208 protein-coding genes, 14 pseudogenes, 2 riboswitches and 1 other annotated feature (1 of these 225 cut by a window edge) are annotated in these 230,686 nt (G+C 32.7%); of the genes and pseudogenes, 33 read left to right on the top strand and 189 right to left on the bottom strand.

Going from position 1 to position 230,686, the window contains the following annotated elements; all coding sequences use genetic code 11:
- Positions 1-227 carry the 3' portion of an ISL3 family transposase gene (locus tag B8869_RS01680; protein WP_084230031.1) on the top strand. The gene continues 679 nt to the left of window position 1, outside the view, so only the last 227 of its 906 coding nucleotides appear in the window; its start codon lies beyond the left edge, outside the window; it ends in the stop codon at positions 225-227.
- A gap of 230 nt (positions 228-457) precedes the next feature.
- Here B8869_RS01680 and ftsH read toward each other — a convergent pair whose 3' ends face one another.
- The 17 genes from ftsH to ftsE form a co-directional block, all read right to left on the bottom strand.
- A complete protein-coding gene (gene ftsH, locus B8869_RS01675) occupies positions 458-2,356 on the bottom strand; it encodes an ATP-dependent zinc metalloprotease FtsH (protein ID WP_084230030.1) in 1,899 nt (632 codons plus the stop codon).
- A 15-nt stretch (positions 2,357-2,371) separates the two neighbouring features.
- A complete protein-coding gene (hpt, locus tag B8869_RS01670) occupies positions 2,372-2,902 on the bottom strand; it encodes a hypoxanthine phosphoribosyltransferase (RefSeq protein ID WP_084230029.1) in 531 nt (176 codons plus the stop codon).
- A 1-nt stretch (position 2,903) separates the two neighbouring features.
- Entirely contained in the window at positions 2,904-4,205 is a 1,302-nt protein-coding gene (tilS, locus tag B8869_RS01665; RefSeq protein WP_159445223.1) for a tRNA lysidine(34) synthetase TilS, read from the bottom strand.
- A gap of 31 nt (positions 4,206-4,236) precedes the next feature.
- Positions 4,237-4,626 (bottom strand): S1 RNA-binding domain-containing protein, encoded by a 390-nt coding sequence (locus tag B8869_RS01660; protein WP_084230027.1) that lies wholly within the window; start codon positions 4,624-4,626, stop codon positions 4,237-4,239.
- Between the two features lie 26 nt (positions 4,627-4,652).
- A complete protein-coding gene (locus B8869_RS01655; RefSeq protein ID WP_084230026.1) occupies positions 4,653-4,943 on the bottom strand; it encodes an FtsB family cell division protein in 291 nt (96 codons plus the stop codon).
- Between the two features lie 50 nt (positions 4,944-4,993).
- The gene (locus B8869_RS01650) at positions 4,994-5,236 is read right to left on the bottom strand and encodes an RNA-binding S4 domain-containing protein (protein ID WP_084230025.1); all 243 of its coding nucleotides are present in this window, start codon (positions 5,234-5,236) and stop codon (positions 4,994-4,996) included.
- 34 nt (positions 5,237-5,270) lie between these two features.
- Positions 5,271-5,555, bottom strand: a complete 285-nt coding sequence (locus tag B8869_RS01645) for an HU family DNA-binding protein (RefSeq protein ID WP_084230024.1) — start codon at positions 5,553-5,555, stop codon at positions 5,271-5,273.
- Positions 5,556-5,690: 135 nt separating this feature from the next.
- Positions 5,691-6,518, bottom strand: coding sequence for an SAM-dependent methyltransferase (locus B8869_RS01640; RefSeq protein ID WP_084230023.1), 828 nt, complete (start codon positions 6,516-6,518; stop codon positions 5,691-5,693).
- Positions 6,519-6,561: 43 nt separating this feature from the next.
- Positions 6,562-7,698 (bottom strand): peptidylprolyl isomerase, encoded by a 1,137-nt coding sequence (locus B8869_RS01635; protein WP_084230022.1) that lies wholly within the window; start codon positions 7,696-7,698, stop codon positions 6,562-6,564.
- 25 nt (positions 7,699-7,723) lie between these two features.
- Positions 7,724-11,194 (bottom strand): transcription-repair coupling factor, encoded by a 3,471-nt coding sequence (gene mfd / locus B8869_RS01630; RefSeq protein ID WP_084230021.1) that lies wholly within the window; start codon positions 11,192-11,194, stop codon positions 7,724-7,726.
- A 54-nt stretch (positions 11,195-11,248) separates the two neighbouring features.
- The gene (gene pth, locus B8869_RS01625) at positions 11,249-11,806 is read right to left on the bottom strand and encodes an aminoacyl-tRNA hydrolase (RefSeq protein WP_084230020.1); all 558 of its coding nucleotides are present in this window, start codon (positions 11,804-11,806) and stop codon (positions 11,249-11,251) included.
- A gap of 9 nt (positions 11,807-11,815) precedes the next feature.
- Positions 11,816-12,763, bottom strand: coding sequence for a ribose-phosphate diphosphokinase (locus B8869_RS01620; protein WP_200805937.1), 948 nt, complete (start codon positions 12,761-12,763; stop codon positions 11,816-11,818).
- 2 nt (positions 12,764-12,765) lie between these two features.
- Positions 12,766-14,148: a bifunctional UDP-N-acetylglucosamine diphosphorylase/glucosamine-1-phosphate N-acetyltransferase GlmU gene (glmU, locus tag B8869_RS01615; protein ID WP_084230018.1), complete on the bottom strand. Its 1,383-nt coding sequence runs from the start codon at positions 14,146-14,148 to the stop codon at positions 12,766-12,768.
- Between the two features lie 190 nt (positions 14,149-14,338).
- The gene (locus B8869_RS01610) at positions 14,339-15,508 is read right to left on the bottom strand and encodes a S41 family peptidase (RefSeq protein WP_084230017.1); all 1,170 of its coding nucleotides are present in this window, start codon (positions 15,506-15,508) and stop codon (positions 14,339-14,341) included.
- Between the two features lie 9 nt (positions 15,509-15,517).
- Positions 15,518-16,741: a murein hydrolase activator EnvC family protein gene (locus tag B8869_RS01605; RefSeq protein ID WP_234989716.1), complete on the bottom strand. Its 1,224-nt coding sequence runs from the start codon at positions 16,739-16,741 to the stop codon at positions 15,518-15,520.
- Positions 16,742-16,751: 10 nt separating this feature from the next.
- Positions 16,752-17,651 (bottom strand): permease-like cell division protein FtsX, encoded by a 900-nt coding sequence (gene ftsX / locus B8869_RS01600; protein ID WP_084230015.1) that lies wholly within the window; start codon positions 17,649-17,651, stop codon positions 16,752-16,754.
- A complete protein-coding gene (ftsE, locus tag B8869_RS01595) occupies positions 17,638-18,324 on the bottom strand; it encodes a cell division ATP-binding protein FtsE (RefSeq protein ID WP_084231034.1) in 687 nt (228 codons plus the stop codon). The genes ftsX and ftsE overlap by 14 nt, the downstream gene beginning before the upstream one ends.
- A gap of 178 nt (positions 18,325-18,502) precedes the next feature.
- On the opposite strand from ftsE, the gene B8869_RS01590 reads away from it, so the two are divergent.
- Entirely contained in the window at positions 18,503-19,078 is a 576-nt protein-coding gene (locus B8869_RS01590; RefSeq protein WP_084230014.1) for a 5-formyltetrahydrofolate cyclo-ligase, read from the top strand.
- Positions 19,079-20,260, top strand: coding sequence for a coenzyme F420-0:L-glutamate ligase (locus B8869_RS01585; protein ID WP_084230013.1), 1,182 nt, complete (start codon positions 19,079-19,081; stop codon positions 20,258-20,260).
- A gap of 99 nt (positions 20,261-20,359) precedes the next feature.
- On the opposite strand, the gene B8869_RS01580 is transcribed toward B8869_RS01585, so the two are convergent.
- From B8869_RS01580 to B8869_RS12380, 10 genes and pseudogenes are all read right to left on the bottom strand, one after another.
- Positions 20,360-20,755: a hypothetical protein gene (locus tag B8869_RS01580; RefSeq protein WP_144017921.1), complete on the bottom strand. Its 396-nt coding sequence runs from the start codon at positions 20,753-20,755 to the stop codon at positions 20,360-20,362.
- A gap of 35 nt (positions 20,756-20,790) precedes the next feature.
- Entirely contained in the window at positions 20,791-21,207 is a 417-nt protein-coding gene (locus tag B8869_RS01575) for a hypothetical protein (RefSeq protein ID WP_084230011.1), read from the bottom strand.
- Between the two features lie 167 nt (positions 21,208-21,374).
- The gene (locus B8869_RS01570) at positions 21,375-22,616 is read right to left on the bottom strand and encodes an FprA family A-type flavoprotein (protein WP_084230010.1); all 1,242 of its coding nucleotides are present in this window, start codon (positions 22,614-22,616) and stop codon (positions 21,375-21,377) included.
- Positions 22,617-22,675: 59 nt separating this feature from the next.
- Entirely contained in the window at positions 22,676-24,610 is a 1,935-nt protein-coding gene (locus tag B8869_RS01565) for an acyl-CoA dehydrogenase family protein (protein ID WP_084230009.1), read from the bottom strand.
- A 407-nt stretch (positions 24,611-25,017) separates the two neighbouring features.
- The gene (locus B8869_RS01560; protein ID WP_084230008.1) at positions 25,018-26,334 is read right to left on the bottom strand and encodes a Na+/H+ antiporter NhaC family protein; all 1,317 of its coding nucleotides are present in this window, start codon (positions 26,332-26,334) and stop codon (positions 25,018-25,020) included.
- A gap of 203 nt (positions 26,335-26,537) precedes the next feature.
- Positions 26,538-27,215 (bottom strand): ABC transporter ATP-binding protein, encoded by a 678-nt coding sequence (locus tag B8869_RS01555; protein ID WP_084230007.1) that lies wholly within the window; start codon positions 27,213-27,215, stop codon positions 26,538-26,540.
- A gap of 2 nt (positions 27,216-27,217) precedes the next feature.
- Positions 27,218-28,246, bottom strand: a complete 1,029-nt coding sequence (locus B8869_RS01550) for a hypothetical protein (RefSeq protein ID WP_084230006.1) — start codon at positions 28,244-28,246, stop codon at positions 27,218-27,220.
- A gap of 5 nt (positions 28,247-28,251) precedes the next feature.
- Positions 28,252-29,271, bottom strand: coding sequence for a hypothetical protein (locus B8869_RS01545; protein ID WP_084230005.1), 1,020 nt, complete (start codon positions 29,269-29,271; stop codon positions 28,252-28,254).
- 35 nt (positions 29,272-29,306) lie between these two features.
- Positions 29,307-29,840 carry a hypothetical protein gene (locus B8869_RS01540; protein ID WP_084230004.1) on the bottom strand — a complete coding sequence of 178 codons (534 nt, stop codon included), beginning with the start codon at positions 29,838-29,840 and terminating at the stop codon, positions 29,307-29,309.
- Between the two features lie 181 nt (positions 29,841-30,021).
- Positions 30,022-31,009, bottom strand: a pseudogene (locus B8869_RS12380) (IS30 family transposase).
- A 178-nt stretch (positions 31,010-31,187) separates the two neighbouring features.
- Here B8869_RS12380 and B8869_RS01530 point away from each other — a divergent pair.
- Positions 31,188-32,420, top strand: a complete 1,233-nt coding sequence (locus B8869_RS01530; protein WP_234989714.1) for an ISL3 family transposase — start codon at positions 31,188-31,190, stop codon at positions 32,418-32,420.
- A 153-nt stretch (positions 32,421-32,573) separates the two neighbouring features.
- Here B8869_RS01530 and secA read toward each other — a convergent pair whose 3' ends face one another.
- The 22 genes and pseudogenes from secA to B8869_RS01415 all read right to left on the bottom strand — a co-directional run bounded on the left by secA (position 32,574) and on the right by B8869_RS01415 (position 55,782).
- Complete coding sequence (secA, locus tag B8869_RS01525; protein ID WP_084230002.1) at positions 32,574-35,309, bottom strand: preprotein translocase subunit SecA; 2,736 nt, start codon at positions 35,307-35,309, stop codon at positions 32,574-32,576.
- Between the two features lie 276 nt (positions 35,310-35,585).
- Positions 35,586-36,104, bottom strand: coding sequence for an NYN domain-containing protein (locus B8869_RS01520; RefSeq protein WP_084230001.1), 519 nt, complete (start codon positions 36,102-36,104; stop codon positions 35,586-35,588).
- Positions 36,101-36,811 (bottom strand): 23S rRNA (guanosine(2251)-2'-O)-methyltransferase RlmB, encoded by a 711-nt coding sequence (rlmB, locus tag B8869_RS01515; RefSeq protein WP_084230000.1) that lies wholly within the window; start codon positions 36,809-36,811, stop codon positions 36,101-36,103. The genes B8869_RS01520 and rlmB overlap by 4 nt, the downstream gene beginning before the upstream one ends.
- 21 nt (positions 36,812-36,832) lie before the next feature.
- Entirely contained in the window at positions 36,833-37,564 is a 732-nt protein-coding gene (gene thyX, locus B8869_RS01510; protein WP_084229999.1) for an FAD-dependent thymidylate synthase, read from the bottom strand.
- Positions 37,561-37,986, bottom strand: coding sequence for a Mini-ribonuclease 3 (locus tag B8869_RS01505; protein ID WP_084229998.1), 426 nt, complete (start codon positions 37,984-37,986; stop codon positions 37,561-37,563). The genes thyX and B8869_RS01505 overlap by 4 nt, the downstream gene beginning before the upstream one ends.
- On the bottom strand, positions 37,971-39,365 hold the full coding sequence (gene cysS / locus B8869_RS01500) for a cysteine--tRNA ligase (RefSeq protein ID WP_084229997.1): 1,395 nt from the start codon (positions 39,363-39,365) through the stop codon (positions 37,971-37,973). The genes B8869_RS01505 and cysS overlap by 16 nt, the downstream gene beginning before the upstream one ends.
- 15 nt (positions 39,366-39,380) lie before the next feature.
- On the bottom strand, positions 39,381-39,899 hold the full coding sequence (locus B8869_RS01495) for an NUDIX hydrolase (RefSeq protein WP_084229996.1): 519 nt from the start codon (positions 39,897-39,899) through the stop codon (positions 39,381-39,383).
- Between the two features lie 13 nt (positions 39,900-39,912).
- Complete coding sequence (locus B8869_RS01490; protein ID WP_084229995.1) at positions 39,913-41,502, bottom strand: CTP synthase; 1,590 nt, start codon at positions 41,500-41,502, stop codon at positions 39,913-39,915.
- A 9-nt stretch (positions 41,503-41,511) separates the two neighbouring features.
- A complete protein-coding gene (locus B8869_RS01485; protein ID WP_084229994.1) occupies positions 41,512-43,563 on the bottom strand; it encodes a glutamine synthetase III in 2,052 nt (683 codons plus the stop codon).
- Between the two features lie 527 nt (positions 43,564-44,090).
- Entirely contained in the window at positions 44,091-44,609 is a 519-nt protein-coding gene (locus B8869_RS01475; protein WP_084229992.1) for a dihydrofolate reductase, read from the bottom strand.
- A 114-nt stretch (positions 44,610-44,723) separates the two neighbouring features.
- Positions 44,724-45,299: pseudogene (locus B8869_RS01470) on the bottom strand (sodium/glutamate symporter); the annotation flags it as partial.
- 33 nt (positions 45,300-45,332) lie between these two features.
- Positions 45,333-46,327: pseudogene (locus B8869_RS12595) on the bottom strand (IS30 family transposase).
- Positions 46,328-46,424: 97 nt separating this feature from the next.
- A complete protein-coding gene (locus B8869_RS01460) occupies positions 46,425-47,075 on the bottom strand; it encodes a sodium/glutamate symporter (RefSeq protein ID WP_234989711.1) in 651 nt (216 codons plus the stop codon).
- 150 nt (positions 47,076-47,225) lie between these two features.
- Positions 47,226-48,182, bottom strand: coding sequence for a diaminopimelate dehydrogenase (locus tag B8869_RS01455; RefSeq protein WP_084229991.1), 957 nt, complete (start codon positions 48,180-48,182; stop codon positions 47,226-47,228).
- Between the two features lie 3 nt (positions 48,183-48,185).
- On the bottom strand, positions 48,186-48,917 hold the full coding sequence (gene dapB, locus B8869_RS01450) for a 4-hydroxy-tetrahydrodipicolinate reductase (RefSeq protein ID WP_084229990.1): 732 nt from the start codon (positions 48,915-48,917) through the stop codon (positions 48,186-48,188).
- A complete protein-coding gene (gene dapA / locus B8869_RS01445; RefSeq protein WP_084229989.1) occupies positions 48,914-49,795 on the bottom strand; it encodes a 4-hydroxy-tetrahydrodipicolinate synthase in 882 nt (293 codons plus the stop codon). Before dapA ends, dapB begins: the two co-directional genes overlap by 4 nt.
- 8 nt (positions 49,796-49,803) lie before the next feature.
- Entirely contained in the window at positions 49,804-50,964 is a 1,161-nt protein-coding gene (locus B8869_RS01440; RefSeq protein WP_084229988.1) for an aspartate kinase, read from the bottom strand.
- Between the two features lie 61 nt (positions 50,965-51,025).
- Positions 51,026-51,164, bottom strand: a riboswitch (Lysine riboswitch).
- A 65-nt stretch (positions 51,165-51,229) separates the two neighbouring features.
- Positions 51,230-52,747 carry a glycoside hydrolase family 26 protein gene (locus tag B8869_RS01435; RefSeq protein ID WP_084229987.1) on the bottom strand — a complete coding sequence of 506 codons (1,518 nt, stop codon included), beginning with the start codon at positions 52,745-52,747 and terminating at the stop codon, positions 51,230-51,232.
- A 105-nt stretch (positions 52,748-52,852) separates the two neighbouring features.
- Complete coding sequence (gene rpiB / locus B8869_RS01430) at positions 52,853-53,290, bottom strand: ribose 5-phosphate isomerase B (protein WP_084229986.1); 438 nt, start codon at positions 53,288-53,290, stop codon at positions 52,853-52,855.
- Positions 53,290-54,249 (bottom strand): NAD(P)-dependent oxidoreductase, encoded by a 960-nt coding sequence (locus tag B8869_RS01425; RefSeq protein ID WP_084229985.1) that lies wholly within the window; start codon positions 54,247-54,249, stop codon positions 53,290-53,292. The genes rpiB and B8869_RS01425 overlap by 1 nt, the downstream gene beginning before the upstream one ends.
- A gap of 1 nt (position 54,250) precedes the next feature.
- The gene (locus B8869_RS01420; RefSeq protein WP_084229984.1) at positions 54,251-54,595 is read right to left on the bottom strand and encodes a hypothetical protein; all 345 of its coding nucleotides are present in this window, start codon (positions 54,593-54,595) and stop codon (positions 54,251-54,253) included.
- A gap of 17 nt (positions 54,596-54,612) precedes the next feature.
- The gene (locus B8869_RS01415; RefSeq protein WP_084229983.1) at positions 54,613-55,782 is read right to left on the bottom strand and encodes a homoserine dehydrogenase; all 1,170 of its coding nucleotides are present in this window, start codon (positions 55,780-55,782) and stop codon (positions 54,613-54,615) included.
- A gap of 127 nt (positions 55,783-55,909) precedes the next feature.
- On the opposite strand from B8869_RS01415, the gene B8869_RS01410 reads away from it, so the two are divergent.
- From B8869_RS01410 to B8869_RS01390, 5 genes are all read left to right on the top strand, one after another.
- Positions 55,910-56,692 (top strand): aspartate-semialdehyde dehydrogenase, encoded by a 783-nt coding sequence (locus B8869_RS01410; RefSeq protein WP_084229982.1) that lies wholly within the window; start codon positions 55,910-55,912, stop codon positions 56,690-56,692.
- A gap of 87 nt (positions 56,693-56,779) precedes the next feature.
- Positions 56,780-57,766 (top strand): IS30 family transposase, encoded by a 987-nt coding sequence (locus B8869_RS01405; RefSeq protein ID WP_084229742.1) that lies wholly within the window; start codon positions 56,780-56,782, stop codon positions 57,764-57,766.
- An 88-nt stretch (positions 57,767-57,854) separates the two neighbouring features.
- Positions 57,855-58,019, top strand: a complete 165-nt coding sequence (locus tag B8869_RS01400) for an Asd/ArgC dimerization domain-containing protein (RefSeq protein WP_084229981.1) — start codon at positions 57,855-57,857, stop codon at positions 58,017-58,019.
- Positions 58,020-58,089: 70 nt separating this feature from the next.
- Positions 58,090-58,944: an NAD(P)H-hydrate dehydratase gene (locus tag B8869_RS01395; protein ID WP_084229980.1), complete on the top strand. Its 855-nt coding sequence runs from the start codon at positions 58,090-58,092 to the stop codon at positions 58,942-58,944.
- A 52-nt stretch (positions 58,945-58,996) separates the two neighbouring features.
- Positions 58,997-59,401 carry a DUF5412 family protein gene (locus tag B8869_RS01390; protein ID WP_084229979.1) on the top strand — a complete coding sequence of 135 codons (405 nt, stop codon included), beginning with the start codon at positions 58,997-58,999 and terminating at the stop codon, positions 59,399-59,401.
- Between the two features lie 49 nt (positions 59,402-59,450).
- Here B8869_RS01390 and B8869_RS01385 read toward each other — a convergent pair whose 3' ends face one another.
- The 13 genes and pseudogenes from B8869_RS01385 to serS all read right to left on the bottom strand — a co-directional run bounded on the left by B8869_RS01385 (position 59,451) and on the right by serS (position 75,950).
- Positions 59,451-60,092 carry an epoxyqueuosine reductase QueH gene (locus B8869_RS01385; RefSeq protein WP_084229978.1) on the bottom strand — a complete coding sequence of 214 codons (642 nt, stop codon included), beginning with the start codon at positions 60,090-60,092 and terminating at the stop codon, positions 59,451-59,453.
- Positions 60,089-60,922 carry a DnaJ domain-containing protein gene (locus B8869_RS01380; protein ID WP_084229977.1) on the bottom strand — a complete coding sequence of 278 codons (834 nt, stop codon included), beginning with the start codon at positions 60,920-60,922 and terminating at the stop codon, positions 60,089-60,091. Before B8869_RS01380 ends, B8869_RS01385 begins: the two co-directional genes overlap by 4 nt.
- Positions 60,919-61,287 (bottom strand): metallopeptidase family protein, encoded by a 369-nt coding sequence (locus tag B8869_RS01375; RefSeq protein ID WP_084229976.1) that lies wholly within the window; start codon positions 61,285-61,287, stop codon positions 60,919-60,921. The genes B8869_RS01380 and B8869_RS01375 overlap by 4 nt, the downstream gene beginning before the upstream one ends.
- Positions 61,281-61,898 (bottom strand): hypothetical protein, encoded by a 618-nt coding sequence (locus B8869_RS01370; RefSeq protein WP_084229975.1) that lies wholly within the window; start codon positions 61,896-61,898, stop codon positions 61,281-61,283. Before B8869_RS01370 ends, B8869_RS01375 begins: the two co-directional genes overlap by 7 nt.
- Entirely contained in the window at positions 61,898-62,716 is an 819-nt protein-coding gene (ispE, locus tag B8869_RS01365) for a 4-(cytidine 5'-diphospho)-2-C-methyl-D-erythritol kinase (RefSeq protein ID WP_159445221.1), read from the bottom strand. The genes B8869_RS01370 and ispE overlap by 1 nt, the downstream gene beginning before the upstream one ends.
- A 61-nt stretch (positions 62,717-62,777) precedes the next feature.
- Positions 62,778-63,050 (bottom strand): Veg family protein, encoded by a 273-nt coding sequence (locus tag B8869_RS01360; RefSeq protein WP_084229973.1) that lies wholly within the window; start codon positions 63,048-63,050, stop codon positions 62,778-62,780.
- A 358-nt stretch (positions 63,051-63,408) separates the two neighbouring features.
- A complete protein-coding gene (locus B8869_RS01355) occupies positions 63,409-64,044 on the bottom strand; it encodes a putative bacteriocin export ABC transporter (protein WP_084229972.1) in 636 nt (211 codons plus the stop codon).
- Position 64,045: 1 nt separating this feature from the next.
- Positions 64,046-66,154 carry a DUF1430 domain-containing protein gene (locus B8869_RS01350; RefSeq protein WP_084229971.1) on the bottom strand — a complete coding sequence of 703 codons (2,109 nt, stop codon included), beginning with the start codon at positions 66,152-66,154 and terminating at the stop codon, positions 64,046-64,048.
- Between the two features lie 69 nt (positions 66,155-66,223).
- Positions 66,224-66,586, bottom strand: a complete 363-nt coding sequence (locus B8869_RS01345; protein WP_084229970.1) for a hypothetical protein — start codon at positions 66,584-66,586, stop codon at positions 66,224-66,226.
- A gap of 193 nt (positions 66,587-66,779) precedes the next feature.
- The gene (locus B8869_RS01340) at positions 66,780-71,033 is read right to left on the bottom strand and encodes an acyl-CoA dehydratase activase-related protein (protein ID WP_084229969.1); all 4,254 of its coding nucleotides are present in this window, start codon (positions 71,031-71,033) and stop codon (positions 66,780-66,782) included.
- A 239-nt stretch (positions 71,034-71,272) separates the two neighbouring features.
- Entirely contained in the window at positions 71,273-71,443 is a 171-nt protein-coding gene (locus B8869_RS01335) for a DUF362 domain-containing protein (RefSeq protein ID WP_084229968.1), read from the bottom strand.
- 275 nt (positions 71,444-71,718) lie between these two features.
- A pseudogene (locus B8869_RS01330) lies at positions 71,719-74,420 on the bottom strand (calcium-translocating P-type ATPase, PMCA-type).
- A gap of 243 nt (positions 74,421-74,663) precedes the next feature.
- The gene (gene serS, locus B8869_RS01325) at positions 74,664-75,950 is read right to left on the bottom strand and encodes a serine--tRNA ligase (RefSeq protein WP_084229967.1); all 1,287 of its coding nucleotides are present in this window, start codon (positions 75,948-75,950) and stop codon (positions 74,664-74,666) included.
- Between the two features lie 42 nt (positions 75,951-75,992).
- Positions 75,993-76,160: a binding site (T-box leader), on the bottom strand.
- Between the two features lie 176 nt (positions 76,161-76,336).
- Between serS and B8869_RS01320 the strand changes: the two genes are divergently transcribed.
- Positions 76,337-77,452 (top strand): YibE/F family protein, encoded by a 1,116-nt coding sequence (locus B8869_RS01320; RefSeq protein ID WP_084229966.1) that lies wholly within the window; start codon positions 76,337-76,339, stop codon positions 77,450-77,452.
- Positions 77,453-77,480: 28 nt separating this feature from the next.
- Here B8869_RS01320 and trxB read toward each other — a convergent pair whose 3' ends face one another.
- Positions 77,481-78,422, bottom strand: a complete 942-nt coding sequence (gene trxB, locus B8869_RS01315; RefSeq protein ID WP_084229965.1) for a thioredoxin-disulfide reductase — start codon at positions 78,420-78,422, stop codon at positions 77,481-77,483.
- A 164-nt stretch (positions 78,423-78,586) separates the two neighbouring features.
- Here trxB and B8869_RS01310 point away from each other — a divergent pair, with 164 nt between their 5' ends.
- The gene (locus B8869_RS01310; protein WP_084229964.1) at positions 78,587-79,447 is read left to right on the top strand and encodes a DUF2207 family protein; all 861 of its coding nucleotides are present in this window, start codon (positions 78,587-78,589) and stop codon (positions 79,445-79,447) included.
- A gap of 16 nt (positions 79,448-79,463) precedes the next feature.
- Here the strand turns inward: B8869_RS01310 and fni are convergent, their stop codons facing one another.
- The 3 genes from fni to murB are packed head-to-tail and all read right to left on the bottom strand — an operon-like array spanning position 79,464 to position 82,252.
- A complete protein-coding gene (gene fni / locus B8869_RS01305; RefSeq protein WP_084229963.1) occupies positions 79,464-80,480 on the bottom strand; it encodes a type 2 isopentenyl-diphosphate Delta-isomerase in 1,017 nt (338 codons plus the stop codon).
- Between the two features lie 42 nt (positions 80,481-80,522).
- Complete coding sequence (gene rapZ, locus B8869_RS01300; RefSeq protein WP_084229962.1) at positions 80,523-81,365, bottom strand: RNase adapter RapZ; 843 nt, start codon at positions 81,363-81,365, stop codon at positions 80,523-80,525.
- The gene (gene murB / locus B8869_RS01295; RefSeq protein ID WP_084229961.1) at positions 81,365-82,252 is read right to left on the bottom strand and encodes a UDP-N-acetylmuramate dehydrogenase; all 888 of its coding nucleotides are present in this window, start codon (positions 82,250-82,252) and stop codon (positions 81,365-81,367) included. Before murB ends, rapZ begins: the two co-directional genes overlap by 1 nt.
- Before the next feature lie 190 nt (positions 82,253-82,442).
- Between murB and B8869_RS01290 the strand changes: the two are divergent.
- A pseudogene (locus B8869_RS01290) lies at positions 82,443-83,370 on the top strand (IS30 family transposase).
- Between the two features lie 185 nt (positions 83,371-83,555).
- Here B8869_RS01290 and B8869_RS01285 read toward each other — a convergent pair.
- Together B8869_RS01285 and B8869_RS11555 are read right to left on the bottom strand one after the other, a co-directional pair.
- On the bottom strand, positions 83,556-88,778 hold the full coding sequence (locus B8869_RS01285; protein WP_084229960.1) for a stalk domain-containing protein: 5,223 nt from the start codon (positions 88,776-88,778) through the stop codon (positions 83,556-83,558).
- Positions 88,779-88,866: 88 nt separating this feature from the next.
- The gene (locus B8869_RS11555; protein WP_159445220.1) at positions 88,867-89,040 is read right to left on the bottom strand and encodes a hypothetical protein; all 174 of its coding nucleotides are present in this window, start codon (positions 89,038-89,040) and stop codon (positions 88,867-88,869) included.
- Between B8869_RS11555 and B8869_RS12590 the strand changes: the two are divergent.
- Positions 89,028-89,467, top strand: a pseudogene (locus tag B8869_RS12590) (IS30 family transposase); the annotation flags it as partial. The gene B8869_RS11555 and the pseudogene B8869_RS12590 overlap by 13 nt on opposite strands.
- A gap of 81 nt (positions 89,468-89,548) precedes the next feature.
- Here B8869_RS12590 and B8869_RS01275 read toward each other — a convergent pair.
- The 3 genes from B8869_RS01275 to B8869_RS01265 are packed head-to-tail and all read right to left on the bottom strand — an operon-like array spanning position 89,549 to position 92,522.
- Positions 89,549-90,556: an electron transfer flavoprotein subunit alpha/FixB family protein gene (locus B8869_RS01275; protein ID WP_084229959.1), complete on the bottom strand. Its 1,008-nt coding sequence runs from the start codon at positions 90,554-90,556 to the stop codon at positions 89,549-89,551.
- A 13-nt stretch (positions 90,557-90,569) separates the two neighbouring features.
- Positions 90,570-91,364, bottom strand: a complete 795-nt coding sequence (locus B8869_RS01270) for an electron transfer flavoprotein subunit beta/FixA family protein (protein WP_084229958.1) — start codon at positions 91,362-91,364, stop codon at positions 90,570-90,572.
- 15 nt (positions 91,365-91,379) lie between these two features.
- Complete coding sequence (locus B8869_RS01265) at positions 91,380-92,522, bottom strand: acyl-CoA dehydrogenase (RefSeq protein WP_084229957.1); 1,143 nt, start codon at positions 92,520-92,522, stop codon at positions 91,380-91,382.
- A 467-nt stretch (positions 92,523-92,989) separates the two neighbouring features.
- Here B8869_RS01265 and B8869_RS01260 point away from each other — a divergent pair, with 467 nt between their 5' ends.
- Entirely contained in the window at positions 92,990-93,373 is a 384-nt protein-coding gene (locus B8869_RS01260; RefSeq protein ID WP_084229956.1) for a hypothetical protein, read from the top strand.
- Positions 93,374-93,392: 19 nt separating this feature from the next.
- On the opposite strand, the gene clpB is transcribed toward B8869_RS01260, so the two are convergent.
- From clpB to B8869_RS01215, 9 genes are all read right to left on the bottom strand, one after another.
- Positions 93,393-95,972, bottom strand: coding sequence for an ATP-dependent chaperone ClpB (clpB, locus tag B8869_RS01255; RefSeq protein WP_084229955.1), 2,580 nt, complete (start codon positions 95,970-95,972; stop codon positions 93,393-93,395).
- Positions 95,973-95,976: 4 nt separating this feature from the next.
- Entirely contained in the window at positions 95,977-96,888 is a 912-nt protein-coding gene (locus tag B8869_RS01250) for a DnaJ domain-containing protein (protein ID WP_084229954.1), read from the bottom strand.
- 231 nt (positions 96,889-97,119) lie between these two features.
- On the bottom strand, positions 97,120-98,106 hold the full coding sequence (locus tag B8869_RS01245) for an IS30 family transposase (protein WP_084229742.1): 987 nt from the start codon (positions 98,104-98,106) through the stop codon (positions 97,120-97,122).
- 142 nt (positions 98,107-98,248) lie between these two features.
- A complete protein-coding gene (locus B8869_RS01240) occupies positions 98,249-98,956 on the bottom strand; it encodes a CPBP family intramembrane glutamic endopeptidase (RefSeq protein ID WP_084229953.1) in 708 nt (235 codons plus the stop codon).
- A 25-nt stretch (positions 98,957-98,981) separates the two neighbouring features.
- Positions 98,982-99,602, bottom strand: a complete 621-nt coding sequence (locus B8869_RS01235) for an ABC-2 transporter permease (protein WP_084229952.1) — start codon at positions 99,600-99,602, stop codon at positions 98,982-98,984.
- Positions 99,595-100,209: an ABC-2 transporter permease gene (locus B8869_RS01230; protein WP_234989795.1), complete on the bottom strand. Its 615-nt coding sequence runs from the start codon at positions 100,207-100,209 to the stop codon at positions 99,595-99,597. The genes B8869_RS01235 and B8869_RS01230 overlap by 8 nt, the downstream gene beginning before the upstream one ends.
- Positions 100,202-101,059 (bottom strand): ABC transporter ATP-binding protein, encoded by an 858-nt coding sequence (locus B8869_RS01225; RefSeq protein ID WP_084229950.1) that lies wholly within the window; start codon positions 101,057-101,059, stop codon positions 100,202-100,204. Before B8869_RS01225 ends, B8869_RS01230 begins: the two co-directional genes overlap by 8 nt.
- Complete coding sequence (locus B8869_RS01220; protein WP_084229949.1) at positions 101,040-101,423, bottom strand: GntR family transcriptional regulator; 384 nt, start codon at positions 101,421-101,423, stop codon at positions 101,040-101,042. The genes B8869_RS01225 and B8869_RS01220 overlap by 20 nt, the downstream gene beginning before the upstream one ends.
- Before the next feature lie 671 nt (positions 101,424-102,094).
- The gene (locus B8869_RS01215) at positions 102,095-103,411 is read right to left on the bottom strand and encodes a hemolysin family protein (protein WP_084229948.1); all 1,317 of its coding nucleotides are present in this window, start codon (positions 103,409-103,411) and stop codon (positions 102,095-102,097) included.
- Between the two features lie 417 nt (positions 103,412-103,828).
- On the opposite strand from B8869_RS01215, the gene xdhA reads away from it, so the two are divergent.
- The 5 genes from xdhA to B8869_RS01190 are packed head-to-tail and all read left to right on the top strand — an operon-like array spanning position 103,829 to position 109,004.
- Positions 103,829-106,132, top strand: a complete 2,304-nt coding sequence (gene xdhA / locus B8869_RS01210) for a xanthine dehydrogenase subunit XdhA (protein ID WP_084229947.1) — start codon at positions 103,829-103,831, stop codon at positions 106,130-106,132.
- 13 nt (positions 106,133-106,145) lie between these two features.
- Positions 106,146-107,030 (top strand): xanthine dehydrogenase subunit XdhB, encoded by an 885-nt coding sequence (xdhB, locus tag B8869_RS01205; RefSeq protein ID WP_084229946.1) that lies wholly within the window; start codon positions 106,146-106,148, stop codon positions 107,028-107,030.
- Positions 107,023-107,562, top strand: a complete 540-nt coding sequence (gene xdhC, locus B8869_RS01200) for a xanthine dehydrogenase subunit XdhC (RefSeq protein WP_084229945.1) — start codon at positions 107,023-107,025, stop codon at positions 107,560-107,562. Before xdhB ends, xdhC begins: the two co-directional genes overlap by 8 nt.
- A gap of 60 nt (positions 107,563-107,622) precedes the next feature.
- Positions 107,623-108,189 (top strand): helix-turn-helix domain-containing protein, encoded by a 567-nt coding sequence (locus B8869_RS01195; protein WP_084229944.1) that lies wholly within the window; start codon positions 107,623-107,625, stop codon positions 108,187-108,189.
- Complete coding sequence (locus B8869_RS01190; protein ID WP_159445251.1) at positions 108,153-109,004, top strand: IS3 family transposase; 852 nt, start codon at positions 108,153-108,155, stop codon at positions 109,002-109,004. Before B8869_RS01195 ends, B8869_RS01190 begins: the two co-directional genes overlap by 37 nt.
- Before the next feature lie 126 nt (positions 109,005-109,130).
- Here B8869_RS01190 and B8869_RS01185 read toward each other — a convergent pair whose 3' ends face one another.
- From B8869_RS01185 to B8869_RS01160, 6 genes are all read right to left on the bottom strand, one after another.
- On the bottom strand, positions 109,131-109,262 hold the full coding sequence (locus B8869_RS01185) for a YSIRK-type signal peptide-containing protein (protein WP_084229942.1): 132 nt from the start codon (positions 109,260-109,262) through the stop codon (positions 109,131-109,133).
- 187 nt (positions 109,263-109,449) lie between these two features.
- Positions 109,450-110,721: an amidohydrolase family protein gene (locus tag B8869_RS01180; protein ID WP_084229941.1), complete on the bottom strand. Its 1,272-nt coding sequence runs from the start codon at positions 110,719-110,721 to the stop codon at positions 109,450-109,452.
- Positions 110,722-110,746: 25 nt separating this feature from the next.
- Positions 110,747-112,168 (bottom strand): NCS2 family permease, encoded by a 1,422-nt coding sequence (locus B8869_RS01175; protein ID WP_084229940.1) that lies wholly within the window; start codon positions 112,166-112,168, stop codon positions 110,747-110,749.
- Between the two features lie 140 nt (positions 112,169-112,308).
- A riboswitch (purine riboswitch) is annotated at positions 112,309-112,405 on the bottom strand.
- A gap of 107 nt (positions 112,406-112,512) precedes the next feature.
- On the bottom strand, positions 112,513-113,133 hold the full coding sequence (locus tag B8869_RS01170) for a C39 family peptidase (protein WP_084229939.1): 621 nt from the start codon (positions 113,131-113,133) through the stop codon (positions 112,513-112,515).
- Between the two features lie 5 nt (positions 113,134-113,138).
- The gene (locus B8869_RS01165) at positions 113,139-113,870 is read right to left on the bottom strand and encodes a TIGR03915 family putative DNA repair protein (protein ID WP_084229938.1); all 732 of its coding nucleotides are present in this window, start codon (positions 113,868-113,870) and stop codon (positions 113,139-113,141) included.
- 1 nt (position 113,871) lies between these two features.
- Entirely contained in the window at positions 113,872-115,101 is a 1,230-nt protein-coding gene (locus B8869_RS01160; RefSeq protein WP_084229937.1) for a putative DNA modification/repair radical SAM protein, read from the bottom strand.
- Positions 115,102-115,219: 118 nt separating this feature from the next.
- Here B8869_RS01160 and B8869_RS01155 point away from each other — a divergent pair, with 118 nt between their 5' ends.
- Complete coding sequence (locus tag B8869_RS01155; protein ID WP_200805935.1) at positions 115,220-116,392, top strand: CaiB/BaiF CoA transferase family protein; 1,173 nt, start codon at positions 115,220-115,222, stop codon at positions 116,390-116,392.
- A 717-nt stretch (positions 116,393-117,109) separates the two neighbouring features.
- Here B8869_RS01155 and B8869_RS01150 read toward each other — a convergent pair.
- From B8869_RS01150 to B8869_RS01125, 7 genes are all read right to left on the bottom strand, one after another.
- Positions 117,110-117,589, bottom strand: a complete 480-nt coding sequence (locus tag B8869_RS01150; RefSeq protein ID WP_084229935.1) for a peptidoglycan recognition protein family protein — start codon at positions 117,587-117,589, stop codon at positions 117,110-117,112.
- Positions 117,579-117,722 (bottom strand): sigma-70 family RNA polymerase sigma factor, encoded by a 144-nt coding sequence (locus tag B8869_RS11550; RefSeq protein ID WP_159445219.1) that lies wholly within the window; start codon positions 117,720-117,722, stop codon positions 117,579-117,581. The genes B8869_RS01150 and B8869_RS11550 overlap by 11 nt, the downstream gene beginning before the upstream one ends.
- Positions 117,723-117,736: 14 nt before the next feature.
- Entirely contained in the window at positions 117,737-118,723 is a 987-nt protein-coding gene (locus B8869_RS01145) for an IS30 family transposase (RefSeq protein WP_084229742.1), read from the bottom strand.
- Between the two features lie 44 nt (positions 118,724-118,767).
- Positions 118,768-119,244 (bottom strand): RNA polymerase sigma factor, encoded by a 477-nt coding sequence (locus tag B8869_RS01140; RefSeq protein WP_084229934.1) that lies wholly within the window; start codon positions 119,242-119,244, stop codon positions 118,768-118,770.
- 357 nt (positions 119,245-119,601) lie between these two features.
- Positions 119,602-120,039 (bottom strand): transposase, encoded by a 438-nt coding sequence (locus tag B8869_RS01135; RefSeq protein WP_234989709.1) that lies wholly within the window; start codon positions 120,037-120,039, stop codon positions 119,602-119,604.
- A 24-nt stretch (positions 120,040-120,063) separates the two neighbouring features.
- On the bottom strand, positions 120,064-120,216 hold the full coding sequence (locus B8869_RS01130; protein WP_084229933.1) for a YvrJ family protein: 153 nt from the start codon (positions 120,214-120,216) through the stop codon (positions 120,064-120,066).
- 777 nt (positions 120,217-120,993) lie between these two features.
- Complete coding sequence (locus B8869_RS01125; protein WP_084229932.1) at positions 120,994-121,215, bottom strand: DUF2922 domain-containing protein; 222 nt, start codon at positions 121,213-121,215, stop codon at positions 120,994-120,996.
- 285 nt (positions 121,216-121,500) lie between these two features.
- On the opposite strand from B8869_RS01125, the gene B8869_RS01120 reads away from it, so the two are divergent.
- Positions 121,501-122,670 (top strand): IS110 family RNA-guided transposase, encoded by a 1,170-nt coding sequence (locus B8869_RS01120; protein ID WP_084229931.1) that lies wholly within the window; start codon positions 121,501-121,503, stop codon positions 122,668-122,670.
- A 256-nt stretch (positions 122,671-122,926) separates the two neighbouring features.
- Here B8869_RS01120 and B8869_RS01115 read toward each other — a convergent pair whose 3' ends face one another.
- The 3 genes from B8869_RS01115 to B8869_RS01105 form a co-directional block, all read right to left on the bottom strand.
- Positions 122,927-123,145 carry a DUF1659 domain-containing protein gene (locus B8869_RS01115; RefSeq protein WP_084229930.1) on the bottom strand — a complete coding sequence of 73 codons (219 nt, stop codon included), beginning with the start codon at positions 123,143-123,145 and terminating at the stop codon, positions 122,927-122,929.
- A gap of 142 nt (positions 123,146-123,287) precedes the next feature.
- Positions 123,288-125,675, bottom strand: coding sequence for an S-layer homology domain-containing protein (locus B8869_RS01110; protein ID WP_084229929.1), 2,388 nt, complete (start codon positions 125,673-125,675; stop codon positions 123,288-123,290).
- 890 nt (positions 125,676-126,565) lie between these two features.
- Positions 126,566-127,153, bottom strand: coding sequence for a class II aldolase/adducin family protein (locus B8869_RS01105; RefSeq protein ID WP_084229928.1), 588 nt, complete (start codon positions 127,151-127,153; stop codon positions 126,566-126,568).
- An 82-nt stretch (positions 127,154-127,235) separates the two neighbouring features.
- Here B8869_RS01105 and B8869_RS01100 point away from each other — a divergent pair, with 82 nt between their 5' ends.
- The gene (locus B8869_RS01100) at positions 127,236-128,066 is read left to right on the top strand and encodes a purine-nucleoside phosphorylase (protein WP_084229927.1); all 831 of its coding nucleotides are present in this window, start codon (positions 127,236-127,238) and stop codon (positions 128,064-128,066) included.
- Position 128,067: 1 nt separating this feature from the next.
- Positions 128,068-129,108, top strand: a complete 1,041-nt coding sequence (locus tag B8869_RS01095) for a s-methyl-5-thioribose-1-phosphate isomerase (RefSeq protein ID WP_084229926.1) — start codon at positions 128,068-128,070, stop codon at positions 129,106-129,108.
- Between the two features lie 355 nt (positions 129,109-129,463).
- Here the strand turns inward: B8869_RS01095 and tuf are convergent, their stop codons facing one another.
- Positions 129,464-130,657 (bottom strand): elongation factor Tu, encoded by a 1,194-nt coding sequence (tuf, locus tag B8869_RS01090; protein WP_084229925.1) that lies wholly within the window; start codon positions 130,655-130,657, stop codon positions 129,464-129,466.
- A gap of 68 nt (positions 130,658-130,725) precedes the next feature.
- A complete protein-coding gene (locus tag B8869_RS01085) occupies positions 130,726-132,081 on the bottom strand; it encodes an MATE family efflux transporter (protein ID WP_084229924.1) in 1,356 nt (451 codons plus the stop codon).
- Between the two features lie 581 nt (positions 132,082-132,662).
- Here B8869_RS01085 and B8869_RS01080 point away from each other — a divergent pair.
- A complete protein-coding gene (locus B8869_RS01080) occupies positions 132,663-133,964 on the top strand; it encodes a YjiH family protein (RefSeq protein ID WP_084229923.1) in 1,302 nt (433 codons plus the stop codon).
- A 337-nt stretch (positions 133,965-134,301) separates the two neighbouring features.
- Here B8869_RS01080 and msrB read toward each other — a convergent pair whose 3' ends face one another.
- The 9 genes from msrB to B8869_RS01035 form a co-directional block, all read right to left on the bottom strand.
- Entirely contained in the window at positions 134,302-135,234 is a 933-nt protein-coding gene (msrB, locus tag B8869_RS01075) for a peptide-methionine (R)-S-oxide reductase MsrB (RefSeq protein ID WP_084229922.1), read from the bottom strand.
- 150 nt (positions 135,235-135,384) lie between these two features.
- Complete coding sequence (locus tag B8869_RS01070) at positions 135,385-136,752, bottom strand: sensor histidine kinase (protein ID WP_084229921.1); 1,368 nt, start codon at positions 136,750-136,752, stop codon at positions 135,385-135,387.
- A 2-nt stretch (positions 136,753-136,754) separates the two neighbouring features.
- Complete coding sequence (locus B8869_RS01065) at positions 136,755-137,441, bottom strand: response regulator transcription factor (RefSeq protein WP_084229920.1); 687 nt, start codon at positions 137,439-137,441, stop codon at positions 136,755-136,757.
- Between the two features lie 101 nt (positions 137,442-137,542).
- Positions 137,543-137,818, bottom strand: coding sequence for a rhodanese-like domain-containing protein (locus tag B8869_RS01060; protein WP_084229919.1), 276 nt, complete (start codon positions 137,816-137,818; stop codon positions 137,543-137,545).
- A gap of 11 nt (positions 137,819-137,829) precedes the next feature.
- Entirely contained in the window at positions 137,830-138,453 is a 624-nt protein-coding gene (locus B8869_RS01055) for a hypothetical protein (protein WP_084229918.1), read from the bottom strand.
- A gap of 51 nt (positions 138,454-138,504) precedes the next feature.
- A complete protein-coding gene (locus tag B8869_RS01050; protein ID WP_084229917.1) occupies positions 138,505-138,984 on the bottom strand; it encodes a GNAT family N-acetyltransferase in 480 nt (159 codons plus the stop codon).
- 123 nt (positions 138,985-139,107) lie between these two features.
- Positions 139,108-140,589, bottom strand: a complete 1,482-nt coding sequence (locus tag B8869_RS01045) for a DEAD/DEAH box helicase (RefSeq protein ID WP_234989708.1) — start codon at positions 140,587-140,589, stop codon at positions 139,108-139,110.
- Positions 140,590-140,714: 125 nt separating this feature from the next.
- Positions 140,715-141,101 (bottom strand): (deoxy)nucleoside triphosphate pyrophosphohydrolase, encoded by a 387-nt coding sequence (locus B8869_RS01040; protein WP_084229916.1) that lies wholly within the window; start codon positions 141,099-141,101, stop codon positions 140,715-140,717.
- Between the two features lie 92 nt (positions 141,102-141,193).
- Positions 141,194-143,167, bottom strand: a complete 1,974-nt coding sequence (locus B8869_RS01035) for an S-layer homology domain-containing protein (RefSeq protein WP_159445218.1) — start codon at positions 143,165-143,167, stop codon at positions 141,194-141,196.
- 153 nt (positions 143,168-143,320) lie between these two features.
- On the opposite strand from B8869_RS01035, the gene B8869_RS01030 reads away from it, so the two are divergent.
- Entirely contained in the window at positions 143,321-144,328 is a 1,008-nt protein-coding gene (locus tag B8869_RS01030) for an NAD(P)-dependent oxidoreductase (protein ID WP_084229914.1), read from the top strand.
- Between the two features lie 56 nt (positions 144,329-144,384).
- On the opposite strand, the gene B8869_RS01025 is transcribed toward B8869_RS01030, so the two are convergent.
- The 8 genes and pseudogenes from B8869_RS01025 to B8869_RS00990 all read right to left on the bottom strand — a co-directional run.
- On the bottom strand, positions 144,385-144,696 hold the full coding sequence (locus B8869_RS01025; RefSeq protein ID WP_084229913.1) for a DUF1904 family protein: 312 nt from the start codon (positions 144,694-144,696) through the stop codon (positions 144,385-144,387).
- An 89-nt stretch (positions 144,697-144,785) separates the two neighbouring features.
- Positions 144,786-147,896, bottom strand: a complete 3,111-nt coding sequence (locus B8869_RS01020; RefSeq protein WP_084229912.1) for an S-layer homology domain-containing protein — start codon at positions 147,894-147,896, stop codon at positions 144,786-144,788.
- Between the two features lie 138 nt (positions 147,897-148,034).
- Positions 148,035-148,988 carry an alpha/beta hydrolase gene (locus B8869_RS01015; protein ID WP_084229911.1) on the bottom strand — a complete coding sequence of 318 codons (954 nt, stop codon included), beginning with the start codon at positions 148,986-148,988 and terminating at the stop codon, positions 148,035-148,037.
- Positions 148,989-149,089: 101 nt separating this feature from the next.
- A complete protein-coding gene (locus B8869_RS01010) occupies positions 149,090-149,548 on the bottom strand; it encodes a macro domain-containing protein (protein ID WP_084229910.1) in 459 nt (152 codons plus the stop codon).
- A gap of 37 nt (positions 149,549-149,585) precedes the next feature.
- Positions 149,586-150,392 carry an ADP-ribosylglycohydrolase family protein gene (locus tag B8869_RS01005; protein WP_084229909.1) on the bottom strand — a complete coding sequence of 269 codons (807 nt, stop codon included), beginning with the start codon at positions 150,390-150,392 and terminating at the stop codon, positions 149,586-149,588.
- An 84-nt stretch (positions 150,393-150,476) separates the two neighbouring features.
- Positions 150,477-150,662 carry a DUF4298 domain-containing protein gene (locus B8869_RS01000; protein WP_159445217.1) on the bottom strand — a complete coding sequence of 62 codons (186 nt, stop codon included), beginning with the start codon at positions 150,660-150,662 and terminating at the stop codon, positions 150,477-150,479.
- A gap of 201 nt (positions 150,663-150,863) precedes the next feature.
- Positions 150,864-151,256: pseudogene (locus tag B8869_RS00995) on the bottom strand (Dps family protein); the annotation flags it as partial.
- A 21-nt stretch (positions 151,257-151,277) separates the two neighbouring features.
- Positions 151,278-151,451, bottom strand: a pseudogene (locus B8869_RS00990) (sigma-70 family RNA polymerase sigma factor); the annotation flags it as partial.
- Positions 151,452-151,465: 14 nt separating this feature from the next.
- Here B8869_RS00990 and B8869_RS00985 point away from each other — a divergent pair.
- The 4 genes and pseudogenes from B8869_RS00985 to rhuM (B8869_RS12575) form a co-directional block, all read left to right on the top strand.
- Positions 151,466-151,651, top strand: a pseudogene (locus B8869_RS00985) (hypothetical protein); the annotation flags it as partial.
- Positions 151,644-151,886: a virulence protein gene (locus B8869_RS12585; RefSeq protein ID WP_234989707.1), complete on the top strand. Its 243-nt coding sequence runs from the start codon at positions 151,644-151,646 to the stop codon at positions 151,884-151,886. The pseudogene B8869_RS00985 and the gene B8869_RS12585, both read left to right, overlap by 8 nt.
- Positions 151,865-152,530, top strand: a complete 666-nt coding sequence (gene rhuM / locus B8869_RS12580; protein ID WP_327083034.1) for a RhuM family protein — start codon at positions 151,865-151,867, stop codon at positions 152,528-152,530. Before B8869_RS12585 ends, rhuM (B8869_RS12580) begins: the two co-directional genes overlap by 22 nt.
- Positions 152,515-152,712, top strand: a complete 198-nt coding sequence (gene rhuM, locus B8869_RS12575; RefSeq protein ID WP_234989706.1) for a RhuM family protein — start codon at positions 152,515-152,517, stop codon at positions 152,710-152,712. The genes rhuM (B8869_RS12580) and rhuM (B8869_RS12575) overlap by 16 nt, the downstream gene beginning before the upstream one ends.
- Positions 152,713-152,934: 222 nt before the next feature.
- On the opposite strand, the gene B8869_RS00975 is transcribed toward rhuM (B8869_RS12575), so the two are convergent.
- The 7 genes from B8869_RS00975 to B8869_RS00945 form a co-directional block, all read right to left on the bottom strand.
- Positions 152,935-154,287, bottom strand: a complete 1,353-nt coding sequence (locus B8869_RS00975) for an MATE family efflux transporter (protein ID WP_084229906.1) — start codon at positions 154,285-154,287, stop codon at positions 152,935-152,937.
- A gap of 21 nt (positions 154,288-154,308) precedes the next feature.
- A complete protein-coding gene (locus B8869_RS00970; protein WP_084229905.1) occupies positions 154,309-156,054 on the bottom strand; it encodes an ABC transporter ATP-binding protein in 1,746 nt (581 codons plus the stop codon).
- On the bottom strand, positions 156,055-157,767 hold the full coding sequence (locus B8869_RS00965) for an ABC transporter ATP-binding protein (protein WP_084229904.1): 1,713 nt from the start codon (positions 157,765-157,767) through the stop codon (positions 156,055-156,057).
- 16 nt (positions 157,768-157,783) lie between these two features.
- Entirely contained in the window at positions 157,784-159,292 is a 1,509-nt protein-coding gene (locus tag B8869_RS00960; protein WP_084229903.1) for an ABC transporter ATP-binding protein, read from the bottom strand.
- Complete coding sequence (locus B8869_RS00955) at positions 159,280-159,954, bottom strand: energy-coupling factor transporter transmembrane component T (RefSeq protein WP_084229902.1); 675 nt, start codon at positions 159,952-159,954, stop codon at positions 159,280-159,282. Before B8869_RS00955 ends, B8869_RS00960 begins: the two co-directional genes overlap by 13 nt.
- Positions 159,955-159,971: 17 nt before the next feature.
- Complete coding sequence (locus tag B8869_RS00950) at positions 159,972-160,574, bottom strand: MptD family putative ECF transporter S component (protein ID WP_001060382.1); 603 nt, start codon at positions 160,572-160,574, stop codon at positions 159,972-159,974.
- A 140-nt stretch (positions 160,575-160,714) separates the two neighbouring features.
- A complete protein-coding gene (locus B8869_RS00945) occupies positions 160,715-161,686 on the bottom strand; it encodes a helix-turn-helix domain-containing protein (protein ID WP_084229901.1) in 972 nt (323 codons plus the stop codon).
- Between the two features lie 166 nt (positions 161,687-161,852).
- Between B8869_RS00945 and B8869_RS00940 the strand changes: the two genes are divergently transcribed.
- Positions 161,853-162,785: an IS30 family transposase gene (locus B8869_RS00940; protein ID WP_084229900.1), complete on the top strand. Its 933-nt coding sequence runs from the start codon at positions 161,853-161,855 to the stop codon at positions 162,783-162,785.
- Between the two features lie 85 nt (positions 162,786-162,870).
- On the opposite strand, the gene B8869_RS00935 is transcribed toward B8869_RS00940, so the two are convergent.
- Positions 162,871-163,302: a Dps family protein gene (locus B8869_RS00935; RefSeq protein ID WP_084229899.1), complete on the bottom strand. Its 432-nt coding sequence runs from the start codon at positions 163,300-163,302 to the stop codon at positions 162,871-162,873.
- A gap of 157 nt (positions 163,303-163,459) precedes the next feature.
- On the opposite strand from B8869_RS00935, the gene B8869_RS00930 reads away from it, so the two are divergent.
- On the top strand, positions 163,460-164,317 hold the full coding sequence (locus B8869_RS00930; protein ID WP_084229898.1) for an AraC family transcriptional regulator: 858 nt from the start codon (positions 163,460-163,462) through the stop codon (positions 164,315-164,317).
- A gap of 354 nt (positions 164,318-164,671) precedes the next feature.
- Here B8869_RS00930 and B8869_RS00925 read toward each other — a convergent pair whose 3' ends face one another.
- From B8869_RS00925 to B8869_RS00680, 51 genes and pseudogenes are all read right to left on the bottom strand, one after another.
- Positions 164,672-165,520, bottom strand: a complete 849-nt coding sequence (locus B8869_RS00925; RefSeq protein WP_084229897.1) for a copper amine oxidase N-terminal domain-containing protein — start codon at positions 165,518-165,520, stop codon at positions 164,672-164,674.
- Between the two features lie 48 nt (positions 165,521-165,568).
- Entirely contained in the window at positions 165,569-170,818 is a 5,250-nt protein-coding gene (locus B8869_RS11545) for an S-layer homology domain-containing protein (RefSeq protein ID WP_159445216.1), read from the bottom strand.
- Between the two features lie 38 nt (positions 170,819-170,856).
- Positions 170,857-171,372 carry a flavodoxin family protein gene (locus B8869_RS00915; RefSeq protein ID WP_084229896.1) on the bottom strand — a complete coding sequence of 172 codons (516 nt, stop codon included), beginning with the start codon at positions 171,370-171,372 and terminating at the stop codon, positions 170,857-170,859.
- A gap of 10 nt (positions 171,373-171,382) precedes the next feature.
- Positions 171,383-172,144 carry an ABC transporter ATP-binding protein gene (locus B8869_RS00910; RefSeq protein WP_084229895.1) on the bottom strand — a complete coding sequence of 254 codons (762 nt, stop codon included), beginning with the start codon at positions 172,142-172,144 and terminating at the stop codon, positions 171,383-171,385.
- Positions 172,134-173,123: a FecCD family ABC transporter permease gene (locus B8869_RS00905; RefSeq protein WP_084229894.1), complete on the bottom strand. Its 990-nt coding sequence runs from the start codon at positions 173,121-173,123 to the stop codon at positions 172,134-172,136. Before B8869_RS00905 ends, B8869_RS00910 begins: the two co-directional genes overlap by 11 nt.
- Entirely contained in the window at positions 173,110-174,018 is a 909-nt protein-coding gene (gene isdE / locus B8869_RS00900; protein ID WP_144017917.1) for a heme ABC transporter substrate-binding protein IsdE, read from the bottom strand. The genes B8869_RS00905 and isdE overlap by 14 nt, the downstream gene beginning before the upstream one ends.
- Positions 174,008-174,991, bottom strand: a complete 984-nt coding sequence (locus B8869_RS00895) for a heme-binding Shp domain-containing protein (RefSeq protein WP_084229892.1) — start codon at positions 174,989-174,991, stop codon at positions 174,008-174,010. Before B8869_RS00895 ends, isdE begins: the two co-directional genes overlap by 11 nt.
- Entirely contained in the window at positions 174,981-176,291 is a 1,311-nt protein-coding gene (locus B8869_RS00890; protein ID WP_234989704.1) for an NEAT domain-containing protein, read from the bottom strand. The genes B8869_RS00895 and B8869_RS00890 overlap by 11 nt, the downstream gene beginning before the upstream one ends.
- Positions 176,292-176,670: 379 nt before the next feature.
- Positions 176,671-177,108 (bottom strand): hypothetical protein, encoded by a 438-nt coding sequence (locus B8869_RS00885; RefSeq protein WP_084229890.1) that lies wholly within the window; start codon positions 177,106-177,108, stop codon positions 176,671-176,673.
- A gap of 92 nt (positions 177,109-177,200) precedes the next feature.
- Positions 177,201-177,368: a hypothetical protein gene (locus B8869_RS12370; RefSeq protein WP_234989792.1), complete on the bottom strand. Its 168-nt coding sequence runs from the start codon at positions 177,366-177,368 to the stop codon at positions 177,201-177,203.
- A gap of 49 nt (positions 177,369-177,417) precedes the next feature.
- Positions 177,418-177,735: pseudogene (locus B8869_RS12365) on the bottom strand (TraG/TraD/VirD4 family protein); the annotation flags it as partial.
- Positions 177,736-178,191: 456 nt separating this feature from the next.
- Complete coding sequence (locus B8869_RS00875; protein WP_084229889.1) at positions 178,192-178,674, bottom strand: ABC transporter permease; 483 nt, start codon at positions 178,672-178,674, stop codon at positions 178,192-178,194.
- Positions 178,675-178,697: 23 nt separating this feature from the next.
- Positions 178,698-179,204: a hypothetical protein gene (locus B8869_RS00870; protein WP_084229888.1), complete on the bottom strand. Its 507-nt coding sequence runs from the start codon at positions 179,202-179,204 to the stop codon at positions 178,698-178,700.
- A 32-nt stretch (positions 179,205-179,236) separates the two neighbouring features.
- A complete protein-coding gene (locus tag B8869_RS00865; RefSeq protein WP_084229887.1) occupies positions 179,237-179,872 on the bottom strand; it encodes an L-2-amino-thiazoline-4-carboxylic acid hydrolase in 636 nt (211 codons plus the stop codon).
- A 188-nt stretch (positions 179,873-180,060) separates the two neighbouring features.
- The gene (locus B8869_RS00860; protein WP_084229886.1) at positions 180,061-180,678 is read right to left on the bottom strand and encodes a class I SAM-dependent methyltransferase; all 618 of its coding nucleotides are present in this window, start codon (positions 180,676-180,678) and stop codon (positions 180,061-180,063) included.
- 269 nt (positions 180,679-180,947) lie between these two features.
- Positions 180,948-187,172 carry a S8 family serine peptidase gene (locus tag B8869_RS00855; RefSeq protein WP_084229885.1) on the bottom strand — a complete coding sequence of 2,075 codons (6,225 nt, stop codon included), beginning with the start codon at positions 187,170-187,172 and terminating at the stop codon, positions 180,948-180,950.
- Positions 187,173-187,555: 383 nt separating this feature from the next.
- Positions 187,556-188,334: pseudogene (locus tag B8869_RS00850) on the bottom strand (replication initiator protein A).
- A 422-nt stretch (positions 188,335-188,756) separates the two neighbouring features.
- The gene (locus B8869_RS00840) at positions 188,757-189,662 is read right to left on the bottom strand and encodes an exonuclease domain-containing protein (RefSeq protein WP_234989703.1); all 906 of its coding nucleotides are present in this window, start codon (positions 189,660-189,662) and stop codon (positions 188,757-188,759) included.
- Positions 189,663-189,766: 104 nt separating this feature from the next.
- Entirely contained in the window at positions 189,767-191,344 is a 1,578-nt protein-coding gene (locus B8869_RS00835; RefSeq protein WP_084229883.1) for a recombinase family protein, read from the bottom strand.
- Positions 191,326-193,101 (bottom strand): recombinase family protein, encoded by a 1,776-nt coding sequence (locus tag B8869_RS00830; RefSeq protein ID WP_084229882.1) that lies wholly within the window; start codon positions 193,099-193,101, stop codon positions 191,326-191,328. Before B8869_RS00830 ends, B8869_RS00835 begins: the two co-directional genes overlap by 19 nt.
- A gap of 43 nt (positions 193,102-193,144) precedes the next feature.
- On the bottom strand, positions 193,145-193,321 hold the full coding sequence (locus B8869_RS11540) for an SHOCT domain-containing protein (RefSeq protein WP_153222780.1): 177 nt from the start codon (positions 193,319-193,321) through the stop codon (positions 193,145-193,147).
- Positions 193,314-193,715, bottom strand: a complete 402-nt coding sequence (locus tag B8869_RS00820) for a helix-turn-helix domain-containing protein (protein ID WP_084229880.1) — start codon at positions 193,713-193,715, stop codon at positions 193,314-193,316. The genes B8869_RS11540 and B8869_RS00820 overlap by 8 nt, the downstream gene beginning before the upstream one ends.
- Before the next feature lie 54 nt (positions 193,716-193,769).
- A complete protein-coding gene (locus tag B8869_RS00815; RefSeq protein ID WP_084229879.1) occupies positions 193,770-195,758 on the bottom strand; it encodes a DNA polymerase in 1,989 nt (662 codons plus the stop codon).
- A 178-nt stretch (positions 195,759-195,936) separates the two neighbouring features.
- Positions 195,937-196,485, bottom strand: coding sequence for a DUF2815 family protein (locus B8869_RS00810; RefSeq protein ID WP_001933545.1), 549 nt, complete (start codon positions 196,483-196,485; stop codon positions 195,937-195,939).
- A 1-nt stretch (position 196,486) separates the two neighbouring features.
- Positions 196,487-197,626 (bottom strand): DUF2800 domain-containing protein, encoded by a 1,140-nt coding sequence (locus B8869_RS00805; protein ID WP_084229878.1) that lies wholly within the window; start codon positions 197,624-197,626, stop codon positions 196,487-196,489.
- Entirely contained in the window at positions 197,619-197,957 is a 339-nt protein-coding gene (locus tag B8869_RS00800; RefSeq protein WP_234989702.1) for a hypothetical protein, read from the bottom strand. Before B8869_RS00800 ends, B8869_RS00805 begins: the two co-directional genes overlap by 8 nt.
- On the bottom strand, positions 197,957-198,145 hold the full coding sequence (locus B8869_RS00795; RefSeq protein ID WP_084229877.1) for a hypothetical protein: 189 nt from the start codon (positions 198,143-198,145) through the stop codon (positions 197,957-197,959). The genes B8869_RS00800 and B8869_RS00795 overlap by 1 nt, the downstream gene beginning before the upstream one ends.
- A gap of 148 nt (positions 198,146-198,293) precedes the next feature.
- Positions 198,294-199,118, bottom strand: a complete 825-nt coding sequence (locus tag B8869_RS00790; RefSeq protein ID WP_084229876.1) for an N-acetylmuramoyl-L-alanine amidase — start codon at positions 199,116-199,118, stop codon at positions 198,294-198,296.
- Positions 199,119-199,520, bottom strand: coding sequence for a phage holin family protein (locus B8869_RS00785; RefSeq protein ID WP_049690784.1), 402 nt, complete (start codon positions 199,518-199,520; stop codon positions 199,119-199,121).
- Position 199,521: 1 nt separating this feature from the next.
- Positions 199,522-200,913, bottom strand: coding sequence for a hypothetical protein (locus tag B8869_RS00780; RefSeq protein ID WP_084229875.1), 1,392 nt, complete (start codon positions 200,911-200,913; stop codon positions 199,522-199,524).
- Entirely contained in the window at positions 200,900-202,771 is a 1,872-nt protein-coding gene (locus B8869_RS00775) for a hypothetical protein (protein WP_084229874.1), read from the bottom strand. The genes B8869_RS00780 and B8869_RS00775 overlap by 14 nt, the downstream gene beginning before the upstream one ends.
- A complete protein-coding gene (locus B8869_RS00770) occupies positions 202,771-203,133 on the bottom strand; it encodes a hypothetical protein (protein WP_008901317.1) in 363 nt (120 codons plus the stop codon). The genes B8869_RS00775 and B8869_RS00770 overlap by 1 nt, the downstream gene beginning before the upstream one ends.
- Positions 203,133-206,198 carry a phage tail tape measure protein gene (locus B8869_RS00765; protein ID WP_084229873.1) on the bottom strand — a complete coding sequence of 1,022 codons (3,066 nt, stop codon included), beginning with the start codon at positions 206,196-206,198 and terminating at the stop codon, positions 203,133-203,135. Before B8869_RS00765 ends, B8869_RS00770 begins: the two co-directional genes overlap by 1 nt.
- Before the next feature lie 62 nt (positions 206,199-206,260).
- Positions 206,261-206,587, bottom strand: a complete 327-nt coding sequence (locus tag B8869_RS00760; RefSeq protein ID WP_084229872.1) for a hypothetical protein — start codon at positions 206,585-206,587, stop codon at positions 206,261-206,263.
- A 38-nt stretch (positions 206,588-206,625) separates the two neighbouring features.
- Entirely contained in the window at positions 206,626-206,790 is a 165-nt protein-coding gene (locus tag B8869_RS11660; protein ID WP_002834868.1) for a hypothetical protein, read from the bottom strand.
- Positions 206,791-206,807: 17 nt separating this feature from the next.
- The gene (locus B8869_RS00755; RefSeq protein ID WP_084229871.1) at positions 206,808-207,164 is read right to left on the bottom strand and encodes a hypothetical protein; all 357 of its coding nucleotides are present in this window, start codon (positions 207,162-207,164) and stop codon (positions 206,808-206,810) included.
- A 2-nt stretch (positions 207,165-207,166) separates the two neighbouring features.
- Entirely contained in the window at positions 207,167-207,763 is a 597-nt protein-coding gene (locus B8869_RS00750) for a major tail protein (RefSeq protein WP_008901312.1), read from the bottom strand.
- A complete protein-coding gene (locus tag B8869_RS00745; protein ID WP_084229870.1) occupies positions 207,756-208,082 on the bottom strand; it encodes a hypothetical protein in 327 nt (108 codons plus the stop codon). The genes B8869_RS00750 and B8869_RS00745 overlap by 8 nt, the downstream gene beginning before the upstream one ends.
- Positions 208,075-208,455 (bottom strand): HK97 gp10 family phage protein, encoded by a 381-nt coding sequence (locus tag B8869_RS00740; RefSeq protein ID WP_084229869.1) that lies wholly within the window; start codon positions 208,453-208,455, stop codon positions 208,075-208,077. Before B8869_RS00740 ends, B8869_RS00745 begins: the two co-directional genes overlap by 8 nt.
- A complete protein-coding gene (locus B8869_RS00735) occupies positions 208,452-208,784 on the bottom strand; it encodes a phage head closure protein (protein ID WP_084229868.1) in 333 nt (110 codons plus the stop codon). Before B8869_RS00735 ends, B8869_RS00740 begins: the two co-directional genes overlap by 4 nt.
- A complete protein-coding gene (locus B8869_RS00730; RefSeq protein ID WP_084229867.1) occupies positions 208,784-209,056 on the bottom strand; it encodes a head-tail connector protein in 273 nt (90 codons plus the stop codon). The genes B8869_RS00735 and B8869_RS00730 overlap by 1 nt, the downstream gene beginning before the upstream one ends.
- 10 nt (positions 209,057-209,066) lie before the next feature.
- The gene (locus B8869_RS00725; RefSeq protein WP_084229866.1) at positions 209,067-210,257 is read right to left on the bottom strand and encodes a phage major capsid protein; all 1,191 of its coding nucleotides are present in this window, start codon (positions 210,255-210,257) and stop codon (positions 209,067-209,069) included.
- A 4-nt stretch (positions 210,258-210,261) separates the two neighbouring features.
- Entirely contained in the window at positions 210,262-210,948 is a 687-nt protein-coding gene (locus tag B8869_RS00720; RefSeq protein WP_019192395.1) for a head maturation protease, ClpP-related, read from the bottom strand.
- On the bottom strand, positions 210,938-212,053 hold the full coding sequence (locus tag B8869_RS00715) for a phage portal protein (protein WP_234989701.1): 1,116 nt from the start codon (positions 212,051-212,053) through the stop codon (positions 210,938-210,940). Before B8869_RS00715 ends, B8869_RS00720 begins: the two co-directional genes overlap by 11 nt.
- Before the next feature lie 180 nt (positions 212,054-212,233).
- On the bottom strand, positions 212,234-212,707 hold the full coding sequence (locus B8869_RS00710) for a hypothetical protein (RefSeq protein ID WP_084229862.1): 474 nt from the start codon (positions 212,705-212,707) through the stop codon (positions 212,234-212,236).
- 76 nt (positions 212,708-212,783) lie between these two features.
- Positions 212,784-214,373 (bottom strand): terminase large subunit, encoded by a 1,590-nt coding sequence (locus B8869_RS00705; RefSeq protein WP_084229860.1) that lies wholly within the window; start codon positions 214,371-214,373, stop codon positions 212,784-212,786.
- Positions 214,374-214,465: 92 nt separating this feature from the next.
- Positions 214,466-214,696, bottom strand: coding sequence for a DUF6900 domain-containing protein (locus B8869_RS00700; RefSeq protein WP_084229858.1), 231 nt, complete (start codon positions 214,694-214,696; stop codon positions 214,466-214,468).
- On the bottom strand, positions 214,697-214,873 hold the full coding sequence (locus tag B8869_RS00695; protein ID WP_200805934.1) for a hypothetical protein: 177 nt from the start codon (positions 214,871-214,873) through the stop codon (positions 214,697-214,699).
- A complete protein-coding gene (locus B8869_RS00690) occupies positions 214,857-215,120 on the bottom strand; it encodes a ParB/Srx family N-terminal domain-containing protein (RefSeq protein WP_234989700.1) in 264 nt (87 codons plus the stop codon). The genes B8869_RS00695 and B8869_RS00690 overlap by 17 nt, the downstream gene beginning before the upstream one ends.
- Positions 215,117-215,899 (bottom strand): S-adenosylmethionine synthetase N-terminal domain-containing protein, encoded by a 783-nt coding sequence (locus B8869_RS00685; protein ID WP_084229856.1) that lies wholly within the window; start codon positions 215,897-215,899, stop codon positions 215,117-215,119. Before B8869_RS00685 ends, B8869_RS00690 begins: the two co-directional genes overlap by 4 nt.
- A gap of 104 nt (positions 215,900-216,003) precedes the next feature.
- Entirely contained in the window at positions 216,004-216,390 is a 387-nt protein-coding gene (locus B8869_RS00680; RefSeq protein WP_459550384.1) for a P27 family phage terminase small subunit, read from the bottom strand.
- A 482-nt stretch (positions 216,391-216,872) separates the two neighbouring features.
- Here B8869_RS00680 and B8869_RS00675 point away from each other — a divergent pair, with 482 nt between their 5' ends.
- The gene (locus B8869_RS00675; RefSeq protein ID WP_084229852.1) at positions 216,873-217,139 is read left to right on the top strand and encodes a hypothetical protein; all 267 of its coding nucleotides are present in this window, start codon (positions 216,873-216,875) and stop codon (positions 217,137-217,139) included.
- A gap of 26 nt (positions 217,140-217,165) precedes the next feature.
- On the opposite strand, the gene B8869_RS12570 is transcribed toward B8869_RS00675, so the two are convergent.
- The 12 genes and pseudogenes from B8869_RS12570 to B8869_RS00625 form a co-directional block, all read right to left on the bottom strand.
- On the bottom strand, positions 217,166-217,336 hold the full coding sequence (locus B8869_RS12570) for an HNH endonuclease (RefSeq protein WP_459550381.1): 171 nt from the start codon (positions 217,334-217,336) through the stop codon (positions 217,166-217,168).
- 254 nt (positions 217,337-217,590) lie between these two features.
- Positions 217,591-217,935 (bottom strand): hypothetical protein, encoded by a 345-nt coding sequence (locus tag B8869_RS00665; RefSeq protein ID WP_234989699.1) that lies wholly within the window; start codon positions 217,933-217,935, stop codon positions 217,591-217,593.
- 113 nt (positions 217,936-218,048) lie between these two features.
- A pseudogene (locus tag B8869_RS00660) lies at positions 218,049-218,987 on the bottom strand (IS30 family transposase).
- 131 nt (positions 218,988-219,118) lie between these two features.
- Positions 219,119-219,256, bottom strand: coding sequence for a hypothetical protein (locus tag B8869_RS11655; RefSeq protein WP_200805933.1), 138 nt, complete (start codon positions 219,254-219,256; stop codon positions 219,119-219,121).
- A gap of 94 nt (positions 219,257-219,350) precedes the next feature.
- A complete protein-coding gene (locus B8869_RS00655; protein ID WP_084229848.1) occupies positions 219,351-221,939 on the bottom strand; it encodes a TrlF family AAA-like ATPase in 2,589 nt (862 codons plus the stop codon).
- Between the two features lie 33 nt (positions 221,940-221,972).
- Positions 221,973-222,479: a hypothetical protein gene (locus tag B8869_RS00650; protein WP_084229846.1), complete on the bottom strand. Its 507-nt coding sequence runs from the start codon at positions 222,477-222,479 to the stop codon at positions 221,973-221,975.
- Positions 222,469-223,341: a hypothetical protein gene (locus B8869_RS00645; RefSeq protein ID WP_084229844.1), complete on the bottom strand. Its 873-nt coding sequence runs from the start codon at positions 223,339-223,341 to the stop codon at positions 222,469-222,471. Before B8869_RS00645 ends, B8869_RS00650 begins: the two co-directional genes overlap by 11 nt.
- Positions 223,342-224,427, bottom strand: coding sequence for a DNA cytosine methyltransferase (locus B8869_RS11650; protein WP_200805932.1), 1,086 nt, complete (start codon positions 224,425-224,427; stop codon positions 223,342-223,344).
- Positions 224,417-225,415 (bottom strand): adenine-specific methyltransferase EcoRI family protein, encoded by a 999-nt coding sequence (locus B8869_RS11645; protein WP_200805931.1) that lies wholly within the window; start codon positions 225,413-225,415, stop codon positions 224,417-224,419. Before B8869_RS11645 ends, B8869_RS11650 begins: the two co-directional genes overlap by 11 nt.
- Positions 225,416-225,436: 21 nt before the next feature.
- A complete protein-coding gene (locus tag B8869_RS00635; RefSeq protein ID WP_084229842.1) occupies positions 225,437-225,658 on the bottom strand; it encodes a helix-turn-helix domain-containing protein in 222 nt (73 codons plus the stop codon).
- 107 nt (positions 225,659-225,765) lie between these two features.
- The gene (locus tag B8869_RS00630) at positions 225,766-226,101 is read right to left on the bottom strand and encodes a plasmid mobilization protein (protein WP_084229840.1); all 336 of its coding nucleotides are present in this window, start codon (positions 226,099-226,101) and stop codon (positions 225,766-225,768) included.
- Positions 226,102-226,437: 336 nt separating this feature from the next.
- The gene (locus B8869_RS00625; RefSeq protein WP_234989698.1) at positions 226,438-227,091 is read right to left on the bottom strand and encodes a virulence-associated E family protein; all 654 of its coding nucleotides are present in this window, start codon (positions 227,089-227,091) and stop codon (positions 226,438-226,440) included.
- Between the two features lie 154 nt (positions 227,092-227,245).
- Between B8869_RS00625 and B8869_RS00620 the strand changes: the two genes are divergently transcribed.
- The gene (locus B8869_RS00620; protein ID WP_084229742.1) at positions 227,246-228,232 is read left to right on the top strand and encodes an IS30 family transposase; all 987 of its coding nucleotides are present in this window, start codon (positions 227,246-227,248) and stop codon (positions 228,230-228,232) included.
- A 3-nt stretch (positions 228,233-228,235) separates the two neighbouring features.
- Here the strand turns inward: B8869_RS00620 and B8869_RS00615 are convergent.
- The 3 genes and pseudogenes from B8869_RS00615 to B8869_RS00605 form a co-directional block, all read right to left on the bottom strand.
- Positions 228,236-229,039, bottom strand: a pseudogene (locus tag B8869_RS00615) (VapE domain-containing protein); the annotation flags it as partial.
- A 117-nt stretch (positions 229,040-229,156) separates the two neighbouring features.
- Entirely contained in the window at positions 229,157-229,519 is a 363-nt protein-coding gene (locus B8869_RS00610; RefSeq protein ID WP_084229838.1) for a plasmid mobilization protein, read from the bottom strand.
- A pseudogene (locus B8869_RS00605) lies at positions 229,512-230,567 on the bottom strand (site-specific integrase); the annotation flags it as partial. The gene B8869_RS00610 and the pseudogene B8869_RS00605, both read right to left, overlap by 8 nt.
- Positions 230,568-230,686 lie beyond the last annotated feature (119 nt).

Below are 230,686 nucleotides of genomic sequence, written 5' to 3'. Positions count from 1 at the left end.
TAAGAGAATGGATAAAAAGAGCAGATGAATCAAAATTAAAAGAATTTAAATCTTGTATCACTTCTTTTAATAACTGGTTTGAAGAAATATGTAATTCATTTGATTACTCTTGGTCAAATGGACCTCTTGAAGGAACTCATACAAAGATAAAAACATTAAAAAGAAATTGCTTTGGTATGAGAAATTTTGACTTGTTTAGAAAAAGAATTATGTTTTCATGTAAGTAGAGATTAGGAAAACGGGAAAATTTGCAAAACCCCTAGGGGTTTTATTTGCTATGCTTATTTTTAGTTGTTTTTTGCTATTTTAGTTTTGATATCTTTATTAGCGTCTATGTGCCCATTTTTACATAAAGAAAGAGACTCGAGTTAACGAGTCTCCCCAATATTTGACATAGAGCCAATAAAAAAGAACCTCGTATGATTTTATAAATCCCACAAGGTTCTCTAAATTAAAATTATTTATCTATATCTTCTACAATTTGCTTTGCTTCTTCGGATAAGTCAGATTTTTCTATATGAACTTCACCTTCAACAGGCTCTTGTTCTCCTCTTATTATTCTTTCAAATTCGCTTCTTCCAATTGTTTCTTTTTCAAGAAGAGTGTCTGAAACTTTTAAAAGTTTATCCATGTTCTCAGAAAGTATAGTTCTACATTTTGTATATGCTTCATCAACCATTCGCTTAACTTCTTGGTCTATGGCATACGCAGTCTGTTCAGAGTAGTTTCTACTTCTTCCCAAGTCTTTTCCAATAAATACTTCGCCTTCATCAGTAGAAAGGTTTATAGTCCCTATTTTTTCGCTCATACCGTATTCTGTTACCATATCTCTTGCTAATTGAGTAGCTCTTTGAATATCGTTATGTGCTCCAGTTGAAATATCATCAAGGACTAAGTCTTCTGCAACTCTACCACCTAAAAGAGTTACTATTTTGTCTTCCATTTGTCCCTTTGTCATAAATGTTATTTCTTCTTCAGGTAAATATGATGTAAATCCACCAGCCATACCACGAGGAATTATTGTAATCATATCAACCGGGTCAGTATTATTTAATGAAACTGATGCAACTGCATGTCCTGCTTCGTGAACAGCTGTAAGCTTTCTCTCTTTTTCTGTTACTACTTTGGATTTTTTAGCTGGTCCTGCTTGAACTTTTATAGATGCCTCATCAACATCTTCCATGCTGATTCTTGTCTCGCCTCTTCTAGCTGCTAGTAGTGCTGCTTCATTCATCAAATTTTCAAGATCTGCAGGTGTGAACCCAGGTGTTCTCTTAGCTATTGTCTTTAGATCCACATCTTCTGCCATTTTTTTGTTTCTAGAGTGTATCTCTAATATTTGTTCTCTTCCTCTTATATCAGGTCTGCCAACGTAAACAGTTCTGTCGAATCTACCTGGTCTCATAAGAGCTGGGTCCAATATATCAGAACGGTTTGTAGCCGCCATCACTATCACGCCTTCGTTTTCTCCAAAGCCATCCATTTCAACTAAAAGTTGGTTTAAGGTTTGCTCTCTCTCGTCATGTCCTCCGCCAACTCCGGCTCCACGACGTCTACCAACAGCATCTATTTCGTCTATGAAGATTATGCATGGTGCGTTTTTCTTTGCAGATTCAAATAAGTCTCTTACACGACTTGCACCTACCCCAACAAACATTTCAACGAAGTCTGAACCACTCATTATAAAGAAAGGTACTTTTGCCTCTCCCGCAACAGCTCTTGAAAGATATGTCTTACCAGTTCCTGGAGGACCTACCATCAAAACTCCCTTAGGAATTCTCGCTCCCATTTCCATAAATTTCTTAGGGCTCTTTAAGAAGTCTACTATTTCAGATAGTTCTTCTTTTTCTTCGACAAGTCCCGCAACTTCATTAAAAGTTACTATTTTCTTATCATCAGGCTTAATCATTCTAGCTCTACTCTTTCCAAAATTACCCATTTTGGAACCGCCGCCACCTTGAGTTTGATTCATCATATAGTACCAAGCAGCTATAAATACTAACAATATAACTATTGTCGGTATCCATTCAACATAAAATGGTGTAACCTTTATTGGCTCTTGAGAAATATTTATTTTCCCTTCGCTAACCTTAGGAGCTATATATGTTTCATATATATTTACTCTTGACTCCTTTGGTAAATAAGTCATATAAGGCTTACCATCTTTTAGTTTGTAAGTTACTTTTGAATCGTCATAGTGTATGTCTGTTACTTCATTTTTCTCAAGTGCTTGTACAAATTTAGTCGCAGAAACTTTATCTACCACTTCTTGTGGAGGAGTAAGTATTCTAAATCCAAACAGAACAAGTCCTATTAGCATTAAGTAGAGTAATATTCCACTTATTCTCTTATTCAATAATATACCTCCTGCTTAAATATTTTCTTCTGAATTATCATATATTCCAATGTATGATAAATTCCTATATCTTTGATTGTAGTCCATTCCAAATCCAACTACAAATTTATCTTCTATTTCAAATCCAATGTATTTGCAGTCTATTTCTTTTAATCTTCTCTCTGGTTTTGAAAGTAAAGTTACTATCTCTACAGATTTAGCTCCTCTACTTCTTAGATTTTCAACTAAGTATCCAAGTGTGTTGCCAGTATCTATAATATCTTCCACTACCAAAACATCTTTACCAGTTAAATCTACTTCAATATCTTTTTTAATATTGATTTTTCCTGTTGATTCTGTACCCTCATAGCTTGAAACTTGCATAAATTCCATATAGACAGTCTTATCAATATTTCTAATCAAATCTGCCATAAAGAGAGTAGAACCTTTTAGAATTCCTATCATCAAGATTTCATCATCATAATCTTTTTCTATTTCTTTAGCTAAATCAAAAATTCTATTCTTTATTTGGTCCTCACTAATCAGTATCTCTTTTATATTACCCAATTTATACCTCCAAGCTTATGCTGACTATTTTTTCAGTTTCTTTTTCTATTTTATATTTTTCATTCATTCTATATGGAGCCACCCATATTATTTCTTCATCATCCACTATAAGGGCAACTGAATCTCTCTTATACTTTGGAATTCTTTCATCTATAAAGAAATCTTTTAATTTTTTAGAGCCTTTCATTCCTATAGGAGTGAATTTATCTCCATTTCTTTTATTTCTAACTTTAAGCTGTCCCTTTATCTTTGTAGCATCTATCTGAATTGAATTTTTACCCTTTTTAATTCCACTTTCCACCACAAAAGTTCCAAGCTCAGTTTTATTTTCTCCAATCTTTAATATATCATCAATTTCAACTGCTTCACGTCTTTGAAATAAATAGCCTTGAGATATTTCAAAAATTGATTTATGCACTGTTATAGTAGCTGAATCCTGCTTTACTAATTCAACTATATTCTCTATTTGAGCTTTTCCTATGCCTTCTATTAAATCCAATCTTATAAAATACTCTCTCACTATAAGGCTTATTAGATAATCATCTTCATCTTTTAGATTAGCTATGTTCAACACATCTCCATCTAAATTTTCTTCAAAATATAAATCTATTATCTTTTGAAAATATGAATTTTGCTTTTGAGATAAATCTTGTAACCTCAAAAGAGCATCTTTAAAGTTTGAATTTAGATTTTCTTCAATGTATGGAATCAATTCAAGTCTAAGTTTATTTCTTGTATAGATTGTCATAGAGTTTGTCTCATCTTCAATATGTTCAATATTATTTTCTAATAGATAAGCTTCTATCTCCTTACGGCTAATATTTAGCATAGGTCTATACAAATCTCCATTTACATACTCTATGGATTGCAGTCCGGCAAGTCCTGTTCCCCTTATAATTCTATACAAAATTGTCTCTGCTTGGTCATCTTTATTGTGAGCTGTAAATATTTTTGAATTAAATTGTCTAAAGAATTTATACCTTAAAAATCTGCCTGCCTCTTCTGAACTCATTTTATTTTCTTTTGCAAAATCGTCCATATTAACATTTATCGTGTAAAACTCCAAGTTCAATTCTTCGGCAATTTTCTTTACAAATTCTTGATCTCTCTTTGCCGTCTCTCTTATCCCATGGTTTACATGACACACTTTGATTTTTAATTTTAATTCTTCTTTTAACAAAAATAGATTATAGAGTAAAAACATGCTGTCTGCTCCACCTGAACATCCAACTACAATTTCTTCTCCTTCATCTACCATATTGTATTTTTTTAAATTTTCATAAAAAGCTCTATTATATTTCATATCAAAAAAATATGGCCATCTTTGATGGCCATTATCTACGAGATCTACCTGTTCCCATTTTGGCATTTTGTCTTGATCTTGCTTGTTCGTATTTTTCATTTGAATCTTTTAAAAACTTTGAAAGCTTATCTTCAAAAGAAGAATCTTTTTCTGTTTTTTCAAAATCGAGTACAGCCGGTTTAGAGGTCTTAGGAAGTGCTTGTTTTATCGAAAGATCAATTTTGCCATCTTCCATTGAAAGTATTTTAACTTTTACTGTTTGACCTTTTTCTAAATGGTCACTGACATTTTCAACATATGAATCGGATATTTGGGATATATGTACTAACCCACTTTGCTCTTCCGGTAAACTAATAAATGCACCAAATTTCATAATATTTGATACAACACCTTCTACTATTTGGCCTACAGTTAATGCCATTAAATAATTCCTCCTGTGTTCTTAAACTATTTTTGTTCGGCTTTTTCCTTATCAATATAAACCACTTCTCTAGGCTTTACCATGCCAAGATCTTCTCTTGCCACTTTTTCGATAAATTCTAAAGAACCTGATGATTTCTTTTCTTTTTCAAGCTTATTTATATCTGATTTTAAGGTCTTTATTTCCCTGTTATATTCAGCTAACTGAATACTTTTGTCATGAGCCTGGGACATAGCCGCACTCATATTATGTCCAGCATAAATTACTGAAATAATTATTATAGCTATATAAATTTTGGGAATTCTTCTTCTTTTCATAAATAACCTCCAAAATCATTATTACATCAGAAAGTAGTTTTTTCAAGGAGTTAATCGATAATTTTATACAAACTATCAGCTTCATCCTTCTTTACGTGATCTTTTATCTCTAATACTTCTACTTTTCTTGTAGAGTTGCCAAATTCTATTTCAATTAAATCTCCAACTTTGACTTCAGTTGATGGTTTTGCAACATTGTTATTTATCTTTATATGTCCACCTTCAGCTGCTGTCTTAGCTACAGTTCGTCTTACTATTATTCTTGATATTTTTAAAAATTTATCTAGTCTCATATTAAAAATGGGAGCTACTTATGCCCCCAATAGCTTATTTGCTTTTATTTACTGCTTCTTTTAATGCTTTTCCTGATCTGAATACAGGTGCGTTTGACTTAGGAATTTTGATAATTTCTTCAGGATTTCTTGGATTTCTTCCTTCTCTTGCTTTTCTTTCTCTAACTTCGAAAGTTCCAAATCCTACTAATTGTACTTTTTCTCCATCTGTAAGAGCTTCTTGTACTGATTCTAAAAACGCATTAAGAGCCATTTCAGCATCTTTTTTTGTTAAATTACTTTTTTCTGCAATGCTTGTTACTAATTCTGATTTGTTCACTATAAATCCTCCTTATTAATTGCCGTTTCAATCATATATATTTGACTGTGCAATTACCTTATCTTTTAAAGACTATCGTTATTATACCCTATCTCAGGTAATGTTTCCACTTAAATTTATAAAAAAAGCCTAATTTTAGACATTTTTATTATAGACTTCCTGTAATATATCGTAGATATAACTATCTCCATTTGCATCAATAGCTACTAAAGTTTCCAAATCTTTTTTCAAATTTAAAACCAATTCTTCTACATCAGCATCCATTTTTTTACCTTCTTCTCTATACTTTTGAAGTATGTCGCCAAAACCTATTATGTTTGATTTTGGAACGTATATAACGCATTGGTGATTGTATTGCATTCTGTCCATTTCATATACCGATATCTTTTCAACAACTTCATCTGAAAGCCCGGCATTCTTTATAAAATAAACTTGATATTCATCTCCATATATTTCAGAAAGAGCTAATTTTAAATCTACAGCTGTTCTCATGTTATAAACTTGAGTAATAGCTATATCCAATTTAGTGTTTATATTAAATGATGAAAAGTCATCCGCATCAAGTAGCATAAATCCATTTGATGGATCTCTTTTTACTGCATTTAAAATATGTTCTATAAAGCTTACACCCGCAACTAAGTTTATCTCTACTCTGCTTTCAATCAATTTCAAAACCGTTCTTTCAGCTATTAGCGGAGTGCCCGGCACAAAGTAGTTTATCTCTCTTTGCTTAGATTCATTGATTAGTGTTTCAACAATTTTATTGTACACCTCTTCAAATGTGTCCTCGCTTTCATATAAGTAATCAAATGTACTATACTCTGCGCCTATCTCATTGAATTTTTTAATTGCATCAACTTTTTCAGTTCTCAAATAGTTGGGATTCTTGTCTTTTATAAATTCAAGAGCCTGTAGTGTGATCCCATATTCATCAGTGGCTCCAAGTCCTATTATATTTATCATTTTATAAAAAAGGCGGCTTATTGCCGCCCCTCCTCTAATTCAATTATTTCTTTTCTTCTGTTTTTGTTTCAGCGTTAGCAGCTTTATTTTCTGTAGCTTTTTTATTTGTTTCTTTTGTTTCTACAGTTGAATTTCCAACTTCATCAGCTTGTGGTTCTTTTTTAGTATCTTCTGGTGTTGTAGCTGCTGGTAATTTGAAAGCTTCTGGAATTTCAATTTCTTCTTTTACATTTACAAATTTTTCTACCTTAGCATCTTTTTTAAGTTTATCAAGGTAATCTTTGTATTTTTGTTGAGTTACAGCACTTTCAATATTTTCTTTTACTTCTTCTAATTTCTTGTTTTCAAATTTATTTAATTTGATGATGTGGAATCCAAATTGAGATTCAACTGGGTCAGAGATTTCTCCAACTTTGATAGATTTAACTACATCTTCAAATTCTTTTACCATCATTCCATTTGAAAATTCTCCAAGTTCTCCGCCTTTTTCAGCTGTTCCCTTATCTGTAGATTTTTCTTTTGCTATTTGAGCAAAATCTGCTCCCTTAGCTAATTCTTTTTTGATTAAGTTAGCTTCGTTTACATCTTTAACAAGAATGTGAGCTGCATCTGCTGTAAAGTATTCATCTTTGTGCTCATCATAGTATTTTTTGATTTCATCTTCAGTAGCTTTAAAGTCTGCTTCTTTAGCTTTGTAGTATTGTTGCATTATGTTTAAATTTGTGAAGTATTCTCTATAATAAGCTTCGTTTGAACCCATTTGTTTTAATTGTTCATCAAATGCTTCTTGTCCACCCATTTGCTCTTTAATTTCATTAAGTTTTTTGTCAACTTCTACTTCATCAGCTTTTATCCCCATCTTTTCAGCATCTTGCTTTAAAATTTCCATATCGATTAGATCATTTAAAACAGATTCTTTGATTACTTGGTCCATAGTCTTTGATGGATCTTGTGGAGAATTTTGTTTTAAATAATCTTCGCTACCTGCTGAAAGAGTGTAATAATTTCTTTGGCTTGCATAGTTCTTTACAAATTCTTCTTGTGTTATGTCTACTCCGTTTACTGTTGCTGCTACGCCTTCTTTTTTAGGTGTTCCACATGCTGTTGTTATAAGTAGTGCTGAAAGACCTACTCCCAACACAATTCTATTCATAGTCTTTTTTAAATTCAAAACATTCATCCTTTCTTTTTTTTAATATTATACACTAAGAAGCGCTTGAATTGGTGTTATTTTTGTGTAACTTAACCATTTCAACAATTTTTAATAAATCCTGTAGTGGATATTTTAAACCTTTTATTTTAAATCCTGGCGATGCTCCAAGATCAAAAGTTATACTTCTATATACATCTTGTAGTATATTTATCAACTCTAAATTAGGTAAGTTCTTAAGCCTTAAATCATACTTATCACCATTTTGCATAATAGATGTAATTCCTGACTCTCTTGCCTTATTCCTTATTAGAGAAATATCCATTAGATTAGAAACTTCTTCTGGTATATCTGAATATCTGTCTATTAGTTCATCAACTAAATCTTGATATTCAACGTCACTATCAATCATAGCAATTTTTTTGTAAATTTCAAGTCTTTGTTCATTGTCCATCACATAGCTATGCGGTATAAATGAATTAACCTTTATATCTACTTGTGTATCTTCTATATCTTCCACTTCTTCGCCACGTTTCTTGGCAACAGCTTCTTTTAGATATTTTATATATAAATCATAACCTATTGAATTGATGTGTCCGGATTGTCTTGAGCCAAGTATTGAACCGGAACCTCTAATTTCAAGGTCTTTAAGTGCAAGCTTATATCCACTTCCAAATTCAGTAAACTCTTTAATAGACTTAAGTCTCTTAGTAGCCACTTCTGTAAGCGATACGTTCTTTTCATAAGTGAAATATGCGTATGCTATTCTGTTAGATCTTCCAACTCTACCTCTCAATTGGTAAAGCTGAGAAAGACCAAGTCGATTTGCTTCTGTAACTATAATTGTGTTGGCATTTTGCACATCAAGCCCAGTTTCAATAATTGTAGATGCTATCAAGACATCATACTCACCTTTTATAAAATCTACAAATGTATTTTCAAGCTGTCTTTCGCTCATCTGACCATGTGCCATAGTAAAGCTCGCTTCAGGAACTAACTCTTTGAGCTCTGCCATCTTCAGCTCCATCTCTTGAACTCTATTTGTAACGTAAAATACTTGGCCACCACGTTCAATTTCTTTTATAATGGCTTCTCTTACCATAGATGGATTGTGTTCCAGTACATAAGTTTGGACAGGGAATCTTTCTTCTGGTGGTTCATCAATTACAGACATATCTCTTATTCCAATCATGGACATTTGCAAAGTTCTTGGAATTGGTGTGGCAGTAAGTGTTAAAGTGTCTACATTTTCCTTTAGAGTCTTCAATTTTTCTTTATGCCTTACACCAAAACGTTGCTCTTCATCTATTATCAAAAGTCCCAAATCCTTAAACTTTACGTCTTCAGACAATAGTCTATGAGTCCCCACAACTATATCCACATAACCTGCTTTTAAATCTTCAAGATCTTGTTTTATTTGCGCACGAGATCTAAATCTGGATAAAAGAGCTATCTTCACTGGGAAATCTCTAAATCTTTCCACAATTGTATTGTAGTGTTGTTCTGCTAGTATTGTGGTTGGAACCAAAAACGCAACTTGTTTAGAATCCATAATGGCTTTAAAAGCTGCTCTAAGCGCAACTTCTGTCTTTCCATACCCAACATCAGCACACAAAAGTCTGTCCATAGGCTTTTCAGATTCCATATCTTTTTTAATTTCCTCTATAGAACTTGTCTGGCCTTCTGTTTCTTCATAGATAAATGCATCTTCAAATTCACTTTGCCACTGAGTATCTTCACTAAAGCTATAACCCTTTATCTTTTCCCTAGTTGCATAGAGATTTATTAAATCATCTGCTAAGTCCTCAACATTCTTTCTCGCCTTTTGTTTTGTACGACTCCACTCAACTGAATTCAATTTATTTATCTTAGGCTTAACACCATCTCCAGCCACATATTTATAAATTGAATCCAAGTTTTCTATAGGAATGAAGAGCTTATCTTCTCCACGATACTCTAATATAACATAGTCTTTTTGTATACCTTGCACTTCAAGTCTGTCTGTGCCTATATACTTACCTATACCGTGTGCCTCGTGAACTACATAATCTCCAACTTTTAAATCGTCAAAGCTTACTTTTTTAGAATTCTTATCCTTTTTATTTTTCTTCTTACTGTTTTGATTTCCGTATATTTCCGAATAACTAAGCACTACATATTTTGAATCTACTAATTCAAAACCATCGTGAATACTACCTTCAGTTATCACAATTTCAGAAGTTCTTATTTCGTCTTCTAAATTTTTATCAAACCTTGAATGCAAATCAAATTCTGCTAAAGTAGTCACCAACTTTTTAGCTTTGGTTTCACTTCCAGCCAAAATTATGACTTTATTTCCCCTATAGACATAATCTTTTAAATCATCTACAAACAATTTCATCTTTCCACGATAGTTTGTTGATGACTTCATCTTTATGTTAAAAGGTCTGCCCGATTTAAAATATTTTTGAGATATCGTCAAAGTATTTAATGTAACCAAATTTGATTTAATTAAATTCTCAACTAAGAAAGACTCATTGTATTTTACATTTTCATGCGCTTTTAGAGCTTCCCCTCTCAAAATCAATTCAGACAAATTGTCTAAACCGTCTCTTACATTAGCCTCTAAGTGTTCGAAAGATATATTAGGCTCTTCCATCACTATCACAGGTTCTGTTTTAAAATAGGAAATTATGTTGCTCGTCTGCTCTGCATCTAAGAATGGAATTGCCAAATCTATAATTGAAGATACATCTCCGCCTTCAAGCTTCTCCAAAACTCTACCGAATTTTTCTTCAAACCTGTCTTTTTCTCTACCACTTAACTTAGATTTTTTTAATTCTGATTTCAACTTCTTTATAGCTGTTTCTTTCATTTCAGCTGTTAAAATCATTTCTTGAGCCGGCAATATCTCTATCTGAGTTAGCTTTTCAACTGACCTTTGAGTAGATATATCAAAGGTTCTAATTGAGTCAACTTCAATATCAAACAGTTCTATTCTGTAAGGTTTTTCAGAATATATATCTATTATATTTCCTCTGATTGCAAACTGCCCTTGAGCCTCTACTTGAGTATATCGTTCATATCCCAAGTCAATGAGCTTCTGCTCTATATTTTCAACTATGTTTTCAGCTTCTTTGATTTCAAATGAATATTCTTTAAAGACTTCCACCGGACTGTATTTATCTGCTAATGCTCCGAGTGTACAAACTAAAAAATCCACTTCTCCATCTATCAGCTTAGTCATAGTTTTCAAACGGCTGTATGTGTTTTCTGTAGATTTGGAAAACTTATTAAAAAGAAAAACTTCTCTTTCAGGAAAATATTCAGTTTTCTGTCCAAGACTTACTAAGTCTTCATATATTTTTCTAGCTTTTAATCCATCATTGGCTACAATAACCAACGGTTTATCTTCAAAAATTGAGTAAGAAAAATGGGAAGTTGCAGATGGAGTTGCTCCATATATATGCAGTGATTCTCCATTTTCAATACTATTTTTTATTTCTAAAAAATTCTTTAAACTTCTAAAACCATCTTTTAATAACAATATTTTCTCCTAAGCTTTAATATAACAAGTAAAATCGGGAAGAATACTCCCCGATTAGTTAAACTTATTCATTGCCGATTCAACCCCATTTTCGATTATCTCTACAACGGAGTCTGCGGCTTTTTCTATAGCTTCTTCTATCTTAAGGCCATCTGATTTATTAAATCCCCCAAGTACATAATCTGCTAAATCTATTTTGTGTTCGTTGTTTCCAACGCCAATTTTAACTCTTGGAAATTTATCACTTTGAATTTGGTATATTATAGATTTCAAACCATTGTGAGTTCCCGCTGAGCCACTTTTTTTAATTTTAAGTGTAAAAGGTGCTATATCTATATCATCAACTATAACAATAACATTTTCAGGTTCCACTTTATAAAAATTCATCAACTCTCTAACTGATTCACCACTATTGTTCATATAGGTTTGAGGCTTTAAGAGTATAACTTTTTCATTTTTAATTCTGATTTCTTCGTATAGTCCTTTAAATTTTATTTTCTTCACACTCACATTGAACTTTTCAGCTAATTTATCAATTGCCAAAAATCCAACATTGTGTCTTGTGTATTCATAATTTTTCCCTGGATTACCAAGGCCCACTACTATATACAAAAGATCACCTTATTCAAACATTTCACTTACTGAGCTATTTGAATTTATTCTTCTGATTGCAGCTGCAAATAAATCTGCAACAGAAACAATGTCAATCTTATCAACTTTCTTTTCGTCTGCTAAGAAAATTGTGTCTGAAATAATGAATTTTTCCATAACACTGTTTTCTAATCTTTCAATTGCTGGACCTGATAGAACTCCGTGAGTAGCACATCCGTAAACTTTTTTAGCTCCCTTTGCTTTTAGTGCTTCAGCAGCTTTACAGATAGTACCAGCTGTATCGATTATATCGTCTACTAAAATACAGTTCTTGCCTTCGATATCTCCGATTATATTCATAACTTCTGATACGTTTGGCTTAGGTCTTCTCTTTTCAATAATTGCAATTGGTAAGTTTAATTGGTTTGCAAACTTTCTTGTTCTAGTTACACCGCCAAGGTCTGGAGATACTACTACAAAATCTTCTCCTTCTACAATATCTTTGAAATATCTTGCAAGAGTTGGCACTGCTGTTAAGTGGTCAACTGGGATATTGAAGTATCCTTGAATTTGGCCAGCGTGTAAATCCATTGTAACTACTCTTGTAGCACCTGCTACAGTTAAAAGATCTGCAACTAACTTAGATGTAATTGGTTCACGTGCTTTAGTTTTACGGTCTTGTCTTGCATAGCCGTAGTATGGAAGCACAACGTTAATATGACCTGCTGAAGCTCTCTTAAGAGCATCTACCATAATTAATGTTTCCATTAAATTCTTATTTACAGGATTTGATGTAGATTGAATTACATAAACATCTCTTCCTCTAACTGTTTCTGCAATATCTATAGCTATTTCTCCATCAGAAAATGTCTTTACTTCACATTTTCCCATTTCAACTCCTAGCTCTCTGCAAATGTCCTCAACTAACTTGTGGTTCGAATTACCTGTAAATATTTGAATTTCTCCTGAAACTGACATCACTACCTCCTATTTAAACCTTTCTTTGTGACCCAACCTTTAATATCTCTTCTAGCTGCTCTCTCTATTGCCAAATTATCTTCAGCAACATCTTTTGTTATTGTCGAGCCAGCAGCTATATATCCATTTGTAGACACATGCACTGGAGCTACTATATTTGAATTAGAACCTAAAAAAGCTCCATCATCTATTTGACTTCTAAATTTGTTCTTGCCGTCATAGTTTACAAACACTACTCCGCAACCAACATTCACATCTTCTCCAACATCAGCATCGCCAATGTAAGCAAGATGTCCCGCTTTAGAGCCATCTCCAAAGTTAGTATTCTTAACTTCTACAAAATTACCTATTTTTACTTTCTTACCAACGTTGCTCTTAGGTCTTAAGTGCGCAAATGGTCCTATTGTAGTTCCATCTCCAACCATAGACTGTTCTATTAGAGAATTATCTATAGTCACTCCATCCCCTATTTTAGAATCAACGATTCTTGTGTTTCCATAAATGGTGCAGTCTTCGCCTATAACTGTATTGCCTTGCAAAATAGCTCCCGGATATATTGTAGTATCTCTTCCTATCTCTACTGTAGGTTCAATAATAATAGATTTCTTATCCATCATAGTTACACCTTTTTTCATATACTCAACATTTATTCTGTCTTGCATAATTTCAGTAGCTATAGTCAAACTATCTCTTGAATTTATTCCAAGAATTTCTGTAGTATCTTTTAATTTGTATCCGCCTATTCTTCTATCACGTTCAAATAAATCTTTTACTACATCTGTTAAATACAACTCTCCTTGAGCATTGTCTGTGTTTAAGTTCTTTAAAGAAGATTTTAAATCCCCACCATTAAACACAAAAATTCCGGAGTTAATTTCTCTAATAAGTTTTTCTTTCCCTCCGGCATCTTTTTCTTCAACTATTCTAGTAATCTTAGCATCGTCATTTCTTACAATTCTTCCATATCCGTATGGATTTTGCATATCTGCAGTTAGAATTGTGCATGCAAAATCACCTCTTTCGTGATACTCCATAAGACCATTTAAAGTATCAGCTTTAACAAGAGGTGTATCTCCATTTAATATAAGTACTGTATCTTCATCTCCAAAATCTTCCATGGCTTGCATAACAGCAAAACCTGTTCCATAAGGAACATCGTCGCCAATAGGTTGATTTCTAAAAATTAAGTCTGAATTTTCGAAACGTTTTATGATTTCATCTTTACCGTGCCCTACTATAACACTTACTCTACTGACATCACTCTCTTTTGCAGCTTTCACTACATATCCAAGCATAGGTTCTCCCAGTATTTCATGAATTACTTTAGGTTTTTTTGATTTCATTCTTGATCCTTCGCCTGCTGCAAGGATTACAGAAACCTTCATCTTTTACCACACCTTTACATTTTTCTAAAACTATTATACATATCAATTTCCCTTAACTCAACAATAAAACTAATTTTTTATAATATTAAAATCTTATCACCTAATAGCTTGCTATCTTTACTGTATTTTCATAAAAATTTTATAAAATAAAAAAATCCCTCTACAAATTTTTTGTAAAAGGATTTTAAATTTACTTTTCTATTTTTGTATCCAATATTTCAATTGCCTTTTGCAACTGATTGTCAGTGGACTTGAATTCAGGTCCTATTCCCTGAGTGTCTTTATTTAGTTCAACTTCAACATCAGGTTTAACACCCAATTTGTGTATAGACTTTCCACTCGGCAAGAAGTATTCAGAAGTAGTAAGCTTTATCCCATCTCCATTTGGAAATCTATTTGCAGTTTGCACAATTCCCTTTCCAAATGTATTTTTACCAACTATTGTAGCTCTCTTATAGTCTCTTAATGCTCCACTTAAAAGTTCAGACGCAGAAGCTGAACCTTCATTAACTAAAACTACAATCGGTTTGTCATAGTGATTTTCATCTGAATTGAATTCAAAATCTCTCTTGCCATTTTTATCTTCAGCATACACAATTATACCCTTAGGTAGTAATAAGTCAGCTATGTGAGCTGCTGTATCTACCACTCCACCAGGATTTCTTCTTAAATCTAAGATTAAACCTTTAACTTCTTTCTTTTCAAGTTCTCTAAGAGCTTTCTCGAAGTCTTTTCCGGTAGTATCATCAAATTGAGTTATGCCTATATATCCTATGTCATCTATGATTTGAGAATGTACTGTATCGACTTTTATTTCATCACGTTTTATAGTTAGGTCTTCAGTTTTCCCAGAGTCCTTCTTTAAAACTGTAATCTTTATATCAGTTCCCTTATCACCTTTCATGACATTAGTAGCTTCTTGTAGCTTATCACCAGTAAACTCTTCATCTCCAACTTTTAAGATTTTATCTCCGGCTTTTATTCCTGCTAAATCTGCAGGCGAATCTTTTATAGGTGATATTACTGTGATTAAATTATCCTCACCTCTAGTTATCACAACTCCAATCCCATAAAATTTTCCAGTTGTGAATTCCATCAACCTATCATACTCTTCCCTTGTATAATATTCTGAATAAGGATCTTTTAACCCGGCTACTAATCCCTTTAACTCTCCATTTAGAAGTTGCTTTTCATTTACATCATAGAGATAATTTTGCTTTACAAACGATTCAAGTTTAGCTAGCTGAGTGTATTTATCTCTATCCACATGGATAAATCCTCCTGTGGCCATCACAAATGTAAAAAAGTTTGTAACCAATAGCAACATTATCCCCGTTACTATCTTTAAAATTTTCTTCATATACTTTTCCTATATATAGTTTAGTGGGTTTACAGGTTGTCCACCAACTCTGACTTCAAAATGTAAATGAGGTCCTGTTGAAAGCCCTGTTGAACCAACTAAAGCCACCACATCTCCAACTCTTACACTTTGTCCCGGAACCACTTTTAACGCACTGTTATGAGCATATACCGTTACAATATCACCATGGTCTATCATAACCACATTCCCATAGCCATTCATAAATTTTGACATTATAACTGTACCAGCTCTAACAGCTATTACAGGTGTTCCGGTAGATGCTGGTATATCAACTCCTGAATGGAATCTACTAGTGCCAAGTATTGGGTGTGTTCTATATCCAAATGGAGATGAAATACTGTAGTTACCTGGCACAGGCCATGATAGGTTAGCTCCACTTCTTGGTCCTAAGTCTAAATTTCTCAAGTTTGCAGATTTGTTTATTCTAAACTTAGCTTGTTGAGATTCTAATTTCTCTCTCTCTTTTGCTATCTTTATTTCATTTTGAAGTCTTGAAATCTCTTTGTCTAAATTAGTCCATTCATTTTCAGCTGCTTCATATTCTTTAGTATATGTGGCAACATCTTGTTGAAGCTTATTCATATATTCTTGTTTCTTTTGATTTATGCTTAAATATTGACTTTTTTCAGCTTCTAATTGACCTTTAGATTGCTCTATCTTGACTTTATTTTCTTCAAGTGCCTTCTTTGTATTTTCAATAACATCTATTTTTTCAGATATTTCATCAAGTAATTTCTTGTCAAAATCAGCTATAGATGAAACTACTTCATAGTTTAAAAGTAAATCCTCTATATTTTTTGAGTTTAAGATTACTTCAATATACTCAACTTTACCATTCATGTACATAGCTCTAACTCTTTCAGTGAATTGCTTTCTGCTCTTTTCTAAATCAGCTTGAGCTTCTGCCAATTCTTGAGTTTTCTTTTCTATGTCATTCTTTAAAAAAGCTATTTCAGTTTCCAATGCATATATACTGTTTGATAAACCACCTATTTTTTTATCCAAATCTATAATTTCTGACTGTACAGTATTCACATTTTTTTGAACTTCATTTATATTCTTTTTGCTATTTTGCAGTTGCTCTGAAATCTGTTGCTTCTGCTTCTGTATATTTGCCTTTTGCTTTTCAAGTGAACTACTAGAGGCATATACACTACCACTTAATAGAACAGTAGCCGATAAAATAGCTACTGATGCTTGCATTTTCTTCATCCAAGTCTCCTCATACATTTAAATGTCTTTCAGTAGACACTAATGAACCTAAATAACCTATACCTACTCCAATACATACAAATATTATTGAAATATGTCTGCTTATTACTCTAGGATTTACCAAACCAACATCGATAATCCCGGATATCTGTGCATTATGACCTATATAGTAAAAGTTATATATATAATGAACGATAAAGAAGGCCAATAAAGCCCCAAACAATCCAAAAATTATTCCCTCTATTAAAAAAGGACTTCTTATATATGAGTCAGTTGCTCCTATATATTTCATTATATTTATTTCATGACTTCTATTTGAAACAGCTATCCTAATAGTATTGTGAATAATCAACACAGATACAAACACCAATGCCAACACTATTGCCGCTCCAACGTACTTAACCGTATTTTCAAACTTATACATTTGCTCAATGAGCTCATATTGATAGTCAACTCTTTCAACGACTTTATCATCTTTGACTTCGCGAGCAACATCAGATGCTATAGTAAGGTCATTTAAACTCACTATAAGAGACGCTGGGAGCGCATCTGAAGGTAGAGAATCCATTACATAGGCCTTATCTCCTAAACGCTCTTTAAACTTCTCTATGGCCTTTTCTTTGGATATATATTGCACTTGAGTAACTCTTTCATCCTTACTCAACTTAGCTATCAATACATTTATATCAGCAGCCGGAGCTTCATCCTTGATAAAGACTACTACCTTATCAAGTTCTTGTCCCAAGTTGTAAACTGCACTGTTTATATTTAAAAGCAGTAGCAATATAATTCCAAATAATGTCAACATGGCTGCGATTGAAACAGTGGAAGCTGCCGCCATCCCGAAATTTCTAACTATACCCTTTAAACTCTCTTTAAGGATATTTATGAATTGTCTAAATATTCTCATAATATCCTCCATTTTCAACATCAGCTACCACTTGGCCATCTTTAAGAGTTATTACTCTCTTCTTCATACTGTTTACAATCTCAACAGCATGAGTCGCCATTATAATAGTTGTGCCTTGATTGTTTATTTTTTCTAAAGTGTTCATTACTTCCCAAGCTGTCTCATGGTCTAAATTACCTGTAGGCTCATCACACACAAGAGTAGGAGCCTTATTAACTATAGCTCTTGCTATAGAAACTCTCTGACTTTGTCCGCCTGATAACTCATAAGGGTAAGACTTTATCTTATCTTCTAAATTAACTAACTCCAATGCATGTTCAACAGCTATCTTTATATTTTTCTTGCTTTCTCCTTGAACTTCAAGAGGATATGCAACATTTTCAAATACATTTTTTTTAGCTAAAAGCCTAAAATCTTGGAATACCACAGATATATCTCTTCTAAGCTTAGGAACTCTACTTTTCTTTAGCTTAGTTATGTCGGTGCCCTTTATTAAAATATTCCCTCGTGTAACTTTCTCTTCTCTTATAAGAAGCTTTACAAGAGTTGATTTCCCGGCTCCACTTGGACCCACTAAAAAAACAAAATCCCCTCTCGGAACAACCATGTTTAGATTTGAAAGAGCCATAACTCCGTTACCATACTCTTTAAATACATTTTTAAATTCTATCATTGTTATTCCTTTCATAATAATAGTAAAATTTATTTCTTCTTGATTTTTTATTATATTACAAAATAGTAACAAATTACAACCTTTATTGATTTTTTAATGCTTTCGCTTGATATTTATAAAATAAACACTGGTAATTATAGAGAATTCGTGTATAATATTAACGTTGAGGTGATATAGAATGGATAAAATCCAAATGAGAAGAGAAAACTTAAAAAAAAGAAAAAATCTTACGACCGATTATATTAATTCTGCATCGGCTCAAATATTCACAAATTTAACCAACTCAGAATTATATAAAGATAGCCAACACATTTTTACATTTGTTAGCTATCAAAATGAAGTTGATACCCATCAGTTTATAAAAAAAGCTCTAAAAGACGGAAAAAATATTTATGTGCCTGTAGTCGATAGAGAAACATTCACCATGGGCGTCTCCAAAATAGAAAATTTTGAAGACTTACAGCCCAATTATATGGGAATACTCGAACCTTCTGAGAAAAACATTAACTTGGTAGATCCTGAAATCTTAGATTTAGTTCTAACACCAGGTCTTGCATTTGATCTTAATGGATATAGAATTGGTTATGGCGGAGGTTTTTATGATAAATTCTTCGCAGCACTAAAAACTAATCCAACTCGTCTAGGTATAGGTTATTCGTATATGTTATCTGACGAGCTTGATCACGATGACAACGACCAGGCTTTAGATTTATTTCTATCTGAAGACGGATTTACAACTGTAGGAGGAAATTAAATGGAAAGATATTTTGGTACTGTTGTTAGAGGAATTAGAACACCGATTGTTAAAGAAGGAGATAACCTTTCTGATATCGTATTTGATTCAGTTGTAAAAGCTGTTGAATCTCAAAACATCAAACTTGAAGACAAAGACGTTGTTGCAATTACTGAGTCTTTACTTGCTAGAGCTCAAGGTAACTATGTAACTACAGATAAAATTGCTCAAGACGTTAGAGAAAAATTCGACGGTGAAATTGGATTAGTTTTTCCAATCTTAAGCAGAAACAGATTTTCAACTCTTCTAAGAGGAATAGCTCAAAGTGGAAGAAAGCTTCACATATTACTTTCTTATCCATCTGATGAAGTTGGAAATCACTTAATGGACGAAAAAGCCCTTTATGACAAACATATCAATCCTTACTCTGATGTATTAGAAGAAAGTGATTATAGAAGATTATTTGGAGAAGAAGTTAAACATGAATTCACAGGAATTGACTATGTTACACTTTATAAAGAAATTGCTCCAAATTCAGAAATTCACTTCTCTAATGACCCTAAAGCTATACTAAAATACACTAAAGATGTTTTAGTATGTTCTATCCACACTAGAGCTCTTATAAAGCAAGAACTTAAAGACTCCGGAGCAAACTTAGTTTATGGTCTTGATGACATAATGAACGAATCTATTGACGGAAGTGGATACAACTCTGAATACGGTCTATTAGGTTCTAACCTTTCAGATGAAGAAACTGTTAAACTTTTCCCAAGAGATGCTCAACCATTTGTTGAAGCTCTTCAAGAAAAATTCAACCAATACTCAGGTCACAACATAGAAGTAATGGTTTATGGAGACGGTGCATTTAAAGATCCAGTAGGTAAAATTTGGGAACTTGCAGATCCTGTTGTAAGCCCTGGATACACTAAAGGTCTTATCGGAACTCCAAACGAACTTAAAATTAAGTATATTGCAGATACAGAATTAAAAGGACTTTCTGGCGAAGAAGCTTCTGCTGTCATGAGAGAAAAAATAAATAATAAAGATGCTGACTTAGTTGGTAAAAATGAAACTCTTGGTACTACTCCAAGAAGACTTACAGACTTACTTGGTTCTCTTTGCGATTTAACTTCAGGTTCTGGAGATAAGGGAACTCCTGTAATCTTAATCCAAGGTTACTTCGATAACTACGCAACAAAATAGAGTATATAATTATCAGCCTTCGGGCTGATTTTTTATTTTCTAAATTTAAATATTTTTTACAACATAAAAAAGATGAGGCAACTCACCTCATCTTATCTCTCAATGTAAACCTGCTTTTTTAGCAACTATAGTTACATTATCTTTCAATGAATCATTAAAAACTACTTTAACATTTATGCTGTCATCAAAAGTAAGTAACTTGGATAATTTTATTTCCTTGCTTTCACCAGCTTTAATAGTAACGGAATCTGTAACTTCATTGTCCTTATTATCAGTAAATTTTATAGTTAAGTTTTCTCCGTTTCCAATAGTAACTATCTCTAAATCATTTAAATACATATTTCTAAAAGAACTTACATAATTGCCATTCTTTTCAGACAAATAACTAGAATTATCTTTTTCAAAACTTTGAATATGTACTTCTTCTCTTGTGTAATTCATAACAACGATTATAGACAAACTCACTAAAATTACAAATAACATATTCAGAAACATAGATCTTTTAAACAATTTTTTAGAGTTCATCTTAATTACCAATCTTTAACAGTTAGAGTATAATTTCCTGAGCGATCTACAGCCATAGCCTTTACAACATATTCGCCTGAATTCCAAGGAACTCTATTAGTAAGTGTTTCTGTAGTGCCAACAGCAATATAGTGATCTGGTACTAATATCTCTCCTTGTAAATTAGTAACTCTAACATATATTGGTCCTGGATTATAATCTGCATTGGTCACACGTATAGATGCATTTATCCAATTATTATCACTTGTAACTCTTGAAAAGCTATTAGTATATAAGTATACGTTTACAGAGTCATTAATTCTCATAGGCTCATATTTTTCTAATTCTCTACTTTTAAAATTTTCAGAAAAATCTTTTGCTTGAACTTCACCCATCGGTAAAACAAAAAATATAGCTAACAACAAAATTAACATCTTTTTCATTACAATCCTCCTTTTTTAAGTTAACATTTTACTACGATCTACTGTTTCTAAACTCTTTATAACATAAAAAAAAAAAAAATCAATGACTTTTTTAAAATTTTATTTTTATTAATACTAATAAATATATACATTATAAAAGGGAATGCATCCGCAATCCCTTTTATAATTTATTTACTTAACTTTGCTTTTAGTTCTCTATTTTTAGCCATAGATTCTAAAATTGCTTCTGCAAGAGATTCCATGTCATTCTTATTAGCAACACTTAGAGAAGTATTTACAGTAACTCTATCGCCTAATACGTCAACAAGCTTTAGGTTTTCATTTACATAGTCTTCCATCTTGTCTCCAACTGTACAAGCCCAAGTACCATTTTCAATTATACCAACTGTTCTGTTTTGTACATTTAGAGCTTCTAAGTCATGGATGAAGTCTTTCATCTTAGGATAAATTCCTAGATTATAAGTTACTGAAGCTAATACAAGGTGAGAATATTTGAAAGTATCTGAGATTAAGTCAGCTACATCAGTAGTAGAAACATCGTGAAGTACAACTTTAGTCATTCCTCTTCTGCAAAGTTCTGATGCTAATGCTTGAGCAGTGTATTCTGTATGTCCATACATTGATGCATAAGCTATCATTACACCTTCTTCTTCTGGTTCATATCTTGACCAAGTGTCATATTTTCCAATGATATATTCTAAATCTTCTCTCCAAACTGGTCCGTGAAGTGAACAGATATATTTGATTGGTAGATCAGCAGCTTTCTTTAGAACATCTTGAACAAATGGACCATATTTCCCTACGATGTTGCTGTAGTATTTTCTCATATGGTCTAAATAATCTCTATCGAAATCTAATTCATCTGCAAAAAGTTTTCCATCAAGAGCACCGAAAGTACCGAATGCATCTGCTGAGAATAGAACTCCATCAGTTAAATCAAGTGATATTAGAACTTCTGGCCAGTGAACCATAGGAGCTTCTACGAAAGCATTAGTGTGTTTACCAAAGCTTAAAGTGTCTCCTTCTTTAACTATGATTTGTTCATGTTCATCTTGTTTTGTATATCCAATTTGATTCATTATTTCAAAGCCTTGTTCGCTTGAAACGATTTTTACATTTGGATATCTATAACAAATTTCTTCAATAGTTCCTGCGTGGTCAGGTTCCATGTGGTGAATTACTAGATAGTCTAAATCTCTTCCATCAAGTGTATACTCGATATTCTTTATAAATTCTTTTCCAAATTGCCAATCAACAGTATCAAATAAAGCTGTCTTTTCATCTAATAATAGATATGAGTTGTAAGAAACTCCTTCTGGTATTGGAAAAATATTTTCAAATAAACTTGTTTTATGGTCGTTAACTCCTACCCAATATAAATCTTCTGTTACGTTTCTAACAGTATACATAATTTCCTCCTAATTTTATAACTACTATGGTACTACCCTAATTTTATATATTTTTTAGACTATTGTCTATCTTTAGGGAATTCTTCTTCGATAAATTGTGATTTTTCCTTTTGACAATTAGGGCAAATCCAATCTTCTGGAAGTTTTTCAAATGTTGTTCCTGGATCGATTTCACCTTCAGAATCTCCAACATTAGGATCATATTCATATCCACAACCTTGGCATACATATACTCCATAGTTTGGAGCTAATTTTCTAGGCTTTGATCTTCTTACTTTTTTGAATTCAGGTGCTGGAGCCTTTTCTTCTGTTCCAAGTGCTTCAATTAATAGTGGCATAATTTCAAATATATCTCCTACAATACCGTAGTCAGCATTTTTAAAGATAGGAGCTCCGGAATTCTTATTGATTGCAACAATTGTAGCAGCATCTTTAATACCTTTTAAATGTTGAGATGCTCCTGAAACTCCAAGTGCTACATATAAGTTTCCTTTGAATTTTTGTCCTGACATACCAACGTATCTTTCAAGTGGTACAAGCTTAAGATTTTCAGCTACCGGTCTTGAACTACCTAGTGCAGCACCAAAAGCCTTAGCTGTTTGTCTTGCAAGTTCCATGTTTTCTTCGCTTCCTATTCCCTTACCAACTGAAACTACTCTTTCAGCATCGGCAATAGGTGTATTAATATCTATACCTACAGAAAAATCATATCCGTCTTTCTTTAAGTTTTTTATAAGTTCATCTACAGCTTCTTTTGCAGTATCAGCTTTAATTATTTGACGTTTTCTTTCTCCAGTGATAGGACCTTCTTTTTTGCCTGGAGCTGCTGCAGAACCTTTAGATTTTTTAGGCATTTTACCTACTAAACTAGCTGCGATAACAACTCTTTGAATTTCGTTAGTTCCTTCGTAGATTGTAGTAATCTTAGCGTCTCTGTAGAATCTTTCTACTTCCATACCCTTTAGATAACCTGAACCACCGTGAATTTGTAGTGCATCGTTTACAACTTCAAGAGCTATATCAGAAGCGTACATCTTAGCCATAGCTGATTCTGTTCCGTATGGTACGTGTAGAGTCTTCATTTCTGCTGCAGAGTAAATTAAGAATCTTGCTGCTCTTAATTTAGTTGCCATGTCAGCTAATTTAAATGCTATACTTTGTTGTTGAGAGATAGGTTTTCCGAATTGAACCCTTTCTTTTGCATATTTAAGAGCATGTTCATAAGCTCCTTGTGCAATACCTAAAGCTTGAGCTGCTATACCAATACGTCCTCCATCAAGAGTTTGCATAGCGATTCTAAATCCTTGACCTTCTTGTCCAAGTAAGTTTTCCTTAGGAACGATTACATTGTCAAATATAAGTTCAGCTGTTTTAGAAGATCTTATACCAAGTTTATCGTATGGGTCTCCGAATGAAAATCCTTCCCAACCTTTTTCAACTATAAATGCTGATATACCCTTTGTACCGATTCCAGGTGTAGTTACAGCAAATACTACATATGTGTCTGCTTCTGGAGCATTTGTTATAAATATTTTATTACCGTTTAGTACATAATGATCTCCATCAAGTTCAGCTACAGTTTGAGTTCCACCTGCGTCAGATCCAGCTTCAGGTTCTGTAAGACCAAAAGCACCGATTTTCTTTCCTGATGCTAACGGAACTAAGTATTTTTTCTTTTGTTCTTCTGTACCGAAAGCTTCAATCGGATATGAACCTAAAGATGTATGAGCTGATAAAATTACACCAACACCACCATCAACTCTTGATAATTCTTCAACAGCAATTGCGTATGATATTGCATCTAAACCTGCTCCACCATATTCTTTTGCGTATGGAATTCCCATCCAACCATTTTCTCCCATTGCCTTAACAATATCATGTGGGAATTCGTTATTTTGGTCTAATTGAAATGCTATCGGTTTAACCTCTGCTTCTGCGAACTCTCTTATAGCTTTACGTAGTTCCTCATGTTCTTTTGTAGTGCTATACAACATAGTTGTACCTCCTCTTTTCCTACTATTCTTTGAGATTTTCTTAGTTTAAATTTAAGATTTCTCAAGCTGTCAATTTTTGTCTTATCAATCTTAGCGATTAGCTGGTTATTTATAACATTTTTCTCCGGTAAATGTATAGTAAACTGCATTTATTGTCTTACTATCGTATTTTTAGCTAAACCTTTAAAATTATATTGTATTTAAAATAACTTTTTTTAAAGTATATGGCCTTAAAAGTTTAGATAAAAACTTTTTCCTACAAATAAAACTCGCCTTTCAAACTATACGATAATAGTACTGTATATTGCAGTTTAATGCAAGCTTTTTTTGTAATCCCCCACCGTATCAAATTGTCTATTCATTAATACCCAATTAACAAAAAAATAACATAGCTTTTGAAAATATTTTCAAAAACTATGTCTTAAATTTTTTCTATCTTTAATTAAGCTTAAAACAAAATTATATATTACTATTATAAACAAATAAAATGCAAACAATATAGCTTCTGCTCCAACTTCCATATTTGATAATGGTATTGCAGCGGCTATATTCCATGGTATTAACGGAGCGATAACAACAGAAGTATTTTCAACCGCCAAAGCTCTTTCTTGATTGTCCATTACTCCCTCTGTAAGTTGATTGGTCAAAATAGAACATAGAGATTGATTACAAGATATCATTCCGGTCGTAACTGCGACAATTGCCACAGCTCCAAAAGGTGTAATAGCTTTAGCTTTAGCTATAGCTGCTACTCTATTTTTTAAATCGTCTAACATATGAGTTGTCGTAAAGATTCCGGCGTAAGAACAGGAAATTATAATAATTATAGAAGCCTTTACCATACTTCTTATTCCTCCACCAGCTAAGACTACATTTAAACTCGGATCTTTACTTTCAAAACCATTTATCATAAACATCAGGAGTTCTCCAACTTCTGTATGTTGGATAAAAATAGAAATAAATATACTGACTACTATACTGGCCAACATTATCTTCTTTACGTCTACTTTAAATAAACTCATCAATATAATTAAAAGAGCTGGAATAACTACCAAAATATTCAAATTAAAATTTCGCTCATATACTCCCGTCACATCCGCAATTTGCTCTGCACTTTCAATTCCCATTCCCATTATATAATAGATTGCACTTGTAAGTAAAAGAGGTACTATACTTGTTTTTACAAGAATTTTTAAATTTTCAAATATATCTGTTTGGGTTATTGTGGCAATTAATATAGCTCCACTCGACATTGGAGAACATCTATCTCCAACATATATACCAGATAAAATTGCTCCTGCAGTATAAACTTCATTCACCCCAAGAGTCCTAGCAATGGAAATACAAATCACTCCCATGGTTGCCGATGTACCAAAAGCTGTCCCTGTTAAAATCGAAAGAATAGCATTTAACAAAAAAGCTAACACTAAAAACATACCTGGTGTTATGAACTTCGCTGATATAGTTACTATTCCCGCTATTGTTCCCGAACTTCTCCAAACAGCAGTTAGTATTCCTATTAATAAAAATACTTTTAATATATTTGAAACACTTTTTACCGCTTCAAACGAATTTTTAATTATAGTTTTTAGTTCTATCCCTTTTCTAACTCCATAGAGAGTAAATAGTATGTATCCTATTGCAAGTGCAAATACTATAGAAATTTTAAAATACACACAAAATATTATACATATAGAAAATAGACTTATAGTTAATAACTCCATGACTCCTCCTAAGTTACAATAAAAAATAGAGGATATCACCTCTATTTTTTTGTTACTTAACTATATTATATACTACTTGTGCTATTTGGGCTCTATTAATTATTTCTTTTGGATTAAAATAAATTCTAAACAGATATAATGTCTAGAATTTAATAGATTATTTACACACTTTATGCATAAATGAAATATGTCTATCTATTAACTTAATTAGTTGCTTTAATTAATTCTCCATCTATTATTTCATAATGGCATCCCTTAAATAATTCTATTAGAGAGTAGTCATGAGTTACCAAAATCAAGGCTTTATCTTCTCCTAATTTTTCTATATATTCTATCACTTTCATTTTCAACCTTGGATTTAAAGCGTTTGTAGGCTCATCAAGAATGATTACCTTTGGATCATTTATTACTGCTCTTGCTATAGCAACTCTTTGTTTTTCTCCACCAGATAGAAATTTAACTTTTTTATTCAAAAATTCTTTTATTTCTAAAATTTCAGAAATATAATCAATTCTCTCTTTCTTTTCTGCTCTATTATATTTCTTTGAATATATAAGTGGTATAACTATGTTTTCATACACAGTTTCCTCTTCCAAAAGATTATACTCTTGAAAAATAAATCCAAACATTTCATTTCTCAATTCCGCTATTTTCTTATTTGATAAATTTTCTATATTATTGCCTTTTATTAAGTAGTTTCCACTAAAATTTTTGTCTAATAACCCTATAATCTTTAATAAAGTTGTCTTTCCAGAGCCATTTTCTCCAGTTATAATAACTTTTTCTCCCTTTTCTATCTTAAGAAAGCAATCATTTAACACTACTTGTTCACAATTAGAATTCTTATTATATTTTTTAACTAAATTAGTTATTTGCAACATAGCTATTCTCCCTCCAATTTAATACTCAAATCCTCTTTTATTAAAATCCTTAAAATAATAAGTTCAAAAATTATTATAAATACTATTGATATAAATATATTAATAGCAAAAAAAGTATCCATGTTAAAAGCATTTAAATAATTCATTGTCAGAAAATTTATACCTGTTAAAAATATCAAAAATATTGAATTTCTTATAAAAATATTTAGCTTAGTTGCCCCACATATTAAATGAATAATGTACTCTCTGTGTAGTTTTGCATAGATATGTTTAATAATAATTATAAGTCCTAAAGCAGTAGCTATTATACTAATAATAATATAAATAAACATAAATCTCTTTACAAAACTAATTTCCTCAATATTTGAAAATTCATCCTTTTGTAAATGTAAAAAAGTATTTTCAAAAGCATTTTCAAATTCTTTATGCACATCATTATTCCCTGTATTATCCACCAACTTAGCATCTTCCGATAGAGCTATGAGTTCAATATCTGAAATTTGATAACTTGGCAAATTTTTAAACTCTTTTCCGTCAAACTTTATGAACTGGGCACTATTATCATCTAATAAATTTTCCATTTGAATAAGTTCCATTTTTTTCTCATCAATTTTAATTGAATCTATAATTTCAATATTTCCTAATGAACTCTCTTTCAATTTTTCTAAATCTTTTTTAGGAACATACCATATTATATTATTATCAGACCTATCTTCAAATTTCCCAACTAATACCAACACTTCTACATCAAATTTTGTATTTACATAATTTGAATAAAAATAAGTATATCCACCTTTTTTAAAAGTTTCATCTAATCTCTTTATGAGATTTTCTTTTTCTTTTTGATTATAAGATATCGGAACAGCAGAATAATAAGTTTCAAATTTTTCTGATTCGAAGGCAGAAATCATGGAACCTAAAGATGAGATAGATATTAATGTTATTACCATAATAATCAATTCTAAAATAAAAAATTCACGTTTATATCTAAATATATCTTTTACGCCTAATTTTAATATATCTAAAAACATCTCATTCACCTCATAATTCTTTTAATCTTTAAATTTATTAAAAAATATTTTATAAATAAAACACTCCATAAACTAAAAAATAAAAACCCTTGAATCTGAATTAAATGTACTTCACTGATATATATTTTATCTACAAACTTCAAATATGATAATGCCAATAAGATTGAAATTACGCTCATAATTATTGAGACGGGCATTATTATTTTGATGAGTCTCCTAAAAATATCTCCTATTGATGCTCCTGACACTCTACTTATGTAAATATATCTATCATATTTAAACAGTCCAATAAAAATTCCAGATATTAGCATTAAATAGATACAAGCTATACTTATAACCATATATTGTACATATCTCTTGCTTTCCAACGTTGCAGATAATAAACTTAATATATCCTTCGTATTCTTTGTAGATAGCTCCTTATATCCTAAAGATTTAAAATTTTTACCCACATTTTTGATTGTCTTTATATTATGTGAATCTATGTAAATTTTTGATATTTCTTCGTCCATAGCAAATAAATTTTTGATAATTTGAAAATGTTTATCCGCTATTACTGAGTTTCTATCAAATAAATTTATTAGTTCAAAATCATAATTCACTTCTACTTCATCCATAAATTTATTATCAAAACCTTTTCTCTTAATATCTTCTATTGATACAATTGCAATTCCCACTTTATTCTTATTCTCATAATCTTCATCTGAAAAGTACCTAAACCATTTTGGAATAATAAACTTAGTAGAACGTATATAATAATACATTTGAGGGTCATATACCCCCAAAACTATATTGTCTTTTCCCTCTGCTATAACTCTTACATCATCATACATATTTAAAAAGTCAAAACTTTTCTTTTGATATGGTAAATCTTCATCTTTAGCAAAAATTATATAATTTTCACTCATATTATAAGGGAAATTCGCCTCATCATTTCCTACTATATAATTAAATGCCAATATAAATATGCAATTAATTGTTATAAAAAATAAAATTATAATTATATTTTTCTTTATAAGATTCATGATTACGATTTCCCCTTATTTAAATATACTCTAACTTATCTTTGCAGTAAATCAATTCCCTGTTCTAATACTCTTCCTTCTCTAATAATTTCTCCATCTTTTAATTCTCCACCGCCTATTATTTCATAATCATTATCAATTAAGCCAGTGTAGCTTGTTAAATACATTGGTGTATTGCCATCAGCAATTGAAGATGAAAAATTATATAAAGCTCTTGTTTTAGGACCATTATTCCATTTGTCTTTTACTGTGATATTTTTTACAACTTGATTTGTATTATATTTATCCCCAGAATAAGCTCTAGTAGATGACCTATCCCCCTGAACATCATAAGTTATTTCAGTCCATCTATACCATATATTTCTATTGTCATAATTAACTGTCCTATCGGCTCCTCTTACAGAAGCTACACCATAATAGGTATCCGCAAAATATCCATCACCATGTTCAGAGCTAACATAAGTAGTATTAGTTGCGCTCCACAAAGTTGTTACAGCCGCATATGATAATGTAGGTAATAATATAGTTACTAACACCATTACAAATATCTGTTTAGATATTTTTTTCATAATTTAACCCCATTAATAGCTTTGACTTTTTAAATATTACAGACTCAGGATATTCCCTTATCCACACTTAAATTATCACATTTTTTTTGTGTGTCAACAAATAGGCTCTATAATATCTGTTGGGGAGTAAATCTCTAACAGATATTTTTATGCAGACGAATTGTCAAATCAAATGCAACACCTATGGTAAGAGACCAAAAAGTTCTTCTTTAGGTGTTTTATATTTTATACATTTTCTAGGTCTATTATTCATTAAACTTAAGTTATAATTTAATTCATCAATATTCACTTCTGATAAATCCATACCCTTAGGATAAAACTCCCTCAAAAGTCCGTTACTATTTTCATTTGTACCTTTTTGCCATGCACAATAGGGATCAACAAAAATAAGTTTTGCATCCTAATTCTTTTTCTATTTTCTCAAATTCTGAAAATTCTTTACCTCTATCAAAGGTTATTGTTTTTACTAATTCTTTTGGATAATCTTTTAATGCATTTATTATTGCTGGTGTTACGCTTTCCGACTTTCTATTTTCAACTAGGATTGCTATATAATATCTAGATTTTCTTTCTGCTAAAGTTACGAAACAACATCTACTTTTCCTTTTATGATCTAATCTGCCTGATTCCACTGTATCTGCTTCCCAGTGGCCTAATTCTTGCCTTCTGTATATCTCTTTAGGTCTTTTCTTAATTGTTCTACCTTTATCATTGAATTTTCCTCTTTTTTCTGCTGGCCTTTTAAATTTAGCTTTTTCTTCTCAAATTTTTCATACTAGTTTTTGGCAGCTTTTTGGCTGTATCATTCTATATATCGTTGATGTAGATGGTAATTCATGAATCTCATTTGTGTTTCTATTTGATATTTGTTCAGGGGACCAATGTTCGTTAATCTTTACAGTTAAATAATCAATAACATCTTTAGAAAATTTACTTTTTCTATGGCAGTCTTTTCTTCTATCAATATATTTATCATTTGCCTTTATCGGAAAGTACTTAGTGTAACTTCCCCTACTAACTTTTATCTTAGATGAATTTCTTTTAATTTCTCTAGATATTGTACTAGGTGACCTTTTTAAGTGCTTGTGCAATTTTCCTTATACTCATTCCTAAATTTAAAATTGGTAAATACAAGATCTTTCTTCTATGGTAAGATGGTTATAGCTCATAGTTAATCACTCCTTTTAATATGTTTTGTTTGGTCACTTACATATTAACACAGCTGATTAGCTATGAGTTTATTTATGTTGCACTTGTTATGATAAATTATCTGCAAAAAAATTGCACTTATACGCTTTTAGTCCTAAACTTTAAGTAATCAACAACAAAGCTTGGAGGTGCATATAAGTGCAAAATAATAATATCATGAATTTGTTTGGTTTTAAAGATGTAGTTTTTGATAGTGTTGATGAGAGTAATAATTTTGTTAATGTTCACGCTTCTGTTTCTAAGATGTCTATTTGTCCTCATTGTGGTTCTAAAAAGATTTGGGTTCATGATCATAGAATTCAAAAGATTAGGGATACTCACATCCGAGGTAAGAAATCTTTGATTTTCTTAAAGAAAACTAGATATGATTGTAAGTCTTGTGGTTCTCGTTTTGAGAGGAATCTTGATTTTATTGCCAAAGGTCATACTATGACCAATAGACTTGTTTTTGCTATTGTTTCTGAGTTTGATGAGGTGTATTCTATATCTTCTATTGCTAATAGGTATAATGTTTCTTCAAACACAGTATTAAGAATTTTAAATTGTTTAAGTGCTTCTAGAGCTAAACTTCCTGAGGTTTTATGTATTGATGAATTTAAAGGTGATAGTGGTAATATTAAGTATCAGACGTCTCTTCTTAATGGTGATACTCATAAAATTATTGATATTTTACCTTCAAGGGATAAAAGTTCTTTAGCTGAATATTTTAAAAGGATTCCTAGTATAGAAAAGAGAAATGTTAAATTTTTTGTAAGTGATATGTCTAAGGCATTTAAATCAGTTAAGAAATCATTCTTTAAAAACGCAATACATATCATAGATAGGTACCACTTCATAAGACAAGTATCCTGGGCATTAGAAAATGTTAGAAAGAGAATACAAAAGGATATATCATCAAAGCTTAGGAAATATTTTAAAAGAAGTAAGAGTTTAATTACAAAACCTGCCTCTAAGCTAACTTCAGAACAAGCTAATGAAGTATCACTTATGATTGAACTTAACAAGGAATTAAAAGAAGCATACAAGTTAAAAGAATTGTTCTACTGTGTGCCCTGTGGGTACCAGTATGTACTTAGTCAGCCAAACAAAACTAGAGCTAAAAAAGCTTTAAGAGAATGGATAAAAAGAGCAGATGAATCAAAATTAAAAGAATTTAAATCTTGTATTACTGCTTTTAAGAATTGGTTTGAAGAAATATGTAATTCATTTGATTACTCTTGGTCAAATGGACCTCTTGAAGGAACTCATGCAAAGATAAAAACATTAAAAAGAAATTGTTTTGGTATGAGAAATTTTGACTTGTTTAGAAAAAGAATTATGTTTTCATGTAAGTATAGATTAGGAAAACGGGAAAATTTGCAAAACCCCTAGGGGTTTTATTTGCTATGCTTATTTTTAGTTGTTTTTTGCTATTTTAGTTTTGATATCTTTATTAGCGTCTATGTGCCCATTTTTACATAAAGAAAGAGACTCGAGTTAACGAGCCTCCCCAATATTTGACATAGAGCCATTTAATTTCATATCTTATTTATTTTTCCCACAGCAATTTTTATATTTTTTGCCTGAACCACATGGACAAGGATCATTACGTCCTACTCTTTTATCTTTTCTAACATATGGTTTTCTCTTTCCATCATCTGGATTTACGGTTTCAACTTCTTTAGCTACTCTTACTCTTTCAACTCTATCTGGATTTACAACATGGAATAACATTTTTATTGTATCTTCCATTATTGATTCGTTTAATTCTTCAAACATGTCAAACCCTTCTTGTCCGTAAGCACGAACTGGGTCAACTTGTCCTACTGCTCTTAAGCCGATTCCCTTTCTAAGTTGATCCATTGCATCAATGTGATCCATCCATTTTTGGTCGACATTTTGTAAAAGCACAACTCTTTCAATTTCTCTGAATTTTTCAGAACCAAATTCTTCTTCCTTATCTTCATATTTATCAAGAGCTAAGTCTTTAAATAATTCTTTTAAAGATTCTACATTTGCTTCTTCGTTATCTAAGAAATCTTCTTCAAATCCAAATTGGTTTATACCATAAGTTCTAAGACCATCCATATCAAGATACTTTTGGTTTGATTCGTTAGTCTTATTGTAGAAGTCTACAGTGCTATCGATTAGATTTTCTATCATTGAGATAATGTATTCTTTAAGGTCTTCACCTTCAAGAACTCTCTTTCTTTCGCCATAGATTACTTCTCTTTGTTTGTTCATAACATCGTCATATTGAAGAACGTGTTTACGAATTGAGAAATTGTTTCCTTCTACTTTTCTTTGAGCAGATTCAATAAGTCTTGTTAATATTCCAGCTTCTATTGGCTCGTCATCTGGAGTATCTACCATTTCCATTGTTTGTTTGAATCTATCTCCTGCAAATAGACGAATTAAATCATCATCTCCAGAAATATAGAATCTTGTAGAACCTTTGTCTCCTTGTCTACCTGAACGACCTCTTAACTGATTGTCAATTCTTCTAGACTCATGACGCTCTGTACCTATTATTCTAAGACCACCGGCAGCTGTTACTTGTTCTGCTTCTTTGTCTGTTTCCACTTTGTATTTAGCTACTAATTCTTGGTATGTCTTTCTTGCTTCTACAATTGCTTCATCGTCTGTTTCATTGTATGAATCAACTTCTTCAAGAATCGCATCTTCATAGCCTTTTTTCTTCATTTCTTGCTTAGCCATGAACTCTGGGTTCCCGCCAAGCACAATGTCAGTACCACGGCCCGCCATGTTTGTAGCTATTGTAACAGCTCCAAAACGACCAGCTTGTGCAACTATTTCAGATTCTTGCTCGTGCTTTTTAGCATTCAACACATTGTGTTTAATTCCGGCATGTTTTAAATATTTTGAAAGTTCTTCAGACTTTTCAATTGATATTGTACCTACAAGCACAGGCTGTCCAATTTCATGCGCTTCTTTTATCTCACGAGTTACAGCTCTAAATTTAGCTTCTTCTGTCTTATATATTGCATCGTTGTTATCAATCCTTTGAATTGGCTTATTAGTTGGAATTTCAACAACGTCTATATTATAAATATCTCTGAATTCGCCTTCTTCTGTCATGGCAGTACCTGTCATACCAGAAAGTTTTTTATACATTCTGAAGTAATTTTGGAATGTAATTGTAGCTAAAGTCTTGCTTTCCGCTTTTACTTCCAAACCTTCTTTTGCTTCTATTGCTTGGTGTAGACCTTCTGAATATCTTCTACCATACATCAAACGACCTGTGAATTCGTCAACGATTATGATTTCACCATCGTTTACAACATAGTCTATATCTCTCTTCATAGTTCCCTTAGCTTTTAAAGCTTGGTTGATATGGTGTGATAATTCCATATTTTCAAGATCAGCTAAGTTTTCTATTCCAAAATATTTTTCAGCTTTTTCTATACCTTTATCAGATAATGTAGCTGTTTTATCTTTTTCACTGATTACAAAATCAACAGTCTCTTCTTCAAATTGTCTGTTGAATCTTTCAAAGTTAGATTCATCTTCTGTTTTTATTCTAAAGCTCAAAGTTTCTACAAAGTCACGAGCTCTTGTATATAATTCTGTAGATTCATCTCCCATACCGGAAATGATAAGAGGAGTTCTCGCTTCATCTATTAAGATTGAGTCGACCTCATCCACGATACAATAGTTAAGTTCTCTTTGAACTCTTTCATGCTTGTAGATTACCATGTTGTCTCTTAGATAATCAAACCCAAACTCATTATTAGTTCCGTATGTTATATCTGCTCCATAAGCAACTTGTCTTTCTGCAGGAGTCATATCGTGAATTATACATCCAACAGTTAGACCTAAGAAATTATATACCTTTCCCATCCATTGCTTATCACGGTTTGCCAAATAGTCATTTACTGTAACTACGTGAACACCTTCTCCAGTGATTGCATTCAAATATGAAGGAAGTGTAGCGACTAAAGTTTTACCTTCCCCTGTCTTCATTTCAGCAATTCTACCTTGGTGAAGTATAATACCACCTATTACTTGCACACGGAAGTGTTTCATTCCCAAAACTCTCCATGAAGCTTCTCTAACTACTGCAAATGCTTCTGGTAGCAAGTCATCTAAACTTTCACCATTTTTATATCTGTCTTTAAATTCTTGTGTTTTATTCTTTAATTCTTGATCAGTAAGTCTTTTTATATCTGATTCAAGACTCATAACCTTATCTACTATAGGTTCAATCTTTTTTAGTTCCCTTGAGGAATAGCTCCCAAAGATTTTTTCAAATAAACCCACTTAACCACCCTTTCTGTTAAGCCATTTTTTATACCAATCTTTATTATATACTCTAACATGCAAAAAATACAGCTTTTAATAAAAAGTTAAACAAAACTTAGAAAAGTTTGTATAATTTAAAATGACATAGAAAATCTACTATGTCACCTAATTAAATATTATGTATATCATAGACTTTATTTGATATTATAACAATAAATAAAATTTTTTAATAGACATTATCAAACTTTATTACATAAATAATATAAAAAGAACACAGTAATCTGTGCTCTAAATTTATAATTCAATATCTTTTAATTTGTTTAGCTGCTCATCATCTATCTTGTTTGAAAGTTCAGAACTTTTCTTCAATGCTTTTTGTCTTGTAAAGATCACTTGTTTTGAAAGTCCAACTTCAACTTCAAATTCTCTTGCTGAAAGTCTGACTCCACCTCTTGAAAGTATAATCTGCTGTTCGATATTATCCGAAGTCGCAACTCTCACACCTTTTACCCTCGGCATTTCCGACAATTGCCTTTCAATATAATGATCCGCCGTTTCAAATTCCTTTGTGAAAACCACTAATATTCCCTTGTAGTCATATATAGCTCCGGCTGATTTTTTAACCATGTATGCATCAAACACTACAATCACTTTCTCATCAACTGTATGCGCATACTCTGAAATTATATCTACCAATTGCTTTCTCTGATCTTCAAGTGGCAAGGATTTATCAAAACTGCTCCAAGCATTTATTATATTGTAACCATCTACAAAAAGATATTTTTCAGCTTTTTTGTATCTTATAGGTTTCATTTTTCACTTTGTCTTAAAACTTCTGCCATTAAAACAGACGCCGCACAAGAAGCATTCAATGAATTTATTGAACCTACCATAGGAATTGTAAGCATTGCATCAACGTGTTTCTTTAGTGCTTGAGACATGCCCTTTCCTTCATTTCCAATAACAAGAGCTAACTTTCCAGTCAAATTAACTGATGTATAATTTTCACCTTTTAAGTCAGTTCCGTATATCCAATAGCCATTTTCTTTTAAATTTTCTATTGTCTGTGTTAAGTTTACTACTATTGCAACTTTAATTCTTTCAATAGCGCCTGCAGAAGTCTTATACACTACATCATTTACATAAGCTGAATTGTGTTTTGGAATAATTATTCCCTTAAATCCAAACGCTTCGGCACTTCTTGCTATTGCACCAAAATTATGAGGGTCTTCAATTTTATCTAGTATCAAAATCTTTTCTATTCCCTCTTTTTTAATTTCTTCAATTGACGAATACTCAAAGTCAGAAACTAAGGCAACCACACCTTGATGGTTTAATCCATTTGAATACTCATCTAATTTACTCTTATTTACTTCTGTTACCAAAACTCCATTAGCTTTTGCCATTCCAAAAATTTTTTTAATAGAGCCTTCTCTATTTCCTTGTTGGATATATAGCTTATCAACTTTTTCCGCTTTTAGCATTTCAATAACAGGATTTCTACCATAGATATATTTCATAATTTACACACTCAAAAGAGATTACAGACTTCTATAGAATTCTCTAACTTCTTTTGCCTTTCCGCATGACATAGCGCCTTCTTGGCAAGCTCCAGATGCACAGCTTGGGCCAGCTAAACTAAATAATGTAGGAGCTATCTCTTTACATTTTTTAAGCATTTCAGTAGCAAGTTGTCTTATCTCCCACTGAGCTCTATTACAACACCTCAATTCAAAGAAATTCATAAGCGTTCTTGCATTCATTGTGAATACAATTTTTGTTTCGCAAGCATTTGGAAATACATATCTAGCATCTTCTATTGATGCCTTTTCAACAGCACTTTTATTTCCTTCACCTTCTTTATCAGCTATTAAAAGCTCTGTTATCTTTTTATATGCTTCTTTTGAGTTTTCCATAGCTTCCATAAAAATCTTCTTTGCTTCTTCATTTTTTTCTATTTCCGGTGGAATAATATAATTGAATTCATCAAGTCTGACATATCTTTGTGATTGTTGTGAAAAAGATGCTATCCTATGTCTTACCAATTGATGTGTTAGAGTTCTAGATACACCTTCTACTGCAAAGGTAAAACTTGCATGTTCGATAGGTGATGCATGCGAAAAACTCATAAGCATCTTCAAAAACTTTTGTGCATCTTCCTTAGTCATATTTTCAGATATTTCTTCCACTCCAACTTTTGAATAGCATAGCTTAGCAGACTTAGCTATTAACTCTTCCGGATTAGGAGTGTGCGCTATAATTTCGACTTTCATATTCTACCCCTACTTTCTGTAATCATTTCAAATAACTCAAGTATTCTGTCTGACCTGTCTAATAAATATAAGTACCCAAATAGACATTCCAATCCTGTGGCATTTCTATAATCAGATATGCTTTGATTTTTGGGAACTGTATGTGACTTTGCATTCCTACCTCTTTTAAATACTGCAGTCTCTTCTTCTGTCAGACTCTCTAAAATGTTTTCTATTGATGTAGCTTGGCTTGATGCTTTTACGTAATTTATAGTTTCTATATGGAGTTTTTTAGGATTTTTATTTTTGTTTAAAATTGTAGTTCTAACCAAAAGTTCATAGACAGAGTCCCCTAAAAAAGCTAGAGCAAGAGGAGAGAGTTCCTTAATAGAACTCTCATCATATCCCTTTGAAATTTTCAAAAACTTTAAGCTCTTTTCCATTTTGTTCCTGCTCTTGTATCTTCTATAACTACTCCCATATCAAGTAGCTCTTGTCTGATTTCGTCAGCTCTGTTAAAGTCTTTATTTTTTCTTGCTTGCACACGTTCTTCAATAAGTTTTTCAACTTCCTCATCAGTTTCTTGACTCATTTCTAAAATTCCAAGTACTTTAGTTAATTTATTAAGTGTTTCAAGCGTTTGAGATACAACTTTTTTGTTTGACTCTTCATCTAGTCCTGTGTTTACCTTTTTAACTATGTTGAAAATAGCTGTGATTGCATCTGCTGTGTTTATATCATTTTCCATTGATGTTTCAAAGAACTTAACTTCGTCTTCAATTGAAGTTAAAAATTCTCTATCTGCATCTGAAAATTCTCTTTCTTGAGTTGAATCAAGTAGTCCAACTAATTTATCTCTTCCGTTGTAAATTCTTTCAAGAGAGTTTTTAGTTTGTATCATAACATCTCTTGAGAAATTAATTGGGCTTCTGTAGTGGCTTGACAATAAAAAGAATCTTAAAACTTCTAAGTCAAATTCTTCTGCAACTTCTCTAACTGTGAAAAAATTGCCTTTAGATTTACTCATCTTTTCATTATCAACAGTAATCATTCCATTGTGTAGCCAATAATTTGCAAAAGGTTTTTCATTTAATGTTTCTGATTGAGCTATTTCATTTTCATGGTGCGGAAACTGTAAATCTTCTCCACCTGAATGGATGTCTATAGTTTCTCCTAATAGGCTCTTTGCCATTACAGAGCATTCTATATGCCATCCTGGTCTACCTTCAGACCATGGTGATTCCCAGTAAGGTTCTCCCTCTTTTTTTCTCTTCCAAAGAGCAAAGTCAGCCGGATTATCCTTTAGTGATGAAATATCTACTCTCGCTCCGCTTATCAAATCTTCTAATTTTTTGTGTGATAGTTTTCCGTATTCTTTAAAAGACTCAACTTTAAAGTATACATCTCCATCAGATTCGTAAGCAGCTCCTTTTTCTACAAGCCCTGCTATAAAATCTATTATCTCTTGAATGTGTTCAGTTGCTCTTGGATTCATTGTATTGTAATCATATAGATGTAATCCATTAGCGTCTGTTTTAAATTCTTTAATAAATCTTTCAGCAACTTCTCTTACAGTAGTATTTTCTTCATTAGCTTTATTTATTAGTTTGTCGTCTATATCTGTAAAATTGACTACAAACTTAACTTCATTTCCTTTATATATGAAATATCTTCTCAAGGTATCAAAAACACAAAGAGGTCTTGCATTCCCAACATGAATATAGTTGTATACAGTTGGTCCACAATTGTACATTCTAACTTCGCCCTCTACTACTGGATGAAATTCTTCTAGACTTCTAGATAAAGTATTGTATAATTTCATTTTTCCTCCTATGTGTTATTCATTTAAATCCATTGGAATTTTTGAAGCTGAACTAAAAAATTTGTCATAGTAGTCCAGCTTTATCATCTCTCTTTTTTCAATCAGCTCAAAAATCTCGTCTAAAGTTACAATTCTAACTTCTGAGACTTCTTCCTTTTGTAAGACTAAATCTTCCAACTTCAATTTTTTATCTATCAAATAAATATAAAATATCCCAAAATTTTCTACAATAATTCTCTTTAACCTTATTTTAGATTTTGAAATATCAATGCCTATTTCTTCTCCGGCCTCTCTTATAAGACCTTCTTTCGGTTCTTCCCCTGCAAGGACTGAACCGCCTACAGAACAATACCACTTATTAGCAAAAAGCTTCTTGTTTTTACTTCTTCTCTGGATTAAATAGTGGTCTTTATCCACTCTAATCCATCCTTCAGAAACTAAGTGATACTCCCCCTTAATCATCTTATCTCCACGTTTTATGACTCTATTTTTCTTCTCGCCGGATTTACTGTAAACATCCCAAAATTCAGCCATAAAAGCTTTTATCTCACTTTAAACAAGCTTTAATAAAGCCATTGAATAATGGATGTACTCTATTAGGTCTTGATTTAAATTCTGGATGGAACTGACACGCAACAAAAAATTTATTTTCAGGTATTTCTATGATTTCAACTAAATCTAAATCTTCATTTATTCCCGAGAAAACAACTCCGGCACGTCTTATTTCCCCTCTAAATGAGTTGTTAAATTCATATCTATGTCTGTGTCTTTCAACTATATGTTCATCTTGATAAAGTTCTCTTGCTAAAGTTCCCTCTTCAATTATGCAGTCATAATCTCCAAGCCTTAAAGTTCCGCCAAGATTTTCAACAGTTTTTTGATTTTCAAGTAAATCAATAATTGGGTAGTTTGTCTCTGGATCTATTTCAGAAGAGTTAGCACCCTTTAAGCCAAGTTTATTTCTTGCAACATCTATAAGTGCAATTTGCATACCGTAGCAAATTCCAAAATAAGGTACATTGTGCTCTCTAGCATACTTTGAAGTCATTATCATCCCTTCAGTACCTCTGCTTCCAAATCCGCCCGGAACAATTATTCCATCTACATCTCCAAAAACATCTTCAATATTTTCTTTTTCAAGATTTTCTGCATTTACCCATTTTATACAAACTTTAGAACCATTTTCATATCCTGCATCCATAAGAGCTTGAGTAACTGATAAGTATGCATCGTGTAAATCTACATATTTACCAACTAATGCAATTTTAACTTCTCCTTCAGCTTTCTTAAATCTTTCAACCATTTCTTTCCATTTATGTTTAGATTCTTGTGGTTCGATTTCAAGTTTTTCTATAATGTAGTTGTCAATTCCTTGTTCGTGGAATACCATTGGCACTTCATATATAAGCTCAACAGTTTTTGACTCTACTATTGCCTCTTTAGGTACGTCACAGAATAAAGAGATCTTTTCTTTTACTTGGTCTGTTATTTCAACTCCACTTCTAACAACTATTATGTCAGCCTTAATTCCATAGCTCATTAATGACTTGTAAGAGTGTTGAGTTGGCTTAGTTTTTAATTCATCTGAACCAGGTATTGTAGGTACTAATACAGTGTGAACAAATAATACATCTTCCGGTTTGCTTTCAGCGTGAATTTGTCTTATAGCTTCTAAAAATGGAAGAGATTCTATATCCCCTACAGTTCCGCCTATTTCAGTTATAACTACATCAGCTTGAGATTCTTGAGCTGCTTTATAAACTGCCTTTTTTATCTCGTCAGTTATGTGAGGTATAACTTGCACAGTTGAGCCGTTGTAGTCTCCTCTTCTCTCTTTTTCAATAACTTTCGAATAAACTTTCCCTGTAGTTATAGATGCTCTTTTAGTCAATTCTTCATCTATAAATCTTTCATAGTGTCCTAAATCCAAATCAGTTTCAGCACCATCTTTAGTAACAAATACTTCGCCATGTTGATAAGGGCTCATTGTGCCTGGGTCAATATTAATATATGGGTCAAATTTTTGCATGAATACACTAAGTCCTCTTTCTTTTAAAAGACGGCCTATACTCGCTGCAGATATACCCTTGCCTATCCCTGAAACAACTCCTCCAGTAACAAATATAAACTTTGACATTAATTCCTCCTAAACTAATGAATTAAACATTTCTCTATAAGTTGGTATATAATTGATTTTTTCTGATATCTTAAGTTCTAATTCATCAATTATAACTCTAGCTTTTTCTAATAACATTGTAGCATTTTCTTGTAGCTCTTCGGTAGTCCTAAAAATATCTTCATCTAATTCCAATCTGTCATGTAGCTCAACCATTTCTTCTCTTAAGTTATACAACTCAGTTATAGAATCATTAAACATTTCAAGTTCAGCTCTCAAAGCTTGATTTTCAATGTTTGCCAAATAATCAGCATAAGTCATGGCTTGTTTCATAGCAACTGGAATAATTTGCTTTTGAATTACCTCTTGCATAGTTCTAAGTTCTAATAGGTGAACTTGTTTTATCTCTTCATAAGCTATTTGGTAAATAGCTTCCATTTCCACTTTAGAAAAGATGTCTTGTCTGTAGAATATTTCATAACAATCTTCATCTTTAACAGCTTTTAAAGCATCAAATAAAGTCTTGTGGTTTTTAAGACCTCTTCTGTTTGCCTCTTGAATCCATTCTTCTGAATAGTTGTCCTTGTCATAAATTACTCCGCTGTACTTATCCATTGTATTTCTTACAATATTATACACTGTTTCTTTTATATCTTCAGCACCCTTTAACTCTTCATAAATTCTTTCAAGAGCATCTGCCATTGCAGTATTGATTACAATATTTAATTCTGCAGCAGACTTAGAACTTCCAAGCATTCTGAATTCAAATTTATTTCCTGTAAATGCTACAGATGCAGTTCTATTTCTATCAGCCTTATCACTTGGAACTTCCCCTAGAGTCTCAATTCTCATAGGTTCAAATTTAGTCTTAGGTTTATAATTTTCATCACTTATCTTTCTGAATACATCTTCAAGATCTGTTCCTAAAAACATAGAAACTATAGCCGGAGGCGCTTCATGTCCGCCCAATCTATGGTCATTAGAAACATTAGAAGAAGCTATTCTCAAAAGAGTTTGATTTCTGTATACAACTTCTATAAGCGCACTTACAAAGACTAAGAAGGGTAAATTTTCTTCAGGATTGTCACCTGGGTCAAAACAATTTAGTCCGTAGTTAGTTGCTATAGAATAATTGTTGTGCTTACCACTACCATTTACACCCTTAAATGGCTTTTCATGTAATAGACAAACCATATTATGTTTTTTGGCAACTGACTTAAGTATGTCCATACAAAGTTGGTTGTCGTCAACTGCTATGTTCACATTTTCAAATAGTATAGCAACTTCAAATTGCCCTGGAGCAACTTCGTTGTGTTCAGTTTTTGAATAAATTCCTAAACTCCAAAGTTTCTCATCTACTTCTCTATAGAATTTTTCAACTCTTTCAGGTATTATTCCAAAATAGTGGTCTTCAAACTCTTGAGCCTTTGGAGGTCTTGCCCCAAAAAGAGTTCTGCCTGTACAAGCTAAATCAATTCTCTTGTTATATAAATCTCTATCAATTAAGAAAAATTCTTGTTCAAGACCAACTTTAACTCTCATTCTATAAGTATGTTCTTCTTCTAACATATTCATAATCTCAGAACCTATTTTAGAAAGTCTGTTAGTTGAAGTAAGTAGTGGAGCTCTAGTGTCTAACTTTTCTCCGGTAAAAGCTACGAATACAGTTGGAATATATAAAACATTATCTATTATAAAAGAATTTGCAGTTACGTCCCAATAAGTATAACCTCTTGCTTCAAATGTAGATCTTATACCTCCACTTGGGAAAGAAGATGCGTCCGGCTCTCCCTTTATAAGTTCCTTGCCTGAAAAACGCATGAGAGGTTCATTGTCTGTTCTATCTACAAAAGCCTCCATTTTTTTAGCAGTAAGTCCATTTAATGGGAAAAACCAATGTGAATAGTGTGTAGCGTTGTTTTCAATAGCCCATTCTTTCATTGCATGAGCAATGGCATCAGCAGTATCACGGTCCAATTCAAGATTGTTCCTAACTACTTCTTTCCATTTCATATATACTGAATGAGGTAGTCTTTCCTTCATACGTGCTTTATTAAACGTCATCTTTCCAAAATTCTTCATCTTGTTCCTCCACTATAATAAATTTCCCATAAAAACAAAAAAATTGGCATAACCAATGCCAATATGAAAAAAAATATTACCCAAGACGAAATCTTGAGGTGTTTTCTTTTATTATATACTTTCAGATTTATTTTATCAAACAAAATTTAACTTTTTGACTCCAATTTTTCTAACTTAGATCTATCTTAAAACAGATTATATATCCAATTATCAAATTAAATAATTGCATCAATCACTTTAAAATGTGATAAAATTTAAAAAAGGAGGCTCTTATGAAAAATATACTTATTGCTTTTCTATGTTTTACGTTTCCTATGTTCGGATTAATTTATTCACTACTATCTGAAGATGAAAATAAAGGCCTATATTTAAAGATTAGTGTCATTTCATTAATTTTAAAATTTATACTTATTCTAATACTTCCAATATTTGGTTTGAGCATTTCTTTTATAATTTTAAAATTTCTCTCTACTGTAACTTATTAGAAAATCCCCTCCTTACTAAACAGTAAAGAGGGAGCTTTTAATTTAGAACTCTATTCCATTCCACTTTTTAATATTATTGTTTTTATATACAACTATATGGTAGTCTACTTGAGGATCGTGTACAGTTTCACCTTCAGTTTCAATTTCCCAATCAATCTCTTTATCTAAATTCGGAAAATATTTCTCCACATGCTCAAAAGCAACGTGTGTTTTGGTTATTATTGCCTTTTCACAATATGGCAAAAACATCTTATATATCTCCGCTCCGCCTATCACTGCAAAATTATCAGGCTCAACACTTGAGTATATCTCCATAGCTTCTTCAGGCGTATGTATAATTTCATATCCTTCAGGCTTTATATCGCTTCTGGTTAAAATTATATTTCGCCTCCCCGGCAATGGCTTTTTGTCTGGAAGAGTTTCATAAGTTTTTCTTCCCATCAAAACTATCTTCCCCATTGTAGTTTCTTTAAAAAATTCCAAGTCGCTTTTTAAATGTATCAGCATATCATTGTCTGCGCCTATTCCCCAATTTTTATCTACATTTACTATTGAAAACATATTTAACTCCTAATCAAATTTTTTATCAAATTTACTCCACATCTACTTATTCTACAACCATTTTATCATAAAAAATAGCAGAGCCATTAGCTCTGCCATAATTATTAAATTAAATTACATACCTGCGTTTAATTTTAGCGCTATATCTAAGAACTTAGTGATTATAATAGCATTTGTAATGTTACTTATAAATCCACCAATTACAGGCACTACGAAGAATGCCAACTTAGAATATCTATATTTGTCGCAAACAGTTTTCATAGTTGTCATTGAAACTGGAACAGCTCCTGTACCAAATCCAAGGTGTCCTACAGCCATAACTGCTGAGTCGTAGTTCTTTCCTAACAATCTGAAAGTAAAGATGTATACGAATAACACTATGAACACAACTTGAGCCACAAGAAGTACAACTAATTGTCCACCTAGGCCAGCTAATTGCCATAACTTCATTGTTACAATTGACATAGATACGAATAGCCCTAATGAAAAGTCTCCAACTGTATCTAAAGCTTCTAAAACTTCATCGCTAACTTTATTTGTCTTATCTAAGAATAATCTTACTAAGATACCACCGAACATACAGCAAACGTGTATTGGGAAGTTTTGTCCAAAATATTTTAGTGTTAAGAAGATAACTTGTCCTATTCCACAAGCTACAACTAACATATATACCGCTGACATAACTGTCTTTTTATTGACGAATTGTCAAATCAAATGCAACACCTATGGTAAGAGACCAAAAAGTTCTTCTTTAGGTGTTTTATATTTTATACATTTTCTAGGTCTATTATTCATTAAACTTAAGTTATAATTTAATTCATCAATATTCACTTCTGATAAATCCATACCCTTAGGATAAAACTCCCTCAAAAGTCCGTTACTATTTTCATTTGTACCTTTTTGCCATGCACAATAGGGATCACAAAAATAAGTTTTGCATCCTAATTCTTTTTCTATTTTCTCAAATTCTGAAAATTCTTTACCTCTATCAAAGGTTATTGTTTTTACTAATTCTTTTGGATAATCTTTTAATGCATTTATTATTGCTGGTGTTACGCTTTCCGACTTTCTATTTTCAACTAGGATTGCTATATAATATCTAGATTTTCTTTCTGCTAAAGTTACGAAACAACATCTACTTTTCCTTTTATGATCTAATCTGCCTGATTCCACTGTATCTGCTTCCCAGTGGCCTAATTCTTGCCTTCTGTATATCTCTTTAGGTCTTTTCTTAATTGTTCTACCTTTATCATTGAATTTTCCTCTTTTTTCTGCTGGCCTTTTAAATTTTAGCTTTTCTTCTCAAATTTTTCTATACTAGTTTTTGGTCAGCTTTTTGGTCGTGTATCATTCTATATATCGTTGATGTAGATGGTAATTCATGAATCTCATTTGTGTTTCTATTTGATATTTGTTCAGGGGACCAATGTTCGTTAATCTTTACAGTTAAATAATCAATAACATCTTTAGAAAATTTACTTTTTCTATGGCAGTCTTTTCTTCTATCAATATATTTATCATTTGCCTTTATCGGAAAGTACTTAGTGTAACTTCCCCTACTAACTTTTATCTTAGATGAATTTCTTTTAATTTCTCTAGATTATTGTACTAGGTGTACCTTTTAAGTGTCTTGTGCTAATTTTCCTTATACTCATTCCTAAATTTAAAAATTGGTAAATACAAGATCTTTCTTCTATGGTAAGATGGTTATAGCTCATAGTTAATCACTCCTTTTAATATGTTTTGTTTGGTCACTTACATATTAACACAGCTGATTAGCTATGAGTTTATTTATGTTGCACTTGTTATGATAAATTATCTATTGAATAAAATTTCAGAAACTGTATCTGTTAGAGTTTTTGAATTGTTATCAAGTTCTGGATCTTCAAAGTGATATTTCTTAACTAAGAAGTTTCCAAATGGTCCACCTAACATAGAACCTGCGATAAGTCCAAATGTAGCTGCTGCTATAGCAACTTCCATTGCCGCTGTTTGTCCAGCTTCAACTGCTATAGGGGCAAAACTTGCTGCATTACCATGACCACCTGTCATTGGTATTGAACCTGTCATCATAGAGATAAGCGGATTTACTTTTAATAGTGAACCTACTCCTAAAGCTACTGCATTTTGTCCAGCTGATAGTATTGCTGCTAAAATTGCAAATATTACTACTAACTTTCCACCTTGCTTTAATAGTGCCATACTTGCTGCTGTACCACTTGCTGCGAAGAATAGACAATAGAACAATGTGTTAACTGTTTTAAAGTCAAAGTTTGGTTCTAAAATATTTGCATAGTATAAAATCATAGTTATTATTGCTATTGTTGTTCCACCTACTACTGCTGAAGGTATACAATATTTTTTAAGAGTTGGAAACTTTCCTCTTAAAAAATCCCCTAAGTATATACCTAATACTGCCAAGAACAGGGTTTCAAACATCCCAAATTCAACAACCATTCTTTCCATTAATTCCTCCTAATAAATTTATAAATTATAAATACGAATTTCATTATACCCATTATTAATCTATATCCCTATACATAAATAGAGTAAACTGAAATCATCTCTCATGTATTCTTTATTTTTATACCCCGTATTTATAATTTTAAAAAGAAATTATAAATATTTATTTAAAAGATTTATATTGTTTGAAGCATAGTATACAGGAGGTGTGTCCAATACTGTGTGTGAGCCAAAATTATTGTTCTCAAAAAATCTTTGACAAGCTCTTATACATGCCACATTTACAGAAGCTGTGAAATCCGGATTGCTATCAAGTTCAAGACTAAGTTTGTAGATTTCTTTTCCATTTGGTGTCTCACCAACTCTGATTACGTGTCCACCATGTGGCATGCCTGTATGTTCTCTTTCAAATTCTTCTTCTGAAATAAAATTCACTATTGTTTCGTATTCATCAAAATAATTTTTCATAGTCACTATTTCATTTCTTATATCTTCTTGATTAGCGCCTTCTTCAGCAACTACGAACACTTCTCTTAAATGTGTTTCATATGATTTTAGACTTCTTTCTACATTATATATTTCATCTATAATTTCTTGCTTTGGAATAGTGTATTGAATTGCATTCTTTACTCCTGCTATCCTTCTAACAGCATCTGAATGGCCTTGGCTCACACCCTTTCCCCAGAAAGTGTTAGTGTTGCCACGAGGTAATATGCTCTCTGCAATCATTCTATTTAATGAAAATAGTCCCGGATCCCATCCTGTAGAAATAAAAGAAACCAAATTATTTTCTTTAGAAATCTTATCCATTTCCGCAAAATATTCCGGAATTTTAGCATGAGTGTCGAATGAATCAACAGTATTAAAATGCTCTGTTATCTTTGGTCCCATTTCCGGAATGTCAGTTGCTGAACCCAATGCCAACACCATGACATCAATCTTTCCCTTATAATCTAAAATATTATCTAAAGACTCCATTCTACTGTTGTCAATAGAGCTTGGATCTCTTCTTGTAAATATTTTTACAAGCTCCATATTTTCTTCTAAATCTATTAGTGCTTCAAGGGATCTTCCTAAATTTCCGTATCCAACTATACCTACTCTTATCATCTTTTAACCTCTTATTACATCTTTCATACCATAAATTCCACTGTCTTTATTAATCACATATTCGCAAGCTCTGATAGCTCCCTTGGCAAAAATCTTTTTTGAACCGGCTTGGTGTTTTATCTCCAACACCTCATCAAGCCCTGCAAAAATTGTGCTGTGTTCTCCAACTATGCTTCCAGCTCTCACTACAGATATTCCAACTTCGTTAGCATTTCTCTTCTCATGCACTTGAGTTCTGTCATAAACCGCTTTGGCATTTGTTCGTTCTTCCTTTATTGAATCGAATAGCATCTTAGCTGTTCCAGAAGGAGCGTCCACTTTTTGATTGTGGTGCTTTTCTATAATTTCAATATCAAAATCACTTAAAGTCTTTGCCAGTAACTTAACCACTTCACTCATAACATTCATACCAACAGAAAAATTCTTTGAATAAACTATTGGTTGTGTTTTTGAAAGTTCTAAAATTCTTTTCTCTGTCTCTTCATCAAGTCCTGTAGTCGCCATCACTAGAGGTTTCTTAACTGACTTTGCAAATTCTAAAACTTTATCTGTAATATTTTTATTTGAAAAATCCAAAATCACATCGAATTCTTCTTCAACTTTTTGAAAATCATCATATACCTTAATCCCATTTATTTCGCCACATTCTGAAGCATATCCAGATACTATTTCATCAGAAATCTCAAGTAGCGTTCTACCCATAGCTCCCGTTATTCCAACTAAAAATATTCTCATAGTCTACCAAGTCCTTTTAAAATTCTCTTAATAGTTTCTTTAGTGTTTTCGCTCGCCTCATAAAGAGGTAGTCTTAAATTGCAAGCTTGGTACCCCAATATATTCATAGCTGCCTTTAGAGGTATTGGACTAGGCTCCATAAACAATGCATCTATAAACTCTTTGAATCTAAGTTGAATTCCCCTTGCCTTTTCTATATCCCCCGAGAAAAATGCCTCACACATATCATGTACTTCTCTTGGAAATATATTTGCCCAAACAGATATAACTCCAACTCCACCAAGTGACATCAAAGGTAGCACTATATCATCATTGCCTGAATAAATATCAAAGTCATCTCCAACTAGCGAAGCAACTTTAGCAGTGTATCCCAAATCTCCTGTTGCATCTTTTATAGCCACAAAATTATTCATCTTAGAAATTTCCACAACACTTTCAGGCATTATTCCCATTCCAGTTCTGCCTGGCACTGAATAAGCTATCATAGGTATCTTCACAGCTCTATCAATTGCCTCAAAGTGCTTTAAAAGTCCTATTTGAGAAGTCTTGTTGTAATAAGGTGTAACTTGTAATAGTGCATTAGCACCAACATCTTCTATCATCTTAGATAAGTTTATTCCGTGTCTTGTATCGTTAGAACCCGCTCCGGCTATTACAGGTACCTTTTTATTTACTTTATCAACCGTAAATTTAACAACTTCAACTTGTTCTTCATCAGTCAAAGTTGAGGCCTCTCCAGTAGTCCCAACTATTACAATAGCATCTGTACTGTTCTCTAAATGAAACTCTAAAAGTTCATCTAACGCTGTATAATTAACATTTCCATCTTCGTTAAATGGAGTGACTAAAGCAACTCCGCTCCCTCTAAAAATACTCATTTAGCACCTCACAATTCAAACTCACGAATTAATAAATTCATTACTTTTTCTTTTACTATCGTATCTACTATTATTGAAATTGAGATTTCAGAAGTGGATAGTCCATGGAAATTTATTCCATTTGAATTAAGTAAATCAAAAACTCTAGCCGCCACACCAGACTGATTTCTCATTGCATTTCCTATTATGCTAACCTTTGAGACATTTTCCACAAATTCAAAGTCGTCCGCAACTTTTTCAATTAAGTTCTTTTCATCAATCACTGATGTAAATCTCACAAGTGTCTTTCCATCTGTGTCCATTTTTGAAATTATATCTATATTTACATCCTCTCTCGCCAAGTTTAAAAATAATTCAGCAACAGATTCATCTTTCAAAGTCTTCTTTACCAATAAAATATTATCTTGAACCGATAAATTTGAAATTATACTTTCTTCCACGCTGTCCTCCCCGATATATGTTCCCAACACACTTGCACTGTTAAGAGCTACATAAATTCTTATTCCATATTTTTTTGCCATCTCTACAGACCTTGGGTCTATAATCTTAGCTCCAAGATGCGCCATTTCCATAGCCTCATCATAAGAAACCTTTGTAAGTTTCTTAGCCTCTTTATGAAATCTTGGGTCAACAGTATATATCCCGTCAACATCTGTATAAATTTCACAATCCACTCCAAGCTTGGAAGCTATCGCAACAGCAGAAGTGTCCGAGCCACCTCTTCCCAAAGTTGAAAAATCTTCATTTGAATTCAAACCTTGAAAACCTGTCACAATTACAATCTTATCTTCCAATAATTCTTTCTCTATTCTAAAAGTATCTACATCCACAACTTTCGAAAATCCATGTCTACCCTTAGTTTGAAATCCAGCTTGTACTCCATTTAATGCTATGGCTTTTTCTCCCATCTCATTAAGTGCAATAGCTAATAGAGAAGCTGAAACCATCTCTCCTGTAGCAAGCAACATATCGAGCTCACGTCTTGAAGGATTTTTGGAGAGTTCTCCAGCAAGGCTTAACAGTTCATCTGTAGTATCTCCCATGGCTGATACTACGCAAACTATGTCATTCATTCCATTTTTTCTACGTTTTAAAATCTCTGCAACTTTCTTTATCTTCTCTGTGGTGGCAACTGAACTTCCGCCAAACTTCATAACAACTCTTCTCATAATCCCCCCTTAAATACAAAAAAACCATGAGCAAAAGCACCATGGTCTACTTTCGCCCCCGATCAGTAAAAGCACTTCTATCTAAAAGTGGGCACTCTTAGATAGACAGTTATACGCATATTCTACGCATCCCCAGGTTTCCCTTCGGCGAATTCCCCTTTCATTTCTTACTGATGAAATTCGCAGCCTCTTTTACTATCGTATGATTTTTAAATTGTATATACTCTATCACTTAAATAAATTAAAGTCAAACTATTTTTTCAATTTATCTATTCTTTGGTAAATTATCTTTAAATACTTTAAGCACATCTCTTGGCTCATCTATTTTGTATGTTCTAGCAGGATTTTTATTTTCATCTAAATCCGTCCCACTAAACCAAATAGCAACTTTTATCTTGTCAAATTTTTTCAAAGCTTCAAACATATCTCTAGTCCACTTAACTTTATCCCCACCAACAGTAGATGATGAAAATTCTGTTATCATTAGAGGTTTTTCATAAGACTGAACCATCTTCTTATACAGTGGAGCATATAGTTGTTCAAAAGTTTCCCACTTTTCAAATGAATAGTAATTTCCTGTATTGTAAAGTGTCATTCCAACTATATCGTACTTGTCTGTGTTAGGTCTGTATTCCGAACCATCATTGTATTTAAAGTTTGGAAAATTTCTTCCGTTAGGATTAAATACATACAACACATAAGGATTAGCTCCTTCTTCTTCAAAAATCTTATATATATAATTATAAAATTCTCTATAGATATCTGCGTCAAGGCCTGTGTTGTACGCTGAATAAGCACACCAATCCCCATTCATCTCATTACCTATTCTAAATAAAATAGGCAATTTTTTAACTTTCACCATTCTTGCAAGTTCTCTAAAATAATTTTCATACTTGCCGTCCAATACATCATAGGTTTGATTTTCACCATTTACAATTTGAGATTGGAATGTCAACTCTACAGTTTTTTCTTGAATCATTGCCACATCAAGTGCATCTTTAACTTGTGAATTTGGAAAACTAAAATCATGGTACACTAATGCATATTTAAATTTGTGTCCAATTTCTGATTCTACAATTGAAGTGTCTGGAAATCTCCAAAAGTCAACTGAATACAGCCCCCATATTGTAGGATGTTCTGTTGCAAAATCTTGTTTGTATAATTCAAAAGTCTTTTTATCAAGCATTCTATCAAAGTTTTCATTTTGCATACTTGATTGCACTTTTTCAGGAGCTATCGGCTTTTTAGCTATGTCAAACTTGATTGATTCCACCATTGGCATTATCATCTTTTCATTTATTGGCGAGCTACTCTTCACCATCACAGTTAGTGCTCTATCACCCAAGTTTTTAAAAAGTATCATGTAATTTGGCTTGTCATTTTCAACTGCACTTAGCTTTTGTCTTGAAAACTTTATCTTGTGCATACTTCCTATCTTGGTATTTACTTTGCCATCAAATGAAATCTTGTGTTCCGGATTAGTCCTTATTCCTCTCAAAGAGTAGTATTCATAAGTTTGATAGTTAAAGTCTTTGTTTAAATCTTCAACATAGATTTTTAAATTAACATCAAAAAAATCCATCTCCGTTGAAAGTAAATTTCTTTTCATTTCGACTTTAGAATCAGCCGGCACTTGAATTCTATATCCATCTTGATAATTTTTAAGCCACTTTGTGTAGTCATTTATCTTTTCTGTTTCAAAATTTGTTGCGAAAATTTTTGTGGGCAATAACATAAAAATACAAATGGCCAATACAATTTTAATCTTTAGTTTTTCTCTCATACATCCTCCTCTTGTTATGAAAAGTATACTTGAATAAAATTGTTTTTAAAAGCCTTTTACATAAAAAGACTCTCTAACTTTTACATTAGAGAGTTAATTAAAATTTTATTTTTCAATTTCCATCATCTTGTCGATTCTTCTTTGGTGTCTTCCACCTTCAAATTCTTCTGCCAAGAATTCATCAACTATTAATTTTGCAAGGTCTTCTCCAACCACTCTTGCTCCAACTGCTATAATTTGTGCATTGTTGTGTTTTACACTCATTCTAGCTGAGTATGGCTCTGAACATACACAAGCTCTGATTCCCTTTACTTTGTTTGCAGAAATTGAAATCCCAACTCCTGTTCCACAAATCAAAACTCCCTTTTCAACTTCTTCAGCTAAAATAGCATTTGCTACAGCTTTTCCATAGTCAGGATAATCTACTGAATCAAGTGAATGTGTTCCATAATCTACAACTTCATATCCTTTAGCTTCTAAATGTTCTTTTAGCTTTCCTTTTAATTCAAATCCCGCGTGATCTGATCCAATTCCAATTTTCATTAATTCACCCTATTCCTTAAATTTCTATTTGCAATAAAATCTTCTAAATTATCTACCACTGCATTTCCCATCTCAAATCTTGCTTCCTCTGTGGCATTCCCAAGATGCGGAGCTAAGACTACATTTTCAAGTTCGAGCAACTCATCAGTAACTCTTGGTTCAAACTCATATACATCAAGTGCCGCCGAGCGTATTTCACCATCTTTTAGAGCTTTCACTAAAGCTTGTTCGTCAACTAAAGGTCCTCTCGCAGCATTTATAAAATGTGAAGTAGGTTTCATTTTTTTAAATTCACTTTCACCAATCATGTGTCTTAGTTCTGGTGCAAAAGCTGTGTGTAAAGATAAAAAGTCAGAATTTTTTATTACTTCTTCTTTAGATAGGTATTCTGCTCCAAGACTTTCAACATCTTCTTTTCTATTTCTTGAATAATAAATTACATTCATATCAAATGCCAAAGCTCTCTTTGCAAGATTCTTACCTATATTTCCCATACCTATTATACCAAGAGTTTTGCCTTTTAGTTGGTCTCCAAGAAAATAAGTTGGTCTCCAACCAAAGAAATTTCCACTTCTTAAATCTTTCTCGCCTTGAACCAACTTCCTAGCTGATGCCAACATCAAAGCAAAAGTAAGTTCTGCTGTAGAAACTGCAGAAGATGGCGCAGGTGCATTGGTCACAGCAATTCCATTTTCTTTGGCTGCAACTATATCCACATTGTCAAAACCAGCTCCATAATTTGCAATTAACTTTAAATCTTTTGAATTTGTATTTTCTATAACTTCTCTTGTTATCTTGTCTGAAAGTGGACAGATTAAAACCTCAACGCCACTAAGCCTTTCAATTATCTTTTCAGTTGGCAAAGGAATATTTGAATCTTCATAATCCAACTCAACACCCAAATCATAAATCCTATTTAAAATTTGCTCCGGTAATCTACTTGTAACAAAAACTTTCAAATTATCCCCTCTCATTCATATCTTCAAGGCAATTCAAATCTATTTCCTCAAAATTTTCTAAGACCAATTTCTTGCTAAACAGACTCTTTTTCAATCCTATTTTGAAATTTTCGCCTATAACTTTTTCCGCCTTCTTGCCAATGTAAATTTTTTTGTCCTGATATTGCTTAAGATTGTATCTCTCTTCTTCAAGACTTCCCGCTCCAAAGCTAACTACTATTTCAAACTTAGGATTTACCGCCGCACAGCAAGATGCAACTCTATTAGAGGATATATTTGAATTTATAACCACATAGTCTGCTCCATTTTTGTTTAAATAATCTATTGCCTCTTTTGTTATTTCCATCTTATCTCTCCAGAATTTTAAATTTCATACCTCGCTATAAAATAATCTTCACAAGATAATATATTGAGTAAATTGTTTCTATCAATTTTTTCAGTTCTCAATATTTTATATTCCCCAATTAGTTCCTCTGAACTCACCTTTTCGTTGAATTTAAAATCTTTAGGCACTCTCACATAGTATTCAGACTCTATTTGATTTTTACATACTATCTTTTCTGTGGTTTGAACTTTTAAAGCTACACCTCTCAATATATCAACTATATCAGTCACTATTGCATTTCCTGTCGGCAAACTACCCGCTCCCTCTCCGGCGAATACTAAAGATGAATAGTTTTCTCCAAAAATTTCAACACTGTTGTCTGCGCCATCTATATTGTATAACTTATCATTTGAATTCAAAATTACAGGCTCAACTACAGCTGAAAATTTATTTTCTTTAAGCACACTTTTTGCCATAAGTTTTATTTTTAAATTTTTATTTTTTAAATATTTTATATCCACATCTTTTATATTTGAAATTCCAAATCTCAAAATATCTTGGTTTTTCACAACACCCTTAAAAGCTATGGTAGATAAAATTGCAAGTTTTCTAAGAGTGTCCACGCCTTCAACGTCATCATAAGGGTCACTTTCAGCATAACCTAGGTCTTGAGCATCTTTTAAAACATCTAAATATGAGATTCCATCATCATACATTCTACTCAACAAGTAATTTGAAGTCCCGTTTAGAATTCCTCTTATTCTGTTTACCTTATTTAGAATAACTTGGTTCATAAGCGGAGTAACTATAGGTATACTCCCTCCAACAGCCGCTTCATATAGAAAAGATACTCCATTTTCATAGGCAAGAGAGTGCAACTCATTAAAATATTCACTCACCACCGCCTTATTTGCTGAAACAACGTGTTTTTTATGTTTAAATGCCTGTGATATATATTCATAACTAGCCTTTAAATCGCCAGTCATCTCAACCACCAAGCTTATTTCTCCATCCTCTAAGATTTCATTATAGTCAGAAGTGAAAATATCTCTGCCATCTTCTGTAACTCCATTTGTGTTACGTTTTAAAATTTTTTTAACAACCACTTCTTCTCCAAGAATGGCTTTAATTTCACTTTTCTTTTTATTAATTATATTGTAAGCACCATGTGCAACAGTACCATATCCTAAAAATGCTATATTGATCATTTCTATCACCTTCTCTTTTCGATTTATTATACCATGCATTTTAATTATAAGTATAACTTAATTAATATGATGTATTGAAAAATGCTTATTATAATGCTAAAATACTTAAAAAGACGGGAGGAAATAGATGATAAATTTAGCAATACTTGGTGCGACAGGCCTTGTCGGACAAAAAATGAGAAGAATTTTAGCTGAGAGAAATTTTAAATTTGATAATATATTCTTCTTTGCTTCAAAAAATTCTGCTGGTCAAGATTTATATTTTAAAGGTGAAAAATATGCAATACTTGAACTTAATGAAGAAAACTTATTAAATAATAATATCAACTACGCTCTTTCAGCACTTGATTCTCCACTTGCGAAAATCTATGTTAAATTAGCTGCTGAAAACGGAATAACAGTTGTAGACAATTCCTCAGCTTTTAGAATGGACCCCGAAGTTCCTCTTGTGGTACCCGAAATAAATCCAGAAGAGGCTCTAAAAGCAAATGGTATTATTTCAAATCCTAATTGCTCTACAATACAATCTGTAGTTGCTCTTAACCCAATTTATAAAAACTTTGGAATAAAGAGAATTATATACACTACTTATCAAGCTGTTGCAGGAAGTGGCATAAATGGAATTGACGATTTAAAATTAGGAGACTGGGGCGGAAAAAATAATTTTTATCCTTATCAAATATCACACAATGCAATTCCACATATAGATGATTTTGTTGAAGATGGATATTCTAAAGAAGAACTTAAGATGGTTAATGAAAGTCGTAAGATTCTATCTGATGACTCTCTAAAAATAACTGCAACTGCTGTTAGAATACCAGTTTTTGAAAGTCATATGGTAAACATAGTTGTTGAAACAGAAAAGCCTTTTGAAATAGAACAAATTTTTGAACTGGATAATTTATCATAACAAGTGCAACATAAATAAACTCATAGCTAATCAGCTGTGTTAATATGTAAGTGACCAAACAAAACATATTAAAAGGAGTGATTAACTATGAGCTATAACCATCTTACCATAGAAGAAAGATCTTGTATTTACCAATTTTTAAATTTAGGAATGAGTATAAGGAAAATTGCACAAGCACTTAAAAGGTCACCTAGTACAATATCTAGAGAAATTAAAAGAAATTCATCTAAGATAAAAGTTAGTAGGGGAAGTTACACTAAGTACTTTCCGATAAAGGCAAATGATAAATATATTGATAGAAGAAAAGACTGCCATAGAAAAAGTAAATTTTCTAAAGATGTTATTGATTATTTAACTGTAAAGATTAACGAACATTGGTCCCCTGAACAAATATCAAATAGAAACACAAATGAGATTCATGAATTACCATCTACATCAACGATATATAGAATGATACACGCCAAAAAGCTGCCAAAAACTAGTATGAAAAATTTGAGAAGAAAAGCTAAATTTAAAAGGCCAGCAGAAAAAAGAGGAAAATTCAATGATAAAGGTAGAACAATTAAGAAAAGACCTAAAGAGATATACAGAAGGCAAGAATTAGGCCACTGGGAAGCAGATACAGTGGAATCAGGCAGATTAGATCATAAAAGGAAAAGTAGATGTTGTTTCGTAACTTTAGCAGAAAGAAAATCTAGATATTATATAGCAATCCTAGTTGAAAATAGAAAGTCGGAAAGCGTAACACCAGCAATAATAAATGCATTAAAAGATTATCCAAAAGAATTAGTAAAAACAATAACCTTTGATAGAGGTAAAGAATTTTCAGAATTTGAGAAAATAGAAAAAGAATTAGGATGCAAAACTTATTTTTGTGATCCCTATTGTGCATGGCAAAAAGGTACAAATGAAAATAGTAACGGACTTTTGAGGGAGTTTTATCCTAAGGGTATGGATTTATCAGAAGTGAATATTGATGAATTAAATTATAACTTAAGTTTAATGAATAATAGACCTAGAAAATGTATAAAATATAAAACACCTAAAGAAGAACTTTTTGGTCTCTTACCATAGGTGTTGCATTTGATTTGACAATTCGTCACTGTTTAAAATTTCAGATGGTATAGTTTTAGAAGATGATGTTAAAAATAACATCTATCCTATGCCTCTTACAGCAACTGGAAAAGATGACGTCTTTGTGGGAAGAATAAGACGTGACTATTCCGTAGAGAATGGAATCAACTTCATCTGCGTTTCAGACAACACAAGAAAAGGTGCCGCATTAAATGCCATCCAAATTCTTGAATATGTAATTGAACATAAATAAACTTTAGGTTTGAGATATCTCAAACCTCTTTTTATATACTTGTGATATGATTGATTAAAGTAGGTGAAATATGAAAAAATTTTTTGAATCTTATACAATCCCTGACGAAATTAAGGGAATTTTAAAAAAGAGAAATCCAAATTCACACAAGGGAACCTATGGCAAAGTTGGAATCATAGCTGGTTCAAAAGGAATGACAGGTTCTGCATATCTGGCTAGCAATGCCGCTCTTAGAACAGGTTCAGGTCTTGTATACAATATTGTTTCAAAAGACATTTTAGACATTATGACTTTAAAATACATTGAGCCAATTGCCAAAAGTTTTGACGATATAAATTCTATGATGGGATTTTTAGAAAATTTAAATTCATTATGCGTTGGTCCTGGAATGGGAACAGAAAAACAATCAGAAGATATATTAAAAGCTGTCCTATCTGTTGAAAAATCACTTTTAGTAGATGCAGATGGTATAAACTTGTTGGCTAAAAACCTTGATTTGTTAAAGTCAAGAAAATACCCAACTGTTTTAACTCCACACACAGTTGAATTTTCAAGACTCACAGGACTATCTCCCGAATACATAAACAAAAATCGTGTTGAATGTGCAGAAAACTTCACAAAAGAATATGATGTGACTTTAGTTCTAAAAGGTCACAATACAATTGTCGCCTCTAAAGATAAAACCTATATGAATGTATCCGGAAACCCTGGAATGGCAACTGCCGGTTCAGGAGATGTCCTCTCAGGCATAATAACATCACTCCTTGGAAGAAATATAGATTCATTTGACGCTGCAAAGCTTGGAGTTTTTATGCATGGAATGGCTGGAGACTTCGCCGCTGATACCTTCAGTATGGATTCACTCGTAGCTTCTGATATTATAAACAACTTACATAAAGTTTTTAGAATTGAAGAGTTATATTAAACATATAATTCAAATTAAATCATTTAATTGGTTTATTTTAAAGGAGATATTGATGAAAAAATTCTATATAATATTTTTAATTGGCATTTCAACTACGATATTATTTTTTACGCTAATTTATTTGTATTTTCTCAGTCCTATAATATTTTTTGTTGAATATGATCCTGAAAATATTATAGGTTCTTATTCTTCTCCAAATCGAAAAAATGTTATTAACTTTTACTTAAAAAATGGAGGATCATTAAGTCATGATTCTGTAGTTGGAACATATAGTTCTTTGGATGAAAATGAAAATGAAATTAAATTCTTTTTTGAATATCCTTGTTTTCAAGTAAATGTGAAAGAATGGTACGATGAGGATACTGTATTGCTTGAATGGTACGATCCACAAATAGAAACAAATAAAACTCTCAAAATTGATTTCAAAAAATCCCTACATCATTTTCGAAAACATTAATAATTTTATAATAATATAAAAAATCGGAGACATACGCCTCCGATTTTTATTATTCTTCACAAACAGAACATTGTTTTTTCAATTCAGCTTCTCTCTCTTCTTTAGAAAACTCACATCCACAATAATCTTGTCTATATAAACCATACTCATCTGAAAGTTCTGTTGAACGTTTAAAACCATTTTTCTTTTTAAAATCTGAATACAAATATTTCACATTATACTTTTCTTCCAACGACTTCCCAATTAAATTAAGTGCTTCAGCATTTTTATAAGGGCTTATTGAAAGCGTGGTAGTAAAATATTCAAAACCATTTTCTGCTGCATACTTGGCAGTTTCTTCAAGACGTTGTCTATAACATTTCATACATCTTGCTCCGCCCTCTGGTGCATCTTCAAGCCCATTTGCTATCTCTAAAAACTCGCTATGGTCATATTCTAATACCGCCACATCCACACTCCAGCCCGACTCACTCACTAACCTATTTAGTTCTTCAGCTCGTCTTATAAACTCCATTTCAGAGTCCATATTTGGATTGTAAAACAACACGCATATATCGCAATAGTTTACCATTCTCTCTATGACAGCAGATGAACACGGCGCACAACAAACGTGTAACAAAAGTTTTGGTCTATGATCTAATTTTTTTAGTTCTTGTTCCATTAAAAGATTGTAATTTTGTTTTGGTTTCAATGTAAATTCTTATACCTCACAATATTATCATCGCTTAAAAATTCATAAGCATTATTTATCTGTTTAAATTTCTCAGCAGCATCTTCTGCTTTGTTTAAATCTGGATGGTAAAGTTTCGCCATCTTTCTATAGCTCAACTTTATTTCATATTTATCAGCAGTGTAAGGCACTCCTAACATATCACAAGCTGCTTCATATTGATTTTTAAAAGAGTTTGGAGCTTGGTAGCTTTGATTTTGATAGCTACCTTGTTGTCCATAGCCATTGTAATAACCACCGCTTTGGGCTTGACCAAAAAATTGTTCAAAATCTTCAAATGAACCAAAAGTCCAACTTCCCCATTGATTCCCGCCAGTTCCAAAATCTCCGAACTGTCTTCTGAACTCTTCCTCTTGTCTCTTTCTTCTCTCTTGCTCTCTTTTTAGTCTCTCTCTTTCAAGATTTTCTCTATACTTAGCACCATAATCTTCCATTCTCTTATAAGCAGCAGTTCTGCCAAGAATGTGGAAATCTGCCTTGTCATAGAAATATTCCGTCGCCATATAATGAATGTATTTTAAATAACTCACAGCTATAGTCCCTATTATCGGAACTATAAGAGACAACACTCCAACCCAAAATATCGGACTTCTAATAATTGTTGCCAATATAAATGGATTCAATATGAAAAAGAATACTAAACATCCAGCTGCTGAAAACAACAACCCAAACAGTTGCTTTATTGACGAAAAGACATTCACAAGCACAGTAAATATGTATATCAAACCCTGTAAGGTGTAATCTATAACAGTGCCTATTGTCTTATAAAAATAACCGACTACTTTATTCATCCATTCTCCTTACTTTCTCTATAATTTTTTAAAAATTCTATATCCTCTATTTCTAAATCATTATCTTTGGCTAAAAATTCTATATGGTGTGTCAACTCATGGTGCATAGTTTTTCTAACTTCATTTTTTAAATCTTCTCTACCATACCAAGAGTACATATTCATAAAAGAACCGTAGTATATTCTTATACATCTTCCAAGCATACCTCTTTCATATACTCCAAGACATATAAGTCCAAATTCATTTTCATAATACTTACACTCTTCCTCAAGAATTATACCACCATTTAAACCCTCGTATATTTCTTCAGGTAATTCCTCATATAATTCTTCAAGAATCTCTTGAAACTCATCTATCTCTACCATTTAAGTCTCCTAATAGAGGCATAATTACCTCCCAGTAATTCCTCTGCTCCAATATAAAAACCTCTCCTATTCCCAGTTACATAGTATTTAGACTTTGTGTTGACCTCTCCCATCTCATCAGCTATATAGTCAAATAAGAATTTAAATTTCACATTCGGATAAGATTTTTCCATATACTCTCTGTAGTAATGGATGCATGGTTCCATAACATACACCATAGTTGAATCACCTATGTAAGAATCCAATAGATTTTTAGTCACATAGCTACTTATATTCCCATCAACTACCGTATTGACAAGAACCTGAACATCAATCCCACCAAATTTTTCAGCAAAAATCTTATTTGATAGAACAGTACCTGGGTTTCTTTCAAAATCTTCATAAAATTTTTCAAGTCCTGTTATAGCATTTTTAAAATAAATTGCCATAGATGGATTAGTGCAGAGAATATTCCCTTTAACATTCTCTTCAATCAAATCAATTCTATATTTAATTGTATTTGGCATCATAGCCAGTGGAAAGTATAAGTTGTCTATTATGACATTGCCTCCCACATTGCACTGCTTTAAAAAGACAAGTGCCCCTATTGAGTCATCAACTATATAAATCATTATATTAAATTCACCATGTAAGTATTTTTATAGAGCTTTTTAAATTTATCATAAGCTTTTTTTAAATCATCTTCATTATCAAATAGTCCATATACTGTAGAGCCGGAGCCACTCATAAGTGCCGATTGTGTGTGTTTCAACAGCTCTTCTTTTATATTTTCCACTTCTTTATATTTTTTAAACACAACATTTTCCATATCATTTCTAAGATATTTAGAAATTTCTGTTAAATTCCCATTTTTTAAAGACATTTCTAAAGATTTAAAATCTATTCTCTCATCTCTTATATTCATTTGTGAATAGACTTCTTTTGAACTAATTTCAAAACCCGGATTTATAATAAGAGCTTTCAACTTAGAAAAATTTATATCTAAATCAGTAATCAAGTCTCCTATACCCTCGCATAGTGCAGTTTCCCCACCTATCATAAAAGGAACATCTGCCCCAACTTTTACTCCAAGTTTTCTAAGATCATCTGTACTTAAATTCAAATCATATATTCTATTTATCTCCTCAAATAGAGTTGCTGCATTAGCAGATCCACCAGCAAGCCCCGCTCCTGTAGGTATATTCTTATGTAACTTTACACTAACCGGCAAATCTCTTTCCATGTATTCAGTAAGCACTCTATATGCTTTTGTAACTGTATTTTCTTCAGGCAATTCCATATCTGAATCAAAATTAAATTTTTCAGATTTTTCTATTTCCATCTCATCATATATATCTATTCTCTGCATTATACTTGCAATATTGTGGTATCCATCTTCTCTCTTTGATACAACATCTAAAGATAAATTTATTTTCGCATACGATTTCAATTTCTCCACCTCTTTGAAATTATAACACAAAAAAATAGAGCCTTGAGGCTCTATCTCTATTTTAAGATATCTTTTTTGCTTTTATATCACTAAAATCTACATCATCATCTAAAATTAAAATTCTGACTGTTTCAGTGAGAACATCGGAGTAAGTATAAGTAACTAACGCTTTTTCATCGCCATTTTCAACTGACACAGAAAATAAACTTGGATATACAGACTCTAAGATGCCTTTTCTTGTGATGTACTTCTTTCTACCCTTATTAGCTTTTATGATAACTTTCTTACCAAGATTTTCTTCCAACTCATTCTTTATTTCATACATTTGATTCATGAATTACCGTCCTCTCTACACGCGCGAAAACTATCATAATTATTATATACCATTTATTTACTTAAGTCAAATTTTTAATTTTACTTTAAAATCTATCCATTGTCAATAATCATCATTATACATTTTATGAATATGACTAATAAAATAATTCAAATTTATTTGTAATAATAAATTATATGCTCTATCTTACACAGATTCTAAATAATAATTTATTGAACATTAATTGTATAAATCTTCATTAAAAAATTAAAATCACCTCTTCGTATGATTGAATATTTTATTTAGATGTAACTAAAAAATGAAGCCGACTTTGAATAGGCTTCATTCACTCTATATTAAATCTTACGCTAAAAATTAATCAGTCTAATCTAATTATTCTGTCGCACTCCTTAGCTATATCCATATCATGTGTTGCTATAACTACTAACTTTCCTTGGTTTCTGTATCTTTTCAAAGTTTCTATTACAATAGTCCCATTTTCTCTATCTAAAGATGCTGTAGGTTCGTCAGCTAAAATAACCTCACAAGGTTTTAACTCAACTCTTGCCATAGCTATTCTCTGTTGTTGCCCTCCTGACAATTGATATACCTTATGGTTTACATAATCTTTCAACCCAAAACTGTTCAATGCTTCTTCAATTAAATTGGTTTTATTTACACCTTTTCTATACTCTAATGCAAGTTTTAAATTTTCTAAAACAGTTTCATTTTCAACTAATGCAAAATTTTGAAATACATATCCCAGTCCATATCTTCTAATCCGCATAGCTTGTTTAGAGTCAATATTGTCTATAGATTGACCTTTATAAATTATTTCTCCGCTATCACTATTTTCCAACAGCCCTATAATATTTAACAACGTACTCTTCCCACTTCCGCTCTTTCCAACCAAAGCAACCATTTCTCCAGTTGAAAATATATCACTAAAACCTTTTAATACACTGTTTTCCCCATAACTTTTGGATATATCTTTTAATTCTATGATTTTTTCCATATCATTCTCCTTTTAATACTTCTACAATCTTATATTTTTCATTTCGCCTTAAAACGAATATAAAAACTATAAAACTTATAGATAAAACTACTATGTTTATTGCTATTGCGGGTTTCAATGCATAAAAATATTTAATGCTATTTTCAAAATACTTAGCCATTGCTATTGATAATGCAAAAATTAATATTTCAGATATAACAAAATTCATCATAATCTTTTTATGTATCTTGAAAAAGTCAAACCCTAAGAATTTTTTAATAGAAATTTTATTCTTATTATTTTGAAAATATACAGACGCATAAGTGTAGATTGACATTATTAAAAATAATAAACTAAATATAAACACAGAAACAGCTATCTTCACATTTATTTCATAAAACCTAAGCCCATCTCCTAATTCAACCTTTAATGGAGTAATAGTGTAGTCAGTAGTATGCCTCATGCTATCGCTTTGAAAAAATTGTTCAATTTTCTGTTCAAGCACTTTATCATTTGGTATATTTAATGCTGGTAATGTCGGTATATAGGCATTCCCATTTACATTTTTATTATTTATTACAAGAAATACATCATTGCCATTTGATCTAGCTGTATTAGAGAAATTAAATAAATTTTTACTATCTTCTATATAGTATATATTTTCCCTATAATCAGGATTGTTTATATTTTCAGAATAGTAGTCTGTTTTATTCAATATATCTTCGTACAAAAACTTATCTCTCACGTGGTACATATGAGCCTTTTGTAAAATATCACTTTCATATTCCCTTAATTTTTTTGGCACAATAATATCCATAACCTTTGAGTCATCAGATAAATTTTGAAGCGATTTATTTTGGTCTTGTAAATTTGAAACCTCTATATATTTCTTATTTATGTAAATATAATTCATTGGAACTTTTGCATCATCTTCGCCTATTTTACTAAATAAAATTGCCCCATTGTCATTTAAAATTTTCCAAAGTTCTCCCAATTTATATATTGTTTCATTTTTTACCTCCTTAGAATTCCAAACACCCACTTTTGTATAGTCCATATACTTTTTATAGTTATTCATCATACTCTTCTTAGATGCCAGTTCACTTGCATCCGGATAGAGCCATACCAAACTAATGACTACAATAAAAATCGAACCCATAACTGTCAATTGATTTAAAATATTGCCGTTTCGTCTTCCGGATTTTATTACCATTGCCATTTGTTTAGCTCTTAGTCTACTCAATTTAAATTTTAAATATAAGACTACGTAAACTAAGTGTACAAATAAAAATATAATATAGTACTTTAATCCTTTAAAAAATATATAAAGATTTTCTACTCTTGATAAGTAACCTTTTAGATATATAAACAAAATTGAAATTATAATACTTATACCTACACTTAAAGCTAAAGGAAATCCTATTTCCTTAAAAAAAGTCCTCTTTAATATAGTATTTTCATCATGCCCATTTAATTTTCTTATGGCAAATCCTCTCTCATTTGAATCAACCAAGTACATAGCCAATACACAAGCGATTACCAACATTCCCATAGATAATATCAAATACATTCCGCTTTCATACTCATAATTAAAGCCCTTCCCATGGTATTTATAGCTATCTTCTATAGAAATATTAAAAAATTCTTGATATTGCGCATTAACTTTTTCTAAATCGTTCAAAAACATATTTGAGCCTTCACCATAGATATTATAAATTCCCTCAAGACTTATATTTTTTAATTCTTCAAGTGATTTAAAATTTATTTTATTATTATAGAACATGCTAAAGGCCTTTTCTTTTGAATCGCTTGGCATATTTGTAATAGTTTTAAAATTATCATCTGAAATTTTTAAAATATTTCTTTGAAATTCATTATTCGGCGAATAGATGTAATAATCAACACTACTATGTTCGTTTATTGATTTTACTATTGTCAAATTGTATTTTTTAGACATATCCAACAATTTTTCTAAAACTTCTTTTGACCCTTTTTGTTGTTCTATTTTAATGCCATTTCTAAATGGGTTTTCCATAACTCTTTTAAATTCATCTATGCTTGTCTTCTTTACACACAACACTATTAAAACAAAAGAAAACAACAACATAAAGATATTATATACTTTTTTCATTTTATCTCCTTCCTTAAATAAGCGGTGGCTATTAAACTACTTCAAATTAATAGTAAAACGTTTTTATTTTTAGTTTAATTCTCCATAAGCACTTACACGGTCACCCTTTAAAGCTTCTGTATATGAATAATTTTGTGGTCCAGCTAACTCATAAGCTCCGTAGTGATAGCTACTGTCTACTACTAATACAACTCTATGTGTTTGTTGAGGATGGGTATATTTAGCCCAAGCATGTCTCAATCCCCATCCATATTCACCCCAACCACCTTTATCTTGAAAATTAGTAGCTGTTCTTAACATTGTAGCTTCAACTCTTGTTTCATTGTCATTATCAACAACTTTTTCACTATTGCTAATATCACTTGCAAATACAGAAGTAGATAATAGCATAACAGACATCAACCCTATAAACAAAATTTTTATTTTTTTCATAAGTATCTCCTTAACTAAAGTTTACTGCTTTAAACCTTAGAATTACAAAATCTATAATAGGCACCGCTTGGTTTTAGTATATATATTTACCCCCCCCACATGTCAATAATCATTTTCATTAGCTTTGTAAAAAGATTTATTTATATAAGTTTAACACTTAAAATCAAAATAAGAAAGAGATAAGAATTTCACCTTATCTCTTTGCTATTTTGATATTCTCTTTAATTATTGGTACACTTTCTTTATTTTCTAAATTCTTCTTTGCCTGTGCCAACATAAGTTTTATTCTGTTGAACTGATTTACTTCAGAAGCTGAAGCGTCGCAGTCTATTGGAACTATATTTGAAGTTGGATAGGTTTCTCTGATAGCTTTTATTACACCTTTCCCCGTGATGTGGTTAGGCAAACAACCAAACGGTTGAACACATACTATGTTCTCACATCCATCTTCTATAAGCTCTACCATCTCTCCTGTCAAAAGCCAACCTTCTCCGTATTGATTGCCCAAGTCCACGTATTTTTTAGCATAATCCATAATCTCTTCTATTTTGAGTGGTGCATGGTATCCAAAAGTAACTAGGGCTTCTCTTATTATCTCTCTGTATTTTTCAATGTAGTTAATTCCTATGTTGCATAAAAATCCTGTTATCCACTTTTTAGATAGCTCACTGTGTTTTATCTCAGCATTTTTGAATGAATACATTATAAAATCTGTCAAATCAGGTATGATTACTTCAGCGCCCTCTGCTTCTATCTTTTGTGCAATATAGTTATTGGCAGCTGGCAAATACTTGACTAAAATTTCCCCAACTATACCAACTTTCGGCTTAACTTCTTTGCTCACTTCAAGTACACTGTACTCTCTTATCATTTGGTATACATTTCGCTTAAAGTTATTTAATTCAAAACTTGTTGGATTTTGACACACTTCAATCCATCTGTTGTAAAGCAAATCAGTAGAACCCTTTATCATCTCATACGGCCTTGTCTTTTGAGTTAACCTCATTATCAAGTCTCCATATAACATTCCCATAATAACCTTATTTACAAGTGGAACTAATTCACCTAAATTTAGTTTAAATCCCTCATGCTCTTCTATCCCCTGTAGAGAAAGAGCAAGCACAGGTATATGACCATATCCTGCATCTTTTAATGCTTTTCTTATAAATCCAACATAATTTGATGCTCTACACGCACCTCCGGTTTGTGACATTAGTAAGGTCATATTGTCAGTGTCATATTTTCCACTCTTCAATGCATCCATAAATTGACCAACTACAAAAATAGATGGATAACACGCATCATTATTCACATACTTCAATCCTTCGTTCACAACTTTTGAATCCAAATCTTGTAGTACTTCAAAGTTATATCCAAGAGTTTTGAGTATTGGTTTTAGTAGTTTAAAATGTGTTGGAGCCATTTGAGGAATCAGTATTGTGTGTTCCTTCTTCATCTTCTTTGTAAACTCAATCGGCTTTTCGTCAATTATCTCAGGTTCTTCGTTTATTACACGCTTATCGGATGCTTCTAAGAGAGATCTTATTCTAATCTTTATAGCTCCCAAGTTATTTACTTCATCTATCTTCAAAACAGTGTATATCTTGTGATAGCCACTTAAAATTTCATTTACTTGGTCAGTAGTTACCGCATCAATTCCACAACCAAAAGAATTCAACTGAATCATTTCTAAATTTTTATTGAGTCCTACAAACTTAGCTGCTCTATACAACCTCGAATGGTAATTCCATTGGTCTAAAACCCTTAACTTTCCATCCACATCCACTAAGTTTGAAATTGAATCTTCTGATAGTACAGCTAAGCCAAGAGAATTTATGAGTTCCGGAATTCCGTGGTTTATTTCTGGATCTATATGGTATGGTCTACCAGCGAGCACAATGCCCTTTATTCCATTTTCCTCTATTTCTTTTAGAGCTCTCTTTCCTTCTTCCCTCATATCTTCTCTATATCTGTCAGATTCCTCATATGCCATTTTAACGGCATTTTTCACCTCATTTGATGGTATGGTATCAAACACTTCAGAAAGCCTTTTAGCAAGTTTTTTTCTGTTATCAAATGATATAAAAGGATTTAAAAATCTTATATTTTTTTCTTTTAAATTCTCTACGTTGTTTTTTATAACTTCTGAGTATCCGGCAACTACTGGACAATTCAAAGTATTGTTTGCTGATTTATATTGCTTTTCTTCATAAAATACTGAGGGATAGAATATAAACTCAACTCCCTTTTCTATTAGATTTTCTATATGTCCATGAGAAATTTTAGCTGGATAACATGCCGTCTCCGAAGTTATAGATTCTATTCCCTTCTCATATATTTTTCTATTGGAATCATCAGACAATATTACTCTATATCCTAAAGCTGTAAAAAATGTATGCCAGAAAGGATAGTTTTCATACATATTCAAAACTCTTGGCAGACCAACAACCCCTCTTTTAGTCTCTTCTTCGCTCAAAGATGTATAGTCAAATAACCTTTTATATTTATAGGCATATAAATTTGGTAAGCTATGGTCTTTTCTTACAATGCCAGCTCCTCGTTCACATCTATTTCCTGTTATATATCTCTTTCCATTTGAAAAAGAGTTCACTGTCAAAGCACAGTTATTTGTGCATTGTCTACAGTGGGTTTGAACTGACTTGTAAGTGAATTGTTCAAGTTCTTCTGAATTTAGTATATTTGATTTTTCTCCAGCTCTTTCCTTGCTTATAAGCGCCATTCCAACCGCACCCATAAGTCCTGCTATGGATGGTCTAGTAGCTTTCACTCCCGTAATTAATTCAAAAGCTCTTAAAACAGCATCTGATAGAAAAGTTCCGCCTTGAACAACTATATTTTTGCCAAGTTGTTTTGGATCTCTTACTTTTATTACTTTTTGTATTGCATTTTTTATTACAGAATATGCAAGACCAGCAGAAATATCTTCTACTTCAGCTCCCTCTTTTTGAGCTTGTTTTACATTAGAATTCATAAAAACAGTACATCTTGAGCCAAGATCTACAGGATATTTTGATTTAAGAGCTATTTTAGAAAATTCTTTCGCATCCATTTTAACTGTCTTTGCAAAAGTTTCTAAAAATGAACCACAACCAGAGGAGCAAGCTTCATTTAACAAGATAGACTCTATGACCCCGTCTTTTATCTTCATACTCTTCATATCTTGCCCACCAATGTCCAATATGAAGTCTACATTTGGTTCAAAGAACTCCGCAGCTTTAAAATGGGCAATGGTCTCAACTTCTCCAAAGTCTAAATTTAATGCAGCTTTTAGGAAATCTTCCCCATATCCTGTGCAGCCGGAAGCCTTTATATATGATTTACTATTTTTTCTCTTATAAATCTCTTTAACTTGTTCCACAACTATATCTAATGGATTTCCCTCGTTACTTCCATAGTATGTGTATAGAAGTTGGTTATCTTCTCCCATCAAAACAACTTTTGAAGTAGTGGAGCCTGAGTCTATTCCCAAAAACATAGCCCCGGAATAAGTTTCGAGTTCTTCTCTTTTGGGGTCTCTTGTCTTGTGTTCCTCTATAAAATTTTGTAGTTCTTCTTCACTTTCAAATAATGGTTCCAAAGTGTGAGATTCTTTCTCTATTTGTTCCTGTGCACTGTTGGCTCTTTCATACAATTCCATAAAAGAGATAAGTTCTCCACCAAAACTTGATATTGCAGCTCCTAACGCCACAAAAATCTGTGAATTTTCAGGTACTATAGTTTCGTTTTTTGTAAGTCCTAATGTCTCTATAAATCTGTCTTTAAGCATTGGTAAAAAATGTAATGGCCCTCCTAAAAAGGCCACCTTTCCTCTTATAGGCCTACCACAGGCCAAATTTGATACTGTTTGATTTACAACCGATTGAAATACAGAGGCTGCTATATCAGCTTTCTTCGCGCCCTGATTTATAAGCGCTTGTATATCTGTTTTTGCGAAGACTCCACATCTTGAAGCTATTGGATATATTTTTTCATAACCATAGCTCATTTCATTTAAACCACTTGCATCTGTCTGTAAAAGAGATGCCATCTGGTCTATAAAAGCTCCTGTTCCTCCTGCACATATAGAATTCATCCTTTGCTCAACTGAACCTCTCATATACGTTATTTTGGAATCTTCTCCACCTAGTTCGATGGCTACATCTGTTTGAGGAATATATTTTTGAATTGCTTCAGTTGCTGCAACAACTTCTTGTATATATTCAATTTGTAATGACTTATGTATAGATAAAGCTCCTGAACCCGTCACCGCTATCGTTGCAGTATCATACTTAAAACGCGAATAAGCATCATTTATGACCTGTTTTACAGTCAATCTCACATCAGAAAAATGTCTTCTGTATGTTTGATAAAGCATATTGAAAGCATCGTCCAAAACTACCAATTTTACAGTAGTTGAACCAATATCAAGACCCATATGTATCTTCATCTTTTTATTCTCCTTAAAAACAAAATAAAAACTTAAATAGTAAAGAAACTATATCACAAAAGAAAATATAAAAAAACAATTTATTTTATATTTTCTTCTTATATATATACCCAAAACTTATATCCCTAATTTTAATAAAAAAAGAGGGAGATTAAGACAATATATCTCAATCTCCCGTTAATAGTATGAAAAAAGATGGAGCTTTAACTCCATCTTAATTTCTAAGTAAATATTTTTAATTAGTCTTCTGGATTTGGTGCGCCAACTGGGCAAACTGATGCACATGATCCACAATCGATACAAGAATCAGCATCTATTGCGTAGATTGAACCTTCTTCGATACAGTCTACTGGACATTCTGGTTTGCATGCTCCACATGCGATACAGCTATCATTAATTACATATGCCATAATAGCACCTCCTATTAGTTTGTTGACTCCTCAACTTATGTATAAATTTTAACACACTATTAATATTTTTTCAAACTAAAAATGGCTGAAAGCCTTATTGATACTTGGTTTCATTAACTTTCATACCTTAGTCTTACCAATTGATTTGAGATTTATTTATAATTATTATCAATTAAAAATATTGTTTTTTTAAGGTTTATTTTTATATTTCTTACAATTATTTTTATAATTTACACGAAAAAGAACCTCTTGCAAAAGCAAGAAGTCCTTAAATCTTATTTATTTACATGGTGAGTTTTACTAAATCTTATAACCTTTTGTATTTCACCAAGCACAAGTGGAATTAATGAGCCAACTATTATTACAACCCAATCCATAACTCCAAGTGGTGTAAGTTTAAATAATTCTCTCACAACTGGAATTTCCATAACTATTAAAGTTAGTGCCAAAGAGAAAAGAGTTGCCCAAACAAGCTTTTTATTTGAGAATACACCTATACTAAATAGAGTATCTTTAATTGACCTTGCTGAATAACTTCTAAGAAGTTCGGCTATTATCAAAGTTGCAAATGCCATTGTTCTAGCTATGGCAACACCTGATTCTCCATACCAATTCAAACCAATCATATATGCTCCAAGTGTTGAGATTGTTATGGCTATTGATTGAATGGCTATAGTTAACTTAAGTTCTGAATCTAAAAGCGGTTCATTAGGATTTCTAGGTGGCTCTTGCATAATGTCAGCCTCTCCCCTTTCAACTCCAAGTGCAAGTGCTGGGAATGAGTCTGTAACTAAGTTTAGCCATAGAAGTTGTATTGGAAGTAGTGGCACAGGCAAGTTAAGAAGTATAGCTATAAACACTATTAAAACTTCCCCTAAGTTACAAGATAGTAAAAATCCAACAAACTTTTTAATATTTGAGTAAATTATTCTGCCTTCTTCAACTGCGTGCACTATAGTTGCAAAGTTATCATCTGTCAATATTACTTCCGCTGTGCTCTTTGCAACGTCCGTTCCAGTGATGCCCATTGCAATACCTATATGAGCTCTCTTAATTGCCGGAGCGTCATTTACACCGTCGCCTGTCATGGCAGTTATGTGTCCATTTTCTTTTAGCGCTGTTACTATCTGAACTTTATTTTCAGGAGAAACTCTTGTAAAGACTCTCTTTTCTTTTACTATCTCTCTCATCTGTTCATCAGATAGCTCGTTTAATTCACGTCCCATAATGGCTTGTGATTCTTCTGTGGCAATTCCAAGTTCTTTTGCAATTGCAAATCCTGTTTCCAAATGGTCTCCTGTAATCATTATAGGAATGATTCCCGCTGACTTACATTCTTTTATAGCTTCCTTAGCTTCTGGTCTCGCTGGGTCTATCATACCTGTAAGACCAACTAGAACCATATCATTTTCTACATTTTCTGAGGTTTTCTCTTTAGGCACTCCATCCCATTCTCTGTAGGCATAGGCTAAAACTCTCAACGCATCTCTTGCGAATAAAGAGTTCTTTTTCATTATTTCAGTTCTGTCTTCTTCAGTGAGTTCTTTAACTTTTTCTCCACTTAGATAGTATTTACAATTTGCAAGCACAATATCAGGCGCACCTTTTGTAAAAGAAACTATCTTGTCCTTTATAAAGTCTGAATGGAAAGTAGTCATCATCTTTCTATCTGAATCAAATGGTATTTCTTCAACTCTCTTGTATTTTGAATTTGTATCTTCTATTCCATAACCTGCTTTTTCTGCAAGAGTTAAAAGAGCTCCTTCAGTTGGATCTCCAATAATTCCCCACTCACCTTCATTGTCGATAAGTTTGGCATCATTTGTTAGAGCTGCTATATTGGAAAGTAAATTCAAACCTTTTTTAGATTTTACATCTACCTTTTCACCATTTAATAAAATTTCGCCAGTCGGATTATAGCCCGTTCCAGCTACGTCATATACATTTCCGTCTGTATAAGCCTTAACTACTGTCATCTCATTTTGAGTTAATGTACCTGTCTTATCAGAACAGATTACAGTTGTAGTACCAAGTGTTTCTACAGCTAACAATTTTTTACAATTGCATTTTTCTCTGCCATCTTGCTCATTCCAAGAGACAACACAATTGTAACTATAGCTGGAAGCCCCTCTGGAACAGCCGCAACCGCAAGTGATATAGAAGTCATAAACATTTCAAGGATTTCATGTTTTCTCAAGACTCCCACCACTAATACAAGCGCACATATTCCTATTACTAAGATTCCAAGTGTCTTTGAAAGACCTGCAAGTCTCTTTTGTAATGGAGTTTGTTCCTTATCAGGTGTGCTTATAGATGTTGCTATCTTTCCTATTTCTGTGTTGGCACCTGTTTCAACTACCACACCGGCACCTCTACCATAAGATACTATTGTTGAAGAGTATGCTATATTTTCTCTATCTCCAATTTCCATCTTACCTTCATAAGTTTGATTAGAGTCTTTCTCAACCGGAACCGACTCTCCTGTAAGAGAAGATTCGTCAATTTTTAAATTTGCTGACTCCACAAGTCTCAAATCTGATGGTACTATATCTCCTGTTTCTAAGATTACATAATCCCCTGGAACTAATTCTGTTGAATCAATTTCAATCTGTCTACCATCTCTCACGATCTTAGCTTTAGGAGATGACATCTTTTGTAGCGCCTCAATTGCCGCTTCTGCCCTTCCCTCTTGGTAAAGAGACAGTACAGTATTTATTAAAACTATTGCAATTATTATTACTGCATCTACTACCTCTCCAACCACTGCTGAAATAACACTCGCAATCATAAGTATTATAATCATAGGGTCTAGTATCTGAGCTAAAAGTTTTTGAGTGAAAGGTGTTTTAGATTCTTTTTTTAATTCATTTCTTCCGTACTCTTCAAGCTTTTTAACAGCTACTTCCGTAGAAATACCTCTGCTCGAAGTATGTAGTTCAGAAAATACCTCTTCCGAAGTCTTGTTATACCATTCCATGTAACTCCCCCTTAAAAATATCTCTACAAAAAAGACCACTGCCTCTGACGAGAAACAGTGGTCTTGCTACCATATTCATGGCCCATAGCCGGAATAAAAATTCGTAATGACGACTATGAGTAATTAGCTACTCCCCATTGTTGGTAAGTTTTGTATTTTCTATAAAGATACCCATTTTTATAAATAAATATCTATATTTAGTGCTAAACTATATCTAAAATTTAATTTTTCTACTTTTTTAAATTATTTAACTGGAACTATCTTATCTTTTCCACCCATATACATTCTAAGTGGTTCTGGAATCTTAACTGATCCGTCTTCTTGTAATAAGTTTTCTAAGAAAGCTATTAACATTCTTGGTGGTGCAACAACTGTATTGTTAAGAGTGTGTGCAAGGTAAGTTCCTTCTTCCCCTCTTAGTTTAATTCCAAGACGTCTTGCTTGAGCATCTCCAAGATTTGAGCAAGAACCAACTTCGAAATATTTCTTTTGTCTTGGAGACCAAGCTTCTACATCCACTGATTTAACTTTCAAATCAGCTAAATCTCCACTACAACATTCTAAAGTTCTAACTGGAATTTCAAGACTTCTGAAGAAATCTACTGTGTTCTTCCAAAGTTCATTGTAGAAGTTCATTGAATCTTCAGGTTTACAGATTATTACCATTTCTTGTTTTTCAAATTGGTGAATTCTGTAAACACCACGTTCTTCTATTCCATGTGCTCCAACTTCTTTTCTGAAACATGGAGAGTAAGAAGTCATTCTCAAAGGCATTTTTTCTTCATCTGTGATTGTGTTTATAAATTTACCAATCATAGAGTGCTCAGAAGTTCCTATTAAATAAAGATCTTCACCTTCTATCTTGTACATCATGTTTTCCATTTCAGCAAAACTCATAACACCAGTTACAACTTCTGATCTAATCATAAATGGTGGAATATAGTATGTGTAACCTCTATCAATCATAAAATCTCTTGCATAAGAAAGGATTGAAGAATGAAGTCTTGCAATATCTCCTCTTAAGTAATAGAATCCAGCTCCTGAAGTATCTCTTGCAGCATCTAAATCTATACCATCAAAGCTTTCCATAATTTCAACATGGTATGGAACTTCATATTCTGGAACTACAGGCTCTCCATATTTTTCAACTTCAACATTTTCAGAATCATCCTTACCAACTGGTACACTCTCGTCTATAATTTGAGGTATTACAAGCATTCTCTCTTTAAGTTCTGCTTCAAATTTCTTTGTATCTTCTTCAATTTGTACAAGAGCTTCATTTATTTCTTTAACCTTAGCCTTTGCAGCTTCAGCTTCATCAATTTTCTTTTGTCCCATCAAGGCTCCAATTTCTTTAGAAGTCTTGTTTCTTTGAGCTCTTAATTCATCACCCTTATTTTTTTCTTGTCTTAACTTTTCATCAAGCTCTATAGCTTCATCAACAAGCACAAGTTTTTCATCTTGGAATTTTTTCTTTATGTTTTCCTTTACAATTTCTGGATTTTCTCTTAAAAATTTAATATCTAACATTTTCTCACCTTTCCCATAAAATAAAAAAAGCCCTCTCCATCCCAAAGGGACGAGAAGACCCGCGTTGCCACCCTAATTAGCCCATAAAATAGACTCGCTTTAAAATAATAGACTCAAAGGCGGATTCAAATGACCTTGTTATTTACTCGCACCAACCGTAAACTCTCTAAAAACTCAGTACAATTTACTATTCCTTATCTCAGTCCTATAAAAATTAAATCAATTATATCATCTAACAAAATTCTTTTCAAACACTAAATTAATTTTCACACACTATAATTAAAATTTTCTAATTAACTATCGTAACTTATTTATCAAACAAACAATTCAATCTTTAAAGGTTTTAATAAATTTTATCAAGTGTTAAAATATTTTTGGAGGCTTTTATGAAAAACAAATTATTAATATTTATATTACTTTTAACAGTAATATTTCCTAACAGAATTTTAGCAAACTCTTTTGAAGCAGAAAATAACCAAACTGAATATATGCACTACGAAAAAGCTGTGGTCACTAAGACATCAGATTTCAGTAAGGCAGACTCATTTGGCAATATGGAACAAAAAGTTGAAGTCAAATTTTTAACAGGTGAAAATAAGGGAAAGACTATTGAAGTGGTGAACTCTGTATCAACCCAATTAAATAGCAATTTGAACTTAAAAATAGGCGACAAAGTCCTAATCCTTGAAAACAAAGATTTCGACGGAAAAACCGTATACAGCGTATCTGACTACTTACGTACGGACTACTTATATATATTAGCTGGAGCATTCATTCTATTTCTCTTGATAATTGGTAGAAAAAAAGGAATACTTTCAGTGGTATCCCTCCTACTCACCTTGGGAATTATAATCTTTGGAGCAATCCCAATGATTATAAAGGGATATAGTCCAGTTCTTATGGCAGTTTTAAGTTCAATTGTCATTTCAATTTTCACAATCCTAATAGTCACAGGATTTAGTAAAAAAAGTTTGTGTGCAATACTTGGAACTTGTCTTGGAACTATATTGGCTGCTCTTATAGCTTATTTCGTAGGAAGTAAGCTACACCTCACAGGTCTATCTATGGACGAAACGCAAATGTTATTATATCTTCCAAATAATCTGACTTTAGACCCTAAAGAATTGCTTTTGTCAGGAATAATTTGGGGCTCTCTTGGGGCTGTAATGGACGTTGGGATGAGTATTTCATCTTCTATTTTTGAAATCTCTTCTGCTAACTCCGAACTTGGCTTTAAAGACATTTTAAAGTCCGGAATGAATGTAGGGAGAGATATAATGGGCACTATGAGTAACACGCTCATACTCGCCTATTTAGGAAGTGCATTGCCACTTATACTACTTATGATGGTGTTCAATCAAAGCAATTACAAAATAATAAACTTAGATGTCATAGCCACTGAAATAGTCCGCTCCCTTTCCGGTAGCATAGGACTACTGTTCACCATTCCAATAACGGCTATATTGGCAAGTTACCTTATGCAACAAAAAAATAGACACTAAAAAAGCAACCTTAATGGTTGCCTTTTTCCTATTTAAGTCCTTCGTAAAGAGTTCCCTCTTTTTCGTCTATATATCTATCGGCGCTAAGAGCTGCTATCGCTCCATCAGCCGCAGCTGTTACAACTTGTCTAACATTTTTAACTCTTATATCTCCCGCTACAAACACACCTTCGATATTTGTTTTCATGTCATCATCCGCTTTTATATAACCATTTTCAAGTTCTATTTGGTCTTTAAATATTTCAGTTTGTGGTTCGTATCCTATAAATACAAAAAGTCCAAAAGGTTCACTTGGTTTTATATTAGTTACTTCACCAGTTTTTAAGTTTTTAAGGACTATTTCATTAACCATTTTTTCGCCCTTAACTTCTTCAATTGTGCTATCCCAGATAAAATCTATTTTTTCATTTGCAAAAGCTTTTTGTTGAACAGCTTCTGTTGCTCTTAACTTATCTCTTCTGTGAATTATATGAACTTTCTTTGCAAATCTTGTAATAAATAGAGCTTCTTCAACGGCTGAATTACCTCCACCAACTACATATACTTCAAGGTCTTGATAAAATGCCGCATCACATGTTGCACAATATGAAACTCCTCTTCCGCTAAATTCTTCTTCTCCTTTAGCTCCCATTGGTCTTGGAGAAGCACCTGCTGCTATTATTACAGTCTTGCCTTCATATTCACCAAACTTACCAACTATTTTTTTAGTTTCTCCTTCAAGCTCAACTGAAACAACTTCGTCCATAGCAAACTCACATCCGAACTCTTCAGCTTGTTCTCTCATAGTCATTCCAAGTTCCATCCCTGAAACATTTTTAATTCCCGGATAGTTTTCAACATCTACAGTGTTAGCTATTTGTCCACCTTCGATACCTTTTTCGATTATCAATACATTCAAACTTGCTCTTGAGGCGTAAATCCCCGCCGTAAGTCCTGCCGGTCCTGCTCCTAATATAATTAAATCGTACATTTTATCCCTCTTTCTATTTTAAAACACTATAAGTAAATTAATTATCCAATACTATCTGTATATACTTACCCACAAGCATATTGTTTTATTTAATTACCCATAAATTAACTTAATAATTCACACATCAATGCTGTTTTTGATATACTTAAATTGAGGTGAATTCAATGAATAATTTTACAGATTATTTAACTCCTATCAATGCTAATATAATATCTATTGTATTAATCCTTAGCATTGTTGTACTTATAAAAAAATCATACAAAAAAACTTCTAAAATCACAACTGATGAATTCAAAGAAAATTTAACTCCCGCTGAAATCAGTTCATTAGTATTTGGTAATATGAAATATGTAAAATCCATTACTTCAACACTTTTTTACCTTTCACAAAAAGGTAACATTAAACTCAATGTACTTGAAAAAGATTTTTCTATAGATTTTCTAAATACCAAAAACTTAAATGCATCTGAGAAATATTTGTTAGATTTTTTTAAGTCAACTAAAAAATTAAATTTAAACTCAAAAGATTTGTTAAAGGAGAGAAAATCTGCTCCTGATGATTTTAATAAAGCCATGCAAAAATATTTTGACTTAGTCGAAAACTCATTATTCGAAAAAAAATTAAAAAAGAAAAATGATGTAAAAAATCCAACGTTCATCATATTAATTTCACTAATGTATTTGATTGTATCTATATTGTTGGCATACAACAAAGGTTTTTTAGCTTTACTTATAATACCTCTTTCTCTAATTTTAGCTTTTAATGAAGCTAAGAAAATATTTGAAAAAACTCCTCAAGGAGAAAGAATTCAAACTAAATATTTTAATATGATAGAAAACTTTGAAAATGGAAAATTAAATATTAACTCCATAAACCAAGAAGATTTGCTAAATTTAATTGCACTCGGAGCTAAAAATGAAAAATTAGAATTGCTTTTAAAATCAAATTCTACAATTGACTATAAAACTTATAAAACAGTTTTCGACTGTAACAACTTAATATTTGCAGATAAAAAGAGTAGGTAAAAACCTACTCTTTATTCTATCCTATTAATTCTTTAAGTCTTCCAGTTACTTTATAATTTACATTTTTTAAATCTTTTAAATCAGAAGCGCCCGTAAGAGCCATGCTTATCTTCATTTTTTTCATTAACTCAGTTAAATATCTAAGTGTATACTCATATCCTCCATGTACCAAATATGAAAGTATTTCTCCACTTATACCTACTAAGTCAGCGCCGAGAACTAAACTCTTTAAAACGTCCAAAGAAGTTTTAACTCCTCCTGATGAAACTATAAATAAATCTTCTGGTTTATCTTTTGTATTTTCTATAAGTGCCATTGCTGTTGGAATTCCCCAACCGTATAATTCTGATACATCTGTATCTGGCGTTCTAAGATTTTCAACTTCAAAGAAGTTAGAGCCACCAAAACCTGCTATATCGATATTTTTAACACCAACTTCATATAGTCTATTAGCAACTTCTCTTGAAATTCCAAACCCAACTTCCTTTACTATAACAGGTACCTCAACAGACTTTACAATTTCTTCTATATTTTTAAGAACATTTGTAAAATCTCTTTCACCCTCATCCATAGCAAGTTCTTGCGCTGGATTTAAATGAATTTGTAATCCATCAGCATCTATTAGTTTAACAGCAAATTTAGCATCTTCAACAGAAGCATATCCACTTATGTTGGCAATAACTACGCCATCTTCTCCCATAATTTCCCTGACACATTTAAAACTCTTAGCAGCATCTTCATCTTCAAGCGCTATAGTCTCAGATCCAACAGCCATAGGTATCTTAAGTTCTTTAGCAAGCTTAGCCAAATTTTTATTTATCTCCTCAGAAAAATCTGTTCCGCCAGTCATTGCATTAATCATCATCGGAAAAGAAATTTTCTTGCCAAGAAATTCCATTGTTGTATCGATTTGGTTATAATCACAACAAGGTAATGCATTATGATAAACGAAAACATCTTCGAAAAGTGGATTACCTTTAAAAGTACTTCTCAAATAGTTTTCGACATGTTCCCTTTTTCTATACTTTCTCATCTCAACACTCCCATCAAAGCTAATATACCATTTGAGCAAATCTTATTCAACTAAATCTCTGTGATTAACTTCAACAGAATAGCCCAACTCTTTTAACTTCACACCTATCTCATTAGTAATTACTACAGACCTATGAAATCCACCAGTACAACCAATTCCTATGCTAAGCACACTTTTGCCTTCTGCTATATAATTAGGAATTAAAAACTTAAGCATATCTATACACTTGCTTAAAAACACACTTGTTACAGAATGTGACAATACAAAATCTTTTGTCTCGCTGTTTTGACCAGATAGCTTTTTAAGCTCTGGTATATAGTATGGATTTGGCAAAAATCTCACGTCAAAAATTATATCCCCATCCAATAAAATTCCATTTTTAAAGCCAAAAGAAGTCACAGAAATTTTTAAAACTTCATCTATTTTTAAATCTACCAATTCCAACATTTTTTCTCTAAATTGCTTCATGGATAGATCAGAAGTATCTATTATATACTCAGCCTCAGTTTTTATATCTTCAAGCATCTTAGCTTCTTTTCTAATACCATTTAAAATAGACTTATCAAGTGGATGTGGTCTACGTTTTTCTTTATATCTATTCACCAAAACTTCTTCTCTTGCATCTAAGAAAAGTAACTTATAATTTATATTTTGTGCACGAAGTTCAAGTAATGACTTAGAAAAATCTTCAAAAAACTCTCCGCTTCTAACATCAACTACTACACAAACTTTATTCATAGTATCTGACTTACAAGCCATTTCAGCAAACTTTGGAACCAAAGCAGGAGGTAAATTGTCCATAGCAAAATATCCTAAGTCTTCAAAAACATTTAAAGCCCCAGACTTACCAGAACCACTCATACCAGTTACGACAAATATTTCCATTATCTTCCTCCGATATATTTTACTTCTCTCTTTAATTCCACTCCAAATTTTTCCATTACTATTTTTTGTACAGTGCTTATTAAATCTTTTACATTTTGACTTGTTGCATTGTCAAAGTTAACTACAAAACCACTGTGCTTTGTGCTTATCATAGCTCCGCCAACTCTTAGACCTTGAAGTCCTGAATCTTGTATTAATTTGCCCGCAAAATATCCTGTAGGTCTTCTAAAAGTTGAACCAGAACTTGGCATCTCCAAAGGCTGTTTATCAATTCTTCTCTGCATCAATTCATCCATCTTCGCAAAGATTTCTTCCTTATTCTTGTTAAATAATTCAAACTCAACAGAAAGAATAATATAATTATTCATTTGCGCAATACTATCTCTATATCCAAACTGCATTTCTTTATTAGATAATTCTATAATCTCTAAATTAGAATCAATTAATCTAACCTTTTTTACAACATCTTTTAGTTCTCCATCATAAGCACCAGCATTCATTATCGCTCCGCCACCAACAGATCCTGGTATACCATGAGCAAACTCCATGCCACCCAAAGAATGTTCTGCTGCGAAAATAGCAGTATCTCTTAAAGTCGCTCCCGCTCCTGCTATAACAGTATTTTCTCTAACATCTATATCATTTAAAGTATCTCTTAATACAATTACCAATCCCTCTACTCCAGAATCGTCAATTAATACATTTGAGCCATTTCCAAGTAAAGTTATTTTCATATTTTTTTGCTTAGCCGTTTTGATAGCCTCTACAAGAGAATTTTCATCCTTTGGGATTAACAAAAATTCTGCCGGGCCACCTATTTTAAAAGTTGTATATTTATCTAAATTTTCCTCTCTATAAAAAGAACCAAAATTTTCAAATGAATTCATTTTACACCTCATTTCAATTATACTATAAAATTACCCATCAAAACTATTAAGCTTTCTAAAATAGAAAATAAATCTCAAATTTATTTAATAGATAAGTTGTAAAATTAAATGAGACATCTTAAATAATTAAAAACTCATACTAACTTCGTGTAAAATGTTAATAACGACAAAAACACACACGGTGGTCAATATGAGCTATAAACATATTACACTAAATGATAGAAGTAAGATATAGGTATTAAAACAAGAGGGCTATTCTTCTAGAAGAATAGCGAAAATTTTAGGATTTCATCACTCTACTATTTCTAGAGAATTGAAAAGATTAAGCAACATTTATTCTGCTGCTTAAGGCAAATAAAGATATCAAATCATTACAAAAAGGTAGAAAGAGCAAAGCCACAAAAATGGTTAAGGATACAATAGTTAATAAATTGAATTCTAAATACTCACCTGAACAGATTACTTCTACTATCTTAAAGGGGGTTGTATCCTTTAAGACCATATATAATTGGCTTTATTCAGCTACTATCAAATTTGATATACGTAAACTTAGAAGAAAAGGAAAATCAAGAAAAGTTAAAGAAACTAGGGGTAATTTTAATATTGGAACTTCCATACGAAAAAGACCAAGCAAAGTTAAAAAAAGAGTGGAATTTGGTCATTGGGAATTAGATACTGTAGTATTTTCTAGAGGTAAAAGCAAAGGCTGCTTGGCTACTTTTGTTGAAATGAAATCAAGGTTCTATGTGGCATTCCCAATGAAAGATAGGAGTAAAGAGTCAATGCTTGAAGCCATGAAAAAATTAATAAAACCTCTACCAAAATCAGCTTTAAAAAGCTTTACATCCGACAGAGGAAAAGAATTCGCTTGTTACAAAGAAATTGAAGATATTAGAATAGACTTCTATTTTGCATATCCATATTCAGCATGGCAAAGAGGAAGTAATGAAAATTCAAATGGATTATTGATGGAATATTATCTGAAGAAAACAGATTTAGCTAAAATTGGACTGGAAGAGTTAATTAAAAATATAATGGAGCTTAATAACAGACCTAGGAAATGTCTAAATTATCTAACTCCATTTGATGTCTTTATGCACGAACTTAGTTTACTCTAAGTGTCGCAATTTTATTTGCAATTCATCATTTTATAATATCCTTTTATGATTTGTTGTCTAAAACATCTCCTGATTGTTCTCTTAGGCTCAGGAGAGATTAATTTTAAAAACTTAATATAAAAATAAAAACTTCAACAAAAACTAGAAAAAGGGCACCTAAGTGCCCTTATCTATTAGAGAGTGGATTATTTTAAGATATCTCTTTTAATTATTACTTCTTTTGTACCCCCATTCCAGATGATGTCCTTGCCATCTACTAGTCCTAGTGCTCTTGCAATGTTTGCAATTGGAATCATTGTCCTATCGTTTTTAAGGATTGGTTTTACATCACTTTCGAAGACTGTGCCATTTACAATTATTTTATTTGTATCCACTGGTATTTTAACTACTGTGTCTTTATCTGTTAAGATTACTGTTCTAGTTGAAACATCCCATTCCACCTTAAATCCTAATGCTTCTGCTACGAATCTAATAGGGAGCATGGTTCTATTGTTTGATATAAATGGTTCTACATCCATTACCACTTCTTTTTGAACACCATTTATTGTAACCACAAGATTTTTTGAACCGATAACTAGTTTAGAATCTATCTTTATTTCTGTAGCTGGCTTGCTTTCAGTTTTTGCTGGTGTATAAAATTGTAGTGACCAGAATGGGTTGTAATTATATGGTGATACCCATGGATATTGGTCTCTTCCAGTTTCTTCAGGAGCTTTATTGTTATTTTCTTTTTCTGCTTCTGTAATTATGTCAATTACGTTTGCCTTTGAAGTCGCATCGTCTATTTTCTTAGTGATAGCAGCTTTTTCTTCTTTGCTTAGTTTATTAAGATTATTTAGCTTATCTTTTGCTTGTGCTTTAAGTTCATCAATACTTACGTTGGAAGCTTCTGCATTTTTAATAGCTTTGTCTAAACTTTCTTCGTTTGTAGCTTCTTCTATCGCTCTTAATGCTTCTGCTTTTTCTTCTTCGTTAAGTTTTGTTAACTCTTCTACTTTCTTTTTAGCATTATCCTTTTGTGCTTCTAGAACTATTGCATCTACAGCATCTTTAGTTGTCGCTTCGTCTATCTTGGTTTTAGATTCTGTTTTTTCTTCGTCGGTTAATTTATCAAGTGCATCGACTTTAGCTTTCTCTTGATTCTTATAGTCTTCTAGTGCTTGTCTATCTTTTTGAAGTTTTTGTGCTGCATCTACTATTTCGTTTATTTTAGCTTCATCTGCTGTGCTATCTATATCATTGTCTGCTTGCGTTCTTTCGTTATCAGTAAGTTTATCTAGGCTTGCAATTATCTTTTTAGCGTTATCCTTTTGTGCTTCTAGAACGATTGCATCTACAGCATCTTTATTTTCAGCACCATCAATGCCAGCCTTATAAGAATTTTTTTCATCTTGACTTAATTTATCAAGCCCTTTGATTTTATTTATAGCTTCTTCCTTTGCATCAGCCAAGGATTTAGCTGTTTCTCTATCTGCCTTTGCTTGACGAACATTATCTAAACGAGATGTTAAACTTTGTTTAGCTGTTTGGTCTTGAACCTTATCAATTAAAGCCTTAGCATTAGCGATCTCTTTGTCTGTTACATCGCCTTTTTTGTCTTCAAGAACTTTAAGAGCTGCATCTGCTGCGTCTTGAGCTTTCTTGTCAGCTTGTATTAACTTTACAGGATCAATTGTCACAATCCAGGCATATTTTCCTTTTGTTTTGCTATAAAAGTCATCCTTTACTCTTATTGTGTTTTTAGTTTGAGCCTTGTACTTGTAGGTGTTTTCTGCTACTTTTTCTATGAAATCCGCTTCCAATTCATAGCTCTTGTCGCTGCAATCTTTTAGAACTAGAGTGAATGGACTTTTTTCTGGTGTGAGCTCTATTCTTTGATCGTTTGTGGCCCTGGCATAGGTATAGCCTCTGATTGTATTTTTCAAGGGTGAGAAGTCACAAATTCTATTGTTTGCAAATGAGAAGTTTGCAAATACTTTGTTCCCTTCAAGGGCCGAGACATCTTTTATGTTGTTGTTTTCCAACCTCAGATATTTGATACCTGGCAAATTCTTCAAAGTGCTTATGTCTTCTATTTTATTGTCATATAGGCTCAAATTCTCTAATTTTTCTAGTTTTTGCAAGGGGCTCAAATCTTGAATCTTATTTTTGCCAAGATCAATAAGCTTCAAATTCTTCAGATTTTGCAAGGAAGTCATGTCTTCAATCTGGTTGTTTATAAAACTTATAGATTTCAGACTGGATAGATTTGCCAAAGCACTGATATCTTCTATATAATTTGAGTCCATGTTTATAGTTTTCAAATTTTTTAGAGCCTTGATAGGACTTAGATCTCTTATCGAGTTTTCAAAAAGAGTCAAGTTCTCTAGGTTTATTGCTTTTTCAAGTCCTTTTAAGCTCACCAAGTACATGTTTTTTGTGATGCTTAGATCAGTAAATAGATCCATTTCATCTTCGAAAATTTCATTTTCTGCTTGAGGCTTTTTGTAAGTTTTAGAAAGCGTAGCAGAAATTTCTCCCCCGTATCCGTCTTTTGATGTAAAGTCTTTTTCTCCAGATTTTAAAATTTTCAAAAGAGTTTCTTTTAGGACAGATTTATTTTTTATTGTGTCATCTATTTCAAAATCTACCCTTGTTCTTTGGCTTGGTGGAGTCGGTTTTTCTCCCTCATTATCTCCGCCTTCATTTGGGTTTGGCTTTTCGTCTTCATGCTTTGGAATTGCGGATGCATCTATTTTTATTATCCATATTGGCGTTCCTGTATCTTTAGCTTTTCCTATATTTAGTACAGTATCTTCTGGCTTTTGTGTGAATTTGTAGATACCATCGTCGCCTTTTTCAATTATGTTTTGATAATCTCCGTTTAAGCCAGATCCGAGTCTTGCCTCTTCCAGATTATAGTTTCTGCCTTCTTTGTCTATTAAGTTTAGGTTAAAGGCATTTTCTTTTAGCTTGATGTCAATATTTTGCTTGCCAAAGGCGAATTTATATTGTGAAAGGCTCAATTCTTTTATAGGCGAAAAGTCTTTTATTTTATTTTCATTTATATATAAAGTCTTTAATCCTACTAAGTTTTTTAGTGCAGCTATGTCTTCTATTTTATTAGAATTCATTTTTAAAATTGCCAAATTTTTAAAGTCTTTTAAAAATTCCAAACTTTCTATTTTGTTTTCTTGCAAGGCTAACTCTGTGAGATTGGTCATTTTTTCTAGACCTTTAGTGTCTTTTAGTTCTTTTCTCTTATATGTGAATTTCTTGAACATTTTCATTTCAAAGTCATATAGGTCTTCGCTATCTTTGTCCTTTTCATAGTTTGGATTATCTAAAACTATATCAGGTTTAAGCGGACCTCTAGCCTTTCTTGTGGGATGATTCTTGTTTTTTAAAAGGTCTAAAATAAATTCTTTTAAATCCTCATCTCCAAATTCAACAATCTCTTTATTTAATTCTATATCTTTTTCTACTTGGAATTTAAAGCTATCAGATTTTACCGGTTTTAAATTATCTGCTGAAATACTCAGGTAGGCTTCATAAGCTTCACCCACTTGGCTTTTTGCTTTTAGTCCTTCTTTGGGCTTTATCTTGAGTTCTAAGCTGGACCCCTTTATGAGATTGGCAGCTGCAAGCTCGCCTTCAACTATATCAAAACATGCCTTGTCTTCGCCTTCCAGACTGATGTTTAGCTTACTTATATCTGTGTTTCCTATGTTTTTTATTTCCACCTTAAGTGGCTTTATTTCTTCAAGCTTATAATTTTCTTTTACTTTTTCAAACTTATCTAAGACAGATACTTCCACCGCTGGCATGTCTATCTCTTTTGTCAAGGCACCTAGCGTGAAGTTCTTGTCTATATTGTAATATAATTCGCTTTCTGGCCCATTATAAAGGAAGGACACATCTTGCTCGCTTTGATAGTCGTAGCAAGAAATAGACTTTGCGTTGCTTCTGAATTTTAGGGCAAACTTGTCCTTAGATAGGCTTATGTCATCATTTATTTTGATGGTATAAAATCCCGCATGGCTCAAATTTCCACTTGCTATTTTTTTCCAATTTGAATTGTCTTTGATGATGAGCTTTTTAACTTCTCCTCCTTGATGATTGAAAGTTCTCTCTTGAGTTTTGAAATTATCACTATCTTCTGTCAAATATATCTCATACCATACCGGAGTATTGGAGCTATTATAAAACCTCACATCCGTCAACTTTTCAGGCTCTTTATTCTGTCTCTTATAGATATTTATCGCCCCATTGGCATTGGTACCATTTCCTATTTCAGTTCTGTTGCCCTTGTAGTCAGAGTAGGTATAGATTTGAGTAGACTTATCTTTAGCATCTTCTATTCTTGGAAAGATAAAAAGGGGGTCTCTTTTCCCTTTAGTAAAGGAGTCATAGGATATCCACATAAATCCATCCTCTTTTTCTCCGATTTTTTCCTTGCCCCAAGAGTTTTTTACTAAAAAAGCTCCCGTAGCTTCTTCATTTTTCTTGTTGATGATTTTCATTTCGTCATCCCAACCCACTATTGTGACTTGGTGGTTGACTATAGCCCTTTCGCTTAAATTCCCAGAATATTGTGTTTTGACTCTGTGATACTTGTCCTTAGGATTGGTCTTTTCATATCCATAAGCATCATTAAGACCGTCATCATCATAGTAGCAACTTGCAACAGATCCATATTCTATGACACAACTTTTTATATTATCCACGTTGCAATCTAGCTCTATCATGTCCGGCACATAAAATTCGTGCAATTTTTTGTCGGCATCATCCATAAGATTTACTGTCCTATTGTCAAAAGTTCTGCTACCTGCTCTTGGATTATTCTCTACAATTTCGTATTCTTTAGCATTTTTTTCTTGGACAGGCCCTGCCAGTCTTGAAAAATATCTCATGGCGATCAGATTGTTGCCTCCCATTTCTAAGTCCACATCCTTAGATGCATTGTATGCCATGTGCCCTTCAGAAAAATCAACTTCTCCCTTGCCTTCTTTTAGCAAAAGAGTTTCAATAGTAGAAAGAGATGAGAAAGCCCAACACACTCCCGCCATGTACTGATTTTTTACAGGACTTATAATCTTTCTTTCTCTTGAGTCATATTTTTTAGGAAACCCTGCTTCCCTTAATTGATCTAAAGACCTTCTCCTTCTAGTCTTAAGACTGCTTTCCTCTCTTAAATTTATATATTTTTCTGGGATATATCCGTAAATAAATTCGTCCTTGTGATTGATGTAATATGTATATTCGGGATTTAGGACTGGTTCAGTTATATTTTCGTTTAAATTATAGATTTTGTCTTGATTTTCATCTTGAAAATACATATTCTCTGCATATGCACCACTTCCCAGAGAAGATATACTTATAATTAGCACTAGTAAGAGTGCAAACATTCTTTTAAAATATCCTTTCATTTACTCCTCCTTTTTTAATTCTTGTTTTATTATAATTATACCTTAATTGATAATGATTGTCTATTTCATTAATTTTTGTCGAAAATTTTTAATTTACAAGTTCTTTTCTCTTCCTTTGCTCTTCTTCTCTTTCTTCAATAGGTAACTTCAAATCATAATATGCACTTGAAATTACTCCTTCGTATTGGTGTGCAAATGTTGGTGTAGGGATAACACCTGCAATTAGCACTCCACTAAGATATAGACGTAAAAGTCTTTTCAAGAGGTAAAAGCAAAGGCTGCTTGGCTACTTTTGTTGAAATGAAATCAAGGTTCTATGTGGCATTACCAATGAAAGATAGGAGTAAAGAGTCAATTCTTGAAGCCATGAAAAAATTAATAAAACCTCTACCAAAATCAGCTTTAAAAAGCTTTACATCCGATAGAGGAAAGAATTCGTTTGTTACAAAGAAATTGAAGATATTGGAATAGACTTCTATTTTGCAGATCCATATTCAGCATGGCAAAGAGGAAGTAATGAAAATTCAAATGGTTTGCTAAGAGAGTATTATCCTAAAAAGACGGTTTTGGCAGAAATATCTATAGAAGAACTTATTAAAAATATAATGGAGCTTAATAACAGACTTAGGAAATGTCTAAATTATCTAACTCCATTTGATGTCTTTATGCACGAACTTAGTTTACTCTAAGTGTCGCAATATTATTTGCAATTCATCGATAACATAAAAAAAACCTGAGCAGTTCAACTCAGGTTTTAAAACTAATTTAAATTATTTAATTTCTTCTTTAAGTGCTTTTTCTTTTTTGATGATATCAACAAGTTTAGGAACTATAGCGTTGATATCTCCAACAACTCCAAGATCAGCTACATCAAAGATTGGTGCATCTTCAGTCTTGTTAACTGCGATGATAAGATCAGAATCTTCCATACCAGCTAAATGTTGGATAGCTCCTGAGATACCCATTGCAAAGTAAAGCTCAGGTCTTACAGTCTTACCTGTTTGTCCTACTTGGCGATCTTTAGCAATCCATCCAGCATCTACTGCTGCTCTTGATGATGAAATTTCAGCATCTAATTCTTTAGCTAATTTATCAAGTTCATCAAATCCTTCTGGACCACCAAGTCCACGACCACCTGAAACTAAGATGTTAGCTTCTGTGATATCTTTTTTCTTTGATTCACTCTTCTTGATTTCTCTGATAGTAACGTTCATGTCAGCATCAGTGAATTCAACTTTCTTTTCAATAACTTCAGATTTTGGATTGTCAACTGTTACTGATTGCATAACGCCAGGTCTTACAGTTGCCATTTGTGGTCTGAAATCTTCACAAATGATTGTAGCCATGATGTTACCACCAAATGCTGGACGAGTCATAAGTAAGTTTTTAGTTTCTTCATCGATATCAAGTTTTGTACAGTCTGCAGTAAGACCAGTGTGGATTCTTGCTGCAAGTCTTGGTGCAAGGTCACGACCAATTGAAGTTGCTCCATAAAGAACAATTTCAGGGCTATTTTCTTTAATTACTTCAAAGATTGCCTTTGCATAAGGTTCTGTTACATATTCCTTTAGCATTGGATCTTCTACTGTTATAACCTTGTCAGCTCCGTGTTTGAAAAGTACAGGTGTTTCTGATTTTATACTTTCTCCAAGAAGAATACCTACTACCTCTTGTCCAAGTGCATCAGCTAACTCACGAGCTTTACCAAGAAGTTCTATACCAACTTTTTGAATTTTGTTATCTCTTTGTTCTATAAATACGTATACATCTTTTGACATTTCACAAGCTCCTTTAGATAATGTACTTTTCTTGAAGTTTAGCTACAATTGCTTGAGCTGCTTCATCAGCTGATAAATCTTTTAAAAGTACGCCTTCGCCTTTACCTTGTTTAGGGAATGACTTCTTAACCTTTGTAGGTGAACCCTTTAGACCTATATTAGCTAAGTCTAAGTTTTCTTTAATATCTTCTAATCCCCAAACTTTAACTTCTTTTTGGTATGCATCATATATTCCACCAACAGTCATATATCTTGCACTTGCAGCTTCTGCTAAAGCTGTAATCAAGCATGGCATTTTAACGTCAATGATGTGATATCTATCTTCAAATTGTCTTTGTACAGTAACTGTGTCTCCGTTAACTTCTACATTTTCAGCATAAGAAACTTGAGGAATTCCAATATGTTCAGCAATTTGAGGTCCTACTTGTGCAGTATCTCCGTCAATTGCTTGACGTCCAGTTATGATTAAATCATATTCAAGGTTCTTAAGAGCTCCAGCTATTGTACAAGATGTAGCCCAAGTATCAGCTCCACCAAAAGCTCTGTCAGATACTAATATAGCTTCATCTGCTCCCATTGCAAGCGCTTCACGAAGTGCAACTTCTGCTTGTGGAGGTCCCATTGAAAGTACAGTTACGTGTACATTTTCAGGGTCATTGTCTTTAATGTTTAAAGCTACTTCTAGTCCTGCTTTATCATCAGGGTTTATAATACTAGGCACTCCGTCTCTAATAAGAGTATTAGTTACAGGATCAAGTCTTACTTCGTTAGTGTCTGGTACTTGTTTAACACAAACAACTATTTTCATCTTTAATTAACCTCCTTAGTTTACACCCATCCATGATGAAACTACCATTCTCATAACTTCAGAAGTTCCTTCATAGATTTCTGTAATCTTAGCATCTCTCATCATTCTTTCAATTGGATAATCTCTTGTGTAACCATATCCACCGAATAATTGTAGACAACGTCTTGTTATATCAGATGCTGATTCAGATGCAAAAAGCTTACACATTGCAGCTAAGTGAGAATATGCTTCTTTATTTTGTTTAGCACATGCAGCTCTATAAACTAAAAGTTGTGATGCATCTGCTTTTGCTTTCATATCAGCTAGTTGGAATTGAGTGTTTTGGAATTGAGAAAGTCTCTTTCCAAATTGCTTTCTTTCTTTAACATAGTCAACAGTTACGTCAATAGCGCCTTCAGCGATTCCCAATGCTTGAGAAGCAATACCAATTCTACCACCGTCAAGAGTCTTCATTGCAACTTTGAATCCTTTACCTTCTTTTCCAAGTAGGTTTTCTTTAGGAATTCTACAGTTTTCAAAAATTAACTCACAAGTTGAAGATCCTCTGATACCCATTTTGATTTCAGGTTCCCCAACTCTAAATCCTGGAGTTCCTCTTTCTACTATGAAAGCTGAAATTCCACGGTTTCCTTTAGATTTATCAGTCATTGCAATTACTATGAAAGTATCAGCAAATCCTGCATTTGTTATAAATATTTTTGTTCCGTTAAGTACATATTCATCTCCATCAAGAACAGCTGTTGTTTGTTGTCCTGATGCATCAGTACCAGCTCCTGGTTCAGTTAAACCAAAAGCTCCAATTTTCTTTCCACTTAATAAATCTGGTAAGAATTTTCTCTTTTGTTCTTCTGTACCATTTTCAAAAATAGGAGCACAGCAAAGTGATGTGTGAGCTGAAACTACAACGCCTGTTGTTGCACATTTTTTAGAAAGTTCTTCAACAGCCATAGCATAAGCTAAGTAGTCTCCCCCTTGTCCACCGTATTCCTTTGGAAATGGAATTCCGAAGAAACCATATCTAGCAAGTTTCTTTAGATTTTCCTTTGGAAATTCTTCAGTTTCATCTACCTCTTGTGCAAATGGTTCGATTTCATTTTCAGTAAAAGAGCGGTACATTTCTCTAAGAAGTAAGTGCTCTTTGTCCATTGTAAAATCCATTTAATATCCCCCTTAATATAACGTGGTTAGTTCGTGTTAGTATAATAACACACTTAAGTACAATTATAACATTCATTGTTAAAAATTCAACAATGATTTTTGGAATACAATCCAAAAAGTTTATCTGCCGATTTCAGCTCTATTTAATTAGAATTTTAAATATGTATTGTGTTTTCTAAAACTTAAAACTAATAAATAAATCACTGTTTTTTAAACAAATAAATGTATAAATTTCTCCTTCGTAAAGAGCATAACATACCTACTAAATCATCTCAACATTTAAAAACACAATTTATCATTTAACGCTTATTATCTAGTCTTTTTAATTTTATTTGACAAAAATATTCTCTATCTTAGGCTCAAAATTATATAAATAATTGTGAGGAACACATGAAAATAAAAAATTTCTATTACTAATTTTTACACTTCTAATTTTAACTGCTTGCTCCAGCAAAAATAATGAAAATTTGATTGATGATTTTTTAGCTACATATTTTAGCCAAGCTAATTATAGTAAGCTGGAATGGCAAAAAGTTGAAGAAAATATTTTCTCCAATAATAGTGATGAAGCCATAGAACCTTTCAAAGAATTTTTTACAGATACAGTTCTTGAAAAATTAACAAAATCCCGTGTACTACCATCTTTCTATTTAAGAGATATGGAATTAACTTATAAAGTAAGTGGATTTGAAAAATCAGATGATGGACTCATTGCCAATTTAATTTTAACTTCCACTGACAAAAATATAGATTGTAAATTAAAATTTCAATTTGAAAACGGAAAGATATATTGGTTTGACTATGCTACGATTATGAAAAATATCCAACAACTAAAAAAGCAATCGGTTTAAGTTCCGATTGCTTTCTAGTTTAATTTTCCACTTTTAATTTTAATTTTTCATCTTCTATATCAACTTTTACTTTAGAATTTTCATAAACTTCGCCTTTTATAATAAGCTTTGAAAGTTCTGTTTCAAGAGTAGATTGGATATATCTCTTTACAGGTCTTGCTCCGTACTGTGGTGAATAAGACGCATCCAAGATAAATCTCATCGCTTCATCTGTTACATTTATTTCAATATTTCTATCAGAAAGTCTGCTTTCAATTTGAGCCACAGTCTTTTTAATTATTTCATAAATTTGTTCTTTTACTAAAGGTTTAAATAGAACAATTTCATCAACTCTGTTTAAAAATTCAGGTCTAAAGCTCATTCTCATTTGAGAATCTACAGCATCTCTTGCCTCTTGTGAAATTTCTCCATCAGAATTTATTCCCTCTAATAGATAAGATGAACCTATATTTGAAGTCATTATAATAACTGTGTTTTTAAAGTCAACAGTTCTGCCTTGGTTGTCAGTAAGACGCCCATCATCTAACACTTGTAATAAGATGTTAAACACATCTGGATGTGCCTTTTCAATTTCATCGAATAAGACAACACAATATGGCATTCTTCTAACAGCTTCTGTAAGTTGTCCCCCTTCATCATAGCCTACATATCCTGGAGGAGAACCTACAAGTCTTGATACTGAGTGTTTTTCCATATATTCACTCATATCAATTCTTATCATATTCTTTTCATCATCAAACAAAATTTCAGTTAGCGCTTTTGCTGTCTCTGTCTTACCAACTCCAGTAGGTCCTAAGAAAATAAATGAACCAATTGGTCTGTTTTCTGACTTAAGACCAGCACGTTGTCTTAAAACAGCATCTGATACAGCTTCTATTGCCTCATTTTGACCAACAACTCTCTCATGAAGTATATCTGACATTGAAAGCAATTTTTCTCTTTCAGTTTCTGCAAGTTTTTCAACCGGAATCTTAGTCCATCTTGATACAACGTGAGCAATCTCTTGGTCTGTTACAACTTCTTTTACCATTGAAGAATCAGATTGATTTTTAGCTTCTCTCTCTTTTAATTCTTCTTCTAATTTAGGAAGTTCTCCATATTTCAAGACAGATAGTTTTTCAAGATTGTATTCTCTTTCGGCCTTTTCTATTTCGTACTTAACTTCATCTATCTTGCTCTTTATTTCTTTCACATTGTCCAAAGATTTCTTTTCACTTTCCCATTTAGCCTTTAGATTGTCAAAATCAGCTTTTTCTTCAGAAAGTTCTTTTTCCAATTCTTCAAGACGTTTCTTAGAATATGTGTCAGTTTCTTTTTTAAGAGCTTCTCTCTCTATTTCAAGTTGTAAAATTCTACGTCTTACATCATCAATTTCAGTAGGCATTGAGTCGATTTCAGTTCTGAGCATAGCACAAGCTTCGTCCATCAAATCTATCGCCTTATCCGGTAAAAATCTATCTGTAATATATCTATCGGATAGCGTTGCAGCAGCTATTACAGCTGAATCTGCAATTCTAATTCCATGATAAATCTCATACTTTTCTTTAAGACCTCTCAATATAGAAATTGTGTCTTCAACAGTTGGCTCTTGCACCATTACCTTTTGGAATCTTCTTTCAAGAGCAGGATCCTTTTCAATATACTTTCTATATTCATCTAAAGTTGTAGCACCTATTGCGTGTAGTTCGCCTCTTGCAAGCATAGGTTTTAAAAGATTTGAAGCATCCATTGCACCTTCAGTCTTACCAGCTCCAACTATATTGTGAATTTCATCTATAAATAAAAGTATCTTTCCATCAGACTTTTCAACTTCAGAAAGTACAGCCTTTAACCTCTCTTCAAACTCTCCTCTATACTTCGCTCCTGCAACTAAAGCACCCATATCCAGTGAGATTATTGTCTTTTCTTTAAGTCCTTCCGGAACGTCTTTTTTTACAATTCTCTGAGCTAATCCCTCAACTATTGCAGTCTTACCAACCCCAGGCTCACCAATTAAAACAGGGTTGTTTTTAGTACGTCTCGAAAGAATTCTTATTACATTTCTAACTTCTTCATCACGACCAATTACTGGATCCATCTTTCCTTGTCTTGATTCAGCAGTTAAATCTCTACCGTATTTTTCAAGAGCACCATAAGTGTCTTCAGGATTGTCAGTTCTAACATGTTGATTTCCTCTTATCTTTTGCAATGCAGATAAAAATCCATCTTTAGTTATGTTGAACTTTTTAAATACTTCTTCCGAATTGGTGTTTTTTAAACCAAGTATAGCAAGGTAAATATGCTCAACAGAAATATAATCATCTTGGAAATTTGATGCAATCTCTTCAGCTTCCATAAGAGCCTTGCTCAATTCTTTAGAAGAATATACACTTCCTGATTGTTTTGGAAGTTTAGATATCTTAGTATTCAACTCATTCTTAAAAGAATTTACATCCACTCCCATATATTTTAAGACAGTTGGTATCAAACCATCTTCGTCATTTACCAAACTATAATTTAAATGAATTTCATCCACTTGAGGATTTCCATATTTAGTAGCAATGTTTTGCGCAGTTTGCACAGCTTCAAGTGATTTCTTAGTATACTTTTCAAAATTCATAATTTCACTCCCTTATACTAATTGCTTTTAACTCCTCATAAAGTTTAATTTGTTCATCTGAAAGATTTGTAGGATTTACAATATTAAACTTTATATATAAATCTCCAATATTACCTTTCATATCTTTAAATCCCTTTTTAGGAATTCTCATTTTTCCAGTTCCTCGATAATTTTTTGGAACTTTTACCTTTATTTTTCCATCTATGTTATCAATTACAATGCTATCTCCAAGAGCCGCTTGCCAAGGATAAATTTCCTCTTCTTTGGTGATATTTAACCCATCAAGTGACTCAGTAGTTGAAGTGTGAACATCTATCTTAAATAAAATGTCTCCCATCACTCCATACTTTTCTCCATTTACTTTTATTTTCTTACCTGGAGTTATTCCGGCAGGAACCTTTATATCTACTTCTATATTTTTCCCGTTTAAAGAAAGTGCCATGTGTTTGTTAGTCCCATGGTAAGCTTCCCTTAAAGAAATGCTCAAATCTGTGTTGTATTGCTGTCTATAATTAGATTTTCTCTTTGACCGTCCTCCTAAATCAGAGAAAATATCTGAGAAATTAAATCCACCTCTACTACTCCTATCATCTGAGCCAAAGAATGTTTCAAAGAAATCCGAAAAATTCCCATTTCCAGCAGAAGAATAAGAGTAACCATATTGAGAAGGATCAAAATTCGCTCCATTAGAAAAATCATAACTAGACCCAAATGTATCATATTTTTTCTTCTTTTCAGGATCACCCAAAACTTCGTAAGCTTCACTTATCTCTTTAAACTTTTCTTGAGCTTTTTCGTCCCCTCCATTTAAATCCGGATGGTATTTTTTAGCAAGTTTCCTGTATGCTGACTTTATTTCTTTTTCACTTGCACTTTTATTTACACCTAATATTTCATAATAATCTCTATACTTCACTTTTGCCTCCCATTTTTGACCTTCTTTGACCTTATTTGATTATACAACGGTAACTTTTATTTTGCAATAGTTATCCACAGATTTTTTATTTTTTATTTAATTCATAGATACCCTCTTTAAATAATGCAACTATAATTGATTTTAAATCTATTTTATACAAAATGTTATCTCTATAAATTTCAACTCTCAATAATTTTTTAAATAGACGAATTGTCAAATCAAATGCAACACCTATGGTAAGAGACCAAAAAGTTCTTCTTTAGGTGTTTTATATTTTATACATTTTCTAGGTCTATTATTCATTAAACTTAAGTTATAATTTAATTCATCAATATTCACTTCTGATAAATCCATACCCTTAGGATAAAACTCCCTCAAAAGTCCGTTACTATTTTCATTTGTACCTTTTTGCCATGCACAATAGGGATCACAAAAATAAGTTTTGCATCCTAATTCTTTTTCTATTTTCTCAAATTCTGAAAATTCTTTACCTCTATCAAAGGTTATTGTTTTTACTAATTCTTTTGGATAATCTTTTAATGCATTTATTATTGCTGGTGTTACGCTTTCCGACTTTCTATTTTCAACTAGGATTGCTATATAATATCTAGATTTTCTTTCTGCTAAAGTTACGAAACAACATCTACTTTTCCTTTTATGATCTAATCTGCCTGATTCCACTGTATCTGCTTCCCAGTGGCCTAATTCTTGCCTTCTGTATATCTCTTTAGGTCTTTTCTTAATTGTTCTACCTTTATCATTGAATTTTCCTCTTTTTTCTGCTGGCCTTTTAAATTTAGCTTTTCTTCTCAAATTTTTCATACTAGTTTTTGGCAGCTTTTTGGCGTGTATCATTCTATATATCGTTGATGTAGATGGTAATTCATGAATCTCATTTGTGTTTCTATTTGATATTTGTTCAGGGGACCAATGTTCGTTAATCTTTACAGTTAAATAATCAATAACATCTTTAGAAAATTTACTTTTTCTATGGCAGTCTTTTCTTCTATCAATATATTTATCATTTGCCTTTATCGGAAAGTACTTAGTGTAACTTCCCCTACTAACTTTTATCTTAGATGAATTTCTTTTAATTTCTCTAGATATTGTACTAGGTGACCTTTTAAGTGCTTGTGCAATTTTCCTTATACTCATTCCTAAATTTAAAAATTGGTAAATACAAGATCTTTCTTCTATGGTAAGATGGTTATAGCTCATAGTTAATCACTCCTTTTAATATGTTTTGTTTGGTCACTTACATATTAACACAGCTGATTAGCTATGAGTTTATTTATGTTGCACTTGTTATGATAAATTATCAATAAAAAATGGCCTATCAAATTTGATAAACCATTCTAAATTAACTTTGTATATTTCCACTTGCAACAACTGCCAATAAAATTAAAATATCATATAAAAAGTGTACCATATATGCTAAAGTTAAATTTTTTCTCCTTATATATATAGAAGATAAAACGAACCTAATAAGTCCTATGCCAACTATCGCTTGTACAATATTAAAATCATAAGTTGAAAGATGCATCGCTCCAAATAATAATGACGAAACAACCCATGCGAAACTCTCTCTTAGAACTTCACTTTTAAATTTAACCTTATGGTATAAGAATAAAAACCAAACTATAAAGAATATCTCTTCTATCACAAGTTGTACCAGTAACATTAATGCCACAAGATTAAAATTATCTTTACTTATAACTTTTACTATTGGATTATCTACACTCCCAAACCTCTTCAACACTATCCCCGAAACTACAGCTGCAAAAAGTGTTAAGAAAGTCATTCCAAAAACAGCAGGTATATCTCTTAACTTAGGAAACTTAAATAATTTTCTAAAAGCTTTATGGCCAAGCACAAATATCGAAACTATAGGCCCTACTAAAAACAAAATTCCAAACACTTTATTGTCTGGGAATAACTCCAGTACAAAGAATGAACTATTTAAAATTATTAGAGATATAATCCATCTATATAAGCTTACCTCTCCAAGAGGATATTTTTCTTCAACCACCTTGACTAAATCAGGCTCTACTTTTTCAAAATTTTCCATATTCCCTCCTGTAAAGATTATAACTTTACTTATAGTTCTTCACAAATATTATGGACAAAACATAATTAATTAAAAACATTACAGCAGATACACTACCAACTATTAAATAAGCTCTTTCAGCATTGAAAGGTTCACTAAAAATCCCCATCATGTATAAAAATAAAGCTATTATAAAACTATAAACAACGATATATGCCATAAAAATTGACATTGCCATCTTAACTTTAAATTTAATACAAATTGGAATCATAGAGCTATATATAACCATCAACGATAAACTTCCAAATACTAACTCATACAATTGTTCAGGATCTAATCCCCAAAGTTTTACACTTACTAAACCTATTACAAAAGAAATAATAAATGCAATAAGCGATAACATTAGATAGCAAAAATATGTTGAATTAGTAATCTTAAAACTTGAAATTGGCAGTCCTTTAGTATATCTCAAAGTTTGATTATTTTCATCTTCCCTAAAAATTTCCATCATTAAACCTAAAATATATACATTAGTTCCTATCATAGGTCCCAAAATTGTTCCCGATACAAAGGCAAATAAAAACATAAACGCTATAAACCCTATATGAATATATACAGGAATATTTTTTAGAATAAGCCAATTTTTTTGAAGTATCGCTCTATTCATAATTTTCTAACTCCTTTACGAGAATTCCAAAAGCTAATTTACTCAAAATCAAGTCAAATCCTATTAAGACTAAAATAGCCGACACCATATAATTTCCATTTACGAAGTCAGCCACTAATTGAGGATAGTTCATGCTTAACATAAATACTATAAAGAACAATCCTATCGGCATCACAATCACATAGTTCTGTCCAAGTTTTAAGCCCATAAAAATGTATAGCAATCCAGTAAGATACACTGTAACTGAAATTAAAGCTATCAACTTAACTATCTTTAAATCATTTGACAAAAGATAAAAAACTACCATCTCAATAAAAGATATAAAAACCTCTGCTATTATTTGACTTATTAATTTCGACTTTAAATAATCTTTTGAAGTGATCGGAGTTGCTCTTAAATACTCTCTCACCTTTTCAGTGCCTTCCGTTAAAATCATGCCTCCTATAGACATTACAAATAAAATTTGTATTAAAATGCTAGGCGACAACACATTATCAAGTTTGATTCCATGCCTAAACATATCGATTATAAAATATAACTGACTAAATAAAATAATAAATAGTCGTCCAATTAATGTTTTTCTTAAAATATAGAAATCTTTAAGCATTAAGGCTTTCATAATCTTCACCTCGTTTAAAAAACACCATTATACTTTCAATGTCTGCCTTATCAACGCTAAAACCAGGATATTTAGCTTTAAAATTTTCAACATTTTTAATTAGAGCATTTGTTGAATACTTTTCTTTTTTAACCTTTACAACATATTCTCTAAAATTCACTATTTCATCATCACTACATTTTAAAATCCCAAAATTTTCAAACAGTTCATATTTTTCTTCTGTAAATATAATTTCTCCATTGTCTATATAAGTTATATAATCTGCTACTTTTTCTAAATCGCCTGTTATGTGAGATGAAATCAAAACAGAATTATTTTCATTTTCTACAAATTCAAGTAGAATATCCAATATTTCACTTCTTACAACTGGATCAAGACCACTTGTTGGTTCGTCCAAAATCAACAACTTAGGACAAGATGAAAGAGCAATTGCTATTTTAAATTTCATCTTCATACCTTTGGAAAAAGTATCAAATTTTTTGTTAGTAGGAATTTCAAATTTTTCAATATATCCAAAAAATTTGTCTGAATCCCAATTTTTATAGATATTCTTATAAATCTTATTTACTTGCAAAGCATTTATCTGTTTACTCAAAAATGCGTCATCAATCACAAAACCAATATCTTGTTTGATTTCATTGTCTATATTCTGCCCAAAAGCTTTTATATCTCCCTCAAATTTAGTTATTCCCAAAATGCAATTTATAATTGTACTCTTTCCAGCCCCGTTTGCTCCGACAATGCCCATGATTGTTCCTGATTCAATTTCAAAAGAAACATCCTTCAAACAAAAATCTTTGTACTTTTTGTTTAAGTTTTTAATCTCTAAAGCTTTCATTTTCCACCTCATTAAATAAATCCAAGACTTCTTTTTTCTTAATTCCCGATGATTTATAAATCTTAACCACATCAGTTAAAAGATTTCTTATCTTAGACAAACAATCAGCCTTTACATTCTCTTGATCTACCTTGCTTACGAAACTCCCCCTGCCAGACACCGTGTATATAAATCCATCTTTTTCCAAATCATTATATGCACGCTTGGTAGTTATTACTGAAACCTTTAAATCTTTTGCCAAACTTCTCATCCCAGGAAGTGCCTCATCCGGCTTCAACTCCCCTATGGCAATCAATCTCTTTATCTCATTTTCTATCTGCTCGTAAATTGGTACATCACTTGAATTCAAAATTATTATTTTCATTTTGCACCTACCGTATATACTGTATATACACATTGTATAAGCGTATATATGTAATGTCAACACCTATTTTAAAAAATCATAAGGCAAAAAAACCAAACCGTAATTGAAAAATTTATATTGGAATTTATCAAATAAAATTGTTTGCAAAAAATGATTAATATATTTTAAATACACCTTGCATAAATTGTAGGGGACGCACGAACGTATGTGAGGCCGTCCCGCCTGAATACGAACCAAACGAAATTCTAAAACTTTATTTAAATATTTTTGTTGAAATTAACCCATCAAAACAACTTGGAAATCAAAAATTGTATTATCCACGAACTTTAACGGACGGGCTTCGCATTGCTCTTGTCGCTCCTACGATTTACTGCACACGGATAATTACAATATGAAAACTGATTTTAAAATGAATATTCAAATTATCCACCAAAGCAACTTGGAAATCAAAAATTGTATTATCCACGAACTTTAACGGACGGGCTTCGCGTTGCTCTTGTCGCTCCTATGATTTACTGCATACTTATAATTACAAAACATATTATATAACGGTACGACATCAAGCTGTTCTTGCCGCCCCTATAAAACTATCAAACCCATCACTCTTAAAAACAATTCATAATAAAAACTTAAACATCAAAAAAGGCAGAACCTTCGTCCCGCCCATAAATCTAATTTTTTAATATTTTAAGTTCTATTAATGAAATTCTGTTGTCTTGAACCGTCAATCCCTTAAGTTCAACCATATCTTCATATACAACAGAAAAACCTGTCTCATCTTCTTGTGGAATATATCCAAGCAATTCTATCATAAGACCTGAAATTGTTTCATGATTTTCAGAATACAATTTAGTTCCTATCTTCTCATTTATTGCATCTATTTCCACATAACCATCGACAACATATCTATCATCAGCTATCTTTTCAATTTTGTGTTCATCCTTGTCGTATTCATCTTCAATCTCTCCGACAATTTCTTCAACTAAATCTTCCATGGTTACCATTCCTGAAAATCCACCATATTCATCAATCAAAATCGCAACATACTTTTTAGAAAGTTGCAACTCTTTGAGCAATGAATCCACCTTTTTAGTCTCTGGTACAAAATAAGGTTCTTTCATAACATTATCTATATTTACAGACTTGTAATTTGTCTTAGAATAATCTATGAATAAATCTTTTATATAAACAGTTCCGATTATATTATCCCTATTATCCTTAAAAACAGGAACTCTTGAGTAGCCCATCTTCAAAATCTCAACAATTGTGTTCTCATTGAATTCGTCATAGTCCACCATGTAAATTGAAGTCCTCGGTGTCATTATCTCATAAGCCATAGTGTCGTCAAATTCCATAATGTTTACTATCATCTCTTCACCAGCAGAATTTATAACTCCTTGCTCTTGAGATACTTTTATATAAGCTTTAAGTTCCTCTTCAGATATTTTTTCTTCCACATCTTCAGAATATTTACCAAAAATTTTTAAAATCAAAGTTGTAGAAAAAGATAATAACTTCACAAAAGGATATGCTAATTTTGAAACCACTCCAATAACAGGTGCAGCTTTTAATGCAACTTCATCAGCATTAGTAAGCGCTATTCTCTTCGGCACAAGCTCTCCGCATACAAGAGTTATGTATGATAATAATAGAGTTATCACTACAAGAGCTATAGTTTGAGCATAAGGCACACCCAAAGAGTTTAACTGTGCTGAAAATACTCTTGAAATAGTAGTAGCTGCAGAAGCAGATGAAAAGAAGTTTGCGAAAGTTATTCCAACTTGTATCGTAGACAAAAACCTTGTCTGATCAGACAAAATTTTTTGAAGAGTTATCGCCTTTTTGTTCCCCTCATCAACAAGATTTTGTATCCTGTTTCTATTAGCAGATACCATAGCCATTTCAGCCGAAGCAAAAAATGCATTCACCCAAGTTAAAAAAGCTATTAATAAAAATTGTAATATAATCGAGCCTCCGGCCCCGTCCATATTGTTCCTCCTTGATTTTTCACATACTTTCACCAATTATACCACATAAGCGACGATATAAATCAAAACTATATATAGATTTATACACTTTTTTCCGAAAAAATATTACACAATAAAAATTCAAATCAAAATAAATTTTTTGATAAAATTTAATTATTTTTTCTCGTTAAAAAACCTCCTTTCAAAAGCTATAAATCTATATATATTTCGTCTCAAAACCACCCTAAATTGAAAACGATTACTATTAAGCTAACCCGCATAAAACCGAATAATATTCTTTTGCTACTCGCCTTTAATAATTTAGTTTGATGACATAAGAAATTGTTTTACTTTTCAATTCGTTGTGCTATTATATTTATATAAGAAGTTATCATTTTCGGAACTTTTAATAATTTTTTAAAAGAAAAGAGGGGTTTTATGTCTGTAGGAAAAAGCGAAAAAAGAGTCGACGCTTTTGATAAAGTTACAGGTCGTGCAAAATATACAGAAGATCTAATAGATCCAAGTGCATACGTAGCAAAAATTGTGCATTCAACAATACCGCACGGAAGAGTTGTGTCAATAGACACATCAGAAGCAGAAAAAATAGAGGGTTTAGTTAAAATTGTTACATGCTTTGATGTACCAAAACATGGTTTCCCGACAGCTGGTCACCCTTGGTCAACAGATCCAAGCCACCAAGATATAGCTGATCGTAGACTTCTAAACGAACATGTACGTTATTATGGAGACGACGTTGCAGTTGTAATTGCAAAAGACGAAGTTTCAGCAAGCCAAGCTCTAAACCTTGTAAAAGTAGAATACGAAGAATACCCTGCAGTATTCGATGTATTTGAAGCAATGAAAGATGGAGCACCTCAACTACATGAGGACTTTCCAAACAATATAATTAAACACACAACAAACAACAGAGGTAATTACCAAGAAGCTATCAAAGAAGAAGGACTTATCAAAGTTGAAGGTTGGTACGATACACCGGTTGTACAACACTCTCACATAGAAAACGGAATAGTATATTCTTATGAAGAGTCAGGTAAAATTGTAGTCGTAGCTTCAACTCAAATACCTCATATCGTAAGACGTATCACAGGTCAAGCACTTGGTATACCTTGGGGTAAAGTTCGTATAATCAAGCCATACATTGGTGGTGGATTCGGAAATAAACAAGACGCTCTTTACGAACCACTTGGAGCATTCTTGACAACACAAGTTGGAGGCCACCCTGTTAAACTTGATACATCACGTGAAGAAACATTCGTATCAAACCGTACAAGACACAAGATTACAATTCATATAGTATCTTACCTTAGAAAAGACGGAACATTTGCAGCTCGTAAAATGGAATCTTTCGCAAATAACGGAGCTTATGCTTCTCACGGCCATAGTATAGCTGCAAAAGGACTTGGCTGTTTCCACCAACTATACCCTTGCGACAACGTTGAAGGAGATGCTTACACAGTATACACTAACAGACCAGTTGCAGGAGCTATGCGTGGATATGGTATTCCTCAATCTATGTTTGCAGTAGAATCACACACAGAAGACATAGCAAAAGCACTTGGAATGGACGCATTAGAATTCCGTATGAAGAACCTAATGCCTCAAGGCTATGTAGATGGATTCTCTAAAAACGAAAACTACTACGATTCATTCAGAGAATGTCTTGAAGTTGGTAAAAAAGCTATCGATTACGACAAGAAAATGGAAGAATATAAAAACCAAACCGGCAACATTCGTCGTGGTATAGGACATGCAGTATTCTGGTACAATACAGCAGTTTACCCTATCTCACTTGAAACATCAGCTTGCCGTATGGTACTACACCAAGACGGTTCAGTTCAACTTATGCTTGGTGAAACAGAAATCGGACAAGGTGCCGACACAGCATTCTCACAAATGGCAGCAGATGCTATCGGTGTGAAATTTGAAGATATTCACATAGCTACAAACCAAGATACAGACGTTACACCATTTGGTACAGCAGCTTATGCATCAAGACAAACATTTATCGCAAGTTTCTCAATCACAAAGACTGCAAGAATACTACGTGAAAAAATATTTGACCATGCATATAAACTACTTGGCGTAACACGTGAAAATATAGACTTAATAGACGGAAACTTAGTTAGAATTTCTGACAACAGAATTCTCATGAGCTTAGGAGAATTAGCTACAACCGAACTATACAGTTTCGAAAACAGTGAGCACATAACAGCCGAATCAACATATCAAATTAGAAACAATGCTTACTCATTTGGTTGTTCATTCGCAGAAGTTGAAGTTGACCTTGGACTATGTAAAGCAACAGTTAAGAGGCTTATAAACGTTCATGATTGTGGTAAACTTATAAATCCTCAATTAGCAGAAGCCCAAGCTCACGGTGGTATGTCTATGGCAATCGGATATGCACTTACAGAAGAATTAAAATATGATGAAAAGACAGGTAGAACACTTAACAACAACTTGTTAGACTACAAACTATCAACTACTATGGATCACCCAGACTTAGAAGTACACTTTGTAGAAAACCCTGAACCAACTTCACCATACGGAACTAAATCACTTGGAGAACCACCAACTTGTTCCCCTGCTCCAGCAATTAGAAATGCAATCTACAATGCAACAGGAGTTGCTGTAAACCAATGCCCAATGAACCCACACGTTCTATATCCACTATTTAACGAAGCAGGACTATTAGATAACTTGGAAATAGAATTTTAAGCAGGAGGAAATTATGTACGATATCAAAAAAATTTATGAAGCCTTTACAGTTGATGAGGCTATAGAACTCTTACGTGAACATCCCGAAGCAAAAATTTTAGGTGGAGGTTCAGACGTATTAATTAAAATTCGTGAAGGCAAAATGGCTGGCGAAGAACTTGTATCAATCTACATGATTGACGAAATCCGTGGAATATCTATGGATGAAGACGAAACACTAAGAATCGGTGCCCTAACATCATTTAGCCACATAACTCAAAACGAATTAATTCAAAAATATTGCCCAACACTTGGCGAAGCAGTAGACACTGCAGGTGGCCCTCAACTTAGAAATATCGCTACAATCGGCGGTAACATAAGCAATGGAGTTCCATCAGCAGATTCAACTACTACCCTACACGCTTGGGATGCAATAGTTGAAATCAAAGGTGAAAACGGAGTACGTGAAGTGCCTATCACAGAATTCTATATCAAGACAGGTGTTGTAGATTTAAAACCTACAGAATTAGTTACAGCACTTAAGATTAAAAAAGAATCCTACGAAGGCTACTATGGCCACTACTTCAAATACGCAATGAGAAATGCAATGGACATTGCAACAAGCGGTTGTTCAATCAGCTGTAAATTCTCAGGCGAAAATATAGTTGAAGACGTAAGAACTGCATTCGGAGTTGCCGGACCAATTCCACTAAGAACTCCAGAAGCAGAAAAATTCCTAAAAGGAAAACCACTTACAGCAGAAAATATAAACGCATTTGCTGAAGAAGCTATCAAAGAACTTAAACCAAGAGACTCTTGGAGAGCCTCTAAAGACTTGAGAGTTCATATTCTTAAAGAAATTTCAAGAAGAAGCTTAGTAGAATGCCTTAAAGCTTATAAAGGAGGTCAAAATGCATAATTCAGAACACGGACCTTATGAACCTAAAGAAGAACAAGTGTTACACTTCGAACCACAATTCAAACTAATCAGATGTACAATCAATGGTGAAAGAGTTACTAAAATGGTTGATATGAGAGCATCTCTAACAGATATGTTGAGAAATGACTTCAGACTTACATCAGTAAAAAAAGGTTGTGAAGTTGGAGAATGTGGAGCTTGTGCAGTCTTAGTAAACGGAGAAGCATTTAACTCTTGTATCTATATGGCAATTTGGGCAGACGGAAAAGATATCTGGACAACAGAAGGTCTTTTGAGTAAAGACGGAACACTTTCAGATATCCAACAAGCCTTCATTGACGAAGCAGCAGTACAATGTGGATTCTGTACGCCAGGATTTATCGTAACATCATCAGAAATCGTGGCTAAGAAAAAGAGATTTACAAGAGCAGAACTTAGAAAAATGTTAGCTGGACACCTTTGTAGATGTACAGGCTACGAAAATATTTTAAGAGCCGTTGAAAAAACAATAGAAAAAAATATTGAAAAATAAAAAAGTGCGAAAATGATATGTACCCTCTTTACTGGACAAACCAGTAAGGAGGGTATTTTTATGAAATATAGTTATGAAATCAAAAAAGAAAGCGTGCAATTGTATAGAGATGGTAAATGGCCTGATACACCTGAAGGGACCAACGAAAAAAACTTTCATGATTCAATTAGAATATGGGTTAGGTTAGAAGAACTTCATGGACCAGAAATTTTAAAACATGGAAATAATATCAATTGGACACCTGATGAGAAATTAGAAATGGTATCTAAAGTGTTAGCTGGAAATTCCATAACATCTATAGCAGTTGAATATGGAATTAATCATGGACAGCTTTATTCATGGGTTAACAAGTATAAAAATTATGGATATAATGGTCTTGTAAATAAAAAGAGAGGTCGTAAATCTAAAAATACAAGTATGAAAAATAAAAATATCCATAAAGCAAAAGAACTTAATGAATCTGAAAGAGAAGAACTAATAAAACTTAGAGCAGAAAATGAATATATAAAAGCAGAAAACGAAATAATAAAAAAAGAGATCGCCTTGAGAGAAGAACGTTACGCTGCGCAACTCAAGGCGAAAAAGCAGCGATTATCAAAGAACTCAAAGAAGAAGGATACAGACTAAAATATCTTTTAAAAGCTATTGATATGCCAAGATCAACATACTATTTTGAAATAAATAAAGTTGATAAGATAAAGATTAAGAATAGTCACATTGCAGATAAAATAACTCAAATATTTAACTTCCACAAAGGAAGATATGGAGTAAGAAGAGTATATATGGAGTTGATAAATCAAGGTTATATCATAAATCATAAAAGAGTTCAAAGAATAATGCATGAGCTAAAACTATTTGGAAAAAGATCTAAGGAAAAATATCACTCATATAAGGGGAAGGTAGGTAAAGTAGCTAATAATATAATAAATAGATATTTCAAGGCAGATAAACCTCTACAAAAATGGACCACAGATGTGTCAGAATTTAAATTCTCTTGGGGTAAATGCTACATATCTCCAATACTTGATATGTATACCAATGAGATAATCTCTTACGACCTATCCTTAAGTCCTAACTTAAATCAGATATCAAATATGTTGAAAAAAGCATTTAACAAATTTCCAAAACTAGATAACTTAATACTACATTCAGATCAAGGTTGGCAATACCAACATGAATATTATGTAAATGAGCTTAAAAAACATGGCATAAGACAATCAATGTCAAGAAAAGGTAATTGCTATGATAACTCCATAATGGAGACATTCTTTGGAAGATTAAAAAATGAAATTTATTATGGTTATGAAAAGAGTTATAGCTCTTTTGAAGAATTTTCAAAAGCAATAGAGGAATATATTTACTATTACAACAACGAAAGGATTCAATCAAAAACAAAATGGATGCCACCTACAAAATATAGGTTAGCATCCACTAATAATTAATTAAATATTGTGTCCAGTTTTATGGGTACACATCAAAATTCGCACTTTTTTTATTATCAAAGTTTTGCACTTTACTATTTTCTGTTTTGTTCATTTCTTTTGCATAAACAGTATTATTCTCAACCATTAAACTTGTAGTTCCAAACAATACAAATGCTCCAACACACATGAAACAACCCCAATTGATAGTCTTCTTATGGAATATCTATAAACTTTATTTTGCTTTCTATTTTCAATCAAACCTTTAAATTTCTTCATAAATCCTCCCTTATTTAATATTCATTCAAATTTATTACTTGTTATTTCTTAAATAATTTTTTGTCAAAATCTAAAATATTTTAACATAATTCTTTTGAATCAAATATAGTTCCACTTAATTTTTAACTTTTAAGAGAGTGGAATTTTATTCCATTTTAAAAGGGACGCCTATGCGTCCCCTTAATAATTAAAATATTTGATTTCCTCTTATAAATTTGTGTGCTATATCTTTGTTAGCTGACAAGTATATTGTTCTCTCTAATCTTTGGTGCAAGTTCAAATCTTCTGTTCTATATTCTGCATCGTCTATTACTACAGCATCAAATTCGTATCCATCTTCAAACGAACCAACTTTCCCGAAGAATTCTCCACCACCTAAAGTTCCAAGATAAAATACTTCTTCAACTCTCAATGGTTTTGACTCTTCATCTACCAGTCTCCAGAATAGTTTAGAAACTTGAATTGCATCTGTCATCTGTCTAAACATTGAAAGATATGCTCCGCCTGCAACATCACTTCCAAGACCAACTCTCTGACCTTCTGTTAGATATCTTCTTATTGGTGCTATTCCTGATGCCAAATTCATATTCGAATCCGGACAATGTGCAATATATACGCCCCTGTCCTTTAAAAGATTTCTCTCATACTCATCCGACCATACACAGTGAGCCATTATAGTAGGGACTTCTCTTCCAAATATTCCATATCTGTCATAAGACTCTCCGTAGCATTTTGTGTCTGGACAAAGTTCTCTAACCCAAGCTATCTCACCTTGATTTTCTGATAGGTGTGATTGAACAGGAAGTTTATATTCTCTTGTTATATCTCCCAATTTTTCCATCAACTCATCCGTACATGACGGAGTAAATCTAGGAGTTATTATCGGATAGGTGTTTTTGAATTTAGATTTGATTTCATCTAACCATTTTATTGTGCTCTCTGCACTTTCAGCCGCACTTTGCTCTTGCAACTCCGGTATGGAATTTCTATCCATATTAACTTTTCCAACGTATGAAACCAAGCCCGATTCTTCAAGCATATTCATCAATAAAATTGTGCTTGGAACGTGGAGTGTGGCAAAAACAACAGCTCTTGTTGTTGCGCTTTTTTCCAATTCTCCCACAAATTTAGAGTATGTTTCTTTTGCATATTCAATATCTGCATATTTTGCCTCGTGTGGAAATGTGTATGTGTTTAGCCAGTCCAACAACTCCAAATCCATACCAAGTCCTCTAAAATGGTATTGTGGAGCATGGACGTGTAAGTCAACAAGACCTGGCATTACAATCTTTCCACTATAGTCATAAACTTTTAAATATCTATATTCTTCCGGAATGTGATCAAATACTCCTTTTGAAACTCCATCCAAACATATTAAATAGCTATCTTCTTTTGTTATCAAATTTTCGAGATCTTTGCTATAACAAATATCTCCCTTTATTATAAAAGATGCTCTCATAAACATCCTCCATTATAAACTTTTTTTAACCCAATGAAATTAACACATAACGTAGTGCAAATATAATTGAAACTACTGCTGTTAAAGTTTTAATTTCTTTTGTCTTTCCTGTAAATAATTTTAATAGACAGAAACTTATCAAGCCCATTGCTATACCATTTGCAATTGAATATGTGAATGGCATAAATGTTATTGTTATAAATGCTGGAATAGCATTTGTAATATCACTAAAGTCTACGTCTTTTACATTCGCCAACATCAATACACCTACATATATCAAAGCCGGTGCTGTTGCTGCTGCAGGAATTATACTTACAAATGGCGCACAAATTATTGCTGCTATAAATAGCATAGATGTTGTAAGTGCTGTTAGACCTGTACGTCCTCCTTCTGCTATTCCCGCACTTGATTCTACAAGAGTTGTTACAGTTGGCGCCCCAACCAAAGCTCCTGTAAGAGTTGAAATGGCATCTGACATAAGAGCTTGTTTCATTCTTATAACTTCGCCTTTTTCATCCATCATGTTGGCTTGCTTAGCAGCTCCAAGTAGAGTTCCCAAAGAGTCAAACATGTTAACCAATGAAAAACTTATTACCAACATAAATACTATAAATATGTTGTGAACTAAATTTTCCCCACCAAAAAGTCCTGCAAAATCTAAATTGAAAAGTGATACTTCATAAAAGTCATGGAACTTTGTAGCCAAGTTCAAATCAAAAGCGTCAAATTTTGTAACTCCCAATGGTATCCCTATAAGCGTCGCTACAACTATTCCTATTAAGATAGCTCCCTTTACTTTTTTTGCATTTAACACACCTATTACTATAAGGCCTATTAGTGCAACTGTTGCGCTCATTATTAATTGTGTATCAAACTCCGGATTTTGCCATTGTGAGAAGTCTATCATACTTACTAATGTTGCCGGATTATCTACTACAATATTAGCACTTTTCAAACCTATTATGGCGATAAAAAGACCTATCCCAGGTGTCATGGCATCTTTTATACAGCTTGGTATGGCTCTTATTATAGCCTCTCTAAGTCCTATGGCTGTAATCACTATAAAGATTGCACCTGATAAGAATACTATTACTAAAGCTTGTGAATAAGTGTATCCCATAACTAACATTACAGTATATGCAAAAAAGGCACTTAATCCCATGCCGGGTGCTTGGGCAAATGGAAGCCTTGCGTAGACCGCCACTAAAAATGTACCTATAAATGCCCCTATACATGTCGCTATAAACACACCATTTGATACTTTTGTTGCATAAGCATCTTGACCAATTATACGCAAAGGCTCAGAAACTGTCATAGGTATAATTATAAGTATGTAAGCTATCGTTATAAATGTGGTTATACCTGCTAAAACTTCTGTCTTTACGTTTGTGTTGTACTTTGAAAGCTCAAAAAATCTCTCAAAAAACCCCTGTTGTTTTCGTTCCATAACTTTACCTCCTAAAATATAACTATTTTTATAGAGGACTGACTGTTAATCGTGAGTTTGTTAAATTTTAGCAATAAAAAAACTACTCAAAAATCCATTACAAATTAAAAAGCATTGCAAAACTACAGAGATACAGGCATAACAATGCTTTTATAATTTATAGTCGGACTATTAGGTAGTCGATAGAAACGCTTAACCAAATTATAAGCTTATATAAATTATATTATTAAATTGAAATAGATTCTTCGATAACGCTTTCCTCTATTTAAGATAAATTCTACTTTAATTTATTACTTTTGTCAATTAAAAAATTAACATGAATTTACTTTTTTAAAACTTTTTTATTATTTTTTTAAAATTTCCAAAGTGTTGTATGAACAAACTCCCGCAGAGAGTAAACTATGAGAGAAAATATTATAATCTATATATGTTTTTGTTTTTCTCCATCCATCTATAACTTCTATAAACTTTATATTCATACCTTTAAATTTAAAAATTTTATATCCTGTGATTGTCACCGTATGGTTATGATACTCTCCAAAAGCTATATTCATAAGCAGTGGTCTACCCTTATCTATTTCACTTTTTACAGGATTGTAGAAATTTGAAAAATATTTCCCCTTTGCCTTTATCTTTATTCCGTAAAATCTAAAATAATCTTTCATTATATCGTCTATTTTAACCGGCAAAGTTCCGATTGCGTCGCTAAATCCATAGCTTTTTGCAATAGTAAAAACTTGGTCGAATATTTCTTGCTCGCTTATGTTTGAAAAATAATCTTGATAATAGCTTATGACCCTAGTTATAGACACTATAGAGCAATTTTTATTTGGTTGTTTAAATTCATTTTGCAAAAAATTTGGCAAATCCAAACTATTTTCTTCAACTAACACTGCTCCACTATAATTTTTAGTTATATAGCCATATAGATAATCTACCACTTCATATCCGTTACATTTACCCATTTCTATCACTCTTTTCTAATTCCCTTTTCAGGAAGATACTTCCAATACTTCTTTGGCATATTTGAAACCATAAGCTTTGTGTTCCTTCTTTCATCTATACCCACTGTGGAATAAAATTTCTGCCATGCACTTTTAAAAAATTTCTCTCGCTCACTATCCTCCGCTGCTATCTGTTCAACTTCCATAAATTCACACTTTCCCTCCACACAAAAAGCAGCTGTATTTCTTCTTACATCATAGATTACAAATTTTTCATTTGGCATTCTCCTCAAAAAATGTGGAGTTATAAATTTTAAAATATCATTGTGTGGTGTGAACTCTGCGAATAAAAATCCATCTTGAATCTCTCTAAATCTAAGTAGCCCTTTATAGTCATGATTTTCCGAACCAAAATTTTTTAGTATCTTTCTATAGAGTACCGCCTCTTCATTAACTGAATTTAAGTATTTTATCCCGTGCACATACACGCCCTTAACGCACTTTGCTATCACATCCGCCTTCTTTAAATTATCCGAATGGTAAATTATAACTAATTCATTAAAAAATCTCTTTGAAAATTTCTCTATTATTGATTTCTTCACTCGTTCATATTTTTCTAAGTCTGTTCTTGTATGGATGTCTTCAAAAAAATTAACCTGTTCTGACTCAGTTGAAAAATTTACATTTTCTATAACTGAATACGCTTCAAAAATAGCCGTAAAAAGCCCCTCAAAACTCCCATCGTATATATATTTCATATCACCACATCTTTAACTGTTCTACAGAATCCGGATCCCTCTGTCCCATAAAGTCTTTTAAAGACTCTTTAGTTGAAAAATTCTTTCCTCTATATACTCCGCCCACTGTTATAAAATTTATCGCTCGCTTAGTTGAGATTTTTAAACTTCTCAAATCATCATACTTAAGTGCTGCAAACTTCCTCGCCTTTATTATTCTCAAAGCATAGTTTCGACCAAAACCAGGTATTCTCATAAGTTCTTCATAAGTCGCTCTATTTATCTCAATTGGAAAAAGCTCTATGTTCTCTATCGCCCAATTTGCCTTTGGATCTATTCGCAAATCAAAAAATGGATTATCATTATTTAAAATCTCGTTCGCCTTAAAACCGTAAAATCGAAGTAGCCAATCCGCTTGGTAAATTCTATGCTCCCTTAATAGCGGAACTTTTTCTATCCCCTTTGTATATTTTGAATCCACCACAGGCACATAACCCGAATAATAAACTCTCTTCATGTCAAAAGCTCCGTATAAAGCCTCTGCTCTGTTTATAATTGCCAAGTCATTTTCACCTGTCGCCCCTATTATCATCTGCGTAGTCTGACCCGCGGGCACAAATTTAGGTGCTTTTCTAAACTTTTTCCTCTCTTCTATATTCTGTAAAAGATTGTTTTTTATATCATCCATAGGTTTAAAAATCTTTTCATAATTTTTTTGAGGTGCTAATAGCGCCAAAGACTTTTCACTTGGCAACTCAATATTTATGCTTATTCTGTCTATTAAAAGCCCCAACTCCCTTATAAGCTCTTCACTCGCTCCGGGGATTCCCTTCATGTGAATATAGCCGTTAAAATTATACTCTTGTCTTAAAATCCTAGCTATCTCTATAAGCTTTTCCATAGTCTTGTCCGGACTTCCAACAATGCCCGAAGACAAAAACAAACCCTCTATGTAGTTTCTCTTATAAAAATTTATTGTTAAATCAGCAACTTCCCTCGGTGTGAACTCCGCCCTCAAAACGTCGTTGTCTCTTCTGTTTATACAGTATTCGCAATTATAAATACATTTGTTTGTAAGTAGAATTTTAAGCAGCGAAATACATCTGCCGTCCTCACTCCAAGAATGGCAAATTCCGGATATATGTCCATTGCCAAGACCTTTATTATTTTTTCTATCCGAACCACTCGAAGAACAACTCACATCATATTTCGCCGCATCCGTTAAAATTTCTAATTTATCTTTAAGTTCCATCTACTCACCTCTTTTTCTGAAATTATATCATTTGCTAACATAAATGTAAACATACGTTCTGTCAGTTTTGAAATTTTCTGTTATAATCTTATTAAGCATTGCAACTTAGGAGGTTATGATGGAAAATTCTCTTTCAAATTTAAAAATTTTAGACTTTTCAACTCTACTACCTGGCCCTTACGCAACTCTAATGCTTGCTGATATGGGAGCTGAAGTCTTAAAAATAGCATCTAAATCCAAATATGACTTGGTTTTAGAATCAGGATACAGAGCAGAAAATGGTAAGACTGCAAATTTAATGTGGCTTGGTCGAAATAAAAAATCTATGAGTCTAAACTTAAAGACACCTGAAGCCATAGAAATTATAAAGAAATTAATTTTAGAATACGATATTTTGGTTGAACAGTTTAGACCTGGTGTAATGGAAAAGCTTGGACTATCTTACGAAACTCTAAAAGAAATAAATCCAAAACTAATTTACGTTTCAATTTCAAGCTACGGTCAGACAGGCCCTATGAAAAACAGAGCCGGACACGACATAAATTTCTTATCCCTTAGCGGAATTATGAACTCAAGCGGTAGAAAATCAACCGGTCCAAGTTTAATAAACACACAAATTGGAGACTTAGCCGGTGGCGCTCTGCACAGTATAATAGGTCTGCTGGCTGCCGTAAACTATAGAAATGTGACAGGAGTTGGACAACACGTGGATATATCCATGTTAGATGCACTAATTCCACTCAACACTTTAAACGGCATTAACTACCTCTCAACTTCCGAAGAGCCTAAGCGAGAAGAAGAAATATTTAACGGCGGTAATATCTACGATTTCTACCAGACAAGCGACGATAAATATATGAGCGTAGCTTCCCTTGAACCTAAATTTTTAAATAGTTTCTGTGAAATTTTGAATTTGCCGGATTTATTAAAAGAAGGTGCTTTCACACAAAACACTGAAATAAAAAATAATTTGAAGTCCATTTTTAAAACTAAAACACAAGCTGAGTGGATTGAAATTTTTTCTAAATACGATTGCTGTGTCGAACCTGTTTTAAGCTACGAAGAAGCTTTCACAAGCCCACAAGTAGCTGCTCGAGAGATGGTTGTGGAATTAAAAGATGGCGATAAATCTTACAGACAATTTGCAAACCCTATAAAATTTTCTGTTTCAAAAAATAGATATGACCACGTTGGATATGAAATTGGAAAAGATAATCTAAACGTTCTAAAAAATTTGGGCTATTCAGAAAAAGAAATCGAAAAACTCGAAAACAAAGACGTGTTCAAATAAATTAAATTAAAAACTCCAACTAAGTGCCCACTATAGACACCAAGTTGGAGTTTGTTTTAATCCTCTAAAATTTTTAATTTTCTGCAAATATTAAATATCAAACTTAGTAGCACTGCCACAACACTTGTCAAAATTAAGTTTGCACCTATTGCCGCCGTAGGGGATGCATGAGCATAGCGAAGCCCGCCCGTTTGTAGGGGCGGCAAGAGCGTAGCGAAGCCCGCCCGTTTGTAGGGGCGGCAAGAGCGTAGCGAAGCCCGCCCGTTTGTAGGGCGGCAAGAGCGTAGCGAAGCCCGCCCGTTTGTAGGGCGGCAAGAGCGTAGCGAAGCCCGCCCGCGACAGTTTGTGGATAATGAAATACATAATTTTTAAAATATTTTTTGGTTATAAATTTCCACCACCAATGTTTCGTAAACAATTTTGAATTTCGTATGGCTGTGGCTACGGCGGGACGGCCTCACATCCGTTCGTGCCCCCTACGGATGTATTTGCCACCTTTCGTTTTTTTGAAATTCTTATATTCTATTAACAAATTTCACCACCAATGTTTCAACAACGTCTTTGGCTTTCGTTTGGCTCTGGCTACGGCGGGACGGCCTCACATCCGTTCGTGCGTCCCCTACGGGTTTATTTTCCACCACCAATATCCAAACAACATCCCCAAATAAAAAAAACAGGCTGAAAACAGCCCTAAAAACTTATATATTCAAAAATAAACTAATACCTCAACATCTCCCTAAACTCCCACCATTCTTTCCAATTGTTCCCGCTCATTCTCGCCGGACAAACTTTTTTCGACGCATCATAATGCCTAACCACACGCTCCCATGGAATCCCATACGCATCCATCAAAAACTTTATCAACTCAATCCCATTTTGCTTGGTCTTTTCCCAATCATTCCCTTGATTCACACAAAGCTCCACACCAATAGAATTCGAATTAGTTATCCCGAACCTACCTCGCCCGTCGCCACAATGCCATGCCGCATTCGTAACCTCTATAATCTCAACAGCACCCTTCTCGTCCACAAAATAATGAGCCGAAGCCTGCCTATCACCCCTGCCAAAATATTTATAATGCGCAATCGCATCCGCCCCTACAGACGTATTCCCCGTATCATGCACTACAATAAACACTGGCCTTTGCATACCACGTTTTGAAAAATTGTACTTAATCGGTCTCTTGTCAATCAACATATAACTTTCCCTCCAATTCCTTTCTAACTAACTTAATCGCAGCCACTTTCGTATTTATTACAGTCCTAACCTTAATGCCAAGTTGGTCAGCTATTTCAGAATGACTTTTTCTTTTGAAATGACGAATTGTCAAATCAAATGCAACACCTATGGTAAGAGACCAAAAAGTTCTTCTTTAGGTGTTTTATATTTTATACATTTTCTAGGTCTATTATTCATTAAACTTAAGTTATAATTTAATTCATCAATATTCACTTCTGATAAATCCATACCCTTAGGATAAAACTCCCTCAAAAGTCCGTTACTATTTTCATTTGTACCTTTTTGCCATGCACAATAGGGATCACAAAAATAAGTTTTGCATCCTAATTCTTTTTCTATTTTCTCAAATTCTGAAAATTCTTTACCTCTATCAAAGGTTATTGTTTTTACTAATTCTTTTGGATAATCTTTTAATGCATTTATTATTGCTGGTGTTACGCTTTCCGACTTTCTATTTTCAACTAGGATTGCTATATAATATCTAGATTTTCTTTCTGCTAAAGTTACGAAACAACATCTACTTTTCCTTTTATGATCTAATCTGCCTGATTCCACTGTATCTGCTTCCCAGTGGCCTAATTCTTGCCTTCTGTATATCTCTTTAGGTCTTTTCTTAATTGTTCTACCTTTATCATTGAATTTTCCTCTTTTTTCTGCTGGCCTTTTAAATTTAGCTTTTCTTCTCAAATTTTTCATACTAGTTTTTGGCAGCTTTTTGGCGTGTATCATTCTATATATCGTTGATGTAGATGGTAATTCATGAATCTCATTTGTGTTTCTATTTGATATTTGTTCAGGGGACCAATGTTCGTTAATCTTTACAGTTAAATAATCAATAACATCTTTAGAAAATTTACTTTTTCTATGGCAGTCTTTTCTTCTATCAATATATTTATCATTTGCCTTTATCGGAAAGTACTTAGTGTAACTTCCCCTACTAACTTTTATCTTAGATGAATTTCTTTTAATTTCTCTAGATATTGTACTAGGTGACCTTTTAAGTGCTTGTGCAATTTTCCTTATACTCATTCCTAAATTTAAAAATTGGTAAATACAAGATCTTTCTTCTATGGTAAGATGGTTATAGCTCATAGTTAATCACTCCTTTTAATATGTTTTGTTTGGTCACTTACATATTAACACAGCTGATTAGCTATGAGTTTATTTATGTTGCACTTGTTATGATAAATTATCAAATAATAAAGCACTAATACTTCCCTCTGCCTATCACTCAACTTCTTAATCGCCACGTATAGCTCAATCTTCATCTCCCTATACAAAACATCATCTTCCATCCCATAATCATCCTCAACATCAAAATCCGGCTCCAAAAACGTAACCTTACTCTCATGCTTCACTAAGTACTTCAAAGTATCCAAATAGAAAAATTTCAAATAATTCTTCACATAATTTAAAAAATGTCCCCTGTCAGATTTGTAAGTTTCAATACACTCCAGCACAATCACTCGTCCGTCCTGTAACAAATCTTCAAACTCTTCCCTAATCGGACAATATCTCCTTATCGAAGATATAATCAATGGATTAAGAGCATCCAACAACTCAATCTTGGTTTCATCATTCCTCGCATTCTCAATTAAATAATTTATATTCATAGCTAACCTCCTTTTGCTATTTAATTAGAACGTTTGTTCTATAACCATTATAGTACGTATGTTCTTTTTTGTCAAAAATAAAAAGGTTTTATAACCTTTGCAATTTTGTTTTAAAATCAGTTTTCGCATTGTAATTACCCGTGGGAAATAAATTGTAGGGGCGGCAAGAGCGTAGCGAAGCCCGCCCGCGACAGTTTGTGGATAATGAAATACATAATTTTTAAAATATTTTTTGGTTATAAATTTCAATACCAATGTTTCAACAACGATTTTGAATTTCGTTTGGTTTGGGTTACACGGGACGGCCTCACATCCGTTCGTGCGTCCCCTACAATTTTATTTATCGCCCTATATTTCTTACACATAATAAACATCCCTGTCCCATGTGAATGCATTGTTCTCTATGTATTCATAAATGTTACAATGCTCCTTTTCGTCCCTTATTACCCTGTCATAATACGATCTCTGCCAAACCGACTTGCCAGCAATTCGACTCACATCAGACTTTAACTTTCGCACAAACTGCGGAACAGACACGCCACCATTTGAAATTTCCAATATAAAATGCACATGATTTGGCATCACAATATACACTTCAACATCAGACATATCTTTTAAAATATTATCAATTGCCATCCCCACGGAATTCAAAATTACATTTGGTCTATCCGTAAAATTCATATCCCCAAAAAGTTTTTGTTTCTTATCCGCACATATAGTTATAAAATAAAGACCATTTGAAGAATAATCATAACCATCCAAACGGATTCGCTTTCTCTTTGGTAGATTTTCCATACAAACACCCCTTTTATGTAAACATTATGATTTTGAATTTAAGTTTCCAATACTGCTGCTTAGTTCATTTATACTGTTCGTTAAATCACTTAATTTAGATTCAATTCTGAACAATAAATAAAATGTTATGGCAATAGGAAACCCAACATTTGATATTTGAGCCATTATTTCATCCACAATTTTCACTTCCTTTCTGTGTAAATGTTTATATTTTTATACCCATGTTTCCAATGAATTATATTTTTGATTATGTTCCGTAGAGGACACAACCCATGGTGGCAATAAATTGTAGGGGCGGCAAGAGCGTAGCGAAGCCCGCCCGCGACAATTCGTGGATAATGCAGTTTGTGATTTCCAAATGATTTTTTGGTTATAAATTTCACCACCAATGTTTCGTAAACGGTTTTGAATTTCGTATGGTTCGGGGTACGGCGGGACGGCCTCACATTCGTTCGTGCGTCCCCTACAATATTAAACATCATATTTATTCGTACACCATAAAAATCGTGAAAAGTCTTAGACTTTTCTACATTTTCCCTAAAAGCGTTTTGAGGGTGTAGGGGGAGGGAGCTCGAGGGAGGGCGTGAGGGAGAATCGCAACGCCCTTAGCCCTCCCTCGAATTTTGAAATTAAAGGTTTTAAAAAGAATTTGTTTTTTTGAAATTTTTATAAAATAATTCCAATTCAAATTTATTCCACCACCAATGTTTCGTAAATGGTTTTGGATTTCGTTTGGTTTTGGCTACGGCGGGACGGCCTCACATTCGTTCGTGCCCCCTACGGATGTATTTGTCACCTTTCGTTTTCTTGAAATTCTTATATTCTATTAACAAATTTCCACCACCAATATTTCAACAACAATTTTGGATTTCGTTTGGCTGTGGCTACGGCGGGACGGCCTCACATTCGTTCGTGCGTCCCCTACGGGTTTGTCAAATGACTATGTATTAGAAATCAACCTTGTAAAAGGTCTGTTTCTATAACCTCTTTGGTGTATGCTCTTCCGAAGCCAACCAAATCCCCCTCAGGTCCATTAAAGACTTTTGCGTCTCTAATAGTTGATTCCAAATCAAGAAGATCTGACTTATCAATATTTTCCTTTGGGTTATCAAAACTCATACTCAAAGTTTTTCCGCCTTTGTCTTTAAAGACAAGTTCTAAAGTTTTTTTCTGCATAATTTTCTCCTTATATAATGTATTTAGGTTGTTAAAGGTAACCTATAATCCTTTATCGACTAAATATTATTCAGGTTTGCTGTATAATATTGTTATTAGATAGAGTGTACTCGTTTTCTCCTTGAGATTTAATCTCGTAATTGAAAGAGTGAGTCCTCTAATCTTTTAACTGTTTACGAATAAGTTAGATGTTGACCCTCTTAGGGTACTTCGTATTTAGCATAAGGCAGTAACGTTATTAGATTTTGAGGTGTCTATCTAAAATACTTTTTTGTGAGGTTTCAAATGTTTTATTTAGGTATTGATATTGGTAAAAATACTCATGTTGCTTCATTAGTTGATGATAAGAAAAAAGTTATTTTTAAAGCTTTTTCTTTTTCAAATTCCATTTATGGTGCTGAGAGTTTAATCCTTAAACTAGAAGCTTTCAAAAATGAACTTGAAATTGGCATGGAGGCTACTGGTCATTATTGGTTATCTCTATACTCATATCTTGCCCAAAAAAACTTTACTGTTCGTGTTATCAATCCAATCCAAACTGATGGTTGGAGACAAGGTATCGAAATCAGAAAGAGAAAAACTGATATTATTGATTCTCTTTTAATAGCCGATCTTCTTCGCTATGGTGATTTTGTTGAAACTTCTCTTTCTAATGAGGACTATTTGTCTTTGAGAAATCTTTCTAGATTCAGATCTTATCTTGTATCATCAATTGGTGATCTTAAAAGAAAGACTATTGCTCTTTTAGACCAAGTTTTCCCTGAATATGCTTCTTCTTTTAGCAATATTTTTGGTAAGACTTCTAAAGAAATTCTTTCAAATTTCTCTACTCCTTTAGACTTTGAAGATATCAGTTCTGAAGATTTACAATATTTTTTAGACAATGTTTCTCGAAAGAAGTATGCTTCTAGAAAACTTGAAGAACTTTCTAAGAAAGCTTCTAAATCTTTTGGCATTAATTTCTGCATGGATTCTTTTAGACTTCAAATTAAAATGCTTATAGGGCAAATTTCTTTTATTCAAAATCAAGTTTTAGATGTTGAAAAAGAAATTGAAATTTTACTTGAAAAACTCAATTCTCCAATTAATACCATTCCTGGTATTGGTTCTGTTAATGCTGCTACTATATTAGGTGAGATTGGAGATATTAAAAGATTTTCTAATCCTTCTAAGCTTGTCGCTTATGCTGGTTTGGATGCTAGTGTTTCTCAGTCTGGAGAATATGAATCTACTTACAATCATATGAGTAAAAGAGGTTCTCCTTACTTAAGGCGTGCTCTTTTTCAATCCGCTCTTAGAGCTGAATTTTGTGACCCAGTTTTTTCTGATTATTATCAGAAGAAAATCAGTGAAGGCAAACATCATTTAGTTGCTACAAACGCTGTTGCTAGAAAGCTTTGTCATACTATTTTTGCTGTTTTAACTAAAAATGAACCATATCAACAACAAAGTTAGTTTTTGCTTAATTATGAATTAATTTTTGAAAAAGGTTCTGTAAATGACGAGCTTTGCTCGGGCATAGCCTTTATCATTTACAGGTTCTTTTGAGAAAATTACTATTTAAAAGGAAAAAACTTTGCTAACCCTATTTTTAATCTTAAACTTTAGGGTACTTTTTCATGCTTATTTTTATTCAGTTTTTATCAATATCATTACTTATATTTTCTTTGTTTCACCTCTTGACTTTTAATAGTTAGTCTTTCTCTAATTGTTATTCTGTGATTTCTGACTCTGTAATCTTATAAGTTTTTACAATCGGTGTTGATAAAAGCTTACCTATCTTTCCGGCTGTGCTCTTTATCGCATCGACGTCGGCATCTTTGTTTAGCTTAGATAATGTCTTAGACTTTATCTTTGCCTTGCCATCTTCGCCTAAACCGACGTTAAACTCAAGTCTTAGCTTTGCGCTTCTTAAAGTTTCTTTTGCCATGTTATCACCTCCTTACACTATATATATAGAAATAAGGAGCAAAAGTTACTATTCATTTTTAAAATTTTTTCAAAATTATTTTTCGATTAAAAAAGGGCATAAAAAAACCCGAGATTTCTCTCGGATTTTTTATTACAAGTTGTTAATCTTTTGTTGTTACTTTTCCATCAAATGTGGTTGTAGCAGTACCTAAATCTGCTTTTGCATCAGTTGCGTCTTTTGCCACTTTTGCATTACCCATAGCTTGTTCAGCTTTGTCTATAGCTGCTTTAAATGCGTCTCTGTCTGCCTTTGTAGCCCATTTTTCACCTTTAGCAACATCTGTACCATCTGCAGACTCTTTTACATTTTCTAACTTAGCTTTAGCTGAATCAATAGCTTTTTGTAAATCAGCTTTAGCTGCATCTAATGCAACTTTTTCTAAATATGCTTTTAGAGTTAAATCATTAACCTTGAAGTTATAAGCTCTACCATCTAAGTTTCTATCATTTGTAGATTGAACTTCATATTGAACCTTAACATCTTTTGCAACAAGTTTAGCTAAATAGTCTGCATCCTCTTTGTTTACAATATAAGTCTTAGTTTCGTAGTTAGCATCAGAATTAAAGTTATCTCTGAATACTTTCATATCTACAATATAGTCATTACCTTGTTGGCCAACATTAGTTACCATACCTACTCTTGTTCTGTTGCTAATATTAGGTAGCATCTTTTGGATTGATCCTTCAAGAGTTGTGTTTGCTGGAAGAATTGAAAGTACTTCTACTTTTATAGTTCCTTTTTCTACAGTAAATTGAAGTTTATCTCCAACTCTTAAATCTCTGTATTGTTTTGCATTGAAGATATCAGCATCTCTAACGTCTAATGAAGACATATCGCCATATTTATCAACAACATCAATTACTCTCTTATCATTAGCAAATCCTTTAACTTCTACTACTGGGAATTTAACTTTATCGCTGTGATCGATAACTGTTTCAAGTCCATCAGTATTAGCATTTGTCATGTAATTAACTTTAATTACATCATAAAGATCTCCATAGTTGTATGGGAAAGCTGACATATTGTTAAAGAAGTTTCTGTCATAAACTTTTCCATCAGTATCTTCAAGAGTTGCATTACCTAAAGAACTTGCTTGGTTAACTACTCTGAACATTTCAGTTTTAGCTGATTTAGCTACTACGTTGAATACTACAACTTTAGCAGTATTTCTGTCATTTTGGTTAAAAGCATCAACTACAGCTTTATGTCCATCTTGGTTAAAACCTGCATATACATTTGGAATCATATTCCATCTTGCTTGGTTGTATCCGATTAAAGACATAGCTTCGTTAATATCTTTAACTTCTTTCATAATGTTGTTAGCAGGGTTAGCAACAAATACTTTTGTATCGCTGTTAATTCCTACTGTAACTACATCTTTAGCTCCATCTTGGAAAGTTAAAGAATCTACTTTAGTATCATTTGCTCTAAAGTTAACTTTAACCCAACCATCAAATACTGGTTGCATTTTATCATTAGTTAATTTAGAAACATTAGTTAATCCAGTTTCTACTGTGTAATCAGCAACGCCATTCCATCTTGAATTCTTAACTACTCTGTTAGCATCAGCATTTAAAGCTAAAGCTGATGGATTACCAAGTTCAAGAATGTGAGTTACTTCTTTCTTGTCATTAGTTATGATTCTTACTAATGATCCAAGGTAGAAGTCTGGGTTAGTAATATTTTTAACTTTAATTACATTAGCATTATTTCCTTCAACTCTATTAGCATTTACAAATACTGTATCAGTTGTGATAGTGTATTCTTGTTCTTTAGCATCTTGGTTAAGAACTAATTTGTCTCTGTTTAGAGAAGAAAGTACACCTAATTTTTCATTAGCTGCAGTTCTTCTGAAGTTTTGCATTTTGTAAAGAGCGTTGTATACCATTGTGAAAGCATCGCCTCTGTTAGCAGCTGCGTTTGAATCAGCAACAGTTACATCATCAAGAATTCCTAATTGTTGTGCCCATGTTAACCATAGACCAGCCCATTTAGCGTTAGCTTCTTTAACCATGTCTGCAGTTAGATCAGTTTTAACTAAAACTACTAACATTTTTGCAAGTTCTGCATATGTTACGTTGTTTTCTGGTTTGAATGATCCATCTGGGTAACCTTGTAGCATTGGTTGTCCGTTAGTTGCTGAAGGAACTGTTGTACCTACAGTGATAACGCCGTTTGCCCAATGTGAGTTATCAACATCGCTGTAAAGTTTCATAGCACCTTGTAATTTAGCTGCTAAGTCTTTGTTTCCATTAGCAATAGCTAAAAGCTTAGTGATTTCAGCTCTTGTAATGTTTTTGTCTAGTCCTAGACTTCCATCTTTGTAACCTTCAACTAATTTTTTGTCAACTACGTATTGGATTTTGTTATCCTTACCAGTGATTTTTTCAACTTTTTCAGTTGTTTTAGTTTCGGCAGCGAAAACAGATGTGAATGTTCCTAGTACCATTACTAGTGTTAGTACTAGAGATAATAATTTCTTGTTCATCTTGTCTTTCGACCTCCTTAAAAATTTTGTAGACCTACAAAAGTCTTAAACTTTTGCTCGACTGTTTGAACTAACAGTCTTTTAGAGGTGACAAGTAAAACATTAGTCACATGGATTAATATTTAGTTGTCATTGTTCCTCGTTGTTATTATTATACACTATTATGTTTAAATGTAAAATTACAGTTTTGTTACAGATTTGTAATTTTATGAAATATTATTGTAGCATTTGTTTGTTTTGGGTGGTGTGTTGGTTGTTGGTTGTTGGTTATTGGTGTGTTAGTTCCAACACCAATGTTTCGTAAACGATTTTGGATTTCGTTTGGCTGGGGCTATGGCGGAACGGCCTCACATTCGTTCGTGCGTCCCCTACGATGTTAAACATCATATTTATTCGTACACCATAAAAATCGTGAAAAGTCTTAGACTTTTCTGTATTTTCCCTAAAAGCGTTTTGAGGGTGTAGGGGGAGGGAGCTCGAGGGAGGGCGTACCGTGACCCATGGGAGCAACAATTTGTAGGGGCGGCAAGAGCGTAGCGAAGCCCGCCCGTGACAGTTCGTGGATGATACAGTTTGTGATTTCCAAATCATTTTTGTTTAATAAATTTCCACCACCAATGTTTCGTAAACGTCTTTGGATTTCGTTTGGCTGGGGCTACGCGGGACGGCCTCACTTCCGTTCGTGCCCCCTACGATTTACGAAAATGTTATTTAATTTTATTAATTATATTTCAAAAATCATTTTTGTTTAATAAATTTCCACCACCAATGTTTCGTAAACGATTTTGGATTTCGTTTGGTTTAGGCTACGGCGGGACGGCCTCACATTCGTTCGTGCCCCCTACGATGTTAAAATATCATATTTGTTCATACACCATCCAGCGCCCTTACTAATCATTTATCGTATATACTCTTCCTATTCCCTTTGCGTAATAATATATTTTTGCCAAGTCTTCTACGTATTCGGCTGATAAAAATGCTTTTTCCATACTTGCTCCGCAACACAAAACTCCGTGGTTTGCCAATAGGCATGAATTTGGCTTTTCTAAATATGGTATTATCGCCTTTGCAAGTTCCATTGAACCGGCTTTTTCAAATGGCGCAACTTTCAATTCCCCACCTATGAATGGTTCCATCTCTATTGAAATAAGTGGTATTTCTTCTCTCGCCACTGCAAATGCTGTGGCAAATGTTGAGTGTGTATGGACTACTGCGTTGTATTTAGGATAATTTTTATATATTTCAAGGTGCATCTGCCATTCTGATGATGGGACTTGCCCTTCTATGTATGGTTTGCCATCTGCGTGTATTTTAACTATGTCTTTTTCTTCTATCTTTTCATAGTCCATTCCGCTTGGTGTTATATAAAAGCTGTCTTCGTCTTCTCCTCTAAGGCTTATATTCCCACTTGTGCCTGCAACTAATTTTGTACTATACAATTTTTTACCGGCTTCTACTAATATTTTTCTGTAATTCATTTTACACCTCTTATATTTCAAATATAAAATTATATTTACAATTATGATATACTGAATTGAAATAAATATACAGAGGTACGTTATGTTAAAAGAAAAAGTTTTTGAAATTTATAGAGATAGTGCTGATTATATTTTGTCTAAGATAGGTGAGTCGGTTGATTTTGCAATTGTGCTTGGAACTGGGCTCGGCTCTTTACTTGATGATATGGAAGATAAAATTGAAATACCTTATGAGGACATACCCGGATTTTTGATTTCTACTGTTAAAAGTCACCCGGGCAAGTTTATTTACGGAACTTTGTCTGGCAAAAAAGTAATCTGTATGTCCGGCAGATTCCACTACTATGAGGGTTATGATTATAATGAGCTTGCAACTCCTATATATGTTTTAAAGCTTATAGGGGTTAAAACTATTGTGCTTACTAATGCTGCGGGAGCTGTGAACTACAATTTCCACCCTGGAGACATCTGCGTTGTAACTGACCATTTGAATTTTGGTTGTGTTTCTCCAACTCGTGGGAACAATTTGGAAGAGTTTGGCGAGAGATTCTATCCTATCGACAATTTATATGACAAGGATTTACGTGCATTGGCTAAAAAGTCTGCGATTGAACTTGGTTTTTCTTTGAAAGAGGGCATCTACTTCTTCACTGTCGGGCCTTTTTTTGAAACTCCGGCTGAGATAAGAGCCATCAGACTTTTGGGCGGAGATTTGGTCGGCATGTCCACTATTTCTGAATCACTTACTGCTGGACACTGTGGGATTAAAGTTCTATGTCTATCTTTGGCAACTAATTACAGTTCTGATAGGATAGAAAATATGGATGGTAGCGAGGTTGAGGATGTGGCTATGGCTGCTTCTGAAAATTTCAGAAATTTAATTATTAAGATTTTAGAGAATTTCGAGGGATAGTATGCAAAGACAAGATTATAATTTACCTTTTATGCTCCAATATGAGAATGTGGCTTGGTATGAAGATGGACGTGTGAGAATTTTAGACAGACGGATTTATCCTAAAGAGGTTAGGTTTGTGGAGTGTAATTCTCATGGTGAGGTTGCTCAGGCTATCACCGACATGGTCACTCAAAGCGCCGGTCCTTACACTGCTGCTGGGATGGGAATGGCTCTTGCGGCTTACGAGGCTCGTGAGTTGGAAGTTGCGGAAAAAATAAATTTTTTAAGAGCTGCTTCTGATAGAATTTCTAATGCTCGCCCTACTACTGCAAACAGAATGAGAAAGATAACTGAAGATTCTGTAGCTGTTGCAATTAATGCAATTGAAAATAATTTAGACCCCATCAATGCGATTTTTGAAAACACTGTGGAGTCTTTAAACAGAAGATATTTTACTATGAACAAGGTTGCAAAGCATTTATGTAGTTTGATTCCCGACAATGGTAAGGTGCTTACTCAATGTTTTGGAGAAACTATTATCGGAATGATGCTTAGAACTTTAAAAGAAAATGGTAAGTTGGCGAGTTTTTATTGTTGCGAAACTCGACCTTATTATCAAGGTGCACGTCTAACTGCAACTTGCTGTAGTGAAATGGGTTTTGAAACTACTGTTATATCGGACAATATGGCGGCTTATCTGATGGAAAATGTAGGGATAGATTTATTCACTTCTGCCGCCGACACTATCACAAGGGACGGTCATGTTGCAAACAAGATAGGTACTTTTCAAATTGCTCTTTTAGCAAGGGAGTTTGATGTTCCGTATTTTGTAACTGGTATTCCTGATGATGATAAGTTTTCAAGAGATGATATAAAGATTGAGTTGAGAGATCCGGCTCTTGTGTTAGGTGATTGGACTGCGAAAGGTGTTAAGGCGATATATCCATCTTTTGACATCACTCCACCAAAGTTGATTCGTGGTGTTGTAACTGACAAGGGCGTATATGATCCAACTGAACTTGAACATTATTTCGACAATGATGTGGAAAGATTTTATTAAAGATAATAGATTTTTGGGACGGAGTTTTTATCACCGTCCCTTTTTTGTGGGGTATTATGTATTGCCGTAGTGGCGAAGAGCGTAGCGAAGTCCGTCTGTTTCGTAGGGGCGGCAAGAGCGTAGCGAAGCCCGCCCGTGACAGTTCGTAGATGATATAGTTTGTGATTCCCAAATAATTTTTGGTGGATGATTTTCAACACCAATATTTCGTAAACGATTTTGGATTTCGTTTGGTTTGGGCTACGGCGGGACGGCCTCACATCCGTTCGTGCCCCCTACGGGTTTGTTTTTCGCCTCTACGTTTTTTTGGCATAAAAAATACCTCAGATTTCTCTGAGGTACTTGTTTTTTTTAATTAGTCGATAAGTTTTGATACAACTCCTGATGCTACTGTTCTTCCACCTTCTCTGATAGCGAATCTTAGTCCTTCGTCCATTGCGATTGGTGTGATTAGTGTTACTGTGAATGTTGAGTTGTCTCCTGGCATTACCATTTCTACGCCTTCTGCTAGTTGGATATCTCCTGTTACGTCTGTTGTTCTGAAGTAGAATTGTGGTCTGTATCCGTTAAAGAATGGTGTGTGTCTTCCGCCTTCTTCTTTTGATAGTACGTATACTTCGGCTTCGAATTTTGTGTGTGGGTGTATTGTTCCTGGTGCTGCTAGTACTTGGCCTCTTTCGATTTCATCTCTTTGGATTCCTCTTAGTAGGGCTCCGATGTTATCTCCTGCTTGGGCTTGGTCTAGTTGTTTCTTGAACATTTCAACTCCTGTTACTACTAGGGTTCTTCTTTCTTCTGTTAGTCCTACTAGTTCTACGTTGTCGCCTACTTTTACTGTTCCTTGTTCTACTCTTCCTGTTGCTACTGTTCCTCTTCCTGTGATTGAGAATACGTCTTCTACTGGCATTAGGAATGGGTGGTCTATGTCTCTTACTGGTTCTGGAATGTATGTGTCTACTTCTTCCATTAGTTTTAGGATTTTGTCTCCCCATTCTCCGTCTGGATCTTCTAATGCTTTTAGTGCTGATCCTACTACGATTGGTGTTTCGTCTCCGTCAAAGTCGTATTCGCTTAGTAGGTCTCTGATTTCCATTTCTACTAATTCGATTAGTTCTGGGTCATCTACTTGGTCTTCTTTGTTTAGGAATACTACGATCTTTGGTACACCTACTTGTCTTGCTAATAGGATATGTTCTCTTGTTTGTGGCATTGGACCGTCTGCTGCTGAACATACTAGGATCGCTCCGTCCATTTGTGCTGCTCCTGTGATCATGTTCTTTACATAGTCAGCGTGTCCTGGGCAGTCTACGTGTGCGTAGTGTCTGTTTGCTGTTTCGTATTCTACGTGAGATGTTGAGATTGTGATTCCTCTTTCTCTTTCTTCTGGTGCTTTATCGATGTTTGCGTAGTCTACGAATTCTCCTGATCCGAATCTTTTGTTTAGTACTAATGTGATTGCTGCTGTTAGTGTTGTTTTGCCGTGGTCTACGTGTCCTATTGTTCCTATGTTTACGTGTGGTTTGTTTCTTTCAAATTTAGCTTTAGCCATTTCATGCCTCCCTAATTATCTTTTTTAATTGTCTATATAATACAATAAATACTTTGTAAAATCAATATTTAGCCTTTTATTGTGAGAACTCTTTCATTAATTTTTTTGTATGTGAAATTTTCTATAAAGTACTTTGAATAAACAAAGTTTATTATTTCCGCTATTAAATAAGAAGCCCATACATATTCTATCTTACCTAAAAATGATAGTACATATGCTAACGGCACAAGTGCAATAATTTGTCTTACCAATGATGAGAAAAATGAAATCATTCCATTTCCAAGTGCTTGGAAAGTTGCCGCAGCGACTATATTATATGCGGCTAGTATAAAACATGTCGAAACAATTCTCAGTGCTACTATTCCTAAATCATACATTTCTTTAGATGGGTTAAAGAATGATATAAGTTGTCCTGGAAAAATCTGAAATATTATAAATCCACCTGTACAAATTATAAATCCACCTTTCATACAAAAGCTTATTATCTCCTTGCACCTATCTTTATTAGCTGCTCCATAATTATATGCCAAAGTTGATACCATACCATTTGTAAGTCCAAACAAAGGCATAAATATAAAACTTTGCAACTTAAAATATGCACCCAATATTGCAACTGCTGAATCTGAAAATTGACTTAGTATCTTATTTAAAAAGTATACTGCCACAGATGTTATGGACATGAGTGCAAAACTTGGCAATCCCACATCATATATTTTTTTAATTGTGTCAAAATCCGGTTTTGAGAAGTTAAATGCAACTTCTTTATTGTAAAAATGGTTAGCTAATAGAGCTATAGATGAACCTATCCCCTGCCCTATAACTGTTGCTATTGCAGCTCCCTTTACTCCCATTGCCGGCATGGAGAACATTCCAAAAATCAATATTGGGTCTAAAATTATATTTACTATTGCCCCCACACCTTGAGAAAGCATGGTAAATAGAGTTTTGCCCGTGGCTTGTAAAAGTCTCTCTGTCATTATTTGCACAAATACAAAGATCGGTATTCCCGTGATTATACCTATATACTCAACTCCATATTTTATTATCATTGGATCTGTAGTTTGTGATTCAAAATAGGTTCTGGACAAGACAAGTCCAAAAATTATAAAAATTATACTATGCACTACACATAGGAAAAAACTGTTAAATGCTATTTTGCTTGTGAGTTCTTTATTTTTTTCTCCTAAACTTCTTGATAACAGCGAGTTTGAACCCACTGCTGCTCCAATCGCCAAACTTATCATCAAGTTTTGTATAGGAAATGCAATTGAAACTGCTGTAAATGCTTTTTCGTCAATCATAGATACGAATTTTGAATCCACAATATTATATAAAGCTTGTATAAGCATTGAAATCATTATTGGTATTGATATTTTTAAAACCAGTTCGGGTACTGGTTGATTGGCCATTTTTTCAGAATTCATGTAATACCTCCGTCAATAAATATTACACTATATTTTTGGATATCTCAACATTTGATATTGCGCTTAAAATGTTTGGTTTTTGATATGTTTGGTAATGTTTGTGTGGTTTTAATATTTTTATTTTGTATATGTTGCGTAGGGGCGGCAAGAGCGTAGCGAAGCCCGCCCGTGACAGTTCGTGGATGATACAGTTTGTGATTTTCAAATGATTTTTTGGTTATAATTTTCAACATTCATGTTTCGTAAATGGTTTGGGATTTCGTTTGGTTTGGGCTACGGCGGGACGGCCTCACATCCGTTCGTGCGTCCCCTACGGGTTTATTTTTCATCTTATGTTTTCTTAAAATTCTTATATCCTATTTCCCAATTCCAATACCAACATTTCAACAACGATTTTGGATTTCGTTTGGTTTGTGGGCAAACGGGACGGCCTCATGTCCGTTCGTGCGTCCCCTACGGGTTTATTGGAAAACCATCCTACCTCGCATCTCTTAGTGCGTCTCATTATATAATAATTTATTCCGATAATTTGTTATCATAACTATGTAGTGTTATAATTAAAGAAAAAAGGAGGATTTTATATGATTAAAAACAGAAGTAAAGCGCTTTCAAGATTTGTACTGTATAGTCTTTTTGGAATTTTTATGTTTTTTGTGCCTATTAATTTTAATGGTAAAAGTTCAATTCCTCTTGACCATATAGTATCTGCAATCCAAACTATACCTCACTACAAGGAAGTTTACGGATTAATTATTGTAATAGCTGGTGTTATCTATCCATTTGTTAAGGGAACATGGAAAAAAAGTAAAATCAAAACTGTTTTCACTTTTATAAACATCTTAGCTATTCCATTTGTAATAATGGCTGTTTTCAATATCGGCCCTGAAGGTTTGATGGAAAAGAGCATGATTCCATTTGTATTCAACAAGGTTGTCGTACCTGTTACAACTATCATACCTATAGGTTCTGTATTCTTGGCATTTATAATTTCTTATGGTCTTATGGAATTTGTTGGCGTGTTCATGCGTCCTGTAATGATGCCTATATTTAAAACTCCTGGCCGTTCTGCTATAGATGCTGTTGCTTCCTTCGTGGGTTCTTATTCGCTTGCCCTACTTATAACAAATGGTGTTTATAAGGAAGGTAAATATACTGCGAAAGAGTCTTGTATTATAGCAACTGGGTTCTCAACTGTTTCTGCTACTTTTATGATTATAGTTGCGAAAACTCTTGGCTTTATGGAAACTCACTGGACTCAATATTTTATAGTTACAGTTATAGTTACATTCTTAGTTACTGCTATTACATCAAGAATATATCCATTATCTAAAAAATCTGACGAATACTACAATGGTATTGAAGGTGATGTAGAAAAAGATATTAAACAAAACAAATTAACTGTTGCTACTAATTTTGCACTTGAAGTTTCTAGTGCTGCACCTGGGGTAGTAGAAAATACTAAAAAGAACTTCACTGATGGTATCAAGCTTGCATTAGCTATGGCTCCATCACTTATGGCAGTTGGTTCAATTGGACTTATAATTGCAAAATACACACCTGTATTTGATATTGTGGGATATGTTTTCTATCCATTTACTTATATCGTTGGTCTTCCTGACGCAGCTTTGGCGGCAAAATCTCTTTCAATGAGTATTGCAGAAATGTTCCTACCTGCTATGCCTATGGCAGAATCTGCAATGGTTACAAGATTTGTTGTCGGTGTAACTTGTGTTTCTGAAATATTGTTCTTCAGTGGTTCAATTCCTTCAATGCTAAGTACTGAAATCCCTCTAAAGATGAGAGATTACTTTATCATTTGGTTTGAAAGAGTTGCGCTATCAATACTTTTAGCTGCACCTTTTGCACATTTCTTATTTAAATAGTTATTTGAAAATATCCGTTAGTTTTGCTAATGGATATTTTTATTTTGAATTGTGCTATGTATAGTGTGGCAGATTATAGCCATACTAAACTTCTTATTTAGTATACCTAACATCTTGTTGCACAAAAAAGAGGACTATCTAAAATAATCCTCTTTTCCTAAAATCTATTCCCACCAAAATCCATTCAGCAGAATTTGGTTTAAAATATATTCTTTTTTATATTTATCAGCAAATTCAAATAACTTCTCTCTCAAAGCAAAACCATCTGAATTTGAATTTTTTTAGAATTTCGTATGAGGTTGATTTTTCAATAATATTCATCAAATCTCCTCTTAGTTTAAATATATTTTTTCAATTCGCCATAGCCTTCTTTTTCTAAATCTTCTTCTGGGATAAATTTAATTGAAGCGCTATTTATGCAGTATCTCAACCCACCTTTTTCTATCGGTCCGTCTTCAAAGACATGCCCCAAGTGTGAGTCCCCAGCATTGCTCTTAACTTCTATTCTCTTCATATTAAAGCTATTATCTTGGCTATATTTTACAGTCTCAGGCGAGATTGGTTTTGTAAAGCTTGGCCATCCACAGAATGAATCGAATTTATCTTTTGATGCAAAGAGTGGTTCTCCTGTAACTATATCTACGTACAATCCCTTTTCTTTTGTATCCCAATATTCATTTTCAAACGGTCTCTCTGTTGCACTGTTTTGAGTGACTTCGTACTGTTCTTTTGTCAGTTTTTCTTTTATTTCTTCATCGCTCGGCTTTACATAATTTTCAGAATCAACCAATGGCTCATAGGCTTTCATAACATCTATATGGCAATATCCTGTAGGATTTTTTAGTAAATAATCTTGGTGGTATTCTTCCGCTAAAATATAGTGTCTTAGAGGTTCAACTTCAACCACAATTGTCTGTGTATAACTTTTTTGTTTCTCCTCAATCACTTTTTTAATTGTTTCAACTTCCAAATCATCTGTATAGTAAATCCCTGTTCTATATTGTGTGCCTACATCATTACCTTGTCTATTTAATGAGGTTGGATCAACTACCCTAAAATAGTACAAAAGCAGTTCTCTCAAAGATACTTTAGACTCGTCATATTTAACATGAATTGTTTCTGCGTGGCCTGTCTGCTTAATGAGTTGGTAGTTTGTTGTCTCTACATCTCCATTTGCATATCCCGAGGTCACTTTTAAAACTCCGTCTATACGCTTAAAATAGTCCTCTAATCCCCAAAAACATCCGCCAGCTAAATATATATCTTTCATAATTATTCCTCCTATTCAAGTAGTTTATCTTTACCCATTATTTTAAGATCTTACTTAAATCAAAAAAACGACCGTTCCCAGTCGTCTTTTTATTTTTTATGTGTCTTATACAATATAAAGTTAAATCACTTTTGTTGGTCAGAAATTATTTTAGGTTCTAAATTCTAATGTAAATGTAGTTTCGCCCTCTTTTGAGCTTACATATACATCTCCGTATCTCTTCATAATATCTTTTACCAAGGAAAGCCCTATTCCAAAGTTTCCACCTTTGCCCTTGTAAAACCTTTCAAATATATGACCTATTTCAGAAGAATCTATTCCATCTCCATCATCAGTTATCTCTACTTTTATTAAATTTTCTAATTTTGTTCCATCAATTTTTATAGTGTGCTTTGCATATCTTTGAGCGTTTGAGATTATATTGTCGAATACTTTTTCTATCAGCTCTTCATCTCCAATAAATTCTAAATCATCTGGCAAATTTATCTTAAATTCTAAATTTTTCCCGTTACTAAACGAAATATTATTGGTTGATTCATAGATTATTCCAGCTATATCAACTTTCTTTTCCTTAATTTCTTTATTTTCAAATTTTGATAAATACAATATATCGTCCACTAACTTCGACATCTTTTGGCTTTGATTGTAAATTACTTCAAGTCCCTTTTCTTTATTTATTACATCATGCATTATTCCCTCTGTATAGCCTTGAATAGACATCAATGGGGTTCTCAATTCGTGAGATGCATTTTGAAAGAAATTCTTTTGCAGTTGTTCTGATTTATCTATTAAATCAGACATGTGATCTATAGTATCTACCACACTTTCAAATTCTTCATACAAGACATCAGCTTTTTCTATATTCTTCTCTCGCTTACCAACCTTGATAAGATATTTGTTTAAATTTCTAAATGATATGTTAATTCTTCTAAGGTGTAATGAAATTAATAGGACACTTAGTCCTGCAAAGATTGTGAATAGCACTACAATAAACTTATCCATCAGCTTTACTATACTTTGAACTGATGTTGTATTTATATAAGTTATCACCTCATATAAATCTTTTGGACTGCCTTCGTCAAATATGAAATAGCCGTCAAAATATCCCTCATAAAATTTTCTGCCGACTATATATGATTGCTCTCCTATGTTCACGGAAATTTTTTCATCTTTCCACGTCTCTTTCATAGCCACTTCATTTAAAATTTCTTCTGCTTCTATTTTTTCTCTATCGGTGTACCAATCTCCTATAAATGAATATGGATCTTCATTAGGTTTTGTAATTATTGTATGCACCGGAAAATATATATTATTGTCCATATCCAAAGAAAATTTCGTACTGTGTGTTGTATCTATAAATCTCGATTCAAATTCTTCGCTTATGGAGTCCGCAGTTATGTCCGTTATATAACTCTTCATCACAACGTGAAATATTATTGCCACAAATATAAACACCATTAATATGCTAACAGGTGGAATAATCAGCAAACTATTGAACAGTTTCTTTTTCTTTTTCATATCTATTCCGCCAACTTAAGCCTGAATCCAAATCCCCACACAGTTTCAATTTGGACTTCACTTCCACTATCTTTTAATTTTTTTCTGAGCCTCTTTATTGTGTCGTCTGTTACTCTTGTCTCAACCGATGCGCTATAACCCCAAATGTCATTTAAAAGTTCCTCTCTAGACACAGCAGAATCTTTTTTATCAATCAAATATGTCAACAAGCTATGCTCTGTTTTTGTAAGGTTTAATTCCACTCCATTTATTTCACACTTTTTCAGTTGTTGAGATAAAATTATATCTCCAAACACGAGGTCGTCGGTGTCTTTTTTCAATTTGTTCTCACGTTTTAAAATAGCATTTACTCTCATCATCAATTTTATAAGTGAAAATGGTTTTGTAAAATAATCATCACATCCGGCAGTAAATCCGGCTATGTAATCCATGTCTGTATCTTTGGCAGTCAAAAGCAATATCGGAACCTCGGATATTTCTCTAATTTTGTTTGTCATAGCAAATCCATCAGTTCCAGGCATCATAACATCTAAAATTATTAAATCCGGCTCTTGTATTTTAAACTCTTCAAAGAGCAAATCTCCATTTTCAAAAATCTTTACAGTATGTCCTGCTTCTTCTAAGAAACTTTTTATCAACTCTCTTATATCTTTTTCATCATCTGCTACGTAAACTAATCCCTTTGTCATATTTCACCTCTCTATTTAAAAATTATTTTTAATATTATTAAAATTATACACAGCCACCAACTATTTAGCAAAAATAAAAAGTGCATCTTATGATACACTTTCTATCCTCTATAGGTCATCATTCCACCCTTTACGTTCACAGCGTCCATTCCCTTTTTCTGTAAATAGATTGCTGCTCTTTTACTTCTCGCTCCACTTGCACACACTAAATAAATTTTCTTTTTCGATTCAAAATTTTGAATTTGAGAAAGAGGTACATTCTTCGCCTTAGGTGCGTGTCCAACTTTGAACTCATAAGGTTCTCTTACGTCAACTATAATCCCATCATCTTCTATCTCGTCCCAAGTTACAGAGGGAACAGATTTAAAAAACCACATATTCTTCTCCTTTAATTTTGTGCAGGTATTGGATTTTCTAATGTCTCATTTTCAAAAAAGTCTGTTCCTTCAATGGCATTGTTAGTTGTAGCATAAAAAACTGTTACAAACTTTTCTCCATCTATGGCAAAGTTCACGGTTACCAGATTTGACTCCATAAAATATTTTTCAAATTGAGTTCTGTATCTATTCATTTCATAGATATATCCAGTGTCAAGCTTTGTCAGTTTCCCTTCGATTACTCTCTCACCATCTTGAATATCTAAATAAGATGGTTTAGATACAATGGTTATCTTAGGAGTTTCATCAGGTTCTATAACTTTTCCATCTTTATTAAATAAAAGATACATATTTTTATCTTTTTCTAAATGAATGGTTGGAATATCCCCTTCTATTCTGCCGTTTAGAAAATCATTTAACTTCTCTAAATCAGCTTCATCTTTCTTTGAAAATTCCTCTTGTGTAAATGTCTTTACTATTGGTATTCTCTCGTCAGTGCTAAGTCTTACATCCACTTTTACACCATCAACCGTATTATTTCTCATATATTTTGGAGTTGGTCTAAGAGAAATTATAAAAAAAGCTATTATAGCAACTACGACCACTGCCAACCCTAAAAAGATTTTCTTAACCATTTTATCCTCCTGCACATTATAATTTAGTTAATTTATACCCTAAAAATAGTTTTATCTAATTTCTCCAATAGTCTTTTGAACCCACACAATTCCATACCTTTTTCCAAACTTATATCCTATGTGTTTAAACTCTCCAACAAATTCAAATCCCATTTTCTTATGAAATTCAATACTTGCTCCATCGCTCTTTGAATCTTTTTCATCTGCCGTAGTTATACAAGCGCACATATTCACTATTCCCTGTTCTATCAAAAGTTTTTCTAGTTTCTCATAGAGTTTTCTTCCTATTTCATTTTTTCTATTATTCTTTTTTAGATAAATTGAAGTTTCAACAGATTTATCATAAGCCGCTCTGCTCTTAAATACATTTGCGTATGCATAGCCAACTATTCCCCCATCAACTTCCGCAACTATGTAAGGATATTTGCTAGATATGCTCTCTATTCTATTTCTAAATTCAGCTTCTGTTGGTGGTTCATATTCAAAACTTATGGACGTTTCTAGAACGTACGGACTATATATTGCAAGCAAGTTTTTGTATCATCTAAATTAACTCTTCTTATATTCATATTTCACCCCTAAATTTATTTTTACTAGTATAACAAAATTTTTTATTTTGCAACAAAAAAACTGTGCTCATCACACAGTTTAAAATTAATTTGAATGTCTTTTTTTGTTGCCTTTTTTGAAATCTTTATAGTTATTAGATTTCTTACCATTCTTATTTCTATTTTTGTTGTTATTGTTTCTGTTGTAGTTGTTAGAGCCTTTACCTTTTTTGGAACCGCCCTTACCAGACCACTTATATTTTTGACCATAATCAACTTGGTCAAGTCTTTGGTGGTTTCTTTGATTTTCTTGTTCATCAACCATTTTAAGAAGTAGCGCTGCAATTTCAACTGCTCCATACTCTCTAGCTAAAAGTCCATCAATTATCGGTAGGTATTTAGAGATGTCCGGTTTTCTTTCCATCTTCTCTTCAACTATTTCGATAAGTCTATCAAATTGTCTTGCATCCATATCTGAAATTGTTGGAAGCTCCATATATTCCATTTTAGCTTTTGTATAACGCATTATATCTTGTAGTTTGTAAATATCTCTTCCAACAACAAACGAGAATGCACGACCTGTTCTGCCGGCTCTTGCTGTACGACCTATTCTGTGTACATAGTATTCTTCATCTTGAGGAATATCAAAGTTTATTACAACATCAACATTTCCAACATCTATACCTCTTGCTGCAACGTCTGTCGCAACCAATATTTCTATGTTAGATTGTCTAAACTTCTTCATAACTTGATCACGTTGGTTTTGTTTTAAATCTCCATGAAGCCCGTCCGCTCTATAACCACGTGATGAAAGTTCTTCAACCAATTTATCAACTTTTCTCTTTGTATTACAGAATACTATTGATAGTTTAGGATTGTAAATATCCACTATACGGCTTAAAATTTCTGTCTTCATTACTTCTGACATTTCAAGATAGTATTGTGTGATGTTTTCTACTGTAAGCTCTTTGTGCTTAACTTTGATAACCTCAGGATTGTTTTGATAAATTTTTGAAAACTCTGTTATTTCTTTGCCCATTGTAGCTGAGAAGAAACAAGTTTGTTTTTCTCTGTTTGTTTGGTCAAATATAGTTTTCATGTCATCTCTAAAGCCCATGTCAAACATCTCATCTGCTTCGTCTAAAACTGCAATCTTTAAATCGCCTAGTTTTAAAGTTCTTCTACGCAAATGGTCCATAATACGGCCTGGAGTTCCGACAACTATTTGAGCATCATTTTTTAGTGCAACTCTTTGTCTATCAAAGTTTGTTCCACCATATATTGGCACAACGTGTATTCCCTTTTTATATTTTGCAAGTTTTGTTATTTCATTTGCAACTTGTATTGTAAGCTCTCTTGTAGGACATAGGACTAAACCTTGTACATAATTTTCAGGCTCTACAATTTCAATCATAGGTATACCAAAAGATGCAGTCTTTCCTGTACCTGTTTGTGCTTGACCTATAAGGTCTCTACCTTCTAAAAGTGGAGTGATACTTTGTGCTTGGATAGGGCTTGCTTCTTCGAAGCCCATTTCTTCAACAGCTTTTAAAATCTCTGCTGAAAGAGATAATTCATTAAATTTCAATAATATTTCCTTTCTCGTTCATAAACTGAAAAAGGCAGCCGAGCTGAACTCGACCGCCAAATTCTTTCTTAAATACATTTTACGCTATATTTACAATTAATGCAAACAATAGTTTTAAATTAAGTTTATTTAAATTTTCTCAGTCTCTCTATTACTTCAACATTGCCCGATAAGAAATTAAATTTATCAAATTCATCTATTCTAACCCACTTAGAATCCATGTGTTCTAATAATTTTAAATCTCCATCTATTAGCTTGGCCATATAAATATAGAGATCCACTGAAAAATCTTCATAGTCATGTGTTATATTACACAACAATTCTTCTACTTCTATTTCAGATTGAAGTTCTTCTCTGATTTCTCTTTTTAGTGCAGCTTCATCACTCTCTCCAGATTCCACTTTTCCTCCTGGAAATTCCCAAAAGCCTTTAAGCTTTCCGTAACCTCTCTGGGCTATGAAAAATCTGTTTTCTTCTTTTATAACTGCTGCAACAACTCTAATTCTATTCATATAACCTCTATATTGTTAATACAAAATTTTAACATTAAATTTCACGTTTAAAAACTCCCCAAAATTTGGGGAGCTAAAATTAATATTTAATTTTATCTAATTCCTCTTGAATAGAAGTTGCCATAAATTATTCTACCATCATAAGCAGATCTAACTTCTGAAACAGACCATTCTCCATTAGAAAGTCTTGTTCCTATTACATCTACTCTTTCACCTTCATTCATAGCTTTTCCATTGTTATAAGTTGTGCTAAGTTCAAATGTATCGCCATTTCTCATATAGTTATTATTTGAATCTTCTACACGTAAAAAGTAAGTTAATCCAGCTTGACCAAATGCTCCATCTGTTCTAACTCCATCAACTCTAGCTCTTATAGCAAAATTAGCACCTTCTCTAAGGAATTCAAGTTTTCTAACATAGCTACCATTATCTCTAACTACGCTAACTTCTCTACCTTCAAAGTCTCTTGTTGTCAATTGAGTTCTTCCAACTCCATTTTCTCTATATTCAGTATATCTATCTGTATAAACTGTTTCTATAGTTCTATTGAAAGTTCTAATATCTAATCTAAAGCCATTTCTTTCTTCATAAGCTCTTTCTATTCTACCAGTTAGATTTTGTCCATTTCTATAGTCATTTCCAACATTTGTTACAACTTTATAGTTTGTAGAAAGAGTTATTCTTTCTCCTCTTCTAAGGTTATCAAATAATCTTGAATTGTTATAGAATGGATTATTTCTGTTTAATTCAGTTCCGTAGAAAGTATAAGTTTTACCATCTTGTAATTTAAGCTTTATATATTCTCTTGAAGATGTAGAACCGTAGAAAATTTCTGTGATTTCTCCAGTTGCTCTACCATTTCTTGGATAAGCTACAACTTCTGAAACTTTTCCTGAATTATCAGTTTTAAATTCCACTAAATCATCAATTTGTAATTGATTTGCTCTTGTTTCAACTCCTAAAGAATAAACTTTTGCATTATTTGCTAAAGTGAATGTAGCTGTATCTGTTGTTGAAATTTGGCTTACTGAAGAAGTATCTACTTTACCGTCATCAGTTCTGTATTTTGCTGTGAAGCCATCTTGTGCTCTGTTTGTGATGTATCCAACTAAGTTTTTAGCTGAATTTGTAACTTCAATAGTTGTAATTACATTATTAGTTGCTTCGTTGCCAGCTTTTTGATAAGTAACTTTAACTTCTTGATCTGGTTTTAAGTCTGTAAACTTAAGTGTTGTTCCATTGCTTGTTATCTTAGTGTTTGAGTTAACTTTTAATTGAATTGTTGACTTGTTGCTTTGTTCAATTATAACTGTGTCCACATTGCTAATGTTTGTAGCTATTACGATTTTACCTGTAATATTTGCCAGCTCTGGAGTTTTATTTTTATTTAATTTTAAATAGTCATAAGAAAGTTTAGTGATTTTTGCCATTTCACTTCTTCTTATACTTCTTGTTCCTTCAAATCTTCCATCTGAACCTGTTGATGAGAATATGCCTTCTTTTACTAAGTTAGCTAAATATCCTCTTGTTGCACTTGGAATTGAACTTTTATCTTCATGTCTTAGGAAAGTTTCATCTCCTGTAGCAGATAGTTTAAGAGCTCTTGCAAAATAAACTGCAATTGTATTTCTATCTGGTACTAATTTGTTTTTTCCTTCGCCAATGAATCCTTTAGATGCTGCTTCTTTAACTGTAGCTTCTGAGAATACATTGTTTTCAATTGCAATTGCAAATGCATCTCTTGCCCATTCAGGAACTTTTGCATCTTCTAATATAGCTCTGTACTTAGCTCTTGCAGAAGCAATTTCTGAACCGCTTGGGCTTAAAAGTCCCTTTATAAGTTCAACTGTTTCTTCTAAGCTCACAGAATTATTAGGTTGGAATTCACCATTTGGGTAACCATTTATAATTCCTTTATCACTAAGTTCGTCTATATAACCGTAAGCCCAACTATGAGGACCATTTTTCGCAACGTCTTTAAATTCTTTTGCGCTAACTAAACTTGGAGCAAGTACAACTGCACATAATCCAACTGAAAGTGCCTTTGTAATTTTATTTGTTTGCATATAAAAAACCTCCCCTGTTTTTTTGTTATTATACCACATGTTAGTAGAATTAATGTTACAAGAATGTTTCAATAAATTTAAAATAGTGCTAATATAGGCTTAAGATAAATATTTTTTCATGGATTTAGGTATAAATATAAAAGAGGTGATTTTGTGAGATATTTACCAATTAGTTACGATACAAAAGATAAAAATTTACTTATTTTAGGTGGTGGGCTGTTAGCTCTTTCTAAAATAAAACAGATGCTAAACACGGAATTTAAAATTTATGTAATCGCTGAAAGCTTTGTAAATGAAATATCAAATCTTCAAGAGCAACATCCCGAACAGCTATTTTTAAAAGAAATGAAAATAGACAATAATTTTGTTTTCTTTGCCTATGATTTTCTTTTAATTGCCACTACTAATTTTGAGCTCAACAATGCAATTGAAGAACGTGCTTTAAAAACTGGCATTCTATATGAGAGATGTGATGTAATATCAAGTTCTTCCATACTATTAAATGAATTAGTTTCAAAAGAAGATATACTTATTGGAATTTCAAATGAAAAATTAAATCCTACAATTGTCGAAATTATTAAAGATGACCTAACTAAGCTATTAGATACATACAATATGGATAAAATTAAAATTTTAAACAAAATTCGTACTGAATTAGTTAGAAAAAATGCTTCCAATGTAGATGAAACTATCAAAAAACTTTTTGTTGAAGAAAAAATAAAAGCGGAAGATTATTTGAATACTCTACAAGAAGATATAGCAAAAGATGAAGTAAAAGATAACTTAGAAAAAGATACCTCATTCGAAGAATCTTATGAGTCTGTCACAGAATTTAGTGCTGAAGATGGAAAAGAAGAAATTTTAGATTTAGAAAAATCTTTTGATAAAGAAACTGTCGAAGAAACTCTTGCTGATAATGAGTTCAAACTTGATAAGGTAGAATATGGTTTCCAAAAAGTAGAAATTGGCGATGACTTAGATTTTCACTTTGAAAGAAAACATAAAGACTATGCTAATGACGAATTCCCATTTAAAAATTCTGAAGATACAGTTGAAAAAGAAAATTTTAAAAAAGAAGAAAAGTCTCAAAATAATTTTCAAAATAAATTTAAATCAAGCTGGAATAAAATTTCTAAACCCGATTTCTTTAGAAAAAAATAAGATAATTTTTAAAAAGGTGCTGTTACAGGAAGAATCTGTAACAACACCTTTGTTTTTTATTCATAGTAGTCATCTTCACTCACGTGAGTAAAATAAACTTCACATTCTAAATAGCCAAATTTTTTAACTTCTCTTTGTATTAAATCAGCCATCTTCTTTTCAAGACCAAGACCTCTGTCAAATTGAATCACTTCAATCAAAGGATACATTTCAAATTCTTTTCCATTTGAAAAATATTCTGTCATAGGTCTTTCAATTGTAAAATAGTCTATCGGTGTACCTGTAAGCTCCGACAATTGCTCCGGTAAATTTACGCTTAAGCTGATTGTATCTTCTCGCTTAACTCCTTTAAAAATCAATTGAGGCATATCTATCTCCTTAATCTTAACAAAACTCTGTTGTAATTCGATATCTAATTATAACAAATTGTAGCTCACTTGGTTATTAAAAATTCATCTTACATATCTTGAGCTGCCAATTGTATATCTTGGTAGTACCACTCATCCCCTTTTAAATCTTTAAAACTAATTTCCTTTAAATTTTCATTTGAAGTTCTGCCTTGCAATCTATTTATGATGGCCATAATTTCTGCTCTGGTTATATTATTTTCAGGCTTAAATGAACCATCTTCATATCCATTCAGTATCCCTCTTGAATATGCATTTCCGATTTCATTCTCCGCCCAATGTCCATCTATATCTGAAAACTTTTTAGTTTCACTTCCAAGGTTTTGTAATTTCCCAAGTGCATAGATGAACTCTGCCCTAGTCATATATCTATCCGGCTTGAAAGTTCCGTCCGGATATCCTCTCATATATCCATTTTCCATAGCCTTTTCTATATATTTGTCATACCACTTTGATTTTGAACCCAAGTCTTTTTCATCTACATAGTTTTTATCTTTCAGTCTAATTATAATAGCTGCAACTTCCGCTCTTGTAACAAATTCCTCTGCTCTAACAGTTCCATCTGAATAACCAAAAACATATTTCGGATAAAGTATTTTTTTCTCAGCTTCCTTTGTTTCTTTTATTTCTTCAACTTTTGAACTAGGTTTTAAATCTCTAAAATCTATGCTGGCAATGTTATCTCTAAAATTGTCCTCAATCCTTTCTGCTGGAATTAATTCAGTTGAATCTCTCACTTCTATCGATGGTTCTAACTCCGCTGAGTCTATTACTTCTATCGACGGTTCTAACTCCGCTGAATCTATTATCTCTAAGACAGAACTTTCTCCATAATTTAAAAATTCATCTGCATACTTTACTTCTATATTCATAGGCTTACTATTTGAGTTTATCGGTATAGTTAAACCTTGCAATCTGTCTTTATTTGTAATTTCAACAAACTTTTCTTCTCCATTAATTGTAATCAAAACTCCAAATACATCTTCCACTTCAATTTTAATATCACCTGTTTCATTTTCTTCTACTACAGGTTTCTTTGAAGGTGGTTCTCTATCAATTGAAATTTTCTCACTTTCTGTAGGATTTTTCCCTTTTTCTGTTATTGAAACACTAACCAATGCACCATTTTGTATATTATTAGGTAGCTCTACTACATAAGATTTAGTTTCTTCATTCCACTCTATTTTTGCTTCATTATCTATAATCTCTCCATTTAATTTAATAATCAAATCAGAGTCCTTAGGGGCATTAACTTCTAACGCAGGGTTATTGTTTATATTTCTAATTTGTCTTACAGTAGGCTTTACTGAACTTTCTCTTTCAGTTGTAATCTCTGCAATGACCCCTTCAGCAATATTATGTGCTTCATCAGTTACAAAAGCCTTTAAAATATATTTCTTTCCTCTTTCAAAATTTTCTAATTTCACTTCATTATCTTCTTCAAATATCTTAAATTCTTTTGTCAATTTATCTGTATTCGAATAATTATCTTCTGCCACTATTTTATTTGCATCTAAATTTGCTGTTAGACTATTAAACTCTTCTTGATGCAAATCTGTTAGTTTTAGATTTAATGATGTTTTTGTAGCCTCTATATCTATCTTAGGCTTAGTCACATCTACTCCTATTGCCCAAAAATATAATATCTCAGAATCCTTGTCTTGTGTTTTTCTATCTTTTAGAAATGCGTCAATTTTTCTTGGCAAGACATACAAATTAAATTCTATTGGTTCTACACTGATTAAATTGCTATATTTTTGCTTCTCATCTATTCCTGATATGAAAATATTTTTATCTAACCTCTTGTACCTTGTAGATATTTTCAAGTTTTCTAAAATAGAATTTTCATTTGTCTTACTTACGTATGTTGGAATGTTCTCTGAACTCTTTTTCTCTTTAGCCGTTACAAAATCCATCACTTCAATTGGCATATTGCGCAAATAAAATCTTCCTTCTCCATCAATATAATATCCCTCGTTTGATCTAACATTCCCACTTTTATTTATATATTCTTCAATTTCTTTTTTCTCCGAGCCTCTTATCAAAGGTCTTAGTGCCTTATCCTCGATTTTCTTAGAGCGTACTTCTAATGCATTTAAAATATCATCTGAATTTATAAATTCTTCTCCATCATTTATGGCATATCTATAAATAATTACTTCTTTGCCTGCAATATTTAATTTTTCAAATCCCGGATCAATATCTCTTACATTATTCTTATTCCATTCAACTGTATATTTATCATGTAGTTTAGGATAAATATTTTGATATCCTGGAGCATATCCGCTCTTTGAAGGATAGAAATTCTTTTCTCTATAGTTAGAACATCCATCTTTATCTAAATCATGGGGTCCCATTACAGCACCTTCTAAAGTTACATTTGGATAATTCGCACTTTTCTTTCCTCTATTTTGAGAAATTAGAATTGGTATCTCTTCATCATTCATATATATTTCATCTTTAAACTTGCCTTCTATAATCCAATTTTTATCACCTATTAATTTCTTATCCTTTTCTTGATTAGCTCTAGTAACAATAAAAATACCGTACTCAAACATTTGGTTTTGTTTCCACTTTTCTATTTCTGCTAAAAAGTCTTTTGTCTTCTCTTCGTCATTTTTAACATCTCTAAAGACCATTTCCCATGCTTTTTCAAAGTTGGAATCTCCATATTTAAAACTATAAAACTTATTCATATTATTAGAAATATTATCCCAATCTGGATTTTCATTTGTGCTCTCTAAAAATTTATCTAATGTGATTTTTTTCTGTATTTCCTTATCAGCAAGCATCGGATCATTATCTACGACCTGTATAGTAGTTTGACTTAAATCCAAATTATTTGGCAAAAATACAAACATAGCAAAATATTCTCCAATTCTTGCTGTATTTTTCATATTAAAACCCAAATCCCAAGTATATGATTGAGTTGTCACATCACTACTCACGTTAACAGATATATTCAAATTTATAGTTGAAATATCAGAAGATGTAGACTCATTAAAATATCCAACAGGATTAAACACCCATAATGTTTTACCAAAGCATTTGTTAATGTCAAAAATACATACCACCAGACATATCAAACACAATAGAAACTTCTTTCTATTTCTAAATAAATTTCCTCTTAAATTAACCACTTGATTTTTAATCTTATCCATAACTCCCTCCTATTAAAAACCAGCTTAGAAATCGTTTGCTATAAGCTTATAAATACTCTTAATCTAAATATACCATATATTATTTTTCTTTCAACTTATCCAATAAAATAGGAGCACTGTTAAATAATGCTCCTCTAATTATTTGTTTTCTTCTATAAAGTTAAATACTTCCGTCCAATATTCTTCGCCCAAAGCATATTTAGCTTCAGTATGGCCGGCATTTTCAGCAACTAACTTTTTCTTTGCTCCCTTCTTCTTTGCATTGTATAGTTCATCAAGCATTCTGAAAGGAACAAAATTGTCATCCGTTGCATGGATGAACATGACAGGCTTGGTTGACTTTTCAATTTGCTCTAAAGCTGATGCTCCATCAAATGCATACCCGGCTTTCACTTTACTTACCATGCCTCCAGCATCTAAAATAGGAAAGCTTGGTAGATGAAATCTAACTTTTAATTCAGACTCAAATATATCTCTCACAGAAGTAAATCCTGCATCTTCTATAAAAACTTTAACATTATTAGGAGTTTCTTCTCCAGCTAACATCATAGTAGTAGCTGCCCCCATGGATAGTCCATGAACTACAATTTCGGGATTAGAGTTGTTTTTTAATATCCAATCAACCCATAACTTCATATCATCTTTATCTAAACAGCCCATACCGATATACTTGCCCTCAGAATTTCCATTCCCTCTCAAATCCGGCATCAATACATTATAGCCCTTTTCAAAATATCTTTGAGCGTATGCATTCATATCTTCATGATTATCTCTATAGCCATGGATTATTAGCGCCCACTTATCAGAATTATTTATATAGTAATATCCTTTTAGATTAAGTCCATCATCACTTACTACACTGGTCTCTTTAACTTCATTGTTATTTAAAAATTCATTTGTCTTTTCTTCTTGCAACAATTTATTTTGCTTTATAATTGGATTTTCAATTTTCTTTACCGATTTTACTTTTCTATTTCCGCCATCACCTTGTCTTGCAAGTGCGTAGTCAACCAAATAATTTCCCGCTATAAAACTTCCTATTACAACTAAAAATATAGCACCTCCAATTATTCTCTTTAATACTTTCTTCAACTCTACCCCCGAAAACTAAAACAAAAAATCTATTTATTTTCAATTCACATTTTATATTTTTCTATTTAAGTTAGCAAACTTTTTTAAAAATCTTTAAGTGTTTAGAATATTGTCAATATCACATCCATATCGTTGTCTTTTAAAAAAGACTCTATAGTTTTCTTTGCCACTTCAAAAGCTTCTTGTTTTGGATAACCATACACTCCACTTGAAATTAAAGGAAAGGCTATATTCTTACATCCATTTTCTTTTGCAAGCTTGAGCGAATTTATATAACAATTTTTTAAGAGATCTTCGGCTTTTTCCTTATCTCTACTATAAATTGGCCCCGCCGTATGTATTATATATTTTGTACTTAGTGAAAACCCTGGAGTTATTACCGCCTCTCCTGTTTTTATTGGTGAAAGCTTATCACAAGCTATCTTTAAATTCTCTGATCCCGCAGCTTTAAAAATGGCACCGCAAACTCCACTACCTTGTCTCAATTCTGTGTTTGCCGCATTCACTATTACATCAACTTCAAGTTTAGTTATATCTTGCTCTTTAATTGTAAAACTCATAAGCTCCTCACTTTAATTTCTATGATAGATTGTAAAATTAAATTTCTCTATTCAAATAATTATAAAAATTATCTAACACAACTTTCATCTCATTTGGAATTCGCCTGTTACATTCATCAATCAAAATCTTTGGAATTCCAAAGAAAGCCTCAGCTATACTACAGGCTATCGCTCCAATGGTGTCCACATCTCCACCTATTGAAACTGCATTTCTTATACAATCTTCAAAATCTTCTGCCTCTAAAAAACAAGTTATTGCCTCTGGAACTGTCTTTTGACAAATTTCATACATGTAATACGTCGGTCTTATGTCTTCCAAAGTTCTGCTCAAATCATATCCAAATTCACTTTCAACATAAATTTTGATTTCAGCTTTTGTAGCTCCATTTCTCGCCAAATAAATTGCTGATGCTATTGACTCTGCGCCCTTTATTCCCTCAGGATGGTTGTGTGTTACACCTGCTGTTGCCCTTGCTACCTCTCTGGTCTTTTCAAGAGAATCATATAACCATCCTACAGAAGAAACTCTCATTGCTGAACCATTTCCAAAACTGTTATATGGCTTAGGGTCTTTCTCTCGTAGCCATTCTGCAAAAGATAAACCATAACTTTCATTTGGATACTTTCTACCCCAGTTCTGCATTGAAAATATAATTTCTTTTTCTATTTCGTGTGACTTTGCATTCTTTCCTAACTTGATTAAAGCTTCAGCCACGGCAATTGTCATTACAGTATCGTCAGTAAAGGAACTTTCGTCTATAAATAAATCAAAAACCTTTGTCTTTTCGCCTCTGTCAAACTCATAAGGACTTCCTATAATATCACCTAAAATTGCTCCGTACATAACTCCCTCCTGTTATAGAAAATTTTAATTATCCTTTATAACTTTCGTGCCCAATTCAAGCATTCTAATTGCATTTTCGTGCATTTACCTAATTAAAAAGTAAATAGAATCTTCAGTTAGGACACCACATGCAATATCTTCATACACCTTAGTTTCGTTGGAAAGATCAAAATCTTTCATATACTCTTCACTCATATAATATTCATTAAGAGCATTGTACTCATCCAAATTATTTTCAAATTTATCCAAAACTTTTTCCAACTCTTCCACAATTTCTTGCTATTCATTTAATACTCTTTCAAACCTAACCACATCATACTTCATATTAATCCCCCGATTTTACACGACTATAACTCATTTATAATTTTATAGGATTATTCTTTCTTTGTAAAGCTCACTTTTCAAATACGGTTTATATAAAAAAGAGATCAAAGATGATTTTCCTTAATCTCCCTTAATTTTATTTGGTTTTTATTTGCTTGCTTGAGAAATCATCCAAATAGATTTGCTATAGCTTGCAATGAGCTCATCCATATCTGCAGATACTAAATAATTTTCTTCACTGTCTGCATCTTTTTTAATTTCTTTAGCTAATTTTAAAAGATGTTTGTAGTCATCATTTAATACTTCAAATATCTTCTTAATGTCTTTTTCGAATTCACCTTCAACTTCTTCAATATCAGCATTTTCTAAAAAGTCTTTCATTCGTGATGCAGGCTTTCCACCTTCCATCAATATCAACTCTTCAACACTATCCACTTGAGGTAAGACACTGTTGTACATCTCTTCTAATTGACCATGAACTTGGAAGAACGCATGCCCTGAAACGTACCAGTGAAAACTTTGCAACTTGTGATAAAAAACGACTAAATCTGATAATTAACCATTTTCTTCGAAGTTTCCATCATGATCATAGGAACAAAAAAAGAAACAGTTATTTAACCTGTCTCTTCTCGTTTGATATTTCTCTTTATTCAATTCACTATGATAAGCAAGATATACTTCCTTGCTAACAACTACTTTCTTTCCTTCTACAAATAAATAATATTCTTTGTCCATTAATTTTTCCTCGGTTGGCACTAGATTTTATAACAAGCACACTAAGTGCTTTTAAAATAATAGGTCAAACTTATCATCAATTACCAATAACAAAAAGTATGATGATAAATTCCTTTATACATTATGTAATTGTATTCTTAATTAGTATTCCAGTGTTTAAAGGTAGAATGAAATTTATACTCGGAGGAAATTATGAGTAAAGAAATGGATAAAAATAAAGACCAAAATTATGATAAAAAAGAACTTCAAATCAGATCTTCCGCTGCTGAATACTTGACTTTTATCGCAGCTAATGGTGATGATAAAGAAGCTATTGAAATTAGATATAAAGATGAAAATATTTGGCTAACTCAAAAGATGATGGCAACTCTATATGATGTAAGTGTTTCTGCAATAAATCAGCATCTAAAAAAATATTTGACGATAACGAACTAGACGAAAATTCAGTTATTAAGAAATACTTAATAACTGCAAACGATGGAAAATCATATAATACAAAACACTATAACCTACAAGCAATTATTGCAGTAGGTTTTAAAGTAAATAACGAACGTGCCGTCCAATTTAGAAAGTGGGCAAACCAAATTGTAAAAGATTTTACAATTAAAGGTTGGGCAATGGATGATGAAAGATTAAAAAATTCTGGCACAAAACTTACCAAGGATTATTTTGAAAAATTACTTGTAAAAATTCGTGAAATTAGATTATCTGAGAGAAGATTCTATCAAAAAATCACAGATATATATGCCACATCTTTAGACTATGACCCATCTGCAAAATCAACAAAAAGATTTTTTGCAGCTATTCAAAATAAATTGCACTATGCCATTCATGGAAAAACTGAAGCCGAATTAATTGTAGATAGAGCCAATCACAAAACTAAAAATATGGGACTTACTACTTGGGAAGGCTCTCCAGATTCAAAAATTCATAAATATGATGTAGTCGTTGCAAAAAATTATCTAAATGAAGAAGAATTAAATCAAATGCAAAGAATTGTTTCATCGTATTTGGACATGGCAGAACTACAAGCAGAAAGACATATCCCGATGACAATGGAAGATTGGGAAAAAGATTGAATGGATTTTTACAATTATGGGATAAAGAAATTCTAAAAGATGCAGGAAAAATCTCTCAAGCTCTTGCAAAAAAGCACGCAGAGAGTGAATTTGAAAAATATAGAGTTATACAAGATAGACTCTACAAAAGTGATTTTGATAAATTCTTGGAACTAGAAGATGATACTAGAAAATTAAAATAGGAAAATATGTAGCCCCTTATTTTCGTGTCCGGATTTAAGGGGGCAGTACAAATTACCTCTCACCTTATAAAGTGAAATTTGCCCTCTTTGGTAACCAGAATTTTTATTTTTCTATAGTATTTTTGAGTTTCAATGATTAACTTGGACATAAAAAATGAAGACTTATGCTCTAAGGCATAAATCCTCTAAAATTAAAGAAACTTTTTCGATTGTTATTTGTATTTAATTTTTCAAACCAATTTTATCCATCCTATTTAGTTCCCAAAACATCATTACTACACCAACTATTATCATAATTAAATCTACAAGTGGTTCTGCAAACCATACTGCTTTAACTCCAAATATCATTGGCAAAATGATCATAGCAGGAACGAATAAAAACAGCTGCCTTAGCATGACAATTATGCCAGCTTTTTTAGCGTTTCCTATTGATTGGAAGAATGTTATAGTCATCACCATTACTCCATATAGGATAAAGATAGAATAAAATAATCTAAAGTTCCCTATTCCTTGAGTTATAATACTTTCTTCTACTCCAAATAAAGAAAGAATATTCTTTGAAAATGCTAATGCTGGTATCCAAAATATTGATGCAAGAACTAATCCTCCTATAGAAAATACTTTCATAGCTTCTTTTACTCTGTCGTATTTTTTCGCTCCAAAATTTGTACCAACTACAGGTTGTAAACCTTGACTCATTCCCCAAAGTGGAATGAATGAAAAGGCATATATTCTAAGTGTTGCCGCCATCAAGATAGCATTTGTATCTGCGCCATATTTAAATGACATTTTATATAGCATTGTTTGTTGAATCATAAATAAAATTTGCATCATCATAGCAGATGAACCTACACCAAACATTTCTTTTTTTATTTCCTGATCAGGTTTGATTTTATTTATTTTTACTGCTTTGCTTTTATATTTGAAGTAATGGAGTGTTATTATTGCTTGAACAAATTGTGCTGTAATCGTTGCAAGTGCAGCCCCCTCAATCGCATATTTTCCCATTAATTTCATTAGAATTGGATCAAGAATTATGTTTAAAAAAGCCCCTAGCCCCATAATGAGCATTGCTTTTTTCATTAATCCTTCTCCACGCATAACCATGTTTGCTGATTGAGTAAAGTTTACAAATAAAGAACCAATGAAAATTACTCGTAAATATCTTATACCATATTCTTTAATTTCTCCACTTGCTCCAACCATATCTAAAAAATGTGGTGCAAGTAAAATTCCGCCTATTGTAATAATTGATGAGAATAGAATAACCCAAAAGATTAAATTCCCCATAATTTTATCAACTGTTTTTTGGTCACCCTTTCCTATAGCTCTTGATAAAACTGATGCTGAACCTACACCTATGAGTGTAGATACTCCACTATTAAAGAAGGTAAGTGGCATAGCTACACCACAAGCTGTCATTGCGGTTTGTCCTATAATATTTCCTGCAAAAATTCCATCCATTAGTGGATAAAGACCTATTACTATCATTCCTATTACAGCAGGGACAGATAATTGAAAAAGTAAATCTATAGGTCTTTTTGTTAATAATTGTTCTTTCATATCTTGTTTCATAAAATTATCCTCTATTAAATTTTATTCGATTTTCCAACCAGTAGCTTTTTCTCTTTTCTCAATAAAGCTCTTGTATATGCGTGATTTTTCCATAAGCTCTTTATGTTTACCAATACTTTCAATATTTCCTTTATCCATAACAACAATTTGATCAGCATTTTTAATAGTTTCAAGTTTATGTGCAATCACAATTACAGTCTTATCTTTTAGTAAATTGTCTAAAGCGATTATAAGTTGTTGTTCGTTTTCTGGATCTACACTTGAAGTAGCTTCGTCAAGAATAACAATCCTGCTTGGTTTTAGCATAGCTCTTGCTATAGATATTCTCTGACGCTCTCCTCCAGATAAATTTGAACCACCCTCTTGTAAAACTGTGTCATAACCATCTGACAACTTCATAATAAATTCATGACACTGTGCTTTTTTAGCAACATTAATAACTTCCTCATCACTAGCTTCTGAATTTCCGAACTTAATGTTATTTTTTATAGTATCATCAAACAAATAGACATCTTGAAAAACAAAAGTGAAATTTGATAACAGGTTGTCATACCTAAAATCTTTTATGTTATTATCATCAATCAATATTTCTCCAGAATCTACATCCCAAAATCTAGCTATCAAATTACAAAGTGTAGTTTTTCCACTTCCAGAACCACCTACAAGTGCTGTAGTCTTACCTTTTGGAATATCTAAATTTAAACGTCTAAATAACTTCTGTTTGTCATATGAGAAGTCAACGTCCTTTAAATTTATATCTCCTTTTTCAAAGCTTGTTCTTGTACCTTCTGAAATTGTTGGTAAATTCCTAAGTTTAGCAATTGAATCCAAGTTTTGTACGGCTATTCCTCTAACGTTTTGCATACTTCCAGCCATTTCAAAACCAGAAAAAACAATAAAACTAGACACTACAAGCATTACAGATTTATAATGATCAATTTCTCCTATACAAAACCTGTAAATAGCTGAAAATATAATAAGACAAATCCCCAATTTAAATATAATTAGAAATATCAAAGCAGCAGGTGCTACAATTTTTTCAACATTTATAAAACCTCTTCTATTTTTATAAATCTCTCTGTCCAATTCTTTAGTCATTTCACCACTTTTTCCAAATGATTTAATAACACTAATACCTTTAACATACTCCAAAGTGGATGCATTTAGATTTATTTTTAAAGCTTGTAATTTTTTAGTCAACTCGTCTGATTTCTTTTGAAATATAGCATTGCATAACATTCCTAAGAATAAAGTTCCTAAAATTATAGAACCTGTAACTATATCAAATGGAATCATAAATATCGCCATTATTATAGTTTGTATTACCCCTACAAATAAAGTTTCTATTATATTAACTCCTACGGTTTCAAGTTCACCTATAACTGTGGTTAATCCGCCTGAAATATTTCCAAGGCGGTTGCTGTTAAAATAACCCATATTCACTTTTTTTAGCTGATCACCTATATATAGCCTATTTTCTGCTCCCATATTGTAAGTTGCGATGTATTTATTTCTATCCGCCATATAACTAGATAATATTTTCCCTACTACACTTAATAGAGCTATAGCAAATACGACATAGATGTCTTCTTTTGTAATGTTTCTTCCTTCATATATATTTTGAAATATTTTAAGTAGAAGTAACATTGTAGCCCCAAGGGATATTCCTTCAAATATACTTTTTAATACTTCAAAGAAAAACATCTTGCTAATTTTGGAAGATTCTTTTCCAGCAACCCAATATAATTTGTGAATTAATTCTTTCATTTACTCACCCCTATCGTTTGATAAACTTATATGTGATTTCCACATTTTTGCATATGTTTCACTTTTTTCAAGAAGTTCTTTATGAGTTCCTTCCGCTTCAATTTCCCCATTGTTTAATACTATAATCTTATCTGCCCCTATTATTGTAGAAAGTCTATGAGCAATCATGATAACAGTTTTATTTTTTACTAATGCATCTATCGATTTTTGAATTTCAGCTTCATTATCTGGATCAGAATATGCTGTTGCTTCGTCTAATAAAACTATTGGGCTGTCTTTAAGCAAAGCTCTTGCTATTGTAAGTCTTTGTCTCTCTCCTCCAGATAAATTGCTTCCAGATTCTCCTATTATGGTTTCATATCCATTAGGAAGACTCATAATAAAGTCATGACAAGAAGCTTTTTTACAAGCATCTTTTATCTCTTCAATACTAGCATTTTGATTTGCCATTCTCATATTGTCTATAATACTTTTCCTAAATAGATAGTTTTCCTGTGATACATAGGTTACAAGTTCCATATTCTTTTCAAGAGAAACATCTTTAAGATTTACATTTCCTATGGATATTTTTCCTTTATTTATGTTCCAATATCCCGCAATTAGCTTAGCAATAGTGGATTTTCCTCCGCCGGAATAACCAACAATAGCAGTAAGTTTATTTTCTTTTGCACTAAAGGATAAGTTATCAAAAACTTTTTTCTCATCATTATAGGCAAAACATACATTTTCAAAATTTATATTGTATGAACTTATTTTTTCCTCTCCTTTACCTCGCTCTAACTCTGGTAATTCCATAACATTTTTTATTTCATCAATTACAACTCTCACATTTGCCATAGTATCCATATGACTCATTGCTTTAATCAAAGGTTTGTAGCAGGCATAGGATAATAAAACACACATTATTAGATTGCCTACTTCAATACTTCCATTCTTATACAAGTATAAAGAAGTTGGTAAAACAAATAATAAAGTTGATGGTAAAACTTCCATTGCTGCTGTCATATAGAAACAAATACTTAAATACCAATTTAGCATACTGTCTCTATTACTATTTACAGCATCAACAAATTTTCCGTATGATGATGCAGACTTATTGAATGCCTTTATAACTTGAATTCCTCTAATATATTCAACAGCTGTCGTATTCATGTTTTTTGCGGCTTCTTGATAATTTCGTGATTTTTCTTCATATCCACCCATCATTAGAATTGAAAATAGCACCCCTAGTGGCAAGGTGATAAGATTTGCAATTCCAATTCTCCAATCCATAATAAAAACAATAACTACTAAAGCGATTGGAATAATCAGATTAGCTATTACTTCAGGAATAACATGAGCTATCGGTTGCTCAATTTTATTTAAAGTTTCTACCATAAACTGAGTCCATTCTCCACTAGATCGTTTTTCAATCTCTCCCATTGATAATCTATTAATTTTTCTTACAAGTTTCTTCCTCTCATCCTCTATTATGCGAAATGCTAAATTATGAGAAATTAGCGTTGAAATCTCATGAAAAATAACACTTCCTATTAATCCACCTAAAATAAGCAAAATTGGTCTTATATAGAATTCTAAATCTGTATTATTAATTGCTATATTTTGAGTAATCTTAGCTAAAGCAAAATATGGTACAACACCACAAAAAACACCAATTATTGCAATAATAACTGATGATAAAATTTGTCCTATATGCTTTTTTAAAACTTCCATTACAGCACCTCCTAAATTATTTAGCCTCCACAGCTCTTATCAGCTGTCCGATATTATCAATATAAAAATCTTCTGTTATTATCCCATTCTCTAGTTTTACAAGTCTATCACACGTCTTTGCTATAAATTCAATATCATGAGAAATTATCAAAAATTTTGTTCCTTTTTTTTGTTCCTCTTTGATTAATCTCCCCACCTTATCCATGCTCCTGAAGTCAAGCCCTGATGTCGGCTCATCCAATATAATAAAAGGAATCTCTCTTAACATAGCTACACATAGAACCAACCTCTGTTTTTGACCCCCTGATAAAGTTGCTGGATGCTTATCTCTTATATCATATAATCCAACTTTTTTTAAAAGTTCCTCTGCTTTCATAATATAATCTTCTCTATTTTTTAACCCAGTTAATAATTCATCCATCAAATCTTCCCCAAATAATTGAGAGTCTAAATCTTGAGGAATATACCATGCTTTGCTTAACCTCATCTTTTTATTAGCTTTGTGTCCATTTATATCTATTTCCCCATCAGTCTGATTTTGAATCCCAGAGCAAATTTTGCCGAGTGTACTTTTACCTGTGCCATTTATCCCCACTAAAGCAATGATTTCGTTGCTATTAAATTTAAGTGACACATCTTTTAGAACGAAATTATTTTTATATTTTTTACAAATATTTTTCAACTCAATGTCAAAACAATTGTCACTACTAATTTCTTTTTCTTTAACTTTATGGTCATCTAAAGCAATATCATTAAGATTTATTGAACGTAATCCCCATGCATTTAAGTCTTTTGAACTAATTTTTTCAAATTCTTCTGCTTTATAACTATTTATTAAAGATCCATTTTGTATTAATAAATACATATCCGCTATTCCTTTTAAATAAAATAACCTATGTTCGACAATTACTATAGTTTTCCCTTCGTTTTTTAAGTCCATTACAAGTTTTGAAAATTTATATATTGATTGTAAATCAAGATTTGCAGATGGTTCATCAAATACATAAATAGATGGTTCAATGGCTCTCGCTGAACATATTGCTACTTTTTGCCTAATTCCATAGGATAAATTGTATATCCTATTATTTAACAATTTATCAATATTCATTTTCTTACTTGATTCATTTACTCTTCTTATTATTTTATCACGCTTATATCCTAAATTTTCTGGTCCAAATGCAATTTCTCCATTAACTTCATTGGCAAAAAATTGGCTCCTAGGATCTTGAAATACATTACCAACCAGTTTTGCTATTTCCCAGGATCTTAAATTTTTGATGGATTTGCCGTCAATAAATACTTCTCCATCTAAATTTCCTTCGTAAAAATTTGGAATCAAGCCATTTATAGCTCTTGTTAAAGTAGACTTTCCACATCCAGACTCCCCTATAATTACACAACATTCACCATCTTTGATATCTAAATTTATATCTTTCAACTGTTCATCTTTATTGCTATTATACGAAAAAGATAATTTCTTAATCTCCACTTTATTATTCAATGATGCACCTCTCATATAAGACATAAAATAAATAAAATAAAGCTTGTAGTTATTATAATCATGTCGAATTTGCACAACTTGTTACTATAATATGAATCCTTTTTTATTGGGTTTTCAATTCCTCTAACAATCGCTGCTGCTGATAATTCATCCCCTACTTTTATAGAACGAAAAATTAAAGGAACTATCGCATATTCAAGAGTCCTCAAAGGATTTGATAAAATATGAAAAAAGTTGCCTGTAAATCCCCTTACTTTCATAGCTTCTTTTATTGTTCTGAATTCTCCAGCAATTGTTGGTACAAATCGGATAATTACAGTTAATATGAGTACAAAATTTTGTGGCAACAATAATTTATGGAATATTGAAATTAATTTTCCTGATGGTATCTTAAAAGTTAAAAATCCTGCCATGATTGGAACTATGAATTTATACAACATTCCCAAAAGCATTGGTGAAATTATAACTACACCTTTAGGTATCATTGTTAATAACCAAAATGTAGTAAAACTATATATCATAAAATAAATTATGCTCTGTTTGATAAAACCAAAATATGCTAAAAGCATGCAAAGCCATCCTACAAACAGAGCATGCATATAGTAACTTTTTGTAAATATTGACACCATGCAGGAAATAATAGTTAAAAAAAGACAAGTTATTCCACTTATTTTTTCTATTTTCATTTCCCATATATCTCCATTTACTCTAAAATACCCGCCTTTTTAAAATGCTTTTTAAGAATTTTTTGTGCAAACAAAACACCTAAAGCAGATAATATAACGGTTATTGTTACACCTAATAATAGTAATTTAGGTGAAGATACCAAATTATATTGCAATGTTAAGGTCTTATCTGCAAACCCACTCTCTAAAGCTTGCTTTTGATAAGATTCCCAAGCTATCCAACATGGAACTCCTATTCCCATGAACATACCAGCACCATAAACACTCCAGCCAATCATATTTCTTATTGGATTTATATAAGTGTCTTTGCCTATCATTACTATTTCACACAAAATAGCAAGTCCAATAAAATATGGAAGCATAAACACATAACCCATAGCTGCTGTGATAAGACCATAAATTAATATCCATATAAATAATAGCCCATGTTTATTAAGTCTGTTAGCTGCTACCAAGTAGAAAATAGCTCCTATAAACATTTCGATTCCAGCAGTCCCATAAATATACACAACTGGAACAGCAACCATACTCATTCCAATAACAATAGAAATTGCATAAAACAAGGCAATCATAATAGCTACTGTTACTACATCTTTTGTAGTCATTTTTTTATTGTTCATAAAACACCTCCGTTAATTAATAAAATGTATATAGAATGTGTATAGAGAATATTTAAAAAAAATATCCATCTCAACTTCATTATAAAGTAAGATGGATATTTTCTTTATAACCTGACAGCTCTTTATTTGCTCTAAAAAGGTCAGATGGATTTTTTTCTATATTCTTGAGGAGTTTGCCCAAAATGTTTTTTGAATGACTCGGAAAATTTACTAGGATTCAAATATCCTGACAAATCAGAAATCTCTCCTATTGACATTAAAGGTTTATGAATTAATAATTTAGCAGCAGCTTCTAAACAATTTTCCCTAATAAAATTACCTATTGAGCTTCCAGTTATGTATATGAAACATCTCTTCAAGCTGGATTCTGAAATAGCATATTTTTTTGATAAATCAGAAATAGAATATTTTTCAAAAGGATTATTTAGAATCGTCCTATAGGATTCTACAGTTGCTTGATATACTGGTTCTGAAAAAGAAGTTAACTTAAAAGTATCTTTACTTTCAACTAAGTTTAAAAATAATAATAACTCTATTGTTTTTATAATTGAATATGAAAGTCTTATCCTAGAATCTACTCTATAAAGTTCGCTAATAACATGGTCTATCTCATGACGTGAATGAATAATTAAAGCTGCACCATTTTTACACAAACGATCTTTTATTTCTAACAAATCAATTTTTGCATACGGAAAGTATTTATTAATAGAATTTTGTGCCTTTTCAATATCAATAAATATTGAAAGTCCCACATATTTTTTTGTTGGTATTCGTGAATCTTCAAAAGGAACTTTGCCTATTTCGATTACACTTAGATCACCTTTACCTATCAGAGCACGTTCATTATTTTCAAATTTAAACTCATAACATCCCTCTAAGCAATGATCTATTTCTAAAACCCCGCTTTTAGGATTTATTTTTTGATATGCCGTCTCCATATTTAGGTTATTATAAGATAACTGAACACCTTCAAATAAATTGTAGCAACGCATTTCGCCACAGCCAGTAGAATTTTCAATCGTATAAATTTTACATTCATCAGTAACCTTTTTTTCAGAAAATATATATCCTTCAAGGACATCTTCTATTATATCTGCCTGATTTAATTCCAAAACTCCACCTCCTAATGTATAATAATAATCAATTAATTTATACCCTAAAAATTAGTTTTTATATAAGATAGGTTGTAAAATTAAATGCGACATCTTAAATAATTAAAAACTCATACTAACTTCGTGTAAAATGTTAATAACGACAAAAACTAACACGGAGGTCAATATGAGCTATAAACATCTTACACTAAACGAAAGAAATAATATAGAGGTATTAAAACAAGAGGGCTATTCTTCTAGAAGAATAGCGAAAATTTTAGGCTGCCACCATTCAACAATATCAAGAGAACTTAAACGTTGTAACAATGAATATAAAGCACACACAGCAGAAGAAGATAAAAAGCACAAATCTTCACTTAAAGGCAGAAAAAATAAATCAACAAAGGAAATAATATGTGCCATTAAAGAAAAGTTGAACTTAAAGTGCTCACCAGAACAGATAGCAGGCACTCTATACAAGGGCAAATTGGCCTTTAAAACAATATATAATTGGATCTATTCAGGAATAATAGATTTCGATATATCAAAATTAAGAAGAAAATGTAAGTCTAGAAAAAACAAAGAAACAAGAGGAAGATTCAATATAGGTACATCTATTAGAAAAAGACCTAAAAATATAAAGTATAGAAATACATTCGGACATTGGGAATTAGATACAGTTGTATCATCAAGAGGCAAAAGCAAAGGATGCTTAGCTACATTCGTTGAGAGAAAAACGAGATTTTATATAGCACTACCAATGAAAGACAGAAGTAAGGATTCTATGTTTAAAGCAATCAAAAAGATATGTAACTCACTTCCTAAAGAATCTTTGAAGAGTTTTACATCAGATAGAGGTAAAGAATTTGCTTGTTATGATGAAGTTGAAAAACTCGGAATAGACTTTTACTTTGCTGATCCATATTCAGCATGGCAAAGAGGAAGTAATGAAAACTCTAATGGTTTGCTAAGAGAGTATTATCCTAAAAAGACGGTTTTGGCAGAAATATCTATAGAAGAACTTATTAAAAATTTAATGGAGCTCAATAACAGACCTAGAAAGTGTCTAAATTATCGAACTCCATTTGAATTGTTTTTACATGAACTTAGTTTAATTTAGGTGTCGCAATTTTATTTGCAATTCATCATATAAAAAAAGAGATTAAAGATAATTTTCCTTAATCTCCCTTAATTTTATTTGGTTTTTATTTGCTTGCTTGAGAAATCATCCAAATAGATTTGCTATAGCTTGCAATGAGCTCATCCATATCTGCAGATACTAAATAATTTTCTTCACTATCTGCATCTTTTTTAATTTCTTTAGCTAATTTTAAAAGATGTTTATAGTCATCATTTAACACTTCAAATATCTTCTTAATATCTTTTTCGAATTCACCTTCAACTTCTTCAATATCAGCATTTTCTAAAAAGTCTTTCATTCGTGATGCAGGCTTTCCACCTTCCATCAATATCAACTCTCCAACACTATCCACTTGAGGTAAGACACTGTTGTACATTTCTTCTAATTGACCATGAACTTGGAAGAACGCATGCCCTGAAACGTACCAGTGAAAACTTTGCAACTTGTGATAAAAAACGACCAAATCCGATAATAAAACATTTAATTTCTTTTCCATAATTTTTCTCCTTCTATAATTATTTATTTTCTAATCTATTTTCTAAAGCCTTATTGCTTATTTGATATTGATAGTATATGATATCCGAAAGACATTAAATAGCATTTTATAACTAAAAAATAGTAATATATAATCATTTATAGAGGATTTATACAAAATGAAAATAACTGATATTGAAATACCATTTCTCATAGAAGAAAATATTTGTTCCAACTCAAATACAAATGAAGAGCTTGCCCACTGGCATAATTCCATAGAAATAATTAAAATTCAAGAAGGGAAATTTCTCTGCCAAGTAAACGGAAAAATCCTTACTGTTGAACAAGGAGACGTGTGCGTTATAAACCGTGGTAAAATCCACCGTGTTCTAAATTACAAAATGCCAAACCTATGTAAGAAAAAAACTTTTATATTCAATCCTGATATTCTTTTTAAAAATGAATATATTTATAAAAAATATCTTTCCTCAATGCTATCCGACGAAAGATTTTCTCACATGAGGTTTAGATATAATAGTGCCCTGTCCAAAGAGATTTTCAGATTAATTGATGAAATAGAAGAAATACACTTAACTAAACCTATGGGCTATGAAATGGAAATAACTTCACTTATGATTATGATACTGCGCCGACTTTACATTGCCTATGAAACTTCTAGCGAAAGCATAAAAGACGGCGAAGACCAAAGTGTTCAAACTCAAAGAAAAATGGCAAGGTTCATATACGAAAATTATGGCAAGAAACTATCTCTTGAAGATATTGCAAATTCGGGTTCAATCAGTAAAAGCACCTGTATGAGAATTTTTAGAGAATATACAGGCAAATCTCCAATTAATTTCTTAAACAGTTATAGATTGGAACGTAGCACACAAATGCTCGAAGATACAGCAATGCAAATAACAGAAATTGCTTTAGAATGTGGGTTTGCTCAACAAAGTTATTACAACAAACTCTTCCTAAAAGAATATGGTATAACGCCTAAACAATATAGGAAAAACTTTTTGACCATAAACTGATAAGTTATCCATTGCTATTTATTTAACTTAATCAATCCCTCTTTCAAATCAATAAAATTTAACTATAAATTAGGCTCTATAATATCCATTAAGGAGGTTACTCCCCAATGGATATTATAGAGCCGAAAAATTGACAGTTTATTAAGCCCAAGTAAAATTAAGTAAAACTCCATTCCTATAGGAATGGACAAATATTGATACATAAAAAAATGTATCAACCCTTACCCTTTTATCAGGATTAAGGTTGATACACAAAATTATTTACATACCCCACTAAACTAACTAATTAATTAAATATTGTGTCCAGTTTCAAGGGTACACATCAAAAACCCATGGCCTTTTTTATTTACATTTTTATTTTGTTATACTTACTGTTCTTGTTGCTCCGTCCCATTCTACTTTTGCGCCTAAGATTTCTGAAATTGCTCTAAGGGGTACGAAGGTTCTTGAGTTTTTTATCACTGCCGGTGAGTCGATTGTTATCTTCTTGCCTGCTGCGCTTATTTCGTTGGAGCCTATTTTAAGTGTGGCTTTATTGTCTCCTATGATTACTGTATTCGTGTCTGCCTTCCAATCTACTTTTTCGCCAAGGGCTTCAGATATAAATCTTAGAGGCACCATTGTCCTTCCATTTTCTATATATGCCAGTGTCTCAGGTTTTATTTCTTTGCCTGATACGACGATTTTTATTTCGGAGCTTGTGGCCGCTTTCTCTACTTCGGCGTCTTTGGTTTCCACTCCTTTTGCATTTGCCCAATCAAATACCAAGTATGCTTTTTGTTCTCCTGAGCCCGGGCCTCCTCCTGCTATTGCGTCCATTGCATCTACCCAAACTGCTACCAATATTTTGTCTTCTTTCGGGTTTGTTCTTTCAAATTCGTGGGTCTTGTTGTACTCACCTGTTACAGGGCTTTGTTTTGTCTCTACTCTTGAAGAGTCTTTGTCTTTGTCATAGATGAATAGTTTTATTAGCTCTCCTTCCATGTTCATAAACTCCATCTTTTTTGCGTAAAGTTTATATGAATACTTGCCGTCTTTTTCCGTTACTTCCGCTGTGGGTCTGATGGATGCATTTCCCATGGATTCTTTGCCCGGTTCCCCAAATTTTTCAAGCTTTACAGGGACTTCGTATTTTGTCGCTGCAAAAACGAATGATGGTACTAAAACTAATGCCAATACTATTGATAAAAATATTTTTTTCATATTACACCTCTTTTGGGGGACAGCCCTTAGACTGTCCCTGTTTAATAACTAATTGTGATCAATGTTAAATAACACTTGTGCTACTTGAGCTCTTGTAAATGGTTTTTTCGGTGCGAAGTTGCCGTCGCCCATTCCGCTTACAACTCCAAGTCTTGCCATTTCACTTACCGCATCTTTTGCCCAGGACTCTATACCGCTTCCGTCGTTAAAGCTTGTAACAGTTCCCTTAGCATTTAGATTCTTATTAGAAACCTTCAAGAATTTACTCATTATAACTGCCATTTCTTCTCTTGTAAGGACTTTGTCCGGTGCAAATCTTCCTTGTCCCACTCCTGAGACTATGCCCATTTTATTTGCCCAAGCAATGTATGGGCTGTAGTACATTGAGGAGTCAACGTCTGCAAAGTTTTGGATCGTGTAGTCAGATGTGTTTACATTTAACATTCTTCCAAGTACCGTTACAAATTGTCCTCTAGTTATAGATTTGTTTGGACCAAATTCAGTATTTGAAAGTCCAAAGAAGTAATTCTTACCAACTACATAGTCAATAGCTTGCTTAGCCCAGTGACCGCTGATGTCTTTAAATGAATTAGATGAGCTACTATAATTAGAGCTTTGAGTTTGATTTTGTTGATTTTGTTGATTTTGTTTATTTTGTTGGTTATTGTTTCCACCATATCTTCCAACTTCTCTTGCATCATTCCAGTTAAAGGAAAGAATTGCATTTTGCTCTCCTCCTCCTGGACCTTTACCAGCTATTTCGTCCATAGCATCTACCCAAACTGCAACACTTACTCTGTCATATTTGCCGTTCATGTTCCATGACCAAGTGTTGCCTGATTGATCCGCTCTGTACTTGCTGCCGTCAATGATAAACAGATTTGTTAAGTTGCCTGTCAAGGTCTTGCCGCCGAATTCTCTTTGGATAGTATGGAAATTAACACTGTATCTAAATTGTCCGTTTCTCTCTTCCACTCTTGCAGTGTGATTGATGGCCGCATTTGCCATTGAGTAACCACTTTGGTATCCGTGAAGAACTTCTACCGGCACTTCGTATTGAACTGTAACAGGGCCGTTGTTTTGGTTGTTTTGGTTGTTGTTACCCCAGTCTCGGTTATTACCCCAGCCTTGGTTATTACCCCAGCCTTGGTTGTTACCCCAGCCTTGGTTGTTACCCCAGCCTTGGTTGTTGCCTGAATTATTTGGCTTACTTGTATCTAATGTAAGTCCTGCCGCAGCAGCTTTTAAATTGTCAATGGCAGATTTTACTTGCATGTCCGTAACATTAGGTTTAGTCAATAGGCTCATTAAAGAATTATATGCGTTAACATACATCATGTTACTTTGATAAGTGTATTGAGGTCCGCTTAAGTTGGCATATCTTCTCAAAGCATCTACAACATCTTCCCTACTTGGCACATTAGGTGTCGGCGTAGGTGTTTCTCCGCCGGGAGTTGCTTCAGTCATCTTGTTCTTGTCAAATACAAGTCTTGCATTTTGTGCCCCTGCACCGGGTTTGCCACCGGCAATGCCGTCCATAGCATCTACCCAAACTTTTACATAAAGAGTATTATCAGTTAAATTATCAAACTCAGTTTTAGTAAGTTTAATTCTAAATACCTTAGGGAATTGTTTTTGAGATCCGTCCATGCCCTGGTCTTCCATTTGTTCTAAAACTTCAGCCTGAATTGCCTCTCCCCTTATAGTATTGTCCTTAAAACTAAATAAATTAGTCAAATGCCCGTAAAATTTAGTTGCACCCAAAGGTATTTCAATACCTTGGAAAGTTAAATCAATACTTACATCATCGCCATTTATACTTACTTTAGCAGGAGATACTAAAGCTTTATTTCCCATAGACTCCTTATCTTGAGATGAGTGCATAAGCTTAACAGGTATGTTGTAAACTTTTTCACTTGCTCCTGGTGTAACATTTACATCATCGCTTCTATTAAAAGCATCTATTGCACTATTTAAATTAGTCAAAGCTTCGTTGATTTGATCTTGAGTGTTGGCACTATTTAAAACATTTTTAGCAGCATCAATAGCAGCCTTTAAAGTTTTAAAAGCAGCTTCGCTTTTTTTACCTTGGCTTATCTTTTCGGCATCCTTTATCTTAGCATCAAGATCTGTTTTGTTTAATTGTGCCTCTTTATCTGGACTAGATTTAAAAGCTTCTATAGCACTATTTAATGTAGTTACCGCTTCATCTATTTGAGTTTGTTCTGTTGCACTATTTAATACTTTTTCTGCTGATGCTATAGCAGCCTTAAGGGCATTAAATGCTTCGTCTGTCTTCTTGCCTTGTTCAACCTTCTTAGCTGTTTCTATTTCTTTTGTTAAAGCTTCTCTTTTTAAAACAACTTTTGGGACTTCCTTTAATCCGTCAAGTCCGTCTTTTAACATTTTGTTTAAGCTTTCAATTTTTTCCTTAGGTTGCTCAAACCTCTTAAGCCAATATTTATTAGCTTCAGCAACAGCTTCTTTTAACTTGTTGAAGGAATCTTCTGTATATTTTTTATCAGAGTTGCCCTTGTTTGTTATTTCTTCAGCTTTAGCTATTAAATCTTGGAAAACGTCTAAAATCTTTAGAACTAATCTGTTTTGTCTTATTGATTTTAATGACCTTATTACATCATCAATCGCTTCTTCTTTTGCTTGTGGATCTTCTAATAGTTTAATAGCTTCCTTATATTTATCTAAATATAATTTACTTCCTTCTTCCTTATACTCACCATTTAGTACATCTTTGTATAGGGACTCTTGTTCTTTTAATAACTTTTCAAGCTCCGGCTTGTTTTTAGCTTCTGTTACTTCTGGTGGGCTAGCCTTGAATTCGTCAATTGCTTTTTGAAGTTCATTTTTTGCATTTTCTAAATCTTCTTTAGAATTAATCTTATCTATTAATTCTTGAGCCTTTTTTATTGCTTCTTGTAGTTTAGTAAAGGCTTCTTCTGTCTTATCGTCTTGTTTTATTGCCTTAGCTTCATCAATTAAATTTTTTAACTCTTCTTTATTTAAAGGTTCTTCTTTTGGCAGATTTGTTTTATCAATGACAATTCTTGCTACTTGGGCTCCTGCTCCTGGTGTGCCACCATTAAAGCCGTCCATTACATCTACCCAAACTCTGCACCATAAGAAGTCTGATATTTCAAATAGATTCCTATCAATTGTAAAGCTAAATACTTGTGGGAACTCTTCCTTTTTTCCATCCATTCCTGTGTCCATAAATTTTTTCTCAATCTTAGCGGCGATTGGATTTCCATTTTCTTTTGGAGAGATGTTGTTTTCAAAATAAAACAGGTTTGTTAAATGACCCTTACTTTTGCCTATAGTTAATCCCTTAAATGTTAATTCTACTTTTACCTTGTCTCCACTATAAATTACTTTTGCTTGGGGAACTATGGCATTATTTGCCATGGATTTTTGTGTAGGGTCTGATTCTTTCATAATTTCTACTGGCGCTGTAAATACTTTTTCTTCCGTTGAATTTTCTTCCTCTTCTTGACCCTTTTCCTTTAATTCTGCCATAGCTGTATCAAGAAGGTTAATTAATCTTGCAATTTCTTCTTTTGTTTGGTCATATCGTTTCCTCCAAACAGCGTTTCCAGCATCCACAGCTTCTTTTAATTTTGCAAGAGACGTTTCGGTGTATTTTTCTTTACTTGCCTTATCATTTGTTATTTTTTCAGCGTTTTCAAGTTTTTTAGCAAAATCATCAACAATCTTTAATTTCAATTCCTGCTTTATTATCATTAAAGATCTAATCATTCTATCAATTGCCTCATCTGTAACTTGATTAGCTTCTAATAACTTTGTAGCTTCTACATATTTTCCTGCAAATTGCGAACTTTCAGGTTCCTTATAAAGTCCAGCATTAATGTCTTTATTTAGTTCATTTATAGAGTCGAGGAATTCTTTTAATTTTTTCTTGTTTCCTTCTTCAAGTTGACTTCCTTCCGGTCTTTTTGTACTTTGATCGAGTTTCAAAATAACATCTTGTTCCGACAATTTAGGTGTCCCCATTTTAGCAAAAGTTTTAAGTTCAATTCTATCTATATCAGCCTTGTTCATCACTAATCTAAATGTTCTAATATTATTTGCATTACTTATTAAACTAGCTTCTTGCCAATTTTCTTTGTCCCTATTATATTTTAATTTTTCTACTTCACTTGATACTCCAAGATATTCTTTTTTTACAAAAGTTATTTCATAAATATTTGAATTAGATTCTTCAATTAATAAAATACTAGGATTCATAAAGTTATTTGCCATGGAGTCTTCAGATTCATTACCAAATTGAACCAATTTTCCATTTATATTAAATCTTCTCTTTGATTCTTCTTTAGTAACTAATTGGTCAAGGGCTTTTTGTAGTTTCTCTTCCGCCTTATTCATTTGAAGGAGATTTTTTATTTTACCAGCACGAAAATCATTTCTAACTTCCGCTAAGACTCTTTGTAATTCTGTAATTGTAGAAAGAGTATAGCTGTCCTTATTTTTAATTTTTTCTTCTGCTTGTCTTTCAAGTTCTTTGAATTTTTCGTTTGAAAAAGGTGCTGCCTTTATTGCCTTATATTTTGTTTCTAAGTCTTTTATTCTTTCACTTATTTCGCTATCGTTTGGATTAGATTTTTCTAAAACTGCTCTAGCCTTGTCATAAGATTCTAAAAACTGACTTAAAGTAGTTACATCCCATATTTTTGTATCTTTATAAACATATCTGTATCTGTACTTATAAAGGTTTTTTGCAAGTTCGTTTTTCTTTTCTTTTTCTGTTTTTCCTTCTTTTGTATCTTCTCTTGCAATAAATTCAAGAATTTTCTCGTGAACTTTTTTTGGAATATCATCTCTTTGTCCACCCATGACAATAATGTCCTCTGGTTTTGGCATTGCTTTTATTTCACCAAAAGTTTTGCCGCCATATTTTTTAAGGCCCTTATTCTCTCCCTTAAATTGTCCCCAAATCATGGCTACTGAACCATAAACTCCATTTTCAAGATCTGTTTCATCTACAATACCTTCAACAAAGTTTGCATGTTTATTTATAAATACTTTTAACCTATATGTGAAACTCCTATCCTTTATAATTATTGTTTTTGCATCTGCATCCTTAGTTAATTCCTTAAGTATATTGTTATCATTTTCTGTTGCTTGTGTTATTGCATCCACTGCAGTATTCATAGATGCATAAACCTGATTATTAACAGGAAATGATGACACTAAAATAAGTGATGCCATTGTCAATGATAAAAATTTATTTTTCATCTTTTTCTCCTTTATAAATTTATTTTTCATTAAACTCTCCTTTCATATTTTTGTCTTACTTTTAGCTATTAGTTTGATAAGTGTTTTATGTTTTCCGCAAAATAGTTTGCGGCTTTTAATAGTTCTTCTTCTGTTGCCTCTCTTGATTTAAGGCTTGTTGTTATCATTTTTTCTTTAATTTTCTTCGGCACTATCACTCCTTTTATTCCTTTTAATTTTTCTATCATCTTTGGGTCTACTAGCCCAGGGCATATGTATTGACCCAGCGATTCTTTTCCTATTAGCAAACCTTCCAAATTCTTAATGACTTTTCTCCCGTGTTCTGAGTCGGGCATGGCGCCTAGTGTTGCAAATAGTCCCAACTTTTTATTTTTTATATTTTCTAAGTATTTAAGAGATTTTGCCTCCAAGGTTCCTCTGTCTATCCATCCTCCCAAGAGAACGAAGTCATAGTCTTTTGCGTCGGGAGAATCTTTTATGTCTTCTATTTCCATTTGATATTTGTCTTTTAAGGCTTCATAGATTTTTTTTGCCATTCTCTTTGTGTTGTCTGTCTTTGATGAATAAATTATTATTCCTTTCATTATTCCTCCTTTATTCTTCAGCCAATACATACTTTCTATCTTCTATATCTATGATTTTTAATTTTGTATCGTAAATTTTACTTATTTTTTCTCCAGTAAGCACTTCTTTTGCTTTTCCTTGAAATTCTATTTTCCCGTTCATCATGCCCACTATTGTGTCCGAGTACTCTATGGACTGATTGATGTCGTGAAGTACCATGATGATGGTTTTGCCAAGATTTTTATTTAAATCTTTTACTAGTTTTAAAATTTCTACTTGATACTTTATGTCTAGATAGGTTGTAGGCTCGTCTAAGAGCAGTATTTCACTGTCCTGTGCTATTGCCATTGCAATCCACGCTCTTTGAACCTGGCCTCCCGACAGTGAGTTGACTCTTTCTTTTCTTATTTTTTCCAAGCCGCAGACTTCTATTGCCTGATCCACTTCTTTTTTGTCCGCCGATGTGGGCTTTTGCATAAAACCTATGTAGGGGTTTCTTCCGTAGGATATTAATTCTTCTACTCTTATGTCCCCTGCAATTTGGTTTTTCTGTCTTACTATGGCGACTTTCTTGGCAAATTCTTTTCGCTCTATGTTGTTTATGTTTTTGCCGTCCAATGTTATTAGTCCCATCTTCGGCTTTTCCACTCTTGTTATTAATTTAAATAGGGTTGATTTGCCGCAGCCGTTTGCTCCTAAGAGTGTGGTGATTTTTCCTTTTTCTATTTTTAAATTTAAATCTTTTATTACCGGTTTTTTTCCGTAGGAGAAGAATAGATGTTTAATTTCCATAGTTCTTACCTCCTATTTTTAGAAGGACTATGAAAAATATTCCTCCTACTACTGTCATGACTACTGAGGGTTTTATCTCATAGGGGTAGGCTATTACTCTTCCCAATGTGTCTGAGAGAAGCAGTGTAATGGCTCCCAATATCATGGAGTAGGGTATTAGTCTCTTGTGGTTTGAGCCTAGGATTATTCTTGCTATATGTGGTACTACCAATCCCAAGAAGCCTATTACTCCTACTATTGCAGTGGAGACCGATGCTAAAATTATTGCTATGAGTGCCAATATAAATCTGTCTCTATTTACATTGACGCCTAAGGACTTTGCAGTTTGGTCTTCTAATTGAAGGAGGTTTGCAGTTCTTATTGTGAATAGGGATATGATCAAAAATATTATTCCGTAAACTGCCATTATCCTTACATCTTCCCAAGTCTTTTGTGCAACATTGCCTTCGATTATTGACTGCACATTTGTAAGATTGCCGCCCATCATGGATTTAATCGCTTCATTTACTCCCATTAATGTCATATTAAGTGCAACACCTACCAAGATTAGCTTTATCGGGTTTGAACCGCCGTTCCACGCCAGGGAGTATATTAAAAGATATGCTAATAGTCCCCCAAGCACCGAAAATGCTGGTGTTAAATAATAAAATTTAGGGAGAAGTATCATTACAAGGCTTGCTGACAGACTTGCCGCCGATGATATGCCTATTATCCCGGGGTCAGTTAAGGGGTTTTGCATTACCGCCTGAAGGAGCACTCCCGATATGGCAAGTGCCGCCCCTGCCAATACGGCTATTATTATTCGTGGAAATCTCAAGTCGTAAATTGTCGCTACATCCGGATCATATTCGAAAAAGAGTCCCCTTATGAGTTTTTGGAAGGTCATTTCTATTGATCCTGTCTTGGCTGAGTAGAGCGTAAGTCCAAGCAATATAATTATTGATATTAAATAGATCAGTATAACTCTACTTTTTTTCATTGCTTTCTCCTGTGTTTTCACTTAATGAGCTGTTGTAAAAAAGTTCTTCCAAGTCGTTTAGTGCTTCTTTGTAATTAAACTTGGCACTCATGCCGAACTTTTTATAGTCCAGGTCATAGACTTTATTTTCTTTTACTGCTCTGAAATGTTTCCAAATGTCGTTTTCAGCAAAGTCTTTTTTAAACATTTCCATTACATCGTCGGGTAGTGCATGGGCGGTTCTAAGTATCATGTCCGGATCCTTCTTAAGCATGTCTTCTGTGTTTATAGTGATAAATTGTTGGTCCGTTCCTTCATATACATTTTCCGCTCCTGCCAATTTAATAAGGCTTCCTGCGTAGGAGTTTTCAGTTGCCACTACATAGGATCCGGGAAGTCCCATAAGCACCAAGACTTTAGGTGCTTTTTTGTCCCTGTGCTTTGCCTTGTAATCTTCTATAAATGTTTTATAGTCATCTATCAGCTCTTTGGCTTCTTTTTTTCTGTCCAAAAGATTGCCTAAGTCTTCAATTGACTTATACATTCCCTCAATGTTATTTAGATTTAAAAATCCGTAGTCCAAATTTGCCGCCTTGTATTTCGGAAGCAAGTCCGATATTAAAGATACGGGCGAGAAGACATAGTCGGGATTTAGCTGCTTTAACTTTTCTATATCAGGTGTCATTGCCATGCCTACCTTGGGTACGTCCTCATACCTTTTGGGCATCTTGTCTATATCGGAATCGGGTACGGCTACCAAGTCAATGTTAAGTTTTTCCATTATGTAAACCGTCGCCATAGATGTTGCCGCTATTCTTAACTCTCCTTCATGCTCTTTTGTGCTTTGCTTTTGATTTACGCAGGCTGTGAGAGTAAGTAATGCAAGTGCCGCCGCTATGATTTTTTTAATCTTCATAGACATCACTCCTTTTTTGATTTAATTCCTCTTCAACCTTAGCTTTGTATATAAAGGACATAGCTACTGTTATTAAAAGGGCTGAAGTTATAACTACCGCCAAAGCAATAAGGCCGTATATGCAAGCCATGGTTATCTTGCCGGGCACTGTTTTTTCTTTTGAATTTTTTTCCCCCTTACTGTCTTCCGAATAATATAATTTTTTAATTATCGGGGAGTCCTTTGTGAGAAGTCCGTGGGAGTATCCCAAGTCTCCCGCCGACATTTTGGAGTTTACAATTTTTTGCTCTATCTTTTTTCCTTCGCCTTCAGGTCCGATTATCTGTCCTACTTGTACATTGTTCTCTACAGGTGTAAGTCCTTCCATGTTGGGCATTGTACTTTGATGTGCGTTTATTTCTTGTGAACTATCACCGTTCTCTTCAACTTCATCATTTACAAGACCTTGGTTCTTATCTTTTGTTGAAGGTGTGCCGATATTTTTAAGAGTTGCAAAGTCGGTGTTTCCCTCTACAAAGTCAGATATTGTGTAATAAAAAATTACATCTCTTCCCATGGGCCCCACGAAAAACGTCGCTCTTACTACTATGTTTTTGCTCGGTATTTCAAACCTGTAGTCCCTCGTCTCTTCAGTCCGGCCTGTTATTTCCGCCGCAACTGAATAAAAGTCTTCGTCGCCATAATTTTGTACTGCAAAAGTTTCGTTCTTTATATAGTTGGCAAGGTTGTATCTCACGCTTAAAAACATTCTTCCGTCGTCCGTTGTCTCTAATAGTGCTTGAGGTGACAATACATTTTCTGTCATGCCTTGACCTATTCCGGGATTGTTACCTGGGTCTTCTATAGCTCCTGTCACCGGATGAGCGTAGTAAGGTGTTGCCTTTCCTGTTTCCTGTGTATATGCAAAGACATTACTTATCATTGAAATAACTATTAAGAGACTTAGGAGAATGGCTTTCATTTTATTTTTCATCTTTTCCAAGTCCTCCTATAAAAAGTATTTCTTCTTTCATATCTCTAATTGCTTTTAAATTTTTCTTTATGAAACATATTGAAAGTATGCTAAGGCTTATAAAAATTAACAGGGTAATAATTATTACGCCTCTGTATTCTCTCTCTACAGCTCTGTCATCAAGTTTTTCCTGTGAGTTTGACGTTTCCTTATGTTGTTTCGCAAAGTCCAATTGTTTTTGCAAAGAGTTTTGTGTCTGACTTTGTGGTGCCGATGTTTGTATATTATTTACGCCTTCACTTGTCACTTTCTTTTGAGCCGTTTTTTTCACAACAGGTTTTGGAGAAGATTTTTTAACTGTTTTTAAAAACGTCTCTGCTCTTTCTTCTTTACTTCCCTGTCCGCTATTTTGTGTATCTGCGCCTGGTCTTTGTGTCAATGTATCGCTTTTAACTAAGACATAGACACCGGGGTTTTTTACCTTCGTCTTTACATGTTCCTTGTCAAAGGTGAAGTCAATCTTCTTTCTTTCGCCCTCTGTATAGTCATAGAGAGTTAAGTTGTCTTCTTCTTCTTTGAGTTTTAAAAGGGGAAGTCTAAGCTCCATTTCCTTTTGAGGAATAATTCTCTTTCTCTTGTCCTGAATGTTTTTGTCTTCTTCAGTTATTTCATTTAAGGGTCCTAAAAATTCGATTTTAAATACATTTACTTGATCAAGTTTGTCAAAGTCTTGTGAATACTTTTCTGCATTTTTGCCTGTGAGTTTGTTGCCGTAGAAAGAAAATTCTTCTTGAAAAGTTTCCGCCTCATAATTTACGATTAAATTTTTATTCTCCGCTTCTCCGGAAACGCCCTTGTCAAATTCAGGCTTCTTAGGCCCTGTTTCAAATTTTTTAATGAGGTCCGCTTCGTCCTTGTCTATTTTTTCAATAGAGTTATAATCAAGCTTTACCCTTGCTCTTATGGGTTCATCTCCCATGGGCTCAACCTTAGGATCTACATATACATTTAACATCTCATCCATGTTAATCAGCTTCGTTTTAAATACACATGGACGTTTATCGTGTTCTTTAGGTATTTCCATTTCAAAGTCGCCTGGTTCTGCGGGATAATAATTGCCGTCTTCCTTTTGAAAGTATATGTTGATAAGAGACGCTGTGATGCCCATGTACTCCATTTTTCCTGAGCCTGTGTATAAATATCCCTCTTTGTCTTTGACTTCTAATTCAGCTACTTGAACCATGGCTTTGTTGCCCATGCTTTCCTTCTCTTCGTATGCGTGCCACAACTTGACGGGGATCTTGTAGTAGCCGTCCTCCAAGTTTATTAAGTTGTCCTTATTCGTGTTTAAATTACTTTCCGCACAGTAGTTCCTGCCGGGTATTAGAATTAACAATAAAAGTATGTATAGTAAAAGTTTCTTTTTAATTTTGGATACCTCCTCCACTTAATTGATAGCACATATCAAAATAATATAGCTTATTAGTGTTTTTTGCATTGTTTTTCACAATTAAAAAAAGTTAACTCACATTAACTTTTTTTTATTTTTTAATTTAATTTTTGACATGGTTTTTGTGCAACCTCTATTTCATCTAATTTATAACTGTTATCAATAAGTTTTTTGATTTAATTTTTAATTTTAATGTAGGTTAACGGAAAATACAAAATTTTCTCTTTCTACGTGATCATAAAAACCTATTTTAGTTTTGATACTTAAATTCGCAGAAGTTTGTAAAATTCCTTCGCCTAAATTGTTCCAAAATTTTATTATTCCCATAGGCAATTTGTACTTTCTCAATCATTTTGGTTTTGAGACAAAGATAGGCATCTTCTTTTCTTATTATTTCTACTTCTTTGTCAAAGCCCATCATGGCCATGGAGTTTTCTACAAAAGAATTTTTATTGTTTTCACTGACCTTGTATATTGTGAGATTAATCTCACTGAAGACTTTGGAGTAAACTTGCAGCAGCTCATCATTTCTTACTTTCTTTTTCAGCTTATTGATTTCGTTAATATGAGATGCATATAACTTTATTGTTTCTCTAAGGTTTTTTACGTGGATGATTTCTCTCGCTACTTTATTTAAAACTTCCTCTTCTATTCTTCTCTTAGTATTACCTTTACTCTCTTGCCGCAAGTAAAGGTAATGACTAAGTTGTTGCCAAGAGATGCCAGTGCCGATGCGGGGCCGAAGGAGGAGATAAATATTGCTATTGGAAATATTAAGTTTTAAAAGTTAACTTGGTTTTGGCTGTATAATTTGGCTCCTATTATTATAAATACTATATTTGCTATTAATATTATTGTGGATGAGGTTGCAAAGTTATTTCCCATGTTGCGAGAAAGCTTTTTGGAGGATCTGTTTAAGTCCTTGGTGAGTTTGTTTAACTCTTTCATTCTCTCCTTTTCCATGGAGAAGTTGATTACTTCTTTTATCCCTTTTAAACTTTCCAAAATCCATTACAGTTATTTCATCTTGGCTCATCAGTTCCTTACCAGTCTTTTGGTAATTTAGAGCAAAAGATTTTTGGTTTGATCTTGTTTCTGATGCGTTATATAGGTCTATGGTTTCTTTTCCTAAAGTTTCTGATAATTCTTTTACTGTTGTTTTTTCTTTTCCTCCTAGAAAGAGTGTTGAGTCACAGTTACCAACTATTGTATCTGCATTATCCTTGTAGATTGCCTTTAATTGAGATTGTGCTTGAAGTATTATATTTGCTGATATTTCTCTTGAACGAATTGTTGCTATTAATTTTTCAAATTTAGATTCTGTATACTCAATATCTGTTTCATCTTCTGTATCTTTTGCACTTATTATTTCTTCATAAGCTCTATGATATTCTTCTGTGCAAGTAGCAATCATAAGCAACTTTTCTATATCCTCATTGGTAAACATAAGAGGATTTTCAACCACTCTTTCTACTATCAATCCTCTTTGTATGAGCCTATGATTTCTTCTTTTTCGTTCTCTTTCATTTGCAAGTTTTTCTAGTTTTTTACCTTGATTTTGCAATTGCTTCAGCTTTACATCACACCTTCCCATTTCCTCTTGAAGTTCAAAAATATGTTCCTGTACTTCCTGTAATGTTTCTTCCTTTTTAATTTTTGTTCTCCTTTTTTCATTTTAGACAAATAAAAACAGTAAACCTTTTTTGATTTACTGTTCCTGTGTTAGTTTTATTAAGTTATAAGTTACACAAACAAATATTTACCTATATCTCTATAAAAGCGTCAAAATGTAGCCGTCTATTACAGCAATTAGCAAATACATTACGAAACCTCTAACAAATGCTTCTATATGTTTTTTCGGATTTTGATAAAGTTTCTTGTCTGGTATTTTACTCAAGCGGATACGCTTTGTATTTCGCCACCACAAAAGGTCTATGACTAACAAATCGAAAATATTCAACCCCTGCCCCATAATACTTAAGTACAAAAAATTATTAAAGAAGTTATCTTCTTTGATAAAGAGACCCAAGAAAAACAGAATTACTGAAAATAATAATAGGTTGAATATAAACGTAATAAATTTATTATGTTTATTGAACTTCCCTTGATACTCCGAAATATTATTTATCTGAGCCTGCACTTCATCCGGATATGAAGAATAACTTTTTAAATTCTTCTCGTCTGTACCAGTTCCGATATAGCAAAGTAAGAAAAATACAATACATAAAATTACTGTTTCAACCGCTACCACCATTTTGTTCCACCTTACCTTCAAATTTATCTTCCTAAAAAGCCAACAAACAAAGCTTGAATTGCTGATATGATTGGTATTAGCAAAAATGGTACAAGCAGGAAATGTTCCCAAATCGCCAAATGTTTCATCCAATTATTAAACTCATAATCTTTGTGTCCCTCTGTTCCCGGAATAACTATCTTTTCTTTATATTTTCCTTGAAACAAGAGACAGTCTAACAACAAAAAATCTCCTGCATTCAATATACTCCACTGAATGTATCCCATCCAAAATAAATTCCAAAAGCCAACAACTCCCGAATGTAAAAGACTTATCGCCGAATAAACAAAACAAGTCCCAACAATAATGATGGTAAGTATCGTATTTATCTTTTTTTCTCGCTTTGTCATTGGTTCAAGTGCAGCCTTCTGAATGGCTTTAGGATAAGAATCAAAAAAGAATCTTGGATTAATAAGCACAAAAGAAGCCACTGTACCATTAAAAATAGCTGCTATAGCAATTCCGTCGAGAACTGCTTGAAGTAAATCCATAAAATCAACCCCCTTCATATAACCCTAATTTTTCACATTGGGTCCTTAGCCTTATCTCCAACAATCCAGTAATCACATATTTCTCCCCCAGATGCTAATGTCTGTTTTCTATGAAGCACTGCTTTTCTCTTTTCAAATACAATGTGGTCAACATCACAGCACAAAGGTAATAAATCAAGATAATCATTTTCTCTAGCAAATTTTTCCATAGGACACCTTGTAAAATGATAATAAAAACCGTCCCTATGAAGATTTTTATCAAAATTAAAATCCCATGTATTATTCTTATATTCTGGATGTTTATCTGCCCATTCTCTCATTTTATACATTTGTCCGGTAAATTTTTCCATATCTTTAGGATTATTTAAATCAAAATTACTTATAGCTTTGTTGATTAATTTATTGTTCAAGAATTCAACAATTACTTCTTTAAAATCATCTACCTTAAAATTTCCCGCTCTACATACAGCCATAAATACATATCCTAAGTAAATATTACCTGACATAGGGTTGTTCGCACCAATATCTTCGGTCTTTTCAATCATTTGTTTATATAGACCACGCGCCCTTTTTAAACTTTTCATAGTTTTATTCTTGCCAAATTTTCTAACCATTGGTCTTTTCAAGAATAAACTCATTAAATTAAAATACATACCTTTATATCTCACTAAAATCACCCCACTAATTTTTCTACAAGTTTAGATTCATATTTTCTGAGAAATTATTACACTAACAAGAAATCTGACACGTACCCCATAGTAACAAAACCAATCCAACCATCATCACCATGGCAAGCAATAATGTTAAAATCAAAATTTTTCCTCCTTCCTCTTAAGAAAGAATCCTAAAATTAATATTATTTTTTATAGGCAATCAGCACACCAACCGGTGCAAGACCTCCATTTACCAATTTCATTTCAGCTACTGAAAATCCATATTCATGGGTAAAATCTTCAAATTGCTTTTTATCCCATTCTTTATACATCTTAAACCCTACAATATACATCAGTCGTTTTTTGAATTTACTTTGTTTTCCCTCTTTCCATAAAAAAGTGGGAGCGAACAAAATACCATTCGGTTTTAATACTCTGTATATTTCTATCATTGCCTTATCAGGATTTGGCATTATATGAAGTGCATGAGCAATGACCACACAATCAAATTCTCCATCTACAAAATTTAATGATGTAGCATCAGCTATTTCAAAGACAAGGTTCTCGTATCCTCCATGCTTTCTTGCTTCCAAAATCATTTGTTCAGAAAAATCTGTTGCAATCCAACTTTTCGTATATTTTGAAAGGTTAAAGGATAGTTGCCCTGAACCACAAGCAAGTTCAAGTACATTCATATCCTTACTCAAATAGGGGTTTATGTATCCGCAAATTTTATCATAAAAACCTTTATCCTTCTTCATAAAAAAAGCATACAGCTTGGCGAATTTATCCCAAAATTTTTTATTGGTCTTATCACTCATTTTTAACAGCTCCTTTACTATAAGTCCAATGCTTATAATTTGTCTTTGTCTCATTATTATACAAAAAAATGGACACACTTACTGCATCCATTTTCTGTAAAGTTTTAACTTTTTACTCTTTTTTCTTCTTTAAAGGGCTTTCATTTCCAGAAAATTATTTGCCGCCAATGGGCAATCATGGAGACTGGTCCAACTCTGATAATACTTCCTTCTGGGTTGGAGCCCTTGTCCCCATGTGCCTAAATATTTTTCCTGCCTTTCTTCCAGGATTATTTTAAGATATCTCTTTTAATTATTACTTCTTTTGTATCCCCATTCCAGATGATGTCCTTGCCATCTACTAGTCCTAGTGCTCTTGCAATGTTTGCAATTGGAATCATTGTCCTATCGTTTTTAAGGATTGGTTTTACATCACTTTCGAAGACTGTGCCATTTACAATTATTTTATTTGTATCCACTGGTATTTTAACTACTGTGTCTTTATCTGTTAAGATTACTGTTCTAGTTGAAACATCCCATTCCACCTTAAATCCTAATGCTTCTGCTACGAATCTAATAGGGAGCATGGTTCTATTGTTTGATATAAATGGTTCTACATCCATTACCACTTCTTTTTGAACACCATTTATTGTAACCACAAGATTTTTTGAACCGATAACTAGTTTAGAATCTATCTTTATTTCTGTAGCTGGCTTGCTTTCAGTTTTTGCTGGTGTATAAAATTGTAGTGACCAGAATGGGTTGTAATTATATGGTGATACCCATGGATATTGTTCTCTTCCAGTTTCTTCAGGAGCTTTATTGTTATTTTCTTTTTCTGCTTTTGTAATTATGTCAATTACGTTTGCCTTTGAAGTCGCATCGTCTATTTTCTTAGTGATAGCAGCTTTTTCTTCTTTGCTTAGTTTATTAAGATTATTTAGCTTATCTTTTGCTTGTGCTTTAAGTTCATCAATACTTACGTTGGAAGCTTCTGCATTTTTAATAGCTTTGTCTAAACTTTCTTCGTTTGTAGCTTCTTCTATCGCTCTTAATGCTTCTGCTTTTTCTTCTTCGTTAAGTTTTGTTAACTCTTCTACTTTCTTTTTAGCATTATCCTTTTGTGCTTCTAGAACTATTGCATCTACAGCATCTTTAGTTGTCGCTTCGTCTATCTTGGTTTTAGATTCTGTTTTTTCTTCGTCGGTTAATTTATCAAGTGCATCGACTTTAGCTTTCTCTTGATTCTTATAGTCTTCTAGTGCTTGTCTATCTTTTTGAAGTTTTTGTGCTGCATCTACTATTTCTTTTACCCTTGCTTCATCTGCTGCATTTTGAATATCTTCCTTAGCCTTAGTTACTTCATCTGGCTTTAAGAGATTCATCTTATTGATTTCTTTTTGAGCGTTGTCTTTTTGTGCATCAAGAACTACAGCATCTGCTGCTTCTTTTGTAGTTGCTTCATCTATTTTTTTGTTATAGATTCCTTTTTCTTCGGCTGTTAGATTGTTTAGATTATCTAGTTTGCCTCTTACTTGATCCTTGTGTTCATCTAAGCTTTGTCTTTCAGTTTGTGTATTTTGTGCTGTTTTAACTATTTCGTTTATTGCATTTTCATCTGCTGCGCTATCTATATCGCTATTTGCTTTTGTTACTTCATGTTCTTTAAGCTTATTTAGACTAGCAATAATTTTCTTTGCATTATCCTTTTGAGCTTTTAGAACTATTGCATCTACAGCATCTTTATTTTCAGCACCATCAATACTAGCCTTATAAGCATTTTTTTCATCTTGACTTAATTTATCAAGCCCTTTGATTTTATTTACAGCTTCTTCCTTTGCATCAGCCAAGGATTTAGCTGCTTCTTCTTTTCTTCTGTCATCTTCGGCTTTTTTGTCTTTTAATGAAGTTAGACGAACTGTTAAATCTGTTTTCCATTCATCTTTTACAGCGTTAACTAAAGCTTCAGCATTATCTAATTCAGCCTTTGTTATATCTGAAATATTTTTTCCTTCAAGTGCATCTATTGCTTTGTCAGCTTGGATATATTTGTCTATTTCTTCTAAACGTTTTTGTAAATCACTCTTTGATTCACTCTCCTTTAGCGCTTCTACTTTTTCCTTAGCTGCTGTATAAGCTTCTTCAGTTTGTAATTTTTCTGCTGTTTCTACAAGTTTTGTTGCTTCGTCAATAGCTACTTTTTGCGTATCTTCGATTTCTCTTAGTTTTGCTCCTATCATGTAGCTACCTTGTGTTTGTGGTTCAATCCAGGCATTATTAAACATCTTTACAGAATCTATATCTGATGTTTTATTGTCTATTCCGAAGGCAAGTTCTCCTGATAGTTTTGTAAATGCTATATAAAATTCTCCATCAACTTGGACGTTTGAAATTTTTAAGCTATTCCATCCTTCTTGTTCAAAGGTCAAATCTTTAGAATAAAGAATCTTTCCAGGTAGACCATCTATGTCATTTTTGTCATAGATTGAAATTCTGTAACTACTGTTTTGTAAATCTGCTTCTTTAGTCTTTGTAATATAGTAAGTTACTTCTTCAACTTGTACATCTTTGTTGTTTGATATCTTGTTTGCAAAAGTTACATTCTTTTCATCCTGTCCTGCAAGTTCTGATGCCTTTTCTTTTGTGTATCCAACATTTTTTTCCTCTTGAAAATTAATTTTTTCTAGCTTAATTTCAATTTCCTTGCTGTCTGAAATTGTAATCTCTTCTCTGTAAGTTTTATATCCATCTGCACTTACAGCGATATTATATTTACCTGGAAGAATCTTATCCAAGCTTATAGCTGACCCATTTTCTTCTTTTAATATTTCTAGGTCATCTTGTTTATAAATTTTTACATTTGCATTAACAGGATTTGATTTTTCATCTGAAACTTTCACTTTTAATGTAGTTTCTTGTGCCTTATCAAGATAAATATCTTTTAATTCAAAATTATTTGTAATAGTTACTGGTATTTCCTTACTTGCATATCCTTCTGCTTCTGCTATTGCTGTATATGAACCAACAGGATGTTTGATTGAAAATTTACCTGTTCCTGCTTCTGATGTTACTGATACACCTGTTTCTTTTATTGTTATTTTCCCAACTAATGGTAAAATTCCATCGTTGCTAGAACTATTTTCAGAAGCCCTTGTCATATTTTGAAGTTTGAAAGGACTCTTGTTTTCAAATACATTTTCTGTTTGTAGGCTATTTCCTGTGTTCTTATTAAGATTTGTATTTATACTTATATCGTCAATGTACCAGCCACCACATTGTTCAGGACTAGATCCTCCCTTATCATCACCAGTATCAAGTAAAAATTTTATTTTAATTTTATCTGTTAAATATTCATTAGGAATTTCTACACCATCAGTAAACCAAGTGTGTCTATTGCCTTTCTTATCCAACATTTTTTCATCAAGTGTGTATATCTTTTCCCATTTATTTCCATCATCTTTAGAAATATATATTTCTCCTAAATCCTGGTTATAACTATCGTAATCATCAGAGTATCTTTTACCAGAAGATCCAAACCAATTTTGGTAATAAAGTTTTGCATCACTTAGTCCGGATAAATCCATTGTAGGTGAAATCAAACTATATTTTGACTTAGGTAGCCTGTGATCATTCATATTAGTAGCCCACATATTCATACCAGGGTTTTTCCCTAAAGATTGACTTTCTGTCGGCTTCTTAAAGTTAGCATTAAATTTATCCCCATACTCTAGCTCGCCAAAATCCCAAGCTAATTCTCCTGAATCACTAACACTAGTCCATCCTTGTTTTCCGTTTTCAAAATCATAGCTTAAAATTTCTTTCCCTTCAGTAAATGTTATTGATTGAATTTCAGAAGGTTCACTTGAATTTTTTCCTATTTTTGATACTGCATAATAATAGTAGCTACCCTTTTGAGGAATTGGTATATCAGATAAGGTTATTGACCATTTCCCAAAACCTCCACTGCTATCTCCTTTTTTAACTGTCTTTACACATTCAAAAGGTCCTTCCGGCTTGTTTGACCTATATAGTTCATAAGCTGTTATTTTATCATTATCAACTGGAGAAAAACTAAAATTGTATCTACCATTTTTTTGGCTTTTTAAATTTAAATATTTATTTGGTTTTTCAGGTATTTCTTTTACTGCTTCTTTAATTTTTATATCGTCTATATACCAGCCTTGTCCTTTAGTCTTCCAATTTCCATTTGCCCTAAGTCCAAACATTAAGCAAATTTTCTTACCTTTATACTCTGAAAGATCTATAAACTCATCGACCCATTTATCCTTTGATGAATTTCTATAAGTTCTTTTTGGTTTCCAATCTAAGTTATCAGCACTACTGTTAGCATCAACTTCTGCAATCCAAACTTCAGCTTGGTCAAAGAAAGCATAGTTTGAATTTCCAAGATCGTACCAATGTCTAAAACTAAGAACTGCATCTTTATCTGTTTTGCTAAGATCAATTGGTGGCATTACTGCTATTGTATCCTTTTTCAAATTATCTGAATATGGACCAGTTCCTATAAGTTTATTGTCTGGCTCGTCTGATTTTATTTTTCCCCATTTCCAAAGACTTGATTCTCCTCCAAATTCAAATCCGGAAATATCTGTTTCAAAATCTTGAACATATCCTATGTTGACACCATCTTTTACAACGAAATTGTATTCTTTTGTTTTAGTTACTGAGCCATTTATATCTGAACATTCAATATAGTAGCTCCCTGATGAAACTCCATTAAAAGTTGAAACAGGTATATCGACATTATAGTATCCATCAAGTCTAGTTCCTCGTTTTAGTTTCATTTCATGTTCTTCAAAACCTTTTCCACAATCTAAGAATAGCTTTACAGAGTCTATCCCAGTATTATCTTTTACATTCGCATCAAAGCTAGTTTTATATATGGTATAAACTGCGCTAATAGCTTTATGGTCTAGGCTAGGTTTTTCATTGTCTTCTCCCCTTGCTAGAAGTCTTCCCGAAAAGTTTCCCATCTTATCATTATTTACTTCTTTGCCTTTAGCCTGACCCATTGAAAGTTCAACTGCATTATAGGCATCTACTTTTCCATAGCCATAGCCATGGTTTGGACTGTCAACATAGTACTCATCTTTTAAAGGACTTGCTGTTTCGTTTAAAATTTTTTCAATTTGCTCCACACTCAAATCTTTGTTAGCTTGTAGCATTAGAGCTACAACGCCTGAAACATGAGGGCTTGCCATAGATGTGCCTGTATATAATTCATACCTATTGCCTGGAACAGATGATAAGATATTTACACCAGGTGCAACAATATCAGGTTTCCACTTATCTGTATAATCAGATTTTCCTCTTAGCGAGAATTTAGCTACCTTTTCATCTTTTCTAATAGCACCAACTGCATAGGCTTCTGGATATGAACCCGGTGTTCCAATTGAATTGTCTCCACCATTATTGGATTCACTAACATTACCTGCTGAAAATATAGGAAATATCCCTGCATCTCTCCATTTTTTTACCATATCTTGATAAAAACCATCACTAGAATTGCCTCCCCAAGAGTTATTTACAATTCTTGGTGCAAGTTCAGGATGTTTTTTTCCATTTGCATCAGTAGGTGCAAGAATCCATTCACCTGCTGCAAGTAATTTTGTATTATCAGTTTCTCCATTTTCATCAAAAACTTTTACTGCTATCCATTTTGTTTTTGGAGCAACTCCCAAAAGACTTCCTTCTTTTGAACCTAAAATTGTTCCACACACGTGTGTTCCATGTCCCCTATTATCAAATGGTTTTTCTTCAGCTCCATTTTTTTTATTAATTGTGTTATACCAAGAACATGCAGAAAGATTTGAATCATTTCCCCTATAATTTTTTGAAATAGCAGGATGGGAAGAGTCTACTCCTGAATCAATTATTCCAACAACAACCTCATTGCTAGAGTCCTTTGTAAGCTCTTGAGCTTTATCTGCTCCAATTGCCTTTAAATTCCATGGCACATGCTTAGATGTGTTATCTAAGCTTGCCTCCCTTGCTTCTGGAAAATTCTTTTCAGGCCTTTCTATTTTTATTTGCTTATTCTCTATTATTTCTTCTACATCTTGCCTTTTGGCTAGTTCTATAACTATAGATTTTTTAGCAACTATGTTTACACAATTTACTATAAAAAATGATTCGTATGACTTAACTGAACCTTCTTTTTTATTTTTGTCTAAATATTTCAAAATTGACTTTTGACTATTTTCAGCTAGTGATACTGACTCATCTACAATCTCTTTTCTTATTTGTTTTTGTAATTGATCTTTATTTATATTTGGATTTGATTTTTTTACTTCTGTCTTAATCTTTTCAGAATCTATCTCCTTTTTTAGTTTGACAATTACATCAACAAATTCATCATCCTTTACACTTATTATCTCTTTACTAATTTTTTCTTCGTAAGTTTTATTGCTTGCAGCAGCATAAACCTCAATGAAATTACTAAAAATAATAGTAAATAATAAAGTAAAGACTATGCATCTTTTAAAATTTTTCATAAAATCCTCCTTATTTTTATTAATTTTTTAAATCCTATAACTATTCCACCTTGGTCTGAATAATTACAATGTCTTTAAAGTTATGTAGTATTGCTACTTTTCCCTTAAATTCATTTGCTTTTCTTCCTATCATATTCGATATCCATGTCTTCCCCATCACTTTAGCTTACTGATAAACGGCTTCTGCTTTAATGGCCAGCTTATGGTGGTCTATTGCCCGGATGCTTTCCTCATCTATGGCAGGGTCTCTGGTTTTTTTTCTTTCAATCCTCCTCCTATATATTTAAGATTACAAATGATAACAATTATTAATTTTTAATTCTAGCATATATGTCCATTTCTTTCAACATCACTTTCTCTTAATACAAAATCTTTTAAGATTTTCATAAACTCTCTCCTATATCGTAATTCATTTTTCTTGTTGATTTTTCATTAATATTTTTTGCCTGATCATTAAGATACCAATTAATTATTGTTGCCTTGTGATCTTGATAAACTCTGTTATTTGCTTTCATATAAGACGACAACCTATCAATGTATTCACTAATTCTACTTCCTAACTCATTTGTTAAGTCCTTGTATTCTTCATCAGTCAAAAATATGTTTTTATATATTCCATAAGGTTTTTGCCCTTTATTAAAATCATTATTTCTTAACTCATTATTTCTAATATTGTTATAGTTACCTTCCGATTTTCGGAAATCTTGACTTTCGATATTCGAATCTCTTGAATTTCGATTATCGAACTTCTGGAATTTTGTTTTTCGAACTTCTTGATTTTTTAATTCCATATTATTAAATATGCTCATAAAGTCTTTAACATAAATTCTATTAGGCTTTCCCAGTCCTTGTCTTGTCTTTTCTTTTCAATCAGTCCTATTCCTGATTTAATATCAAGTTCAGCTATTAATTTATTTGCTTTTTCACTCGCACAATTAAATTGATCTTTTATACTTTCAATTATGTAATAAATAAAGACTTTTCCATCATCATCTATCCAGCCATTTTTATATGACAGACCCATTCGATTAAGCATATATGAATACAAAACTTTTGCTTCAATAGAAATGCTCTCAAAAATCTCATCTTCCATTAATACCATAGGTAACCTAATGAAGTTATACATTTCAGATTGCCTATTATAAAAAAAATCAAAATTCATTCCTGCCTCCTTTCTTTGAAATAAAAAACGACAGAATTATTGCTTTCTATCGTCTGAGATTTACATATTAAATTTTCATCACAAAATAAGACTCTTTAAAGAATCCTTAGTTTTATTGGTATGCTATTTACAATATCCATTATTAAAATAGATACTCTAAGCAGCACACCAACTATTTATTTTTTGAGTTTTAAACTTTGGTAGAAGTCTTGAACTCCTTGTATTTACATAACTATTTGCCTCTATCACTATTATGACATGAAACCCATCAGCAGGATCTAGTATCTTACCGTCTTTGATACAATTAAACTTTTCCTTTGAACTCTGAAACTATCCCTATATACTCTGAAACTTTTTATATTTGGGCATAGAAAAAGACGGTATCGCTACCGCCCAAAGTGAATTTATTAAGTAAAAAAACATCAATTTTCAAGCAAATCATAAAATGTAAATTCATCAATGATTTCTATATCCTGGCCATCCAATTTTAATTTTTCAGCTTTTTTATGCTTAGATGATTTTTCTCCTTTTAGAATTGCATTATAATCATTATTCCCGAGTATTAGATAGTTGGTGGATTTTGTAACACTGTTATCTAGTATGCCTCCCAAATTAACAACAATTTGCATTGCATCCTGTCTAACCATTTTTTCTAATTTACCAGTAAATACAACATGTCGATTATAGAAAAAATTGTCCTCATCTATTTCAACCTCAGTTGGTTGAATTGATTTGATATCTATACCTTTTCCACCATGAGCAGACTTAACCCATAAGTCTTGTATTTCTACACCTCTTTTTTTCATAGTATCTTTTATTGAGTCGTATAATTCTTTTGTAGCAATACAGTCTGCTATAGAACGGTGTTCATTATTCGAAAGACCCAAATATGCTGTCAAATCTGAAAGCCTATGATGTTTTAATTCTGGGAAAAGTTTTCTTGCAAATTGCATAGTATCCATATATTGGTTACCTAACTCAATGTTAAAGCCAGCATTTAAAAACCTTATGTCAAAAGATGTATTATGGCCAATTATTACATCATCTCCAATAAAAGATATTACATCATTCATCACAAAATCTATAGATGGCATATCTTTTACCATCTCATTTGTTATACCTGTTAAATCCGTAATAAATGGATCAATCTCATACTCTGGCTTTATTAATTGAGAATATCTATCTACGATTTCATTATCTCTTATCTTTAGTATCCCAATTTCTATAACTTCATCATAGTACGAAGATAATCCTGTTGTTTCTGTATCTAAAACACAGTAGTCATTAATGATTTGCTTTGTATAGTTCTTATTTGCCAAAAATCTCACATCCTTTTTCGAATTATTCTTGTGATATATTATACCCTCAAACAGGCTACCTATAAACCAAAACAGGCACCTCACCAATTTTATTGAAGTGTCTATTTTGGTTTCTAGCTATTTAATTCTACCTGGCTGCCATCAAGGAATGTAAATTCAACTTTTCCATCATGATGAATCGTAAGGCAGTCTACCATGCTAAGCCATACATTTTTATCAAACTCTGGCATAAGTTCTTGCTTTTCAAGTTCCTGTATAAAGTCCTCTACCTCATCACGCTTAGACTGCTTTTCTATGATGGTCTGCTTGATTTCATCCAGCCTAGTCTTTGTAGTATTAAATCTATTTACTAGGCTTGTGTATCTTACTTCATACTCATCTTGGTTTTGAACTTTTCTAGCATTCTCGTTTATACAGTCATTTACCTGTTCAGCTACAATGTTAAGTTCTTCTTCAAGCTCTATCTTTTCTTTCTCAAGCACTGAAGTATCAAAGATTATCTTTGCCATTTCTTTATGGTTGCTGATAATTTCCTTCTTGTTCTTGACCAGCTTATTAACTGCCTGTAAAAATAAGTTTTGGATTTCTTCTTCAGTTAAATGTGGAGTGCTACATTTCTCTTCAAACTTATGATTACACTGCCAAATCTTCTGACGGTACTTACTGGTTGAATGCCATGTCTTTGACCCGTACCAAGACCCACAATCTCCACATTTAATCTTGCTAGAGTAAATGCTAACGCTTGAAATTCGGTTCTTACCAGCTTTTCTTCGTTCTAGTAATCTCTGCACCCTATCAAATGTACTTGTTGGAATTATTGCTTCATGATTTCCAGTTACATAGTATTGAGGAATCTCCCCTTCATTCTTTTTCTTTTCCTTAGTTAGAAAGTCCACTGTGAATGACTTTTGAAGTAGTGCATCCCCTTTGTATTTCTCATTTCTTAAAATCGCATTAACTGTCCCTGCTGACCATTTCTTTTTTCCACCGGGTGTTAATATTCCTTCTTCCGTCAGTTCTTTAGCAATTCCAAATGGTGAATATCCTTGAAGGAAAAGCCTATAAATCTTTTTTACAACTTTGGCTTGCTCTGGATTTACCACTAAGTTGCCATCTTCTCCCCTGTCATAACCTAGAAATCTTTCAAACGGTACGGTCACCTTACCATCAGCAAATCTCTTTCTTTGGCCCCATGTACAGTTTTCTGAAATAGACCTTGATTCTTCTTGAGCAAGACTGGACATAATTGTAATAAGCAGTTCTCCCTTGCTATCAAAAGTCCAGATATTTTCTTTTTCAAAGAATACCTCCGTTCCATGTTCCTTTAACTTTCTGATGGTAGATAAGCTATCTACGGTATTTCTGGCAAATCTGCTAACTGACTTAGTAACAATAAGGTCTATCTTTCCATCAAGGGCATCTTTTACCATTCGCTTAAAACCATCACGCTTTTTGGTGTTGGTAGCTGATATTCCCTCATCTGTATAAACTTGTACGAACTCCCAATCTTCTCTACTTTTAATGTAGTTTGTATAGTAATCAACCTGTGCCTCATAGGAAGTTTGCTGTTCTTCGCTATCAGTTGATACTCTGGCATATCCTGCAACTCTTCTTTTTTTCACTTCATTAATTGGAGTCAGATTAAATTTACTAATGGTTGCAGGTATTGTTGTTACTTTCTTATTGACCATTTTTTCTCACTCCTTATCTTCTTCATTCTCTCGCTTGCTTCTTTTCTGTGTTCCTCATTTTTCCAGTATTCATGCATTTGAAGAATCTGCTTTTCGTGTCTTTCCTTAGTCCAAGGAGTACCACGTTTCTTCTCAAGATACGTCCTTATTTCCTCATGGTCATCTTTGAACTTAAACCTTACTTTATTATCAGCAATGTAGATCCTTTGGATTTTTTCATCCATTACCTTCTCATCAAACTCATCAAGTTCTAACACCTCACATAATAGCTTTTTAAGCGTTCCTTCTTGAATTGAGTTATGTGGGCATTCACTTCTTTTTGTTCTGCATGAAAGGTATGTTATTTTCTCCCCTGTCTTTAGTGTTGTTTTTAGAGCATTAAATGAATTACCACATCTATCACATTCAATTAGTCCTGTGAAAGGTGTAGCTGGATTTTTTCTATGATAATTATGTTTATTTTTTCTTTGCTCCGATATTTTTGCTCTAACTTCTTCAGTAAAATATTTCTTTCTGTCTATCTTTCTATATGCTTTTTCAACTATTCTTCCATTTGTAAGGTAGAATATAAATTTTTCTTTTTTAATCACATCAATATGATCTATTTCTTTAGTAAAAATCTCAGGAGCATAATCTTCAATTTCTAAAACTTCACAGATAATTTCTTTTATTAGCCTATCGTTTATATCACCGGTATGACATGGATTACCGTGTCCTGCTTTTCTTGTGGCACAAACCCAATACTTGTTTTTTCCATTTACTAAATTCCTAACACTACTTTGAAAATTCTTACCACAATGTGGGCATCGTATCTTTCCGGTCATTTCAGTTGTCGGTATTGCAGGGTTTCCTATTGCCCCAGCAGTCCTTCTTCTTTCCATTTCAACCTGCACTTTGTCATAGGTTTCTTTTGGAATAATTGCCTCATGTGTATTTTCTACATAATATTGAGGTAGTTCACCCCTATTAAGCTTTCGCTTTTTAGTGATAGGATCAACTACATATTCTTTTTGAAATAGCAGGTTTCCTGTGTAAGTGATGTTTCTTAGGATTACTTTTATATTAGAATCTACCCATCTATAGCCTCGCCTAGTTGTTATCCCTTCTTCAGCAAACATCTTCTCAATCTTCATTCTTGATTTTCCAGAAAGATATTCTGAATATATTCTTTTTACAATCTCAGCCTCTTCCTCAACAATTACGAGTTTATCGCCTTCCCAAACATATCCGAATACATTAAATCTGCCATTTGGTATGCCTTGTTTAAATCTTTTTACTGTCCCCCATTTCACGTTTTCTGAAATGGACCTTGATTCTTCCTGTGCAAATGAAGCTAGGATGGAAAGCATCAGCTCCCCATCACCACTTAATGAATTGATGTTTTCATTTTCAAATATAACTTCAATTCCCTTTGATTTAAGGTGTCTTACTACTTCCAAAAGGTCAACTGTGTTTCTTGCAAAACGCTTGATGGATTTTGTAAGGATAATATCGATATTTCCTTTTTCACACTCTTCCATCATTTCCATAAAGCCTGGTCTTTTAGCTGTGCTTGTTCCTGATATACCATAATCAGAATAAACGCCTTTAAATTCCCATTCAGGATTATTTTGAATAAGTTTGCTGTAATAACTTATCTGTGCAGATAAGGAATGCTTAAGTCTATCAGTTTCCATAGATACTCTGGCATAGGCAGCAACCTTTTTTCTTGTTTCGATGAGTGGCTTTTTCACATCGATTTTTTGTACTTTTTTCATTGGTCTACCTCCTTTGTCAGTGTATATACATCACTCTAAACGCTTAATATATCAAGTCATTTAGTGAGAAAAGCTCCCCTATAAATGGATGATATTTTTCCAGTAAGATACAATTCATTTCTTCGAATTCTTCCTTATTTATAATGTGATTTTTGAGCATTTTTACAGCAATGGAGATAGATAATTGATACATCATTTCAGCGTGTTCCTCTTTATTCATCACCATCACCGCCTCTAAACCTATCCTCTATATAGCAGGTATGACAGCAGTATTTTCTGTTTTCATGAGGATAGGCCTTAAATGGTTTATGGCAATTAAGACAGGCATGTTCTTCAAGTTTTGTCTTATCCAGTTTTGCCCTATTTCTGTTCCACCACTTTCTTTTACACTCCTCACTGCAGAATATCTTTTTCTTGGTACGCTCTTTTTGAATGATTTCTTTTCCACACCCTTTGCAATAACATTTCTTGGGAGTAAAGGTTCCAGCTAAGTTGTTATTTCTGCAGAACGATTTAATGGTATTTACACTTATCCCAAGTTCATTTGAGATTTTCTTATATCCTAGACCTTCTTCTCTCAGTTTTTTTATCTTTTCTTTTTCTTCTAAATTCATAAAGGCTACCTCCTATTAGGTAGCCTTGGGAAAGGTCAAAATCTGACGTTTCTATTAATCTTTTTTATAAAATTCGCATTCGTAACCATCTGCACGAAGAAGTAATCCCTTCGCCCAAGGTGGTGTTCTTCCCATTTGCTCACATACTGCAGTAAGGCTCATTCTTTTATCAGCTTCTATAATTATTTCATCATGGACATGTGCTACAATCTGGCAGTTTCTTAATGTCTTCATAGCAAAAAGCAAAATATCTCTCGCAGTCCCTTGAATAATGTTTTCTACAAATTTAGGACCATAACTTTCCAGTCTTTCCCACTTTTTAGCATTACCGACACCTTCATAAGTAACTGACTCGCCACCGAATTTATTCTCGCCAATTCTAGGTTTTACATAGGCAAGTTTTCTTCCTGAAGGAAGTTCTATAAATAAAAATCCACTTTTCCATGAGAATGTAATGCCATGAGTCTTAGTATCTATTCTTTGCTTTATACAAGTTTTGACCGCTCTATCAACATCCCACCAAAGGCTAGTAATCATAGGATTTGAGTTTCTCCAAGCATCAACCAGTGGCTGAAGTTCTTCTTCAGTAAGTCCCATATCAAGTGCTCCCATAGCTTTTAAGGCACCTACCGAACCACCATAGCCAAGTGCGAGTTCTGCAATTTTACCTTTCTGCCTAAGATGACTATTTACACCATGCTTTTCAACAGGAACTCCAAACATCTGACTTGCCGATGAACAGTAGATATCTTTACCTTCTTCAAAGACTTTCATTCTCCATTTTTCCACTGCAAGCCATGCAAGGACTCTCGCTTCAATAGCTGAAAAGTCAGCTACAATAAATTTGTTATTGTTCTGTGGCACAAAGGCAGTTCTAATCAGTTGAGATAAAGTATCTGGGATATCTTCATATAGCATTTCAAGTGAATCTACATTTTTCTCTCTTACAAGTGCTCTTGCCTCAGCTAAGTCTAGTAGATGGTTTTGTGGTAGGTTTTGCAATTGAACAAGTCTTCCTGCAAATCTTCCGGTTCTATTCGCACCATAATATCGAAACATTCCTCTTTCCCTATTATCTGTACAGGCAGCATTTTTCATGGCTGTATACTTCTTAACAGAAGACTTGGATAACTGCTGTCTTAAAGTAAGAACCTCAGCAAGTTCTTTTGATGCAGTCTTTATTTCTTTTGCTACTTCCTTTTTGCCTAGAGACTCCATTTCAAGTCCATGCTCCGATAACCAGTTTCTCATCTGAAGAACTGAGTTAGGATTTTCAAGTCCAGTAATTTCTGTTAGCTTTTGCATAAGACTAGCCTTTACATCGCTATCTAATTTGATTGCTGATTCAACAAGTACAGGATCAATAGCAATGCCCCTATCATTTATTTCCTGGTCTAAATAAAACTCATCCCATATATCTTCTGAAACAGGAAACTTTGATAGTTTTGCTTGAATTCCCATTTCTACTTCCACATCACGCTTGTTATATGATTTGAATTGTTCCCACTTTTCTTCATCATGAAAGTACAGATTCCTTGTTCTTCCTCCGTTAGTTTTTGTCGGAGTGCAAGGCACACAGAAATACTTTATTAGGCTCTTACCTTCACTTAGTTTCTGCTTATCAAGTCCAAGTACAGCACCCACTCCTTCAAGAGATAGTGGAAGTCCTAGTGTTGCTGACCAAATCATGGTACATTTCCAAGAAGTCGGATTTAAAAACATAGCCTTTGATGTACTAAGTTCATGATTATCATAGAAAGGATCTAGACTGGTGCCTTTATCCATTAAATACCTTGATAAACAAACTCTCTCAAATTGTGCATTAAATGCCCATTTACTTATTTTCTCATCAGTGAGTGCGTCCAATATTTCAACAGGAATTTCCTCTCCTTTTGCTAAATCTATGACTTTAACTTCACTCCCATCAACGCTGTAAGCAAATAAGAGTATTTCAAAATCTTCTGATTCGGCATATTTATATACACCACATTTTTTAAGGTCTACACTACTATAGGTTTCGATATCTATAGAGATGTTATCCATCTTCTTCACCTCCAATAAAAATAAGGGTGGCAGATTAGTGCCACCCACCATGTTACTTTCTGTTTATCTTTTCTCTGATGTCTAGATAAAGACTTACCAGTGTTTTTGCTACAAAATCCAAAAGCCATGTGCCGATGAAAATAGCGATAAACCAATCAATTAATGTCATAATGACCTCCTATGCCAAGAAGTCATCATCTTCAAGGCTTGTAAAATCATCAGCAGCATTACTTCTTCCACCAAGTGGCTCACCATCTCTAATCTTTTGAATGTTTCCAAGACCGCAGGCGATACCTTTATTTCCATTTGAATTAAAGGCATAAAAGCTAATTGATACACGAGCATAACAGCCTGAATATACTTCGCTTCTATCAAGAATAGGTTTTACAGCTTTATCTACAATTTGAGGTGCTGTCACGCTATTTGCGTTGATGAAATAATGACCTTTATATGCCTCATCATCACGCTCAATATCTCCATCACGAAGAGGTAATTTAATAGCGGCCTTGTTTGGTTTCTTTCCACCAAACTTACCAATTCCTTCTTCGATTGCAGCATCAATCGCCTTTTCAATTGCCGTAATTGTTTCTTTATCATCCTTTGGAATAAGAAGAGATACACTATACTTCTCAGGTCCTCCATTAATTGACTTTGGCTCCCAGCCATTAAAATATGAAAGTCTTGTGTCTTTTCCTGTGATTACCTTTGTTCTACTAATATTTGCCATTTTAATTTTCCTCCGTTATTTCATTAAATTCGTTTTTAGCATTTGTTACATTTACTTTCTGACGCTTATCTGAGTTTGGTACAAGTGTCAGTTTTCCAGGTGGTTTGATAATGAGGTCACCTAGAATATCCTCAAATTTCTTCTTTCCCATTAGTTTTTGCATTTCAGTAAGTGTAATAAGACTGGTTTTAAAGATATCGGTATATCCGTTTTCTTTTGATTTTTCGATTACAGAATCCTCATCCTTATACTTTCTTACAGACCTACCCTCTACAACCTTAAAGCCTTCCCAGTCTTTACCATGATTGACCGCCATATCTGTTGCATAAGCTAAGACGCTATTTGCCCATGATGTTAAGTCGGGAATAACCACTAGGATTTCTTCAACTTCAGCATCTGTTAATAGTGGTGGTAGTTTAAACTCATCCTTTGCAAGTTTCAGCTTTTCTTCCGCTCTTGCTCTACACCTAACTGCGGCCTTACAGAATTTGCACCAATCACCGGAGCAATATTCTCCCTCACCCTTTATAGCCAAATCTGCCCTAGGTTTTAGGACTTCCTCTGCCCACTTCTTTAGTTCGCTTGCAGAAATCGTCCAAGTAGAAACATTCTCTCTTCGTGGCTGAAAGATTGACATACTGACTTCCTTTATGTCATATAGGCTCTCATAAATTGCCAGTGCTCCAAGTGCATAGCATTTCATTTGTGAATTGTCATATGCATCTACTAAAACTCCCTGTCCATACTTAAAGTCAATAATGGAAAGCGTATCATCTGAAACGATCATGCAGTCGGCAGTTCCAAATCCATCTGGAACATACTCTGAAAAATCCACTTTCTGTTCAATCAAAATAGCCGGATCCTTACATTTCTGCTTGGCTATTTCTAACTGCTCCAAAACAAAATCCACATAGGCATCAGTACATTCTTGCATTTCGTCTGAGTCATAATCGGATACAGGTCGTTTACTTCGCATCTTCAATGCCTTTTTCAGCTTATGTTCACAAAAAGCATGTGCTGCCGTTCCTTCCTCGGCTGCTGCTGAACTGGTATTTTCAAACTCCAGCTCAAGCACAGCACTTGGTGTACAGTTAAGCCATCTATGGGAACTTGATGGAGATAAAATTGCATGTTTAGTCAATTTTGATTTCCTCCGCTTCCTTTAGTAGCTGACTATAATTTTCCTTTGGTACATCAGATAACTTCGTTCCGCCAAACTTTACAATCAGTTCTTTAACCTCTACAGTTTTCCCATGTTGACTTAGTTTTGCAAGCACTGCCCTTACATCTTCAAGGTTAAGTTTTTTTGCCTCCGGCAAAGCATTTACTTGCTGTGTCTCGATTACTTTCGCATCCGCCTGAATAATAGAAGTGTCTTTATAGGTAATTGCAATTGACTCTACTACATCAGCCAATGACCTCAGTAATTTTGACGCATCCATCATTAAGTCATATTTTTGTTTCGTATTCACTATCTCTCACCTCCTTCATTTTGAATGGAAATCTCATCGATCCTATTGCTTGGAATAAAAACCATAATGTCTGATTTCTTTCCAAGAAAGAATCTGATAAATCTTTCCCTTAGCTTAATGGTCTTGCAATTTGCATATCCATCTGCTTTTGGTTCTTTTGAAACACTGATTAGAAGTTTATGTTTCATTTTTCTACCTCCGTTTCTGAAGGACTTTTCTTTTGCCCTTCTATTAGGTAGCCTTGGGAGAAGGTAAAATCTGACGGTATTTATAAAAAATTTCAAAAAAATAATGCCTACCCTAGATTTCTCTAAAGTAGGCATTGTTTGTCATTAGTTATAAGAGTTCATTTACTCGTCTTTGTACTGCGTTATAGTCATATCCAGCTCTTTCAAGTCTATTTTTTCGATCCTGTCCATTTCCCCAATTTCCTGCAATTACCTCTCTTGCTAAGGTATCAACACTCTTTGATGGAGCACTTGCTACCGGATAAAGAGATCTACCATTTGCATCATAGACAGCATATCCTGGATTTGCATTGACACACTTTTTAGCATTTTCTAAATTCTTAAATGCTCCTTTCTGGCTTTTTACATCAGACCAGGATTTTCTAACTCTATATAGTCCACCTGTTGGTTTGCTAACAGTCTTATTGCATCTTAGTCTTTTATTTACTTCATTTGCTATATATGGAAACTTGCTGCCAAGATATGGACCAGGACAGTTAGTACTTTTATACCATTCGTGTTTTTGAAGAACACCATCCTTACCTCCAGTATAGGTACAAGGATAGATTCCATTTCTTCTACAGATGTCTGTTACTAAATCAATTAGTCTATTTAAAACGTAATCAGAAACTAACCACTGAGGTCCTCTCGTAGAGTTCCCTACTTCAATTGTTACTGCTCTATTATCACACCAGGAAGATGAGGTTGTCCAGGCTCTGTTAGATTCATCAACCCCTAAAACAATTACTCCATCGGATCCTAAGTTATAGTTAGCTGATGCTCGTCTTGACCTTGGCACAAATACTCCAGCAAGATTTCTACCATTTATAACTCCAGCTGCATGGTGGATAGCTATTTTAGTAATCTTTTGATTCCTTCTTCCACTATGGTTAGGTGAGAGAATTGTTGCTTGTACTAATGGACTGTTGCTCATTTATTTTTCCTCCTTGAATTGTTTTAAAATCGCCTTTAGTTTTTCTGGTACTGGCAAGCCTAAAGCTACAGAGTTTTCTAAGATAGAAAGTCCCTCATTTGCTATATAAAAAAAGATGATGGCTGTTCTTATCATTGTTCCATCACCTTTAATTAAATTTACATCACATAGGTTTGCTATTCCTACAACTATAAAAATCATAATCTTTTTAGCTATCCCTTTAAATCCTATGGATGAGGATAGTTTTCTTTCCACTCCTGCTCTTAAAACACCTGTCAAATAGTCAGCTATTACAAAAGCAAGTAGTGTGTAGATAAAAGCATCTACACTTCCAAGATAAAATCCCAACCATCCTCCAATGGCTGTAAAGCATACTTTTAATATTTCTAAAAACTTATTCATTTTATTCCTCCTCTGTTAGTGTGTAAGTTATTTTCATTGTCTTATCTGCCGTTTTTAATATTGGGCTTGAAAGGTTATTAATTGTTCCAAGATATTGCGTTTGAAGGAATAGAAGTTTATAAAGAGTATAATTTCCATAGCCTGCATCGGTATCGTAACCAATCATAAATGGACCAATATTAATTAAAGGTGTAGTTAAAAACTTCATATCAACATTAGCTGTATAAATAACATTGTCATTTTTATCAATTAAAAACTGTCTGGTTGCTACATAATCTCCATATTTGTAAAAATACTGATTTGTATATTCTCCTCTTAGAATATCAACTTCATTTTCAAGATTAATCAATGTAATGTCCACTGGATTATTAATATTTATTTTATAAACACCATTTTTTTTGTAATTTAAACAATACAAATATTTACCTCTAACCACACTTCCTATCGTCCTGTAATGGCTTTCATTTTCAGAACTTGGATATCTACCTATACTTTGCAGTTGTACATTTTCTAACACCCACTTATCTTCTGTAAATGAAAAATCTTCCTTCTTAATCTTTATTGTATATATTTCAGCATTTCCCCTGCTGTTCGTTTCCCCTTCCGTTGAAAATCCATACCAATATCCATCTTCCCCATCATGGAAGGAACAGTTAATGCTATATCTACTTGGGAAAAATTTTTCAGGTTTAATATAATTTACTTCAACATCTTGTGTAGGCATACCTAAAATCGTATCATTAAGTCCTATATTGAAAAATGACTCTTTAATTTTAGCTATTTGAATTTGTCTATCGGGCATAGGCCAAATAGAATAAAAACTTTGGTCTTTTAAGTTTACTTCAACAAGACCTGCATAATAAGATAGAACAGCTTTGTCCGTTTTTGTACTAACCTTGTTTAACATAAGAATTCCAGATTCTCTGTCATAAGAGTTCCCATAAAAGCTTTTGCCTCCTCTATAATGAGTTAAAGCTAAGGATGAAATCCTTCCATTTCCTTGTGAAGTTGAAAAGTCCCATACAAATTTATATCCTCTATCTATTGGTTTGGATTCCGTCAAGTTCGCAGATCCTCTTTTGGAATTGTCAGTATCATTAACATCATTTGATGCATAACCAATAATTGGATTGTCTGAAGGTGCAATTATTTTATTTGGATCCTCCTCCAAGGGATTTTCAAATAATAATATTCCACCATAACATTTATTAGCTATGGGAAATATTTCATCTTTAAACTGAACTGTTCCATTATCTAATGGATACATAAGACCCGATGGATTCAGTCTTAATAAATCTGGGACTGCATTAGTTATTAAGTTTTCATCTTCATATATCTCTTTCTTATTTGTCCTCACATCAGTTAGTTCAATAACTGATTTACCTTTTAGCATTTCCTTCCTCCTTATCTTTAAATTCTGTAGTAATTTCTTCCTTATATTTTCCAAGCATTAATCCTTGATATTTGAATCTTCCTACCTTTTCATTAAATATAATCGGTGTTGGTATTTGTCTTTCTACTTTGTAGTCTGCTTTAAGTTTCCTAAGCAAGAATGAATGACTAAGTTCTATTCTCTTCCAAGACTCATCAATCTTAAGCTTTCCATCCCAAGCCTCTGTAGAACCTAGAGATTGACCAGATATAGCTGCGATAGCATTATCTTTTCCAATCATTGCTTGACCAGACTCAAGCCTAATTAATACCGAGAAGTTGTTCATCGTCTTTTCCTGAAGTTTAGTTAACGGATAAAAAAGATTTAAAATATGGTCACCACTTAAGTAGGTTTCTTTTGGAATATGATGTTCTATTTTCGTATCATTAAAAACATAAGTAACAACTAGCCTTGTTGGTATTTCTATATTTTCAATGAAATCAAGTTCTTCTACTTCTTCTTTTTCTTCAAACTTTGGAGGATCATAGGATTTTCCATCATTATTTAAAACCTCTACTTGTTTCTTAACCTTTCTTGATATCTTTCTAGTTTTTTCTTCAGTATCACAGATGATATTTAACAAGATAGATGCATTAAAAATTGCCTCCGTTTCTTTATTGGAGGCAAATTCTATACGAATTATCGGCGTGTCTGTTGTGGAAAGATTAAAAGCAGAGTAATTTGAGTAAGCATGAACTACTAACTTTTCAGATTCAATTTGATTTAACAGTCCTACTATATTCTTATCATTCTTACTCTTAGCTTTAGATAAATAGGGATTTTTTCCTACACCAAGAATTCTATGCTTGCTATTTATTTTATATTCTATGTCAGTGATAAGTCCTTCAATCTTTTCTTCTTCATAAGAAATAGCTATTCTGTCTCCTACATCAAGACTTGGGTCTCCTATTGTTACCATATCAAAAGGTGTGTGATGAATTTTGCAAATTTCAGTAAGAAGTGCCTCACACATCCTTTTTCTTTTTTCTGGAAGTCCTAACTGCATCAGTGGATTTATCCCAAGATTCATAGTTAGTCCATCATCATTTTCTAAAGAGTAATATTCAGCTATTTTAGTCTTGGCATTTGTTGAGTTGATGGCTGTATATCTTGTCTTAAAATCTGATATTGATGAAGAAAATCTTTCTCTTGTTTTAATTTCAGTTGATATGCTTTCTGCATACTTCTTTAAAACCAACTTACCATCACGAGAAACCCCAGCAAAAGCACCAAGAGTCGATGCTATATAGTGAATAAAGTCCCTGTAGGTTTCTATATCATGGTCTTGATAAATTGCTAAAACTTCCTCACCATTTACAAAAGTTCTTACCTCATCTTCTGTCATACCTAATTCTACCTTACACTTCTCACATGAAAGACTTAGTAGTTCAAAGGCTGTGCCAAAGGTATCTGTAACTGGGAAGTTCTTATCAAACCTAAGCATATAATCATAGCCTTTTAATTCTAAAATCTTCTTAGACCTATTTGCCTCAGTAACATCAAATATTCCCATTGGTATAGTTTCTATCTTTTTATTTTCTAGTTCTTGATTATAAAAAAGTTCTAGCTTTGAATCCTCTAGAGAATACCTATCTATATTTGAAAAAAGGCTAATTCCAAACTCTCCAGCATAAACTGTCCCTATTTCAAGTTCAGAAGATCCAGAGCATGAACGATGAATGTATCCAGACCCTTTAAGAATATCTTTATTGGTAAATGGAATGATTGTTTCATCTTTTAAGATGATATTTCCCGTCCAGTAAAATTTACGAGAATTCTTTTTGATTGCTTTTTTATATTCATTGCTTATTGGATACATCAATACTCCTCCAATGAAAAAGATACTTCCCACAATCCCTTATAAGAAGTATCTTTTATTAATTTGACTTGAAACTTGTCTATATACATTTGTGTCTCTTTAAGTTCCAATGTTTCTGTATCTAAGAATTTAACTTTAAGGTTAGACTTGTTAGTAAGACTACTCAATCTCTTTACAAGCTTAGGACTACAAGAAAAACTTACAGAAATACTCGCTACTTTATTTCTAACAATATCCCTCTGAATTGTACCTGCCTCTGTTTCTCCTCCAGTATCTGCCTCAATATCTCTAAACTCCAAATCATAAGAATTTGGTAGTGGTAGGTCTACTCCTTCAATAATTAAATATGATTGATATTTCATTACCTTCCTCCACTTCTTAAATTCTTACGCATAGATGCATTAACAATAACTTCATCAAGGAGTGTGCCTCCAAGATAAACTGGGATAACTATATCTCCAGTATTTTCTGATTTTAAATTAATGTTTGCAAGTGCATCGGATATTTGTCTTCCTATATCAATTCCATTTATAGCTGATTCTTTATCATGTCCACCTATGCCAACAGCTGATATATTTGGGCTTAAAACCAAATCACTTGCGACATTTTTCATTGAAGATTGTACTAATCTTCTGCTCTTTTCTATCCCCTTAGATAGACCTTCCATGAAGTCTGGCATCCAAGATTCATAGTCGGTAAGTGGGCCAACATCTGGAACAGAGAAGTGCAGGTAGGACCTAATAGTTGATGCTACATTAGAAACAGCAGATGTCACATTGCTAATTGCACTTCTAATCCCTCTAGCAATTCCGTTAATCATATCAGCTCCCCATGTATAGGCTTGTGATGCCAAATTCTTAATGTGATTAACTGCATTATTAAATCCATTTCTAATAGTGGACTGAATATTTGACATGGTCGATGAAATGCTTGATCTCATAGAATTAAAGGCAGACGATACGGCTGACTTCGCAGTATTTACTGCAGAGGAAATAGTCGACTTTATGGAGTTCCAAGCAGATGAAACTAAGGACTTAATGTTATTCATTGTTGATGAGATAAAGGTCTTTATCCCATTCCAGATTGATTCAAGGACTGTCTTAATAGAAGTCAAGATAGTCTCAATTGTTGTTTTTATGTTTGTCCAGGATGTAGAAATAAATTCTCCAATAGCAGTAATGACTGTTGTTAAAAATTCTTTTAGTCCATTCCAAATAGTCTCTACTTTTACTTTGATTGCATCAAGAACTGTTGAAATTAAAGTCTTAATACCTTCCCAAGTAGTTCTGATAAACTCACCAACTGCTGTAAATATTTCTGTAGTTGTAGTTGAAATAGCTGTCCATATATTGGTAAAAGTAGTTTGAATTCCCGTCCAGAGGCTTGTAAAGAATTCTCCTAAACTTTGCCATAAACTCTTGGCTCCCTCGATAAAGGTATTCCAAGATTCAGTTAGAAAAGTTGTTATAGATGTCCAGATAGTATTCCAGCCTTCAGAAAGTCCATTCCATAGATTGGCGAAGAAGTCCTTGATGCCGTTCCAAGTATTCTTCACTCTTTCAATAAATCCAGTCCAAAATTCTGATAGAAAACTTGTGATTTCAGTCCAGGTACTTGTCCATGAATCAGATATCCCCTGCCATAAGTTTACGAAGAATTCTTTTATTCCATTCCAAATGGCAACAGTTGATTCCTTAATAGTTTCCCATATGGAGATGACCCCTTCTCTAAACCAGTCGCACTTCTTCCATAAAAGAACAAGACCAGCTATTACTGCACCAATAGCAATAGGAACAATACCTATGGCTGATACTACTGCAGTGATTGCTGGTATAAGTGTACCTGTAAAGATTCCAACTATCTTAGTTATTCCTCCTACTATTAGAGGACCTTTAGTCATAATAGTTCCTATTGACCAGATAAGTTTTCCTACAATCATTAGTACAGGACCAAGAGCAGCTATGAAAAGACCGATACCTGCAATAATGCCTTTTACTGGACCTGGAAGTGCATTAAGTCCATTTACCAGTTTTGTTAATATATCTACTGCTTTTCTAACAGCAGGCATTAAAAGTTCTCCAAAGGATATGGCTAATTCTTCTAAGGCAGATTGTAGGATTTTTAATTGACCAGCTAGGTTATCCTGCATAGTAGCAGCCATTTTTTCTGCTGTTCCATCTGCGTTATATATGGCATCACTTAAACTGTTATAGTCTTTTTCACTGGCATTTATAATTGCCAGCATTCCAGACATGGCATTTTTACCAAATATCATGGATGCTGCTTGTGCTTTTTGAGTTCCATCTAAATTAGCAAAGGCTACCCTAAAGGTGCTTAGAGTCTCATCAAGTGAAAGTCCCTGCACATCTTCAATAGATAAGCCTAACATAGACATTCCGTTAATAACTTCTTTAGTTGGTGATGCGAGTCTTGTTAGTCCAGACCTTAAAGCTGTCCCTGCTTGTGAACCCTTTATTCCTGCGTTAGCCATTAAACCTATAGCCACTGCTGTATCTTCAACTGAATATCCAAGTGTCCCAGCAATAGGTGCAGCATATTTGAAGGTTTCACCCATTAATGAAACATTGGTATTGGCATTAGATGATGCAGCAGCAAGAACATCAGCAAAGTGAGAAGAATCTTCTGCTTTTAAACCAAAGGCTGTAAGGGCATCTGTTACGATATCTGAAGTAGTAGCTAAGTCCTCACCACTAGCTGCAGCAAGGTTCATGACTCCTTCAATACCACTAATCATATCTTTACTTTTCCAACCAGCCATAGCCATGTAGTTCATAGCCTCTGCCGCTTCAGATGCTGAGAACTTGGTCTTGGCTCCCATTTCACGGGCCTTTTCCCTTAGGGCATCAAAGTCGGACCCTGTTGCACCAGATACTGCTTTTACCTTTGACATACCAGAATCAAAATCTGATGCAGTCTTTACAGCCGCTGCCCCAAGACCTGCTACTGCAAGAGATACTGGCATCATTTTTCTTCCTACATTTTCTATATTTTGCCCTGTGTTTTGCCATTTTTCTCCAGTAATAGCTATGTTTTGCAGAGTTTGATTAGTGGTTGCCCCTTGCCTTTCTAAAGATTTAAGAGCTTGTTCTGTTTCAATAATCTCTCGTTTAAGGGCATCATATTGCTCTTGGGAAATCTTACCTTCTGCAAGAGCCTGTTCAGCTTGTTTTTGTGCCTCTTTTAATGATGTTAGCTTATTCTTTGTCTCTTCTAATGTCTGTCCTAATAGTTTATGCTTTTGTGAGATGAGTTCAGTGTTGCCAGGATCAAGTTTAAGAAGTTTGTTGACATCACGAAGTTCTGATTGGGTATGTTTTATCTCCGTATTAACTTGTTTTAGTGCGGTCTGTAATTTGGTAGTATCCCCACCAATCTCAACAGTTATCCCTTTTATTCTATTTGCCAATATCTCACCTCCTTAATTTTGAGCATCAAAAAAGCACCTACCCTTTTGATAGATGCTAAAAATTAATATTCACTGTAAATATCATCGTCAGTGTAAAACCAAAATTCTAATTCATCATTAATTGCCTTAATAATATCTGCTTGATTTATTTTGTCTTTTTTGTTTTTTCTTCCGCCAATAATAAAAAAGATATTTCCCTCATCAAAGTTTACTTCTTTTTTTTCAATTGAAGAATCTATAGCCAGTAATGTTGAATCTTTTTGATTGTAATATATTCTTACCGTGTCGGGAGACTTATTATATTTTCTAACAGCCTCTTCTCTGTCACTTTTTGGAATTTCGTTGATATTGATTTTTGGACTTCGACCTTTGTTTTTCTTTTTACCCACAGTATCACCTCTGTTACAGTAATTATACCATAAGTAGATTAAAATTTATCAAAGTCTTCTTGTGTGGCTACTTCCTTGTATTTATATTCATCGTTATTCTTTTCTGTGAACATATCATTTACAAGTCCAATTGTTAATAGGGATAAATCAGAAACAGAAAGACCAAGCTCCACTGCCCTTAATAGGAATAAGGGTGTAGTCATTGGTCTTTCTGTTGGTCTTACTTTTTTTTAGGAACTTCTTCCGATTTTATATTAAGCCCCCATAATTCAATTAGCTGTGGCAGAATTTGGTAAATTGAAAAGGTTGAGAAATTATCCAACCATTCTTCTGGACTATCTGGCACAGTTTTGTCTCCATGCTTGGCCATTACATAGGCTATATTTTCAAATAGTTCTAATGAACCTATGTCAAGATTAGATTTATCTTCATCATTTTTCTTCATGGACTTTTCTAGTTCCATTAAGTCTTTAAAGATATCCCTTCCAAATTTAAGCCTATAGATTCTTGGGATAGCTGCTGATGCACGGAAAACAACATCTTGTCCATCAATTTGAATTTTCTTTGTTAGTGCCATATTTATTTACCTCCAACACTTGCTCTTGAAGGTGTTACTGTAGTTTCTGTTGGCATATAGACTGACTTATACCAACCATCGTAAGTTTCCTTCGTAGTTTCTTCACCTGTTCTAGCCTTTACATTTCCATTTGGAAGTGGTCTTGCTTGGATAGATAAGGTTTCTGGTTGAACTTCTCTTGATTCTTCATTAGTTTCTCCTTCGAGAGTAGGTCTTGCTGCTGAACAGTTATACATGACGTGACGGATTTTCTTTTGGTCTCCATCAAACTCAAATAACAGTGCAAAGTTTGCAGTTTCAGAGTTTGAAGACTCAATTAGAACTTTATTGGAGTCTGATTTTTCCATCAAAACATCAGTCCTAAAGGATTCTGGAATAAGAGCGATTTCTAAATCTCCATCATATCCCATATTGTTTGAAATAGTGTAGTATTCAATTCCATCTGCATAAAAACTTTCAGGCTCTCCATTTGGATCTAATGAAATTGAAACAGCACCAGGCATTGGAACTGGTGTCTTATATTTAATAACGCCCTCTTCGGTTTTATCAAAAAGAGCGTAATGTACATTACAAATATTAAATTTAACTTTATTAGCCATTTTTTACCTCCATAGTAAATTCATAGAGAACCTCATAGAATCTCTCTGATTCAATCCAAACTTCAGATTTTTCATAATAGATTTTTTCCCTATCAAGTATCTCTTCTATTTTTTCTTCTAATTTTAAATCTTTCTTATCCGTGTAAAGTTCTAAGTCTATTTGGGTGTTTTTATAGAAAACTACTCCATCTGCACCAAAGTGTTTATTCTTTGGAAATAGATAAACCAAAAATGGTGGTTCTGGACTTTCTCCTTCAGCAAAGTGCGAGTATGCAAATGAAAGTCCTATATCTTCAATTATTTTTAATAGCCTATCCATCTTGTAATTTCCTCATTATATTTTCTTCCAATTCTTTGATTCCTTTCTCCTCAGCTGGTCCAATATGAGGCTTAGCAGATACTCTTCCTCCTTGTCTTAGAACATGGCCTTTCTCAAGTAGATGAGCCAGCTGGTATCTATTTCTTGAGTGAACTACAAGTTCTATTGAGTTCGAAGTTTCTTTCATAGTTTTTACAGACCAAGATTTAGAATATTTCTTTGTTTCTCCTACAGGTGCATTTTCTTGTATGTCTTTTCTAATATTGCTACCAGCTTTTTTTACTTCCTTTTTGACTTCATCCGTAGCCATATCAGAATATTCTTCTAAGCCTTTCATTATTTCACTGGCGAGGTTTTCAATTTTTACATTCATCTACTCACCTTCCTACATCTAAACTTTATAAGTCTATTTTCATAGTTCATAAAGTCAATTGAGATGATATTGTACTTTTCATCCTCAAATAAAATTCTGTACTCTGAAGTATTAATATTCTTCAGCCTATTTTGAAATCTTACAGTAAAAGAAATGTCTGACCTGTCTACTTCCATCCCAAGAAAAACTTCTTCTCCTTTACCTTGAAAAGATATATAGGCTGAAGTTTCTAGATAATCTGTCCATACTGATTTATGGTTACCTATCTCATCAACTTCCACAGCTTTATTTTGAAAGGTTATTTTTCTATTTAAATCCGATATCTTCATTAGAATTCAGCCTTTCTCATTCCAAATAATAAAGCCCTTAGAGTTAAGTTTAATTCAGCATAATCTGCCTCTTCTCTATGCTCATAAAGATAAGCGATCATATAGAGGACGGCTATCTTTCCATTTGGATTTTTAGAAAGTTCTTCTTCACTATCAACCCTGGCTACATCCATGGAGTGCTTTATTGATGATTGGATGAGAGAATTAATCATCTCATCCTCATCATCAAAATCCACCCTTAAATATGATTTTGCCTCCTCAAGAGTAATCATAATCTACTCCTTAGGCAGTAGCACCAATTTTTAAAAGTTTAACTGCTTCTCTTAAAACTAAAATTCCATCTACTCTTTCTTTACCTAAGAAACCAACCATGCCATTACCAGCAAATAGTTCCTTTAAGTCTTGGAAAGATCTATTTCCCCTATCTCCAATCTTGTAATATGAAAAATCGCCAAAGGCTACTGCAAGTTTTCCTTTATCAGCTTTTGGTGCAAAGGCAGATGTATAAGCAGGATATCCTAAAAGTCTATCTGGTTCTCCATCTTTAAGAGATGGTTGCCAAATATATGCACCATTAACATCTTTAAGCTTTCTAATCTGAGCAACTGTTGCATCATTTAAAATGAAAGCTGCTTTCTTTCTATAAGGTCTGTCTAATGAGTAAACTAAATCAATTAGTTCATCCGCATTAATTGTTTGAGCCTTTGTTGTCACACCAAGTTCTCCACCCTTTTTAGAGTCAAAAATTCCTGTAGGCTTATTTACTCCATCGCCATTTAAGAAAGCGTCCTCTTCAGCATTTGCTAGTGCTCTAGTAAATTCTTCAGTGATGTATTTTTCTAAATTAAAGGCTGCATCATAGAGAAGTTCTTCAGTTACTTTAATACCAACATGAAGTTTGTGTGCATCAAGAGATACTTGGTCGAATGTACCATCTCCAAAGGTAAGTTGACCACCTTCTTCTACCCATAGAGCAGCAGGCTTTGTAGCTGCGATATTAATTTTATGAAGTCCAGAAGTTTGAACTTTAGTAGCTAGTTTTCTTACAATATTTTCATCTTCAAGACCATTTACAATATCTACTTCCATTTCTTCTGGAACTAAATATCCACCACTTTCATCTGTACCTACTTTTAATTCATTTGAAATATCTCTAAAGTTAGTTCTTAGTGCTTTCATCATAGATTTCTTATAGACATTTCTTGCTCTCATTGGCTTTTCTTCTTCATTAAAAGTAGCAGGTTCATTTGTTAGTGCTTGAGTAGTAGGTTTTTCTAAGGATTTATCCATTTCTTCTTCCCTCTTCTTTCTTTCAATTTCACGAGTATAATTCTCGATAGTTCTCTCCATCTCTTCATATGTCTTAAAGTCTTCATCAGACATTAGACCCTTTTCATCTTTCTTAGATTCAGCAAATGCCTTTGCCTCATCCCAAGCTTTAGTTCTCTTTTCCATTAGATCTTTTAAGTTCATATCTTTACCTCCAAGTGTTTTTAATTTTGTTTAATCTTTCTTCTACTTCACTAATTGAGTGAGTCTTTACTTCTTTATTTATCTTTGTTAAGAGTGAGTTTGTAACTGCTCGCCTTGAAAAGACCATGTTCGTAACTTTTTCATCTTTTCTTTTATCAGTGAGAGTTCCGTCACAAAAGCCCATCTCAATAGCCTTGTTCTTATCAAACCAAGTCTCTCCATCCATTAGATTAGAAATCTCTTCTCTGGATAAACCTGTCTTAATCTCATAGGCATTGATGATTGATTCCTTTACTTCCTTTAACATGTCTATAGCTTTTTGCATTTCTTTTGAGTCACCAATGGCTACAGTTAAAGGATTATGAATCATCATTAATGAAGTAGGACTCATCAACACTTCAGTTCCTGCCATTGCAATAACAGACGCAGCGGATGCTACAAGCCCATCAATCTTAATGGTCACATTTCCCTTGTGCTCTAAAAGCATGGTGTAAATTCTCGATGCAGCTATACAGTCTCCACCAGGGGAGTTGATCCACACAGTTATATCTCCACTTTTGTTTTTTAATTCTTCAAAAAAGAGCCTTGGAGTGATTTCATCATCAAACCAAGACTCTTCTGCAATAACTCCATCTATATAGAGTTCATTTGAATCCTTTTTCCAATTCCAAAATATTTTATTATTCTTCATTAGGATTTATTTCTTCTCCTTTCTGCTGATAAAAACTACCTGCCTTATCAAGCGGTAGCATATTTCCATTTACAAGGTATAGGTCACCACCTTCTTCAGCCGATATCCTATCTAGGTTTTCTAATTCTCTTATGTCATTTGCACTCATCCAGCCATTTTGTCTTCCTACAGCATATCCATTCATCCTTGATTCATAGTCTCCCCTCAGAAGTCCATCAAGGTTGAATTTAATAAAGTAAGATTCCTTTTCTTTCTTTGTTAATAGTGATCTTTCTAAAGATTGCTCCCAACGAACAATCCAAGGATCGAGAGTATATTTAACAAATTCAAGTGACTGCTGTTCTATATTTGAAAATGACGACTTCTCCAAGTCTCCAATCATATGAGGTGGTATTCTAAATATCCTTGCTATCTCATTTAACTGAAACTTTCTTGTTTCCAAAAACTGGGCTTCACTTGGCGCAATAGCAATCGGTTGGTATTTCATCCCTTCTTCAAGTACAGCCACTTTGTTGGCGTTCTTAGGCCCTTGAAAGGCTGCATTCCATGACTCCCTTACTCTCTCTGGATCTTTAATTATGCCTGGATGTTCTAAAACCCCACCTGGTTGTGCTCCATTTTGAAAGAAAGATGCACCATAATCTTCACAAGCCATAGCCATACCAATTGCATTCTTGGCCATTGTAATTGGCGAGTAACCAATAAGACCATCAAAACCAAGTCCAGGTATATGAAGAACATCTTCTTTTAAAAGATAAACTTCTTCTGATTTATAATTGTATTTATAAAAGATTTCTCCATCTTCACTTCTCATAACAGTCATTTTGTTTGGCATTAATGGATAAAGTCCAATTACCTCATTTCTCCCATTACGAATTATCTGAGCATAAGCATTGCCCCAAAGTAGAAGATGTGTCATTAGTGTTTCCCTAAATACAAAGGAAGTCATTTCAGTATTTGGCTCATCGTGTAAAAGAAAATATATGGCATGGTCTTTTGCTTTTTCCTTTGAGTTTGAATCTCCTCTTTTATATAGATGAAGAGGAAGTCCTGCTAATGTTTCAGCTAAAACTCTTACACAGGAATAAACGGCTGTCATCTGCATGGCAGTAAATTCGTTAACATTCCTTCCTGCTGTTGTTCTCCCAAATAAAAAAGACGATGAAGATATCCTCTCCCCGTCTTTAGGTTTGTCTCTCGACTTGAATATTAAATTTAGTATGTTTATATTACCACCTTCTTAAAACTAATCAAAAAATTTATATGCTGGATATTATTTATACAATTATATTTCAACGGGAATAATAGCAAATCCTAAAGATTTAGCCCTTTTTAAGAATATATTTATATTGTCACGTCCCCATTGAGTACAGATTACAAATTCTTGATCATCTAAATGTAAAATATCTTCATTATTCATGAAAAATCTTTTGTCTGGATCTTTGTATCTTTCAATAACATCTTCTTTAGCCCTAATAACTCCTAAAGAACCTTGTAAACTCTTATCAAAAGCTTTTAATAGTTCTTTATATTTTAAATTAGGATTGTTTCGTACATAATCTTTTACAACTTGCAATACCAGTGCATTCTTTAGATAAATAGCTCCATTATAAAGATATCTAGTCTTATCTTTCTCACCACTCTTATCATCAGCCTTATCATCGACATTATTTTTAAGGTCTTTCAACTTTTTTACTTCTTCTTCTAAAGAACATACTCTTTCCACTAGATTTAAAAGCGTTTTTTCATAATTATTCATAATTTCATCTCCTTTATTTCATTATATCATTTTTCGCTTTGTTATCAAGTGTTATTTTGTGTTATTTTGTGTTATTTTAAAAGACAATCAATCCTCTATCATCATAAACAGATTCACTTGTATCATTGCCACATCTTATAGCTCTATCAAGGGCCATAATTGTAGCTATAACTCCATCTATCTTTTCTGTGGATTTTTCCTTATCTGCTTTGATATTTCCAGCAGGGTCTGTTCGTATGAAAATATTGTCCATCATCCACCTTAGAACTGGATGGCCTCCATGGGCTATTTTTCTTTCAAGGGTAAGTTTCATTAATTCTTTTGTTGGCGGAGACATGTCTTTAAATCCTTGACCAAAAGGAACAACTGTAAATCCCATGCCTTCTAAGTTTTGTACCATCTGGACTGCTCCCCATCTGTCAAAGGCAATTTCTCTAATGTTATATATCTCACCTAAGTTTTCTATAAATTTTTCTATAAATCCATAGTGAACTACATTTCCTTCTGTAGTTTGAATGTAGCCTTGTTTTTTCCATAGGTCATAGTTTACATGGTCTCTTTTTACTCTTAGGTCGAGGTTATCTTCTGGCAACCAAAAGTAGGGTAATATTTGATATTTATCATCTTCGTCTATTGGAGGAAATACTAAAACAAAGGCTGTAATATCCGTTGTAGATGATAGGTCAAGTCCACCATAACAAACTCTGCCTTTTAGTTCTTCTTCATTAACAGTAAAATTACATAAATCCCATTTTTCCATAGGCATCCACCTGATTGCTTGTTTGACCCACTGATTTAATCTTAGTTGCCTAAAGGCATTTTCTTCAGTTGGGTTTTGCTTAGCCGATTCACAAGCTTGTCTTACTTTTTCTATAGGAACTGTAATTCCAAGAGACGGATTTGCCTTATGCCATACTTTTTCATCTGTCCAATCATCTTCTCTGTCAGCTCCATAAATAACAGGATAAAAAGTTGGATCAGTTTTTCTTCCTTCAAGTATGTCCACTGCCTTTTGATGCGTCTCGTAGCAGATTGATTTCGTATCTGTTCCTGCAGTTGTAATAAGAAAATATAGGGGTTGCGTTCTTGCATCTCCTGAACCTTTTGTCATAACATCAAAAAGTTTTCTGTTTGGCTGAGTGTGAAGTTCGTCAAATACTACACCGTGAATATTAAATCCATGCTTAGAATAGGCCTCTGCAGATAAAACTTGATAGAAAGAATTGGTCGGCTTATATATCATCCTCTTTTGAGATGCTAAAATCTTTACTCTTTTAGATAGGGCTGGACTCATTCTTACCATATCAGCTGCAACATCAAAAACTATAGTTGCTTGTTGTCTATCAGCAGCACATCCATAAACTTCTGCTCTTTCTTCTCCATCACCACAAGTAAGGAGGAGTGCTACGGCAGCAGCAAGTTCAGATTTTCCCATCTTCTTTGGTATTTCAATATAGGCTGTATTAAATTGCCTGTATCCAGTTTCTTTTACAATGCCAAACAAATCTCTAATGATTTCTTCTTGCCAGCCAATAAGCTTGAAGTCTTTACCTGCCCATCTACCTTTTGTGTGTTTCAGACATTCTATAAAAGTGACAGCATAGTCAGCTTTGTTTTTATCATATCGTGAACTTTCAAGCATAAATTTACTTGGTTTATATTTCATTTGACCTCCTTCCTTTTAAAATAGGCATAAAAAATACTAGCTGTTAGCTAGTTCACTACGAGAAAAAGAGCCTTCGCTCAATTTCTTGATTTCTAATTATTTCGTTTTCCTAATTCATAGGCCTCTTTTAACATTTCTTTTAATGACCATACTGAAACTTCTAAAAAGTCTTCTGAATCATTGTTTCTTTTTTCTAAATCTCCTCTTTCTTCTATTGCATAGGAATGTTTCTTGGCAATTCCTAAAAGTGCTTGATCTCTTTTTTCATTAATTCTTTTGGTGGCCTCTAAAAAGCATTGCCTTTTCGATTCTTGGTTTGTCATTTATCTCACTCCTCTTTTCTTATTCTTTTGAATATTGTCTATAAAGTCATCAAACCATTTCGCTCCAATCTCAAGCCTTATAATTGGAAGTCTTCCTAACTTGTTGTACTTTAAACTTACTATCCTTAAATCTTCAGAAAGGCTAGTTCCATAAAATTCGTTAATTGTTTTTCCCATTGTGATATAGATGGTCTGCAAAGACACAAGGTACTTCTTTTATACCTTCTTCCTTCGCTGCCATAATTCTTCCATGACCTGCAATAACTCCGTAGTCTTTATCAATAATTACAGGATTTATAAAACCAAACTCTCGAATTGATGATCGTAGTTTATTAATCTGGTCTTGTGAGTGAGTTCTTGCATTATTTACATAGGGTACAAGTTTTTCAATATCAACTAATTTCATTTCTTTGGTTGTAATCATATAAGCCCCCACTTAGCAAATTCCTCAAAACCACCAATAGAGTTAATGTAGTTTCTAGCAATTTCTACAATTTCAGAATATGGTCTACCATCAACAGTTTCATCTCCGATTGCACAGGATAATTCAATCTCTCTATTTTCCTCTTGTGCCTTTAGGTGGGCATAAATATTAATCGATACATCAGCCTTGGATATATCTTTACCATGAAGACCTCCACCAGTTACTGCTCTTCCCATGTCAGAGCCGAGTTTTCTATTAGTCGCTCCAGTATCAACATTGTATCCCCCAGTCCAATCCCCCAATGGATTTACAATTGCTCTTGGATAAATTGATTTTAAGATTTCTGTAGATACATTTGACTGGCAGATGATGAGTTTATCTCCATCAAGAATGTATTTACCATCATAAGGATAATTAGAATAGATTTCACGAGCAATTAAAGATAGTTTCTTTTCTTCTTCAGATGTAGGTACTCCCTTAAAGATTCCATTGTCACCACATCTTATCTTTTCTTTTTGATTCTCAGAAAGGTGGATATCCTGTTCTACAATTTTTATATCTGATATGACATTTCCTGCTATTCTCTTAATTACTGTTTCAATTTCTTTTTTATTTAGATTACAATCCGTTTCAATAATGACATGGCAATTTCCATGCCCTAGCAATACTTCAACTGCTATTTTAGGATTGTCCTTTTCTTTATATGCTAAATCTACAATTGCACCAGCTATGCAATCTGCTATTTTATCTGGATGCTTTGGATTTACTTTTTCAAACATTTTCTTCCTCTCTTTCTTTAAATAATGAAAATGTACTCGTGCCCAACGATATAAACAAAGAAATCTCTGATTTCGTCTTGTTTCATCGGAAGGGTGCAATACAATTACCTCCTTTGTCTTAGTAATTTTTCCATCATATCTTCTCCGTAGTCTTCATAAACTTCAGTGCAGTTTTCTTTAACTATGTCGTAAATCTCGTACCATAAAAGGTTGGCTGTCTTTTGAAACTGACTAGACATCTGTACAAATGGAGATGCAATAACTCCTCCCGTAGTAGGATGCTTGCCTAATAGTCCAAATTGACTTATTGCTTCTTCACATTGAATGTATCTTGCAAAAGCCTGAGAGTATGATTCTAATAATCTTGGATTTACTAAGTTTTCACAGTTCCTCTGTTTTAACCAACTCCAAGTCTCTTTATATATTTCATCAGCACCTAGTGGTATTCCATTCTTTTGCTTTGCTGATAGATAATCACTTGGTGTTGGCATATCTGTTCCATCAAGAACTGCTCCGTCTGGTAAGTCAACTGCATCTATTTCTTCTGGGGTAAATGTTGGAATTTCATTCATTAGTATTTCTACTTTTTTACCTTTTTCTATTTTTTCAGCAGCAGGTTGTGGTTTTCCTCCTGCTTTTACTCTTCTTCCACCTCTGTATGTTCCGTCTTTAGCGATAGTATCACCTCCTAATTTATCATCTTCTTTAGTCGCTTTTTGACAAATCAAAGATTTGAAACAAAGCGACATCTGACCTACCAACAATTTGGGTTAGGTCATTAATAAGGCCTTTGAAGCCGTTTTTTTGTGCGTGAGAGGGTGGCACCGTTGGTAGGGAAATCAGTCGTAGAGATTAAGACTCCCCCTACCTCTCCTCTGAAAATTAATCACAAAAATTACTATTGACGATTTTACAAATATATCTGATGATTTACTTATCAGATACTTATTAGTTACTTGTAGGAGGTCTATATATGAATCAAACAAGAGTAGTCGTATTAAATGAAGCACAAATTGGTGAAGCCGATAATTGGAATCTTTGTTTCCAATATGTTCGATATGAGTATGGAGATGGAAACGAAGAAAACGGATACAGATTTATTTGGAAACGCCCAGATGGTACTCTTCAAGCTGCAAGAGGCCAAGCTAGAATTCCATCCATCGCTGATATTAATTTTCTTGTTGGAAAAGCTATCAAAGAAGGGTGGGGTAACCACAACTGTGGGACTCTTAGCTATTAATTTCACTAAGCGAGGGATAGAGGTTACTATCTCTCGTTTTTATTATTAAACCTATCTCCACACTCTGCATGAATCTTTGAGTGATAAGATTTACAAAGACTCATCAGATTATCTTCGTCGTTAGTTCCACCACGAGAAAGAGGAAGTATGTGATGTACTTCCTCTACCTTTGTCATTCTATTTTCTTTTAAACACATCTCACAAAGCGGATGCTCTGCTACATATCTTTTTCTTATAACTCTCCATGCTTTTCCATAACGCTTATGAGTGTTAGGATCTCGTTTATATTTTTCGTAGTTCTTATTGTATTATTTTTCATGTTTCTTACAGAATCGTTCATCAACTAATTCAGGACAACCTGGATGTGAACATGGTCTCTTAGGTTTTCTTGGCATTTAAACACCTCTAAATATTAAAAGCCTCGAAGATTAAATCTCCAAGGCTCTTTAAATTATTCTTTTGCTATTTTAATAATACTACTACTCCATAGTGACATTTCATGACATGATTTGATTAGCTTTGAAGTTTCTTTTAACCCAAGATTGTGAAGTCTATGAATATGTCTAATATCATAATTCATATCAACTGCTATCTTCTCCCAAGTCTCAAAGCAAAGATATCTTTTTTCAAGGATAACTTGAAGTTCTTTATTTTGAATTTGTTTAATTGTTCCAACCATCTCTGCTTTCAAATCTACAAGTTTATCTATATCCCTATTAATCCCTTCTTGGAGATCTACAATCTTAACAATAGTATCCTCAAGTTTAGATGTTCCTCTGTTAGGACTCTTAGGCATATCTGATAAGGTCGATGTAGCTTTTGTAGCCAGAGCATTTAAACTTTCAACTTGCTCCAGCTTACTATTAATTCTTTTGTCTAAATGTTGATTTGCAATAATTATTGCGACACTTAGCTTAATAAATTTAATTCATGTATAAAACGTTCAAATGGTGTATCAAACTCTAGGCATTTTCTCGGTCTAGAGTTTATTTTATAAATAGCATCTATTAAATCTTCCTCTTCAATTTTAGCTAAGTCAGTTTTCTTAGGAAAAAACTCTCTAAGTAAACCATTGCTATTTTCGTTAGTTTCCCTTTGCCAAGCACTATATGGATCTGCGAAATAAATGTCTATATTTAATTCACTTTCTATATCTTCATAACAAGCAAATTCTTTACCTTTATCTGAAGTAAATGTCTTGAATGCTCCTTGTGGTAATTTTTTTGTTAAAGTGTGTATAGCATCTAACATAGATTTTTTACTGCGATCAGGCATTTTTATTGCAAAATATACACGAGTCTTCATTTCTGCAAATGTCGCTAAGCATCCTTTACTTTTACCTCTAGATGATACTACTGTATCAAGCTCCCAATGACCAAATTCTACGCGTTTTTTTACAACTTTGGGTCTTTTAGAAATAGATGTTCCTATATTAAATTTACCTCTTGTTTCTCTAGAGTTTAAAGATTTTACTTTTCTTCTTAAAACTTTAACTGATATATCTAAAAGCCCTTTATATAGCCAATTATAGATTGTTTTAAAGCTTAATTCATCTTTAAAACATCTGCCTACTATTTGTTTGGGAGACCAGGTGGCTTTTAGCTTTTCTTTGATAAATTGTTTTAACTCTTCAGTAAGTTTTGACTTTCTACCTTTGTTTTTAGAATTAATAGAATAATCAAGATCAGCCTTTTTTGCATCGTATTTGTCTTTACATCTTTTTAGCTCTCTACTAATTGATGAATGATGATAACCTAATATTTTTGCTATTTTTCTTGCTGAGTAACCTTCATTATTTAAAACTTATATTTTATTTCTACAATCCATGGTAATATATTTATGACTCATAACAATCTCCTTCATGTCTATGTTTTTGTGGTAATTACATTTTACATGAATTGATTTTGTTATGGGTTTTTATTTTATACTAGTGTCGCATTTAATTTTACAGCCTATTAAATGTTCCCATTTAATCCCAGTTACAGTTTTTCATCTTCTGTAACCGTTGAATTTACAAGGCTTTTAATTTTTTTGCTACTATTCCCATTCTTCTTTTCCAAACGTACAGTATATCCCAAACCATTCAAAATACTAGATTCTATTTTTTGTAGTATCACTCAATCCATCTAATTATAGGACGTTTTCAGATTTTTAGTCCCGTCCCAGTCCCAGTACCAGATTGGATGCCTTCAGATAATAAGATATATTGCACTATGACTTAGAATTATAATTCCAATTAGTATATATTAACTTACGTTTCTCAAAAGCTTCACTTCCACCTTCCATTATATCAACAATTTTTTTATGAGTATTTTTACAATCAATATTTCCAATATCAGCAATTATTTTTTCATCATACTGGGTAGAAATCACACACTCTGCATCTCCCAAAACAGGGATGTTTGCATTATGTGTAGCAAATATAAATTGTATATCACTTTTCTTCCTCTTAATTGTGCTAATAACCTCATCATAAATAATCTGATTATCCAAATCATCTTCTGGTTGATCAATTATAATTAAATCATTATCCTCTTGTGTCAAAACAAATAAGATTAGCGCAGATGCTCTTTGTCCAATAGAATGTTGTTCTAGCAACTTATCGTGATAGTATATTTCTACTAAGTCTGCGCAAACTTCTCCTATAAGTTCAGAATAATTATCATTAATTTTATCACGTATTTTTGAAATCTCGTTATCTGTAAGTATAGAGCTTAATTTTTTTGCGTCATATATAATACAATCACTTACGATTGATACAAAATCAGAAAATTCATCAGCTATAGCTTTGGCTTTAGCTTCTGTGATACCAGTCCCACGAAACTTATCTTTAATATCATTTTTAAACTTATCTTTATTACCCTTAAATTTGATTTTAATTTTAAGTTCATTTTGGCTATCATTAATTTTTTTAATTTCTTCTTCATATTTATTAAAAATACTAAGAAGAACTTCATTTCTTTCTCTAATTGATTTCTTTATTTCCAAAATTAATGATTCTCTTGAATTATTTTTACTATTTAATTCATCTATTTCTTGTTTTAACTTATCTATTTCAGATGTATATTTAACATAACTATCTGGATCGAGAGTTTCATCTTGTATATCTCGCTTAATAGAGGCAAACTCCTCCTTTAATGACTTAATTTCTTGATCAAATTGTTCTTTATATAATTTGAGAGAGTTTTCATTTTTAGAGATAACTTCGATTTCATCCGAAATTTTATCGATTGCATCTAATATTTTTTTTAAAATATCTTTTATACTTACAAATAAATTATTATTAAATTCGCTTTTATAATCAGATAATATAAATATATTCCTATCAATCCCATAATGTACTTCTTGAATATTCAAGTATACCTCATTAACCTGTTTTACTAAATGATCAATTTTATTGTAGTCTTTATTGTAAGATGTTTGTTTCTTTAATTTTTCTGCAATACCTTTTTCTTGAAAAATTTTAAGTTTGTGTTCTAAGTCTTGCTTTGTTATATTTAGCTCCTCTATCTTTTCTGGAATTGATGACAGTTGAAGTAGTTTTCTAATTGAATCATCTAATTTAAGAACATAATTGTCTACTGAGCCCAGTTGATTCTTTATCTTTTTCCCAACTAGTTTTTGCAATAAGTCAAATGCATACCCACTTTGAGTGAAAGATAAATCTTTTTGACCAAAATATAACGGATTATTGATTACAGAATTAATGAAAATCCCAACTTCATTTCCATTATCATCTAGAATAGATGATTGCTCGTTCATTAACCTTCTTACTTCATAATGTTTTCCAAACTTATCAATAAGATCTAAAGATATTTCTCCTCCAGATCCTAAAGTATTCTTAACTAGATTCTCTTTATAATCTTTATCAATGTTAGCATCCAAATCCAGTGCATACCTTATTGATTCCAAAATAGAAGATTTCCCACTTCCTCTAATACCAATTAATGTATTCAATCCATTTGAAAAAGGAATTCTTACTGAATCTAGTTTGCCACCTTTAAATGCTATTGAATTTATATAACCGTGATTTATCTTTATTTCTTTGCTAGATATTCTATTTTTATAATCTTGAAGAGCAAATTTTAGAGAATTAAAAGAATATTCTCCAATCTTCACATAACATGATTTCCCTTTTCCAATTTCATCAATTTTTTTAGGATCCGATCCTTCTACAAATGCAATTTCATAACCGAACCAGTTTTTTATTTTTTCAACATTATCTAAAGTTCTAAGTTTTTGTAATCCAAGTACTCTTTTTTTAAATTCATAGTTTTGAGCTAAAGAAGTTAATATACCACCACCGCATTCTTCAAGAAGTCCGCTCCTTTGTTCAATGTGTGCAAATACTATAAAATAATCTTTGTTGAGCTTTTCTAGTTCAACGAGTAATGTATTTAAATCAAAATTACAACATGTATTTTCATTTTCACGATTATTAATTCCTTGAAAAGCAGAGGTCAAAAAACTTTCAATATGATTTTCTCCATTTATAATCCAGTCTTCTGGATTGAAAACTATAAGTGTGTGTACTCCATTTTTACCGTCTTTTACTGATAACTCCACTCCTGGTAATATAAAAATATCTTTTTTATTTGCAGATTTTTTTAAAGCCTTATATTCTTGTAAGTCAAATTTATTGTGATTGGTTATTACTCCAATTGATATATTCTCATTTTCAAGTTTATTTACGTATTCGTTAATAAATGAATTATCTTTGCCTGTATATTTAAACTCTTTATCTTTTCTTGTATGGAGATGGAAATCACATCTTATCCATTCACAACCATTATTAAACATAATACTATTACCTCTTTTTCAAAATAATAATTTCTAAATTTTAGGTACAATAGAATGGTTATCTATACCATTTTTAGTAATGTCCCACCTTGCAACTTTAATTTTTTTAATTCTCCTACCACTTCCATAATCAAGTAGATCTTCTCTATTTAGATTATTTAATATCTTGTTCAAGCTACCTAAACCACTAGATGATAGTAAATAAGCTTCTTCTGGATCACATAATTTACAATATACAAGTAGTTGACCTAAATCATGTAAATTTAATGCTGTTTTCTTAGCTTCGATAAAATAAATTTCTGCTTTATCATTCCATTTAACTATTCCCAAAACATCTATCTGTATATTTAACCCTACTACTTGAGGATAATATTTCAGTACATCATATTTATATAAAACAGAATCCAAGTCTACAGAATGGCTATCTTCAATAATAACAGAACATTTCTTATTCTTATATTTATCATTTAGATATATTTCTAGCCATTTACACATAGGGTTATACAACTGAATCTCAAGTTTAACATTTTTATTCAGCATACCCTAAATCCTTTGCTAAATCTGTCCAAGAATCATAATGTTTTCCACGTATTTTTAAAGGCAGACTAGCATCATTTTCCATAGGATGTTTTTCTTTTTTTCTTATTCTTACTGGTTTTTCCCAATAAAATTTATGTGTTTTATTTTCATCCATATATTCTAACAATTCTTCCGCATATTTTTCTAAGGCTCTTTGCTTATGAACAATGTTAAATCCGATTGGTAGAAATTCATTTGCCCATATTTTTACTTGATGTTCTTTTTTCCAATAATTTGGTTTTCCTTCATTATATTTTTTTAAGTGTGAATCTCTAAAATTCGGATGACCAAAATCTATTGTTTGTATTGGTATATCTAATGTTTTCAGCATATTTGCAATATCAATGACAAATTGCCAATTCCCAGGTATTTCAATATAAACTCTATGCTGTCCCTCTTTACCGTAAGCCATATTACTTCTTCTTATATAACCAGTAACATCAGCTACTCCTCGTAATAATTCTTTTTTCTCATCAGTAGTTATATTAAACAAATCATCATTCATTGTCATAGTAGAATGATGGACACCATTTCCTATAAACCTTAAAATTTCTCTCATTGTATAATCTTCATTTGATTTTGTAAAAGAAATTTTTGTAGCTCTTTTTGTTTGTGTTATAGGAATTGAGTGACCTATCAAAGGCTCTATAACATTCCTAATATCAGCCAAGCTACTTTTAACATAGACCGATACCTCTAATCCATCGTCATCTTTTAAATTTTTATGAGGAATTTCTATAGTTATTGTTGTATCTCTTTTATTTCTCTGTATTTCTCCATTGCCTAATATCATTCCTATTAAATAAGCCATTTGATTATTCATTTAAATTTCCTCACTTTCTTTATTCGTAAATGCATTATATATTTGATCAGCTATAGCTTTTGCTAATAATGGTGGAACTGCATTACCTATCTGAGTTCTTATGTCAACCTTATTACCATAAAAAATAAAATTATCATCAAACGATTGTATCCTAGCAGCTTCTCTTGGAGTTATTGACCTATTGAGGTAAGGATGATTATTAGTTCCATTTGATGCTGCATCGAACCTTGTATCAATTGTTGGAGATGGTTCATCCCATTTTAAACGTCCCCATGTAGAATTAAATTTTTGATTCCCTAATAAGTGATCAGGCAAATACTCTTTACCTTTTTCAGGTGGAATCATACTTAACTTTTTAATAGCTACATCAGAATGATTTGACGCTTTATGATTATATAATTTTTTAGATCCATGTCTCATATTCTGTTGATACTCTGAATTCGGATTGATTTTATAATCTTGTTCAAAATCTCCCTCATTAGAGTTTAAAAAAGATAAGTCACCAATAGCTTCCCTAACAGTAACAGGTTTAATTACCGAAGGTTCTGGCAACTCAATTTTACTACTCTTACTGCATATAAAGATGGCTCTTTCTCTATTTTGAGGAACCCCATAATCACTTGCCTTTACGATTCCATAACTAACTTTATATCCTAAATTTTTAATTTCTTTTATAATTTGCTCTTTAAACCATCCATTGGAAGTAGCTAATAAATTTTTGACATTTTCAATGACAAATACTTCAGGATTTATTCTTTCTACTATGTGAAGGTATTCTATAAACAGAAAATTTCTAGGATCCTTTAAGCCAAGTTTCTTGCCTTTTAAAGAAAATCCTTGACAAGGAGGTCCGCCTATAATCATATTAACTTTATTTTTTATAGATAAATCAACTATATTATCTTGAATTTTTTTGTCTCTAATATCACCTATTATCACTTTAGCTTCAGGCATATTTTTAATAAAAGTTTGTGCTAATTTGTCATTTACATCTAATGCTATTTTCGTGGTAAAGTTACTATTTTTATGCATTCCATAAGACATGCCCCCAGCACCACAGAATAAATCTAATATTCTAAATTTCATAAGATTCTCTCTTTCGTTTTCTAATCAGTATTCTCTTAAAAGTTTCTTTGCCATTAATAATTGGTTTAAATAAATCAAACTCATTATCTGATCCATGATTGGCTTCTCCTATTATCTCATAAGATTTTTCATCATAATATTTTAAAAAAGTAATAGGCACACCCATTATTCCATCATAATCATATGGAATTTCTGAAACTTTTGAAATGTGAATTGCATCAAAGTTATCATACTTAGGATACTTACCCTCAACATATTTATGTTTTAAAATTAGTTGGTTAATATTTTTATTTATATCTAAATTGGTTAACCACATAGCATTTCCTATACTTCTCCATTTTTGACCTGATTCATCAATCCAAAATCTTGTTTTTCTAGGCTCGGTATCAGCAGGAACTTTAAACTGTATATCTCCAAAATGATACCCAATTTTAGCTTGATTCATTTTTATATAGGGGAATATCTCTTTATATGTGATAGCGTTTTGATTGCTTATTAACAAATATTTTTTATTATATTGAGATATTAAAGAAAATAACTCAATAAATTTAGAAAAAGGTGGATTTGTAACCACAATATCGGATTCAATTAGGTATTTAATAGATTCCTCACTTCTAAAATCACCATCTCCAAGTAATTTTTTTACAAAATTGTTCTCTTTTATATATGGCTCTATTTCTTCACCATATAATGAATCTGGTAAATGGTCTATTTCTAACACCAAGCCTCTATCACAATCCGACGAATGCATTTTTGATTTTCCATAAGATATGCAAATAAGTTTTTTAAGCTCTAGCTTATTAAAATTATTCAAAAAATATTTTGAGAATGAAGATTCATAAGGATCATCACAATTGCATAATACAATTTTATTTTTAAATTGAGGCATATAATTAGACAATTCTTTTTCTACAGTTTCATAAGTTGTATACCATTCATCGGTATTGCTTTTACTGTATTTTGCTTTATTTAAAATTGAATTTCCCAAATTATTCTCCTTACATTTTAACTAATGATTTTCTGTGCTAGTTTTTTCACATTCAACAATATCTGATATATCACAATTCAATGTATTACAAATTCTTAAGAGCACATCTGTAGTAACATTTTGTCCATTTTTTATTTTATAAAATGTACTTTTACTTATTTGTGCTTTGTCCATAAGTTCAGTACTTTTCATTTCTAAGTCTATAAGTTTTTTAAACAATTTTTTATAACTAAATTTCAACATGAGATATTCGAAACAACTCCCTATATTTATCTATATTGTCTTAATTATACCATTAAAACCATTCTTTTAACAGGCTTTTATTCTCTTATCTCGAACTAATTAAATAATTATTTTCTTAATAACAGGGAATGTATATCCCATATTTTTTTTGACAATTTCTCTATTTTTTCTCTCATATAGTCAATATCTTTCTTATAAATTACTCCCGTTGTATTAGTAGCTTTTGCAATCTGGTTTATATTATTTGTTACATTTGAAAGTGACCATTGGAGATCTCTAAATGGTTCTAGGTCTACAATATAAATTTCTTTTTCTAATACACATTTTCTTAAAAAATGGGACATGGTTTTGCAATTTGCAAGTTTCATTTTCTTTTCAAAAATTTCTTTTTCTTCATCTGTTAAATATATTTTAAGTTGATTATTTCTTTTTCTATTATCCATACTTTTCTCCTTAGCACTTATCTTTTGGGGTCTTAGGGTTCTCCCTAACAAGGTAAAAATAATAAAATTATATAGCCTTAAAAGCTATTGATTTTTTGATTTTTTCGTAAGTGGGTACTCACTTACTGTGCTTGCTATTAATAACAAGTCATTAATTTGATTTTCCATAATTTTTCAAATAGGAACTAATAAGTGTAACTGTAACTTACAAAATAAAAACTTCCAAAATTAGGCGAGCTTGTTTTAAGAGTCTGTGTCAACCCCATATTATCAAGCCATTAATTTATGTAATCCTAATTTAAGAAGATTTATAACGATTGGTTACAGGTTACAAAGTTACATTTGTATCTTTACTTGATTTGCTGTATCTATTTCTAATTGTTTTTCTTTTTGCCATTCTTCTGGCAAAAACTTCTTATCAACTTCTATAAAGTCAGTTTCATTTTCTTTTTTCTTTTCATAGTATAGTTTTACTGGAATTGAGACTCCACTTGGTGATATTCTCTTGGTCTTTGATGACCTAACTGGAATCCATTCTTGAAAATAATTATCCATAATCTCTGAAAAAGATTTTGATTTTATTTGGTAGCCTTGCATGGTTAGTTCTTTGAAACAAGTTATATTTGGATCTGCACTTTTTGGCTTATATTCTTCTAAGAAATATCTAATGTCTTCCACATCTGGGTTTAGATATTTGAATTTTTCTTGTTCCTTATACAAGTCTTTTAAAAGATTTTTTGGTATAGTCCATGCGTGAGTCTTGTTTTTAAAGATTTCATACCCTAAGGCTAGAGCCTGATTAAAATCTTCTCTTATACGAGCTATATATTCTTTATCTGAAATTTTTTCTTTATTATTTTTATCTGGATATATAGTCCTTACTCTTTTATTTGGGTTGCATTCCACAGGCAAATATCTTCTTTCTCCAGTATGATCATTAAGAAAAGTTCTTTCGTTTAATGTCCCTATAAAGATGCAAGTTCTTGGCACGTCTGTTGCATATTTTTCGTAGGGTATCCTTATCCTATCGCTTAATTTTGATGATAATTTATCATAACAAGTGCAACATAAATAAACTCATAGCTAATCAGCTGTGTTAATATGTAAGTGACCAAACAAAACATATTAAAAGGAGTGATTAACTATGAGCTATAACCATCTTACCATAGAAGAAAGATCTTGTATTTACCAATTTTTAAATTTAGGAATGAGTATAAGGAAAATTGCACAAGCACTTAAAAGGTCACCTAGTACAATATCTAGAGAAATTAAAAGAAATTCATCTAAGATAAAAGTTAGTAGGGGAAGTTACACTAAGTACTTTCCGATAAAGGCAAATGATAAATATATTGATAGAAGAAAAGACTGCCATAGAAAAAGTAAATTTTCTAAAGATGTTATTGATTATTTAACTGTAAAGATTAACGAACATTGGTCCCCTGAACAAATATCAAATAGAAACACAAATGAGATTCATGAATTACCATCTACATCAACGATATATAGAATGATACACGCCAAAAAGCTGCCAAAAACTAGTATGAAAAATTTGAGAAGAAAAGCTAAATTTAAAAGGCCAGCAGAAAAAAGAGGAAAATTCAATGATAAAGGTAGAACAATTAAGAAAAGACCTAAAGAGATATACAGAAGGCAAGAATTAGGCCACTGGGAAGCAGATACAGTGGAATCAGGCAGATTAGATCATAAAAGGAAAAGTAGATGTTGTTTCGTAACTTTAGCAGAAAGAAAATCTAGATATTATATAGCAATCCTAGTTGAAAATAGAAAGTCGGAAAGCGTAACACCAGCAATAATAAATGCATTAAAAGATTATCCAAAAGAATTAGTAAAAACAATAACCTTTGATAGAGGTAAAGAATTTTCAGAATTTGAGAAAATAGAAAAAGAATTAGGATGCAAAACTTATTTTTGTGATCCCTATTGTGCATGGCAAAAAGGTACAAATGAAAATAGTAACGGACTTTTGAGGGAGTTTTATCCTAAGGGTATGGATTTATCAGAAGTGAATATTGATGAATTAAATTATAACTTAAGTTTAATGAATAATAGACCTAGAAAATGTATAAAATATAAAACACCTAAAGAAGAACTTTTTGGTCTCTTACCATAGGTGTTGCATTTGATTTGACAATTCGTCTGATAAAAAAGATTTAGCTTCATTAGCCGATTTTGCATTTCTTAAAGCAACAAATTCTTCGATTTCAACAACAGTTTTACCCATAAGGTTCATTACAGCATCCTTGCCTTGAATGTTTTCTATTGTGCAAAACCAATCATCTGTTATGGACAAGTATCTTGCAAAAGTCGATTTGCCTATACCTTGCCCACCAACTAAAACAATCATCTCATCAAACTTAGCTCCTGGATTAAAAATTCTTTTTATCATGCCCAATATCATATGTTCCATTATCCAATTGTTAAGCTCTGTATCATCCGCTCCCAAATACTTTGGTAAAAGTTTTCTAATGGCATTTTTATCTCCATTCCATTTTAAATTTTGAAGATATTGCTTTGGCGGACTCACTTCATATTGATGAGCTACAAAACGAATAGCTTCCCACATTTTGTTTGCGTTATAATTAATTCCAAAATGTTTTTCTATCTCTAAGCCTAATCTATTGTTCAAAGAATCATCCCAAAGTCTTATTTGATTTTCCTTTATATTTCTTTCTCCGATAATTTTCCCCTGGAATTTTATTTCATTGGTAAATTTATCAAAGAATATTTGTCCATCAATGATTTTTTGATTTTGACAATATTTGGGATTTAAAATAGCTGTTACAATATTCCCAGTAATTTGTCTAACCGTCCCCTTATCTGTAGTTTGTAAGTCTAAAAAGGCGTAAGTCTGATCTATTTCTGGGAATTTTAATTTAATATCTGTCATAAGCCTTACTCCTCTTCTTTTTACAACCATCTAATCTCTTTATTGTTTTATATTTATTCTCCATTTTATCCTCCTGTCTGGTATAAATAAGACTCCTGTGGTAAAATGAACTTGTCTAGAGAACACTTCTCACAGGAGTGCATGCCTTTACTCTTTGTAGTAGGGGCTTTTTTCTTTTTTGATTTCTTCATATATTTCTAAAATATAGATTAAAATATCAGTTTCATCGTCATTGAGTTTGCCAAACTTTTTAATAACTTTTGCTAGTTGAAATATTTCCTTGGCTATATTATCAGAAAGTCTATAATCACTTACTAACTTAACTTCGTGATTTAATAGCATTTGTAGAAAATAATCTTGTTTTTTAAGTCCACTGATTTCAATCTTTTTGTTTATTAGATCATATTCTTCTTCAGATACTCTAAAGTTTAAAATTCGATTTCTTTTTCTATTTTTGTCTTTATTTCTCGTTTTTTTAGAAATTTCATCTAATGAATGTCTTCTAAACATCTTTATCATCCTCTTCTAATAAATCTTTCCAGTCATTTGCCTTATTATTTCTTACTTGTGTTAAAGACAGAGCCATTTCTTTTTGCTTACTAGGGAAGAGATGAGCGTATCTATAGGTTATATCAATCGATTCGTGTCCAATCCTATCAGCTATTGCAGTTGCAGAAAATCCTAGTTCAATTAAGAGTGAAACATGAGAATGCCTTAAATCATGTATTCTAATTCTTTTTACTTGAGATTTCTTAGATCCCCTATCCATTTCATGGTGTAGGTAACTCTTGGAGAAATTAAATATTAAGTCTTTTGGTTTTAACTTATAAAAACTGTCTATATACTCTTTAATCTCTTCAGTTAGAAATTCAGGCATAACTATTGTCCTTATACTTTTTTTAGTCTTAGGAGCAGTTATTACATTTTTCCCATCAATCCTTTGTAAAGATTCATCAATTTTTAATGTATGCCTTTCAAAATCAAATTTCTCTTTTGTTAAGGCTAATAATTCTCCCATTCTAAGACCACACCAATATAAAAGTTCAAAAGCATAGAATGATTCAGGTTTATCTTTAATAGCTTCTATAAATTTTTCATATTCATCTTGAGTCCAAAATAGCATTTCATCAGCTTCTTTTTCTCCCATAGATCCAACATCACGAGCAACATTAGTTTTTAAATTGTAGTACCTACAAGCATGATTTAAGATACTAGATAACTGGGCATGAATAGTTCTCAAATAAGTAGGAGAGTAGTTTTTCCCATTCTTATCCTTAATCTTCATAAGCTCATTTTGCCATTGAATGATAGTTACATTACTTATCTCATTAAGCATTAAATCACCAATATAGGGAAGTATTTTTTGATTTACAATTGCTTCTTTTGTCCTCCAAGTATTTTCTCTTATTCTTGGTTTTCTATCTCTCTTATAAAGTTCAAAAAACTCCCTAAAGCTCATTTCAATTGATTCAGAATGTTGATTTAAGAATTCTTGTTCCCATTTTAATGCTTCTTTTTTTGTTGAAAATCCACGTTTTTTCTTAGTTAATTTTTCTCCTTATATAATGTATTTAGGTTGTTAAAGGTAACCTATAATCCTTTATCGACTAAATATTATTCAGGTTTGCTGTATAATATTGTTATTAGATAGAGTGTACTCGTTTTCTCCTTGAGATT

This window comes from Peptoniphilus asaccharolyticus DSM 20463, assembly GCF_900176115.1.
Lineage (GTDB): Bacteria > Bacillota > Clostridia > Tissierellales > Peptoniphilaceae > Peptoniphilus > Peptoniphilus asaccharolyticus.
Note: the sequence above shows the minus strand (reverse complement) of the source record. Positions and strands in the feature narration are given on the sequence as shown.

Coding starts and splice junctions, on each gene's coding strand:
- B8869_RS00650 (WP_084229846.1), bottom strand. CDS start 222,479: ATGCTGAATAAAAATGTTAAACTTGAGATTCAGTTGTATAACCCTATG.
- B8869_RS01105 (WP_084229928.1), bottom strand. CDS start 127,153: ATGAATTACAGAAAAATATTAGTAGAAGCCGGTAAAAAATTGTATAGT.
- B8869_RS00630 (WP_084229840.1), bottom strand. CDS start 226,101: ATGGATAATAGAAAAAGAAATAATCAACTTAAAATATATTTAACAGAT.
- B8869_RS01115 (WP_084229930.1), bottom strand. CDS start 123,145: ATGGCAAAAGAAACTTTAAGAAGCGCAAAGCTAAGACTTGAGTTTAAC.
- ftsX (WP_084230015.1), bottom strand. CDS start 17,651: ATGAGAATATTTAGACAATTCATAAATATCCTTAAAGAGAGTTTAAAG.
- B8869_RS01415 (WP_084229983.1), bottom strand. CDS start 55,782: ATGATCAATATAGCATTTTTAGGATATGGTACTGTTGCACATGGTGCT.
- B8869_RS00855 (WP_084229885.1), bottom strand. CDS start 187,172: ATGAAAAATTTTAAAAGATGCATAGTCTTTACTTTATTATTTACTATT.
- B8869_RS01220 (WP_084229949.1), bottom strand. CDS start 101,423: ATGAAAATAATAATTTTGAATTCAAGTGATGTACCAATTTACGAGCAG.
- B8869_RS00860 (WP_084229886.1), bottom strand. CDS start 180,678: ATGAGTGATAAGACCAATAAAAAATTTTGGGATAAATTCGCCAAGCTG.
- B8869_RS01245 (WP_084229742.1), bottom strand. CDS start 98,106: ATGAGCTATAACCATCTTACCATAGAAGAAAGATCTTGTATTTACCAA.
- B8869_RS00970 (WP_084229905.1), bottom strand. CDS start 156,054: ATGAAAGAATTAATTCACAAATTATATTGGGTTGCTGGAAAAGAATCT.
- B8869_RS00740 (WP_084229869.1), bottom strand. CDS start 208,455: ATGAATGTAAAAATTGAAAACCTCGCCAGTGAAATAATGAAAGGCTTA.
- B8869_RS01550 (WP_084230006.1), bottom strand. CDS start 28,246: ATGTTTTTAGATATATTAAAATTAGGCGTAAAAGATATATTTAGATAT.
- B8869_RS00715 (WP_234989701.1), bottom strand. CDS start 212,053: ATGCAGATGACAGCCGTTTATTCCTGTGTAAGAGTTTTAGCTGAAACA.
- B8869_RS01215 (WP_084229948.1), bottom strand. CDS start 103,411: ATGGACGGGGCCGGAGGCTCGATTATATTACAATTTTTATTAATAGCT.
- B8869_RS00940 (WP_084229900.1), top strand. CDS start 161,853: ATGAGCTATAAACATCTTACACTAAACGAAAGAAATAATATAGAGGTA.
- B8869_RS01055 (WP_084229918.1), bottom strand. CDS start 138,453: ATGGTTAAGAAAATCTTTTTAGGGTTGGCAGTGGTCGTAGTTGCTATA.
- B8869_RS00960 (WP_084229903.1), bottom strand. CDS start 159,292: ATGTCTTATATGAGAGGTGCATCATTGAATAATAAAGTGGAGATTAAG.
- clpB (WP_084229955.1), bottom strand. CDS start 95,972: ATGAATTTTGAAAAGTATACTAAGAAATCACTTGAAGCTGTGCAAACT.
- B8869_RS01165 (WP_084229938.1), bottom strand. CDS start 113,870: ATGAAATATATATACGATGGGAGTTTTGAGGGGCTTTTTACGGCTATT.
- B8869_RS00680 (WP_459550384.1), bottom strand. CDS start 216,390: ATGCCAACACCAAGTGATTATCTATCAGCAAAGCAAAAGAATGGAATA.
- B8869_RS01495 (WP_084229996.1), bottom strand. CDS start 39,899: ATGGCTGAATTTTGGGATGTTTACAGTAAATCCGGCGAGAAGAAAAAT.
- B8869_RS01175 (WP_084229940.1), bottom strand. CDS start 112,168: ATGGAACGAAAACAACAGGGGTTTTTTGAGAGATTTTTTGAGCTTTCA.
- B8869_RS01610 (WP_084230017.1), bottom strand. CDS start 15,508: ATGAAGAAAATTTTAAAGATAGTAACGGGGATAATGTTGCTATTGGTT.
- msrB (WP_084229922.1), bottom strand. CDS start 135,234: ATGAAAGATATATATTTAGCTGGCGGATGTTTTTGGGGATTAGAGGAC.
- B8869_RS00750 (WP_008901312.1), bottom strand. CDS start 207,763: ATGGCTAATAAAGTTAAATTTAATATTTGTAATGTACATTACGCTCTT.
- B8869_RS00830 (WP_084229882.1), bottom strand. CDS start 193,101: ATGAAAAAAGTACAAAAAATCGATGTGAAAAAGCCACTCATCGAAACA.
- B8869_RS01455 (WP_084229991.1), bottom strand. CDS start 48,182: ATGATAAGAGTAGGTATAGTTGGATACGGAAATTTAGGAAGATCCCTT.
- B8869_RS01145 (WP_084229742.1), bottom strand. CDS start 118,723: ATGAGCTATAACCATCTTACCATAGAAGAAAGATCTTGTATTTACCAA.
- B8869_RS01520 (WP_084230001.1), bottom strand. CDS start 36,104: ATGAAACCTATAAGATACAAAAAAGCTGAAAAATATCTTTTTGTAGAT.
- B8869_RS00780 (WP_084229875.1), bottom strand. CDS start 200,913: ATGCTAAAAGGTAAATCAGTTATTGAACTAACTGATGTGAGGACAAAT.
- B8869_RS01560 (WP_084230008.1), bottom strand. CDS start 26,334: ATGGAGTTATTAACTATAAGTCTATTTTCTATATGTATAATATTTTGT.
- B8869_RS01080 (WP_084229923.1), top strand. CDS start 132,663: ATGATTAAAAACAGAAGTAAAGCGCTTTCAAGATTTGTACTGTATAGT.
- B8869_RS00875 (WP_084229889.1), bottom strand. CDS start 178,674: ATGGTGGTAGCGGTTGAAACAGTAATTTTATGTATTGTATTTTTCTTA.
- B8869_RS01400 (WP_084229981.1), top strand. CDS start 57,855: ATGCCTCTTACAGCAACTGGAAAAGATGACGTCTTTGTGGGAAGAATA.
- B8869_RS11650 (WP_200805932.1), bottom strand. CDS start 224,427: ATGAAATTTAGAATATTAGATTTATTCTGTGGTGCTGGGGGCATGTCT.
- B8869_RS01565 (WP_084230009.1), bottom strand. CDS start 24,610: ATGTTGTATAGCACTACAAAAGAACATGAGGAACTACGTAAAGCTATA.
- B8869_RS01350 (WP_084229971.1), bottom strand. CDS start 66,154: ATGAAAAAAGTATATAATATCTTTATGTTGTTGTTTTCTTTTGTTTTA.
- B8869_RS00675 (WP_084229852.1), top strand. CDS start 216,873: ATGAATCAAACAAGAGTAGTCGTATTAAATGAAGCACAAATTGGTGAA.
- B8869_RS01235 (WP_084229952.1), bottom strand. CDS start 99,602: ATGAATAGAGCGATACTTCAAAAAAATTGGCTTATTCTAAAAAATATT.
- B8869_RS01195 (WP_084229944.1), top strand. CDS start 107,623: ATGAAATATAGTTATGAAATCAAAAAAGAAAGCGTGCAATTGTATAGA.
- B8869_RS00965 (WP_084229904.1), bottom strand. CDS start 157,767: ATGGAAGTTTTAAAAAAGCATATAGGACAAATTTTATCATCAGTTATT.
- B8869_RS01085 (WP_084229924.1), bottom strand. CDS start 132,081: ATGAATTCTGAAAAAATGGCCAATCAACCAGTACCCGAACTGGTTTTA.
- murB (WP_084229961.1), bottom strand. CDS start 82,252: ATGAATTCATTTGAAAATTTTGGTTCTTTTTATAGAGAGGAAAATTTA.
- B8869_RS00925 (WP_084229897.1), bottom strand. CDS start 165,520: ATGAAAAAAATATTTTTATCAATAGTATTGGCATTAGTTTTAGTACCA.
- B8869_RS01240 (WP_084229953.1), bottom strand. CDS start 98,956: ATGGAAAATTTTGAAAAAGTAGAGCCTGATTTAGTCAAGGTGGTTGAA.
- B8869_RS00695 (WP_200805934.1), bottom strand. CDS start 214,873: ATGGGAAAAACAATTAACGAATTTTATGGAACTAGCCTTTCTGAAGAT.
- B8869_RS01070 (WP_084229921.1), bottom strand. CDS start 136,752: ATGAAAAAGAAAAAGAAACTGTTCAATAGTTTGCTGATTATTCCACCT.
- B8869_RS00755 (WP_084229871.1), bottom strand. CDS start 207,164: ATGGCACTAACAAAGAAAATTCAAATTGATGGACAAGATGTTGTTTTC.
- B8869_RS01320 (WP_084229966.1), top strand. CDS start 76,337: ATGAAAAACAAATTATTAATATTTATATTACTTTTAACAGTAATATTT.
- B8869_RS00810 (WP_001933545.1), bottom strand. CDS start 196,485: ATGGCAAATATTAGTAGAACAAAGGTAATCACAGGAAAAGACACAAGA.
- B8869_RS01635 (WP_084230022.1), bottom strand. CDS start 7,698: ATGAATGTTTTGAATTTAAAAAAGACTATGAATAGAATTGTGTTGGGA.
- rpiB (WP_084229986.1), bottom strand. CDS start 53,290: ATGAAAATTGGAATTGGATCAGATCACGCGGGATTTGAATTAAAAGGA.
- B8869_RS00950 (WP_001060382.1), bottom strand. CDS start 160,574: ATGAACAATAAAAAAATGACTACAAAAGATGTAGTAACAGTAGCTATT.
- B8869_RS00935 (WP_084229899.1), bottom strand. CDS start 163,302: ATGGAAAAGAAATTAAATGTTTTATTATCGGATTTGGTCGTTTTTTAT.
- B8869_RS01410 (WP_084229982.1), top strand. CDS start 55,910: ATGATAAATTTAGCAATACTTGGTGCGACAGGCCTTGTCGGACAAAAA.
- B8869_RS01225 (WP_084229950.1), bottom strand. CDS start 101,059: ATGAAAGCTTTAGAGATTAAAAACTTAAACAAAAAGTACAAAGATTTT.
- B8869_RS00645 (WP_084229844.1), bottom strand. CDS start 223,341: ATGAATAATCAAATGGCTTATTTAATAGGAATGATATTAGGCAATGGA.
- B8869_RS01370 (WP_084229975.1), bottom strand. CDS start 61,898: ATGATTTATATAGTTGATGACTCAATAGGGGCACTTGTCTTTTTAAAG.
- thyX (WP_084229999.1), bottom strand. CDS start 37,564: ATGAAAGTCGAAATTATAGCGCACACTCCTAATCCGGAAGAGTTAATA.
- B8869_RS01650 (WP_084230025.1), bottom strand. CDS start 5,236: ATGAGACTAGATAAATTTTTAAAAATATCAAGAATAATAGTAAGACGA.
- B8869_RS01185 (WP_084229942.1), bottom strand. CDS start 109,262: ATGAAGAAATTTAAAGGTTTGATTGAAAATAGAAAGCAAAATAAAGTT.
- B8869_RS00910 (WP_084229895.1), bottom strand. CDS start 172,144: ATGGAAATTAAACATCTATTCTTCTCCTACGGAAAAAAACCGGTAATA.
- B8869_RS01150 (WP_084229935.1), bottom strand. CDS start 117,589: ATGTTGATTGACAAGAGACCGATTAAGTACAATTTTTCAAAACGTGGT.
- B8869_RS01360 (WP_084229973.1), bottom strand. CDS start 63,050: ATGAATCAAATGTATGAAATAAAGAATGAGTTGGAAGAAAATCTTGGT.
- B8869_RS00795 (WP_084229877.1), bottom strand. CDS start 198,145: ATGAAACATAAACTTCTAATCAGTGTTTCAAAAGAACCAAAAGCAGAT.
- B8869_RS01095 (WP_084229926.1), top strand. CDS start 128,068: ATGCAAAGACAAGATTATAATTTACCTTTTATGCTCCAATATGAGAAT.
- B8869_RS01265 (WP_084229957.1), bottom strand. CDS start 92,522: ATGGATTTTACAATGGACAAAGAGCACTTACTTCTTAGAGAAATGTAC.
- rlmB (WP_084230000.1), bottom strand. CDS start 36,811: ATGAAATATATCTATGGTAGAAATCCTGTTATTGAAATGCTAAAAGCG.
- B8869_RS00895 (WP_084229892.1), bottom strand. CDS start 174,991: ATGAAAAATAAAATGAAAGCCATTCTCCTAAGTCTCTTAATAGTTATT.
- B8869_RS01435 (WP_084229987.1), bottom strand. CDS start 52,747: ATGAGAGAAAAACTAAAGATTAAAATTGTATTGGCCATTTGTATTTTT.
- cysS (WP_084229997.1), bottom strand. CDS start 39,365: ATGAAATTATACAATACTTTATCTAGAAGTCTAGAAGAATTTCATCCA.
- isdE (WP_144017917.1), bottom strand. CDS start 174,018: ATGAAGATTAAAAAAATCATAGCGGCGGCACTTGCATTACTTACTCTC.
- B8869_RS01570 (WP_084230010.1), bottom strand. CDS start 22,616: ATGTATACTGTTAGAAACGTAACAGAAGATTTATATTGGGTAGGAGTT.
- B8869_RS01555 (WP_084230007.1), bottom strand. CDS start 27,215: ATGTTGCAAATAACTAATTTAGTTAAAAAATATAATAAGAATTCTAAT.
- B8869_RS00710 (WP_084229862.1), bottom strand. CDS start 212,707: ATGAATAATTATGAAAAAACGCTTTTAAATCTAGTGGAAAGAGTATGT.
- B8869_RS00930 (WP_084229898.1), top strand. CDS start 163,460: ATGAAAATAACTGATATTGAAATACCATTTCTCATAGAAGAAAATATT.
- tuf (WP_084229925.1), bottom strand. CDS start 130,657: ATGGCTAAAGCTAAATTTGAAAGAAACAAACCACACGTAAACATAGGA.
- B8869_RS01040 (WP_084229916.1), bottom strand. CDS start 141,101: ATGAATAGAATTAGAGTTGTTGCAGCAGTTATAAAAGAAGAAAACAGA.
- B8869_RS01485 (WP_084229994.1), bottom strand. CDS start 43,563: ATGAAGAATTTTGGAAAGATGACGTTTAATAAAGCACGTATGAAGGAA.
- glmU (WP_084230018.1), bottom strand. CDS start 14,148: ATGAAGGTTTCTGTAATCCTTGCAGCAGGCGAAGGATCAAGAATGAAA.
- B8869_RS01125 (WP_084229932.1), bottom strand. CDS start 121,215: ATGCAGAAAAAAACTTTAGAACTTGTCTTTAAAGACAAAGGCGGAAAA.
- B8869_RS00905 (WP_084229894.1), bottom strand. CDS start 173,123: ATGAAAAAAAGTAGAGTTATACTGATCTATTTAATATCAATAATTATA.
- B8869_RS00870 (WP_084229888.1), bottom strand. CDS start 179,204: ATGGATTTACTTCAAGCAGTTCTCGACGGAATTGCTATAGCAGCTATT.
- ftsE (WP_084231034.1), bottom strand. CDS start 18,324: ATGATAGAATTTAAAAATGTATTTAAAGAGTATGGTAACGGAGTTATG.
- B8869_RS00955 (WP_084229902.1), bottom strand. CDS start 159,954: ATGAAAATAGAAAAAATAAGTGGAATAACTTGTCTTTTTTTAACTATT.
- B8869_RS00775 (WP_084229874.1), bottom strand. CDS start 202,771: ATGTATCCAATAAGCAATGAATATAAAAAAGCAATCAAAAAGAATTCT.
- fni (WP_084229963.1), bottom strand. CDS start 80,480: ATGAGAAAGTATAGAAAAAGGGAACATGTCGAAAACTATTTGAGAAGT.
- B8869_RS00820 (WP_084229880.1), bottom strand. CDS start 193,715: ATGAATTTAGAAGAAAAAGAAAAGATAAAAAAACTGAGAGAAGAAGGT.
- B8869_RS01355 (WP_084229972.1), bottom strand. CDS start 64,044: ATGGAAAAAATCATAGAATTAAAAGATATATCCAAAAGTTATGGGGAA.
- dapB (WP_084229990.1), bottom strand. CDS start 48,917: ATGAGAATATTTTTAGTTGGAATAACGGGAGCTATGGGTAGAACGCTA.
- B8869_RS00685 (WP_084229856.1), bottom strand. CDS start 215,899: ATGTTTGAAAAAGTAAATCCAAAGCATCCAGATAAAATAGCAGATTGC.
- B8869_RS01035 (WP_159445218.1), bottom strand. CDS start 143,167: ATGCAAACAAATAAAATTACAAAGGCACTTTCAGTTGGATTATGTGCA.
- B8869_RS01640 (WP_084230023.1), bottom strand. CDS start 6,518: ATGATAAATATAATAGGACTTGGAGCCACTGATGAATATGGGATCACA.
- B8869_RS01580 (WP_144017921.1), bottom strand. CDS start 20,755: ATGTTTCTGAATATGTTATTTGTAATTTTAGTGAGTTTGTCTATAATC.
- B8869_RS00655 (WP_084229848.1), bottom strand. CDS start 221,939: ATGTTTAATAATGGTTGTGAATGGATAAGATGTGATTTCCATCTCCAT.
- B8869_RS01275 (WP_084229959.1), bottom strand. CDS start 90,556: ATGTCAAAAGATGTATACGTATTTATAGAACAAAGAGATAACAAAATT.
- B8869_RS01405 (WP_084229742.1), top strand. CDS start 56,780: ATGAGCTATAACCATCTTACCATAGAAGAAAGATCTTGTATTTACCAA.
- B8869_RS01120 (WP_084229931.1), top strand. CDS start 121,501: ATGTTTTATTTAGGTATTGATATTGGTAAAAATACTCATGTTGCTTCA.
- B8869_RS00785 (WP_049690784.1), bottom strand. CDS start 199,520: ATGAATAAGTTTTTAGAAATATTAAAAGTATGCTTTACAGCCATTGGA.
- B8869_RS01545 (WP_084230005.1), bottom strand. CDS start 29,271: ATGAATCTTATAAAGAAAAATATAATTATAATTTTATTTTTTATAACA.
- B8869_RS01590 (WP_084230014.1), top strand. CDS start 18,503: ATGGATAAAATCCAAATGAGAAGAGAAAACTTAAAAAAAAGAAAAAAT.
- B8869_RS00635 (WP_084229842.1), bottom strand. CDS start 225,658: ATGTTGAAATTTAGTTATAAAAAATTGTTTAAAAAACTTATAGACTTA.
- B8869_RS01155 (WP_200805935.1), top strand. CDS start 115,220: ATGGAAAATTCTCTTTCAAATTTAAAAATTTTAGACTTTTCAACTCTA.
- B8869_RS01310 (WP_084229964.1), top strand. CDS start 78,587: ATGAATAATTTTACAGATTATTTAACTCCTATCAATGCTAATATAATA.
- trxB (WP_084229965.1), bottom strand. CDS start 78,422: ATGTACGATTTAATTATATTAGGAGCAGGACCGGCAGGACTTACGGCG.
- B8869_RS00725 (WP_084229866.1), bottom strand. CDS start 210,257: ATGAACTTAAAAGATCTAATGGAAAAGAGAACTAAAGCTTGGGATGAG.
- B8869_RS00730 (WP_084229867.1), bottom strand. CDS start 209,056: ATGATTACTCTTGAGGAGGCAAAATCATATTTAAGGGTGGATTTTGAT.
- B8869_RS01140 (WP_084229934.1), bottom strand. CDS start 119,244: ATGAATATAAATTATTTAATTGAGAATGCGAGGAATGATGAAACCAAG.
- B8869_RS00790 (WP_084229876.1), bottom strand. CDS start 199,118: ATGAGCAACAGTCCATTAGTACAAGCAACAATTCTCTCACCTAACCAT.
- B8869_RS00620 (WP_084229742.1), top strand. CDS start 227,246: ATGAGCTATAACCATCTTACCATAGAAGAAAGATCTTGTATTTACCAA.
- xdhA (WP_084229947.1), top strand. CDS start 103,829: ATGTCTGTAGGAAAAAGCGAAAAAAGAGTCGACGCTTTTGATAAAGTT.
- B8869_RS01460 (WP_234989711.1), bottom strand. CDS start 47,075: ATGGAAAGAATGGTTGTTGAATTTGGGATGTTTGAAACCCTGTTCTTG.
- B8869_RS01440 (WP_084229988.1), bottom strand. CDS start 50,964: ATGAGAAGAGTTGTTATGAAGTTTGGCGGAAGTTCAGTTGCCACCACA.
- B8869_RS00745 (WP_084229870.1), bottom strand. CDS start 208,082: ATGGATAGGCTATTAAAAATAATTGAAGATATAGGACTTTCATTTGCA.
- B8869_RS01005 (WP_084229909.1), bottom strand. CDS start 150,392: ATGTACGGAGCAATTTTAGGTGATATTATAGGAAGTCCTTATGAGTTT.
- B8869_RS01010 (WP_084229910.1), bottom strand. CDS start 149,548: ATGAGTTTTACAATTAAAGAGCAAGATATAACTAAACTTGAAGTTGAT.
- xdhC (WP_084229945.1), top strand. CDS start 107,023: ATGCATAATTCAGAACACGGACCTTATGAACCTAAAGAAGAACAAGTG.
- B8869_RS01020 (WP_084229912.1), bottom strand. CDS start 147,896: ATGGATAAGATTAAAAATCAAGTGGTTAATTTAAGAGGAAATTTATTT.
- B8869_RS01065 (WP_084229920.1), bottom strand. CDS start 137,441: ATGACAAAGGGATTAGTTTACGTAGCAGATGATGAAAAAGATATAAGA.
- B8869_RS01230 (WP_234989795.1), bottom strand. CDS start 100,209: ATGCTTAAAGATTTCTATATTTTAAGAAAAACATTAATTGGACGACTA.
- B8869_RS01620 (WP_200805937.1), bottom strand. CDS start 12,763: ATGTCAGTTTCAGGAGAAATTCAAATATTTACAGGTAATTCGAACCAC.
- B8869_RS00915 (WP_084229896.1), bottom strand. CDS start 171,372: ATGAAAGGAATAATAATTTATTCATCAAAGACAGACAACACAAAGAGA.
- dapA (WP_084229989.1), bottom strand. CDS start 49,795: ATGAGTATTTTTAGAGGGAGCGGAGTTGCTTTAGTCACTCCATTTAAC.
- B8869_RS12585 (WP_234989707.1), top strand. CDS start 151,644: ATGAGTAAAGAAATGGATAAAAATAAAGACCAAAATTATGATAAAAAA.
- B8869_RS01380 (WP_084229977.1), bottom strand. CDS start 60,922: ATGAATAAAGTAGTCGGTTATTTTTATAAGACAATAGGCACTGTTATA.
- B8869_RS01110 (WP_084229929.1), bottom strand. CDS start 125,675: ATGAACAAGAAATTATTATCTCTAGTACTAACACTAGTAATGGTACTA.
- B8869_RS01170 (WP_084229939.1), bottom strand. CDS start 113,133: ATGGGTAAATGTAACGGATATGAAGTGGTAGATTATCTATATGGCTAT.
- B8869_RS11545 (WP_159445216.1), bottom strand. CDS start 170,818: ATGAAAAATAAATTTATAAAGGAGAAAAAGATGAAAAATAAATTTTTA.
- B8869_RS01160 (WP_084229937.1), bottom strand. CDS start 115,101: ATGGAACTTAAAGATAAATTAGAAATTTTAACGGATGCGGCGAAATAT.
- B8869_RS01605 (WP_234989716.1), bottom strand. CDS start 16,741: ATGAAGAAAATGCAAGCATCAGTAGCTATTTTATCGGCTACTGTTCTA.
- tilS (WP_159445223.1), bottom strand. CDS start 4,205: ATGAAATATAATAGAGCTTTTTATGAAAATTTAAAAAAATACAATATG.
- B8869_RS01375 (WP_084229976.1), bottom strand. CDS start 61,287: ATGGTAGAGATAGATGAGTTTCAAGAGATTCTTGAAGAATTATATGAG.
- B8869_RS00700 (WP_084229858.1), bottom strand. CDS start 214,696: ATGACAAACCAAGAATCGAAAAGGCAATGCTTTTTAGAGGCCACCAAA.
- rapZ (WP_084229962.1), bottom strand. CDS start 81,365: ATGGAAATATTTGTCGTAACTGGTATGAGTGGTTCTGGTAAGTCTGGG.
- B8869_RS00665 (WP_234989699.1), bottom strand. CDS start 217,935: ATGCCTAAGAGTCCTAACAGAGGAACATCTAAACTTGAGGATACTATT.
- B8869_RS01345 (WP_084229970.1), bottom strand. CDS start 66,586: ATGAAAAAAATAAAAATTTTGTTTATAGGGTTGATGTCTGTTATGCTA.
- B8869_RS11540 (WP_153222780.1), bottom strand. CDS start 193,321: ATGAATAAAGAGGAACACGCTGAAATGATGTATCAATTATCTATCTCC.
- B8869_RS01180 (WP_084229941.1), bottom strand. CDS start 110,721: ATGAGAGCATCTTTTATAATAAAGGGAGATATTTGTTATAGCAAAGAT.
- B8869_RS12370 (WP_234989792.1), bottom strand. CDS start 177,368: ATGAAAGAGTTAAACAAACTCACCAAGGACTTAAACAGATCCTCCAAA.
- B8869_RS01285 (WP_084229960.1), bottom strand. CDS start 88,778: ATGAAAGGATATTTTAAAAGAATGTTTGCACTCTTACTAGTGCTAATT.
- B8869_RS00690 (WP_234989700.1), bottom strand. CDS start 215,120: ATGATTACAACCAAAGAAATGAAATTAGTTGATATTGAAAAACTTGTA.
- B8869_RS01655 (WP_084230026.1), bottom strand. CDS start 4,943: ATGAAAAGAAGAAGAATTCCCAAAATTTATATAGCTATAATAATTATT.
- serS (WP_084229967.1), bottom strand. CDS start 75,950: ATGTTAGATATTAAATTTTTAAGAGAAAATCCAGAAATTGTAAAGGAA.
- B8869_RS01585 (WP_084230013.1), top strand. CDS start 19,079: ATGGAAAGATATTTTGGTACTGTTGTTAGAGGAATTAGAACACCGATT.
- B8869_RS01475 (WP_084229992.1), bottom strand. CDS start 44,609: ATGTTTTCAATAGTAAATGTAGATAAAAATTGGGGAATAGGCGCAGAC.
- B8869_RS01135 (WP_234989709.1), bottom strand. CDS start 120,039: ATGGAAAATCTACCAAAGAGAAAGCGAATCCGTTTGGATGGTTATGAT.
- B8869_RS00705 (WP_084229860.1), bottom strand. CDS start 214,373: ATGAAATATAAACCAAGTAAATTTATGCTTGAAAGTTCACGATATGAT.
- B8869_RS01340 (WP_084229969.1), bottom strand. CDS start 71,033: ATGAAGATACATATGGGTCTTGATATTGGTTCAACTACTGTAAAATTG.
- B8869_RS00770 (WP_008901317.1), bottom strand. CDS start 203,133: ATGAAATATCAATCATATTTAATTATTGAAGGAGTAGACCTACCACTA.
- B8869_RS12570 (WP_459550381.1), bottom strand. CDS start 217,336: ATGTGTTTAAAAGAAAATAGAATGACAAAGGTAGAGGAAGTACATCAC.
- B8869_RS00610 (WP_084229838.1), bottom strand. CDS start 229,519: ATGTTTAGAAGACATTCATTAGATGAAATTTCTAAAAAAACGAGAAAT.
- B8869_RS01540 (WP_084230004.1), bottom strand. CDS start 29,840: ATGAAAAAAATATCTAAACAGATATTTGTAATGGTGTTAGTAACTATA.
- B8869_RS01575 (WP_084230011.1), bottom strand. CDS start 21,207: ATGAAAAAGATGTTAATTTTGTTGTTAGCTATATTTTTTGTTTTACCG.
- B8869_RS00735 (WP_084229868.1), bottom strand. CDS start 208,784: ATGAAGATATCGGATTTAAATAGAAAAATAACCTTTCAAAATAAAGCT.
- B8869_RS01025 (WP_084229913.1), bottom strand. CDS start 144,696: ATGCCTCAATTGATTTTTAAAGGAGTTAAGCGAGAAGATACAATCAGC.
- B8869_RS01270 (WP_084229958.1), bottom strand. CDS start 91,364: ATGAAAATAGTTGTTTGTGTTAAACAAGTACCAGACACTAACGAAGTA.
- B8869_RS01100 (WP_084229927.1), top strand. CDS start 127,236: ATGTTAAAAGAAAAAGTTTTTGAAATTTATAGAGATAGTGCTGATTAT.
- B8869_RS01335 (WP_084229968.1), bottom strand. CDS start 71,443: ATGGCATATGTAATTAATGATAGCTGTATCGCATGTGGAGCATGCAAA.
- B8869_RS00975 (WP_084229906.1), bottom strand. CDS start 154,287: ATGAAACAAGATATGAAAGAACAATTATTAACAAAAAGACCTATAGAT.
- B8869_RS01060 (WP_084229919.1), bottom strand. CDS start 137,818: ATGTGGTTTTTTAAATCTGTTCCCTCTGTAACTTGGGACGAGATAGAA.
- B8869_RS01660 (WP_084230027.1), bottom strand. CDS start 4,626: ATGGCATTAACTGTAGGCCAAATAGTAGAAGGTGTTGTATCAAATATT.
- xdhB (WP_084229946.1), top strand. CDS start 106,146: ATGTACGATATCAAAAAAATTTATGAAGCCTTTACAGTTGATGAGGCT.
- B8869_RS01395 (WP_084229980.1), top strand. CDS start 58,090: ATGAAAAAATTTTTTGAATCTTATACAATCCCTGACGAAATTAAGGGA.
- B8869_RS01420 (WP_084229984.1), bottom strand. CDS start 54,595: ATGGAAATAACAAAAGAGGCAATAGATTATTTAAACAAAAATGGAGCA.
- B8869_RS01490 (WP_084229995.1), bottom strand. CDS start 41,502: ATGTCAAAGTTTATATTTGTTACTGGAGGAGTTGTTTCAGGGATAGGC.
- B8869_RS00835 (WP_084229883.1), bottom strand. CDS start 191,344: ATGGTCAATAAGAAAGTAACAACAATACCTGCAACCATTAGTAAATTT.
- B8869_RS01505 (WP_084229998.1), bottom strand. CDS start 37,986: ATGGAAAAGAGCTTAAAGTTTTTGAAAATTTCAAAGGGATATGATGAG.
- B8869_RS11660 (WP_002834868.1), bottom strand. CDS start 206,790: ATGACTACACCCTTATTCCTATTAAGGGCAGTGGAGCTTGGTCTTTCT.
- B8869_RS00720 (WP_019192395.1), bottom strand. CDS start 210,948: ATGAAGAATAATAAAATATTTTGGAATTGGAAAAAGGATTCAAATGAA.
- B8869_RS01390 (WP_084229979.1), top strand. CDS start 58,997: ATGAAAAAATTCTATATAATATTTTTAATTGGCATTTCAACTACGATA.
- B8869_RS00815 (WP_084229879.1), bottom strand. CDS start 195,758: ATGGATAACATCTCTATAGATATCGAAACCTATAGTAGTGTAGACCTT.